This is a genomic window from Pseudomonadota bacterium (assembly GCA_016195085.1).
In the GTDB taxonomy this organism is placed as follows: domain Bacteria; phylum Pseudomonadota; class Alphaproteobacteria; order SHVZ01; family SHVZ01; genus JACQAG01.
In genome coordinates this window covers 1-162,182 of the sequence record JACQAG010000055.1, presented here as the reverse complement: position 1 = coordinate 162,182, position 162,182 = coordinate 1, and the positions used below count along the sequence as shown (strand labels likewise).

The window sequence follows — 162,182 nt, the reverse complement described above, 5'->3', positions numbered from 1 at the left end:
CAGCCGCAAACAGCGGCGACCGGATGTGAGGTTCCACGGCATCGACGCCGTGGCTGACAACAGGCTCGCTCCAGGATCTAAAAGACGGAGAGCCAAATGACCCCTTGACGACAACACCCTCATGTGAGCCCGCGCATGACGATCTTGGCCTAGGCGAAGGCCTTGAAGGTGATGAGGGTGAAGGTGTCCTTGATGCCGGGGAGCCGCTGCACCTTTTCCTGGACGAAGTGGCCGATATCCTCGTTGTCGCCGAGGTAGCACTTCATCAACAGGTCGAACTGGCCCGAAATGGAATGCACCTCGGAGACCTGCTCGACATTGAGCACGGCGGCATCGGCCACGTCATAGGCCTTGCCGAGCTGGCATTTGACCATGATGAAGATCGTCTTCATGGCCGGAGAGGATAGAGCGGCTTAGTCGCCCGCGCTACTCACCTTGACCGGCCGCAACAGGAAGGCCGGCACATGGTCGCCGAGGCCGACGACCGGGGCGCCATCCTCGCGCTCGTGGCCACGGCCGCGGTTGCGATCCTCGCGCCGGGGATGGCGGGGCTCGGATCGCGGGCCTGGGGAGGGTCCGGGAGAGGACGGGGACCACCCCCTCCCCAAGTCCACCCCCGGGAAGGCGGCGATATTGTGGCTATCGGCATGGGGCTCGACCGCCTGCGGCTCGACCGCGCGGGGCGCGGAATGGCGTGGCGCGGCGCTCGGCTTGCGCTCGCCGCGGCGGGGGCGACGCTCGCGCGAACCACGCACGTCGGCGGGCTCGGCCTCGGCGCCGCCGTCCTCGGGCAGGTCGGCAACCGTGACGATCGGGATCTTCTTGCCGATGAGGCGCTCGATCGCGGCCAGGAACTTGCCGTCCTCGGAGGTGGCGAAGGTGAAGGCGCGGCCCGACTTGCCGGCGCGGCCGGTGCGGCCGATGCGGTGCACGTAGTCCTCAGGATGGCGCGGCACGTCGAAACAGAAGACATGGCTCAGATCGTCGATATCGAGGCCGCGGGCGGCGACATCGCTGCAGACCAGGAGCCGGATCTTGTTGGCGCGGAAGGCATCGAGGGTCTCGGTGCGCTGGCTCTGATGCATGTCGCCATGGAGCGCGCCCACGTCGAGGCCGTGGCGCTCCAGCGATCGTACCAGCACGCCGATGTCGCGCTTGCGGTTGCAGAAGATGAGCGCGTTCTTCACGTCCTCGCTCTGGATCAAGGAGCGCAGCGCGCGCCGCTTGTCGGCAGTGCCGACCTTGACCAGGCCCTGGATCACGTTCGCTGCCGGCGAGGCCGGCGGCGACACGGAGATCTCGCGCGGGTTCATGAGGAAGGCATCGGCCAGGCGCTTGATCTCGGGCGGCATGGTGGCCGAGAAGAACAGCGTCTGGCGGATCTTCGGCAACAGCGAGACGATACGTTCGACATCGGGGATGAAACCCATGTCGAGCATGCGGTCGGCCTCGTCGATCACCAGCAGCTTGACGTCGTTCAGGAGCACCTTGCCACGCTCGAACTGGTCCAAGAGTCGACCAGGCGTGGCGATCAGCACATCGACGCCGCGGTCGAGCCGGGACTCCTGGTCGCTGAAGCTCACGCCGCCGATCAGCAAGGCATGGCTCAGCTTGTGATACTTGCCGTAGGTCTCGAAGTTCTCGGCCACCTGGGCGGCCAGCTCGCGGGTCGGCTCGACGATGAGCGAGCGCGGCATCCTCGCCTTGGCGCGGCCGGCGGAGAGGATGTCGATCATCGGCAGCGTGAAGCCGGCGGTCTTGCCGGTGCCGGTCTGGGCGCAGCCGAGCACGTCACGGCCCATCAATATGACGGGGATGGCCTGTTCTTGGATCGGGGTGGGAGTCTGGTAGCCGGCATCGGTGACGGCCTGCAAAACTTCGGCGCTCAGGCCCAGTTCGGAAAATTCCATCGTTTAAGCGTCTTCACTCTCTGGTTCGGTCTGGTTGGGTCTTTCAAATCCCCATCTTAGTTGTGGATTATTACGGGAATGTCAAACGCCGATTGGAAAATAGTGCCCCCGGGACCTGCATGACTGGACTGCGTCCAGAGCCTGTCGAGGGGGCCAAACCGGCGCCGAGGAGGCTGGAGCGGGCACCATCAAAGACTGGGCATCCCCAGCCTCCGGGTCTACGGTCCGGGCCATGCGAGGCGCGCGCATAAATATCGAAGAGCGGCATTTCGACGCGGGTTTCGGGTGGCTCGAATGACCGCGCCCACAGCGCTCCTGATGCTGCCGGGGTTGCTCTGCGATGCGGCCCTCTGGGAAGCGCCGATCGCCGGGCTCGCCGAGCTGGCCCGGCCGATCGTGGCTGACTTGACCCGGGACGACAGCATCACCGCCATGGCCCAGCGCACGCTGGCTGAGGCACCGGACAAGTTCATGCTGGCGGGGTTCTCCATGGGCGGCTATGTCGCCCAGGAGATCATGCGCCAGGCGCCGGAGCGCGTCCTTCGACTGGCGCTCATCGACACCTCGTCACGGCCCGATACGCAAGAGCAGCACCAACGGCGCCAAGCGCTCATCAAATTGGCGACAAGCGGTCGCTTCCGGGGTGTCACGCCGCAGCTCCTGCCGTTCCTCATCCACCCCAAGCGCATGGAAGACGCGGCGTTGGCGCAGACGGTGATGGACATGGCCGAGCGGGTCGGCCGTGACGCCTTCCTGCGCCAGCAGACCGCGATCATGAACCGGCCGGATGGCCGCGCCGACCTGGTGCGCATCCATGCGCATACGCTGGTCCTGTGCGGTGCCGAGGATGCGATCACGCCGGTGGAGCTGCACCGGGAGATGGCCGCCGGGATCGCCGATTCGCGCCTGATCGTGGTTGCGGACTCCGGCCATCTCTCTCCGCTCGAGCAGAAAGAGCCGGTCGTCGCCGCGTTGCGCCGCTGGCTTACGGACGAGCCTTAGGCGACATGCGGGATCCTTGCCCATCGGCGCCCTCGCGGGATGGGCGTGACCTTGGCGCTGGCGCCGCCTAAGGCGCCGACGACCGCCGCTTCCGCCTAGGCGGGATGAGCGTGGTGCTGCTCGTCCCACATTTCGTAGAAAGCGAGCCCCAGCACGACGAGGCCGACAACGACGAAGTCGACGGCCACCAGAGGTGTTGCGGCAACAGTGAGCGCCCAGGGCGAGATCACGAGCCAAAGGCCGAGGATGACGTTGACCCATTCCTCCCAGGTGCGGAAGGCCATCAGGATCACCATCTCGGCCAGAATGAGCAGTGCGCCGATGAGAACGGCATTCTGCGTTGCGGTCATGTCGTCGCCGGCAAAACCCAGCACCCACGGCGATACGCATAGCCAGATGCCCAGCAGCACTCCGGCCCAATCTTCCCAATGCTTGGGCGGAGAGAACGCGATTGCTGTCATGGTGCCTCCTCGAACCATCGGCTGGTTCACGAAGGACGCGGGCTCAATCTCGTGCCCGCTCTAACGTTATGTGTAATCGTTCTATGGCCGGGGCAAGTGCCGCGGCGGCACTCGGTGGACCCTGCCACTGATGCGGCGCGAGGAAGCGGGCGAATCATCGCAGGTATTGCTCGCCCTGCGCGTGTAACTGGAACCGTCGTGGCAGCCACGTTGCGTTGCGGCAATTCCAGGAGCAGGGCCATCGGCATGAAGATCCCACGCAAGCGGGCCGCCCCGATGCTGCTGTTCGCCGCCGCTCTGGCGCTCGCCTTCTTTGGGGCCGAGATCGAGTCAGCGGATTTGACGGCGGATCCGGTGATCCCCGCCAGTTCCGCCTTGTCCCGCTCGGGGATCGATTGCGGCTCTCAGCCGGCGCGCGAAGACGCGGCCCAAGGGCCTAGTGGGCCGGAGCGGGCCTGCGCCGAGGCGCCTTAGCGCACTAGAATAATTTAGACGTCCAAGTCTTTCGCGAACTTGGCGTTTTCCTGGATGAACTGGAAGCGGAGCTCGGCCTTGCGGCCCATCAGCCGCTCCACCATGTCGGCGGTCGCGTCCGCCGCCGGCGGAACCGCATCGGCGGCCCTGTCGGGAATCTGCACCTGCCACAGCATCCGGTGCTTGGGGTGCATCGTCGTCTCGCGGAGCTGGGCCGCCATCATCTCGCCGAGACCCTTGAAGCGGCTGATCTCGACCTTGCCGCGTCCCTTGAAGACGCGCTCCAAGAGCTCATCCTTGTGGGCATCGTCGCGCGCATAGTGGACGAGGCTGCCCTGCGCCAATCGATAGAGCGGCGGCTGCGCCAAGAAGAGATGGCTGTTTTCGATGAGGCCGCGCATCTCGCGATAGAAGAAGGTCATCAGCAAGGTGGCGATGTGCGCGCCATCGACATCGGCGTCGGTCATGATGATCACGCGCTCGTAGCGGAGCGCCTTGTCGTCGTAGCGGCTGCCGGTGCCGCAGCCGAGCGCCTGGGTGAGATCGGCCAGCTCCTGGTTGCCGCGGAGCTTCTCCGCCGAGGCGCTGGCGACGTTGAGGATCTTGCCGCGGAGCGGCAGCACCGCCTGGGTGTCGCGATCGCGCGCCTGCTTGGCCGAGCCGCCGGCGGAATCGCCTTCGACCAGGAAGATCTCGGTGCCCTTGGGCTCGGTGCGGGTGCAATCGGTGAGCTTGCCAGGCAGCCTGAGCTTGCGGGTGGCGCTCTTGCGGGCAAGCTCCTTATCCTGCTTGCGCCGGAGGCGTTCCTCGGCCCGCTCGATGACCCGCGCGAGCAAGTCGTTGGCCGCCTCGGGATTGCCGGAGAGCCAATGGTCGAAGTGATCCTTGACCGCGGTCTCGACGAGGCGCGTGGCGCCGGGGTTGACCAGACGCTCCTTGGTCTGGCCCTGGAATTGCGGCTCGCGGATGAACACCGAAAGCATGGCGGCGGCGCCGTTCAGCACGTCCTCGGCCTGCACGGAGGCGGCGCGCCGGTTGCCGACGAGCTCGCCATAGCCTCGGAGCCCGCGCAGCAAGGCCTGGCGCATGCCGGCCTCATGGGTCCCGCCCTCGAGCGTGGGGATGGTGTTGCAGTAAGTATTCGAGTAACCCTCGTCGTCGAGGGGCCAGGCGATTGCCCATTCGGCCCTGCCGGCATCCTCGGGGAAGCTCGCCTCGCCGATGAACGGTGTGGGCGTCGTCGTCGAGCGCCCGTCCAAGGTCGCCGCCAAATAGTCGGCAAGCCCGTTGGCGAAGTGGAAGCTTTCCGCCGCCGGTGTGGGGTCGTTGGCGGCGATCAGCTTCGGATCGCAGGACCAGCGGATCTCCACACCCTTGAACAAATAGGCTTTGGAGCGGGCCATCCGGTAGAGCATCGCCGGGCGGAAGCTCGCGCGGGGCCCGAAGATCTGCGGATCGGGATGGAAGCGCACCGTGGTGCCGCGGCGGTTCAGGACCGCACCCGCCTCCTTCAGCTTCGAGGAGGGAGCGCCGCGGGCATAGCTCTGGGTGAAGAGCTTGCGGTCGCGGGCGACCTCGACCACGAGCGTGTCCGACAGCGCGTTCACCACCGAGACGCCGACCCCGTGCAGACCGCCGGAGGTCTTGTAGACATTCTGTGAGAACTTGCCGCCGGAATGCAGCATGGTGAGGATCACCTCGAGGGCGGACTTGTCGCGGAATTTCGGGTGGCGATCGACGGGAATGCCGCGGCCATTGTCGCGCACGGTGACGAAGCCGTCGGCTGCCAGCTCGAGGTCGATGCGGCTGGCGTGGCCGGCGACCGCCTCGTCCATGGCGTTGTCCAAGACCTCGGCCACGAGATGATGCAAGCCCCGCTCATCGGTGCCGCCGATATACATGGCCGGACGCCGGCGCACCGGCTCCAGACCCTCCAGAACCTCGATGTCCTTCGCCGAATAATCCTGCGCCCGCTGGGCGCCGCCGGCGGTCTTGTGGAAGAGATCCTTCATGCCCGCCATAATGCACCGCACAACAGCGCTGGATCAAGCCGATGCGGTAGGCGTTGGCCGCGGAGACCACAAGATATGGTAATAAAACCCAGCAAATATCCGGAGCCGGAAGCGAGCCGCAAGCCTCGGGGCGAGCTCATGGTGCGCACTCTGGCGATGCCGGCGGATACCAATCCCGCCGGCGATATCTTCGGCGGCTGGGTGCTCTCGCAGATGGACATCGCCGGTGGCATCGCCGCCAGCATGCGCGCCCGCGGCCGTGTCGCCACCGTGGCGATCGATGCGATGACATTCCATCGTCCGGTCACCGTCGGCGATGTCGTGTGCTGCTATGCCGACTTCAAGCGCGTCGGCCGCACCTCGCTCACCATCGCGATCGAGGCCTGGGCGATCCAGCACGCCGACCAGACCCACATGCTGGTGACCGAGGGAACCTTCACCTATGTCGCCATCGACGATGACCGTCGGCCGCGCCCGGTGCCGGCCGCCTGAAGGCGAAGCGTCTCCCTATTTGGGTGAAGCACGAGGCGACGCCCGTCGCCGTCCAGCCATGCAGATCCGTCGCATCTGCCGTGCGCGGTAACATTCAGTCTTGAGTTCCCGCGAGCGCCGGGATATACGCCCGGCCGCGAACAACCAGGCCGAGTGCCGCCGGAATTTTGGAGACAAGAACATGAAGATGACCGACGCCACCGTCCAACACCTGCGCTCCCGTCTCTCGGCGATCACCAATGATCTGTTGCGCGAGCGTTCGCGCCCGGTGCCCAACACCACCGCGGTCGCGGCACTCAACCGGCAGAAGCGGGAGATCGAGGCGCGCTTGGCCGCGCTACCGCCGGCGATCGCCGCCTAAGCGCCTTTTCTCGTCCGCGCGCTCGTCGAGGCCGCACCTGCCGGTGCGGCCTTTGGCATTTCCGGAGAGAAACGACGCACGCCATACCGCTGCTGGTTGAAACATGCGGATGCAACCTCTGTGCGCTGGACAAGCTCACAAAAGCGTGATTGATAAGCGATCGTTTAGATCGACCCGCCGATGTGCGTAATGAGCGCCGAGAACGCGGGCGATTGTGGTCGAAGCAGAAAGCAGGGGGAGCATTCCATGGCAGTGTCAGCCGCAACGCGCGCCGTTCCACCACCACCGGCCGCCCGGACCCGGCAGGTCGTTCAGCCGAAGCCGCCTCCGCCGGCGCCCAAGCCGGCGGCGCCTCCGCCGGCGACACCAACCCCGGCCCCGAGTGCCAACGCCAAGGGCGGCGGCAAGACCGTCAATATCACCGCCTAGTGTCCCGCCCCTGAAATTCGTCCGCGAATTTCAGGGATAAGCGGGCCACTCATCTATTGAAATGCGTGTAACGACACCGGCGCTCACTCCCGCAGCGAGCGGGAGGGAAAGATCGCGCTTGCCAGAGCGGCGATCGAATACTATTGCATGCACGTCGAAATTGCGGGTCGCGCCGATCTTCGGCCGGCCTGGTGCACGCGCGAGGCCGGCTTAAAGGCAATGGGCGATGACAGCGCCGCTTCCGACGGCTGCGTGAGCTCCGGCAGCGCCGGCGGGCGCGTGGTGATCCGGCTCGCCGACGACATTCTCTGGGTGACGATCGCCGGCGAACCCAGCGGCGAGGAAATCCTCGACTGCTTCCGCCGGGCGATGGCGGCCGGGCTGCTGCGTCGGAGCATGCGCACGGTCGTGGACGCGCTCGACTTCATCGGCGTCGTTGATTGGGAGTGCATCCGGGCGATCCGCGACATGGCCGATTGGGGTGGGGATGGCGGTGTTTCCCGGGTCGCCTATGTCAGCCGCGACCTGCTCTTCGGCAGTCTGATCAAGCTCGTCAGCATTCTCTTTCGCCGCACCTCGCATCAGCATTTCGAGGATCGTGACGCAGCGCTTGCCTGGGTCATGCTCGACCGCGCCGAGAGGCCGCTGACGCGCCTGGCTTGATCTCTAGCGTTCAGCTTGGGCGATCCAGTATTTCGGGCCGCGGCCTTGGTCGGGGCCGAGCATGGCGAAGCCGCCATCCACCGGAATGTCGCAGCCATTGATCCAGGAGGCGGCATCCGAAGCGGCGAACACCACGGCGTTCGCCACTTCCTCCATGCGGCCGACGCGCCCGAGCGGATGCACGAAGGCCCCACCCCGGTCGGCCGCCTCGCGGCTGCCCGCAGTCATCGCCTCCATCGGCGGCGACCAGGTCCAGGCCGGCGTGACGGTCACCACCCTGATGCCCTCCGGGGCGAGCGCCACGGCCGCGCAGCGGGTGAAATGCATGAGTGCTGCCTTGCCGGCGGAGTAGGGGCCGCGGTTGCCGTTGCCGAACTTGCCGCTGACGCTGCCGATGTTGACCACCACGCCGCCGGGCTTGGTGAGATAGGGGGCGGCCTTCTGCACGAAGATCGCCGCGCCGACCACGGTCACGTTGAGGTTCTTCAGCCAATCCGCGCGCGTGGTGGCGAGCCCGCTGTCGAGATAGGAGCAGGCGCAGTTCACCAGGATGTCGAGCCGGCCATGGGTCGCTGCACATTCCTTGAGGCAAGCCTCGATGTCGCCGTCGCTCTCGACATCGACACGCCGGTAGCGCGCCCGGTCCCCCAGCGCGGCGGCTGCCTTGTTGCCATCGGCATCGCGGATGCCGGTCAGCACGACCGTGGCGCCGGCCTGATGCAGCCCGGCGGCGATTGCGGCGCCGATGCTTTGCTCGGCGCCGGTGACGATGGCAACTCTTCCGTCGAGGCGTGTCATGACGAGATCCTTCCAAAGGCCTGGGTCTGGGCTGCAAGGCCGTGGGGTCTGATGACGGCCAGCGAATTGTGATCCCAGGGTGCTGGGTAGAGGACCGCAATGCAGATCCGAGCGCCCACGCGTTTTGCGAACTGCTCGGTGGCAGTTCGCACGCGGTCGCCTCGACTACATTTGCCAGACGGGTAAACCTAGCCCAGAGCCGCGCGGGCGGCCTTGATCGTCGCGCGCACGCGTTCGCTGTCAGTGCGGGTGGTGAGGTATTCGCGCGCTCTCCCGGTGCCGCCCATGCTCACCTGCGGGTTGGCGAAGACCATGCCGCTCGGCTCTTCCCGAGGGGCCGAGAAGTGGAACTCGCGCAAGGGAACCTGGCGCCGGACGCGCCCGATGGTGTCGGGGTTGAGCCCGCCGCACCCCATGATGACGATGCGGTCGCCGGCACGCGCGGAGAGACGCTTCAGCGTCTCCAGCCCCTCGAGAGCCATTGCATGCTGCCCGCTGGTCAGCACGCGATCGATGCCTGAGCGGACCAGCGCCTCCAGCGCCGCATCGGCGTCGCGGGCCATGTCGAAGGCGCGGTGGAAGGTGACTCGCATCGGCCGCGCGCGCCGCACCAGTTCGGCCGTGCGCCCCTCGTCGACGGCACCGTCGGCGTTGAGGCAGCCGATCACCACGCCGGCCACGCCGAGCCCGCGCATTGCGTCCACGTCCTCCAGCATGCTTGCGTACTCGGCCGCGGAATAGAGAAAATCTCCGCCGCGCGGGCGGACGATCGGGTGGAAGGGAACGCGGGCGCATCGCAGCGCTTGCCTGACCATGCCCAGGCTCGGTGTGAGGCCGCCTTCGATGAGGCCGGCGCAGAGCTCGACCCGGTCGGCACCGCCGGCCTCGGCGGCGACTAGCCCGTCGACACCCTCGACGCAGATCTCGAACAGAGGCTCGGTCATGGTGATGGTCCCGGAGCGCGTGTGAAAGGCGGAGACGGCGTCCCAGCACCCTATGGCCTCTTAGCCTCTGCGATGCTCGGCCGCAACCAGAACGGCCTCGCCAATCGCCCGGCGAGGCCGCTCTTTGAGACCAAAATGCTGGTCGCTCAGACCGAGTAGTACGTCTTGGTATCCAGCACCCGGCGTCGGCGGTGTCTCCGGATCCGTCAGCAGCTGGTTGACGCCCAATCCGACGACATGGGTGATCGCTCCGACATCATGCGCGGCTAGCTGCTGCTTTTGTCGTGGACCTCACCCAGAGTCGAGGCGGCGCCGCGCCCGGAACGCGGAGCAATCGCCGTGTCCAAAGCCGGTGGCGCGGCTCGATCTAGACCGAAATATTGAGGTTCTGGCCGAGGCCGGAGGAGGCGGACGGCTGGCTTGGACCGGTCGGGCCGTTGGTGGAGGCAGGCGGGTTGACGGCGCTCGCCGGCTGCGCCGGGCCCGCATTGCTAGCAGCGGCATTGGGGTCGCTCGCCTGCGAAGGGCCTTGGGGTGGCGCCAGCGGCGGACTGTAGGCGGAGTAATTTGCACCGGAAATGCCAGAGATGCTCATGGGTTACTCCATGGTGCCGTTAAACGGCGCTTAACGGGTTTTGCCTAAAATAAGATCTAATTCTTAGCAAACCATTAACGACGCGCGGCCGCTCGTCGGGCACGTGGCCGTCCATTACTGGCGACCGCTTGACGATCGGTCGGCAGCCTGCCGGTCTTCGATACGTCTCCCTCACCCTGTCAGGACGGCTATGTGCCCGCGCCAGGCAAGCGATGGCTGATGCCTGGGCGCTCTTGGGGCTCTACTTCGCAAGGCGCCGAAAACTCAATTGAACTTGCCGGAGCACGGGCGACCGACCCGCGCGCGATGCCGAGTTGCCTAAAGAATGGGCAATACCGGTCTATAGTGCCGTTCGATCGGTTTAGCGGAGCAATGAACTCAGAGGGAGCGGCGATCATGGCAACGATGACCCTCGTCCAGCCGATGGCAAGCAATGCATGCCGGCGCGTCCGTCCCAATCCCGTGTGGCTTGGATTTCCGAGGCGATGCCATCTCCTCACGATCTGGGCGACGAGTTTGACGGTCTTCGGTGGCGTTGCCCTACTTCCGGCATCGGCGCTGGCTGTCGAGCCGGCCGGGCTCAACCCCGGCAACACCGCCTGGATGCTGACCGCCACGGCCCTCGTCCTGTTCATGACGCTACCGGGCCTGGCACTGTTTTACGCCGGGCTGGTTCGCTCGAAGAATGTGCTCTCGGTCTTGGCGCATTGCTTCGCCATCTGTTGCCTGATCTCCGTCCTCTGGCTGGTCGTGGGTTATGGGCTTGCTTTCGGGGATGGCGGCTCGGCCAACCAATGGATAGGCGGCGGCAAGGCGCTTCTTGCCGGCGTCGGTCCGGACTCGCTCACCGGCGACATTCCGGAAACCGTTTTCTTCATGTTCCAGATGACCTTCGCGATCATCACCCCGGCGCTGATCGTCGGCGCTTATCCCGAGCGCATCAAGTTCGGCGCAGTAGTGGTGTTTTCGACGCTGTGGTCGCTGATCGTCTATGTGCCGATCGCGCATTGGGTCTGGGGCGGCGGCTGGCTCGCTGAGCTCGGGGTCATGGACTTTGCCGGAGGGCTTGTCGTGCACTTGAGCGCCGGCACTTCGGCGCTCGTCATGGCGGCGATGCTCGGTCACCGCAAGGGACACCCTCAAGACACCGAGCGCCCGCACAGCCCGGGCATGACCATGGCCGGAGCTTCCATGCTCTGGGTCGGCTGGTACGGTTTCAATGCCGGCAGCGCCTTGGCCGCGAATGGCAATGCGGGAATGGCCATGGTGGTAACGCATGTGGCCGCGGCCACCGCCGCCTTGACCTGGATGGCGGTGCAATGGCTCGACGATCGGCGGCCGCGCCTTATCGGGCTGGTTTCGGGATCCATTGCCGGCCTTGCGGCGATAACGCCGGCTTCGGGTTTCGTCGGTCCGATCGGGGCTCTCGCGATCGGCCTGAGCGCAGGCGCGGTCTGCTACTTTGCCGCCCGCATCGTCAAGCGGACGATCGACCTCGACGACTCTCTCGATGTGTTCGCCGTGCATGGCGTCGGTGGGACCATCGGCGTCGTGTTGGTGAGCTTCTTTGCCGCAGGCGCCCTGGGCGGTCTGGGATTGCAGGTGACGGTTTGGCACCAGCTCACGGTGCAGATCTTGGGCGCCGTCGCCACGATCATATGGGCTGGCGGTCTCAGCTACGCGATCGTGAAGGTGACGGCGGCGCTGGTTGGACTCAAGGTCAGCACCGAGGCGGAAGCGGAAGGGTTGGACCTCGCCGTGCATGGCGAGCACGGATACTCTATCTGAGCTCCGCTCATCGTTAGACTCGCCTGACCGACCCCCTGGACTGCTTTCGGCGTCCAGGGAGGGTTGACGGAAACGAAAGCGGCCCCGCCGGTTTCCCGACGGGGCCGCTCGCCGAGCGCGTGAGCGCTTAGCTCAGACCGAGTAGTACATCTCGTACTCGATCGGATGCGGCGTGTGCTCCATGGCGTAGACCTCGCCCATCTTCAGCTCGATGTAGCTGTCGATGAAATCGTCGGAGAACACCCCGCCCTTCGTCAGGAAGGCGCGGTTTTTGTCGAGCTCGCCCAAGGCCTCGCGCAAGGAGCCGCACACAGTCGGCACCTGCTTGAGTTCCTCCGGCGGCAAGTCGTAGAGGTTCTTGTCGATGGGGTCGCCCGGATGGATCTTGTTCTGGATCCCGTCGAGGCCCGCCATCAGCATGGCGGCGTAGGTGAGGTAGGGATTGCCCATGGGATCGGGGAAGCGCACTTCAACGCGCTTGCCCTTCGGGCTCGCCACATGCGGGATGCGGCAGGAGGCCGAGCGGTTGCGGCTGGAATAGGCCAAGAGCACCGGCGCCTCAAAGCCGGGAATGAGCCGCTTGTAGCTGTTGGTGGTGGAGTTGGAGAACGCGTTGATGGCGCGCGCATGGCGGATGATGCCGCCGATGTAGAAGAGCGCCGTCTCGGAGAGATCGGCATAGAGGTTGCCGGCGAAGAGGGGCTTGCCCTTCTTCCAAATGGACTGGTGCACATGCATGCCCGAGCCGTTGTCGCCCTTGATCGGCTTGGCCATGAAGGTGGCGGTCTTGCCGTAGGAGTGCGCGACCATGTGCACGCAGTACTTATAGATCTGCATGTTGTCGCCGCACTTCACCAGCGTGTCGTACTTGATGCCGAGCTCGTGCTGGGCCGGCGCCACCTCGTGGTGGTGCTTCTCGATGTCGAGGCCCATCTCTTCCATCTGCGTCAGCATCTCGGCCCTGAGATCCGAGGCGGAGTCGACCGGCGGCACCGGGAAGTAGCCGCCCTTGATCGGCGGCCGATGGCCCATATTGCCTTCCTCGAACTTCTTGTCGGTGGCGTACGGGCCTTCCTCGGAGTCGACCTCGTAGAACACCTTGTTCATCGACACCTTGTAGCGGACGTCGTCGAACACGAAGAACTCCGCCTCCGGGCCGAAATAGGCGGTGTCGCCGATTCCGGTCGCGGCCAGATGCGCGATCGATCGCTTGGCGACCGAGCGCGGGCAGCGGGTGTAGGGCTGGTTGGTCGAGGGCTCGAGCGTGTCGCAGATGAGGATGAGCGAGGGCTGGGCGGCGAAGGGATCGAGGACTGCGGTCGACAGATCCGGCATCAGGGTCATGTCGCTCTCGTTGATCGCCTTCCAGCCGGCGATCGAGGAGCCGTCCATCATGAAGCCTTCGGTCAGCGTATCCTCGCTCACGGTCCTAATGGAGTGCGCCAGGTGCTGCCATTTGCCGCGCGGATCGGTGAAGCGGAGATCGACGTATTTGACGTCGTGCTCCTTGATCAATTCCATAATCTTTTTCGGCGTGGACATCGCGGTTCCTCTGTTGCTCTTAGGTCATGCGGGGATGGAATTTAGCACCGGTCCGTGCCGGATCCAGCGCGGGTGACGGGCTAGAGCGCGTCCGCGCCGCGCTCGCCGGTGCGGATGCGGATCGCCTCGTCGATCGAGGTGACGAAGATCTTGCCGTCGCCGATGCGCCCGGTATGGGCGGCGCGCTGGATGGCCTCGACGGCGCGGTCGAGCATGCCATCCTCGAGCACCACCTCGATCTTCACCTTGGGCAGAAAGTCGACGACATACTCGGCACCCCGGTAGAGCTCGGTGTGGCCCTTCTGCCGGCCGAAGCCCTTGGCCTCGGTCACCGTGATCCCCTGAATGCCGACTTCGTGCAACGCCTCCTTCACCTCGTCGAGCTTGAAAGGCTTGATGATCGCCTCGATCTTTTTCATCGCTTGGACTTCTTTGCAGACTGAGTTTGGGACCGGCCGTTCGAGGCACCGGCGACGGGCGGCTGACGCCGTATCCACCCCATGCGCCCCCAGGGCAGGCAATGCGGGCCGGCACCCTCTCCTCGAGGGAAGACCGGCCCGTCGCCTATGATTTGCATGGCTTGTGCCAGAAGCGAGAGGGGCTTGCAGCCGCGTCCCGACCGCTTGGTGGAGCATTATATTGCACAATAAATAGGCCAGTTGGCTAATGTTTCAGCAGAGTCCCTCGAAGACAGGTGCGAATCCGGCTTATGGCCTCGCGGATATTTTCGGTCGAGTTGGCGTAGGAGAACCTCAAATAGCCCTCGCCATGGGCCCCGAAGCTAGTCCCGGCGATCACCGCCACACCCGCCTCCTCCAACAGCTTGGTCTGCAGCGCCTTCGCCTCGAGGCCGGTCGCCTCGATGTTGGGAAAGGCATAGAAGGCGCCCCCCGGCTCGACGCAGCGGAAGCCCGGGATCTGGTTGAGCTCGCCCACGATCACCCGCCTTCGCTCATCGAACGCCGTCATCATCCGGGCGACGTCGTCCTGGGGGCCGGTCAAGGCGGCGAGCCCGGCATATTGCGCCGATGCGTTGACGCAGGAATGGCAATTGATGGCGAGCTGCTCGGCGCCGCGGAAGAGCGCCTTCGGCCAGACCGAATAGCCCAGCCGCCAGCCGGTCATGGCGTAGGTCTTGCTCCAACCGTCGAGCAGGATCACCTGCTCCTTGAGCGCCGGGTAGGTCAGCAGGCTCACATGCTGGCGCCCGTCATAGAGCATCTGGCCGTAGATCTCGTCGGCGAGGATGGCGACCCCGGGATGGCGCTCCATGCCCTTTGCGAACTTGTCGAACTCCGCCTTGGGCACGGCGCCGCCGGTGGGATTGGCCGGGCTGTTGAGGATGATGAGCCGGGTCTTTGCGGTGATGCGCCCGAGCACGTCCTCGGCGGAGAAGGCGAAGCCGTGCTGTTCCAGGAGCGGGATGGCGACCGGCGTGGCGCCGGAATAGCGGATCACCGACTCGTAGATGGGAAAGCCCGGATTGGGATAGAGCACCTCGGCGCCGGGCTCGCCCAGCATCATGATGGCGAAGAACATGGTGACCTTGCCGCCCGGCACCACCAGGACCAAGCCCGGGTCGACCTCGACGCCGTAGCGGCGGCGCAAATCGGCGGCGACCGCCTCGCGCAAGGCCGGAATGCCGTTCGCCGGGGTATAGCCGTGATGCCCGTCGCGGAGCGCCTTGCAACCGGCCTCCACCACGTGGGCCGGGGTTTTGAAGTCGGGCTGGCCGATGCCGAGATTGATGATGCTGCGGCCGGTCGCCGCCAGCGCGTTGGCGCGGGCCAACACCTCGAAGGCCGTCTCGGTGCCGAGCACGCTCATCCGCTCAGCCATCACCACCATCGCGCTCACTCCTCATGATCCTCTGATTGCTCGGCGCGGCACTATGCCCGAGCGCCGGAGCCGTGTGGAAGGGGGCTTGGTCCGGAAGCGCCGCTGGGGCATCGTAGCGTCCGGGAGGGGCCGATGATCGGAGGCACGAAAGTACCGGCGCCGCCACTGGTCCGGCGCTTCCGGTGGGATGCCGAAACCAACCTCGCCATGATCGTCGGCACGGGGGTATTCGCCGTGTTCTACGGCTCGCTCGATCTGGATTTGGCGCTCAGCATGGCGATGGCGATCGCTACGGCCGCCGGCTTCTTCATTCCCTGGTCGCCGAGACGCCGGCTGCGCGCCGCTCCGCCGCGACGGCGGCTGGGCCGCCTCTCAGCCTGGCGCCACCGGTCATAGAGGCAGCGCACCGACACCAGTGCCGGCGCATCGACCCGACATCCCTCCGCCACGCTCCGCCCAGGCCGTCCGCGGTCGATTGCGACGAGCGCATTGGCACTCGCCAGAGGATTGCATAGAAAGGAGGCCGCGATCATGCGGCGGTTGACGGAAATGGCCGATCCATGCGGTTCTCCTGGTGAATGCCATCGTATGCCGGTCGCTGTGGCGGCCGAGCCGACCAGCGGTTAACCTGCCCGGCTTCGCGGCAAGATGAGGCAGGCAAGGGGGAAGCGCCGATGACCCCAGCGGGGGCGGGGCAATCGAGGCGGGGGTCCGGCGGGGCGAGGCTCGACTTGCCCCACGCCCTAGCCGCGTTCGCGGCGCTGACGATCCTCATCGGCGCCAGCCTGCTCGCTTTCAATCTTTGGCTCGACCATCGGCGCATCTTGAGCGCGGCCGAGGAGCGCACGGCCACGCTTGCCGGCCTGCTCGCCGCCCATGCCGGCGAGACGGTGCAGCGGGTCGATCTGGTTCTGATCTCGGTCCTCGACCTCCTGTCGCGCAGCGAGACCTCGCCGCCGCCGAGCCAAGGGGCGCTGGTCGAAGCGCTGCGGCAGCTGAAGCCGACCGACAAGCTCGTCCGCACCATCATCGTGCTCGATGCCGAGGGGCGGGCCGAATACAACAGCGGCGCGAACCCGCCTGATGTCTTCTCCTTCTCCGACCGACCGTATTTTGCCGTCCATCGCGACAATCCGGATTTCGGCCTCGATGTCGAAGCCGTCATCACCAGCCAAGTCTCGGGACACAAGATCCTGCCGATCAGCCGGCGTCGCGCGACGGCCGATGGCAGCTTCGCCGGCGTCGTGGTGGCGTTCATCGAATGGTCGATGCTCGAGCAGTTTTACGGCTCGATCAATGTCGGCAAGCAGGGGATCATCAATCTGTTCCGGCGCGACGTCGTCCTCATCGGCCGGGTTCCCTTCGACGACGGCATCGTTGGCAAGGGCTTCGCCGATCTGCCGCAGTATCGCGCCTTGTTGCCGGCAGCACCTCAGGGCAACTTTCGCTTGGTGTCGCCGATCGACGGAGTCGCGCGCATCGCCGCGTACCGGGCGGTCCCCGGCACGCCCTTGGTCGTGATGGTCGGCCTGAGCGAAGACGAGGTCTTGGCATCCTGGCGCGTCGATGTCGTCTATCAGCCGATCCTCGGCGCCTTGATCAGCTTCGGGCTGGCGGCCTTGACCGTGCTGCTCTATCGGCGCCTGTCGGAGGGTGCCCGTTCGGTCGCCGGCTTGCGCGAGAGCGAGATCCGATTCCGCACGCTGGTCGAGAACATCCCCGGCATCATCTTCTACCGCGGCCAGCCCGGCGGCGGCGCGCGCCTCTACGGTCGCGACGCCCAGGAGATCGCCGGCATTCTAGCGCCGGAGGGCAAGGCCAATCTCCGGCTTTGGCGCGGCAGCATCGCGCCCGAGGACCGGGAAGCCTATGGTGCGGCCATCCAGCGCCGGCGCGGGCAGGGCCAGCCCTATCGTTTGGAGTTCCGCATCACCCATCCCGGCACCGGCCGTCAGCGCTGGGTGCGCGAGGTCGGCTACAGCGTGAGCGAGGCCGGCGACGATCGCGTCTTCTACGACGGCTACATCGTCGACGTCACACCCGAGCGCGAGATCCTGGCGCAGCTCATCAAGGCCAAGGAAGGCGCCGACATGGCGAACCGGGCGAAGTCGCAATTCCTCGCCAATATGAGCCATGAGCTGCGCACGCCCCTCAATGCCATCCTGGGCTTCTCCGAGGCCCTCGTGCTCGGGCATTTCGGCCAGCTCAGCGACCGGCAGCGCGGCTATGTCCGCGACATCCACGGTGCCGGCCAGCACTTGCTCTCGCTCATCGGCGACCTGCTCGATATCGCCAAGCTGGAGGCCGGCGGGCTTGCCCTGCACGAGGAGCAGATCGATCTCAGCCGGCTGATCGAGGAGGGCATGCGGCTCGTGGGCGAGCAAGCCGAGCAGGGCGGAATCCGCCTCACCTCGACGATCTCCGAGGATTTGCCGCAGCTGCGCGGCGATACCATGCGCCTGAAGCAGGTGCTGATCAATTTGCTCTCCAACGCGATCAAATACACCGAAGAGGGCGGCACCGTGCATGTGGGCCTGGAGCAGCGCGATGATGGCGGCGTCAGCCTGACGGTGGTCGATACCGGCATCGGCATGACCGACAGCGAAATCGCCATCGCGCTCGAGCCGTTTCGCCAGGTCGAGAACGAGTTCAACCGCCGCCATTCCGGCACCGGCCTCGGCCTGCCGCTGGTCAAGTCGCTGGTCGAGCTGCATGGCGGTCGGCTGGAGATCGACAGCGCGCCCGGCAAGGGTACACGCGTGGCCGCCATCTTCCCGGCGGACCGCGTGATCACGCGGACGGCGATCCTGGCCGAGCCGACCTGAGCCCTCTTGGCCGCCGACGGGGTCGCTTCCGCCTGCGCTGCCGGCCATGCTATGAGGCTCGCCTCCGCTTGAACCCGGCCGGACCCGAATGAAGCCCGCCAACTCCGTGCTCTCGAGCTATGGCACCAGCGTCTTCGAGGTGATGAGCCGGCTCGCCATCGAGCATCGTTCGGTCAATCTCGGCCAAGGCTTCCCGGACGGCATGGACCCCTCCGATGTGGTCGAGGCGGCAGCCGAGGCCTTGCGCCGCCATCCCAACCAATACCCGCCGATGCTGGGCGTGCCCGAGCTGCGCCAAGCGGTGGCCCAGCACGAAAAGCGTTTCCACGGCATGGATTTCGATTGGCAGAGCGAGATCATGGTGACCTCCGGGGCGACCGAGGCGCTGGCCTCCGCCTTGTTCGGCCTCATCGAGCCCGGCGACGAGGTGGTGCTGATCGAGCCGCTCTACGACAGCTATGCGCCGATCATCCGCCGCGCCGGCGGCGTGCCGAGATCGGTCAGGGTGACACCGCCGGATTGGCGCCTGCCGCGCCAGGAGCTGGAGCGCGCCTTCGGAGCGAAGACCAAGCTCATCCTGCTCAACAACCCGCTCAATCCCGCCGCCAAGGTGTTCACCCTGGACGAGCTCCGCTTCATCGCCGAGCTGGTGGTGCGGCATGATTGCTATGCGGTGTGCGACGAGGTCTATGAGCACATCGTCTTCGACCGGCATCGCTTCCACCCGCTCATTGCCATGCCGGGCATGCGCGAGCGCACGGTCAGGATCGGCTCGGCGGGGAAGACCTTCTCGCTCACCGGCTGGAAGGTCGGCTACGTCTCCGCCGCCCCGGCGCTGATCCGGGCGGTGAGCAAGACCCACCAGTTTCTGGTCTTCACCACGCCGCCCAACCTGCAGCGCGCCGTCGCCTATGGTCTCGCCAAGGGCGATGACTATTACGAAAGCCTGCGGGGCGCCATGCAGGCCAAGCGCGACCGCTTCGCAGAGGGTCTTGCCCGCATCGGCTTCGCGCTGCTCGAATGCGAGGGGACCTATTTCGTCATCGCCGATTTCCGTCCGCTCGGCTTCAAGGGCGATGACGAGGCGTTCTGCCGCTACATCACCGTGGAGGCCGGTGTCACCGCCGTCCCGGTCGGCGCCTTCTACCTGGGCGAGCCTGCTCCCAGGGCTTATGTGCGCTTCTGCTTCTGCAAGCGCGATGAGGTGCTGGACGAGGCGCTGGCCCGGCTCGAGCGGCACTTCGCCGGACCGGCCGCACGCCGCGCCTGAACGTTGGAAATGCCACCGAGGAGCTCGTCTAACCAATGACCACGGCAACCGTGAATGTGCGCTACATGGTCGACGACGTCGACGCGTCGCTCGCGTGGTACACGCAGCATTTGGGCTTCACCAAGCTCACCAGCATGGCGCCGGCCTTTGCCGATGTGAGGCTGGGCGATCTGAGATTGCTGCTGAGCGGCAAGACCAGCTCCGCCGGCCGTCCAATGCCGGACGGAAAGCAGCCCGCACCCGGCGGCTGGAACCGCATCCAGCTCATCGTCGACGACCTCGCGGCCGAGGTCGAGCGCCTCCGCGCAGCCGGGCTCAGCTTTCGCAACGACATCATCTCCGGACCGGGCGGAAAGCAGATCTTGCTGGCCGATCCCTCGGGCAATCTGGTGGAGCTGTTCCAGCCGCGGCGCTGACGACACCGGCCCGCCTGTCTCGCAAGGATCGAGCGCAACGGCTGCCGAAGCCGGCGGCCCGACCGACCCGTTGCTTGACGAAATCCGCAGCTTAAGTCTAAAGACAGCGTCGGCGGCGGGCGTAGCTCAGTTGGTTAGAGCGCTAGATTGTGGATCTAGAGGTCGCCGGTTCAAGCCCGGTCGCTCGCCCCACCTAACCCGTTGATCTAAGCGGTGCTTCCGCGCTTCTTGACGGCGCGGGCCGGCGCATCTGACCGTCTGACGTCCCTTCCGGGTCGGCCTTAAGCCCCACGCCGGCTGGCCTTCGTCGTCGGACGTGCGCGGGATCCTTTTTCGTATGTGCCGGCTTCCGACAAAGACCGGCCAGCGTCCGAAGCGATGCGACCCGTCATGTCCCGATGCCAACCATCGAGCTTCTGGCGCGCGGCTTCGGCGAGATAGCCCGACCGGCTGGTGCCTTCGCGCTTTGCGGCTTCATCCACTCGGCTGATGAGGCCCTCGTCCATGGTGATATTGATGCGGATGCTGCGGCCGGGCGGCTCGATCGGGATCAGCGCGTGCCAGATCCGACCCATGGGGATCTCCTGGACCCAATCCGGCGTCTCTTCGAGATCAATCGGCTCTGGGATCGTGCGGCCCTCCTCGGCCATGACTTCGAGCAGAAGCTCGAGCGCCTCCTTTCCGTTGGCGATCGCTGCGTTGGTCGTATCGCCCTGGCTCACGCAACCAGGGAAGTCCGGGAAGATCACGCCCCAGCCATCGCTGGGCGCGGCGCTCGGCTCTTGAAAGAGGATCGTGTGAAAGACTTTCGCCACCATTTTATTTGCTCCTCAATTTCACGTCCGCGCCGCGCTCGATTGCTCTCAAAAGACCTGCCCCAAGATCCTTGGAGCCATGCATCGGAACCACGACGAGGCTCGTCTTGGTCGGATGCTTGAAGATGTGGTGCGAGCCTTTCACCCGGATCTCGAGCCAGCCATCGGACTTCAGCAACTTGATCACGTCCTTAGCGTTCATGTGTATAAAATACACATACGCGTTACCGGTCACAATCTAAATCTGTGTGTATGGTATGCGTATAAACTAAGCTTGCCACGACCCCATTGCAAGCCCCACCGACCACCCCATGCAAGCCCCGTCGGCCGCGCCGAGGCGCGCGACCTGACGTCACGCTAGGTCAGCGCCTTACAGATAGAGAGTCGATTTGTGGATCCGGACTGCGCCGGTTCAAGCCCGGTCGCTCGCCCCACCTTATCCCTTTGGTTTCCTGAGAAATATTGGGCGGCTTGGGTCAGCTCATGCGGGCGGCGGCGATGCGCCCGGCGGGGGCTTCGCCGTCATTGAGCCCGTGACGGTGCGGGGGTGAGGCGGTCAAAACAGTCGGCGGGAACAGCCGCGCCCAGGTGTGCTGCAGGCAATAGAACAGCACGTAGAGCGGCACGCTCACCGTGAAGGCGAAGATCACCCGCGCCAGCAGGCTGCCGAAGCTGACGAGGATCGTGGCGGTGGTGAGCGCCAACAGGCCGGCCGCGCCTGCGAGCAAGGTGAAGCGGACGATCAACCCAAGCCGCATGTCCGGTCTGACGACCGGCTTTTGTTTCATGGGCATCATGGCAAGGGCTCCAGGAAAGAGGCCGTGCCAGGCCCGGATCAGCCGAGCCATGGCAATTTCGTGCCAGCCTCGCCCAGCGTTTGCGCCTTCGCATCTATACGTAGGTATGAAGCGGGGGAACTTCGCCGACCAAGGGTAGGCGGACGATGCGGCTCATCACCCTTCGATGCTCACATCCCAGAGCCGCGGAATGCGGAAGGGGCGAAACCCCTTCACGGTGGAGCGCGTTGCTTGGATCTTGGTCTGATCGCCAAACTTGATGAGGTGCACGGCTTCGTAGACCCGAGCCTGGAAACGGCCGAAGGCACGCTTGCGCTCCTCCAAGGTGGCGCCGGTGATCATCTCCTCGTAGCAGCGGTCGAGCACGGGATCGGGAACGAAGGCCTGGTTCTGCGGCGAGATCAGGTTCTGATAGGCGCTGAACGGCCCGACCGAGGGGCCAGTGCCCTGCACCGTGAACCAGAAATTCCAATCCGCCTGGTTGCGCTGCTTGGCCGTGGCGGTCGGCCAGTCGAACACGTCGAGGCGGGTCTTGAAGCCGAGCCGTTTCAACTGCTCGGCCATGACCAAGGCCGCATTGTAGTGCGGCGTGAAGGTCGAGTTGGTGAGGAGCACCACCTCTTCGCCCTTGTAGCCCGCCTCGGCCATGAGGCGGCGTGCCGCATCGGGCCGGTTCGCGTTGTAGAACTCCTGGCCGTCCTCGACGTAGTAGGGATTGCCCGGATATTGGAAGCCGGGCCCGAGATCGTAGGCGCCGTCATTGGCGATCTCCATGATCTCTTCCATGTCGAGGCCGATCTGGATCGCGCGCCGGATCGCGAGCGTATCGGTCGGCGGGCGGGCATGGTTGACCCAGGCGACCTGCTGGCCGTAGCGGCGCAAGGGATAGAGGGTGATGGCCGGGTTCTGCTTCAGCCGTTCGGCGTTCTTCGGCGGCACGTCCTCCGTCGCCTGGAACTGGCCGGTCTCGAGCCCGGCCACCCGGGCGCCGGGCTGGGTGGCGAAGCGGAACTCGACGACCTCGATGAGCGCCCGCTTGCGGCCGCCGAAGCCGGTCGGTCCGGGATAGCGCTGGTCCGGGCGATAGTCCTGGAAGCGCTCGAGGCGCACATGGCTGTCGGGGATCCATTCGCGAAAGCGGTAAGGCCCGGTGCCGATGAGCTGGGCGCGGCCGCCGTCCTTCTCGGCTTCCGCCGCCGGATAGATCACCAGCGGCACGCCGAACTGGCTCAGCTGCTCGATCATCACCGGCACCGGCTGCTTCAAGGTGAGCACGAAGCTATCGGGATCCGGGGCTTCCATGGCGGCGACCGGATTCAAGAGGCTGCGCGCGAGCCCGATGCGCTGAAACCGCCGGAACGACGCCAGCACGTCGGCGGAGGTCAGCTCCTTGCCGTTGTGGAACTGAATACCGCGACGGAGCGCGAAGCGGTAGACGAGGCCGTCGGGGCTCGTCTCCCAGGATTGCGCCAGCTCTGGAATCGGCCGGTTCGATTCATCGCGCGTGACGAGCTGCTCGAACATGTGGAGCGCGATGTTGCGGGTGGCGACCGCGGTCGAGAAATGCATGTCGAGGGTGGGCGGCTGCGCTTCGGCGGCGAACACCAGGATGCTGCCGCCGGTCTCGGCGTCGGCGGCGCCGGTTCCCGCCAAAGCCCAGGCGGCGCCGGCGCCGAGACCGAGGTGGCCAAGACGGCGCCTGGTGATGCGCTGGGTCATGGCACCGCGTGTCCTTGCCTTAAATGCTGCATGATCAAGCCTAGAAGGCGAGGCGGGCCTTGCGCAATGCCCGGCGCCGGCGCCTGCAAGTCAGGGGCGACTCGTGGTAGAATGTTGGCCATGTTCCGGCACCTTGCCATGGCCGCCGTCCTTGTCCTCCTCGCCCTCGGCGCGGCCGAGGCGCAGCAGCGCGACGTCAACATGCAGACGAGCCAGCTCCCCTATTGGGAGGTGGGGGTCCTCGACTCCGAGTTGAGCACGCTCTGCGCCAATGGTCGCTTCAACGAGACCAACATCTATTCCTTTCGCATCGTCTTCAACGGACCGATCGGGCCGGGCGTCGTCGGCGTTGCCAAGACCGGGTGGAATCTCAGCGACCTCGCCGGCGCGGCGAAGCCGGACACCAGCTACTATTTCTATCGCGACCGCACGACGAATTGCCAGGTCTTCCGCTGGAGTGCCGCCGATCAGCCGAAGAAGCAGGGTGCCACCCCGCTCGACTTCAATCCCTACCGGCCGCTGGTCGAGCAATCCTATCAGTTCAAGGCGGTCCCTCAGCAGCGCGGCGCCCCCGCCCCGCGCTAGTGTCGTGAATCTGAAATTCGTGGCCACGAATTTCAGATTCAGGTCGACACTAGCTTATTGAATATAAAATGTGCCGACCGTTCCGAAGTTCGCCGGCGATGCCGGCGAACTTCGGAACCGGCACATTAGCCGCGCCCCGTCAGTCGGTTGTCCATCCGATCCCGACCGCTCCTCGGGAGGCGTGCGTGCGCCTTGCGTACATGTCCCGAAACCCGACCGGGTGGTACGAAGATTGCGCGCGAGTCATGCTAAAGTTGAGCGGGTAGGCGATCATGCTCAGACGACACCTCGCGCTTGCGATCCTCTTAATCTGCATCGCTCCTGCGGCCGACGCGCAGCGACGCGATGTCAGCGTTCACTACAGCCAGCTTCCCTATTGGGAGGTGGGCGTGCTCGACGCCGAGCTCAGCACCCATTGCGCCAATGGCCGGTTCAATCAGAACGAGCTCTATGCCTATAGCTTCGTGTTCAACGGTCCGATCGGGCCCGGCATTCTGGGTGTGGCCAAGGCGGAGTGGAATCTGAGCGATCGCGCCGCCGCAGCCAAGCCGGATACCAGCTATTACTTCTATCGCGACCGCACCACCGAGTGCCAAGTCTACCGCTGGGGTCCGGATGACCAACTGAAGAAGCGGAGCACGCCGCTCGATCCGAACCCCTACCGCCAGCAGCTCGAGCAGTCATTCCAATACCGGACGGTGCCCGGCCTCGGCGCCAGCGGGTCGACCAGCGGCGCACAGCCATGAGGAGCGGCGGATGCTGAGCTACCAGGTGACGGATTTCGGCAAGCAGCTCGCTGACCGCGCCGTTGAATGTCGAACCCAGGCGCCGGAACCAGTCGGCCTGGCAATGTAAGCTGGACGGGATTCTACCCGGCATACTCAGCCCCACGCTTCTCGACGGCACCAGCTCAGAGGGCAGCCAGATCCAGCTGCTCGGCGAGATGGCAGCGGGCGAAATGGCCTGGAGTCACCTCGCGCAAGGGCGGTGCCTCACGGTGGCAGCGCTCTTCGGCGAAGCGGCAGCGCGGGTGGAAATAGCAGCCGGACGGCGGTGCCGCCGGACTCGGCACCTCGCCCTTGAGGACAACGTCGCCAGCCGCCACGCGCGGGTCCGGCACCGGTACCGCGCGCATCAATGCGGCGGTATAGGGATGCCGGGGGCGCTCGAACACCGCCGATGTCGCCGCTAGCTCGACCAGTTGGCCGACATACATCACGGCCACTCGGTCCGAAATGTGACGCACCACTGACAAATCGTGGGCGACGAACAGGAAAGTGAGGCGCAGGCGAGATTGGAGCTCCAGCAGCAGGTTCAGCACCTGTGCCTGCACCGACACGTCGAGTGCCGAGACCGGTTCGTCGGCGACCACCAGCCGCGGATTGGTCGACAGGGCACGGGCGATGCCGATGCGCTGGCGCTGGCCGCCGCTGAAGGCGTGCGGGAAGCGATGCATGAATTCCGGCCGCAAGCCGACCAGCTTCAGCAAGTCGGCTACGCGGTCGGTACGTTCGCGCCGGTTGGTCAGGCCGTTGACCAGCAACGGTTCGCCAACATTGTCGAACAGGGTCATGCGCGGGTTGAGCGACCCGAACGGATCCTGGAAGATCATCTGGATATCGGCGCGCAACGGCCGCAACTCGGATCGTGACATCGGCGCCAAGTCGACGACCCGGCTGTCGCGGGTGCGGAACAGGATCTGGCCATCCGTCGGCTCGATCGCCCTGAGGATGCAGCGCGATGCTGTGGTCTTGCCACAGCCGCTCTCGCCGACCAGCCCGAGCGTCTCGCCTTCGCTGAGCGTGAAGCTGACGTCGTCGACGGCGCGAACCTGCCCGGCGACCCGGCGGAACACACCCTTCACGATCGGAAAGAATTTTCGCAAGCCGCGCACGTCGAGCAGCGGCGCCGAAGCCTTAGCGGGGGGCGGGGGGACCGTCATTGCGGGTCGGCCATGTCGTGATAGAGGAAACAGCTGACCGAGTGGTCCTCGGCGACGGGTTCGAGACGCGGCACGCGCTTCATGCACTGCTCGGGCCGGACGTCGTCGCAACGAGGATGGAACGGACAGCCCGGCGGGCGGTTGAACGGATGGGGCAGGGCGCCGCTGATCGTCGGTAGCGTCACCCGCGTCGCACCGTGCAGGCTCGGGATCGAGCGGAGCAGGGCACGGGTATAGGGATGCTTCGGCGCATGGAAGATGGTGTCGACGGGGCCCTGCTCCATGACACGCCCGAGATACATCACGACGACGTAGGCCGCCATCTGGGCGATCACCCCCAGATCGTGGGTGATGAAAATGATGGCGGTACCGTATTTGCGCTTGAGCTCGCGCAGGAGCGCCAGAACCTGGGCCTGGGTGGTCACGTCGATCGCCGTCGTCGGTTCGTCGGCGATCAAGAGACGCGGCTTGCACGACAGTGCCATGGCGATCATCGCACGCTGGCGCAGGCCGCCCGAGAGCTGCCAGGAATAGGCGTCGACGCGCTGCTCCGGCATCGAGATGCCGACGTCTCGAAACAGGTCGACGACGACCTCGCGAGCCTCGCCGCGGCTGAGTCCGCGGCCCTCCGGGCGCCATTGGCGCTGGTGCAGCAGGATCGCCTCGATGATCTGGTCGCCGACGGTGTGAACCGGGCTGAACGCCGCCATCGGTTCCTGCGGGATCAACGCGATCTCGGCGCCACGGATCGCCCGGATCGCCGGCCCGCGCGGCGGCAGCTTTGCCAGATCTACGACCTCGTCCAGCCCGTCATCGCCGCTCCCGGTGCGGCGGCGGAACAGGATCTGGCCGCCGGCGATGCGTCCGGGTTCTTCGACTAGCTGCAACAGCGCCTTCATGGTGACGCTTTTGCCGCAGCCGCTTTCGCCGACGATGCCGAGCACCTGTCCGGGCAGCACATCGAAGCTAACGCCGTCGACCGCGCGCACGGTGCCCTCGTCCAGGACGAACGAGACACGCAGATCGCGCACCGACAGCAGCGGCTGATCTTCGCCGGTTTCAGCGGCTGTACGGATCGGAGGCATCCCGCAGCCCATCACCAACCAGATTGAAGGCCAGGACGGCGACGATCACGAGCAGCCCGGGGGTGAGAAGCCAGGGGGCCAACGCCAAGGTCTGAATGTTCTGCGCCTCTTGCAGGAGCACGCCCCAGCTGATCGCCGGCGGCCGGATGCCGAGGCCGAGGAACGACAGCGACGTTTCGTTGATGATCATCAACGGAATTGCCAGCGAGCTGGTCGCGATGATGTGGCTGAGGAAGGTCGGCACCATGTGGCGCATGATGATCCTGAGCCGGCTAGCGCCGGCGAGATCGGCGGCCAGCACGAAATCCTCCTCGCGCAAGGCGAGGAATTTCCCGCGCACTTCGCGGCCGAGCGTGGTCCAGCCGACCAGCGAAAGAATCACGGTGATCGCCAGAAACACCTGGGTTGGCGTCCAGTCGCGCGGCAGGGCGGCCGACAGCGCCAGCCAGATCGGAATCGTCGGCACCGATTGCAGCAGTTCGATCAGCCGCTGGATGATCTGATCAGGCCAGCCGCCGTAATAGCCGGAGATGCCGCCGAGCAGCACTCCGAGGATGACGCTGAGCGCCACGGCGACCAGACCGATGGTCATCGAGGTCTGGGTGCCGTGCATCCGGCGGGACCACTGGTCGCGGCCCAGCCGATCCGATCCGAGCAGGAACATGCGCTGGCTCTTGTCGAGCGGGCCGACGAGATGGACCGTGGTCGTGAACAGGCCAAGCAATCGGTATTTGTAGCCCTCGACGAAGAAGCCGATTGGCATCTTGCGCTGCGGATCGACACCCCATTCCACGCGCAGGGTCACCGAATTGCGCTTGCCGACGATGCCGGGGACCCACGGGCTGTAGCTGCCATCGTCGAACAGATGCAGCCCCTGCACCGGTATGAAGGCCTGGCGGGCTTCGGCCAGCTCGGGATGCTGGGTGCTGAAGAAATCCGGGCAGATCACCACGGCATAGAAGCAGAACAAGATGAAGGTGCTGAACAGCGCCAGGCGATGCTTGCGGAATCGCCACCACACCAAGGTCCAGTTCGAGGCGACGGAAATCCGTTCCTCGACCACCGAGGCGTCCGGGGCGGCGATGGTCATCTCAGCCACCCAACCGGATGCGGGGATCGAGCCAGACGAGCAGGATGTCGGACAGCAGGGTGCCGATGATCGTCAGGAAGCAGTAGATCAGCAGGATCGCGCCGGCCAGGTACATGTCCTGGTTGACCAGGGCGCGCAGCAGCAGCGGCCCAATGTTCGGCAGGTTCATCACGGTCGCGACGATCAGGCTGCCGGAGAACAAGGCCGGCAGGTACCAGCCGATGGTGCTGACCAGCGGATTGAAGGCGAGCCGCACGGGATAGCGCAGCACCACCCGCCATTCGTTCAGGCCCTTGGCGCGCGCGGTCATGACATAGGGCTTGTTCAATTCGTCGAGCAGGTTGGCGCGCATCACGCGGGTCAGCCGCGCCGTGCCGGCGATCGCCAGCACCAAGGCTGGCAACCAGATGTGCTTGAGCAAATCGACGACTTTGGCGCCGCTCCAGGGCGCCCCGGCGAACTCGGAGGAGAATAGCCCGGTGATGCCGATGTCGAAATAGGCGAAGGCGAGCCACATCAGGATCAACGCCAGCATGAAGTTGGGCGTGGCGACGCCGACATAGTTGAACACTGCCAGCACGTAATCGACGATCGAACGCTGATGCGTGGCGGAATAGATCCCGGCCGGGATCGCGATCACCCAGGTCAGAACGAAGGAAAACAGGGCGAGGGCGATGGTCAGGAACAGCTGCTCGCCGATCAGGTCGGCATTCGGCCGCTGATATTCCAGCGACAGGCCGAGATTGCCGGTGAGCAGGTTCTGCACCCACTTGAGGTATTGGATGATCAGCGGCTGATCGAGGCCGTACTGGTGGCGCAGCGCGTCGATGTGCTCGGCGCTCATCGAGCTGCCCGATGCGGCCAAAGTCGCCACGTACGACGTCAGGAAATCGCCGGGTGGCGCCTGCACGATCGCGAACACCATGATCGAGAAGAAGAACAGCAGAACCGGCAGCAGCAGCAGGCGCTGGAGGATATAGGCGATCATCGGGGGTCAGCCGGACGCAAACCCTGCCCTCCACCCTCCCCTTCCAGCAAGGGGAGGGGGAAGAGAGCCGGAAGCCGATTCGACTCGCTCAACTGCTCACCGGGCGAGGAAGAACTGCTCGGTGCGCGCGTTGCCGGGACTGCGCAGCGGCCAGTCGTTGCCCAGCGTGGTCGGGATGTTGCGCATCTTGGCGTTGGCCACCACCACGCCCTGCACCATCGGCGTCAGGCCGATGATGCCGACCTCGTAGAGGTTGTCGACCCAGACGCGGAACAGCTCCTGGGCAGCCTTGACCTGCTCGTCGGGGCCGACGGTGCGCGCCAGGTCGACGAGCTCGAGCAGACGCTTCACCGGCGGTGGCGGCTCGACGCCTTCCTTGCCCTTGGTAGCGAGCCACTTCGTATAGAGCGGGCCGAGCGTCAGGATCACCGCATTGCGCACGTCCATCTTGGCGTTGCCGGTGAAGGGGAAGGCGGAGGTGTCCTCGTTCCAGATCTCGGTCATCAGCTCGTTCGCGTCGCGCATCGTGAAGTGCAGCGCCCGCTCGCGGATCTGCACCACGGACTTGATGCCGACTTTCTCCCAGTCGCGGGCGATCAGCTGGGCGACGTCTGGCCAGGCGCCGAACGCCGGCACGACGCTGATCTCGATGGTCGCCGGCTTGCCGTTCGGCAACAGGCGGATGCCCGCGGCGTCGCGCTTGGTCAGGCCGATCTGGTCGAGCAGCTTGTTCGCCTCATCCGGCTTGAACTCGGTGTACTTCTTCGCCCACTCGTCGCCCGGGAAGTAGGGATGCCACGGCGCCGGGATGCCCTGGCGCGCCTCGCCCAGCCCGAGGAAGGCCGATTCCTTGATCTGGTCGCGGTTGATCGCATAGGACATGGCGACCCGAAACTCCTTGGTCGCCATCAGCTTTCCCATCTCGGGGTCGGCCGTGTAGGTCTGGTTGAACATGAGCACGGCGTCGGCGCCGCCGAACGTCGGCCAAGTGATGACCCGGTACTTGCCGGTGCGCTCCTGGTCCTTGAAGACCGGGTAGTTGGTCATCACGATGTGGCGTTCCTGCATGTCGAAGTCACCGGCGATCGCCGCCAGGTTCAGCGCCTGGGTGTCGGCGAAGTAGGTGAAGCGCACGCTGTCGAGATAGGGCAGCTGGTTACCCTCCGGATCAACGCCGATGTAGTAGGGGTTGCGGCGCAGCGTGAACACCGGGTCGCTGATCCGGCTCTCGGAGACCCACGCCGCCATCGACGGCCGGTCGGGATTCTCCGGCGGTTGGGACCGGGTCGCGAACAGCTCGCCCCAAGTCTTGAAGCCGGCGGCCTGCACCAGCTTGTCGACCTCTTCCTTGGGCGTGTAGCTGGGGTGGAAACGCTTCAGGTAGTGCGCCGGCTGGAACATCGCATAGCCGCGGTCGGCGCCGTCCGCGTTCGCGAGCGCGGTCAAGAACAGGGTCGCTGGTTCCTTGTAGGTGAAGCGAACCGTGTAGGTGTCGGTCTTTTCCACCAGCGCCGGCGAGCCATCGGCATTGCGGATCCACGGCGGCGGCGCGGGCATGAGGTCGCGGTTCAGCGCGATGTCCTTGTACCAGAAGACGATATCGTCCGCGGTGAAGGGCGCGCCGTCGGACCAGCGCGAGCCCTTGCGCAAGGTGATCGTCCACTGCTTGTAGTCGGCCGACGGCTGGGCTCCGGCGGCGAGCTTCGGCTCGATCTTGGCGCCGTCCGGTGAGAAGCGGAACAGCGAGTCGTAGACGACCCGAACATAATTGTTGGCATCGGCCGGGCCGAGGAAAGCGCGGCGCCACACGCCGCCATACTGCCCGGCGCGTTCGACGACCGGCACCACGAGGGGTTGTTCGGGCAGCCGGGCGTCGACCGCGGGGAGCTTGCCGGCCTTGACCTCCTCTGCGAGCGCCGGCGACTCTTTGTACTTGGTCTGCGCCCAGGCCGAGCCGACCAGCACGGTTCCCGCCAGCAACAAGCCGCTCGCCAGCGCCGCAAACACGATCAGCGCCGGCTTCCTTGCGATGAGTTTCATATCGTCCCTCCCATGCCGCACTTTTCTTCGAGGTTCCCGGCAGGCACCATGACCGTGCCGCGAGCCGAACCACGGGGTTTATCGACCGACAGACCCCGTCCGGCCGGTCCCCTTGCCATCGGCCCATGATGGCGTAGCTGGTCGTCGCTGAGAAGCGCCTAATGCCACCGGCTCAGGGCAATCGGGTGAACGAGCTACGTAACAAGCGGCCGACATGTCGCTGATGCGGGCAGCGGGAAGTGTGAAAGAGGAAGAACGGCCCGGGCCCCACCCTCATGCAGCGCGTTGTATCTCACGGGCCGCCTCGAGGACTCGCCGGAAAGCTGGCTCCGGCGCGAGGAACATGGTTCGATAAGTGCTCAGGAAGGGTCGCCTGCAGCTTGAGCGGTCCTACCAGTGCCGGGCGACTCCCAACGGCATCGCAGCGGCTCGACCGGCGGCGGCCGGCCGTGACGGCGACGGGCTGGAGCCGAGCGTCGCCATCGAGGAGGCATTCATGCTCAGCTACCAGGTGACGGATTTCGGCAAGCCGCTGGCACGCGTGGCGGTGGAGACGCCCAGGCCCAAGGGCACCGAGGTGCTGGTGCGGGTCAAGGCCTGCGGGGTCTGCCATTCCGATCTGCATTTGGCCGACGGCTACTACGATCTCGGCCGCGGCAAGCAGATGACGCTCTCCGATCGCGGCATCAAGCTGCCGCTCACCCTCGGCCATGAGGTGGTGGGCACGGTGGCAGCGCTCGGACCGGAGGCGAGGGGTGTCGAACCCGGGGCCGTGCGCCTGGTCTATCCTTGGCTCGGCTGCGGCGCCTGCGCGCCCTGCCGGGCCGAAGAAGAGAACCTCTGCGTCGCCGGACAGTCGATCGGCGTCTTCCGTCCCGGCGGCTACAGCGACCATCTCATTGTGCCGCACCCGAAATACCTCGTCGACATCGACGGGATCGATCCGGCTTTGGCGGCCACCTATGCCTGCTCGGGTGTGACTGCCTTCAGCGCTTTGAAGAAGATCGGCCCGACCTTGCCGGGCGACTGGGTGGCGATCCTGGGCTTGGGCGGGGTCGGCTTGGCTGCCGTCCACATCGCGCCGGCGCTGCTCGGCGCTCCCGTCATCGGCATCGATCTGGAGGAGGCGAAGCTCGCCGCCGCCCGTGCGGCGGGCATTCGCCAGACTGTCAATGCCGGCGAGAGCGATGCGGCGAAGCGGCTGCGTGGGCTCGCCGGCAATCGGCTGATGGCGGTCGTGGATTTCGTCGGCTCGGCGGCAAGCGCCAAGCTGGCGCTCGATGCCCTGACCAAGGGCGGCCGCTACATCGTCGTCGGCTTGTTCGGGGGCGAGATCACGCTGCCGCTGGTCTCGCTGCCGTTGAAGGCGCTGACCTTGCGCGGCTCCTATGTCGGCAGCCTGCCGGAGCTGAAAGAGCTCATCGGCCTGGTCAAGGCGGGCAAGATCAAGCCGATCCCGGTGGCGTCCCGTCCCCTCGAGGATGCCAACGCGGCCTTGGCCGATCTCCGCGCCGGCCGCATCATCGGCCGCCAGGTGCTGGCGCCGTAGCAATGGCCAGGACAGGACCGTCCCGTTCCAACAGGCGCGCGCACCCTAAGGAGGTGAGGAGACTCTTCAAGAGCCACAGTGTCATCTTCAAGGAAGGCGACAAGGGCGACGCTGCCTATCTGATCCGCTCCGGCAAGGTGGCGATCGCGAAGGATACCGCCGACGGACCCGTCATTCTTGCCACGATCGGCAAGAGGTCGATATTCGGCGAGATGGCGCTGATCGACGGCTCGCCGCGCATGGCCTCCGCGATCGCCGCCGAAAATACGATTTGCACCGTCATCGACCCGGGGCAGATCAAAGGCCAGCTCGCCGTCCTCACGCCGAGCGCGCGCGACAGCTTCGAGGCGATGATCCGCTATGTCCGCGGCACGTTGCCTTGGGAGCAGCGTTGCAGGACTTCGGAGTCGGCAGCCGAGTCGAAGGACGACCTCGCCATGCGTCGGCTGCTGCCGTCGCCGGATGCGCCGGTGCCCCTGGACTTCCTGGACCCGATCCTGAGGGTCCTCTACGTGCTGCTGCTGGACTATGTGCGGCGCCGGCTGCCGCAGCCGACTTCGTCAACCGGACGCGGGTGAGCGCAAGGCGACCGCACCGGGCGCTTCGCTCGTCAATCCGACGACGTCAAATGTCGCCACCGGCAGGCTCAAAAGATGGGCCGAGCGATCTCAGACGGTGGCGCGAACCTCACTCGATCACCTCGTCGGCGCGCGACAGGATCGATTGCGGAACGGTCAGGCCGAGCGCTTTGGCGGTCTTGAGGTTGATCACCAGCTCGAACGTGGTCGGCTGCTGGACCGGCAGATCGGCCGGCTTGGCGCCCTTGAGGATCCGTCCGGCGTAAATGCCGGCTTGGCGATAGGCGGCCGTAACGCTTGGTCCATAGCTCATCAGGTCGCCTATAGCGGCGTATTCACGAAACGCATAGATTGCCGGCAGCGCATGGCGCGATGCCAACGCCACGAGCTGCTCGCGCCTGCCGGTGAAGAATGCATTGGAATCGATGACGATCGCGCCGGCATGCCGCTGGACGAGCGTCGCGAAGGCCGCATCGATTTCGCTTTCGTTGCTGGCGTTCAGGATCAAGAGCTGCGCTCCCTTGGCGCGCGCTCCTTCCTGCACCTCTGCAATGATACGCTCATAACTAGGACCGGTCGGATTCACGAGCAGGGCGATCACGCGGACTGACTGCACCAGCTCGGACAGCAGCTCGAACCGTTTGGGAGTCAGCTCGGCTGCGATGATGCTGACGCCCGTGACGTTACCGCCCGGCCGGGCGAGACTAGCGACCAAGCCGTCCCCGACCGGATCGCCAGAGCTGGTGAAGACGATCGGGATCGTCGAAGTTGCGTATTTAGCAGCACGTGCTGGACCGGAGCCGCCGCTTGCCACGATCAAATCGACCTTGCGGCCGACGAGATCGGCGGCCAACGCGGGTAGCCGATCGTATTTGCCTTCCGCCCAACGGTATTCGATCGTTAGATTTTGTCCTTCGACGTAGCCGGCTTCGCTCAGTCCCTGGCGGACCGCGGCCGCATTATTCTCTTGAAAGGCGTCGGGCGAGTTGCCGTTGAGGTAGCCGATCACCGGCATCGCCTTCTGCTGGGGCGTGAATGGCAACCGGCCAAGCACTGAACGCACCGCTCAGTGTTGCGATGAATTCCCGCCGCCTCATTCGATCACCTCGTCGGCGCGGGCGAGCAATGACGCCGGGGCTTCAAAGCCGATCGACTTGGCGGTCTTCAGGTTGAGGACGAAGCGAAAGAGCGTCGGCTGTTCGAATGGCAATACCGCGGGGTTCGCTCCTTTGAGAATGCGATCCACGAGGTCTCCAGCGCGGTCGAAACTTTCGTCCTGATCCGGACCATATGACATCAAGCCGCCGTCGCTGACGAGGGAGGCAAACTCATAGATGGCCGGCAGCCGATGCGCCGCAGCGAATTCGAAAACCCGCTTTCGGTTGAGAATGGTGAGCGAGTCGGTGACCATGAGGATCGCGTCCGGCATGTCACTCTTCATTGCCCCGAACGCCTGGTCGAAATCGTCAGGCGCGCGCACACCCAATGGCTGGACGCTGACACCCAGTGCCTGGGCGCCTGCTTCCGACGCCCGATACCGCAGCGTCATTCCGAGGTCGTCGGCATTCCACAGCACCGCCACCCGACGCAGGCTGGGCGCAAACTGTTTCAGTAGCTCCAACCGCTTGGGCGTGAGCTCCGCCGACACGTCCGAGATGCCGGTAATATGGCCGCCGGGCCGCGCCAAGCTGTCGGCCAGTCCGGTACCGACAGGATCGCCTGCGGCGACCGCCACAACCGGTAGAGCGCTCCCCTGCTTGGCGGCGAACGCCGACGGATAGCCGGAGGTGACGATGACATCGACCTTGCTTGCCACGAGCTCCGTGACGAGCTGCGGCAGGCGGTCCAAGTGTCCTTCCGCTCCGCGACGTTCGAATGCCAAATTTTGACCAAGCGCATAGCCGCGCCGAGCGAGGCCGCGGATGAGTGGCGCCCCGGAGGGGCTGTTGTCAGCGATTGGCGCCCCGGCGCTGAGCAACCCGACGCGAAAGACTTTAGCTGGCATCTGAGCGCGCGCGGGCAGCGACCACGCCAGCGCGGCTCCGCCCAAAAGCGTGATGAGATCGCGCCGGTTCAACGACGCTCGGACGACGGACAAACGATCCGGCTTGGTCGTCTCTGTCGGGCGATGCATTGCACGTCCCCCCAGCGGTCGGTCTATTGCCGCTGTATCGTGGCTGCACGCTTAAGGGAAAACGCTAGCATCAATTTTGGTCAAATGCTGTGAACTTGTTCACAAGGGTTTTAGAAGCGCCGGTCGCATCATCGGTCGCCAGGGGCTGACGCCTTAGCTCGCGGCACTGGCCTGAGGACGTAGATGCGCGGGTCAAGCCCGCGCATGACGAGTACAATTGTCATGCCCCGGGGAGGTTCGAGGAGGGGGTGATCCTCACCCCCTCCTAAAGCCCACCCCAGCTTGTTCCGGGCATCCACGCCTTGCGGCCGGACTAAAGCGCCGCGCTTCCCGCCGGCTCGTCGATGATCGGGTTGGAGATGTGGCCGATGCCTTCGATCTCCACCGTCACCAGGTCGCCGGGTTTGAGGTAGCGGGGCGGCGAGAAGCCATGGCCAACCCCCTTGGGCGTGCCGGTGGTGACGATGTCGCCCGGCTCCAAGGTCATGGCTTGGCTCAGGATCTCCACCAGGCGCCAGCAGTCGAAGATCATGTCGGCGGTGTTGCCGTCCTGGCGCGTCTCGCCATTGACGGTGGTGCGGATGCGAAGCCTGTGCGGATCCTCGAGCTCGTCGGACGTCACCAGCCAGGGGCCGATCGGCCCGCATGTGTCGAAGGACTTTGCCGGCACGATCTGCTCGGTCAGCGCCACCCATTCGCGCACGGTCACGTCGTTGGCGACGAGATAGCCCGCGACCACCTCGCGGGCCCGGCTACGGGGCACATGGCGGCAGCGCCGTCCGATGACGAAGGCGAGCTCGCCTTCATAGTCGAGGCTATCGGAGACAAGCGGCCGCCAAACCGGATCGCGGGGGCCGACGATGGCGCTCGCCATCTTGGCGAAGGTCGAGGGAAATGCCGGTATCGGCTTCTTCAGCTCGGCAATGTGGTCGCGGTAGTTGAGGCCGACGGCGAGGAATTTGCCGGGACGCGGGATCGGCGGCCTCAGCCGAACGGAGTCGAGCGCCAGCCGCCGGTCCGCGCCCTTGGCTGCCGCCCTGACCGCGGCCATGGCTTGCCCGCCGCCGGCGAGCAGCCCGATCAGCGTCTTCGGCAGAGCCGGATCGGCGGCGGCGAGGTCGATGAGACCGCCCTCATCGACGACCCCCAGCCGGTCGCCGCCGCCATCGTCGAAATTCGCCAGCCGCATGCAGAGCATCCTCCCTTGAGCGCAGTGTTGTATGTTGCACAGTCCTGCCGGCAGCCAACCATAAGATTATGACGATCTCGGCTTCATCGGTCGGCGAAGCAGCGCTGCTCTCGGTGGCCGAGATGGTTCGGGCGGACCAAATCACCATCGAGCACGGAACCTCCGGCGATGCGCTGATGGAGCGTGCCGGGGCGGGGGTGGCGGAAGCCATCCGCCGGGGATGGTCGCCGAGGCCGACGCTGATCCTCTGCGGCCCCGGCAACAATGGCGGCGACGGCTTGGTGGTGGCACGGCATCTCATGAGCTCGGACTGGCCGGTTCGGGTGGCGTTGCTGGAGCCACCGGAGCGCCTCAAGGGCGAGGCCCGGCGCAATCTCGAGCGTTGGGACGGTCCGCTCGCGAGGCTCGGAGCGGACTCGCTCGCCGGCGCGGAGCTGGTGGTGGATGCGCTGTTCGGCGCCGGCCTCGCGCGACCGCTGGGCGGCCTCGCTAAGGATGTGGTCGAACGGCTCGCCGGAGGGCCGCCGGTGGTGGCGATCGACGTGCCGAGCGGCATCAAGGGCGATACCGGCGAGATCCTCGGCGCGGCCCCTCGTGCGGCACTTACCGTCAGCTTCTTTCGCCGCAAGCCCGGCCATCTCATGCTGCCGGGACGCCTCCATTGCGGCGTCGTCGAGATCGTCGACATCGGCATCGCCGCGTCGGTCCTGTCGGATATTCGGCCGCAGATTTTCGCCAATGCGCCGTCGCTCTGGCTTTGCCGGTTTCCGTGGCCAGCGCTGGACGCGCACAAATATGCGCGCGGCCATGCGCTGGTGCGGGGCGGCAGCGTCCTCACGGGTGCGGCGCGCTTGGCGGCCTTGGCCGCGCGCCGCATCGGCGCCGGGCTGGTGAGCCTGGCGGCACCCTCGCGACTGCAGCCGATCTATACCGCCGACCAGCCGGGCACGCTCTTTCATCCCGTCGACAGCATCGAGGAGCTGGTCCAGCGCCTGGCGGACCGACGCATCACCGCGATGCTGGTGGGTCCGGGCAATGGCGTCGGCCCGGATACCGAGGCGGCGGTGACGGCGGCGCTGGCGACCGGGCGCGCGGCGGTCATCGATGCCGATGCGCTCACCGTTTTCGCCGGCCGCGCCGGCGAGCTCGCGGGCATGATCCGAGGACCGGCGGTGCTCACCCCCCACGAGGGCGAGTTCCAGCGGCTGTTCCCGGAGCCCGGCGATAAGCTCACCCGCGCCCGCAAGGCCGCCGACGCGCTGGGCGCGGTGATCCTCTTGAAAGGGCCGGACACGGTGATCGCCGAGCCCGGCGGGCGCGCCGCCATCAACGAGAACGCGCCGCCCAGCTTGGCCACGGCCGGCACCGGCGACGTGCTGGCGGGGATGGTGGTGGGGCTGTTGGCGGCAGGCATGCCGGCATTCGAGGCGGCGTGCGCCGCGACATGGCTGCATGGCGAGGCGGCGCGGGAATTCGGCCAGGGTCTCATCGCCGAAGATCTGCTGGCGACCTTGCCAACTGTGCTGACGACACTTCACGCCCAGAGCGTGCGCTCGACGATCCAATAGAGGCCGAGGGCGGCGATGACGGCGGAGGCGGCGTAGACGACGGTGGCGCTCCGCTGTGGCTGGGCGTCGGCGGCGGCGATGAGCCGGTCCAGAGCCGCCAGGACCGGCATCGCCACGGCGACGATGGCGAGCTGGCCGAACTCGACGCCGATGTTGAAGGTGGCGAGCGACAGGGGGATCGCCGAGCCGGGCAGGCCCACTTCCTTCAGCGCGCCGGCGAAGCCGAAGCCGTGGATCAGGCCGAGCACCAGGGCGTAGAGCCATTTGCGGTCGATGGCGCGCGAACGAAAATTCTCGGCTGCGGCAATGACGATGGTGACGGCGATCAACGGTTCGACGATCGAGGGCGAGATCTCGAGGATGCCGAGAGTGGCCAGCGCCAAGGTGGTCGAATGGGCGAGCGTGAATGCGGTCACGATTTTCACCACCGGCCAAGGGCGCCTGGCCCAGAGCAGCATGGCGAGAATGAAGGCGATGTGATCGTAGCCGGTCAGCACATGCTCGATGCCGAGGCCGACATAGCTCTCCGCCACCTCCCAGGCGCCGGGGGGCGCGTTGGTCAGCATCGCCTCGGTGTGCTGGGCGTCGAGCAAAGGGAGCTGGCGTTCCTCATTGCCGATGCTGACCACGATCGCCTGGCGTCCGGCCGGATCGATCGTCGGCATCACCGTCGAGGTGAGCACCAGGCCATCCTCGGCCTTGCTGCAGTCGAAGACGATCTGCGCCAGGAGCCCGCTTTCGAAATCCGGCCCGAGCAGCGGCGGACCCTGCTCGCAGACGGCCCCGTTGCCGCCGCGAATGGCGAGATGCTGGCCGAAGTAGCGAGCAAGCGCGGCGGCGGCCGCATCCAGCTTGTCGGGATCGACCAGCCCGGAGCCGGGATCAATCAGGTCGCGGCTGGCCATGCGTGCCGCATCGGTCCCGTAGATGCCGAGATCGGCGGTGACCTTCGGCAGCTCGACGGTCAGATAGATGGTGGAGAGGTTGAGCTGGTGGGCCGAAGCGGCCTGGATCAGGCCGAGAAAACCGAGGCAACTGTAGAGCCAGGCGCGCATGGAACGAGGTCTCACAGGGTCCGCTTTGGAACTGACTATCGCACGCCCGCGGCGAGCACGTGGGTACGGCAAGACTGCACTATGATTCCAGAGGCAAGGCAACCATCGACGGGGCCGAAAGCCTGTGTTACAAGCTCGCGCCTCTCGCCACCGGAAGCTGCCGAGCGCCTGGCGGGGCGGCTATTGCGGGCGTGGTGGAATTGGTAGACACGCCAGATTTAGGTTCTGGTGGCGCAAGCCTTGGGGGTTCGAGTCCCTTCGCCCGCACCAGCGCTCTCATGTCTCCGCTCTCGAACTCATGCTGATATTGGACGGTTTTGCGCCATGAATGTTACCGAGACCCATGCCGAGGGATTGAACCGCACCTTCACCGTGGTGGTCCCGGCCGATACCATCGACCAGCAGATGTCGACCCGGCTCTCCGAGCTCGCCGGCGCGGTGCGCCTGCCCGGCTTCAGGCCCGGCAAGGTGCCCTTGAGCCTGGTCAAGAAGCGCTACGGGCCGCAGGTCATGGGCGAGGTGCTGGAGCAGACCGTGCGCGAGACCTCGCAGGCGGCCTTGAGCGAGCGCGGGCTGCGCTCCGCCGGCCGGCCGAAGATCGAGATCGACGAGTTCGCCGAAGGCAAGGATCTCAAATACACATTGGCGATCGAGCTCATGCCCGAGATCGAGCCGATCGACTTCTCGGGCCTGTCCTTGGAGCGGCTGACGGTGGCGGTGGACGACGCCCAGGTCGAGGCCGAGCTGAAGCGCATTGCCGAGCGCAACCGCGGCAGCCAGCCCTTGGCCGAACCGCGCCCGGCCAAGTCCGACGACCTGGTGATGATCGACTTCGTCGGCCGCATCGACGGCAAAGAGTTCGAGGGCGGGGCCGCGAACGACTACGAGCTGGGCCTGGGCTCCAAGAGCTTCGTGCCGGGCTTCGAGGATCAGCTCATCGGCGCCGCTTCCGGCGAAAGCCGTGCCGTCACCATCCAGTTTCCCGCCGAATATGCGGCCAAGGATCTCGCCGGCAAGACTGCGGTCTTCCAGGTGACGGTGAAGGAGATTCGCGAGCTGGGGCCGCTCAAGCTCGATGACGAGCTCGCCAAGTCCGTGGGCGCCGACAATCTCGACGGGCTGAAGCGCATGCTGCGCGAGCGGCTGGAGCGGCACTACCAGCAGATGGCGCGCATGCGCCTCAAGCGGAAGCTCTTGGACGTGCTCGCCGAGAAGCATGACTTCCCGGTTCCGGCCGGCATGGTCGGCGCGGAATACGACAGCATCGTCGAGCAGGTGACCCGGGGCACCGATTCGGCCGCTGCGGCCGAGAGCGCCGTTCAGGCGAGCCCCGGGGATGCCGGCACGCCTCCGGCGGAACCGGCGGCCCCGGCAGCGCCCCAGCTCAGCGACACCGAGCAGGCGGATTTCCGCCAGATCGCCCAGCGCCGGGTCAGGCTCGGCCTGCTCCTCTCCGAGGTTGGGCGCCGGAACAATATCCAGGTCAGTGAAGAAGAGATGCGCAGAGCGCTAGCCCAGGCGGCAAGCCGCAATGCCGGCCGGGAGCGCGAAGTCATCGAGTTCTACCAGAACCACCCCGATGCCATGGCCGCGTTGCGTGCGCCGCTCTATGAGGAGAAGGTCGTCGACTTCATCCTGGAGATGGCGCAGGTAAGCGAGCGCAGCGTCGCCATCGATGAGCTCATGAAGGAAGAAGAGGCGGCGGAGCCGGCCGCCTGAGGCTTTTGAGTGACGCCCGGCCGGATTCGGTGGCGCTGGGGCCGGTAGCCATCGGTTAACGACTCCGACCTAGAGTAGGTTGGTCGGGGAAGCCGAGCGTGGCAAGCATGGGCCTGCCCGGGGAGGGGGTGGTCCCCACCCCCTCCCAAAGTCCACCCCGGGGGAGGGGCTCGCTTTTTGCCTGCCTGATACCTACTTGACTGTCCCGACGACGCAAAGGACTCGAGCCCGACCCATGAGCACCTTGTTCGAGCCGACGATGAACACCCTGGTCCCGATGGTGGTGGAGCAAACTCCAAGGGGTGAACGTGCCTACGATATCTATTCGAGGTTGCTGAAGGAGCGCATCATTTTCATTGTCGGGCCCATAAACGATGCAGTTTCGAGCCTGGTCTGCGCCCAGCTGTTGTTTTTGGAGGCGGAGAACCCGAACAAGGAGATCTCGCTTTACGTCAATTCCCCAGGGGGCATCGTGACCTCGGGTTTGGCGATCTACGACACCATGCAGTATGTCCGCCCCGATATCGCCACAATGTGCATAGGCCAGGCGGCCTCGGCGGCTTCGCTCTTGCTGACGGCCGGGGCCAAGGGCAAGCGATTCTCGCTGCCCAACAGCCGGATCATGGTGCATCAGCCCTCCGGCGGCGCCCAGGGGCAGGCGACGGATATCGAGATCCAGGCCAGAGAGATCATTGCGACGCGCAAGCGGTTGAACGAGATCTATGCCCATCACACGGGACAGAAGATCGAGGTGATCGAGGACGCGATGGAGCGTGACAAGTTCATGTCGCCCGAAGACGCCAAGGCATTCGGCCTGATCGATGAAGTGGTGACGCGTCGCCCGCCGCGCGAGGGCATGGACAAGGCGGCGGCTTAGGGTTGCGGGGGGCGCCCCGCCGCCGCCGCAGGGCGGCGCGTGGTGCGGTTCTTGCATGACGTTGAGGCACGGGGACACAAGAGCGGGATCGGGCTTTTACTTGTTGTCCCTCAGCAAAGGCGCCGCGTAACATGATATGCGCGGCGAAGGTACGAGGAACCGAGCGATCATGAGCAAATCCGGCGGTGGCGACGCCAAGAATACTCTCTATTGCTCGTTCTGCGGCAAGAGCCAGCACGAAGTGCGGAAGCTCATTGCCGGGCCGACCGTGTTCATTTGTGACGAATGTGTCGAGCTCTGCATGGATATTATCCGTGAAGAGCACAAGACCACGCTGGTCAAGTCACGCGATGGGGTTCCGACCCCAAAGGACATCTGCAAGGTCCTGGACGACTATGTGATTGGCCAGGACCATGCCAAGCGCGTTCTGTCGGTGGCGGTGCATAACCATTATAAGCGCCTCGCCCATGGCGCAAAGAGCAGCGACGTCGAGCTGGCGAAATCCAACATTCTCCTAGTCGGGCCGACCGGCTGCGGCAAGACGCTGCTCGCCCAGACGCTGGCGCGCATCATCGACGTGCCCTTCACCATGGCGGACGCCACGACCTTGACCGAGGCCGGCTATGTCGGCGAGGACGTGGAGAACATCATCCTCAAGCTGCTGCAGGCGGCCGACTACAATGTCGAGCGGGCGCAGCGCGGCATCGTCTACATCGACGAGGTCGACAAGATCAGCCGCAAATCGGACAACCCCTCGATCACCCGCGACGTGTCGGGCGAGGGCGTGCAGCAGGCGCTGCTGAAGATCATGGAAGGCACCATCGCCTCGGTGCCGCCCCAGGGCGGGCGCAAGCATCCGCAGCAGGAGTTCCTGCAGGTCGACACCACCAACATCCTGTTCATCTGCGGCGGTGCCTTCGCCGGGCTGGAGAAGATCATCGCCGCGCGCCAGAAGGGCACCTCGATCGGCTTCGGCGCCGATGTGCGCGGGCCCGACGAGCGGCGCACCGGCGTCATCCTCAAGGATGTCGAGCCGGAGGATCTGCTGAAGTTCGGGCTCATTCCCGAGTTCATCGGCCGGCTGCCGGTGGTCGCCACCCTCGAGGATCTGGACGAGCAGGCACTCATGGACATCCTGACCAAGCCGAAGAACGCGCTGGTCAAGCAGTACCAGCGTTTGTTCGAGATGGAGGATGTGCGGCTCGACTTCCAGGACGAGGCCTTGCGCTCGATCTCGAAGAAGGCGCTCCACCGCAGGACCGGCGCGCGCGGGCTGCGCTCGATCATGGAAGGGATCCTCTTGGATCCCATGTTCGAGCTGCCTGGCTTGAGCGGCGTCGAGCGGATCGTCATCAACCGCGAAGTGGTCGAAAGCGGCTCGAAGCCGCTCTACGTTCATTCCGAGCGACGCGAAGACGAGAACGCGACGGCCTGACCGGTGCATGGGGAGGAACACCGCTTAGGGGAGCCGGGCCTGACGCCAGACCTTGAACGAAGGCGACGGCAGGCCACCTGATATGGTGTAGCAAGACCTGGTCCTTCGTTGGCCATTGACGGCGGCGGAGGGCCCGGGTGAGAGAAGGACCCATGCAAGAAGTTTCGCGCGGTACGCTTTATCCAGTCCTGCCCCTGCGTGACATCGTCGTTTTCCCGCACATGATCGTGCCGCTCTTCGTCGGGCGCGAGAAGTCGGTCAAAGCGCTCGAAGACGTCATGAAGGACGACAAGCAGATCCTGCTGGTCACCCAGAAGAACGCTTCCCAGGACGAGCCCGGCACCGACGACATCTATTCCTGCGGCACCATCGGTACCGTGCTGCAACTCCTCAGGCTGCCCGACAACACGGTCAAGGTGCTGGTGGAGGGCGTGCGCCGCGCCCGCATTCTGAGCTACGCCGACAATCCGGAGTTCTTCGAGGCGACGGCCGAGGCCTTGCCCGAGACGGAAGGCGACGGGCAGGAGCTGGAGGCCCTCAGCCGCGCGGTGGTCTCGCAGTTCGAGCAGTACATCAAGCTCAACAAGAAGATCCCGCCCGAGGTGCTGGTCTCGATCAACCAGATCGAGGATGCGAGCAAGCTCGCCGATACGGTCGCCGCCCATCTCAACCTGAAGATCGCCGACAAGCAGGCGTTGCTCGAGATCGCGACTGTGTCCGAGCGGCTGGAGCGGGTCTATGCCTTCATGGAAGGCGAGATCGGCGTGCTCCAGGTCGAAAAGCGCATCCGCAACCGCGTCAAGCGGCAGATGGAGAAGACCCAGCGCGAGTATTACCTGAACGAGCAGCTGAAGGCGATCGAGAAGGAGCTGGGCGCGGGCGAGGAGGGCCGCGACGAGACGGCCGAGCTCGAGGAGCGCATCAACAAGACCAAGCTATCGAAGGAAGCGCGCGAGAAGGCGCTGGGCGAGGTCAAGAAGCTCAAGACCATGAGCCCGATGTCGGCGGAAGCGACCGTGGTGCGCAACTACCTCGATTGGCTCTTGTCGATCCCATGGAAGAACCGCACCAAGACCAGGCGCGACCTGCGCGCCGCCGACAAGGTGCTGGAGGCCGATCACTTCGGCCTGGAAAAGGTGAAGGAGCGGATCCTCGAATACCTCGCGGTCAATGTCCGCATGGGCAAGATGAAGGGAGCGATCCTGTGCCTGGTGGGTCCCCCCGGCGTCGGCAAGACCTCGCTCGGCAAGTCGATCGCCAGGGCCACTGGCCGCAACTTCGTGCGCATGTCCTTGGGCGGCGTGCGCGACGAGGCGGAGATCCGCGGCCACCGGCGCACCTATATCGGCTCGATGCCCGGCAAGGTGATCCAGGGCATGAAGAAGGCGAAGTCGTCCAATCCGCTGTTCCTCTTGGACGAGGTCGACAAGATGGGCAGCGACTGGCGCGGCGACCCGTCCTCGGCCTTGCTCGAGGTCTTGGATCCGGAGCAGAATTCCACCTTCAACGACCACTATCTCGAGGTCGACTACGACCTGTCGGACGTGATGTTCGTCACCACGGCGAACACGCTCAGGATGCCGCAGCCGCTGCTCGACCGTATGGAGATCATCCGCATCCCCGGCTACACCGAGGATGAGAAGGTGGAGATCGCCAAGCGGCACCTGATTCCCAAACAGATCAAGGCGCACGGGCTGAAGAAGGGCGAGTGGTCGATCTCCGACGAGGCGCTCCGCGATATCATCCGCTACTACACGCGCGAAGCCGGCGTGCGCAACCTGGAGCGCGAGATCGCCAATCTCGCGCGCAAGGCGGTCAAGGACATCATGCTGGCGAAGCCGGGCAAGAAGGCCCAGCCGGTCCGGGTGACGCCGCGAACGCTCGGCAAGTATGCCGGCGTCAGGCGGTTCCGCTACGGCGAGGCCGAGGATGCAGACATGGTGGGTGTCACCACCGGTCTCGCCTGGACCGAGGTCGGCGGCGAGCTCTTGACCATCGAAGCGGTGACGGTGCCCGGCAAGGGCCGGGTGACCGCGACCGGCAAATTGGGCGACGTGATGAAGGAATCGGTGCAGGCGGCGGAGAGCTACGTCAAGAGCCGCTCCATCGAATTCGGCATCAAGCCGACCCTGTTCGAGAAGAGGGACATCCACGTGCACGTGCCGGAAGGCGCGACGCCGAAAGACGGTCCCTCGGCCGGTGTCGCCATGGTGACCTCAATCGTCTCGGTCTTGACCGGCATCACGGTCAAGCGCGACGTGGCGATGACCGGCGAGGTCACCTTGCGCGGCCGGGTGTTGCCGATCGGCGGCTTGAAGGAGAAGCTGCTAGCGGCGCTGCGCGGCGGCCTCACGACCGTTCTCATTCCCAAGGAGAACGAGAAGGACCTTGCCGAGATCCCCGACAACGTCAAGCGCGGGCTCAACCTCATAACGGTGGCGACCGTCGACGACGTGCTGAAGAACGCGCTGACGCAGCCGCTGACCCCGATCAAGTGGGAAGAGCCGGAGGTAAAGGCGCCGGCGCCCGCAGCAGAAGGCGAGCACGGCGTCGTCACCCACTGAGGCCAACGCCGTCCGCTTGGCAATAATGACGCCCGCTCCGGCCAGGCCGGGGCGGGCGTTGTCGTTCATCTCCATCCCCCACGCGTTGTCATTCGTGCGCGTTGCGCATGCGAGAATGCTGCGCAACATGTCGAGAATGCCCGATATCCCGTGCTTTGGGCGATTGACGGCGCCGTTAACCGCGATCTAGAGTTCGCAGGCCGCCAGTCATCTGACCCATGATTGGGGCCTTTCCATTCTCGATCAGGGGGCGCAAGTGAATAAGAACGACCTCGTGGCTTCGGTCTCGGAGAGCAGCGGACTGTCGAAGGCAGATGCCGCGAAGGCGGTCGATGCCGTCTTCGGCCAGATCACCGTCGCGCTCAAGGGCGGCAAGGAGGTTCGGTTGGTCGGCTTCGGCACTTTCCATGTGAGCAAGCGCGCGGCGAGCGAAGGTCGCAACCCGCGGACGGGGGCGAAGATCAAGATCCCCGCCTCCAAGCAAGCGAAGTTCAAGGCCGGCAAGGGTCTGAAGGAAGCCATCAACTAGCAAGCACGAACCCGACGGATTTCTGGATGCCGGCGGCCCGGGCGGTCGCCGGCATCGGCATTTGTGGGTTATGCTTGGTTAACCCGGCTTCGGCCCAGGCGGGCGATTAGCTCAGCGGTAGAGCGCCTCGTTTACACCGAGGATGTCGGCGGTTCGATCCCGTCATCGCCCACCATCCTTGCCGCCCCGCCATCCTTGACACCATGGGGCCGAAACAGTATCTGAGGCGGGCTCGCGATGCGCGCCTAGGCGGGCGTAGCTCAGTTGGTTAGAGCGCCGGCCTGTCACGCCGGAGGCCGCGGGTTCAAGTCCCGTCGCTCGCGCCATCGCGAAATTCGATCCCGACCATCAGATTCGCTGGGTGCGCCGCCGCAGGACGGCACCCGATCGGACATGGTCAGCAGTGCCGCCAATGAGGCCTCGCAGCGGCTTTTTTTCGCGGCGCACCAAGATTATAGTAGCGCCGGCCCGGGTCGGGCGGGGGCGCCGACCGGGCTTGCTGCGCTGCGTCGTCGTCGTCGGCGCGACGGTCGTCGGCCACTCGTGAACCGCCAGCCCCCGAGATACCGGACGCATGGACCCGCTGCTCAGAGATTACCTGCCAATCCTGATCTTCCTCGGGCTCGCCATCGCCATCGCCGGGGGCGCGATCGTGGCCTCGCTGGTGCTTGCCCGCCAGCATCCTGATCCGGAGAAGCTTTCGCCCTATGAATGCGGGTTCGATGCCTTCGAGGATGCCCGCTCCAAGTTCGATGTGCGCTTCTACCTGGTGGCGATCTTGTTCATCATTTTCGACCTCGAGGTGGCGTTCCTGTTTCCTTGGGCCGTCGCGCTCAGCGACATCGGGGTCTTCGGCTTCTGGTCGATGGTGGCGTTCTTGGGCGTGCTCACCGTCGGCTTCGTCTACGAGTGGAAGAAGGGAGCGTTGGAATGGGAATGACCGTGGTCAATCCCGCCGCCTCGGGCGCGCTGCTTCCGCCCGGGCTTGAGCAGGACGCCTTGCTGAAGGCGGCAACCGAGGAGCTGACCGACAAGGGCTTCATCGTCGCCCAGCTCGACAAGCTCGTCGGCTGGGCACGCACCGGCTCGCTCTGGCCGATGACCTTCGGGCTCGCCTGCTGCGCGGTCGAGATGATGCACACGGCGTGCTCGCGCTACGATCTCGATCGCTTCGGCATCGTCTTTCGTCCGAGCCCGAGGCAGTCGGACGTGATGATCGTCGCCGGCACGCTCTGCAACAAGATGGCGCCGGCCTTGCGCAAGGTCTACGACCAGATGGCGGAGCCGCGCTGGGTGCTCTCGATGGGTAGCTGCGCCAACGGCGGCGGCTACTATCACTATTCCTATTCGGTGGTGCGCGGCTGCGATCGCATCGTGCCGGTGGATGTCTACGTGCCGGGCTGTCCGCCCACGGCCGAGGCGCTGCTCTACGGCATTCTGCAATTGCAGAAGAAGATCAAGCGCACCACGACGATTGCGCGCTGATGACGCCGGCCCAACTCAAAGAGCTCGGCGACCACGTCCTGGGCCAGCTCCCGATGGAAACGACGGCCTGCGCGCTCGCCGGTGACGAGCTGGTGCTGTGGGCAAAGCCGGAGGCGATCGTCAGGGTGCTGACCGTGCTCCGCGACGACGCCAAGTGCCTTTTCAAGATGCTGGTCGACATCTGCGGGGTCGACTATCCCGAGCGCCCGGAGCGCTTCGAGGTCGTCTACAACCTCTTGAGCCTGAAGCACAATCAGCGCATCCGGGTGAAGCTCAGGGCGAATGAGGACACACCCGTGCCCTCCGCCACTGCCGTCTTCAGGTCCGCCGGCTGGTATGAGCGCGAGGTGTGGGATCTTTACGGCGTCTACTTCAGCGATCACCCCGATCTGCGCCGGATCCTGACCGATTACGGCTTCGACGGCCACCCCTTGCGCAAGGATTTTCCGCTGACCGGCCTCGTCGAGCTCCGCTACGACAACGAGCAGAAGCGCGTCGTTTACGACAAGGTGAAGCTGAGCCAGGAGTTCCGCAGCTTCGACTTCCTGTCGCCTTGGGAAGGCATGATCCACCTGCCGGGCGACGAGAAGGCGGGCAAGGCATGAGCGATAGGGCATAGCACCGTGGCCGAGCAAACCATCAAGCCGATGACCATCAACTTCGGACCGCAGCATCCGGCTGCGCACGGGGTCTTGCGCATGGTCATGGAGCTGGACGGCGAGATCATCGAGCGTATCGATCCGCATATCGGGCTCCTGCACCGCGGCACCGAGAAGCTGATCGAATACAAGACCTATCTGCAGGCGATCCCCTATTTCGACCGCCTCGATTACGTCTCGCCCATGTGCCAGGAGCACGCCTTCGTGGCGGCGGTGGAGAAGCTTCTCGGTCTCGAGGTGCCGCCCAGGGCCAAATACATCCGCGTGCTGTTCGACGAGATCACCCGGATCCTGAACCACCTGCTCAATGTCACCGCCTATGCGCTCGACGTGGGCGCGATGACGCCCTTGCTGTGGGCCTTCGAGCAGCGCGAGCTGCTGATGGAGTTCTACGAGCGGGTCTCAGGTGCCAGGCTGCACGCCTGCTACTACCGGGCGGGCGGGGTGCATCAGGACCTGCCGGCGGGTCTCCTCGATTCGGTGATGAAGTGGGCCGATCAGTTCCCCAAGGTCGTCGACGACATGGAAGGCCTGCTGACCGAGAACCGCATCTTCAAGCAACGGACGGTCGATATCGGCGTCGTCAGCAAGGACGATGCGATCGACTGGGGTTTCACCGGGCCGATGCTGAGAGCCTCGGGCGTGCCCTGGGACTTGCGCAAAGCCCAGCCCTATGCCGCCTATGCCGACATGGATTTCGACATACCCATCGGCAAGAACGGCGATTGCTACGACCGCTATCTCGTGCGCGTCGAGGAGATGCGCCAGTCGCTCAACATCATCCGCCAGGCGGTCGACAAGATGCCGGACGGCCCGCACGTCTCCAAGGACCGCAAGATCACCCCGCCGCCCAGGGGCGACATGAAGCGCTCGATGGAGGCGCTCATCCATCATTTCAAGCTCTATACCGAAGGCTTCCACGTGCCGGCGGGCGAGACCTACACCGCGGTCGAGGCGCCCAAGGGCGAGTTCGCCGTCTATCTCGTCGCCGACGGCACCAACCGGCCCTACCGCTGCAAGATCCGCGCGCCGGGCTTCACCCATCTGCAGGCGATGGAGTTCTGCTCCAAGGGGCACATGCTGGCGGATTCGGTGGCGATCCTCGGCTCCATGGATATCGTCTTCGGCGAGATTGATCGATGAGCCAGCCCGCCGCCCATAAGGACGTGGCGCAGCCCGAGAGCTTCTCATTCACACCCGACAACCTCGAGCGGGCGAAGCGGATCATCGCCAAATACCCCGCCGGCAAGCAGCAGAGCGCCGTATTGCCGCTCTTGGAGCTGGCCCAGCGCCAGCACGGCAACTGGCTGCCGATCGCGGCCATGGAGCATGTCGCCCGCATGCTGGACATGGCGCCCATTCGCGTGCGCGAGGTGGCGACCTTCTACACCATGTTCAACTTGACGCCGATCGGCCGCAACCACGTGCAGGTCTGCACCACCACGCCGTGCTGGCTTAGAGGCTCGGATGCCGTCCTCGATGCCTGCAAGAAGCGGCTCGGCGTCGGCGTCGGCGAGACGACGCCCGACGGCCTGTTCACCCTCGTCGAGGTCGAGTGCCTGGCGGCGTGCGTCAATGCGCCGATGATGCAGGTGAACGAGGCCTTCTATGAGGACCTCGATGCGGCCTCGACCACGCGGATCCTCGATGCCCTGGCCCGGGGCGAGAAGCCGAAGCCCGGACCGCAGGTCCAGCGCCAAACCTCGGCTGCCCTCGGGGCGAAGTTCGAGAACACCCTGAAGCCGAATGGGAGCGATTGATGCTGGCCGATAGCGACCGCATCTTCACCAATCTCTACGGCCAGGCCGATTGGCGCCTGGCAGGCGCCAGGGCGCGCGGCGATTGGGACGGCACCAAGGATCTCATCCTCAAGGGCCGCGAGTCGATCGTGGACGAGATGAAGAAGAGCGAGCTCAGGGGCCGCGGCGGCGCCGGCTTCTCTACCGGCATGAAATGGTCGTTCATGCCCAAGCAGCCGGACGGCAGGCCGCACTATCTGGTGATCAATGCCGACGAGGGCGAGCCCGGCACCTGCAAGGACCGCGACCTCTTGCGGCACGAGCCGCACAAGCTGGTCGAAGGTTGCCTCATCGCCTGCTCGGCCATGGCTGCGCATGCCTGCTACATCTATGTCCGCGGCGAGTTCTACGAGGAGCACGCCAATCTGCAGGGCGCCATCGACGAGGCCTATGCGGCCGGGCTGCTGGGCAAGAATGCCTGCGGCAGCGGCTTCGACTGCGACATCTATCTGCATCGCGGCGCCGGCGCCTATATCTGCGGCGAGGAGACGGCGCTGATCGAGAGTCTGGAAGGCAAGAAGGGCCAACCGCGGCTGAAGCCGCCGTTTCCCGCCTTCTGCGGCGTATGGGGCTGCCCGACCACGGTCAACAATGTCGAGACCGTCGCCGTGGTGCCGACGATCCTCAGGCGTGGGGCCGCCTGGTTCGCCGGCATCGGCCGGCGCAACAACACCGGGCCCAAGGTGTTCTGCATCTCCGGCCATGTCGAGCGACCCTGCAATGTCGAGGACGCCATGGGCGTGCCGCTCCGCGAGCTGATCGAGCGCCATGCCGGCGGCGTGCGCGGCGGCTGGGACAACCTCTTGGCCGTCATTCCCGGCGGCTCCTCCATGCCGGTCCTGCCGAAGGCGACCTGCGACACGATCCAGCTCGACTTCGACTATCTGCGCGACGCGAGGTCGGGCATGGGCACAGGTGCGGTCATCGTCATGGACAAATCGACGGACATCGTGCGTGCCTTCGCCAGGCTCGCGCTCTTCTACAAGCATGAGAGCTGCGGCCAGTGCACCCCCTGTCGCGAGGGCACGGGCTGGATCTACCGCATGCTGCAGCGGATGGCGCGCGGCCAGGCGACCTTGAGCGACATCGGACTGCTCGAGGACGTGACCAAGCAGGTCGAGGGCCACACCATCTGCGCCTTCGGCGAAGGGGCGGTCTGGCCGATCCAAGGATTGCTCAGGCACTTCCGGCCCGAGCTCGAGCGGCGCGTCTTGGCCGGCGACGGCGGCGCCAAGATCGCGGCGGAGTAGGGGCCATGCCGAAGCTCAAGGTCAACGACGTCGAAGTCGAGGTGCCTCCCGGCACCACGGTGCTGCAAGCCTGCGAGCTCGCCGGCGAGGAGATCCCGCGCTTCTGCTATCACGAGCGCCTGTCGATCGCCGGCAATTGCCGCATGTGCCTCGTCGAGATGGAGAAGTCGCCGAAGCCGATCGCGTCGTGCGCCATGCCCGCCGCCGACAATATGGTGATCAAGACCAACACGCCGATGGTGAAAAAGGCGCGCCAGGGCGTGATGGAGTTCCTCTTGATCAACCATCCGCTCGATTGCCCGATCTGCGATCAGGGTGGCGAATGCGATTTGCAGGACCAGGCGATGGGCTACGGCTTCGACCACAGCCGCTACCAGGAAGCCAAGCGCGCGGTCAAGGACAAGTATATGGGGCCGCTGGTCAAGACCATCATGACCCGCTGCATCCACTGCACGCGCTGTGTGCGCTTTGCGAGCGAAGTCGCCGGCGTGGACGAGATCGGCCTCCTCTACCGCGGCGAGAACGCCGAGATCACCACCTATCTGGAGCAAGCCCTCACCTCCGAGCTCTCCGGCAACGTCGTCGACATCTGCCCCGTTGGCGCGCTCACCTCCAAGCCCTATGCCTTCGCGGCCAGACCCTGGGAGCTGCACAAAACCGAGTCCATCGATGTCATGGATGCGGTCGGCAGCAATATTCGCGTCGACGCCCGGGCCAACGAGGTCATGCGCGTGCTCCCCCGCCTCAACGAGGGCGTGAACGAGGAGTGGATCGCCGATAAGACCCGCTACGCCGCCGACGGCCTCAAGCATCAGCGCCTGGACCGGCCCTATGTGCGGCGCGACGGCAAGCTGGTGCCGGCGAGCTGGGCCGAGGCCTTCGAGACGGTGGCGCGGCGCCTCAAATCTGCCGGCGGCGAGCGCATCGCCGCGATCGCGGGCGATCTCGCCGACGCCGAGGCGATGCTGGCGCTCAAGCTCCTGATGCAGAGGCTGGGCTCGCCCAATATCGATTGCCGCCAGGACGGCGCCAAGCTCGATGCCAAGCTGAGGGCGAGCTATCTCTTCAATGCGACCATCGCCGGCATCGAGCAGGCGGACGCCATCCTCCTCATCGGCACCAATCCGCGTTGGGAAGCGCCGATGGTGAACGCGCGCATCCGCAAGCGCTCGCTGCTCGCCCGGACCCAGATCGCCTCGATCGGGCCGGTTCTCGATCTGACCTATGGGGTGGAGCGGATCGGCGCCGGCCCGGCCAGCCTGGCCGAGCTCGCCGCCGGCAAGCATCCCTTCGCCGCCACCCTCAAGGCCGCCAAGTTCCCGACGCTGATCTTGGGGCAGGGGGCGTTGGCCCGCGCCGACGGTGCCGCCGTCTTGGCCGCCGCGCGCGAGCTGGCCGAGCGCAGCGCCATGCAGCGCGAGGGCTGGAACGGCTTCAGCGTGCTGCACCGGGCGGCCGCGCGCGTCGGCGGGCTCGATCTCGGCCTGGTGCCGGGTTCGGGCGGCCGCGACGTCGCCGGCATCCTCGAGGCAGCGGGCAAGGGCCAGATCGAGGTCGTCTATCTCCTCGGCGCCGATGAGATCGACATGAGCCGGCTCGGCCAGGCCTTCGTCATCTATCAGGGCCATCACGGCGATGCCGGCGCGCACCGCGCCGACGTGATCCTGCCCGGTGCCGCTTACACCGAGAAGAACGGCACCTATGTCAACACCGAGGGACGGGTGCAGGTGGCGCGCTTTGCCTCCTTCCCGCCGGGCGAGGCGCGGGAGGACTGGAAGATCCTGAGAGCGCTCTCCGAGGCGCTCGGGCATCGTCTGCCCTTCGACTCGCTCGGCCAAGTCAGGGCCAAGCTCATCGAGGCGAATCCGGTCTTCGGTACCCTCGATGCCATTACGCCCGCACCCTGGGGCGCCTTCGGGCTGCCCGGGCCGATGACCTCCGAGCCGTTCCAGCCGCCGATCGCCAACTACTACATGACCGACCCCATCAGCCGCGCCTCGCCGACCATGGCGCGCTGCACGGAGGAGATTCTGGGGCGGGCGAGCGGAAAGACCGGCACCGATGGGTGAGTTTTGGACCGGCTACGCCATGCCGACAGCGATCATCGTCGCCCAGATCGTGGCGATCGTGGTGCCGCTGTTGCTGTGCGTGGCTTATCTCACCCTCGCCGAGCGCCGGGTGATCGCGGCCATGCAGCTCCGCCGCGGCCCCAATGTGGTGGGGCCTTTTGGACTGCTGCAGCCGATTGCCGACGGCCTCAAGCTCCTGTTCAAGGAGACGGTGCTTCCCTCCGGCGCCAACAAGGTCCTCTTCTTCCTGGCGCCGATGCTGACCTTCAGCCTGGCGATGGTCGCCTGGGCGGTGATCCCGGTGGGCGACGGCATCGTGCTGGCCGACATCAATGTCGGCATCCTCTATCTCTTCGCCATCTCCTCGCTGGGCGTCTACGGCATCATCATCGCCGGCTGGGCGTCCAACTCGAAATACGCCTTCCTCGGCGCCTTGCGCTCGGCTGCCCAGATGGTGAGCTACGAAGTCTCGATCGGCTTCGTCATGATCACCGTGCTCCTCTGCGTGGGCTCGCTCAACATGACCGACATCGTCAACGCGCAGCGGACCGTCTGGTTCTGCGTGCCGCTGTTGCCGATGTTCGTGGTCTTCTTCGTCTCCGGCTTGGCCGAGACCAACCGCTCGCCCTTCGACCTGCCGGAGGGCGAGTCGGAGCTGGTGGCAGGGTACTTCGTCGAATACTCGGCGATGACCTTCGCTCTCTTCTTCCTTGGCGAATACGCGAACATGATCCTGGTGAGCGGCACGACCACGATCCTGTTCCTGGGCGGCTGGCTGCCGCCGTTCGGGATCGTGCCGTTCACCTGGATACCGGGGCCTGTGTGGTTCGTCCTCAAGGTCTCCTTCCTGCTCTTCGTCTTCATCTGGGTGCGAGCGACCCTGCCGCGCTACCGCTACGATCAGCTGATGCGGCTGGGATGGAAGGTGTTTCTGCCGCTGTCGCTCGCCTGGGTCGTGCTGACCGCGGGCGTGCTGGTGACGTTCGACTGGCTGCCTTGAGCTTATTCCGGGTGCGGCCTGGCCCGCCGGCGCTACGGGGGCTGGGTGCCTGGAGGAGGGATTGAAACATGGCGTTTCTTGACCGCGGCGCGCGCAGCCTGCTGCTCTCCGAGCTCTTCTCGGGGATGGCGCTGACGCTCAGCTATTTTTTCAAGCCGAAGGTGACGCTGAATTATCCCTATGAGAAGGGGCCGCTGAGCCCGCGCTTTCGCGGTGAGCATGCGCTCCGCCGCTACGCGACCGGCGAGGAGCGCTGCATCGCCTGCAAGCTGTGCGAGGCGGTCTGTCCGGCCCTGGCCATCACCATCGAGGCCGAGCCGCGCGAGGATGGCAGCCGCCGCACCACCCGCTACGACATCGACATGACCAAATGCATTTATTGCGGCTTCTGCCAGGAAGCTTGTCCGGTGGATGCGATCGTCCAGGGGCCGAACTTCGAATTCGCCGCGGAGAGCCGCCAAGAACTCTTCTACAACAAGGACAAGCTGCTGGCGAACGGCGACCGCTGGGAGACCGAGATCGCCGCCAACCTCCTGTTGGACGCGCCTTATCGATGATGTCGCACGGTCTGACCATGCCGCGTTGCCCCCCCCCCGACCCTCCCCCGCGCTCCGCACGGGGGAGGGAGCATGATCAGCCTCCGATTCCCTCCCCCGCCGAAGGTGGGGGAGGGCAAGGGTGGGGGCGGTCAGTGGTGCCGATGCCGTGTTTCCACCATAACGATCGCCGGGGGGCGGCATGATCGTACACGCTTTGAGCTTCTATCTGTTTGCCGCCATCGCCGTCGCCTCCGGAGTGATGGTGATCTCGGCGCGCAATGCGGTGCATTCCGTGCTGTTCCTGGTGCTCGCTTTCTTCAACGCCGCCGCCTTGTTCCTCCTCCTCGGCGCCGAGTTCCTGGCGATGATCCTGGTCGTCGTCTATGTCGGCGCCGTGGCGGTGCTGTTCCTCTTCGTCGTCATGATGCTGGATGTGAACATCGCGGAGCTTCGCCATGGAGCGTTGCAATACCTGCCGATCGGCGGGCTGGTCGGCATCATCCTGCTGGCCGAGCTGGTGCTGGGCTTCGCCACCTGGGCCTTCGTGCCCGAAGTGATGACCTTGCAGCCGTTGCAGCCGGCAACCGAGGTCACCAACACGGCGGCCCTCGGCCGTGTGCTCTACACCGACTACATCTATCTTTTCCAAGCCTCCGGCATGGTGCTGCTGGTGGCGATGATCGGGGCGATCGTGCTCACCTTGCGGACCCGCGAAGGTGTGCGCCGGCAGGACATCCAGCGCCAGCTCGCCCGCCGCCGCGAGGAGACGGTCACGGTCGTCAAGGTGCCGACCGGGGGAGGCGTCTGAGCCATGCTCGAGATCGGGCTTTCCCACTACCTCACCGTCGCCGCCATCCTGTTCACGCTCGGCATCTTCGGCATCTTTCTCAACCGCAAGAACGTCATCATCATCTTGATGTCGATCGAGCTGATGCTGCTCGCGGTCAACATCAACCTCGTCGCCTTCTCGGCCCATCTGGGGGACCTCGTCGGACAGGTCTTCGCCATGTTCGTGCTGACCGTGGCGGCGGCCGAAGCGGCGATCGGGCTTGCCATCATCGTCATCTATTTCCGCCAGCGCGGCTCGATCGCGGTGGAAGACATCAACCTCATGAAGGGCTGAACTCTTGCTGGTTGCCTCGATCGTCTTCCTGCCGCTTATCGGCGCCTTCATCGCCGGCTTCTTCGGTCGCTGGATCGGCGACCTGGGCGCGCAGCTCGTCACCTGCGGGCTCTTAGGCCTCGCCTCCGTCCTCGGCGCCTTCCTCTTCGTCGATGTGTGCCTGGTCGGCAATGTGCGCACCATCGAGGTCTTCACCTGGATCTCCTCGGGTGCCTTCGATGTCGCCTGGTCGCTCCGCTACGACTCCTTGTCGGCCTCGATGGTGGCGATGGTCACCCTCGTCTCCTGCATGATCCACATCTATTCGATCGGCTATATGAGCCATGACCCGTCGGTGCCGCGGTTCATGGCTTATCTCAGCCTCTTCACCTTCTTCATGCTGGCGCTGGTGACCGCGGACAACTTCCTGCAGCTCTACTTCGGCTGGGAAGGCGTCGGGCTCTGCTCCTATCTCCTGATCGGCTTCTGGTACGACCGGCCTTCGGCCAACGCCGCGGCGATCAAGGCCTTCGTCGTCAACCGCGTCGGCGATTTCGGCTTCGCGCTTGGCATCATGGGCGTGTTCTTCCTGTTCGATGCCGTCAGCTTCGATACGGTGTTCGCCGCCGCCCCGGGAAAGGCCGGCGCCAGCCTGAACTTCCTCGGCCATGACTGGCACGCGCTCACTGTCATCTGCCTCCTCCTGTTCGTGGGCGCCATGGGCAAGTCGGCCCAGCTCGGCCTCCATACCTGGCTTCCCGACGCCATGGAGGGGCCGACGCCGGTCTCGGCGCTCATCCACGCCGCCACCATGGTCACGGCCGGCGTGTTCATGGTCTGCCGGCTCTCGCCGCTCTTCGAGCTCTCTCCCACCGCGCTCGCGGTCGTCACCATCGTCGGCGGCTCGACGGCATTCTTCGCCGCCACCATCGGCCTGGTGCAGAACGACATCAAGCGGGTGATCGCCTATTCGACCTGCAGCCAGCTCGGCTACATGTTCTTCGCTGCCGGCGTGTCGGCTTATGAGGCGGCGATGTTCCACCTCTTGACCCACGCCTTCTTCAAGGCGTTGCTGTTTCTCGGCGCCGGCTCGGTGATCCATGCCATGTCGAACGAGCAGGACATGCGCAAGATGGGCGGCATCTGGCGGAAGATCCCGATCACCTACGCTTTGATGTGGATCGGCAGCCTGGCGCTCGCCGGCGTGCCGATCTTCTCCGGCTACTATTCCAAGGATCAGATCTTGGACGCCGCCTGGGCCGCTGGCACCGGAGTTGCCCATTTCGCGTTCTGGCTCGGCATCGCCGCCTCGCTGATGACCGCGTTCTATTCCTGGCGGCTGCTGTTCATGACCTTCCACGGCAAGCCGCGTGCCGATCGCCACGTCATGGAGCATGTGCACGAGTCGCCGCAGGTGATGCTGGCGCCGCTCTATGTGCTGGCGGCCGGAGCGATGTTCGCCGGCCTGCTGCTGCATTTCGATCTCGTCGGCGAGGGCCGGACGCAGTTCTGGGCGCGTTCCATCACCATTCTCGTCGATCCCGATCCGATCGAGGTCAGCCACCACGTGCCGCTGATGGTCGAGCTCATGCCGACGATCATGGCGATCATCGGCATCGCGCTGGCCTATGTGATGTACATCCTCAGGCCGGAATGGCCCGGGGTCATGGCCCGGCGCTTCCGCGGCCTCTACCTCTTCCTGCTCAACAAGTGGTACTTCGACGAGCTCTATGACTGGCTGTTCGTGCGCCCGGCCTTCGCCATCGGCCGCGGCCTGTGGAAGGCGGGCGACGGCGCCATCATCGACGGCCTCGGACCGGACGGCTTCGCCGCGGTCACCCGCGATCTCGCCCGCAGGGCGGGCCGGCTGCAGACCGGCTATGTCTACCATTACGCCTTCGCGATGCTGATCGGCGTCGTCGTGCTGGTGTCCTTCTACCTTTACCGGCAGGTCCGCTAGCCATGTCCGATTGGCCGCTCTTGAGCCTGGTCACCTTCCTGCCGCTGGTGGGGGCCGCCTTCATCCTCCTCTCCCGCGGCTCGGAGGACATCGTCGCCCGCAATGCCCGCAGCATCGCGCTCTGGACCTCGCTCATCACCTTCCTCTTGTCGCTGCCGCTGTGGACGAATTTCGACACCGACAGCGCCGATTTCCAATTCGTCGAGTCCGCGTCCTGGATCCCCGCCTACGGGATCAACTACCACATGGGTGTCGACGGGATTTCGATGTTCTTCGTGCTGTTGTCGACCTTTCTGACGCCGATCTGCGTGCTGGCGAGCTGGCAGGCGATCCAGAGCCGGGTCAAGGAGTACATGGTCGCCTTCCTCGTGCTCGAGACCTTGATGGTCGGCATGTTCGCGGCGCTCGACTTCGTGCTGTTCTATCTGTTCTTCGAGGGAGTGCTGATCCCGATGTTCCTCATCATCGTCCTTCTCGGTCAAGGTGCCGATGTGGCCGGTGCACACCTGGCTGCCGGATGCGCATGTCGAGGCGCCGACCGCGGGCTCGGTCATCCTCGCGGGCGTGCTCCTGAAGATGGGAGCCTACGGCTTCATCCGCTTCTCGGTGCCGATGCTGCCGGCGGCGACCGAGCTGTTCACGCCGCTCATCTACACGCTCTCGGTCGTGGCGATCATCTACACCTCGCTGGTGGCGCTGGCCCAGGAGGACATGAAGAAGCTGATCGCCTATTCCTCGGTCGCCCATATGGGTATCGTCACCATCGGCATCTTCACCCTCAATCTGCAGGCGATCCAGGGTGCCCTCATCCAGATGCTGAGCCATGGCGTCGTCTCCGCCGCGCTGTTCCTTATCGTCGGTGTCGTCTATGACCGCATCCATTCCCGCGACATCACCCGCTATGGCGGTCTGGTGCATCGCATGCCGCGCTACGCATTCGTGTTCATGGTGTTCACGCTCGCGAGCGTCGGACTGCCGGGCACCAGCGGCTTCGTCGGCGAGTTCCTGGTGCTGCTGGGCGCCTTCCAGGTAAATACCTGGGTGGCGTTCCTCGGCACCACCGGCTGCATCCTGGGGGCGGCCTACATGCTTTATCTCTATCGCCGGGTCATCTTCGGCGTGCTGGAGAAGCCGGACCTCAAGGTCATCTTGGATCTGAGCCCGCGCGAGATCGCGGTCTTCGCCCCGCTCGTGCTCGTCACCTTCTGGATGGGGATCTATCCCACCTCGTTCTTGAAGCCGATGAACGCCTCGGTGCTCAACCTCGTGGCGCGCTACGAGCTGTCGCTCGCGGCTCCGCCGGGCCCACGCGCCGTCGCCCATCTGCCCAAGGGCGATCTTCGCCTCCTCACCGACAACCGGTACTAGGACGATGCAGGTTTCCGAATTGCAGTTGCTGCCCACCTTGCCCGAGATCTTCCTGGCGCTCGCCGGCATGGCGCTGTTGCTCATCGGCGTCTTCCAAGGCAATGGATCCACCAGGCAGGTCTCCTGGCTGGTCGTGGCCTCGCTCGCGGTGACCGCTATCCTGGTGCTGATGGGCGGTCATGGCGGCCGCGTGGTGACCATGCGCGGGCTGTTCGTCACCGACGGGCTGGCGGTGTTCGCCAAGGTCTTCATCCTCATGGGCTCGGCCATCGCCGTGATCATGTCGCATGACTATCTCAGGCGCGAAGACATGCAGCGCTTCGAGTTCCCGTTGCTGGTGCTGTTCTCGACCCTGGGCATGATCATGATGGTCTCGGCCAACGACCTGATCAGCCTCTATCTCTCCATCGAACTGCAGAGCCTGGCGCTTTACGTCGTGGCGGCGTTTCGCCGAGACTCCCAATCTTCGACCGAGGCCGGGCTGAAATACTTCGTCCTCGGTGCCTTGTCCTCGGGCCTGCTGCTCTACGGCGCCTCGTTGATCTATGGCAGCACCGGCACGACCAATTTCGATGCCATCGGCTTGGCGCTGTCCCGCGCCGACAGCTTGCCCATCGGCGTCATCTTCGGTCTGGTGTTCCTGGTGGCCGGCCTGGCCTTCAAAGTGTCGGCGGTGCCGTTCCATATGTGGACGCCGGACGTATACGAAGGCGCCCCCACGCCGGTGACGGCGCTCTTGGCGCTGGCACCCAAGTTTGCGGCGATGATCCTACTGCTCAGGGTCATGACCGCTCCCTTCGGGTTGGCCACCCAGGATTGGCAGCCGATCATCGTGCTGATCTCCATCGGCTCGATGCTGCTCGGCGCCTTCGCCGCCATCAACCAGCGCAACATCAAGCGGCTACTTGCTTATAGCTCGATCGGCCATATGGGTTATGCGCTGATCGGGCTAGCCGCCGGCAATGAAGGCGGCATGCGCGGCGTGCTCATCTACATGGCGATCTATGTCTTCATGAGCGCCGGGACCTTCGCCTGCGTGCTCTCCATGCGTCGCCGCGGGCGCCTGGTCGAAGAGATCACCGATCTTTCCGGCCTCTCCAAGACCCATCCGATGATGGCGCTGGGGCTCGCGATCTTCATGTTCTCGATGGCCGGCATCCCGCCGCTCGCCGGCTTCTTCGGCAAGCTCTACGTGTTTCTCGCCGCCATCCAAGCCGGCCAATACACGCTGGCGGTCATCGGCGTGCTGTCGAGCGTGGTCGGGGCCTACTACTATCTGAGGATCGTCAAGGTGATGTATTTCGACGAGCCCGTGGATCAGCTCGATCGCCCGATCGCCCGCGACCTCGGCTGGGTGCAGTTCGGCACCGCTGCCGTCACCCTGTTGTTCTTCGTCTATCCCGGGCCCTTGTTCACCTATGCGGAAGCTGCCGCGCGGGCCCTGTTTCCGTCATGATGCCGGGTCCATCCCCCTTCTTCGAGCAAGCAGGGAGGGAGTGATCCTCACCCCCTCCTGGACCGCCCCTGGCCCGTGACTCCAACGCTGCCGAACGGCCTCAGGCTCTTTGCTTTCGAACGCCTCGACAGCACCAATGCCTTTGCCAGGCGGCTGGCCGAGGCTGGCGATGCCATGCCCAGCGTCGTCTGGGCCTTGGAGCAGAGCGCCGGCGCGGGGCGGAGAGGCCGTGCTTGGCACTCGCCGCGAGGGAATCTCTATGTCTCGCTGTTGCTGGTGCCCGGGCGCCCCTTGGCGGCGGTGGCGCAGCTCTCCTTTGCCGCGGCGCTTGCTGTGGGCGAGGCGATCGAGGCCTTGGCGCCGCCGGGACGGACCGTGCGCTTCAAATGGCCGAACGACGTGCTCCTCGATGGGGCGAAGATCGCCGGGATCTTGCTGGAGGCAGGAGACGCCGCCGCCGCCGGCGCCTCCCCGTGGCTGGTCGTCGGCGTGGGGATCAACCTCGATAGCCACCCACCCGAGACGCCCTATCCGGCCACCCATGTTGCCGCGGCCGGGGGCGAACCCAATATCGAGAAGGCGCTCGAGGTCTTCGTTCGCGCTTTCCTGGTGCGCTGGGAGCGGTGGTTGACGGAGGGATTCGAGCCCATTCGGGCTGAATGGCTGGCGAAGGCCTTCGGCCGCGGGACCACCATCCGCGTCAACCTCGAGCGGGACGTGTTGTCCGGCACCTTCGATGGCGTGGATGAATCGGGCGCGCTGGTGCTGGGCGTGCCCGGCGGGCATCGCTCGATCGCCGCGGGCGAGATCTTCTTCGGGGCGGGATGACGGAAATGCTGCTTGCGATCAACGCCAACAACACCAACTGCAAGTTCGCCATCTTCGACGGCGAAACCATGCTCGGTCCCTGGCGTTCGGCGACCGACCCCAGGCGCACCGCCGACGAATACGGGGTGTGGCTGATCCAGCTCCTCAACATCGCCGGGATCGAGCGCGGGCAGGTGCGCGACACCATCATCGCCAGCGTCGTTCCCGACGGCCTCTACGAGCTCAAGACCTTCTGCCGCCGCTATTTCGACAGCGAGCCCTTGGTCATCGGCGAGGCGGCGGTCAATCTCGGCGTGCGGGCGACCATCGAGCGCCCCGAGGAGGCGGGTGCGGACCGGCTGGTCAATGCCGCCGAGGCGCACCGTCACTATGGCGGGCCCGCCATCGTCGTCGACTTCGGCACCGCCACCACCTTCGACGTCATCGACGGCGAGGGCAATTATGCCGGCGGCGTCATCGCCCCCGGGCCGAACCTGTCGGTCGATGCGCTCTACCGGGCGGCGGCGAAGCTGCCGCACATCGCCTTGAAACGCCCGGCCAGCGTCATCGGGCGGGCCACCGTGCCGGCCATGCAGTCCGGGGTGTTCTGGGGCTATGTCGGGCTGGTGGAAGGCATCGTCGCCCGCATCAAGGCGGAGTTCGGGCGGCCGATGAAGGTGATCACCACCGGCGGCCTGGCACCCTTGTTCGCCGATGCGATTCCGGCGATCGAGCATCTCGATCCGGACCTGACCTTGCGCGGACTCCTCCACATCCATCGCCTCAACCGTTCGTCATGAGCCCGCGCGGCGACGATTCCGGCACCTCCGAGCTCAGGTTCCTGCCCTTGGGCGGGGCCGGCGAGATCGGCATGAACCTCAATCTCTACGGCTATCGCGGCAAATGGCTGATCGTCGATTGCGGCATCACCTTCGGCGACGACACCACGCCGGGCATCGAGGTGATCATGCCGGATCCGGCCTGGATCGCCGAGCGTCGGCGCGATCTCGTGGGCATCGTCGCCACCCACGCGCATGAAGACCATATCGGCGCCATCCCCTATCTGTGGCCCGAGCTCGCCTGTCCGGTTTACGCGACCCCTTTCACCGCCGCGCTCCTGAAGCGCAAGCTCGCCGAGGTGGACCTCTTGCGCCGGGTCAGCCTCATCGAAATCCCGGTCGAAGGCCGGTTCTCCGTCGGCCCGTTCGATATCGAGCTGATCCGTCTCACCCACTCGATCCCCGAACCGATGGCGCTCGCCATCCGCACGTCCGCCGGTACGGTCCTGCACACCGGGGATTGGAAGCTCGATCCGGAGCCGCTCATCGGCAAGATCGCCGATGAGCCCGCACTCCGGGCCCTCGGCGAAGAGGGCGTGCTGGCCCTCGTCGGCGACTCGACCAATGTCTTCCGACCCGGGGAGTCCGGCTCCGAGGCCGAGGTTCGCGCCGATCTCATGCGCCTCGTCGGGGGCTACAAGCGCCGTGTGGCGGTGGCCTGCTTCGCCAGCAACGTCGCCCGGCTCGAAACCCTGGCGCGGGTGGCCGAGGCCCATGGCAGGCACGCCGCCCTCGTCGGCCGCTCGCTGTGGCGGATCTACGATGCGGCGCGCGAGACCGGCTATCTCACCGACATTCCGCCCTTCGTCACTGAACACGATGCCGGGTTCCTGCCCAACGACAAGGTGCTCCTCATCTGCACCGGTAGCCAAGGCGAGCCCCGCTCGGCGCTCGCCCGCATCGCCGGCGGCGGCCATCCCCATGTCGTGCTGGAAGCAGGCGACGTGGCGATCTTCTCCTCGCGCATCATTCCCGGCAACGAACGGGCGATCGGTCGCCTGCAGAACCAGCTGAGCCGGCTCGGCGTCGAAATCGTGACCGAACGCGACGAGGCCGGCGTGCATGTCTCCGGCCATCCGAACCGCGACGAGCTCGTCCGCATGTACCAATGGGTGCGTCCCCAGATCGCCATCCCGGTGCATGGCGAGATGCGGCATCTCATCGAGCACGCCAAGCTCGCCGGCGAATGCCAGGTGCCGCAGTCGATCGTGGTCGAGAACGGCGCCATGATCCGGCTGGCGCCGGGTCCGGCCGGAATCGTCGAAGAGGTCGCCACCGGCAGGCTCGCCCTCGACGGCACGCGGCTGGTACCCCTCGAGGGCCAGGCGGTCCGATCGCGCCGGCGGCTGATGCGCAACGGCGCTGCCGTGATGACGCTGCTCTTGAGTCGCGACGGCAAGCTCAGGGGCGATCCCGTGGTGACCTTCCAAGGCGTGATCGAGGAAGCGGGCGAGGCGGAGATGTCGGCGTTGGCCGCCGATGTCGCCCGCGATACCGTGGCTGGCTTGAGCGGTGCCGCGCGGCGGGATGACGATCTCGTGCGCGAAGCGGTTCGCGTCGCACTTCGCCGCTGTCTCCACGATCATCTCGGCAAGAAGCCGCAGACCGACATCCATCTGATGCGAGTGTGATGGGCGAGGGGACATTCATGATCGGCCGGTTGAACCACGTCGCAATCGCCGTCCCGGATGCGGCGAAGGCGGCGGACACCTATCGATCGGTGCTGGGGGCCAGCGTCTCGGCTTCCGTGGCGATGCCGGAGCATGGTGTCACCACGGTGTTCGTCGAGCTGCCCAACACCAAGATCGAGCTTTTGGAGCCGCTCGGCGACTCCTCGCCGATCCGGGGTTACCTCGAGCGTAATCCCGCGGGCGGCATCCACCACGTTTGCTACGAGGTCGAGGACATCCTGGCTGCGCGTGATCGCCTCAAGCATCAAGGGGCCCGCGTGCTTGGCGACGGCGAGCCCCGCATTGGCGCCCATGGCAAGCCGGTCCTGTTCCTGCACCCCAAGGATTTTCACGGCACCCTCATCGAGCTGGAGCAGGCCTAGCCCCTATTTCTCGCCAGGATCGGGGCAGCGACGGGCTCATGCGATCACAGGCGAGGAAAGCCGCGAAGAGCGATGCAGAGCATCGGTCGAGCGGCTTGACGCGGCATGTGATCGCAGGAGCCCGTCCCTTCGGGTCGCATCGCGCGGGTCGCCCGACGTCGTCGCGGGCCTCAACCGTAGCTATGCTACGCTTTTCGGCCCGCTCCTTGCGGGGCGACCCGCGCGATGCGACGCTGCTCCCGATCCTGGCGAGAAATAGGGGCTAGCCATGGCGTGGACGAGCGCCGTCCTGGTCTTCATCATCACCTGGTCGATCGTCTGGTTCGCGGTCTTGCCCTGGAGGGTGGAGATCCCGGAGAAGACCGAGCCGGGCTTCGCCGAAAGCGCGCCCGAGCATCCGCATCTCTGGTGGAAGGCGGCCGTCACCACGGCAATCACCGCGGTGATTTCCGCCGCTATAATCGCCGTCATCCAACTCGATCTCTTCAGCTTCCGAGAGCCCTGATGAGCTACTGCGACATCGCCCCCGGCCACCCCTTCCATGCGCCCTATCACGACGGCGAATACGGCTTCCCGGTCGACTCCGACTCCGTGCTGTTCGAGCGCCTGGCGCTGGAGATCAACCAGGCGGGCTTGTCCTGGCTCACTATCTTGCGCAAACGCGAAGCGTTCAGCGCGGCGTTCCAAGGCTTCGAGCCGGCGCGGGTCGCCGCCTATGGTGCCAAGGAGCGGGCGCGTCTCATGGCGGATGCCGGCATCATCCGCAATCGCCTGAAGATCGACGCCGTCATCCACAATGCCGGCGTCATCCTCGCGCTGGCGCGCGAGCACGGCTCCTTCGCCCAGTGGATCCATCGCCACCATCCGTTGGAGAAGGCCGACTGGGTCAAGCTGTTCAAGCGCACCTTCCGCTTCACCGGCGGCGAGATCGTGGGCGAGTTCCTGATGAGCATCGGCTATCTGCCGGGCGCGCATGACGCCGGTTGCCCGGTCTACCGACAGATCGCCAAGCTCAATCCACCGTGGATGGGCAAGGACCGCCACCGCAGCCGCAAGAAATGATGCCGTTGGTTTGAGCAACAACCCGATCAATTTCTCGGCTTGTGCCTATAGCTCAATCAATTCTGCAGAAATCCGCACAATAAAAATGGCAAGATCCATTTTGGGTCTTGCCATGCTGTAGGCGCGTATGCATTTATGATTTTGGTAAGGGACGCTGTCCCTTCCAGACGCCTGTTGGCGTTTCCTCCCTAAACTCGGGCCGCGCTGCGCTCTGTGGCGCGCTCTTTTTCAGCCTTTTTCAGTTGGCCGAACCTAGTCGATTTCGTGCCCGGCGTCACGAGAAAAGCGTCAGGACGTCGACCCGTCATGCGATAATGGCTGGGTCTCGTATTGTTCCCGGGCGAGGCCCATCTAAGCGCCATGTCCACAAAGAGGCTGAATTGGCAGCGGACGATCATCGCTGCCCTGGTTTGCGCAGGCATGCCGGCGGCGGCCCAGCAGGCACCGTCAGGGGCCTCGCGGATCGCCATTACTCCCAATGATTGCAGCAACATCCAGGTCTACAAGACGCCCCCGGGGGTCAAGTATCAGCCCGGTGTGGATGCCCAGGGACGCGCGGTCGCCCCGGCCGATCTTGGGAACCGCCGGCGGATCGAGGTGCCGAAGGATTTTGCGATCGAGATCACGCGCACGCTTCCCGGAGTTGCCGGCGGATCCAGCGCCAAAACGACCAAGACCCCGGCCTTCGACGCCAAGGCCTATCTTGGCTATGTCACGGTGAAGGACGGGCGGGCCTATTACAACGGCCAGCCCCTGGGCGATCCGGAGGCGCGTGCCATTGCGGAGGCCTGTGCGGCCCAGATGAAGTAGGCGCCGCAGTCCTAGCGGCTTCATCCCGCAAGGAATTGCAGGCCTTAAGACAGAACTTTGTGTTTGCCGCGGAAACCATTAAAAAGAAGCGGCATTGTCGGGAGTGGTGCAATGGGTAGCTTCAGCATTTGGCATTGGCTCATCGTTCTCGCTGTCGTCCTCATCCTATTCGGTGGCGGCGGCAAGATCTCGAAGCTGATGGGCGACTTCGGCAAGGGTTTGAAGGCCTTCAAGCGCGGGCTGGCCGAGGAGGGTGAGGCGCAGGCCGGACAGCCGGCGACCGCCATCAAGGCGGACGCGATGGGCCCGACCCAGCCGCACGACGCGGCGGCGCCGACCCATCCGCGGACGGACCAGCCGGCTCGCTCCTAACGCCGATCCGGCTGTCGGCGCCGGAGGTACCGCGCTCGCCCCATGTTCGACATCAGCTGGAACGAGCTCCTGGTGATCGCCGCGGTGGCGCTCGTGGTCATCGGGCCGAAGGACTTGCCGAAAGTCCTGCGTGCGCTCACCCAATGGATCCGCAAGGCCCGCGAGCTGGCGGCGGATTTTCAGCGCAACGTCGACGAGATGATGCGCGAGGCCGAGCTAAGCGACCTCAAAAACCAGATTGAAAAGGCGACCTCGGGAGTGGTCGAGGACGTGAAGCAGTCGGTCGATCCCGGCGGCGAGATGCAGAAGGCATTCGAAGCCCCTCCGGACTTGACCGAGCCGCCATCGGCGCTCTCTCCGCCCGCTCCCGAATTTTCGGCGGAGGCGGCGGCGAGCGAGACATTGGCGCCGCTGGCCTCGCCAAGCGCTTCGGTCGAGGTCGCCCCGCCGACGCCAAGCCCGGCCGCCCTCGAGCCGGCGGAGCCGGTCGGTGCTCCCGCACCCGGCCCGAACCCGGCCATCGCCAGCGAGCCGGCCCCGCCCGCCAAGGCCGCGTCATAGAACGATGGCAGAGATGGCTGTTAGGCTTGGAGTTGGTGGTCTTGAAAAAGCCGTCCGCGGATGCGCGAACGCTAGCCCAATCCGCCATGCCCGGACTTGGTCCGAGCATCCACGTCTTCGATTGTGCGACGGTACGACGTGGATGCGCGGGTCAAGCCCGCGCATGACGACTTTGTTGGACGTGCTGCCAGGCTGTGATTCTTGGATTGGTTATCCGTAATGTCAGGCGACGCCGACGACACGCGCATGCCGCTGATGGACCACCTGATTGAGCTGCGCTCGCGGTTGATCAAGTCGTTCATCGCCTTCATCATCGCGTTTCTGCTCTGCTATGCGGTGTCCCGGCATATCTTCGCCTTCCTGGTCGAGCCGCTCTCCCATCTGCTGGAAGGACAGAATCGGCGGCTGATCTACACGGCGCTCTACGAGGCGTTCTTCACCTACATCAAGGTGTCGATGTTCGCCGCCGCCTTCATCTCGTTTCCGATCGTGGCAACCCAGCTCTGGATGTTCATCGCGCCCGGGCTCTACAAGCACGAGAGGAAGGCGTTCCTGCCGTTCCTGGTGGCCACACCGGTCCTGTTCTTCAGCGGTGGCGCCTTGGTCTACTACGTGATCTTTCCGCTCGCCTGGAAGTTCTTCCTCTCCTTCGAGACTCCAGGCGGGCCGGACGAGCTGCCGATCCAGCTCGAGGCCAAGGTCGACCAGTACCTCTCGCTGGTCATGCACCTCATCTTCGCTTTCGGCATCGCCTTCCAATTGCCGGTGCTGCTGGCGCTGTTGGCGCGGGCCGGCATGGTCTCGGCCGAGCAGCTCTCAAGCAAGCGGCGCTATGCGATCGTGCTCTCCTTCGTCGCCGCCGCGGTGCTGACGCCGCCCGATGTCATCAGCCAGGTGGCGCTCGCGGTGCCGATCATCATCCTCTACGAGATCTCCATCGTAATCGCCCGCATGATCGAGAAAGACCGGGCCAAGCGCGAAGCCGAGCAGGAACGGCTGGAGCGGGAAGAGGAGGCGGCTGCCGCCGGCAAGACGGGCGCCGCCGAGTAGCCGGGCTTCGCCCGCTGATTGTGAACGATGCTGGACGCTCGCCTGCCATGCCCGTATAAACGGGCGCCCTCACCGGATAGCGATTCATGATCGATCTCAAGGCAGTGCGTGACGATCCCGCCGGGTTCGACGGTGCCTGCATGCGCCGCGGCCTGGAGCCGCAATCGGCGCGCATCCTGGAGCTGGATCAGCGGCGCCGGCAAGTGCAGACCGAGCTGCAAGGCCTGCAGGCGCGCCGCAACGAGGCATCGAAGGAGGTCGGGCGCCTCAAGCGCGAAGGCGGTGATGCCGACGCGCTCATGGCCGAGGTCGCCCGGCTGAAGGAGCGTGTGCCCGAGCTGGAAGCCGCCGACAAGGTGCTGGCGGCCGAGCTCGAAGGCATCCTGGAATCCCTACCGAACCTGCCCGCCGCCGATGTGCCGGACGGCAAGGATGAGAGCCAGAACCGGGAATTGCGCCGGATCGGCGAGCCGAAGCGGCGTAACTTCAAGGCGCAGGAGCATTTCGAGCTGGGCGAGGCCCTCGGTCTCATGGACTTCGAGGCGGCGGCCAAGCTCTCCGGTGCCCGCTTCGTCGTGCTGAAGGGCGCCTTTGCCCGCATGGAACGCGCGCTCGCCGCCTTCATGCTCGATATCCACACCAGCGAGTTCGGCTATCAGGAGATCCAGCCGCCGCTCCTGGTGCGCGATCACGTGCTCTACGGCACCGGCCAACTGCCGAAATTCGCCGAAGACCAGTTCCGAACCACCGACGGCTACTGGCTGATCCCGACCGCCGAGGTGCCGCTTACCAACTTGGCGGCTGACAGCATCCTCGAGGAGGGCGAGCTGCCGCGGCGCTTCACGGCGTTCACGCCCTGCTTCCGCTCGGAGGCTGGTGCTGCCGGCAAGGACACCCGCGGCATGCTGCGCCAGCATCAGTTCAACAAGGTCGAGCTGGTCTCGATCGCGCATCCCGACCGCTCCGAAGCCGAACATGAGCGCATGACCAACGCAGCGGAGACGGTGTTGCAACGGCTCGAGCTGCCCTATCGGGTGGTGGTGCTGTGCACCGGCGACATGGGCTTTGCCGCACGCAAGACTTACGACATCGAGGTCTGGCTCCCCGGGCAGGAGCGCTTTCGCGAGATCTCGAGCTGCTCGAACTGCGGCGATTTCCAGGCACGGCGCATGAAAGCGCGCTTCCGTCCCACCGGCGAGAAGCAGACCCGCCTGGTGCATACGCTGAATGGCTCCGGCTTGGCCATCGGGCGCACCCTCATCGCCATTCTGGAGAACTATCAGCGTGAAGACGGCAGCATCGAGATTCCAAAAGCGCTCAGACCCTATCTCGGCGGGCTCGAGGCGATCAAAGCCCGTGGCTAAGTTTCCGATCGACTGGTCGAAGGCTCGCATTCTCGTCAGCAACGACGACGGCATTTACGCCCCCGGTCTCAAGGTCTTGGAGCGGATCGCGCGCAGTCTGACCAAAGACGTATGGACGGTGGCGCCTGAGCAGGAGCAGTCCGGCGCCGGGCATTCTTTGACCTTGCGTCAGCCGCTGCGCATGCGCAGGGTCTCTGCTCGGCGATTCGCGGTCGATGGGACGCCGACCGACTGCGTGCTGCTGGCGATCAACCATCTGCTCAAGGATCATCGGCCGACCTTGGTCCTGTCCGGGGTCAATCGCGGCGCCAATATGGGCGAGGACGTGACCTACTCCGGCACCATCGCCGCGGCGATGGAGGCAACCCTGCTCGGCGTTCCCGCGGTCGCCTTGAGTCTCGGTGTGGCTTGGAACAAGCATCCCCATTGGGCGACCGCGGAGCATTTCGCCCCGAAGCTCATCCGCAAGCTCGCCAAGGCGGGCTGGCCTGACGGCGTCCTGATCAACATCAACTTTCCCAATTTGCCGGTGGCGGAAGTGCGCGGCGTCACGCTTGCCCGGCAGGGGCGGCGGAAGCTCGGCGACAGTTTGGTGCAGAGCACCGATCCACGCGGGCGGCTCTATTGGTGGATCGGCGATGCTCGCACCGAAGACGAAGCGCTGCGCGGCACCGATCTTTGGGTCCTTCGCCAGGGGCGCATCGCGATGACGCCGATCGACCTCAACTTGACCGATGAGCCGACCTTGAAGCGGCTGCAGCCGCTGTTCAAGTGACGCAAGCGGCGCGCAAGATCCGACTCATCCTCGAGCTTCGTCGCGCCGGCATCACCGACACGCGCGTGCTGGCGGCGATCGAGCGGGTGCCGCGCGAGAGCTTCGTGCCCTCGACCTTCACCGACCAGGCCTATGAGAATACCGCGCTCCCCATCGGCCATGGCCAGACCATCAGCCAGCCCCTGGTGGTGGCGCTGATGACCCAGGTGCTCGATGCCGGCGAGCGCATGAAGGTGCTCGAGATCGGTACCGGCTCGGGCTATCAGACCGCCGTCTTGTGCCAGCTCGCCAGGCGCGCCTACTCGATCGAGCGGCACCGGGATCTGGCGGGCGAAGCCGAGCGGCGCCTCTATCAGCTGGGCTACAGCAACTTCACCGTCAAGGTCGGCGACGGCAGCAAAGGCTGGCAGGAGCAGGCGCCGTTCGAGCGAATCATCGTCACCGCCGCCGCCGCAGAGGTGCCGGAAACCCTCGCCGACCAGCTCGCGATCGGCGGCATCATGGTGCTGCCGATCGGCGAGCGCGCCAGCGACCAATGGCTCTTGCGCGTGCGCCGGGAGGCCACGGGTTTTGCCGAGGAGCGGCTGTCGCAGGCACGCTTCGTCCCGCTCGTCGTCGGCATGCCCGAGGACACGCAAACCGCCGCCGACGACTCCGCAGCTTGAGCGGCAGCGCTTTGCTCCGTATTTTGATGCGGCCATGAGTCGCAGCCTCACCAAATCCATTCGCGGTCGTGGCGCCATCATCGCGATGGCGATGCTGGCGCTGGCCGCCTGCGTTTCGAGCCAAGGTCCGCCGGCACCGACCGGCGCGCCGGTCGTCGCCAGCGCACCTCCCGCCTCACAACAAGCAGCGACCCAATCTTCTGGCAACCTCATCGTCCGTCCCGGCGACACTCTCTATCGCATCGCCCAGCGCGAGGGCGTGCCGGCCCGCGCGCTCATCGATGCGAATGGGCTCACACCTCCCTATGTGCTGCAGCCGGGCCGGGCGCTGCGCCGGCCAGAGCAGCGTTTCTACACGGTGCAGCCCGGTGACACGCTGACGCTGATCGCCAGGCGGTTCGGCGTCGACATGAGCACGCTCGTGCAGGTGAATGGTCTGACGCGGCCCTTTGCCATCCAATCGGGCCAGAAGCTGGCGCTGCCGGCGCCGGTCGAGGGCGCGCCGCAGCAGGCAGCTCAGCCCGGCGCTCGTCCCATGCCGGAGCAGCGGGCGCTGGCGGTGATGGCGCCGTCGATCCCGCCGGCGGCGGCCGGCCCGGTGTCGAATGCGACCGAATCCGCTGCCCCCAAGACCGGCATCGAGGCGGTGGCGCTGGCGCCGCCTGCGGGAGCCCCCCCTCCAGGAGCAATGCCGTCTGCACTGCCGGAGAAGAGCCAGGCGACGCCGGCCGCCGCGGTGATGCCGACCGTGCCGCTGCTGGCGCCGACGGCGCCCAGCGCCACGCCCCACGCACCGGCTGTGAGCCAAGCGGGGGCGGGGGCCACCGAGGAGCCGGTTTCGAGCGCGGGCACCGCAGCCAAGCCAGGCCGGAGCGGGGCCGCGACCCCGGAGGTTGCCGCCCTGTCAGGGCCGACGCGGCGCATCGCCCGTGGGCCCGTCCCGGAGCCGCCGCCCCGCGGTGGCCGCGCCTTTCTGTGGCCGGTCAGGGGCACCGTCCTGTCGAATTTCGGACCGCAGCCGGGCGGCTTGCACAATGACGGCATGAACATCGCGGCCCCCGCCGGCACGTCGGTGCGCGCCGCCGACAACGGCGTCGTCGCCTATGCCGGCAACGAGCTCAGGGGCTTCGGCAATCTGCTGTTGATCAAGCATGCCGGCGGCTGGGTCAGCGCCTATGCGCATAACGACAAGCTGCTGGTGCATCGGGGTGAGGAAGTGAAGCGCGGGCAGGTCATCGCCCGGGTGGGATCCACCGGCAGCGTCACCCAGCCGCAGGTGCATTTTCAGCTTCGCCGCGGCCAGCACGCGGTCGATCCCCGGCCCTATCTGGAGCAAGGCCAGGCGCTCGACCTGGCGGCGGGAGCAAAGTCGCCGGGCTCAGGATGATCTCCGCGAAAACCCTCACCCTCCCATCGCTTGCGCGACGGGCGCCTCCCTCTCTCGTGATGCGGGCGAATGTCATTCGACTCACTCTCCCGCATCGCGGGAGAGGGTCGGGGTGAGAGTCAATCCAGCCGTCGGCCTAACCGCCCAGCTAGATCCTGGATGAATTGCCAGGCAACGCGGCCCGAGCGGGCACCCCTGGTGACCGACCATTCATTGGCCTGGTGCCGCAGCTCGTCGACCGGCAGCATCAATCCATAAGCCTCGGCATAGCCCTCGACCATCGCCCAGTAGGTATCCTGGTCGCAGGAATGGAAGCCGAGCCAAAGGCCGAACCGGTCCGACAAGGACACCTTCTCCTCCACCGCCTCGCCCGGGTTGATCGCTGTCGAGCGCTCGTTGTCGATCATGTCGCGGGGCATCAGATGCCGCCGGTTGGACGTGGCGTAGAGCAGCACATTGTCCGGCCGCCCCTCGATACCGCCTTCGAGCACCGCCTTCAGGGATTTGTAGCTGGCATCGCTGCCGTCGAAGGAGAGATCGTCGCAGAACAGGAGAAAACGGGCGCTGCTCTGCCTGAGCGTCGCCAGCAGCGCCGGCAGCGAGGGGATGTCTTCGCGATGGATCTCAACCAGGCGCAGCGATCGGGGCTGGGACTGGTTGATCTCGGCATGGACCGCCTTCACCAGCGAGCTCTTGCCCATGCCACGCGCACCCCAAAGGAGCGCGTTGTTCGCCGGCAAGCCCAGGGCGAAGCGCTCGGTGTTGTCGAGCAGGATCTGGCGCTGCCGGTCGATGCCGCGGAGCAGCCTGAGCTCCACCCGGTTGACCTTGTCGATGGGTTGCAGCCGCTCGCTCTCGGCGTGCCAGACGAAGCTATCGGCGCTATCGAGGTCGACCGGCTTCGGCGAGGGTGGGGCCAGGCGGTCGAGGGCGGCGGCGATGCGCTGGAGGAGGGCGGTCGTCTCGGGCTCTTTCATGGCATCCATCGGGCGAAAAGCGGCGGACCTTAGCAGGTCGCGGGCCCCCTCGCGATGGTTGTGGTGGGCCCGCTCCAAGGCCCCGCCGGCGCCGTTGCAATCCCCGGCGGGGCCGCTATAGTCCCCCGCGGTTTCAAGGACGGCGCAGGAGTGCCGATAACATGCTGATTTCTTCGGCCTATGCGCAGACCGGAGGGGGTCTGGGGGGCTTGGATTTCGTCCAGTTCCTCCCAATTGTATTGATCTTCGTCGTCTTCTACTTCCTGCTGATCCGCCCGCAGCAAAAGAAGCTGAAGACGCACAAGGACATGCTCCAGGCGCTCAGGCGGGGCGACCGGGTGGTGACCGGGGGCGGGATCGTCGGCACGATTACCAAGATCGTCGGCGACAACGAGGTCGCGGTGGAGATTGCCGAGGGCGTGCGCGTTCGCGTCATGCGCTCGACCATCACCGAGGTGCTCGCCAAGACCGAGCCGGTGAAGGCGGATGACCGCGAGGAAGAGGACGGCCAGCGCGGTAAATCCGGCGCCGGCGACTGAGGTCTGATGGTCCATTATCCGCAGTGGAAGGCTGTGCTGGTGCTGCTCGCCTGCTTGGCGGGCATGCTGTATGCGCTTCCGAACATGATCCCGAAATCGACCCTGGAGCAGCTTCCGCGCTGGTTGCCGGCGCGCCAGGTGAGCCTCGGGCTTGATCTGCGCGGCGGCTCGCATCTGCTGCTCGAGGTCGACGTCAATGCGGTCAGGACCGAGCGCCTGAACAGCATTCTCGATGGCGTGCGCACTGCCTTGCGCGCTGCCAAGGGCGGCTATGTCAATCTCGGCATCACCGGCGACGCCGTCACCTTCAAGCTGCGCGATCCGAGTGAGCGCGACACCCTGCTGTCGACCTTGCAGGGAGTCGACAACGAGGCCGCGGTGACGATGACGCCCGACGGCGATGGCGTCGTCCGGTTGAGCGAGCTGGCCGTGGCTGCGCGCAGAAAGGCGGCGGTCGAGCAGTCGATCGAGATCGTGCGCCGCCGCATCGATGAGACCGGCACGCGCGAGCCGACGATCATTCGCCAGGGCGAGGACCGCATCCTGGTGCAGCTGCCGGGCGTCGACGATCCCGAGCGCATGAAGGCGCTCTTGGGAAAGACCGCCAAGCTGGTCTTCCGGCTGGTCGATCTGCGCGCGACGCCTGTCGAGCTCACCAGCGGTCGCGCGCCGGCGGGATCGGAGATCCTCTTTGAGGAGTCCCGCCAGCCCGGACAGCCGCCGGTTCCGATGGCCATCCAACGCCGGGTGATCGTCAGCGGCGAGAACCTGGTGGACGCCCAGGCGACGTTCCAGAACGGCGAGCCGGTGGTGAGCTTCAAGTTCGACTCGATCGGCGCCAGGCGCTTCGGCGACACCACGGTCGAGAATGTGGGCAAGCCCTTCGCCATCGTGCTCGACAACAAGGTCATCAGCGCGCCGGTGGTCCGCGAGCCGATCCTGGGCGGCTCCGGGGTCATCTCCGGCAGCTTCTCGGTGCAGTCGGCCCAGGATCTGGCGCTGCTGCTCAGAGCCGGGGCCTTGCCGGCGCCCTTGACCGTGGTCGAGGAGCGCACCGTCGGTCCCGGATTGGGTGCGGACTCCATCGCCGCCGGCGTCAATGCCAGCATCTTGGGCGGCGTGCTCGTTGTCGGCTTCATGCTGGTGGCTTACGGGCTGTTCGGAATCTTCGCCAACATCGCCCTGTTCTTCAACATGGTGCTGATCGTGGCCCTGCTCTCGGCCTTGGGCGCCACGCTGACCTTGCCCGGGATTGCCGGCATGGTCTTGACCATGGGCATGGCGGTGGATGCGAATGTGCTGATCTATGAGCGCATGCGCGAGGAGATCCGCAACGGCCGCTCGGTGATCGCGGCCGTGGATGCCGGGTTCCAACGGGCGTTCGCGACCATCATCGACTCGAACTTGACCCACGTTATCGCCGGCGTGCTCCTGTTCGGGCTCGGCTCGGGCCCTATCCGCGGCTTTGCCGTGACCTTGGTGATCGGTATCGCAACCTCGATCTTCACCGCCATCATGGTGACGCGTCTGCTCATCGTGCGCTGGCTCATGTGGACCCGGCCGAAGGCCCTGCCAATCTGATGTGGTACAGACCGAAACCGCTGATCCCGCCCGGCACCCGCATCGACTTCATGGGGGGGCGCCGGGTCGGATTCGCCTTTTCCAGCGCGCTGACGCTGATGGCGATCTTCTTCTTCTTCCATCAGGGCCTCGCCTACGGCATCGACTTCAAGGGCGGCATCTTGATGGAGGTGCGGGCGCGCGAAGGTGTGGCCGATCTCGCCCTGATGCGCGACAAGCTGGGCGGCCTCGGCCTGGGCGAGCACGATCTGCAGGGCTTCGGCCAGCCGAGCGACGCAGCCATCCGCATCGCCCAGCAGCCGGGCGGCGAGGCGGCACAGCAGCGCGCCGTCGAGAAAGTGCGAACCGCGCTCGGCCCCGGCTTCGACTATCGGCGGGTGGAGTTTGTCGGCCCCAAGATCGGCGACGAGCTGGTCCGCGCCGGCATCATCGCCGCGGTGATGGCGCTCTTGGGGATCATGGCCTACATCTGGTTCCGCTTCGAATGGCAGTTCGCGCTAGGTGGTGCTGCGACCGTCTTCCACGACATGATCACCACCGTCGGGCTGTTCTCCTTCACCCAGATGCAGTTCGACCTGAACACGCTGGCCGCCATCCTGACGATCGCCGGCTATTCGCTCAACGATACCGTCGTGGTCTATGACCGCATCCGCGAGGATCTGCGCAAATACAAGAAGATGCCGCTGGTCGAGCTGTTCAATCTGGCGCTCAACGAGACGCTGTCGCGCACCGTGCTGACCAGCCTCACCACCATGCTGGCGCTGGTGGCGCTGGTGATGTTCGGCGGCGAGGTCATCTCCGGCTTCTCCATCGCCATGATCTGGGGCGTGATCGTCGGCACCTATTCGACCTGCTTCATCTCCGTGCCGCTGTTGCTCTACATGAACATGCGCCGTCAGGTGGAAGCCGACGACGTCCAGGGAAGCCCGGCCGGCGGCAAAACCGTTCCCTGAGGGACGAGGACGCCCTTGGACATCACCCCGCTCATCGCCGACGGTCGGCAGATCATCGAGGGGTATGGCGACGGTAAATTTCGCATCGCCGGAACCGTCCACAGGGGCTCGGTCGTGGTCCTGCCGAGCCGCACCATCGCCTGGCCGATCAAGGCGATCGCCGAGCTCGATCTCGACAGCCTGGCCCCCGTGCTCGTCGCCGAGCCGCCGGTCGAGGTGCTGCTCATCGGCTGCGGCCCCCGTCTGGTGCCGATGGCGCGGGCGCTGAGGCAAGCTTTGCGGGAGCGGGGCATCGGCGCCGATACCATGGATACCGGGGCCGCCTGCCGCACCTTCAACGTGCTGCTTTCCGAGGAGCGCCGGGTCGCCGCCGCATTGATCTCGGTGTAATGGCCGCAAGCCCGCTCCCGCTTTCGGCGCTCATCGTCGCGCGCAACGCTGCGGCTGAGCTCGGCGACTGTCTTTCCACCCTCGGCTTCGCCCGGGAGATCGTGGTCGTGCTCGACCGCACCACCGATGGCAGCCGTGCCATCGCCGAAGGGTTCGGGGCGAAGATCCTGGAAGGCGGTTGGCCGATCGAGGGCGATCGGCGCGAGGCGGGCATTGCCGCCTGCACCCAGGAATGGATCCTCGAGGTCGATGCCGATGAGCGGGTGACCGAGGCGCTGGCGCGCGAGATCGGCGGCGTGTTGCACGGGGCAGGGCCCGGCTACTTCCTCATCCCCTACGCCAATCACATCGGCGGCCGTCTCATCCGCCATGGCTGGGGCGCCTATAACGGCATCTCGATGAAGCCCGCCTTGTTCAGCCGCGGCGCCAAGCGCTGGGGACGCCAGCGCGTTCACCCAAAGATCGAGCTCACGGGCGAACGGCGGCGTCTCACCCAGCCGATGCTGCACTTCGTCGACCGCGATCTGCACGATACCTGGGACCGGCTCAACCGCTATTCGAGCCTGCAGGCAAGGCAGCTCCGCGCCGATGGCCGCATCGGAACCCTGGCGCCCAATCTCCGGCGCATGGTGACCCGCTTCTGGAAGTCCTATGTCGGCCGTCGCGGCTACCGCGAGGGCGTCTATGGTCTGGTCCTGGGCCTGTTCTCCGCGCTCTACCCGATCCTCTCCTATCTGAAGGCCCGCGCCGATGAAGACGCCGGCAAGCCCTTGGACTCGCGTGATGATTCCAAAGTTCGCAAGCGAACTGCGGAATCTGAGTCACACGAGTGTTGATTGATGAGTGTCCCGCCCCTGAAATTCGCGGACGAATTTCAGGGGCGGGACACTAGAGGAGCGTCACAGATGGCCGATCCGAAACCCGTCGCAACCGGTCATTGCCTCTGCGGCAAAATCCGCTACACCGTGAGTGGCCGCTTGCGCTCGGTCCTGATTTGCCATTGCAGTCAATGCCGCCGCTGGCACGGCCATGTCGGCGCCTATACGGCGGCGGCGGAAAACGATCTCACGATCGAGGGCGATGATGCGCTCGCCTGGTTCCGCTCCTCGGACAAGGCGCGGCGCGGCTTTTGCCGGAACTGCGGCTCGAGCCTCTTTTGGAAGCCCGACGGCAAGCCTTATATCGCGATCGCCGCCGGCACGTTGGATGCGCCGACCGGGCTCATCACCTCCGAGCACCTGTTCACCGAGTCGGCCGGCGACTATTACGCCATCGTCGACGGGGTGCAGCAGCTACCGGCGGGATTTGCGTAGGGGGTGTGCGCGCCTCTGACAGAATGTGAGATCTGATAAGGCAGCAACCAACGAGCGACGTGGAGATTGAAAGCACCGCTAACGCCGCAGCGCGTCGATGCCGACTATTCTCCGGTCGAGTTCGCGATCAGGGTTGGCCTGGGGCTCGAAATCGTTGCTGCCGGTTCGTGATGAGCCGAGATAATCCATGCGGGAGCATGATCAATTGGAAGTCCGAGAAATCACCTCCGACAAGGCGTCGGTCTGCAGGGAGATCCTGAGCGGGCTGCCTGAGTGGTTTGGCTGGCCCGGTGCTGTGGATGGCTACGTACGAAGCGTGCCGCAGTTGCCGATGCTGGGCTGCCAGGTCGCCGGCGGCACGGTCGGCTTTCTCTCGCTCAAGACCCACGCGACCTATTCCCTCGAAGTTTACGTATTGGGCGTGAAGCCGGAGTGGCACCGAAAGGGCGTCGGCCGAACGCTCATCGGAATGGCCGAGCGGCGGGCGCGGGACAACGGGCTAGGTTTCCTTTCCGTCAAGACCGTAGCCGATCTCGACCCGAGCCCGGACTATGCGCGCACTCGTAAATTCTACGCGGCGATGGGCTTTCTTCCGCTCGAAGCGTTCAAAACGCTGTTCAGGTCAGGCGATCCGTGCCTGTTAATGGTGAAACCGCTGTAAAAACCCCGCTTCATCGGGCGATCCGGCGATGCTTCGATGTGTCAGGGTCACCTTGACGATAGAATTCGTCAAGGTTACCTTGACACGCATCCGAAGTGGAGGCCGGCATGGCGATGGCAAGACGCAAGGACGTGTTGCATTGCTCCTTCTGCAGCAAGTCGAGCGACCGGATCAAGCAGCTCATCTCCGGGCCGGGCTGCTACATCTGCAACGAGTGCATCGCCGCCTGCAACCGCATCCTCAAGACAGCGGCGCGCCACCATCACCCTGACCTCGGGAGCTATGGCGAGATGGGCACGGAACAGCTACTCGGCGCGCTCCGCGGCGGGGAGAAGATGCTGGAAGCGGTGCGCGGCGCCTTGCAGGTAAAGGTCGAGATTCTGCGCGAGCGCGCGGTGAGCTGGGCTGATATCGGCTCTGCTCTCGGCATTTCCCGTCAAGCCGCGTGGGAGCGCTTCTCCTGACGGGGTGAGTTCGTCCGCGAGATTTGCGGGCAGGGGTGCGTCGAGCCGGTGTGGCGCGTCGAGCCCTGCAGGCTCACGTTTGCGCCAAATCCGGAAATCGGAACGCGGCGGTCGACAGGAACTCGAGACCGCGAACGAACAACGGCGAGTCCGTTTCCTCCGCCTCCAGGACCCGCGCCGTTGGCCACCAGTCGTCCGGGCCGAAGCGGAATTCCACTTCGCTCACCGGACGGTGGATCAGGTGTGGCAGGGCCAAGGTCAGGTCGAATGGCCGTGTCGCAATCAAATCATGGAGGACGAGCCGCTCATGGTCAACACTTGCAATCAGGGCTGCATCGAGCCCGTCGAACCAGAACACCGATTTCGGCTTATGGGTTAGGTGCCAGAGCACAGTCGAATAATAGTTGCGCGCCGAAAACGTCCTTCCGACGGCGCCGGCCCGCGCGCAGAGCTGAGCCAGTCGCGTGCGGTCCGGAGCCATGGCGAGGTCGATCGTCGGAGCTGGATTTGCGGCAGCTTCGATCCGCTCGGTCGCCACGAAGCGTTTCTGCATGATCCGTCTGAAGCCGAAGCGCGGATAGAAATCGAGGACCGATCGATTGGCAAAGAGGATGGTCGGCTGCTTCGTGGCATCGCCGTCGCTCAAGGCCTGGCTCAGCACGAGCCGCGAGAGGCCGCGGCCGCGATGGTCCGATCTTGTCGCCACCGCTCCCAATTGAAACCCCTCGCGCTCCGCGCCGTCGATGACGAAATGCATGCGCTGCCGGCCCACGGTGCTGAGGATTTGGCCGTCCCTCTCGATCGCAAAGATCTCATAGCCGGCATCCCAGCCGTCGCGTTCGGCCCATGTCTTGAAAGTGCCCCCCGGCGCGAATGCCTGCGCCATGAACTCGAAGAAGCAGCCATGCCAGCCGACGTCGCCGTGGCGGATGCGCAGAGAATTCTGGCCCATTGGCGGTTCCCAAATGCGGCGCGCGTTCCAATCCGGATCACGACGGCCTCAAGACACCCACACGCAAAAGAAAAGGGGCCGAGCGGCCCCTTTTCCCATCTCGGATGATCGCCGGTATCAGGGCAAGCCGTAGATGTTCTGGGCGCTCACCATGGCGTAGAGCATCGGCACGGACAACACGGTGTTGAGCCGCGAGGTCAGCATCGCCAAGCGCGCCGCCTTCTTCTTGTCGTCTGCCGACGCCTCGACCATGCCCAAGGCCTTCTGCTGGTTCGGCCAGATGATGAACCAGACATTGAAGGCCATGATCAGGCCGAGCCACATGCCGATGCCAAGCGCGGTGTGGCCCCTGATGCTGTCGGCGGTCAGGCCGAAGCTGAGCGTCTGCACGAGGAAGCCGTTGAGCCATGCCAGGATGAGCCCGGTGACGACCGTCGCGGCCGCCGCCCAGCGGAACCAGAAGAGTGCCGCCGGCGCGATCACCTTGGAGACCGCCGGCTTCTGCTCGTCGGGAATCTTCGGCATCGAGGGGATCTGCACGAAGTTGAAGTACCAGAGCAGTCCGATCCACATGACGCCGCTCAGCACGTGCAGCCAGCGGATGAAGAAGGCGAGATAGGTGGCATCCCAAGGGACGCCGACCAAAGCCCAATAGATGATCGCCGCCAGCACGAAACCGGCGATCACGGCGTTGCGTAGGTTTTCGAGTATGGAAGCCATGGTCGCGGCCTCATGCGTTGGGGGTTCTTTAGAGCCGGGCATTATAGCCCAAACCTTAGCGTGTTCAATGCGCTAGCGACGCGAGCGCGAATCGGTCGCAATTGCCGTCGGGCCGGCCGGGCATACCGCGGCATGCCTCCGATCGCCGGGTTCAGGGGCGATGCGCGAGCCAGACCGAGGCGGCGGTTTCGCCGGACCGGATGGCGCCGTCGATGGTGGCCGGAAGCCCGGTGTCGGTCCAATCGCCGGCGAGCATGACATTGCGGAGCCCGGTGACCGGCCCCGGGCGCCGGCGCAGCTGCTCGGGCGTCTGCGCAAAAGTGGCACGGCGCTCCTTGATGATGCGGCTCGCCGGCGGCGGCGCGTGCACGATCCCGAGCGCGCGGGCGACATCGCTCCACAGATGTTCGGCGCTGGTTTCGGCTGACTCCTGCACCAAATCGTCGGCGGCGCTGACCGTCACCGACACCACGTCCCCGCGCTGGAACAGCCACTGCGCGCTGCCGCCGACGAGCCCGAGGAACGGCAATCCGCCCGGCAAGACCGCTGGCCGCTCAAGGCGGAAATGCGCGTTGACGATGGCGCGGCTCTCATTGGGGACGAGGGTGAGCCCGGGAACCAGGCTCGCGGCCGTTGCCGGGGGCACGGCCAAGACCACGCCGTCGCCCGGCGCCAGCTCGATGCGCCGTCCCTCGAAGACCAGCGCCCGCGCCCGCCCGTCCCCGCTCTCGATCGCCTTCAGCCGGCTCGCGAACTCCACTGGCGAACCGGCTTCCGCCAGCGCCGCCACCGCCGGATCGACGAAGGCGGCGCCGATGCCGCTCCGCGCGATGTGGGGCCTCGAGGCGCGCTCGCCGGCAAGGAAGGTTCTGAGCAAGGTGCGGCCCATGAGGCGGGCCGAGGCCTCCTTGGGATCGGTGTTGAGCACGGCGGCGCAGAAGGGCTGCCACAACCTCTCGAAGGTCGGATGGTCCCCTCCCAGCACCTGGCCGACGGTCGCCTCGGGCGAAGCCCAGAGCAGCTTGGCTCCGGCCAGATGCTGCCAGGGGCTGCAATCGGGGGTGCGGCGTTCCCGGCTCAACAGCCACCACGGCAAGGGCCCGGCATTCGGCCGGAGGTTCCAGAGCGCGCCGGTCGCCAGGTCGAGCATGGGGAAGCGGGCAGGGGCGACTTCGAGCATCTGCCCGCTGGCGCCGAGCCGATCGAGATAGGCAAGCGCCGCGCGGTTGGCGCCCAAGACCAGATGCGCGCCATTGTCGATCGAGCGATCCAGCACCGGGTCGTGGTAGGTCCGGCACCGTCCGCCGGCGCGGGTGCCGGCTTCGTAGAGCCTGACCGAGAGCCCGGCGCGGCCGGCATGGAGGGCGGCGGCGAGCCCGGCCAGTCCGGCGCCGACGACATGCAACGTGGTCACGGTCTAGTACCGGCCATCGCAAATAGGCGATGCGCGGAACCGGACCCTCACCCACCCGCGCTAGGCGCGGGTCCCCCCTCTCCCGCCCAGGGAGGGTCGGGGAGGGGGTGCGCCGCACCCCCTCCCAAATCCCACCCCCGGCGGGAGAGGGTGCCGAGCGTCAGCGAGGCGGGTGAGGGTCGGTATGCGCAGTGTTGGCGAGCCACGGTAGAGCGTCTTTGCCGGCTCATCGCCAGGATAGGAGGGAGGCGACGCCGGTTGCGGTGGCGATGAGATAGTCCCAGGCCCCCAGCCTGACGCGCCGGACCAAGGGATCGCGGCGGCGCAGCCGCTGGCTGAGCCGGCGGGCGATGGCAAGCGTGATAGCGGATTGCAGTGCCAGGCGCCGACTGGCAAGAGCGCGCGGCAACGGATCGGCGGCGATGAGGAGCTCGTCCACCCGGTCGAGGGTCCGATCGAGCACGCGGCGCAAGGCCGGGCTCGTCGCCCGCTCCGCCAGCGCCGAAACCGTGATGCCCTCCGCCGCGAACCACAGGGTGGGCAGATACACCCGGTCGAGCGCGGCATGGTCGTCGCGGCAATCCTGCAGGTGATTGATCACCTGCAAGGCGTTGCACAGCGCGTCGGCGGCCGGCCAGATCGAGCGGCTCTCGCGGTGGAGGTCGAGGAGATAGCGGCCGACGGGTGCCGCCGAATAGGCACAATAGAGCAGCAGATCGCTCCAGGCGTGGTAGCGCTGCTTGGTCGCGTCCTGGCGGAACGCCTGCAAGAGATGATGGGCGTGCGCGGAGCTGACGCCGGTCTCCGCCAGGCTCCGCCGGAGCTGGGCCGCCTCAGGCGGCTCGCTCCTGGTGTCATCGTCCAGCGCCTTGGCGAAGGCCTCCAGGCGCGCCAGCTTCGCCTCGGGGGCCAGCACCGCATGGTCGGCGACATCGTCGGCGGCGCGGGCGAAGGTGTAGAAGGCGAGCACATGGCGCCGCTCGGCCGGCGCAATGATGCGCGAGGCCACGGGAAAATTCTCCGTCGCCTGGGACTTGCCCGACGCGGTGTCGGTCCAGGAGGCATTGGCCGGCTTCTGGGCCGGGGCTCTGGAGTCCAGATCGCCGCTCATGCGCGCATGGCTCGGGGCATTTTGGGGCACCGGTCTCCTATATAGGAGCCGGCCGGTGCCGTCACGACGCTTATACAGTAGGCTCACGATCGGCAATTTACAGGCGCCTGGGCGGATTTTCTGGATGGCCGAGCACGGGAACTTGGATGCGGCCGGTCGTCTGGTGCGCCGCTACGACCGCGACCGCTACCTCGCCAGCCTGTTTGCGCCGACGGCCGAGCGCCAGGCGCTGTTTGCCCTCTATGCCTTCAATGTCGAGGTCGCCAAGACCCGCGAGGTCGTGCGCGAGCCGATGCTGGGCGGCATTCGCCTGCAATGGTGGCGCGAGGCGATCGAGGAGATCTATGCCGGGCGGCCGCCGCGCCAGCACGAGGTGATCTTGCCGCTGGCCCAGGCGATCCGTCGTCATGGTCTACCCGCTGAGGCCTTCTATCGCCTGCTCGATGCCCGCGAGCAGGATCTCGAGGCGGAGCCGCCGGCGGATCTCGTGGCCTTGCGCGCCTATGCCGAAGGCACGTCCAGCAGCCTCGTGGGGTTGGCGCTCACCGTGCTGGGCGCCGGCGAGGCCGCCGCGTTGGAGATCGCGCGCCAGGTCGGCATCGCTTATGCGCTCGTCGGCCTGTTGCGGGCCGTGCCCTTCCACGCCCGCGCCCAGCGCCTGTATCTTCCTCGTGTAATGCTCGAAGAGTTTAGCGTCAACACACAGCAATTGTTCGATTTAAAGCCTTCTAACGGCTTACCTGAATTAACCCGGCGCTTGGCCGAGGAGGCGCGTTCGCTGCTGGCCGAAGCCCGGGCGCAGCACCGGGCGATCCCACGGGCTGCCGTCCCAGCCTTGCTACCGGCGGTGGCGACCGATCTCTATCTCCGCCGGCTCGCACGGGTCGGTCACGACGTCTTCCATCCAAGCCTCGCCGAAAGCCCCCCCTCCGCCCTATGGCGGATGGGGTGGCGCGCCTTGCGCGGGCGGTTTTAATCCGTGTAAGGCTAACACTCTCCCGTATGCAAAGGTGCCGATGCCGGCCGCGCCCACGATTACCATTGCCGACGCGAAACTGCAGCAACTCCTGGATTATTGGCGCAGCAAGCGCCGGGGCACCGCTCTGCCCCGGCGCGATGCGATCGATCCCGTGGAGATTCCGCGGCTGCTGCCGCATCTCATGCTGAGCGAGCCCATCGATGGTGGTGCCGATTTCCGCTACCGGCTGGTCGGCACCGCCGTGGTCGAGGCCGCCGGCATGGACTTCACCGGCAAGAGCCAGAACGAGCTGCTGCCGCCGACCCCCTACCGGGACTATGTGCAAGGGCTCAACCGCCTCGTCATGCGCGAGCGGCGACCGCTCTATGCCGAGAGCAGCTATCGCTCGCACCGATTGTCGGACCGCTGGACCTTCCGGTTGATCTTGCCGCTGGCGACCGACGGCGAGGCGGTCGGAATGATGCTCGCCGGCCAGGTCTTCGGCGCGCGGGCCAATCTTCCGGCGCCGCCGCCGGTGGCCGAGAGCGCCGACTTCGAAGCGGGAGCCTACCTCGTCCTCGACTAACCCCGAGAATTCATCGACGCGCGGGGATGCCTTGCCGGCCCGGATTTGAACCGTGTATGGCTAGGACAACACGGTATTTTCAACCCTACGGACACACGTGGCACCGATTCAGTGGAAGCTTCCGGAGACGCTGCAGTCGCTTCATGACTATTGGCGTGCCAAGCGCATCGGTGCGGCCCTACCGCCAAGCGGGACCATCGCAGTGGCCGAGCTGCCTCAGCTCGCGGCAGATCTGATGCTGCTCGAGCCGATCGCGGCCGGCGATGATTTCCGCTACCGGGTGATGGGCGAGGCGGTCATCCAGGCGACCGGGATCGATTGCACCGGCCGCCGCATGCGCGAGGTCTTGAAGCCCGGCCCCTATCTCGACTACCTCCTCGGCCTCAACCGCGAGGTCTTGCATGAAAAGCGGCCGCTCTACTCGGAGAGCAGCTTCCGCGCCGAGCGCCTGTCCAACCGCTGGACGTGCCGGCTGATCCTGCCGCTGGCGGGCGAGGGCGAGGCCGTCGGGATGATCATGGCGGCCCAGGTCTTCGGCGGCTTGAGCCCATCCACGCCGGCGCCGCCGTTCTCCGAGAGCGCCGAATTCGAAGAGGGCGTGCGGGTGCTGCTGGATTAGGATCGCTCGCAACCGGTTTTGGCGAAGGATCACGCCTTGTCCGCGATTCAGTGGAAGCTGCCGGAGACCTTGCAGCTCCTCTACGACTATTGGCAGAGCAAACGCCGAAGCGGAGCGCTGCCGCGCTATGCGGACATCGACGTAGCGGAAATTCCGTTGGTGCTGCCGCATCTGGTGCTGATCGAGCCGATCGGGAACGGCGGGGATTTCCGCTATCTCTATTCCGGGTCGACGCTCATCGACGCGGTCGGCGTCGACAACACGGGCAGGCTCATGAGCGAGGGCCTGCCGGCCGGCCCCTATCTCGACTATCTTCTCGGCATCCACCGCGAGGTCTTGACCGAGGGCCGGCCGCTCTTCGCCGAAAGCAGCTTTCGCGGACCGCTTCTGTCCGACCGCTGGACATCGCGGCTCATCCTGCCGACGACCGGAGCCGGCACGGCCGTGGGAATGCTGGTGCTGGCGCAGCTCGTCAGCCAGCGCAGCGCGGATTCTGCGGCACGGCCCTACGGGCAAAGCGCCGATTTCGAGGAAGGCGTGCGGGTGCTGCTGGAGTAGACGCTACTCGGCCGCCGCCTGCAGCCGGCCGCGCCAGGCATCGATGTCGGCCAGCGCGCGGCGGCTGAGGGCACGCTTGCGCTCGCGGCCGCGCTCGGCGCCGGGGATCGGCGGGAACAATCCGAAATTGACGTTCATCGGTTGGAAGGTCTCGATCGCCGCGCCGCCGGTCAGATGCCCGAGAAGCGCGCCCAGCGCGGTGGTGGGCGGCGGCGGCAACCGAGTCTGGCTCTGCCTCTCCGCCGCCGCGAAACGACCGGCGATGAGGCCGATCGCGGCACTCTCCACATAGCCCTCGACACCGGTGATCTGCCCGGCGAAGCGAAGCCGCGGCATCACCTTCAGCCTGAGCTCGGGATCGAGCAGCTTGGGCGCGTTCAGAAAGGTGTTGCGGTGGAGCCCGCCGAGCCGCGCGAACTCCGCCTGGCCGAGGCCGGGGATCATGCGCAGCACGCGGGCCTGCTCGGCATGCTTCAGCTTGGTCTGGAAGCCGACGAGGTTGTAGAGGGTGCCCAGGGCATTGTCCTGACGCAGCTGGACCACGGCATGAGGTCTGCGGCCGGTACGGGGATCGGTCAGGCCGACCGGCTTCATCGGGCCATAGCGCAAGGTGTCGGGCCCACGCTCGGCCATCACCTCGATCGGCAGGCAGCCTTCGAAATAGGGCGTGTCCTTCTCCCACTCCTTGAACTCGGTCTTCTCGGCTGCGAGCAGAACTTCGATGAAGCTCTGATACTCAGCCTTGTCCAAGGGACAGTTGATGTAGTCCGACCCGGTGCCGGCCGGTCCTGCCTTGTCGTAGCGGGATTGGAACCAGGCGATCGAGGTATCGACCGACTCCCGGTAGACGATGGGCGCGATGGCATCGAAGAAGGCAAGTGCCGTCTCGCCGGTCAGGCCGGCAATCGCGGCTGCCAGAGCGGGCGAGGTCAAGGGCCCGGTGGCGATGATGACGCTCGACCAATCCGCGGGCGGCAGACCCGCCACCTCGCTCCGCTCCAGCCGGATCAGGGGCTGGTTCCCGATCGCCTGCTCGACGCCGGCGGAGAAGCCGTGGCGATCGACCGCGAGCGCGCCGCCGGCGGGCACGCTGTTGCGGTCGGCCGCGGCCATGATGAGAGAGCCGAGGCGTCGCATCTCCTCATGCAGCACGCCGACGGCGTTGTATTCGACGTCGTCGGAGCGAAAGGAATTGGAGCACACCAACTCCGCCAGCCCGTCGGTCACATGGGCTTCGGTCCGGCGCAGGGGCCGCATCTCGTGCAGCACGACAGGAACCCCGGCCGTGGCGATCTGCCAGGCGGCCTCCGAGCCGGCAAGGCCGCCGCCGATGACATGGATGGGTTCGGACATCACCCTTCACATGGCAGCAACCCCGGCCGCTCGCAAGCGGTACCGCGATGGGGCCGCACAACGCAGGATGGCGGGTGGGTCGCCGTGGTATAGACTATCAGCCCCGCAAAGGAGGCCGAAGATGCGCGCACCGATTGCGATCGCTGTCCTTCTGGCCGCGCTGGCGCCGGCCACCCTGAATTCGGCTTGGGCCGCCGAGGTCGAAGCCAGGGAGTATCCGCTCCCGCCCCGCACCTATGTCCATGACGTGGCGCCCAGCCCGGAGCCGGGCGGTCCGGTCTGGTATACCGCCCAGCGCGACGGCGCCTTGGGCAAGCTCGATCCGGCCACCGGCAAGACCGAGCACATCGCCTTGGGCAAGGGCTCGGCGCCGCACGGGGTCATCATCGGCCCGGACGGGGCGCCATGGGTCACCGATGGCGGTCAGAACGCCATCGTCCGCGTCGATCCGAAGACCAACGAGGTCAAGGTCTGGCGCCTGCCGGCCGGCAGCCGGGAGGCCAATCTCAACACCGCGGCCTTCGACCATCAGGGCCGGATCTGGTTCACCGGGCAGAACGGCATCTATGGCCGCCTCGATCCGAAGACCGGCGCCATGCAGGTTTGGGAGGCGCCCAAAGGCTTCGGCCCTTACGGCATCACCGTCACGCCCAAGGGCGAGGTCTACTTCGCCTCGCTCGCCGGCAGCTATGTCGGCCGCCTCGACCTCGAGACCGGCGCCGCCGAGGTGCTGGAGCCGCCGACGCAAGAGCAGGGTGCCCGCCGGGTGTGGTCGGACTCCAAGGGCGGGGTCTGGGTCAGCGAGTGGAACGCCGGCAATCTCAGCCGCTACGACACCCTGACCAAGCAATGGAAGACCTACAAGCTTCCGGGCGACAAGGAGCACGCCTATGCCGTCTATGTGGACGACCACGACGTCGTCTGGGTGAGCGACTGGGGTGCCAACGCCATTCTGCGCTTCGATCCGTCGACCGAGCAGTTCCAGGCCATTCCGAGCACGCGCTCGGGCGCCAATGTGCGGCAGATCCATGGCCGCTCCGGCGAGGTCTGGGTGCCGGAATCCGGCCAAGGCCGCATCGTGCTCCTGCGCACGGGCGAGTGAGGGCGGCCTTCGGAATCGGCGTCGCCGCTTGCCTGGCCGCGACGCTCATCGCCTGGGATGGAGTGGCGGAAAGCGCGCCCGAGCGCGGCCGCGAGCTCTTCCAGCGCTGCGCCGCCTGCCATTCCCTCGATGCCCGGCCGAAGCGGATGCCGGGACCGAGCCTCAGGGGAGTCATCGGGCGGTCGGCGGGCACGCTCTCCGGCTTCGATTTCTCCCAGGCTATGATCGAAGCGGGTCGCGACCGCCGCCTCGTCTGGAGCGAGGCGACGATGGCGGAGTATCTCGACGACACCGATGCCTATGTGCCCGGCACCGCCATGGGATATCTGCGCATCGCCGAGCCTGAGGATCGCCAGGCGCTGATCGCGTATTTGAAGGCGAATGGCGGGTAGGGGCCGAGCGTCGTGCGCGGCGATGCCCCCACCCTAGCCCTCCCCCACCTGGCGGTGGAGGAGGGGACAAGAGCGCATGCGCTTCCGACTCCCTCCTTCGCCGCAGGCGGGGGAGGGTTGGGGTGGGGGCAGCTTCCCGTTCACGCCCTGTCCCGCTGTCCCAGGGCCGGGCATGCGTGGGGAGGGACAGGCTTGGACTGCACCCCTTGGGTGAGACACGGCATTAGGGACAGGTTGCGATGTCTTTCCGACGGCCGCCGCCGGCAGAGCTGGGAGGCTTCGCCTACGCCCGCTTCGCCCTTCGCTCGGGCAGGCGCACATAGGGGGCGAGGTATTGGCCGGTGTAGCTGGCCTTGACCCGGGCCACGTCTTCGGGCGTACCTTCGGCGACGATGCGGCCGCCGCCATCGCCGCCTTCGGGCCCGAGATCGATGATCCAGTCGGCGGTCTTGATGACCTCGAGATTGTGCTCGATCACCAAGACCGTGTTGCCCTGCTCGACCAGCGCATGCAGCACGTCCAGGAGCTTGCGGACGTCGTCGAAATGCAAGCCGGTGGTGGGCTCGTCCAGGATGTAGAGAGTCTTGCCGGTGGCCCGCCGCGCCAGCTCCTTCGCCAGCTTGACCCGCTGCGCCTCGCCGCCCGACAACGTGGTCGCGGGCTGGCCTACATGGATGTAGCCCAAGCCCACCCGCTCCAAGGTCACCAGCTTATCGCGGATCGACGGCACGGCGCGGAAGAACGCAGCGGCCTCCTCGACCGTCATGTCGAGGACGTCGGCGATCGACTTTTCCTTGAACTTCACCTCGAGGGTTTCGCGGTTGTAGCGCTTGCCCTTGCAGACGTCGCATTGGACGTAGACGTCCGGCAGGAAATGCATCTCGATCTTGATGACGCCGTCGCCCTGGCAGGCCTCGCAGCGCCCGCCCTTGACGTTGAAGGAGAAACGCCCGGGGGCATAGCCGCGGGCACTTGACTCCGGCAATCCGGCGTACCAGTCGCGGATCGGCGTGAAGGCGCCGGTGTATGTGGCAGGATTGGAGCGGGGCGTGCGTCCGATCGGCGACTGGTCGATATCGACGATCTTGTCGATGAACTCCGCGCCTTCGATGCGCTCATGCGGGGCCGCCTGCTCGCGGGCGCCGTTGAGCTTGCGGGCGAGCGCCTTGTAAAGGGTCTCGATCACCAAGGTCGATTTGCCGCCGCCGGAAACCCCGGTCACGCAAACGAAGGCGCCCAAGGGAAAGCCGACGGAGAGGGTCTGCAGGTTGTTGCCGCCGGCGCCGACCACCTTGATCTGCTGGCCCTTGTGGCCGGCGCGGCGGCGGGCGGGGAGCGGGATCTGCTCCATGCCCGTCAAGTACTTGCCGGTGAGGCTGGCCGGGCTCTGCATGACTTCTTTGGGCGTGCCCGAGGCCACCACATGGCCGCCATGCACGCCCGCACCGGGGCCCATGTCGATGAGATAGTCGGCGCTGCGGATCGCCTCCTCGTCATGCTCGACGACGATGACGGTGTTGCCGAGGTCGCGGAGCCGCTTCAAGGTCTCGAGCAGCCTGGCGTTGTCGCGCTGGTGCAAGCCGATGGACGGTTCGTCCAGGACATAGAGGACGCCGGTTAGGCCCGAGCCGATCTGGGAAGCGAGCCGGATGCGCTGGCTCTCGCCGCCCGACAGCGTCGCCGACGCCCGCGACAGGGTCAGATATTCGAGCCCGACATTGACGAGAAAGCCCAAGCGCTCGTTGATTTCCTTCAAGATGCGCTCGGCAATCTCGCGCTGTTTCGCCGTCAGCGCCTTCGGCAGCTCCTTGAACCAGCGTTGGGCATCGCTGATCGACATCTCGACGGTTTCGGAGATGTGCTTGCCGCCGACCTTGACCGCGAGCGCCTCCGGCTTCAGGCGATGGCCGTGGCAGGCCTCGCATTGGCTCACCGCCTGGTAGCGCGACAGCTCCTCGCGGACCCAGGAGCTGTCCGTCTCCTTCCAGCGCCGCTCCAAATTGGGGATGATGCCCTCGAAGGGCTTCGAGGTGGTGTAGCTCCTGAGCCCGTCGTTGTAGGTCATGGCGACGACCTCGTCGCCCGAGCCATAGAGGATGGCGCGCTTCGCCCGCTCCGGCAGCTCGCCGAACGGCTTCTTCAGCGAGACCTTGTAGTGCTTGGCCAGGCTGTCGAGGGTCTGGGCGTAATACTGCGAGGAGGAATTGGCCCAGGGCTGGACCGCACCCTCGGCCAGGCTGAGCCGCTCATCCGGCACCACCAGGTCGGAATCGAAATACATCTTGGTGCCGAGCCCGTCGCAGGCCGGGCAGGCGCCATAGGGGTTGTTGAAGGAGAACAGCCGGGGCTCGATCTCGTCGATGGTGAAGCCCGAGACCGGACAGGCGAACTTGGCCGAGAAGGTGGTGCGCTCGCCATTGTCGGCATTCTCGGCGAAGACCAGACCCTCGCCCAGGGCCAGCGCCGTCTCCACCGAATCGGCCAGGCGATTGCCGAGATCCGGGCGGACCACGAGGCGGTCCACCACCACCTCGATGTCATGCTTCAGCTTCTTGTTGAGGGCAGGGGCCTCGGCGATCTCGTAGAGCTTGCCGTCGACCTTGACCCGCTGGAAGCCGCGCTTCTGCAGGTCGGAAAGTTCCTTGCGATACTCGCCCTTGCGGCCGCGGACGATCGGGGCCAGGAGATAGAGCCGGGCTCCCTCGCGCATGGCGAGGATGCGGTCGACCATCTGCGAGACCGTCTGGCTCTCGATCGGCAACCCGGTCGCCGGACTGTAAGGCACGCCCACGCGCGCATAGAGCAGGCGGAGATAGTCGTAGATCTCGGTGACGGTGCCGACGGTGGAGCGCGGATTCTTCGAAGTGGTCTTCTGCTCGATCGAGATCGCCGGCGACAGGCCCTCGATCAGGTCGACATCCGGCTTGCCCATGAGCTCGAGGAATTGCCTGGCATAGGCCGAGAGGCTTTCGACATAGCGCCGCTGGCCTTCGGCATAGATCGTGTCGAAGGCCAGCGAGGACTTGCCCGAGCCCGACAGCCCGGTGATCACCACCAGGCTGTCGCGCGGCAAGTCCACATCGATGTTTTTCAGATTGTGCTCGCGCGCGCCGCGAACGCGGATGCTCGAAGTCATCGGGCTTAGACCGCCGAAATGTGCCGAACTGGGTTCACTGGAACGGGTTGAATATAGGGTGCCCCGGTGGCGGAGGCGACTCCTGATAGATCGATTGCCGGGTAAGCCGGTTTTCCCTTAGCAGCCTTCAGGTTTTTGCCGCCCCCGCACCGGTGAGGCGGGTTCCGATCGCCAAAATCGGACCGCGGCGGAATCGATTCTGGATAGGGCGTGGGGCTTGCGTGTAGAGTCCGCCAGTCTGTCATCAGGGATGCGGCAACAAGGGATAGCGGCGCCATGGCTGGTAGCGTCAACAAGGTGATACTCGTCGGCAATCTCGGACGCGACCCCGAGGTGCGCCACACCCAGGACGGCAAGAAGATCGTCAACATGTCGCTCGCCACCTCGGAGAGCTGGCGTGATCGCGGAACCGGCGAGCGCAAGGAGCGCACCGAGTGGCATCGGGTGGTGATCTTCAACGAGAACCTCGCCGACGTCGCCGAGAAATATCTGCGCAAGGGCTCCAAGATCTATATCGAGGGTCAGCTGCAAACCCGCAAATGGCAGGATCAGCAATCCGGTCAGGACCGCTACACGACCGAAGTGGTGCTGCAGCGCTATCGCGGCGAGCTCACCATGCTGGATGGCCGCGGTGACACCGGCGGCTCGGGCGGCGATTTCGGCGGCGAGCCGTCCTCCGGATCGGGCTCCGGATCGGGCTCCGGCTCCGGGACGGGCGGTGCTCAGGGCGGGCGCGGCGGCGGCAAATCCGACCTCGACGACGAAATTCCATTCTGAAAACGGCAGGTTGCGGCGACGGAGGGCTCGAACGATGGGACGTGGGTTGATTGCGGCCGGGGTGATCCTGGCCTCGTTGAGCTGGGCGGCGCTGGCACAGCAACCCCCCGGCTCCGGCAGCTTCAAGGCGATCGAAGCGAAGGGCGTGGATTTCGCCGGTGCGCCGCTCTTTCGCAAGACCGCCCGGCTCAAGGCCGAGAGCATCCTGATCGCCGACAAGGAGCAGGAGGTGGTCACCGTCGTCGCCGGCAAGCCTGAGACCAAAAACCGGGCCAAGCCCGGAGACGTGATCGTCACCGGCGCTGCCGGCGAGCGCTACGTCATTGCCGCCGATCGGTTCCCGCGGCTTTACGAGAAGGATCCGGCGAACCCTGAGGAATACCGCGCCAAAGGCACGGTGCAGGCGTTTCTGCTCGAGGAAGGCGTCACCTTTAAGGCGCCCTGGGGCGAGCAGCAATCGATCGAAGCCGGCGGCGTGCTGGTCAAGAATGGCGAGGATGTCTACGGCATTCAGGCCGGGGTGTTCGCCGAGACCTATGGGCGGGCCGACCGCTCGGGCACGGTATTCATCGGGCTGGATCAGCCCCTGGCGGCCCAACTCGTCGCCGCGTCATCGCGGGGCGAGGACGCCCATGTCGCCGATCTCAGGCGACGGATGGCGCGCTAGTCCGACGCCAGAAACACGTTAGGGGGATCGATGATGCTCGCGAGCTATCTGTGGACGGCGCTGGCCACGGTGGCGGCCTTGCTGGTGCTGCTGGGCGTGTCGATCATGGTCGGCCGAGCGCGCAGCCGATACAAGATCGATGCTCCGGCGATCACCGGGCATGCCGATTTCGAGCGGTACTTCCGGGTGCAGCAGAACACCTTGGAGCAGATCGTCTTCTTCCTGCCGAGCCTATGGCTGGCTTCGTTCACTCTCGGCGACCGCTGGGCGGCGCTCGGCGGCGCGGTCTGGGTCGTCGGCCGCATCGTCTATGCGCGCGGCTACTACCAGGCGGCCGACCGTCGCCATGTCGGCTTTCTCATCGGCACGCTCGCCGGCCTGGTGCTGCTCGCGGTCGCCTTCATTCAGATCATCCGCATGCTGGTCGGGTAATCCGCTCGCCTCATGCCATAGGGCTGTTGTTCCCTGCTTCTCTGCGACTAGAATGCCGCAAATTGAATAACAAGGGAGGGAGGTTCGACAATGAAACCCGGGAAGCTGTTGGCGCGTTTTCTCGCCGGTGCGGCGATCGCCGTATCGGCAGCCGCGATCGGCTCGTCGCCGGCCGGCGCCCAGCAAGTCACCATCAAGATGTGGATGCACGAGCACCCGCCGCGCATCGCCATCGACAAGGCGATCATCGCCGATTTCGAGAAAGCCAACCCCGACGTCAAGATTCAATACGAGGTGATTCCGGTCGCGGAATACCCGACCAAGCTGTTGACCGCATTCGCCTCGGGGGCCGGGCCCGACCTGTTCAACCAGTATTCCGGCTTGGTGGGGCAATACTACAACGCCCGCATCCTCGCACCCATCGACTACGCGGCCATGGGCTACGCCGAGGAGAAGGCGCTCATCGGCCAGTATTCGAGCGGCTTCGAGGGCATCCGCTTCCAAGGCAAGGCCTACGGCATCCCGACCGAGGTCAGCAACTACGGCTGCTACGCCAACAACGCCTTGTGGAAGGAGGCGGGGCTCGATCCGGCGAAGGACTTCCCGAAGACCTGGGAAGCCATGCAATCGGTCGCCGAGAAGCTGACCAAGCGCGATACCAACGGCGTGCCGATCCGCCGCGGCTTCGATTTCAACTGGGTCAATCGCAACGCCTTCTGGAACACGCTCAACTCGCTGATGCATCAGCGTCAGGCCGAGGCGGTGGACGAGGAGGCTTACAAGGCGACCCTCGATACGCCGGCGGGGCAGAAGGTTATGCAATTCTTGGCGGATTGGTCGAACAAGCAGAAGCTAGGCGGTCCGCAATACACCGATTCGCGTACGGATTTCCTCGGCGGCAAGCTCGCCACCGAGTGCAGCATGGGCATCTGGGGCATTCCCCAGATGAAGGATGCCAAGATCGACTTCACGGTGCAGCCGGCGCCGCGCTTTGCCGATGCCACCAACGACAGCGGCTTCGACGCCTATGCGTTCTACATGATGGTGAATGCCCGCTCGTCGGCGGCCGTGCAGAAGGCGGCGTGGAAGCTCGCCCGATCCTACGTCGATCGTGCCGGAGAGCTGTTCGCCGGCGCCGGGCTGTTCGTACCCAAGCAGGAGGTCGCCGCGAAGGCCGGCGACGCCAACAGCCAAGTGTTCTTGACCGAGCTGAAGAAGGCGAAATTCTCGCCCCGCGTCGTCGGCTTCGACCAGGTGCTCGACGGCATCCTGCGCGGCCGCGACCGGATTATTCAGGGCGCCGAGCCGGTGCCGGCCGTGCTGGCGTCGGTGAACGAGGATCTGAACGCGACCCTGAAGCGCGAAAGGGCCCGCTTCGAAGCGATGCGCAAATAGCCGGCCGGCGATGTCCCGGAAAGGACGAAGACCGCTCGACCATAAATGGTGGGGCCTGGTCTTCGTCCTCCCGGTGGTGGTGTTCTTCGCGCTGTTCAGTGTCTTTCCGGTGCTGTTCGGCTTCTATCTGAGCCTGACCGACTACGACCTCCTGAATCCGCCGGAATGGGTCGGGCTCGATAATTTCCGCAATCTCCTCGACGACAAGCTGTTCCTGAGGGCGCTCGCCAATACGCTCGTCTTCGTCGCCGGCAGCACCGTCCCGGTCTGGGTCCTCTCGCTCTTGGCGGCGCTCCTGTTCGATCAGGCGTTCCGCGGCCGCGTGGTTCTCCAGGCGGTCTTCATCCTGCCGATCCTGCCGCCGGTCGTCGTGGTGGCGGTGGTCTGGCGCATGCTGCTGCATCCCAACGGCATCGCCACCTGGATCGCCGGGTCGTTTCACGGCATCAGCGAGATCCGATGGCTCGCCGACACGGTGCTGGCGCCCTTGGCGATGATCGCCGTGCATGATTGGGCGGTGATCCCATTCTTCGCGCTGATCTGGCTCGCCGGCCTCGCGGGCATCGCGCCGGAGCTGCACGAGGCAGCCCGCATCGACGGCGCGACGGCGGTCGAGACCTTCTGGCATGTCGATCTGCCGCAGCTGCGCTCGACCGCCGTGCTGGTGGCGGCGCTCAGCACCATCAACTCCTTCCAAACCTTCACCCTGCAATATGTGCTGGCACCCGATCCCGGCGGCCCGGCCAACTCGACCCTGGTGCTGGCGCTGCTCGTGCTGAAATACGGCTTTCAATACTTCCGCATGGGCGACGCCGCGGCGGTTTCGGTGGTCATGTTCGCGATCATCCTGGCACTGACCGCGGTGCAGCTCTGGTTCAACCGCCGTGTCAACTGAGCTTCCGGGCGCAAGCCCGCACCGAAGGCGAATCCTGTTCGCGGCCGCGCTCGGCGTGGCGGCGCTGTTCGCCTTTCCGATCTGGTTCATGGTGACCTCGGCCTTCAAGGCCGAGCCGGAGATCCAGGCGATCCCCATTCACTGGCTGCCGCACGACTTCCAGGGGCTGGAGCGCTTCCGCGAGGCCGCCGAGTTCGCGCCGCTCTGGCACTACTTTGCCAACAGCTCGCTGTTCTCCCTCGTCCATGTCGCGGTGACCGTGTTCTTCGGCGCGCTCGCCGGATTCGGCTTCGCCAAATACCGGTTTCCCGGCCGCACATTCCTGTTCTTCTTCGTCATCTCCACCTTGATGATCCCGTTCCAGGTGCTGGTGGTGCCGCTATTCATCGAAGTGAAGGCGTTCGGCTGGGAGAACAGCTATCCAGGCCTGATCATCCCCGGCATGATGAACGCCTTCGGCGTGTTCATGATGCGCCAATACGCCTCCGAACTCCCGGACGAGCTCCTGGAATCGGCGCGGATCGACGGCGCCGCCGAGTTCCACATCTTCCTCCGGATCGTGCTGCCGCTGCTCAAGCCGGCGCTGATCAGCCTCGCCATCATCGTTTTCATCTGGTCTTGGGGCGCGTTTCTGTGGCCGTTGGTCATCGTCCAGGACCGGGAGCTGAACGTGCTCGCGGTCGGTCTCACCAACTACACCGTCCCCTATCAGCGGGCGCCGATGTGGGGTGCGGAGATGGCGGCCTCGACCATCGCCACGCTGCCCATCGCCTGCCTGTTCGTGTTCCTGCAGCGCTACTTCATCAAGGGCTTGACCGCCGCCGCCTTGAAGGGATGAGGGGAGCGCGCGGGCCGGTGCGGGAACTCGGCTCCAGCATCGTCGGATCGGTGCATAAGGCATTGGAAATCCGAGGCGAATGACGGTCCGTCGGGTCGTATCGGGGAAGCCTCCCCGGAACTCGGGCAAAGTTGTTCGCAGGTGCAACATGTGCTAGAAACAAGACCTTGGAACACTGGACGATCTGAGCCGCGGTTCCGCTTTCGTTTCCACGCACGCATGGGCCCTTCGTGACGACGACTCCTCCGCTGCCGCCTTCCGACATAGCGCCGGTCACCATCGAAGAGGAGATGCGCCGCTCGTATCTCGATTACGCCATGAGCGTGATCGTGGCGCGGGCGTTGCCCGATGTGCGCGACGGCTTGAAGCCGGTGCATCGACGCATCCTCTACGCCATGAGAGAGGGCGGCTACGACTGGTCGAAGCCCTATCGCAAGGCCGCCAAGGTGGTGGGCGAAGTCATGGGCAACTTCCATCCCCATGGCGACCTTGCGATCTACGACGCCCTCGTGCGCATGGCGCAGGACTTCTCCATGCGTCTGCCGCTCGTCGACGGCCAAGGCAATTTCGGCTCCATGGACGGCGATCCGCCGGCGGCGATGCGCTACACCGAAGCCAGATTGGCGCGTTCGGCGGAAGCGCTTTTGCGCGACATCGACAAGGAAACGGTCGATTTCCAGCCGACCTATGACGAGTCCGGCCGCGAGCCAACTGTCCTGCCGGCGGAGTTCCCGAACCTCCTGGTCAACGGCGCCGGCGGCATCGCCGTCGGCATGGCGACCAACATCCCGCCCCACAATCTGGGCGAGGTCATCGACGCCTGCTGCGCCTATGTCGACAATCCCGGGATCACGATCGATGAGCTGATGCAGCACGTGCCCGGCCCGGATTTCCCAACCGGCGGCATCATCATGGGCAAGGCCGGCATCGTTGAGGCCTACCGCACCGGCCGCGGCTCCATCGTCATGCGCTCGCGCACGCATATGGAGGAGATCCGCCGCGAGCGCATGGCGATCATCGTCACCGAGGTGCCGTTCCAGCAGAACAAGGCGCGGCTGATCGAGCGCATGGCCGAGGTGGTCAACGACAAGATCATCGAGGGCATCGCCGAGCTCCGGGACGAAAGCGACCGCGACGGCGTGCGCGTGGTGATCGAATTGAAGCGCGACGCGGTGGAAGAGGTGGTGCTGAACCAGCTCTACAAGTTCACGCCGCTGCAGACCTCGTTCGGTGTCAACATGCTGGCGCTCAACGGCGGACGGCCGGAGCTGATGAACCTCCGGGACATCGTCCAGGCCTTCGTGCAGTTCCGCGAGCAGGTCATCACCCGGCGTACCATCTTCGAGCTGAGCAAGGCGCGCGAGCGCGCCCATGTATTGGTCGGGCTTGCCATCGCGGTCGCCAATCTGGATCCGGTGATCCAGCTCATCCGCAAGGCCTCCGATCCGGCCGCCGCCCGCACCGAGCTCCTGGCCCGGGCCTGGCCGGCCGAGGAGGTGGCACCGATGATCCGGCTCATCGACGATCCCGAGCGCGGCATCGTCGACGGCACCTACCGGCTCTCCGAGGCGCAGGCGCGCGCCATCCTGGATCTGCGGCTGCAGCGGCTGACCGGGCTCGAGCGCGACAAGATCGCCATCGAGCTCGGCGACATCGCCAAGCAGATCACCGAATACCTGACCATACTCGGCTCCCAGGAGCGGCTGATGGGCATCCTTCGCTCCGAGCTGGTGGCGATCAAGGAGCAGTTCGCCACGCCGCGGCGCACTACGCTCGAGGATTCGCTCTCCGACCAGGATATCGAGGACCTGATCCAGCGTGAGGACATGGTCATCACCGTCAGCCATGGCGGCTACATCAAGCGGGTGCCGCTGTCCACATATCGCGCCCAGCGCCGCGGCGGCCGCGGCCGCACCGGCATGGCGACGCGGGAAGAGGATTTCGTCAGCGAGGTCTTCGTCGCCAATACCCACACGCCGGTGCTGTTCTTCACCTCGCGGGGCATCGTCTTCCTGCTCAAGGTCTACAAGCTGCCCCTGGGGACGCCGCAATCCCGCGGCAAGGCCATGGTGAACATCCTGCCCTTGGAAGCCGGAGAGAAGATCTCCACCGTGATGCCGCTGCCGACGGACGAATCCGCCTGGTCGGATCTCACGATCTATTTCGCCACCTCCAAGGGCAATGTGCGCCGCAACGCGCTCGGCGATTTCACCTCGGTCAAGGCCAACGGCAAGATCGCGATGAAGCTGGAGGAGGAAGGCGAGCGCCTGATCGGCGTGCAGCCGGCACGCGAGGATCAGGACGTGCTGCTGACCACGCGCAACGGCAAGTGCATCCGCTTCCAGGTGAGCGACGTGCGCGTGTTCGCGTCCCGCAACTCGACGGGCGTGCGCGGCATCAAATTGGCGAACGGCGATGAGGTGATTTCGCTCTCCATGCTGCGTCACGTCGACTATGCGATGGAAGAGCGCGCCGCCTATCTCAGGCATGCCGCGTTGCTCCGCCGCGGCGCCGGCAACGAGGCGGAGCCCGTGGACAGCGACACGGTGCCACCCGAGGTTCCGACCGTGCAGCTTTCCGAGACGCGGCTGGCCGAGCTCGGCGCGGCGGATGAGTTCATCCTCACGGTGAGCGCCAATGGCTTCGGCAAGCGCAGCTCCGCCTACGAGTACCGGATCACCAACCGCGGCGGCACGGGCATTGCCAATATGGAGCTGACCGACAAGACCGGGCCGCTGGTGCAGAGCTTCCCGGTGGGCGGCACCGACCAGATCATGCTGGTGACGAACCGCGGCCAGCTCATCCGCTGCCCGGTCGACGACATCCGCATCGCCGGGCGCAAGACCCAGGGCGTCACCCTCTTCAAGGTCGAGGAGGGCGAGCGGGTGGTTTCCGTCAGCCATCTGCCGGATACCGGTGAAACCAACGGCAACGGCGAGGGCGCGGAAGAGACTCCGTCCGAGCCGCCGCCGGAAGGAGAAGGCGCATGAGCACCGAGCGCGTCGGCGTCTATCCCGGCACCTTCGATCCGATCACCAACGGCCATATAGACATCATCCGGCGCGCGACCCGGGTGTGCGACAGGCTGATCGTCGCGGTCGCCGGCAACGCCGGCAAGGGACCATTATTCTCCATCGGCGAGCGGGTCGAGCTGGTGCGCGACGAGATCGCCGCCATGGCCAATGGCGAGGCGAGCCGGATCGAGGTCAAGGCGTTCGACAACCTGCTGATCAAATTCGCGGAGTCGGTCGGCGCGGCCTTCATCCTCCGCGGTTTGCGTGCGGTCTCGGACTTCGAATACGAGTTTCAGTTGGCCGGCATGAACGCCAGGCTCAATACCGAGATCGAGACGGTGTTCCTCATGTCCTCGGAGAGCCACCAGTTCATCTCCTCGCGCCTGGTCAAGGAGATCGGCCGGCTGGGCGGCGATGTCAGCCCGTTCGTGAGCCCGCGCGTGGTCGAGCGCCTGGCGCACCGCTTCGCGCTCGATGCGCCGGGCGAGCAAGCCCGCGCCAAGCAGACGCCGACCTATAGCTGATCGCTCAAGTCTGCAGCCGGTTTTTCACGACCGAGGATGACCTCCCGCACTAGAGTCTGATCCGATGAGGTGGGATCAGCCAATGAACCCGCATCGTTCCTAGACCCCTCGCCCGCGAAGCGGGGTCGGGGCCGCGAAGAGCGGACCGACGAGGGACCCAGCCCGTGAGGGCTGGGAGGGTGAGGGCCGCGGATTTGGAATACGACATTCGCGCCAATCCTCAGGGCGTTGCCCATGCGGTCTTGCGCGAATTGCGGGACGCTATTTCGGCACCGACCGACGCCTCGGACACCCTCACCCTCCCGCGCTGACGCGCGGGCCCCTCGTCGGTCCGCTCTTCGCGGCCCCGACCCCGCTTTGCGGGCGAGGGGCCTCAGGCGATTCCTTCCAACCGGATCGGACTCTAGCGCACGGGAGAAGGGGCGTGCGCGTGCCGTCATTCCCTCCCCCGCCGGAGGTGGGGGAGGGTTGGGTGGGGGCATGTCATGGCCCGCGCTAACTCGTCAGCGCCAATCCGGCTTCCTGATAGCGCTCCCAGAAGGCGCGCGCCCGGCGCACGTCGCATTTGATGAAAGTCATGACCATCGGGCGCAGCACACCGTCGCTGGCCAGCGGCAAGGCGAGGCGGTCGTAGCGGTAGGTGAGGCCGTCGAAGCTGAGCTCGATGCGATAGCAGGTCGGCTCCGCCAGCGCATGGGTTTCGGCGTAATGGCGGAGGCCCATTTCGGCGAAGGAATGGGGCTGGGTCCGGCTCACCAGGACGCCGTCGCTGTCATGGCCGGGCACCGGGATGGTGCACATGGTGCTGCCACGGAGCCGACACCACATGTCGCCGTCGCCGAGCACCTCATAAAGGCTGAGACGGCCGAGCCAATCGCGCATCTCAACCACGTCGAGATCGCGCCTCGCCGGCATGGCCCGGCCCTCGCAGCGCGCACTCCAGTATTCGGTCAAGCGCACCGCTTCGGCGTTCGAATCGGCCACCCTCAAGGGTTGGATGGCGATGCCCAGTGTTCCGCTCATAGCTATGGGAGCCCCCGCCAAGGCCTTGCTTGGAACATAGCATGGGCAATCGGGGCAGGCAGCCTCCGGCATGGGCGGGCCCCCAAGGGATCCAGCGCGGGCGGATCCATCGAAGTGTTAGCGTCGGCTATTGGGAAGTGCTAATCACTGCCCCCGTGTTGGAGCCCGTAGCTCAGCGGTAGAGCATCTGACTTCGATAGGAGTGCCCGGCGGGAAACCGCCGAGGTAGAACCCGTCAAAGCCGGTGAACCCGTCCGCGTCATGGCGACGGCAACGCCGGAGCAAGCCCCCGGGGAAGAGTTCCCGGCGGGAAGCCGTAGAGACTGGACGGCGGGGACCTAACCGCGAGAAGCGCAAGGTCAAGGCACAGTCCGGACCACGAACCCGAAACGGGGCGGCGAAAGCCGAAGTGGTGCGTTAATCAGAGGGCCGAGGGTTCGATCCCCTCCGGGCTCACCAACACCTCGAAGCACCCGCCTCTCGACGGTCCTCGACCCCTCGGGGCAAACGCACCCATTTCGGGGGAGGGCGGCGGCCAGACATTCGACCACAATTTGGGTGCGGCCGTATCGCCTGAAAGCGGGCTGAAAAGAACGGCATCTGCCGCAAAAATGCGCGCCACCGGGCGCCTTGCTGGCGGGGTGCCTCTATCCTACTGTTCCCTCCCATCGGACCGGGAGGTGATCCATGACAAATCGCTCAAGGCTGATCGGCATTCTCATGGCGACGGCGGCGGGGCTGTTCGCCGGCGCGGCTCAAGCCGGGAAGGCGAACGACACGCTGACCGTGGTCTGGCGCGACGCCATTCCCAACGTCGATCCCTACTACAACTCGCTCAGGACCGGGATTATTTTCCAGCAGCACACCATGGACGCGCTGGTCTATCGCGATCCCGACAGCTTCCAGATCAAGCCGCTGCTCGCCACCTCCTGGAAGCAGGTGGACGAGGACAAGCTCGAGTTCGAGCTCCGCAAGGGGGTAAAATTTCCCAACGGCGATCCGTTCTCGGCCGATGACGTGGTCTACACCTTGAACCTGATTTCCTCGCCCGAGGGCAAGGTTTCGGTGCCGAGCAACTATTCGTGGATCCGCAACGCCGAGAAGATCGACGACAATCATGTCCGCATCAATTTGAAGAAGCCGACGCCGGCGGCGCTGGAATTCTTCTCGATGATCACCCCGATCTATCCCAAGGCCTATCGCGAGAAGGTCGGCGCGGAAGGCTTCTCGAAGGCGCCGATGGGCGTCGGGCCGTACAAGACCGTCAAGGTCGACGGGGTGAAGCAGATCGACCTTGTCCGCTTCGATGAGTACTACGAAGGCAGCCCGAAGGGCCGTGCCAAGATCGGCAAGGTCTCCATCGTCGAGGTCGCGGACTCGGCGACGGAGCTCGCCGAGATTTTGGGCGGCCGCGCCGATTGGATCTGGAACTACAACGCCGACCAGTTCGAGAACATCGGCCGGGTGCCGACCTTGCAGGCGATCCGCTCGGAGTCGATGCGGGTCAACTACCTGCAGATGGACGCCGCCGGCCGCAGCGGCGCCAACAATCCCTTCACCAACGTGAAGGTCCGCCAGGCGGTGCTCTACGCCGTCGACCGCGAGACCTTCGCCAAGCAGATGGTGCAGGGCGACTCGAAGCCGCTGGACGCGCCTTGCTACACTTCGCAGTTCGGCTGCTTGCAGGAGATGGCGGTCAAATACCGCTACGACCCGGCCAAGGCGAAGCAGCTCCTGGCGGAAGCAGGGTATCCCAACGGCTTCGAGACCGAGCTCGTCAGCTACTCCTTGGATACCTGGATCGCCGCGGTGCAGAACTATCTGGGAGCGGTCGGCATCAAGGCCAAGGTCAGCCAGCTTCAGGTCGGCGCAGTCATCCAGCGCCTGGAGAAGGGCGATGTGCCGATCAATATCGGGAGCTGGGGCTCGAACTCCGTCAACGACGTGTCGGCGATCTTCCCGGTCTATTACGGCGGCGGCACCTTCGACTTTGCCCACGACGCGGAGGCGCAGAAGCTGGTGGAGCAGGGCGGATCGACCAACGATGTGGAAGCCCGCAAGCGCGCCTATGGCGCCTTGATCAAGCGGGTGACCGAGCAGGCCTATTGGACGGCGCTGGCGACCGACGTCAAATATTACGCGGTCTCCAAGGACCTCAACTTCAAGCCCGACCGGGACGAGATGCCGCGCTGGTTCGTGTCGAGCTGGAAATAACGAGCCTTCAAGAGCCCCCACCCCAACCCTCCCCCACATGCGTGGGGGAGGGAGTGACTATCGCCTGCTCCCTCCCTCGCCGGGAGGCGGGGGAGGGCTGGGGTGGGGGCATGTCGCGGCGCTCATCAAGCACGAATTTCCGCACCTACGCCTCGGCCAAATGGCAGGCGGCCAAGCCGCCGCCGGATGGTCTGAGCAGGGGCGACTCCGTGCGGCAGCGCTCGATGGCGATGGCGCAGCGGGGATGGAAGCGGCAACCGGAGGGCGGATTGGCCGGGTCCGGATAGGTTTCTCCCAGCCGCATATCGGGGATGCCGAGTCCCGGCTCCGGCGTCAGCACCGAGGCGAGCAGCGCCTTGGTGTAGGGATGCCGGGGCGAGCGGAAGAGGGCGTCCACCGGGCGTCGCTCGACGATCCTCCCGAGATACATGACCGCAACCTCGGTAGCGATGTGCTCGACCACCGCCAAATTGTGGCTGATGAACACATAAGTCAGACCGAGATCCTGGCGGAGATCGGCGAGCAGGTTCAGGATCTGCGCCTGCACCGACACGTCCAAGGCCGAGGTCGGCTCGTCGCAGATGACGATGCGCGGCCGCAAGACCAGCGCCCGGGCGATGGCGACGCGCTGGCGCTGGCCGCCGGAAAGCTCGCGCGGATAGCGCTCGGCCATGTCGCCGGGGAGGCCGACGCGGCCCAGCATTTCCTCGACCCGGTCGAGCACGGCTTTCCCCGGCATCTCGCCCTGGGCGGTCAGCGGCAGCGCCACGATATCGCGCACGCGCCTTCGGGGATTGAGCGAGCCGAAGGGGTCCTGGAACACCGGCTGGATGATGCGCGCCCGCTCGCGCCGGTCCATCGCCGTGAGCACGCGCCCCTCGACCAGCACCTCGCCGGCGCTGGGCGGCAGCAGTCCCAGCATGAGGCGCGCCAGGGTCGACTTGCCGCAGCCGGACTCGCCGACGATGCCGAGCACGCCGCCGGCAGCGACCGAGAGGCTCACCTCGTCGACGGCGATCAGGCTTCGGCTCGGCTGCAGCACGCCGCCGCCGATGCGGAAGGCGCGCGTGGCGGCTTTGAGCTCGATCGCGGGTGGTTCCCCGGCCGGCCGGTTTGACTTGCGGGCGGCGGGCGCCGGCTGGTTGCCGGCGAAGGCAGCGGGCGACGCTATCTCCCATCCCGGATCGAGCCGGCAGACATAGGCGTGTTCCGGCCCGGCTTGCCTTCTGGGCGCTGAGAGGGCGCAGGCGGCAACCGCCTCGCTGCAGCGGTCGCGGAACCCGCAGCCGAGAAAGCCGGGTGGTATGCGCGGCACCACGCCCGGAATGCTGCCGAGCCGCTCCTCGCGGTGGCGTTTGCCCGGAGCCGGGACGCATTCCATGAGCCCGCGGGTGTAGGGGTGGGTCGGATTGGCGAAGACCGCAGCGACCGAGCCGCTCTCGACGATCTCGCCCGCGTACATGACCGAGACCCGGTCGCAGGCCCGGGCGACCACGCCCAGATCATGGGTGATGAGCAGGACCGCCAGACCGAGCTCGCGCTGGAGCCCGATCAAGAGACGCAGGATCTGCGCCTGCATGGTGACGTCGAGCGCCGTCGTCGGCTCGTCGGCGATCAACAGCTCGGGCTCGCACATGAGCGCCATAGCGATCATCACCCGCTGGCGCAGCCCGCCGGAGAGCTGATGGGGATATTGGCCGAGGCGCAGTCCGGGCGCGGTGATGCCGACCCGCTCCAGGAGCAGGGCGGCGCGATCCAGCGCCTGGGCCCGTCCGGCGCCGCGGTGCCGGCGCAGCACCTCGGCCATCTGCGAGCCGACGGTGTAGGCCGGGTTGAGGCTGGTCATCGGCTCCTGGAAGATCATCGACACCCGGTCGCCGCGGATGCGGGCCATCTGCCGCTCGGAAAGGCCGAGGAGGTCGGTGTCGTGGAAACGGATATGGCCGGCCTTGCGCTCGGCACCCCGGGCCAACAGGTTCATCACCGCCAGGGCCGAGACCGACTTGCCGCAGCCGGACTCGCCCACGAGGCCCAGCGTCTCTCCCCGCTCGATGGCGAGCGAGGCGCCGCGGACGGCGGCGACGCGGCCGCCAAAGGTGATCGAAAGCTCGCTTACGTCGAGAACGGCGGTCATCGACCGCTACCGCCGATCCGTGCCGAGGATGTGACCCAAGCCGTCGCCGAGCAGGTTGATGCCGAGCACCAGCAAGAAGAGCGCCGAGCCGGGGATCATGACGACCCAGGGGCTGAAGAACATGTAATCCTTCGCCTGGGCGATCATCAGCCCCCATGACGGCAAGGGCGGCGGCACGCCGAGGCCGAGGAAGGACAAGGCGGCTTCGAGCAGGATGGCGAGCGCCATCTCGAGCGTCGCCACGACGGCGAGGTGACTGGCGATGTTGGGCAGCACTTCGCGCGTCAGGATATAAAAAGTCGAGCAGCCGGCGGCGCGGGCGGCGCTGATGTAGTCGAGAGTGCGCACGCGCATGGTGGTGACCCGCGCCACCACGGCGAAGCGGTCCCAGAGCAGGAGGCCGAGGGTGAGCACGACCACGGTCAAGGAGCTGCCGACGAGGGAGACGGCGGTCAGGGCCACCAGGATGAGCGGTGTGGCCAAGCGGCAGGTAATGGCGAACAGAACGACCTCATCGACGCGCCCGCCGAAGAAGCCCCCGAGCACGCCCAGGCTGGTGCCGATGATGCCCGAGGTGATCACCGTCAAAAGCCCGATCAGCATGGAGATGCGCGCGCCGTAGATGAGCCTGGAGAGATAGTCGCGCCCGATCTGATCGGTGCCGAGCCAATGGTCGGGGGTCCCCTTCAGCATCCACATCGGCGGCACCAGGCGCCGGGTCAGGTCCTGGACGAAGGGGTCGTGGGGTGCCAGCAGCGGGGCGAACACCGCCATGAACGCCACGCAGCCGACGATGACCGCGCCCAAGACGATGCCGACATTGCGCAGCGCTGGACGGCTGCTTCGCGGCAGCAGGACGATGCCGGTGACGGGAATGTCGGTCATGCCGTGCGCAGCCTGGGGTCGAGGACCGCGTTCAGGATGTCGGCCAGCAAGGTCAACAGGATGTAGATGCTGGCAAGCAGCAGCACGACCGCCTGCACCACCGGGAAATCGTTCTTGGTGATCGATTCCCAGCCGAGATAGCCCACCCCGTGCAGAGCGAATACCACTTCGATGACGATCGACCCGCCGAGCATGAAGCCGAGCTGCACGGCGGCAATCGAGACCACCGGCATGGCCGCGTTGCGGAGCGCGTGCTTCAGCACGATGCTGGCCCGCCCGATGCCGTTGGCGCGCGCGGTGCGGATGTAGTCCGCGGACAGGGCCTCGATCATGCCGGTGCGGGTCAGGCGCAGGAGCGCGGGAATGGCGGTGAAGGCCAGCACCACGCCCGGCATGACGTAATGCTGCCAGGTGCCGGTCCCGGAGATCGGCAGCCATTGCAGCTTGAGGCCGAGGAAGATCATCAAGGTGAGGCCAAGGACGAAGCTCGGCATCGCCTGGCCCAAGAGCGCCACCAGACCGATGGCGCGGTCGACCGCGGTGTTCTCGCGCATGGCAGCCAGAATTCCCAAGGGGAGGGCGGTCGAAAGCGCGATCGCCAGCCCGACCAGGCCCAAGGTCAGCGTGATCGGCAGGCGCTCGCCGATCAGGCCGGCGACGCTGCCCTTGTAGAAATAGGACTGTCCGAGATCGCCGGTGGCCGCCCGCCTCGCCCAATCGGCGAACTGCAGCGGCAAAGGCCGATTGAGCCCGTATTGCTCACGCACCATCGCCAGGTCTTCCGCCGTGGCATTGGCGCCGGCGATGGCGATGGCAAGATCGCCCGACAACCGCGTCAAGGCGAAGCTGACGGTCAGCACCGTCAGCGCCACCAACAGCGCCAGAATCAGCCGTCGTGCGAGGAAGCGCAGCATGACGCAGCTTAGGTCGGGTCGCTTGCGGGGGACAAGCGGGTGCGGATGCCCGTTTTTTCGTCAGGTGTGCACGCGATCCGGGCATTGACGTCACCGCGGACCGGGATCCGCCGGATGGCGGCGGCAAGGGCGCTTGTGCCGGGTTGCCAAGGCACCGCCACTCATGGATTGTTGCCGCGCATGCTTGACCGCCTCCCGCCTCGATGACGGCCGATGACGGCCTGCCGACGCCGCAGCGCTACCGGGCCATCATCGCGATCGCGCTCGGGATCACGCTGGCGGTCCTGGACGGCGCCATCGCCAATGTGGCGCTCCCGACCATCGCGCGCGATCTGCACACGAGCGACGCGGCCTCGATCTGGGTGGTGAACGCCTATCAGCTGGTGATCACCATGTCGCTCTTGCCGCTGGCATCGGCCGGTGACATCTACGGCTACCGCCGCATCTACCGCGCCGGCCTGGTGCTGTTCACGGTGTTCTCGCTCGGCTGCGCCATCTCCGACTCCCTGACCCAGCTCACTGCCGCCCGCGTGCTGCAGGGCGTCGGCGCCGCCGGTATCATGAGCGTCAACTCGGCCTTGCTCCGCTTCGTCTATCCACGGCACATGTTGGGACGCGGCGTCGCCGTCAACGCGCTGGTCGTCGCCCTATCCTCGGCGATCGGCCCGAGCGTGGCCTCGGCCATTCTGGCGGTGGCACCTTGGCAGTGGCTGTTTGCCGTCAATGTCCCGATCGGCCTCTTGGCGTTCCTCGCCTCCGGCTCCTTGCCCCGCACGCCGGCATCGCCCCGACGCTTCGATCTCGGCAGCGCGCTCCTGAACGCGCTCACCTTCGGCCTCTTCATCATCGGCCTCGACGGCATCGGCCATGGCGAAGGCGAGCTATTCGTCGTCATCGAGTTCGCGGCCGCTTTGGCGCTCGGCACCGCGCTCGTGCTGCGCCAGCTCTCCCGCGCCGCACCCTTGCTGCCGATCGATCTCCTGCGCCTGCCGGTCTTTGCCTTGTCGATCGCCACCTCGACCTGCTCTTTCGCCGCGCAGATGATGGCTTACGTCTCCTTGCCGTTTTATCTGCAGAACGTGCTGGGCCGCACCCAGGTGGAGACCGGATTGCTGATGACCGCCTGGCCCTTGACCGTGGCCATGGTGGCGCCGATTTCCGGACGCCTCGCCGATAGGCACAATGCCGGCCTCTTGGGCGGCATCGGGCTCACAATCTTCGCTGCCGGCCTGTTGGCTCTAGCGGTCTTGCCCATGCATCCAAGCAGCGCCGATATCGTCTGGCGCATGGCGGTCTGCGGTCTCGGCTTCGCGCTCTTTCAATCGCCCAACAACCGCACCATCATCACCGCGGCGCCGAAGGAGCGGAGCGGCGGCGCCAGCGGCATGCTGGGAACCGCGCGGCTCCTCGGCCAAACCACCGGGACAGCCCTGGTAGCCGTCCTCTTCGGCCTGTGGCCGGAGGAGGGGACCACCATCGCGCTTTTAACCGCCGCCGCCTTCGCGCTCGGCGCGGCAATCGTCAGCAGCGTCCGGATGCTCGATTTCTCCCGTCCGGGATCGCCGTAGCCCAGGGTGAGCGGTCGAGCGGCCGCTTGCGCAAGTTCCGGGCTCCGCCCTACTGTCCTCCTCCACGCGGACCCGCACGCAAACCCTGCAAAGGAGAGCCCTAGAGATGGCCAAGTCGAGCAAAGTCGCGATCGTCACCGGTGCGGGGTCGGGCGTGGGGAGAGCGGTGGCGCTGGCGCTGCTTGGCGCGGGATATGCCGTGGCGCTCGCCGGGCGCCGCCAGGATGCGCTCGCGGAGACCGCCAAGCTCGGCAAGAAAACCGGGTCGAAGACATTGGTGGTGCCGACCGATGTCCGCGATCCGGCATCGATCAAGGCGCTCTTCGCCCAGGCCAAGAAGGCCTTCGGCAGGCTCGACGTGCTCTTCAACAATGCCGGCATCGGCGCGCCGCCGGTGCCGATGGAAGATCTCACCTATGAGCAGTGGAAGGCCGTGGTCGACACCAACCTGACCGGGCCGTTCCTCTGCACTCAGGAAGCCATCAAGATCATGAAGGCGCAGAAGCCCCGCGGCGGCCGCATAATCAACAACGGCTCCATATCGGCGCATACTCCGAGGCCGAACTCGGTGCCCTACACCTCGACTAAGCACGCGATCACCGGCTTGACCAAATCGACGGCGCTCGACGGCCGCAAATACGACATCGCCTGCGGTCAGGTGGATATCGGCAATGCGGCGACGCCGATGACCCAGAGAATGGCCAAAGGCGTGCCGCAGCCGAACGGGACGGTCATGGTCGAGCCGACGATGAACGCCGACAACGTTGGCCGCGCCGTCGTCTACATGGCCGGCCTGCCGCTCGATGCGAACGTGCTGTTCCTGACGGTGATGGCGACGAAGATGCCGTTCGTCGGCCGCGGCTAGGAGACAGGTCTACTTGCTCTTCCGCCAGCGGAGCACGACCGCCAAGGCTGAATCGGAACCGAGCTCGGGGTGCGCCTTGCGCACCACCGCCACGGCCGCCGCATTCTGAGCGAAGGTGCCGAGGCCTTCGTCGATGGCGGCTTTGATGGCGCGGCTGATGGCTTTCGAAAGGTCGACGGTGATCGTTGTGGTCATGGTTCTGGGCTGAAGATTGGGTTGCTCAGAGCTTAAATTCGACCGGGCTCGATCTCAATATTTTGACGTGCCTATTCGATGTGCAGATGACTGTTAATCTTACGATTTTTCTAAAATGCGAGGCGCCGCAGATTTCGGCCTTCTCTTAGCGCAAGGTGAGCCAGTTCTGATCGGCACGCGCGATGTAGAAGGCGGGATCGCGCAGCCACTGGCTGTGCACGCTCTTGCTGAAGTTGACGTAGAGCCTGCCCTCGACGATGGCGAACTGCTCGGGATCGCCCGGTGCCAGCACGCCATTGGCGACGCCATAGGCCGAGTATCCGCCATAGGCCGGCAGATAGCGGAGCGGGTCCGCAAGGAAGCGGTCGCGGTTGGCGGCACTGCGGAAGCGGTAGGTCACGCTTTGAAAGACGCTGGCGAATTCCGCCAAGCCGCGGACCGGCTTGTCGTCGGTGAAATAGGCGACGACATCGTAGCCGCCGAGGGCGAGACCGCCCGGGGCATCCACCATCTCGGCCGCCGCCCCGCCGCCATGGCCGAGCGCGAAACCGGTCACCAAGAGGACGCTGCAGCCGACAAGCACGCTCCGCCGAGGCAAGCTTGCGCCGCTCACAGGATCTTCTGCACCTGCTCGGGATCGATCTCGCTCTGCACGTGCGGTGGAAACCGCACGGGCTGGCCGGCGAGATCGACCTTTTCCCAGCCGGTGTCCGTCTTCCGCATCAGCCAATAGCCGCCATAGGCGGAAACCGAGCCGAAGGCGTCGGCCAAGGCGACGGTCACGCCGGGATGAAAGCCCTTGCCGGATTTCGGATCCCTCAGCCAGTCAGCCTCGGTCTGCGCCCGGGCGAATGCAGCATCGACCGCTTCCAGGGGCTCGTCGAAATCATCCCCGCACAGGATGCCTCCGGGGCGCACCAGCCGCTGGCCTTGAGCCACGTCGCCTCTGACCGCGTCCATGCGATGGTCGCCGTCGACATAAACGAGGTCGAAGGAGGCATCGGCCAAGGCCGGCAGCGCCTGGTCGCTGCGCGCCTTGATGGCGACGACCCGATCGCCGCCGCCCGCGACCTTCACGTTGTAGATGAACAGCTCGAACGGTATGCCGGCATTGGCCGCCACCTCCATGGCCAAGGCCGGATCGTCTTCGGGCAGCGCGCCTCCGATCAAGCCGCGCCGCCGCTCGTCGATCGGGTGATAGGGCTCCCACAGATCGCAGCAGAACACGGTGCCCTTGCCGCCGGCATATTGGTCGAGGCCGAAGAGCCAGGTCAGCGCCGAGGCGCCGACCCAGGAACCGACTTCAAGGATCCGCAAGGGAACGCCGGGCCCGGCTTTGGCCAGGAGATGCACCGTCGCCTGCATGAAGACGTAGCGCACGACGTGGCTCTGGATGCCGAAGAGACCTTTCGGGAAGTAAGGCTTGCCGCCGGAAACCGAATAGAAGGCCGGGGTGAGGGTCATATCAGCCGGTGACGACCCGGTCGAAGACGGCAAAGAAGCGGTCGACCTCTTCGACCGAGTTGTAGACATGCGGGCTCATGCGCAACGCCCCGGTGCGGATGCTGGCATAGGCCTTTCGCGCCTGCAGGCGCTCCATCAGGCCCTCCGGCGGGCCGCCCTTGAAGCCGACACCGATCATATGCGCCGCCCGATGCCGCTTGGGTGGAACCGGGAGCTGGCGCATGGCGGCGTGCTCGGCGATGCGATCGGTCATCGGCTCGATGGCATCGGCGATGGCGCGCGGCGTCCACGCCAAAAGCTGCTCCATCGCCACATTGGCCATGGGGAGCTGGATGAAGTTGCTGCGCTCGCCCATGTCGTAGCGCCTGGCGCCGGCGGCGAAGGCCTCGGGATAGCCCTTCGGGCTCGGCTCGCTCTCCACCCCGGCGCGGCTGAAGCCGTGATGCTCCAAGGGCACGCCGTTCTGGTGCTGAGGTGCGACGTAGAGGAAGCCGAGGGTGTAGGGCGAGAGCAGCCACTTGTAGGCCGAGCAGGCGAGGTAGTCCGGCTGCACGGAAGCGACGTCGAGGGGCAGCGCGCCTAAGGACTGGGTCGCATCGACGATGAAGTAGGCGCCGACCTCACGCGCGCGCTTGCCGATGGCAACGAGATCGAGAAGGCCGCCATCGCTCCAATGGCAATTGGGCACGCCGACCCAGCCGGTCGTGCTGCTGATGCGCTCGAGCACGGCGGCAGTCCAGTCGCCGTCGGCCGGGCGTGGCACCACCACGGTGCTGCCGCCGGCGGCCTGCGCCCGGCGCCGGTACTCATAGATAGTCGAGGAATGCTCGCCCTCGAGCATGACGATGGTCTGGCCCTTGGCCAGAGTGAGATTGAGGCTGGCGGTGGCGATGCCGTAGCTGGTCGAGTTGACGATCGCCACGTCGTCGCCCGTGGCGCCGATGAGCTGGCCGAAAAGGCTGCGGGCGCGCTCGACATCCTCGTAGAAGTGCCGCCGCTCGATGGTCCAGGGATGCACCTTGCGCTCGATGCCCCAGCGTCCGATGTCGCGCACGCTCTTCAGCAAGGGCGAGAGATAGGCGCAGTTGATGTAGGTGACGTCGTCGGGAATGTCGAAGAGATGTCTTTGATTGGCGAGCATCGTCGGGGCGGATCTCCGGAGGGGTGGGCGAGGCAGCCTCGCACCCTTGCCCGGGGCTGACAACGGCGAAGCGCTCCAGGCGGCGGGCCCGGCGCTTCAGCCGGACTTGCGGAGGTGGCGGATATAAGCGTGCAGCAGCGCTCGCACCACCGGATGGGACTGTTGGATCGCCGCCTCCAAGACGTGACGGTCGATCACCAAGGCGATCGTGGCCACAACCGCTTCCGCGCAGGCGCTCCGCGGCTGGTCGTCAACCAGCGCCATCTCGCCGAAGATGGCGCCTTCTTCCAAGCTCGCAAGAACAGAGCGTTCACCATTGATTATTTTGAATATTTCCACCCGACCGCGCTCGATGAGATAGGCACAATCGGCGGCCTCGCCGTCGCGGATGATCACCTGTCCGGGGCGAAACGACTTGGTCTGGAAGACGTCAACCATCGGCCTAAGGATTAGAGATCCGGCATCCGCTCGATCGCCTCACCGAGGCGATGGTAGTCGGCCATCTCATTGTAGACCTGGGCGGAGATGCGGACCCAGAGCGCGCCGGCGAGCCGGTTGAGCGGCACCTCGATCCGCCAGTCTCTGGCAAGCGCGGAGCGCACGGCGGCAGCGCTCACCCGTTCCGGCGCAAATCGTTCCGGCAGGCGCACCACGGCCATCGATCCCGTGAGCTCGCACGGCGCGCCGGTCTGCGTGCCCCAGCGCCGCGCCAAGGCCTCGGCGGCGGCGAGCACGAGCTCATGGTTGTATCGGCGCACCCGCTCGTCGCCGAGCGCTTCGCGGAAATCGAGCGCGGCGGGGACGGCGAGATAGGCGGAGGGATCGCGGGTTCCGGTCCAATCGAATTCCGCGGCGAAGCCCGAGCCATAGCCATGGGAGATGACCGCGGGATGCAGCCCCGCCTGGCGATCGGCACGGGCCCAGAAAAGCGCTGCCCCTTTCGGCGCGCAGAGCCATTTGTGCGCGTTGCCGGTATACCAATCCGCACCGAGAGCGCCGAGGTCGAGCGGCACTTGTCCCGGACCATGGGCGCCATCGACGAAGACCGGCACGCCTGCCTTGCGGCACGCCTCCACCATCCGCCGGATCGGCATGACGATGGCGGTCGGCGAGGTGATGTGATCGATGATCGCGAGCTTGGTCAGGGAGGTGAGCCCGGCGGTGAACGCCGCCAGGATCTCATCCGCATCGGCAACGGGAAAGGGCAGGGTAACGGTGACCATGCTGGCACCGGCGCGATCGACGACGTGCCGCACCGCGTTCTTCACCGCGTTGTAGGTCTGATCGTTGATCAGCACCTCGTCGCCCGGCGCCAGCCCGAGGGACCACAAGACTGCGGCGGCGCCGGTGGTGGCATTGTCGACGAAGGCGAGATCTTCGCCGCGGGCGCCGACGTAGCCGGCAAGCCGCTGCGCCGCATGGCGCAAGGCGCCGGGAAGCTCGCGGCTGAAAAACCCGGTCGGCGACAGCTCCATGCGGCGACGCCACTCGTCCTGTGCCGCCATGACCTTCCGTGGGGTCGCTCCGAAGCTCCCGTGATTGAGGTGGGCCACCTCCGGATCCAAGGCGAAGGCGCCCTGGATGGCGGAACCGAAATCGGGATAGGCGTCGTTGGCACGGGCGGCGCGGGCGGTCATGGCGCGTCCTCAAGCGAATTCATTCCAGTATAGCCGCTCCGCTCGCATCAGAGTGCCCGCCGCGGCGCCAACCAGCGCTCCTCCTCGCGAATGCGCCAAGCCAGCAGCAGGAGATTGGCCAGCCCGAAGCTGAGCGCGAGCCTCCAAGCACCGAAGGCAAGCGGCAGGAGCGGGATCTCGATGGCCACACCGGCATAGTTCGGGTGGCGCATCAGGCGGTAGGGGCCGGTGCGAACCAGCCTCGCCCCGGGCACGGCGATGATCCTGGTGGTCCAGTAGACCCCGAGGCTGCGGATGGCCCAGATCCGCCAGGCCTGCAAGGCGAGATAGAGGCCTAGGAGCGGCCAGGACGGGCTCGCATCGGCGGGGACCAGCACGGCGATGGCGGCCAGCCAGGCGCCGTGCAGAAGCACGAACAGGGGATAGTGGCCGCTGCCATGCTCGACGCCGCCATCAGCGATGAGCCGCGCCCCGTTGCGCCGGGCATATGCCAGCTCGGCCAAGCGCTGCACGGCCACGAGCGCCAGCACGGCGTAGAGGATCATGCCGGCTCGAGGGTGAGGAAGCCGGCGCTGAAGCCCGGCCCGAGCGCGCTCAGGAGATGGCGCGGGCCATCGGCGGCGGCGAGCGTGCGCTCGAGCACGAAGAGGACCGTGGCGGCCGACATGTTGCCGTAGTCCCGGAGCACCGAGCGCGCATGGGCGAGGCCGCCTTCCTGGAGCCCGAAGGTCTCTTCCAAGGCGGCGATCACCTTGGCCCCGCCGGGATGGCAAACGAAGCTGTCGATATCGGCAAGGCGCTTGCCGTGGCGGGCGAGAAACGCCATCACCGCCGGCCCGAACTCGCTGCGCACCAAGGCCGGAATATCGCGGCTGAACAGCACGCCGAGCCCATCCTCTTCGACCCGCCAGCCCATGACGTCGAGGGTGTTCTGCCAGGTGTGGACGCCGGAATGGGTGAGGGCGGGGCCATCGCCCTCGGTCGAGATCACGGCTGCGGCGGCACCGTCGCCGAAGAGGGCGGTGGCGATGATGTTGCTCTTGGAGGTGTCGGTCGTGCGGAAGGTGATCCCACAGAGTTCGACGACGAGATAGAGCACACGGCTTCCCGGTTTGGCGGCTGCGAGCGTGGCCGCATGGCCCAGGCCCACCACGCCCCCGGCGCAACCCAAGCCGAAGATCGGCAGCCTGGCGGTGTCGCGGCGGAGGCTCAGGCGCTCCATCAGCAAGGCATCGAGCGACGGCGTGGCAATGCCGGTCGAGGACACCGCGACGACCGCATCGATGTCCTCGACCGCGAGACGGGCGCGCTCGAGGCTTGACCGCGTCGCCCGTTCGAGCAGGCTCAAGGCGCCGTCGAGGAAGAGCCTGGTCTTCTCAACCCAGCCATGGGGCTCGAGATACCATTCGATCGGCACCACCGAATAGCGCCGCTCGATCCCCGCATTGCCATAGACCTGGACCAGCCGCTCGAAGTCGCGGGCCCGGCCGTTGAACACCTGCCGGGCGCGCCGAACCACGTCCTCTTGCTCCAGCACATGGGGCGGGACTGCCGTGGCGAGCGACAGGAGCCGGGGAGGATAGGGCGCAGAGGACGACATGAGGGCACCTTATCAGCGACGGTACCCCCAAACAGGGCATGGCACTACACCCGGCCCCCCGCCATGGCAATCGAAAACCCGCTTAGTGCCGTCGGGCGGACAGGCGACGCCTAGGGTCCCGGCAGCGCCCGATCGCGCGATTTGCACGGGGCTTGCTGACTGAGGCTTTCGAAGCGCCGCTCCAATCGGCTAGCATGCGCCCCCTTTCGTCCAGGACGGATGTTACCTTGCGATGACCGATCCCAGCGGCAACGGCGAGCCCCGCCAGCCTGAGAGCGAAGGCGCCCTCAGCGCTCTCCATGTCAGCCTCAGCGCCAGGCTCAGGGCCTATTTCTTCGCCGGCGTGCTGATCACCGCGCCGATCGCGATCACGATCTATCTTTCCTGGCAATTCATCGCCGCGGTCGACGGCGCCATCACGCCGCTCATTCCGGCGGTCTGGAATCCTGCCCACTATCTGCCCTTCAGCATACCGGGTCTGGGCCTCATCATCGTCGTCATCGGCATCACCTTCATCGGCGCGGCGACCGCCGGCTTCATCGGGCGCGTCTTCCTGCGCGTGAGCGAGGCCATGCTCGCCCGCATGCCGATCGTGCGCGGGCTCTATGGCGCGGTGAAGCAGATCATCGAGACCATCTTCGCGCAGCGCTCGAACGCATTTCGGCAAGTGGCGTTGATCGAGTTTCCGCGCCCCGGCGTGTGGACCGTCGGCTTCATTGCCGGGCCCACCCATGGCGAGCTCGATCGCGCCGGCGGCGGAGATCTGGTCGGCGTCTATGTGCCGACTACGCCCAACCCCACTTCGGGCTATCTCCTCTACGTGCCGCGGGCGCAGGTGAAGGTGCTGGCGATGTCGGTCGAGGACGGGCTCAAGCTGGTGGTCTCCTGCGGCATCGTCAATCCGCCGGACCGCAGCAATGGCGGCGGCGGCGCCGGCCGCGGGCGATGAGAGGCAACGCCGCCTATTGAACGCGTTTTGCCGGGAACTGCACCAGGATCGGGCGCTTGCCCGGGTCGTCCTCGCGGTGGGCGCGGGCTAAGAGCCGGGCGAGGGTGACCGTGGCCGATTTCGGCGCCTCTGCGGCGATCCTTCGACCCTTCGCCAAGTCCAGGACCTCTTCGAAGGTCGGGGCGGAGCCGGCGGTGCGGGTCTTGGGCATGGCGCCATGATACACGGCTCAGCCCGATCGCAAATAGCGGACTGCCGCGTCCCGTTCGAAGAGGTAGAGGAGGGTGCGGAGCGACTCGCCGCGGGGGCTCTTCAGCTCGGGATCCCGCTCCAAGGCGAGCCTGGCATCGTCCCTGGCGGCGGGCAGGAGCTCGCCATGGACGGCCAGATCGGCCAAGCGAAATTGCGGGAGTCCACTCTGCCGCGTTCCCAAGACCTCGCCGGCACCGCGGAGCCGCAAATCCTCTTCGGCGATGCGGAAGCCATCCTCGGTCTCGCGCAGGATCGCGAGCCGTGCCTTGGCGGTCTCGCCCAAAGGCGCCTGGTAAAGCAGAAGGCAGGTGGAGGCCCGCTCGCCGCGGCCGATGCGGCCGCGGAGCTGGTGGAGCTGGGCTAGCCCGAAGCGCTCAGCATGCTCTACGACCATGACCGTGGCCGCCGGCACGTCGACGCCGACCTCGATCACCGTGGTCGCCACCAGGATTTGCGCCCCGCCCTCGGCGAAGTTGCGCATGGCCTTGTCCTTGGCCGGGCCTTTGAGGCGACCGTGGACCAGGCCGACGCGGTTCTCTCCGAAGCGGGCGACGAGCTCGACATGGCGCGCCTCCGCCGCCGCCACATCGAGGGCTTCCGACTCCTCGACCAGCGGGCACACCCAGAACACTTTGGCGCCGGCATCGAGCGCCCGTCCGACCGCTGCGACCACCTCTTCGAGGCGCTCCAGCGGCAGCACCCTGGTGTCGACCGGCTTTCGACCGGCGGGCTTCTCGGTCAACCTCGAGACGTCGAGATCGCCATAGGCCGCCAGCATCAAGGTGCGCGGGATCGGGGTTGCGGTCATCACCAGGACGTCGACGCCGCGGCCCTTGCCGGCAAGCTCTACGCGCTGGCCGACACCGAAGCGGTGCTGCTCGTCGATGACCGCCAGCGCCAGATCCTTGAAGGCGACCCCTTCCTGCACCAAGGCATGGGTCCCGACCACGAGGGGAAGGCTGCCATCGGCCAGGCCCTGGAGCAGCCGTTCCCTGGGCTTGCCCTTGTCGCGTCCGGTCAGGATCGCCGTCGCAATGCCCGCCGCCTCAGCCAGGGGCTCGATGGTGGCGAAATGCTGCCGCGCCAGGATTTCGGTGGGCGCCATCAGTGCTGCCTGCGTGCCCGCCTCGATCGCCGTCAACATCGCCAAGAACGCCACCACGGTCTTGCCGCTGCCGACATCGCCTTGCAGCAGCCGCAGCATCCGCCGGTCGCTGGCCATGTCGGCGGCGATCTCCGCATCGGACATGCGCTGCGATCCAGTGAGCTGATAGGGCAGCGCCTGGATCACCTTCTCCCGGAGCTTGCCGTTGCCGGCGATCGGGCGCCCGGGCAGGCGGCGCTGATGCGCCCTGACCAGCTCGAGGGCGAGCTGGTTGGCCAAGAGCTCGTCATAGGCGAGCCGGGCGCGCGGCGGCGTCGTCGGGTCGAGATCGGCTTCGCGCTCCGGCGCGTGCGCTTGCACGAGTGCCGCCCGCCAGCTCGTCCAGGCTTTGCGCCGATGGAATTCCGCATCCTGCCATTCCGGCAGATCCGGGCTCCGCTGCAAGGCGGCGGCGACGGCCTTGGCCAAGGACTTCGCCGGTAGCCCCGCGGTCATGGGGTAGACGGGCTCGACGCCTTTCAGCGACTGCGCCTCGGCCGGTGTCGCGATGTGATCGGGATGGCTCATCTGCGCCCGCCCGTGAAAGCGCTCGACCATGGCGCTCACCACCCGCACGGCACCCACCGGCAGCGCCTTGGTGAGCCAATCTCCTTTGACGTGGAAGAACACCAGGTCCATGAGCCCGGTCTCGTCGCGGCAGACGACGCGATAGGGCCGCCGCGGGTTGGAGGGCTTCTGGTGCTCGACGACGGTGACGGTCATGGTGGCGATGCGCCCATGCGGTGCGTCCGCGACCTTGGGGGCGAAGCGCCGGTCGATGAGACCCGTCGGCAAATGCCAGAGCAGGTTCACCACGTGCTCGCCCGTGAGCTTGGCGACGAGCGTCGCCAGCCGGGGACCGATGCCGGGCAATGCTCGAACCGGCGCGAACAAGGGAAACAGGATCTGCGGGCGCAATGTCAGATCCCTTTGAAAAATGCCGGCTAACCCGGCTGACAGTGAAGCCGATCGGCCTTATATCGTAGCCTGCAATGCAATCCGATGTCCGCCGCAAGCGTCTGTTGTTCCGCAGCTCCCATACCGGCACCAAGGAGATGGATCTCTTTCTCGGCGCCTTCGCCGAGGCGCATCTGGCTGCCATGACCGATGCGCAGCTCAGTCGCTACGAGGCCCTGCTGGAGATCGACGATCCCACGCTTTATGCCTGGATCACCGGCCGCCAAGCGCCTCCGCCGGGGCAGGAAAGCGATGTCTTGGAGTTGATTCGAAGTTTTAAATATCGCCCGTACTAACTTGTATTCCCTTTCTGATCTCCTCTCGATTGCGGGCCGCGTCGAGGTCTCGGGAGCGCCCGAAGGCCTGGATGCGTTGCTGCTCGGCGACCTTGCCCTGGCCGTGCCCGGGCGACCGGTGCTGCATGTGGCCCGCGACGATGCGCGCCTCGCGCGCCTGATCGAGGCGCTCCGCTTCTTCCATCCACGCCTCGAGGTCCTGGCGCTGCCGGCATGGGACTGCTTGCCCTATGACCGGGTCTCGCCGAGCCCGGACTTGGTGAGCCGCCGCATCGACAGCCTGACCCGGCTCGCGACCAGCCTGCCCGGCGCCCCGGGGCGCATCGTCGTCACCACGGTGAGCGCGGTGCTCCAGCGCCTGCCGAAACGCCCGGTGCTGGCGAACGCGGTCCGCGAGCTCAAGCTTGGCGACCAGGTCCGAGTCGAGGGTCTGGTGACCTATCTGCAGCACAATGGCTATCGGCGCGCCGAAACCGTGCGCGAAGCCGGCGAATACGCGCTCCGCGGCGGCATCCTGGATGTGTTCCCGACCGGCACCGAAGAGCCGCTCCGGCTCGATTTCTTCGGCGACGAGCTTGAAGGCATCCGCAGCTTCGACCCCTTGAGCCAGCTCACGACGGCCAAGCGCGAGCGCCTCAGCTTCAAGCCGATGAGCGAGGTGATGCTGGATCCCGATTCCATCCAGCGCTTTCGCTCCGGCTACCGTGCCGCCTTCGGCGCCGACACCGCCGATCCGCTCTATGAGGCGGTCAGCGCCGGCCGCCAGCATGCCGGCATGGAGCACTGGCTGCCCTTGTTCCATGACCGGCTGGAGACGGTGTTCGACTACCTGGACCAGGCGCGGGTGACCCTCGACCATCAGGTCGATCTGGCGATCGCCGCTCGCTTCGAGACCATCGCCGAATACTACGCGGCCAGGCGCTCCATGAGCCGGGTGACCGAGGAGGATGGCGGCACGCTCTATCGGCCGTTACCGCCCGAACGGCTCTATCTCACCGCCCAGGAATGGCAGGACCGGCTGCTGGAGCGGCCCGTGGCCGCGCTCTCGCCCTTTGCCGGCGGTGGCGATGGCTTGCAGCGCGCGGATGCCGGCGGCAAGCCCGGGCAGGATTTTGCCGATGTGAGAGCCCAACCCGACGCCAACGTCTACGAGGCCGTGCGCGAGGCGATCGAAGGGCTCGGGCGCGCCGGCCAGCGCGCGGTGGTGGCGGCCTACACCGAAGGCTCCGCCGACCGTCTCAAGCATCTCCTGGCCGAGCATGGCTTGAACAAGCTCGAGCGGGCGCCGGATTGGAGCGCGGTCGCAGCACTCCCGGCGGGAACCGCGGGCCTGGTCGTGCTCGGCCTCGAGCGCGGCTTTGCCACCGATGGACTCGCCGTTCTGGCCGAATCCGACATCCTGGGCGAACGGCTGTCGCGCCCGAGCCGCCGCGGGCGCCGCGGCGAGGCGTTTATCCGCGAGGCCTCGACCTTGGCCGAAGGCGATCTCGTCGTCCATATCGAGCACGGCATCGGCCGCTATGACGGTTTGGTCACCCTCGATGTCTCGGGCGCGCCCCATGACTGTCTCCGCCTCCTCTATGCCGGAGGCGACAAGCTGTTCGTGCCGGTGGAGAACATCGAGGTGCTCTCCCGCTACGGCTCGGAGGACGCCGATGCGCAGCTTGACCGGCTCGGCGGAGCGGCCTGGCAGGCGCGCAAGGCCAGGGTCAAGCAGCGCGTGCGCGACATGGCCGACCGGCTCATGCGCATCGCCGCCGAACGGGAGCTGAAGCAAGGCGAAACGGTCAGCAAGCCCGATGGCCTCTACGAGGAGTTCAGCGCGCGCTTTCCCTATGCCGAGACCGACGACCAGCTGCGCGCCATCGAGGAGGTCGAGATCGACCTTTCCTCCGGCCGCCCGATGGATCGGCTGGTTTGCGGCGATGTCGGCTTCGGCAAGACCGAGGTGGCGCTTCGGGCCGCTTTCCTCGCCCTGATGGCCGGCATGCAGGTGGCCGTGGTGGTGCCGACGACCTTGCTCTGCCGCCAGCACTTCCGCACCTTCTCCGAGCGCTTCAAGAGCCTGCCCGTGCGGATCGGGCAGCTCTCGCGCCTCGTCGCCAGCAAGGAGGCGGCGGAAACCAAGAAGGGCGTGAGCGACGGCAGGGTCGAGATGGTCATCGGGACCCACGCCTTGCTCGCCAAATCCATGCGCTTTGCCAATCTCGGCCTGCTGGTGGTCGACGAGGAGCAGCATTTCGGCGTCGCCCAGAAGGAGCGGCTGAAAGAGCTCAAGGCCAATGTGCATGTGCTGACGCTGACGGCGACGCCGATCCCGCGCACCCTGCAGATGGCGCTCTCGGGCGTGCGCGAGATGAGCGTGATCGCCACCCCGCCGGTCGATCGGCTGGCGGTGCGCACCTTCGTCTTGCCCTATGATCCGGTGATCGTGCGGGAAGCGATCATGCGCGAGCATTTCCGCGGCGGTCAGACCTTCTATGTCTGTCCGCGCATCGAAGACATGCCGCGGGTGCTGGAGCGCCTTGAGAAGCTGGTGCCGGAGGTGAAGGTCGCCACCGCCCACGGCAAGCTCAGCCCGCGCGCGCTCGAGAACGTCATGAGCCGGTTCTACGACCGCGAGTTCGATATCCTGCTCAGCACCAACATCGTCGAGTCCGGCCTCGACATTCCGAGCGCCAATACGCTCATCGTGCATCGTTCCGACATGTTCGGTCTGGCCCAGCTCTACCAGCTTCGCGGCCGCGTCGGCCGCGCCAAGATCCGCGCCTATTCCTACCTGACCCTGCCGCCCAACAAGCTCTTGACGCCATCGGCGCTAAAGCGTCTGGAGGTAATGCAGACCTTGGACACGCTCGGCGCCGGCTTCAGTCTCGCCTCGCACGATCTCGATATCCGCGGCGCCGGCAACCTCCTGGGCGAGGAGCAGTCCGGGCATATCCGCGAGGTCGGCATCGAGCTCTACCAGCAGCTCCTGGAGGAGGCGGTGGCCGCTGCCCGCGGCGGCGAGACGCTGGCAGAGGCGGATTCGTGGACGCCGCAGATCACCTTGGGCACGCCCGTGCTGATTCCCGAGAGCTATGTCGCCGACCTCTCGGTGCGCCTCGGCCTCTATCGGCGCATCGCCACCCTGGTCGACCAAGCCGAGATCGATGCCTTCGCCGCGGAGATGATCGATCGCTTCGGCAAGCTGCCCGACGAGGTGGAGAATCTGCTGCGAATCATCGCCATCAAGCGGCTCTGCCGCAGCGCCGGGGTGGAGAAGGTGGAGGCGGGGCCCAAGGGTGCGGTGGTCAGCTTCCGCAACAACCGCTTCGCCAAGCCCGAAGCGCTGGTCAAATACATCTCCCGGCAAGCGGGCACGGTGAAGGTCCGCCCCGACCAGAAGCTGGTGTTTCAACGCGGCTGGGACACCGACCAGGCCCGTGTCCAAGGTCTGCACCGGCTGATGTCGGAGCTGGTCAAACTCGCCGCCTAGAGAGATAGCTCAAATGCGAGATATCCAGCGATCGCGAGGCAAAACAAACCAGTTGCATACCCGCACCCCGAAGCCCCACATTAAGACATGTCCGATCTCGATAAGGTGACCGTCCGCGCCGTAGGCATCCTCGCGGATGCAACCGCCCGCAATGTCGGGTCGGGCTCGATGGTGCACCTGAAGCTCATGCGCGCGCAGACGATCGCCAGCCAGCCGGCACTGGACGCCGCCGGCAGCGTGTTCGACCGGCTGCCCGGCGAGCAACGTGCCGGCATCCGCACCGACGCCGAGACCCAGGCGCACGAAGAGAATAAGAACCAGGCCTTCGACGAGGTGCGGGACCTGTACAAGGGCCTGGCACCGATCGACGGGCCGGCGGAGAAAGCCGCAGCCGCGCAGCCCCGGCATCTGCGGGCGGCGGCCAGCGAGCGGCAGTGGAACGAGAGCCGGCCGCAAGCGACGGATCGTCCGGCGCAGACCCCGGATCGTCCGGCCAAGAGCCGAGTCGGCTTCGGGTCCTAGGACCCTTTCAGCCAAATCCAGGTGAGCTCGTGCTTGTTGTGAAACAGGTGCCGCAGTTCTGCGCCTGGAATCCGCCGGAATTCCTCTTGGACCGCTAGATCGGCTTCGCCTTGTAACTTGATGGTGCAGACCATCCGTCTGGCGCGGCCGGACTCGATCCAGGTTTCAACGAGCCTCAGCAAGCGCCGGGGATAGCAGACGACATCGGAGAATAGCCAATCGATCGGTCCGATCTCACCGGGCTGGAGCGCGAAGGCGCTTTGCCGACGCTGCTCGACGCCGGAAAGCGTGGCGATCCTCGGATCAAGCGGCGCCTTGTCGACGGCGATCACGCGGGCGCCGAGCTTCGCCAGCGCCCAGGTCCAGCCGCCGGGGCTGGCGCCGAGATCGAGGCAGAGCGAACCCGGACCCGGTCGCTCGCCGATGAGGGTCAGCGCCTCCCATAGCTTCAGATAAGCGCGATTGGGCGGGCCGTGCCGATCCTCGAGGAAGCGGGCTTCGCCATTGGCAAAGGCGCTGGAGCAGCGGGGCGAGGCCAGAATCGTCTGCTGATCGAGCAAGGTCCAGGAGCCGAGCGGAGCTTCGGGCGCCGGGGATGGGAAGGAAAGCGGCTTCGCCGAGACATGGGGCAGGCTTGCTTGGATCAGGCTCGCCCGGCGATGCAGCCGATCGGCATAGAGCGCCCAATTGCGTTGGAGCCGACGGAGCCTGCGCGCACCGTCCGAGATCGAGGCGATCTCGATCTTGACCGGCTCGTACCAGAGGTTCTGCACCCAGGCGGCCGGGCGCGGCGGCCCGTCTGCCAGCACCAGGCGGCCATGCACCTCGCTCACCTCGCCGAGCTCGGCCATGAGCTCGTCGAGATGGTCCTCGGGTGCGAGATAACCGGTTTGGCTCAGGGCGGCCGCTTGCTGTCCGCGTCGCGGCCGGGCTCAGTCGGAAGCCGCCCGAACCGACTCTCCGTCCGCGCGCGCGGCGTCGAACAGCGGGCCGAAGGCTTCCGGTTCCTGGGCTCCGGCCAGCGCGAACTTGCCATCGACGACGAAGCAGGGAACCCCGCTGATGCCGGCGCGATAGGCGAGCTGGCTGTCGGCCTCGACCTCGGTGCGGTCCTCCGCGCCCCGCAAATAGGAGGCGACGTCGTTCCGCCCGAGACCGGCCTCGGCCGCCAGCATCGCCAGAGTCTTGTCGCTGCTGAGATCCGCCCCTTCGAGGAAATATCCCAGAAACAGCCGCTCGACCATCGCATCTTGACCGCCTTCGCGGCTGGCGAGCCGGATCAGCCGATGCGCCTGCACGGTATTCGGCGTGCGTCGGATCTTGTCGAAGGCGAAGGCGATGCCATCGCCGCGCCCCGCCGCCGTCACCCGCTCGTAGATCTCCTCGGCCCGCCCTTTGTCGCCGAACTTCGCCTCGATGTAGTGCTGACGGTCCATGCCCTCGGCCGGCATGTCGGGGTTGAGCTGGAAGGCGCGCCAATGCGCCGTGAGATCGGGCAACGGACGGGCGGCAAGCGCCCGCTCCAAGCGCCGCTTGCCGATGAAGCACCAGGGGCAGATCACATCGGAGAAGATATCCAGGCGCATGGCACCCATCCCTTTCGCTGATCGCCATCCAGTATAACGCCGTTCTTCGCCCGTGGGTTCACGAGGGGTGGTCGGGTCGCGTGCGGCGCTGGCGATGTACCGGCACCGGCAGGGCGGCTATAACGAACCGCCATGCCGTCCAGCCTCTTCGATCGCGATCTCGACCGCAACGCCGCGAACTTCGCGCCCTTGTCGCCGGTGCCCTTCCTGGAGCGCACCGCGTCTATCGACCCCGGCAAGACCGCCATCATTCATGGGCCGCTCGAGCGGAGCTACGGGGATTTCCATGCCCGCTGCCGGCGTCTCGGCGCGGCGCTGAAGGCACGGGGCATCGGTCCGGGCGATGCGGTCGCGGTGCTGGCGCCGAACACACCCATGGCGCTCGAGGCGCATTTCGGCGTGCCGATGGCGGGTGCCGTCCTGAATGCGCTCAATGTCCGCCTGGACGCCGCCGGCGTCGCTTTCATCCTCGAGCATGGCGGGGCGAAGCTGCTCTTGTGCGACAGCGAGTTTCGCGGCGTGGCGCTCAAGGCGCTGGCGATGATCGAGCCGAAGCCGATCCTGGTGTCGGTCTTCGATACGCTCGGACCCAAGGTCGAGCCGTTCGGTCAGGTCGACTATGAAGAGCTCTTGGCAGAGGGCGAGGACGGATTTGCCGGCTTGCTGCCCAAGGACGAGTGGCAGGCGATCTCCCTCAACTACACCTCGGGCACGACCGGCAACCCGAAGGGCGTGGTCTATCACCACCGCGGCGCCGCTCTCAATGCGATCGGCAATGCCATCGCCTTCGGCCTCTCGGCAAGGACGGTCTATCTATGGACGCTGCCGATGTTCCACTGCAATGGCTGGAGCTATCCCTGGGCGGTGACCTTGGCAGGCGGGACCCATGTGTGCTTGCGTCGGATCGACGCAGGCGAGGTGTTTCGGCTCATCGAACAGCATGGGGTGACCCATCTCTGCGGCGCGCCGATCGTGCTCACCATGCTGATCCACGCGCCCGATGCCGCGAAGCGGCGGTTTGCCCACCGGGTCGAGGTGGCGACCGGCGGAGCAGCGCCACCCAGCGCCGTCATCGCCGGCATGGCGGCGATGGGCTTCCGCGTAACGCATCTCTACGGGCTGACCGAGACCTATGGGCCGGCGACGCTCTGCGCCTGGCAGGAGGCGTGGGACGGTCTTGCCGCACCCGAGCAGGCGCTCCGGATCGCCCGCCAGGGCGTCAACTATCCGACTATGGAGGCGTTGCGGGTGGCCGATCCGGCCACCGGCAAGGAGGTACCGGCAGACGGAAGCACCATCGGCGAGCTGCAGCTCCGCGGCAACACGGTGATGAAGGGCTACTTGAAGAACCCCAGCGCCACCGCCGAAGCCTTGGGCTCGGGCTGGCTCCGCACCGGCGATCTCGCGGTCAGGCATCAAGACGGCTATGTCGAGATCAAGGACCGAGCGAAGGACATCATCATTTCCGGCGGCGAGAATATCTCGAGCCTGGAAGTGGAGGAGGTGCTCTACCGACATCCCTCCGTCATGGAGGCGGCGGTGGTGGCGCGGCCCGACGCGCATTGGGGCGAGAGCCCGTGCGCCTTCATCTCATTGAAGGCCGGCGCCGGCGAGACGACGCACGAGTCGATCATTGGCTGGTGCCGGACCGAGATGGCGCGCTACAAGGTGCCGCGCACGGTCGTCTTCGGCGAATTGCCGAAGACCTCCACGGGCAAGATCCAGAAATACCTGCTGCGCGAGCAGGCGAAGGCCATGGGCGCGCGCGCCCACGACGACGAATCGGATGAATGGACGAGCGCTTCTCGCGCTTGATGACCGGCAGCGTGCTTACCGTCGATGATGGTCACGCAATCGGCTCGCTCAGAACACGGACCCCATGAGGAGATGGCAATGATCGTCGACCACCGCACTTACACACTGAAGCCCGGCGCCGTTGGCGCGTACTTCGCGGCCTATGAGAAACAGGGACTGAAGATCCAGCTGAAGCATCTCGGACGCTTGGTCGGCTATTTTGTGAGCGAGGTCGGTCCGCTCAACCAGATCGTTCATATCTGGGCCTATGAAAGCCTGGCCGAGCGCGATCAGCGCCGCGGCGCGATGCAGGCAGACCCGAAATGGCAAGCCTGGGTCAAGAATTCCCGCGACTATTTTCTGGCGCAGGAGAACAAGATCCTGAAGGAGGCGCCGTTCAGCCACGTCAAGTGGACCGGCCCGAAGGGCTGAGATGTCTCTGCCTTCGGAAACACGCTGATACCGGGCACGTGAGAGAAAAGACGGCGAAGGCCAACTGGCTCATAGTGAGGCCCGGAGCGCTCGGCGATGCCGTGCTGACGCTACCGGCATTGACGGCGCTCTTGGCCGAAGGTGGGCGGGTCACCGTCCTTGGTCAGCGCCGGGCCTGGTCATTCCTCAGACCCGACGTCGCGGGAATAGTCCTGGCGGATATCGAATCGGCACCGTGGCGCGGCCTCTTCGCCGCCGAGGGATTTGCCGCCGGCGCGGCAAGCCCGCTCACCGGCTTTACCGGCGCTGTCCTCTATCTCGGATCGATGCGCGAGCAGGTCGCCGAAGCCCTGGCGCGTGCAGGGATCGCCGATATCATCGGCACGACGCCCATCCGCACCGAGTGGGCGGGTGTGGCCGAGCACGCGGCGGAGCGACTCCTCGCGCCGGTCGCCCGCAGGCTCGGTTGCTCGCTCACGGTGAAGGCGGCGGGCCTCGCAGAAGATCCGATGCTGGCGCTCACCGAGGTCGAGCACGCGAGAGCCTGGCAGGGAGTTGTCCCAGCCGAAGGTGCCGCCGGCCTCTTGGCACTCCATCCCGGCAGCGGCGGCATCGCCAAGCGTTGGCCCGTCGAGGCCTACTGCAGCCTTGCCGCGATCGTCCAGCGGCGGTGGGGCCTGCATCCCCTGTTCCTGATCGGTCCGGCGGAGCTGGAGCTATTGCCGACGCTTCGCTCCGTTCCTCATTCCATTCTGGCGATCGACCGACCGCTGCGCGACGTGATGGCGCTCATCGCCGGATCCAGAGCCTATGTCGGCAATGATTCCGGCGTCTCGCATCTGGCCGGGCGTGCCGTACCCAGCCTCGTGCTCTTTGGGCCGACCGATCCCCGGCAATGGCGGCCGATGGGCCCGATGGTCCGCACGCTTCAGGCGGATCGCGGCCGACTCGACACGCTGCCGGTGGCGGCGGTCGAAGCGGGATTGGCGGAGCTGCTCGGAAGCGGCGTGAACGGTGCTGCGGCTCAAGCGCCGCCATAGAGCGCGTCCAGGCCCTCGCGCCGGAGATGGTCGGCCCGGTCCGCGCCGGCGACGAGCTCCAAGAGGCGCACCGTGCAATAGAGATTGGCCTCGGCGGTGGCGCGCTGCCCCGCCGCCAGCGAACCCTTGCGCACATGCTCCAGAAGCGCGTTCGCCCGCTCTTCCATGGAGTCGCGGAGCTGCTCCAGCTTGAGCTCGACCGCGCCGGCGAGCCCCAGCTCCTGGGCGAACTGGGCGCAAAGCCTGAGAGCGATCGCGTGTTTCTCCGCCAGCCCGAGCTGATCCTCGTCGGGCCGCTTCTCCCAGAAATTGCCGCCGCCCGGGATGAGCTTCTTCGCGTCGCGCGACATGACATGATCGAGAATCCGCCGTTCGGCGCCTTCGAGCAGGTTGATCCGTACCATCTCGCCCAAGGAGCGCCGCGCGCGCTCCAATTGCTTGTCGAGCCCGGCATTGCCGCTGTTCTTGACCACGCCCTTGGCGCCCTCGAGGCCCCGCACGCAGCTCGCGACCTGCCGGGCAAGCGCCTCCGGGTCCGGCTCGGTCTCCTCGGCGCTGCCTTCGCGCAGGCTGGTCAGCTGCTCCTCGGTGTTTGCCACCAGCGCGGCGGCGGCGAGCTTGGAGATCTGGCTGTTGACCTTGCCGCCATCGGGGCCGCCCAGCTTTTCGAGCACCTCGGAAATTTCCCAGGGCTTCTCCATGCGCGCCATGAACACGAACAGCAGCAGCTCGGGCTTCCGGGTCGAGGCGGTGCCGACCCGCTCGAGCGCCCCCTTCAAGACATCGATCGAGGCGCGATCGACGTCGTGGATCGGCTTCGGCGGCAGCACCGCGTGCAGGGTCTCGACGTCTTCGGCCATCTCCAGCATTTCGGCGACGTCTTGTAGGGCCAAGTAGATGTGCTCGCCGCGAACCCGCTGGATCAGCTCGCGCATGGCGGTCTTGTTGGACTTGCTGTACTCGATGGCGGCACGCAAGACCTCGGCTGCGTGATGCCAGAGGCTGATGCCGGTGGCGGAAGCTTGGTTTGCATCGGCGCCGGCGCTGGTGAGCTCGCGGGAGAGCTCGCTCAAGAGCTCACGGTCGCCGTCCTGGTTGAGCAGGCGCCAGATCGGTTCAATCGCACTTCGGGGCAACTTGCCGAGCACGTTCTCCTTGCTCTTGGTCGAATAGAGGAGATCCTCGAACGGCCGGCAGAACAGGCGCTTCAGCGATGCCCGACGCGGCGGCCGCAGCATGACCAGGCGCGGGCGCACCTTGCTCAGGATCATGAGCACGCTCAAGGGATCGGTCGTGCGCTCGAGGCGCTGCTCCAGCATGGCGACGAGCTGGATGAATTTCGGCGCCGGAATGTCGAAGAGCTGCTCTTCGAGAGCGCCCAAATTGAGATCGGGGTCGCTCATGTCGGCATGCTCTTGTAGCGCTCGAGGCGAAGCATGAGATCAATGTCGATCTCGCCCGTGGTCCAGCTCTCCAGAACACGGACCTGCCGGCGCATGGACTTGGTGAGATCGTTCCAAGTCGCCTGCTGGGCGGCTTGCATCTCATTCTGCGGGATCAGCGGCAAGAGCCGCACCATCTCGACCAAGGTCTCGCGCTGGCGGTATTTCGGCTCGGGCTCGGCCGCGGCCCACATCTTGATCAGGATTTCCCAGCCATCGAGCAGCCAGGAGATCCGATGCAGGTTATTGACGATGACCTCGTATTGGTCGGTCCATTCGTTGAGCGCTTCGGAAACTTTGCTCGCCAGCCGATCCGTGGTGACGACCACCTCCATGACGAAGCGTTGCGTCTCCTGCGCGGTATCGGCGCAGAGCTGCGCATCGGCAATCGAGTCCCCGGTCTCGGAAGCGGCCCATTCGGAGAGCGCCCGGGAAAACGGCAAAAGGCGCTTGGACAGCTTCCGGAGCGGGCCCTCGACCGGCGTGTCGACTATGCCGATGGGAGTTACGGCCGTACCCCATTTCTCCAGCCGGTCGTAGAGCTCGTCGGCGTTGATGCCGAGATCGAGGGCGACGAAGCCGAGCGCACGCTTGACCCGCCGCTTGCCCTCCTCGGTCACCAGCTCCTCGAGGGAGGTGTTGGTCTTGTCGTCGGACAGCTGCTCGAGGGTGCGGACGATCAGGAAGAAGCGCGCCAGCAGCTCGTGGTTGTCCAGCTCTTCCAGAAAGTCGCGGGCGGCTTTGGCGACGCCGGGTCCGGCAAGCCCGGTGCGGGCGACCTTGAGCGCCGCCACCCGGATCTCGTGCGGGGTCGAGACGTTGGCATCGGCGATCTCCTCGTAGAGAGCCCGGTCGTGCACGGTCATCTTGAAGATTTCCGGCAACGACGCCCACGGAATCACGTAGGTGCCCTTGGTGCCGGACATGCCCGGGACCAGAAGCTCCAGCTTTTGATCGTCGGGCTGGCGCACGCGGGCAGAGGCAAGGATCGGCGTGGTGAACGGCACCGTGGCGCCGCGTTCCTGGAAGGTCGCTGGCCAGAAGCTCTCGCCGGAGCTGGACCCCGTCATCTGGCCTCGATCTCGGAGATCGCCGATCTCGCCGTGGCAGCGCTCGTGTCGGCTCCCAATCGGTAAGACGTGGCGGTGGCTCCCGCTGGCTGGCTGGTGCCGCCGGACAGGATTGAACTGTCGACCTCACCCTTACCAAGGGTGCGCTCTACCACTGAGCTACGGCGGCTCGCATCGGAAACAAACCCGTCGGAAGGCCGTCGGGTCGAATGGCCGGGCACACTGCCATACGCCCCGAGGCGACGCAAGCGGGAGGGGGAGCATCTCAGGGGCGGTTAAGGACTACGAATCAGACGCTTGAGGCCAATTAATACCATCTAGGATCGGGTAGGGTGCGGTCGATCGCCGCATCGATACGACGCCGCAAACGGTATAGGACGGCGACGCCGATCGAAATGCCAAATACCAGCAATAACATTGTCGTAGCGAGTGCCATCGTGCCTCCGGAGAATCTATGCTCTATATCATCGGCTTGTGACCGCACTGTGACGGATTGGCGGTATCATCGGGGCCGAGTGCGAGGGGCGGAGAGTTTGGCTTGAGCGAGCATGACGACGAGCGGAAGCGCCTAGGCGGCGGCAAAACGACGGCCGCCGGCGCTCGACGCGGGCGCGAGGCCGATGCGCTACGCACCAATTTGAGCCGCCGCAAGCAGCAGCTCCGCGCCCGCGAGGCGCTCGCCAGACTGTCTGCCCGCACGCGCTCGAAGGACGAGACCTGAGGCCGCTCCGTCATCTACGCGAGACCGTGGTCGCCTTGAGGTAGCGGGGGTCGTCTTGAGGTAGCGGGCGTCCTTGGATACAACGGCGCTCCGATACGACCTCACCAGGATCTTCCGTGGATCGCATACGCATAGCGGGTGGCCGCCGGCTCGCCGGCCGGATTCTCATAAGCGGCGCCAAGAATGCCGCCTTGCCGCTCATGTGCGCGAGCCTGCTGACCGATGCGACCTTGACTTTGGCGAACCTGCCGCACCTCACTGATATCTCGACCCTGGCGAGCCTGTTGGGTCAGCACGGGGTCGTCATCACCATGAACGGCGAGGGACCTCAGGGCCATCACGGCCGCACTCTGTCGCTCACCGCGGGCGAGATCAGCAGCACCACCGCACCCTACGATCTCGTTCGCCAGATCCGGGCCTCGGTCCTGGTGCTGGGGCCGCTGGTCGCCCGCATGGGCCATGCGAACGTGGCGCTGCCGGGTGGAGACGCGATCGGCATCCGCCCGGTCGACCTGCACCTCAAGGGCTTGGCCGAGCTCGGCGCCGAGGTGGCGCTCGCCAAGGGCTTCATCGAGGCGCGAGCACCCCATGGCCTCAAAGGTGCCCGCATCGTCATGCCCTCGGTCTCCGTGGGCGCCACCGAGAACCTGATGATGGCGGCCACCCTCGCCGCGGGCGAGACGGTGCTGGTGAACGCCGCGCGCGAGCCCGAGGTCGCGGATCTCGCCCGTTGCCTCTCCGCCATGGGGGCGGACATCGAGGGCATCGGCAGCGATACGATCCGCATCCGTGGACAGAAGCGCCTCGGCGGAACCTCCTATTCGGTGATCGCCGACCGCATCGAGGCCGGCACCTATGCGATTGCCGCGGCCATCACCGGCGGCGAGATCGAGCTCATCGGCATCGAGCTGGAGCTCATCGAAGCCTTGGTGCAGGCGCTGGGGCGGGCAGGGGTCAGGATCGAGCCGACCAAGGCGGGGGCCCGCGTGACCCGGCAGGACGGGCTCGTCGGGGTCGATGTCATGACCGAGCCCTATCCCGGCTTTCCGACCGATCTGCAAGCGCAGATGATGGCATTGATGGCGACCGCCAAGGGCGCGTCGCTGATCACCGAGACCATCTTCGAAAACCGCTTCATGCACGTTCCCGAGCTGGCTCGGCTCGGCGCCGACATCAACGTGCACGGGCGCTCGGCCCTGGTGCGCGGCGTCCAGCGCCTGAACGGCGCCCCGGTGATGGCGACCGATGTCAGGGCGTCGGTGTGCCTGGTCTTGGCGGGGCTGGCGGCCGAGGGTACGACGGAGATCGATCGGGTTTATCATCTCGACCGCGGCTACGAGCAGCTCGAAGGCAAGCTTGCAGCCTGCGGCGCAGAGATCGAGCGGATACGGGGGACGGGAGCGTGAATAGACAGGGAATGCGGCTGCGCGCCGAGGATGCCCCCGACCTCGAGGTGATCGCGGCGGCGCTGCAGGACGCGGTCGTGCCGATCTCGGACATGCGCTACCTCCCCGGCGACCGCCAGTTCGCCCTGGTGGTCAGCCGCTTCCGCTGGGAGCTGGACGAAGCCGATTTCGAGCGGCCCGTCCGCGGCGAGCGGGTGAATGCAGGGCTCGTCTTCGAGGGCGTCGTCAAGGTGCGCTCGTTCAGGATCGACCTTCGCGATCGCAGCCAGGTGCTCGAGCTCTTGACCATCCAGACCGGCGATGGGCATGTCGATTTGCTGTTCGCCGGCGGCGGCACGGTGCGGCTCGAGGTAGAGAGCATCGCCTGCCGTCTCGAGGACTATGGCGAGCCCTGGCCGACATTGTTCCGGCCGAGCCATTCACCCGACGACCGGAGCTGAGGGTCCGTTGCGAAGCGACGACATGCTCATATTGGCGGTACCGAAGGGGCGCATCCTGGATGAGGCGATGCCGCTCATTCGGCTGGCCGGGATCGAGCCGGAAGCCTCCTTCGCCGATCCGGAGTCGCGTCAGCTCCGCTTCGCCACCAATCACGCGGCGATTTCCATCATTCGCGTGCGTTCCTTCGACGTGGCGACATTCCTTGCCTTCGGCGCCGCGCATCTGGCGATCGCCGGCAACGACGTGATCATGGAGTTCAACTACTCGGAGATCTACACCCCGCTCGACCTCAAAGTCGGCCGCTGCCATCTCGCGGTGGCCGAGCGGCGGGACATGGCCGGGCGCGAGGATCCGCAACGCTGGAGCCATTTGCGCGTGGCGACCAAGTACCCGCAGATCACCCGTCGGCATTTCGCCCAGCGTGGCGTACAGGCGGAGTGCATCAAGCTCAACGGCGCCCTCGAACTGGCGCCGAGCCTCGGGCTCTGCCGGCGGATCGTCGATCTGGTGGCGACCGGCCGCACCCTCCGAGACAACGGTTTGGTCGAAGTCGAGCGGATCGCCGAGGTGACGGCCCGGCTCGCGGTCAACCGCTCGGCCTTCAAGACCCGCTCGGCGCAGGTTGGCGAATGGATCGAGCGGTTTCGGGAGGCCGCCGATGCCCAGACGGCTTGATGCGCGCTCGGCCGACTTCGAGCGGGACTTTTGCCGCCTGCTGGCCGATCGCGAAGGTGCCGTCGAGGACGTGGCCGGAGCCGTCGCCGCCATCATCGCCGAGGTGCGCCAGCGGGGCGACCAGGCACTGATCGAGCTCACCCTCCGGTTCGATCGCCTGGAGCTGACACAGGAGCGCTTTCGGATCGGCGAAGCGGAGATCGAGGCAGCGCTCGCCACCGTGCCGAAGCACCAGCTGGCGGCCCTGGATCTCGCGGCGCGGCGCATCGAGGCTTTCCATCGCCGCCAATTGCCCGCGGATCTCCGCTATCGCGACGAGGACGGCGTCGACCTGGCGATGCGATGGCACCCGCTCGATTCGGTGGGTCTCTACGTGCCTGGCGGGCTAGCGGCCTATCCGAGCTCGGTCTTGATGAACGCGCTGCCGGCGCGCGTGGCCGGAGTCGAGCGGGTGGCGATGACGGTGCCGACACCGGAAGGCAGGCTGAACCCGCTGGTGCTCGCGGCCGCCAGGCGGGCGGGAATCCGGGAGATCTACCGGCTGGGCGGCGCCCAGGCGGTGGCTGCGCTCGCCTACGGCACCGAGACCATCCGGCCCGTGGACAAGATCGTCGGCCCCGGCAACATCTATGTCGCGACCGCCAAACGCCAGGTCTTCGGCCATGTCGGCATCGATGCCTTCGCCGGACCTTCGGAAATCGTCGTCATCGCCGACCGAAACAACGATCCCGGCTGGATCGCCGCCGACCTCCTGTCCCAGGCCGAGCATGATCCTACCGCCCAGGCGATCCTCATCACCGACGATACGACTTTTGCCGAGGCGGTGGCGGCGGCGGCCGAGCGGCATCTGGGACGGCTCGAGCGCGCGCCCATCGCCGGGGCGAGCTGGCGCGACCACGGCGCCGTCATCATCGTCGATCGGATCGAGGCCGCGGTGACGCTGATCAACCGCCTGGCGCCGGAGCATCTGGAGCTGGCCATCGACGATCCCGAGGCTGTGGCGCGACAGGTCAAGCATGCCGGCGCAATCTTTCTCGGTCGGCATACGCCGGAAGCGGTCGGCGACTATGTCGCCGGACCCAATCACGTGCTGCCGACCTCGCGCACCGCCCGGTTCTCCTCCGGCCTGGGGGTCCTCGACTTCATGAAGCGAACCACGCTGGTCGGCTGCGACGTCGGCGCTTTGTCAAGGATCGGACCGGCCGCCGTTACGCTCGCCGAAGCGGAGGGCTTGGGCGCGCATGCGCTCTCCGTGGCGCTGAGACTCGGGCCGCAGAAGTAGCGCGCGGCCATGTCCGAGCCCGGCAGCCGCATCGTCAAGATCACCTTGGACGAGGCCAGCATCGCCCGGCGCGGACCGGATATCGATCATGAGCGCGCAGTCGCCGTGTTCGATCTGGTCGAGCAGAACTACTTCCAGCCGCGCGATGCAGGCACCGGCCCGTACCACCTGCATCTGGCCGTGGTCGAAAACAAGCTCAGCCTCGATATTCGCTCGACCGAGGAGGAGAGCCTCGTCCAGGTCGAGCTGCCGCTCGCTCCGTTTCGACGGCTGGTCAAGGACTACTTCACGATTTGCGACAGCTATTTCGACGCGGTCCGCAGCGCGCCGCAGTCGCGCATCGAGGCGATCGACATGGGTCGCCGGGCGCTGCACAACGAAGGCTCGGAGCTGCTGCAGGAGCGTCTGGCCGATCGGCTCGAAGTGGATTTCGACACCGCACGGCGGCTGTTCACGCTGCTCTGCGCGCTGCATCTCAGACTATGAGCATGAGCCACGCGGAGCCACGCCCGGCGCTGCCGAGTTCCGTGCTGTTCGCCTGCACGCTGAATGCCGTGCGGTCGCCGATGGCGGAGGCGTTGCTGAAGCGATTGCATGGGCGACGCGTCTATGTGGATTCGGTGGGCCTCAGAGCCGTCGAGGTCGATCCCTTCGCGGTTGCGGCAATGGCGGAGATCGGCATCGACCTCAGCCATCATCGGCCCAAGACCTTCGACGACCTCGCGGACAGCTCCTTCGATCTGGTCGTCTCGCTGTCGCCCGAGGCGCACCATCGAGCCCTGGAATTGACGCGGGTGATGGCGTGCGACGTCGAGTATTGGACGACCCTCGACGCCAGCATGATCGAGGGCAGCCGGAGCGCGATGCTCGACGCCTATCGCAGCGTACGCGATGCCTTGGCAACACGCATCAGGGCGCGGTTCCCGCCGCAGGCCTCGCCGCAGGTCTGAAGGGCGGCCGCAGGGGCCATGGCGCGCCGCCCGCCCGCTCTCTTGCCCGTGACTGCGAAAGCTCTTGACCCCGCTGGTGCCGGCGGCCACTTTCACCCGCACCGAACCCCAGCTAGGAGCCTCAATGGCCAAGGAAGACGTCATCGAATTCTCGGGCACCGTCAGCGAATTGCTGCCTAATGCAATGTTTCGCGTGAAGTTGGACAATGAGCACGTTGTACTCGCGCACACCTCCGGCAAGATGCGCAAGAACCGCATCCGGGTGCTGGCCGGCGATCGGGTCAATGTCGAGATGACGCCCTACGATTTGACCAAAGGGCGTATCACCTTCCGCTTCAAATAGCCGCCGTCTACGCCGATGCCCCATTCGCCCCCGCGGGCGACATTGGTCCTAGCCTCGGCCTCGCCGCGCCGCCTCGAGCTCTTGAGCCAGATCGGCTGCCGGCCGGATGTCGTCGATCCAGCGAATGTGGACGAAACCCCGAGACGAGGCGAGCTGCCGCGCCAGGCGGCCTTGCGGCTGGCCGAGGCGAAGGCGCGCTCCGTCGCGGCACGCCACCCCGGAGCTTATGTGATCGGCGCCGACACCGTCGTCGCCCTTGGCCGCCGTTTGCTGCCCAAAGCCGAGAGCGAAACCGCCGCGCGGCAATGCCTGGAACGTCTCTCCGGCCGGCGCCACCGCGTGCTGGGCGGTCTTGCGGTGGCGGCACCCGACGGCCGGCTGCGCCTGCGTCTGGTCACCACCGTCGTCGGCTTCAAGCGCCTGGAACAGGAGGAACTCCTGCATTATCTCGGCTCGGAGGAATGGCACGGCAAGGCCGGCGGCTACGCCATACAAGGACTGGCCGCGATGTTCGTGCGTCATATCTCCGGCTCATACTCCAACGTGGTCGGACTACCCCTCTACGAGGCGCGCATGCTGCTGGCCGGGCTCGGCTATCGATGACCGGCGGCCTGACCTTGGCGGTGGAGCGTGGGCCTGGAGAGACCCGGATCGCCATGCTCGAAGATGGGCTCTTGGTCGAAATCGAGCATGAGCGTCTCGACCGCGCTTCGCAGCTCGGCGCCGTGCTGGTCGGACGCGTGATCCGGGTCGATGCCGAGCTCGGCGCCGCCTTCATCGATGTCGGCGGGGAGCGCCCGGGCTTTCTGCAGGAACGCGCCGAGGATCTGCCCCCTGAGGGCCAAACGGCGATTGTGCAGGTGGCGCAGGACGCGCGCGGCGAGAAGGGGCCGACGCTGACGCGCCAAGTGGGGCTGTCGGGCCGCTTCCACGTGCTCAATCCCATGCGCCCGGAGGTGATGGTGTCGCGCCGCATCTCCGGCGCCGAGCGCCACCGCCTGCGGACGATGACGGAGATGGCGCTCGCCGAGACCGGATTGGGCGCCCTCCTGCGCACGGCCGCCGCGGGCCAATCCGAAGCAGCGCTGCAGCGCGATCGCGAGCGTCTGGTCGCACGCTGGCGCCAAGCCGAGGAGCGCGCCCGAACCCTCAAGGCGCCCTCGGTGCTGCTGGCGCGCGCCAGCCTCGCAATTGCCGCGATGGTCGAGGCCGGCGATCGCGATCGCTTGCCCGACGAGGTCCTCTTCGACGATGCCGACCTCCTCATCGAAGCCCGCGCCTGGGCCGCAGAGGAGGAGCCGGATCTGGTCGATCGGCTCCAGCTGCGTCAGGGCGGCAACCTGTTCGAAGCGCTCGGAATCGAGGCGGAGATCGAGGCGGCGCTGGAGCCGCAAGTGATGCTGCCGGGCGGAGCAACGCTCACCATCGAGGAGACCGAGGCCTTGGTCGCCATCGATGTCGATGCGAAGAGCGGGCAAATGCGCGACCGCCTCGCCATCGACTTGAAAGCGGCGGTAGAGATCGCCCGGCAAGTCCGGCTCCGAGCGCTGGGTGGCTTGATCGTCGTGGATTTTCTGAGACTCTCCGAGCGTAGCGATCGCGACCGGGTGGTGGCGACGATGATGGAGACGGTGGCCGACGATCCCATGAGCGTGCAGGTCATGGGCTGGACGCGGAGCGGGCTTTTCGAGCTGATCCGCCCCAGATCCGGCGCCTCGCTGGCGGGTCGGCTGACCGAGCGCCGTCGAGCCGTCAAGAGTACGGAAACGGTCGGCTTGGAGGCGCTCCGGGCGATCATCCGTGCCGCCGGCGCCAACCCGGGCAAGCGGCTCAGCCTCAGCGCGGCCGGCGAGGTCGTGCGTTGGCTGGAGAAAGAGGGGCGAGCAAGCCGGGAGGAGGCCGAGGTGCGCCTCGGGGGGAGCTTCGAGCGCGAGGTGGCCAAGGATTTTCGCGCAGAGCAATTCGAGGTGGTGGCGCGATAGCCATGGTCGAACCCAAGCCGCGTGTCGAGAAGACCTTGCTTTGCCCGATCTGCGAGCGGCCGGCAATCGAACCGCGCTACCGGCCGTTCTGCTCCAGGCGCTGCGCCGATATCGACCTCGGGCGCTGGTTCAACGAGTCCTACCGCGTGCCGGCGAAGCAACCTTCGGAGGATGAGGACGAGGATCCGGCGGCGCCCGCCGGCGAGGCCAAGAACCGTGAGGATTGAAGCCCCTTATCCGCTTGGACGGGAGTGGACAGGGACCGGCCGTTTCTTCTATAAGCGTCCGTCCTTCGAGCAGGGCCCAGGTAGCTCAGTTGGTAGAGCACATGACTGAAAATCATGGTGTCGGCGGTTCAATTCCGTCCCTGGGCACCACCCTTCCGAAGTAGCCTGCCTCGATCCCCCCTTCCGTCCCACGAGCATTCCTCGGACGACCGCGTCTTCGCGGATCTCGGAGATTGCCGTGTGGGCACGCTGCCGGTCTGGAGCGAGGGCGGCGGTTAGTGGCCGATCGGTCCGGCACCGATCCGGGCGGGGGAGATGCCGGAGGACGCCGACCCTGGACGGGAGTATAATTGAGTTACGCGGGTCGCGGGTCTCTCGTGACCGGCGGCCGGTGAGGCGGCGCTGCCACGGCTGGCCCGCGTCCCTCGAACCATCGGTTCGGGAGGAACGACCATGGCCATCCGAAATCCCATCGAATGGGGATGGGCGCAGCTCAACGATGCGGCTCTTGCCTTCGGATCGGCGCGCCGCGCCATGCGTCGTCTCCATGAGAACCTCCATTCACCCGCACCTGCGATCGGCCGGATCCGGACTGCGGAGTTGCGCGAGGTCCTGGCGAAGGGTCTCGATGATTTCGGCGCCTACCGCACCGACGTCATTTTTCTTTGCTTCATCTATCCCTTGGTCGGCCTCGTTCTGGCGCGGCTCGCCTTCGGCTATGACATGCTGCCGCTCTTGTTCCCGCTGGCCTCGGGCTTCGCCCTGGTCGGCCCGTTCGCCGCGATCGGCCTCTATGAAATGAGCCGTCGACGGGAAGAGGGCGTCCAGATCACCTGGGCGGACGCCATCGGCGTGACGCAATCGCCGGCCTTCGGCGCGGTCGTGGTGCTGGGCCTAATGCTGGTGGCGCTGTTTCTCATCTGGCTGCTCGTCGCCCAGATCATCTATGATCTCACTCTCGGTCCGGAGCCGCCGACCTCGATCGGCTTGTTCGTCTTCGACGTGCTCACCACCCAGCCCGGCTGGACCTTGATCGTCGTCGGCATGGGCGTCGGGTTCCTCTTCGCGCTCGTGGTGCTGGCGATCGGCACGGTGTCGTTCCCCTTGCTGCTCGATCGCAATGTCGGGCTCGACACCGCGGTCAGGACGTCGGTCAGCGCCGTCCTCGCCAATCCCGTACCGATGGCGGTTTGGGGGCTGATCGTCGCCTCCGGCCTGGTGCTCGGATCCATTCCGCTGTTTCTCGGGCTGATCATCGTCATGCCTGTCCTCGGGCATGCCACCTGGCATCTCTATCGCAAGCTCGTCCCGCGCTGAGGGGCGGCGAGCGGCGGCCACGAGTATCAGGGGCCGGACTGCTCCAGCGTGGGTGCTGAGTCGGCAACGGTGGTGCGGTGCATGTCGCGCACTTGGGTAGGGTCGAAGCGCCGGCCCCGGTGCATCACCACGCGATTGTCCCAGATCACCAGATCGAACTGCCGCCATGTGTGCGCGTAGATGAATTCCCGCTGGGTCGCGTGCTCGTTCAGATCGCGGAGGTACGCGCGTGCCTCCGGCACCGGCCAACCGCGGATGACGCCGGCATGGGCCGATAGGTAGAGGGAGAGGCGGCCGGTCCTGGGATGCCGGCGGACCAGGCGCTGCGGCACCGGCGTGGAGTCCTCCCGCTCGTGCTCGCTGAACTCGGTGAAGCCGAGTATGCCGCGCGAATACATCTGGCTGTGCTCGCAGACGAGGTCGCGGCATTCCTGCTTGATCTTCTCGTCCAGCGCGTCCCAGGCTTGGCGCATGTCCGCAAACTCCGTGTTGCCGCCTTCGCCCGGCACCACCCGCGCCGACAAGATCGAGAACTTGGCCGGCGTCGGCTTGAACGAGCTGTCCGAGTGCCAGAGGAGATTTCCCAGCGAGAAGAGTCGCGCGCGATCATCGCGCGCCCTGAGCTTGCCGTCCTTGTCGAGATTGGAGATGTCGTTGAAGCGCATGTCGAGGCGGCGCTCGGCTTTGCGCGTGAGATCGCCCGTCGCCGTCTCCATCGGCCCGAAATGCTGCGAGAACGCGTATTGCTGATCGTCGGTCAGCGGCTGGTCGCGGAAGACGAGGACGGCGTATTTGTCCATGCCCGCCTCGATTTCCGCCGCGGTCGCCGCCGTGACGCCTTCGGCAATGTCGATGCCGGATACCTCGCCGGCAAAGCCGGACCGCTGGGGGTCAATGGGGCGGATCGAGAGCGACATGGCTAGGGCCTCGAAGCAGCGCTGGGACGGAGAAAATATAGGCGCTCCGCTCCTGTGTTGTCATCGGTGCCGCATCCGGTCTGGGCTCAATCTCGCAGCACCGGAGACAAGGCGCGGTCGGCGGCGGCAACTTCCGCGGCGATGCGCGCTGCCGAGGGGCGTGCCCCGACTCGTTCATACCAGCGGGCGAGCCCCTTGTTGGCCTCCAGCCGCGGTCCTCTGAGCCTGAGCGCGAACAGGATGCTCATGAACAGGGCGATGTCGGCCACCGAGAAGCGGCCGCAAAAGAATTCCTGGTCAGCGAGTTCGGCCTCCAGACGCGCGTAGTGGCCGAGAAGCGTGCGCTCGGCCTCTACGGCTTCGGCCTCGCGCAGCTTTTGACGCTCCGGGTTCGGATCCGGCGGCTCGGTCCGCTTCATCAATCGGACGAGAGGCGGCAACAGTATTTCATCGGCGTTGAGCTCGATGAGGCGGCACCGCGCGCGCTCCGGAGGGGAGGGCGGGTAGAGCGGCGGCTCCGGATAGGCTTCGTTCAGGTATTCGAAGATGACTGTGGAATCGAACAGGGTCAAATCGCCGTCGACCAGCACCGGCACCTGTCCCTTTGGATTGGCGGCAAGCACCGCCGGATGCTTCGGGGAATAGCCGCTTGCCTGGGTGAACGGCACCATGATCCGCTCGAAGGCGAGCTGCTTTTCGTGGAGGGCGATCTCGACTTTGCGCGCGAACAGGCTCAAGGGACCGGAATAGAGCAACATCGGCATCGGGGATCTCCAAACAACGGTGCGAGGAAGCACGGCCATGTTTCAGGTTACGCCGCGATAGCTGACAAACCCTGTCAGGAACTGCGGCTAAGAGCCCTTCCTGCATGAAAGCCCGATGGCCTCGACCGGCGAGCACTGCGGGCTCAAGTCGACCACCGCCGCGCGGTTTGTCGTGATAGAGCCGGCGCGCGGACTCGACATTGCCATTGCCGACCCCAGCCACGAGAATGTCCGGCCGGTCGCCACCGATGGCCCGCGGATGATCCGCAACGACATCGCGGGGAAACACCGGGTCCAATCGCAAGGAATCCACAGGAGGTCAGCGGTGCAGAATCTGATCGCGCTCTTCAATTTCCGCGACGCTCCACTCTACTTCATGGAGCTGCTGGGCGGCGCCTGGATCAGCGTCCAGCTGACCATCTACGTGATGGCTCTGAGCCTCGTCCTGGGTCTCGTCATCGCGCTCATGCGCATCAGCCCCAACGGCTTCTTTCGGCGCATCAGCACGATCTACGTCGAGATAATCCGCGGCACGCCGGCGCTGCTGCAACTCTTCTACATCTATTTCGTGCTTCCGGCTTTCGGGCTCCGGCTGCCCGCCTTCCTTGCCGGTGTGATCGGGCTGACGGTGAATTACGCCGCTTATCTCTCCGAGGTGTATCGGGCGGGCATCCAGGCGGTCGCCCACGGTCAAAACGAGGCGGCCCAGTCTTTGGGCTTGTCGCGCTGGCTCACCATGCGCCACATCATCCTGCCGCAGGCGCTCCGCATCGTGGTGCCGCCCCTCGGCAACTACTTTATCTCGCTGTTCAAGGACACCTCGCTGGTCTCCACGATCACGGTCAAGGAGCTGATCTTCACCGGGCAGATCATTGCCGCCACCAACTTCCAGTACTTCACCATCTTCACCATCATCGGGGTGATCTATCTGGCGATCTCCTATGTCGGCTCGCTGATGGTGCAATATCTGGAGCACTGGTCGCGGATCGAAACCGGCGCCCGCCGCCCGGGCGCGGCTCAAGGGGCCAATTGACGGGTCGCCAATCGACGGTCCCTGTGGAAAGCGATGCGGCTTCGCCCCGGGGTGGGACTTTAGGGAGGGGGTGATCTTCACCCCCTCCGTATAAAGTCAGGTCAGTTGACCGGGAAGTACCACAGATTGCGCTGGGTCAGGCCGTAATCGGTGATGATCTTGCCGATGACGCCGTCGCCGCGCATCTCAGCGATGGTGCGCGAGATCGCGTGGTTGAGGTCCACGTCCTCCTTGCGCACGCCGTAGCGGGCATAGCCGTACTCTTCCGGCCGTGCCGCATAGCCCGACGCCATCTCGATGCCGACGCCGGCATGCTCCTTGATGAAGGTGCCGACCTTGATGTCGTCCTCCATCAGCACGTCGACGCGGCCGGCCAAGAGATCGGCCATCTCCGCCTCGTTCTGGGTGTAGAGCTTCAGCTCTTTCAGGTCCTTCCGGTTCTCGAGCAGCTGCTGGTTGAAGCTGCCGCGCACCGTGCCCACGGTTTTTCCGGCCATGTCGTCCCAGCTGTGGATCTTGAGCGGATTGCCCTTCTGCACCGCCAGCGATGAGCCATACCAATAGGCGGGGCCGGTGAAGCTGATGACGGCAAGGCGCTTCTCGTTCTCATGAATGTTGTCGACGACCACGTCCCAACGCTTGGACACCAAGCCGGGGATCAGCGCATCGAACTGCACCAGCTCCCATTTCACGTTCTTGATGCCGAGACGGTTGGTGACCTCCTCCATGATCTTCACATCCATGCCGTCGTTCTTCTTGGTCTTCTCGTCGTAGTAGGTGAACGGCAGATCGCTGGCGATGCCGAGAACGATCCCTTCCTTGACCACGCGATCAAACGAGCCGTCGCCACCCTTGAAGGAGGTGCTGGACAAGGTTCTTGTCTGGGCGTTGCCTTGGGTCGCCGGTGCGATTGCCAGAACCGCAGCGAGGACAAATCCCGCGATCTGAGCGAAGCCAACCCTCATGTCGTCCCCCTTGTTCAATTTTGAGGCGTCGGATTGCCGGGAATTATCGGGAAATCCGAGCATTGACGACGATCGTCAAGTCATGCGGCGGCTACTGTCCCGCCAATTAGGGTGCTTGTCCACCCATTCGCTGCCGGCTTGCTCGGGCACTGCTGGAGACGGTGGCGATGATGTCGAGAAACCTCAGGATCTGAGGCTGGACATGACTTCCTTGAGCTTCTTGATGTCGACGCCGAGACCGGGCGGAGCGGGCTCCTCCTCGGGGTCTTCCTCGACCTCGACATCCTCCGCGGTCTTGGGCACCACGCTCGCTTCGCCAGGCGCCGGCGCTTTCTCGGCCTCGGCCGGTGCGGCTTCGCTGCCTGGCGCGGCCGCTTGTGCTGCGGGAGCGGCATCCTGGGGCGGTTCCTTCGGGAGGATCCGCGCAATGACGGCGCCGGGACGGCTGATGGCCATTGACACAGGCCGGCGCCGGAGAGCGACCCGGCCGTTTGCAGCTCCGGCAGTCGCTGCCGGAGCGGTCTGACCTGACGGCGTCGTGGGCGTGTCAGGGGTTGCCTGCTCCGCAGCCGCGGTGGCGGCGGCCGCCTGCGGACTGCGGCCGGAAATGACGGTTCCGGTCGTCTTGTCGACTTTCAAATAGGTGATGTGGCCGACCTCGACGCGGTCGATCGCCGCACCGGTCGAGTCTTTCGCCGCGCGGGTAAGCGCCTGCGCCATCGCCTCTTGATCGACCTTGGCATAGGAGGCGCGAATGACCGCGTCGGCGCTCCTCAACAGATAGACCTTCAGGTTCGACAGGGTGGCGATCACCGGCTGAATGTCGTCCTTCTTCTTCACCACGAGCTCGATCTGAACGTGGTAGCGGTGCAGCGTCTCGCTGCCCTCCTCCTCGATGGTGACCGTCAGCGGACGCTTCAAGCGGATGCGCGGCATCCTGAGCGCCTTCGCCGCCGCCTCCAGCCGCTTGCGCTTGCGGTTTCGCGACCAGAGGATGACCAGGTGCACGAGGATCAGCAGACCGAAAAGCGCCACGCAGAAAACCACGGCGCCGACCACGGTGTTCTTGAGGAGGTCGATCAGCCCCCAGTCTTCCAGGAGCTGCAGCGTCAGGTCGACCTTGCGGTTGCCGGCAAAGAAGAAGTCATGGACCCAGTCCATGAACCATTCCGGCAGGTAGTCGCGAAAGACCGCGATCCCTGCCAGCGCCACCGCGGTCCCGTAGATGCCGACGCCCAGCAGGATGAGCAGCCACGTGCCGATCGCGGGCAGCGCTGCTTCAAGGCGGCCATAGGCCCGGCCCATGCCGCGTTTGGCCACCCCGGCCATTCGTCCCCGAGCGGCTGCGCTCCCACGCGCGCCTCGACCGAAGGCGCCTAGGAGTTTTCCTGGTGTCACTGGCCGCCATCCCCCGTCAACGCGCCGTGGCCTCGTTTGGCCACGTCAAGCTGCAGGTCTCTACTTGGTACCGCCGCAGCGGGCATCTTTGAGTATGCGTTCATCTTGGTTAAGCCGAGCTTAATAAACCGTGGCTATCCTGGCCGTCGGGGGAAGGGGCGAGGGGGCCAAACGTCACTGTCACGCGCATTATCAGAAATATGTTGGGTTTTTTATGCGCTTTTTAGAATATGCTCGGTACGTCCTTCGGCGCCCCTCCCGATCAGATCTGCCTAGATCGTCAAATCCGCGGTAAACGTTGGAGCTGGTGCGGTGCAATGACCACGGTCCGGCAATACTCTCAGGTCCCGCCGGCGCTGGAGACCTTCCTCAAGCAGCACGCGCTCTACGTCGCCACCGGCCGGGGTGTCCGTCTGCTGGCGAAGAATCACGACTTTTCCCGGCTGCTGCTGAACAACGTCATCTTTACCGATGCCGTCCTCGCCGGAGCGGTCTTTCGCGAGGCCTCGGCGATCGAGACGAAATTCCTTCGCGTCGACGCCTTCGGCGCGGACTTTAGCCGCGCCAATCTGACCAGGGCGGACTTCACCAAAGCCGACTTGCGGGGCTCGAACTTTCAGCGCTCGCTGCTTCTATCGGCAGTTCTGAGCGGGGCCGATCTCAGGGCCGGCGTCATCATGGATCACGGCAAGAAGACTCCGCAGGTGGTGAACATGTTCAAAGCCGAGCTCGACGAGGCCTCGCTCGTCGGCTCCCGGCTGGACGAAGCCGAGATGTCCGAGGCGAGCCTCCGGCGCGCCGATCTTTCCAATGCGTCCATGGGCAAGACCAACCTCCGGGGCGCCATCCTCGCCAACGCCACGCTTACCGGCGCCAAGCTCGTCGGCGCCATTCTCGATGGCGCCAATCTCAAGAACGCCAAGCTGACGCGTTGCGATCTGCGCGAGGCATCCCTGGTGGATGTCGACCTGACCACCTGCGATCTCACCGGCGCCGATCTCCGGGGCATCAGAATCAAAGATCCGAAGGCGGAGGAACGGGAGAATACGATCCGAAAGGTTCTGGCCGAACATAAGCAATGGCTTGCAACCAGCGGTCGCTCCGGCACGCAGGCGCAACTGCGGGATGCCGATCTATCGAATTTCGATTTCTCCTCGGTCGATCTCAGCGCCTCGGTGCTTTTCGGCTGCGATCTGCGGCACTGCAGCTTTGCCGGGGCACGCTTGAAGGGCGCCGACCTGTCCGGCTGCAATGCGACGGGCGCCAATCTGCGCGGCGCCGACCTGTCGGGGTGCCGGCTCTCCGGGGCCATCCTGATCCAAGCCAATCTCGATGCAGCGCTGCTCGTGCCGCTCGACATCCTGAATCAGCGCGGGGAGAAGACCGGCCGCGTGATGCAAGCCGATCTGCGCCAGGCCGATCTATCCTATGCGAGCCTCGTCGATGCGAAGCTGTCGGCGGCGATCCTCGAGGATGCGAACCTGTCGAACGCCAACCTGACCGATGCCGACCTGAGCGGAGCCAAGCTGAAGGGCGCCGACTGGTCCGGCGCGACTCTGCGCGGTGTCATCGGCGGCCCCTGATATACAGAGGAATATCAGCGCGGCGGCAATCATTCTAAATAATCCCTTAACCAATTCGTGCTGAAATGTCGTCGTTCTCAATGACCGTGCCGGTGCTCGGCATAAAAATCTTGTAAGTCAAGAGTAATGGCGCTTTGACTGCCGAACGGCGCGCATCTAGTTTCTCCGACAGATGACATCGAGCAAGTTTCAGGCGGCGCTGGCGCTTTTTCGAGCCGGCAATCTCGTCCCTGCCGCCGTCGTATGCCGAGAACTCCTGGACGCCGGCACCGACCTCGCCCTCGCCTCGTTCCTCATGGGCACGATCGGCGTGCAGATCGGCGAGGTCGCGGGCTCGCACCTGATGTTCAGGCGCGTGATCGCGCTCGAGCCCGGATACGCGGCCGCGCATGGCAATCTCGGCCTGGTCGCCAAGACCATGGGGGCCCTTGCGGCGGCGGTCCGCTTCTATCGTCGCTCCATCCGGATCGCGCCCGACGATCCGCCGGTCCTGAACAATCTCGGAAGCCTGCTGCATCGGCTGAACCAGCCGGAGGAGGCGGCCGCCATTCTGCGGCACGCGGTGAGGCTGCAGCCGGACCTCGCCATCGCGCAGCAGAATCTGGGCACCGCCTTGACCGCTCTCGGTCGCGCCCCCGAGGCGATGCTGGCTTTTCGCAAGGCGCTTGCGGCGAGGCCGGACTTCGCCGAAGCCCATTGCGATCTGGGCTTGCTCAACGGCAATGAAGGGGCCATGGCGAGTGCGATCGCCGCCTGCCGCCGTTCGCTCACGCTGGATCCTCTGCGTGCCGAGCCCCATGCCGGGCTCGCCAATTGCCTCAGGACCTTGGGCCGCACCACTGACGCGGCAGCCTCCTATCGGCGCGGCCTCGTGCTCGATCCGGGCTTTGCCGGGCTGCATGCCTGCCTCGGCAATCTCGATGCCGAGATCTGCGTCTTCGACACGGCATTGCGGGCCTACCGCCGCGCGGTCGCGATCCAGCCGGATTTTGCCGTGGTGCATCTCGGCATCCACAGCGTGGCGCAGCTCATCGGCGACCGGCCGACGGCGCTTGCCCATCAGCGCAAGGCGTTGGCGATCCAGCGCGTCTTCACCGAGCCCTGCAGCCGCCCCGAGCCGCAGGCGCGGATCCTCATTCTCTATGCCGACGGAACCTGGTTCGCCAACGCGCCGATGGAGTTCATTCTCGATCGCACCAAATACACCCAGCACAAATACTATATGACTGCCGAGGCGGGCGAGGTGCCGGAATTGCCGCCCTACGACGTGATATTCACCGCGATGGGTGAATCCGACGAGGCGCAGAGCGTGCTCGCCAACGCCCATCGCTTCATCCAGAGCCAGAGCCGGCCCGTCATCAACGATCCGAGACGCATCGCCGCGCTAAGCCGGGACCGTGTGCCCGATCTCTTGGCCGGGATCGGGCATTGCATCGTGCCGCGGGTCCATCGCCTCACCGGCGCCCAACTTGCCCGGAACGGCGCCGCTTTGCTCGGCGAGCGCGGTCTTGCCTTTCCGGTGGTGATCCGTCCCGTCGGTTCGCAAGCGGGCGAGAACCTGAGCAAGCTCGATCACGCCCCGGAGCTCGATACCTATCTCGCCAAACAGACTGCGACCGATTTCTATGTCATGCCCTTCGTGGAATATGCCGGCCCCGACGGCTACTACCGCAAGTACCGCATCGTCTTCGTCGATGGCCGGCCGTTTCCCTACCACCTAGCCCTGTCGCAGAGCTGGATGGTGCACTACTACTCCTCCGGCATGCGGGTCCATGACTGGATGCGCGATGAGGAGCATAAGTTCCTCGCCGACATCGATCAGGTGTTCCTGCCGCCGCTCGACAAGGCGCTCTTGGAAATCGGCCGACGCATCGGCCTCGACTATTTCGGCATCGATTGCGCCATCACTCCCGATGGTCGATTGCTGGTTTTCGAGGCCGACGTCGCGATCATCGTACACCTCTTCGATTCAATCGAGATGTTTCCCTACAAGCACCGCTACGTGCCGCTGCTCTTCCAGGCGGTCGAGCGCATGATCCAGAGCAAGATCGCGGCCGATAGCAGCTCTTAACCCCCTGGGCAGCGTCGTAATTCGTCACTAAGATCGCCGCCGGCCGTCGGCTGCGATCCGCCCGGCTTCGCCGTCCAGGGAGGATTCTGCGGTTCATGATCACGGTGAAACCGGCGGCCCTGCAGCGCATCGCTGCCGCCGTCTTCCACAAGGCCGGTTCCGCCCCAACCGAGGCCGAGGCCATATCTACCCGCTTGGTCGGCGCCAATCTCTCCGGCCATGACAGCCACGGTGTGGTCCGTATTCCGCGCTATGTCGAGCTCATGCGCACGGGCGGCATCGCCGTCAACCAGCACGCGAAGACCGTCTTCGAGAACGACACCATCGCCGTCATCGACGGCCAGTTCGGCTTCGGACAGGTAATCGGCGCCGAGGCGATGGCGATCGGCATCGCCAAGGCAAAAAAGACCGGTGTGGCGGTGGTGGCCCTCAGGCACTCCTCGCATCTAGGGCGCATCGGTGACTGGGCCGAGGCTTGTGCGGAGGCCGGCTACGCTTCCATCCATTTCGTCAACGTCGTCGGCGCCGGCGCCATCGTGGCACCCTTCGGCGGCGGCGACCGGCGCATTTCGACGAACCCGTTCTCCGCCGGCATGCCGGTGACCGGTGGCGATCCGATCATTCTCGACATGGCCACGAGCAAGCTTGCCGAAGGCAAGGTGTTGGTTGCCAAGAACAAGGGGGTCGAGGTGGTCGAGGGCGCGATCATTGACGGAGAGCGGCAGCCGACGCTGGATCCCAACAAGCTTTACGATCCGCCGGTCGGCGCCTTGCTGCCCTTCGGCGAGCACAAGGGCTATGGGCTTGCGGTGTTCTGCGACCTTTTAGCCGGCATCCTTTCGGGCGGGCAGACCAATCATCCCGGCGTACCGATCAAGGGCAGGGTGCTCAACAACATGCTGTCGATCATTCTCGATCCGGCGCCGGGCGGCGATCCGGCGGGCGTCAAGCGCGAGGTCGACAGCTTCGTTGCCTGGCTCAAAGGGTCACCGCCGCTCCGCGAAGGCTCGGAGGTGATGGTCCCAGGCGAGCCGGAGCGGCGTGCCCGCAGGGAGCGCATTAGCGGCGTGCCCCTCGACGATACGACCTGGAGCAACATTCTCGCGACCGCGGCTGAGCTCGGCGTCGCCAAGAGCGACGTCGATGCGCTGCTTCGCAGCAACCATTGATCGGAAAGCATCATCTAATGCCAGGTTTTCGACTTGCCATCAGCGGCGACTACAAGACCGAGCAAGGCGAGCTCTACTTCAAGGAGCTGGATCTCCGGCCCTTGGATGCGATCGCCGGCCTCAGCTATGGCTTTCTGCCGCGCACGCCGGTGATTGACGCGAAGGACCTGGCAGGGCACGACGCCGTGATGCTGCTCGGCCATCGCATGGCGCGGTCGAGCTTTCCCGGCGATGATCGCCTGACCCTCATCGCCCGCTTCGGCGTCGGCTATGACAATGTCGATGTGGATGCCTGCAACGAGCATGCGGTGGCACTGCTGATCACGCCAGACGGCGTGCGCCGGCCGGTGGCGGTGGCGGTCATCACCATGATGCTGGCGCTCACCACCAAGCTCATGGTCAAGGACCGCATCACCCGCGAAGGTCCGGCAGGCTGGGCGCGCAAGACCGCCTATAACGGCGTCGGCCTGGTCGGTCGCACCTTGGGTTCGCTCGGCATCGGCAATATCGGCGCCGAGGTGTTCCGCATGGCGAAGCCCTTCGAGATGCGATACATCGCCTTCGACCCCTACGCCGACAAGACGGTGGCAAGCGCGCTCGGCATCCGGCTGGTCGATCTCGAGACCCTATTCCGGGAGTCGGACATCCTGAGCGTGAGCTGTCCCTTGACGCCGGAGACGCGGCATCTGGTCAATGCCGAGCGGCTGGCGCTGATGAAGCCGACCGCCTATCTCATCAACACCGCGCGGGGGCCGGTCTGCGAGCAGAAGGCGCTGACGCGGGCCCTGGCCGAAGGCCGCATCGCGGGAGCCGGGCTCGATGTGCTGGATCCCGAGCCGCCTTCCGCCGACGACCCGATCCTGAAGCTCGACAGCGTCGTTTTCGCCCCGCACGCGCTCTGCTGGACGGATCAGTTCATCAACACTACGGCCGCGGTCAACTACCGCGCGATCCGCGAGGTGATGGCGGGGCAGGTGCCGGGCGTCGGCAAGCTGGTCAATCCCGGCATCGTCGACAACCCCAGCTGGAAGCAGAAGCTCGCCGCCTACGCGCGAATCGCCAAACGCTGAAAGGCGCCGTTATTCGCCGTAAAGGACGCGGGCGTCTGCGCGGAGCTTCGCGCGGGATTCGGGTCTGAGATACATCATGTGCCCGCCGGCATAGAGCATGACCTGGGCGCGGTCCTGCGTCACCGCGCGCGGCAGGTGCTCGATCACATAGCGGCTGGCGAGATAAGGCGTCTGCAGGTCGGTCATGCCATGGGCGACGAGGACCCTGAGGCGCGGATTGAGGGCGAGCGCCTGCTTCAGATCCTCGCTGGCGCTGGGCGAGGGCGCGCCGAACCGGTTACCCTCCCGCCATTCCCATCGGCGATTGACCTCGCTGCTCAAGAGATCGTAGGAGCGGTCGACCTTGAACTTGAGCTCGTCGCGGGCATAGGTGACGAATGCCGCGGTGATCGGCGCCTTCAGGCCCTCGAGGATCGGATCGCCGCTCTGCGGCGTATAGGCCCATGGCGCGGGATCCATGCCCGCAACCGAGCCATCGTAGCGGCTCACCAAGGCATTCTCGCCATGCCGAGCCTCCTTGATGAAGATGCTGAGAGGGACCGTGCCTTCCCAACGCGCCACCACCTCTTCCGGCAATCCGATCAGTTTGGCGATCGCGGCATAGAGCCGAGCCTGGCGTTCGGCGTCCCTCGGCGGGGCGACGAAGGCCGACAGGTACTCGCCGAGAGCGAACCGCTCGGCCTCTCTCAGTGCCGCATCGCTGAGCTTGCCCTGCGCCTCGAGATTGACCGCGGCATAGGAGGGGAGCCGTAAGGCCCAGGACATTGGATTGAACGCATCGTCATGCATGAGCGAGAATTCGAGCACCGGGGAGATCATGACGGCGCCGGCCACCTGCAGGCCCTGGTCCCTGGCGAGAATCGCCGGCAGCTTGGCCGCGCGGAACCCGCCATAGCTTTCGCCGACGAGGAAGAGCGGCGAGGCGAAACGATCGAGGCTTGCCAAGGCCAAGCGGATGACGACGCCCAGGGTATCCAGATCCTGACGCACGCCAAGAAACGCCTTCGCCGCGTCGTCGCCGCTGATCAGGGCGCGGCTGTAGCCGGTGCCGACCGGATCGATGAAGACGAGGTCGGTGAAATCGAGCCAGGTATCCGGGTTGTCGACGAGCTTGCGCTCTCCGAAGGGCGGCGCCCGGCCATCGCCGAAGTCGAGGACGCGCGGCCCGAGCGCGCCAAGGTGCAGAAAGGCCGAACCGGCGCCTGGTCCGCCGTTAAAGGCGAAAGTGATCGGCCTGAGGGCGGCATTGGCGCCGTTGAGGATGTAGGCGACGTAGAAGATCTCGGCAGTCCGTTCACCTTTGTCGTTGCGGAGATTGATACTTCCGGCCGTCGCCGAATAGGCGATTTCACGGCCGCCGAGTTGCAGGGTGTGCGCCGAGACCATCTCGGCGGGCAAGGGCACCTCGGCGCCGCCGCGGGAAGAGCCGTACACAAGTACGACCGCAGCGATGAAGCAAGCAGTCATCCGTCGGCGACCAGACATAGGCGTCCCCTTTGATCGCTGACATGCAGGCGGCAATGGAGGCGCCGCCTCAACCAAGAGCATGCCCAGGATGCATCGCGCCGGCAAGCCGCTCAGAGCCTTGCCGGCACCGTCGACCAGCCGGAGCGGGCGCGGATCGCATCGATGATCTCCTGGAACCGCCAGCCATCCTCGATGGTGAAGTAATCGTCGTGCGGGCGGCCTTCGACGTCGGCGACGAAGTCGCGGGCAAGCGCGTTCCAGGCGCGCTGCGGCACCTCCCAGCCCGGCGGCCAATGGGAAAGCATCTCGACCGGCGGCAGGTTCCCTAGGATCTCGGGCGGGACGGGAACGACGCGGAACCCGCTCTCGCCTTCGCGCCAGAGATGCACATCGCCCTGGCAATAGGCTTGATCCACATGGATGGTGCCCTCGCTGCCATAGAAGGCGACGTAGTCGGCGAGTTTGGCCTTGCGCAGGCAGGAATGGCGGAAGGCGACGCTCACGCCATCGGCCGCCGGACTGTCCTTGCGGCCGATCCGCGCCAGCACCGTATAGGACCAATCGCTGTCGACCTTGCCCCATTGGCCCTTGGCGGCCGCTTCGGGGGCGACGGCGCTGTTGTGCCAGTCGCGGAAATCATGCTGCGGCGGGGCGATGGGCGCTCGCTTCAAATCGTTGCGGGTCTCGCCCGCAACCTCGAGCGTGATGCCTCGCAGGACATGCTCGGCGATCGCCAGCTTGTGGGTGAAATTGTTGTTGAGGCGCCCCCCGCCGGTCACCAAGCGGTGCGGCCAGCCATGGGGCAGGAGCGACGACCAGCGATAATGGGAAACGAACTCCGCCTCGAGCGGTTGGCCGATGGCGCCCTCGGCGATCAAAGACCGCGCCAGCTGGGCGGAAGGCTGATAGTGCGAGGTCGCGGCATAGGCACTCTTGCGTCCGCCGGCCTCGACGCGCTGCCAGAGACCCTTGGCCGCGAGCGCCGTCGGCGCCAAGGGCTTGTCGACATAGACGTGGCAATTGGCGGCGAGCGCGGCCTCGACCATCTCCACATGGCTGTCGCCGGGGGTGGCGACGGCGATGATATCGGGTCGGACGTGCCGCAAGGAGGCACGCCAATCGGTGCTGGCTTCGGGGATATTGAGGCGCTTGGCCACGGCCTCGACAACGGCTTGGGTGCGGCTCGCCATTGCCACTACCTTGACGCCGGCCTGCTGGAGCGCAATTGCATGGCCCTCGCCGGCGGAACCCGCCCCCAGCACCATCGCGCGTAGACTCATGGGTATTCCTGCCCTTGGTTAATCGGCCTGGCCCAGCCGGACATGCTGGGCGAAGCCTTCGATGTCGATGTTGGTGCCGCAGACAATGAGCCCGACCCGCTTGCCGCGAAGACGTTCGCGGAGCGGGCCGAGGAGTGCGGCCGTTGCCACCGCCCCGGCCGGCTCGACCGCGAGCTTGAGCTCGCGGAACATGAGCGCCATGGCCCGGCGGATGTCGTCGTCGCTCACCTTCACCAGCTCGTCGATGGAGCGCCGGCAGAGCGCGTAGGCGAGTGGCGTGGTGAAGGGGGGCGACAGGCTGTCGGCGATCGTCTGCGAGCGATCCATCTTCGCCGGCTGGCCGGCGGCGAAGCTGCGATGCATGACGTCGGATCCCTCCGGCTCGACGCCGAGGACCAGCGCGTCGGGCTGCAGCAGCTTGACGGCCGTGGCCACCCCCGATGCCAAACCGCCGCCGCCGATGGCGACGATGACGGCGTCCATGGCGCCGGCCTGCCGGCAGAATTCGAGGGCCACCGTGGCGGTGCCGCGGCTGGTGAAGGGACCCTCGAAGGGATGCACGAAGCTGCGGCCTTCTTCGGTTTCGATCCGCTTGACCGTATCGAACGCCTGATGCACGTCGTCGACCAGCACCACCTCTGCCCCGTAGCTGCGGCAGCACTGGACGCGATAGGGATTGGCGCTCTTCGCCATCACCACCTTGGCGGTCGTGCCCAGCGCCTGGGCGGCATAGGCGACGGCGATCGCATGGTTGCCGGCGCTGACCGCAGTCACGCCGCGGGCAAGCGCATCCGCCGGCAGGTTCAGCATGACCGAGAGCGCGCCACGCGGCTTGAAGGTGCCGGTGTATTGCAGGAGCTCGAGCTTCAGCACGATGTCGGTGTCGGGTCCCAGCACGGCGGCGATTTCACGGCCTCGCCAGCTATGGATCGGAGTCTCCAAGACGCGTGAGCCAAGTTGCGCGCGCGTGGACTCGATCTCCACCAGTGTCGGAGCAACGGTCATGGGGTCTATAACATCTCCAAAGAACGGGGACCGGATGGGGGCGGGAAGGCCTTGTCGAGATGGCTTTTGTCGGCGTCGGTCAGGCGAAGCTTGAGGGCTTCGGCATTCTCGCGGACATGCTCTGGCTTCGCCGCCTTCGGGATCACGATGACGCCCTCTTGCTGCAGGAGCCAGGCAAGCGCCACCTGAGCCGGTGTTGCGCCATGGCGGCCGGCCACCTCCTTGAGCGCCGGGTTACGCAAGATGCGGCCTTGGTCCAAGGGCGAATAGGCCATGACCGGCATCTTTTGCTTGCGGCCGCTCGGCAGCAATTCCCATTCGATGCCGCGTCGGGCCAAATTGTAGAGAACCTGATCGGTGGCGCAGGCGTCGCCGCCAGGCAGCGACCACCACTCTTTCATGGCCGCGGCATCGAGGTTGCTGACGCCGTGATAGCGGATCTTGCCGGCTCGGATCAGATCCTGGAAGCCGGCGAGGGTTTCCCCGTAAGCGATCGAGCCCGGCCAATGCAAGAGATAGAGGTCGAGCCGATCGACGCCGAGCCGCTTCAAGCTTCGCTCGCAGGCCGCCTTGACACCCTTGCGCGACGCGTTGTGGGGGTAGACCTTGCTTACCAGGAAGACCTGTGCGCGCCGGCCGCGGATCGCCTCGCCGACGACCAACTCGGCGCCGCCCTCGGCATACATCTCCGCCGTATCGATGAGCGTCATGCCGAGATCGAGACCGAGCTGGAGTGCCGCGACCTCGTGCTTTCGGGCCCCGGGGCTATCGCCCATGTTCCAGGTGCCGAGGCCGAGTGCTGGAACCTTCTCGCCCCCGGGCAAGGTCGCCTGCTTCACCGGGACGCTGCCTTGCCGCGGCGACGCGACCAGGTTCGGGTCCAGTATGGATGCCCGTCGACGGCAATCGCGACCTTGATCGACACGTCATGGGTGCTGGCCACCACGCTCGAGTCGAGCGTGGTGCGGGTGACCGGCCGGTCGATCTCGACCCGGGTCGTGGCCGACATGCGCGTGGCTTGCGGATTGGCGGCGGAAACCTGGGCTTGGTAAGCATGCCGCGTGTGCAGCTTGGTGAACTCGTCGAGGCGCTGGTGCTCTTCCTTGGCGGCGCTGAGCGTCGCCGTGTCGCTGCCGAGGTCGTGACGGAGCTCCCAGCTCTGCGCGCCGCCCAGATCCGCAGGACCGGCCAGGGCCTTTGCCTGGACCGGGCCCCAGCGTGGGGCGGGCAGCGCCGGACTCTGGGCCGGGATTGTGGGCAGCAGCACATGCGAGGCGCCATGGAACACCGAGAGCGTCGCCCGCTTGGGTGTGGGCCAGATCCGCGGAAAATCCGCGCAGGTGAGGCTGAGGCGCAGCCGATGACCGGCCGGTAGCCGGTAGGCGGTGGCGCGCAGCGGGACGCGGACGCTGTAGCGCTGGCCGGGGACGACCGGCAGCGTCCGCTCGCCACCTTCCCGCAGGGCGAGATCGAGCCAGCCCGTGGCGATCAAGGTCGAGCGACCGTTGGGCGCCACTTCGGCGAGCTTGGCCACGACCGTGAGCGGCGCATCCGAAGCCGCCACGTCGAGAACCGCCACGGCATTGCCGACGAGCTCCATCGGCTCGGCGAGAGCCGTGCCGGTGAAGGTGAGCGAGCGGGCATCGTCGCTGCTCTGGTCGCGGGTGAGGGCGGGATCGAGCGCGGTGCTCCAAGGATCCCAAAGGATCGACTGCATGCCCACGGTGGCGTCATAGGCATATTGGCTGGGCGCGTTGGTGCCGGCGGGAGCCTTCGCGCCAAGGCTGCCGTCGGGACCGAGATACCAGGCGATGGCGCGGGTCCGCTCGAGCGGCCAGCCAGCCTCCGCCCGCCAGTCGCCGTCGGCACCTTGCACATGGAGGATGACCGGCGGCTCCTTGTCGACGCCGTTCTCCACACCTTTCAGCCAGCGGTCGAACCAGCGCTCGATCTCGTAGAGGCCCGCGACCGGCGCCTCCAGCGCCTTGTCGGGAAAGGCATGCTTCCACGGCCCCATCAGCAAACGCTTCGGCGCCTTGATCTTCGAATAGTCGATGACGGTGCAGTCGGCATAGAGGTCGCGCCAGCCGCCGATGTTGAAGCAGGGGGCGCGGATGCGCTCGACCGGAACCACCCGCCGGGTCCAATAGGAATCCCGGCTGTCGTGCTCCCACCAATCCAAGAGCCACGGGGGATTGGACTCGAGGTGCCGGCGCCAGACATCCGCCCAGCGTCCCTCGCGGTCCTGCCACAAGGGCGGCATCAAATTGTAGGCGACCATGCGTGGGCCCCAATCGGCCTCGTTCCAGAAGCCGCCGCGGCAGCCCCCCGGTGCGATGAAACCGCGATGGATATCCGCGGTGGCGTGAATCGGAACGATGGCCGCCAGATGCGGCGGCTCGGTCGCCGCCACGCTGAGCGAGGTGATGCCGCCGTAGGAGACGCCCCACATGCCGACCTTGCCGTCGCACCAGGGCTGGCGGGCGATCCACTCGACCACCTCGTGGCCGTCCTTCGCCTCCTGCGGGTCGAAGGGCTCGGGGCTGGCTCCGCCCGAGCTGCCGAGGCCGCGGAAGTCGACGGTCAGCGCCGCATAGCCACGGCCGACGAAATGCCGGTTGAAGGCTTCGACATCCAGCCGGCCGCCGCGGCCGTCCTTGTGATAGGGAATGAAGGTGAGGAGCGCCGGACAACGGCCACCGCCGGCCGGCCGGTAGAGGTCGGCCGCCAACTCGACGCCATCCGACATCGCGATCAGGAGGTTGCGCTCAACCTCGACGCTTGGTGCCATCGTTCATGCCCGCCGTTCACGAGGGGGCCAACGGTCGACCGGCGACGATCCACTCGTCAAGGGGCGTGATGGTGGGAGGCGGTTGCGGGGGTGGTTCAGACCCGGGCTGGCCACTGCACCGGCAAGGTCACGGTCGCGATGGTACCGGCACCCACCTTGCTCTGCACGTTGAAGCGTCCGCCCAAGCGCTCGACCAGGAGCTTGGTGATCGATAGCCCGAGCCCGCCCGCGGCTTGCTCGGCGCCGATCGGCTGTAGCAGCCGATCGACCTCGGATTCCGGCAATCCCGGGCCGGAATCGCTGACGCTCACCTTGACCAGCGGCTCCAGCACGTCGTCGACGGCATTGATGACGACCCGCCCGCCGCGGGGCGTGAACTTGATAGCATTGCCGACGAGGTTGACCAGGATCTGCCGCATGCGGCGCTCGTCGGACTCGATCGTGGCGACGCGGTTCGGCGCTTCCGCAAGCAACATGACGCCGGCCCGCTGCGCTTGGTCGGCGAGCAGATCGGCGACCGACTTGATGGTCCGTCTGGGATCGAAAGGCTTCGGCTCGAGCGGGATCTGGCCGGCTTCCAGCTTGTAGACGTCGAGGAGGTCGTTTGCGACTTCGAGCAGGTGCTGCGAGGCATCGTAGATGGAGGATACGTAATCCCGATACTTGTCGTGGCCGAGCGGGCCGTACATTTCCTGCTTCATGATGTCGGCGAAGCCGGAAATGGCATTGAGCGGCGTGCGTAGCTCGTGCAGGACCGAGGCCGGCATGATCGCTGATTCACGTTGCCGCGCCTTGGCCTGCTTCAATTCATCGGCGAGCCGATCATGGGCGGCGCGCAGCAGCACCAGCCCTTCCTCCAGCTTGTTGATGCGCTGGCGGATCGCTTCGGCAACCGCCTTCCCGGCGCTGTCGGCATGGCGGCGCAGGACCACGAGCTCGGCGTTGAGGCGGGTGCGCCAGGCAAGAACGGCAACTTCCGCCTCATAGGGAATCCAATCGCCGAGCAGATGCTGCACATCGGTAAGAACGGAGACGTTCTGCGAGGCGGCGAGGGCGACGACACGCGTCGCCTTTTCCCCAGGCAGCTTGGCGATGCGCTGGAGCATCGCCAGATGTTCGGGCGGACGCGCCTCACCATTGCCGAAGTCGAGCAGCAGCACATGCGGCGAGTGCCGCTCGACGGCCTCGATCAATTGGTCGAGATTGTCCGTGGCCTCCACGGTGGCGAATCCGTCGGGCGCCAGCGCAGCGACGACGCGCCGCCGCAACGGCTCGCTTGCCGCGGCAACCAAGATCCTCGCTTGCCGGTGGGAGAGCGCATTCCCACCCGCGAGCGGCACACTCGGCACGGACATCCGAGCCCCCTTCGCGGCGCCGGCGGACCAAAGCCGAATTAACCCCAATGAGGGCTGGGGGACGATAGCAAGACGCGCGGCCTAGCGACAGATCTTTTTTGCAAGTAATCCGAGTGAAACCCTCTCGGTTAACAACCCGCTATCGCGCGGTCGCGGCAGCCAGCCGTGTCGGCCAGAAATACCAAATCAAGGAGAGCACCTGGAGCAGGAGGCAGGCGCCGAAGCCGACGCGATATCCCGTCGCTTGATAGCTGCCGGCGGCCGCCATCGGCCAGAGATCGATGATGCCGCCGATCGCGTATTGCGCGGCAAAGGCGGTGGAGAAGACGAGGACGTTGAGCGCGGTACCGGCGCGTCCGGCGCGAGCGACGCCGAAATGCTCGGACAAATGCGCAAAAGCGAGAATGGCGATCTGCCCAGTCATGCCGAAGACAGACCAGACCACGATCGAGTCGTCGGCGATTCCGGCAACGAGAATCGCCTGACTGGCGAGCGACACCAGGATGCCGCCCGTCATGACGGTCAATAGGTGGATGCGGAACCGGTCGAGAATGCCCGTCACCACACCTGACATGGCAACACCGAAGGTGAAGCCGAGAGCGATCGCCATGACATGGGTGGCGACGCTGCTGCGATCGAGCCCTGCCACGTCCTTGAGCCAGGGACCGGCCCATAGCGTCTGGATCGCCAAGGCTGAGCCCGTGGTGCTGGCGACCACGGGAGCGAGCTTCCAAAACAGGCGGTCGCGGAAGATCGCGGCGAGCCCCCCCGGCGCGGCGCTGCCCGAGGGAGGACCCGCCGCGGCGCCCGGCTTTTCCGGAACGATGAAGTAGATCGCGGCCGCAACCGCGAAGGTCAACAACGTCAGCACGCCGAAGGTGACGCGCCAGCCGACGAGCCTGACCGCGAAGTCGGCCGGAGCCGAAGCGACCAACGCCCCCAAACCGCCGAAGGACATGAGGCAGCCATTGGCCAGGGCGACGCGGGACCGGGGCACCCAAAGCGCGATCAGCTTGAACGACGACATGAGGCCGCCGGCGAAACCGAGCCCGATAAGCGCGCGGGCGAGGGTCAGCAAGGCTTGATCGGGGGCGATCGCGAACAGGCCCGAGCCGAAGGCCGAGACGCAGAAGAAGGAGGCCTGCACCCGGCGCGGCCCGAATCGGTCCAGGAGCACGCCCAAGGGGAGCTGGCTCGCCGCATAGGTGAAGAAATAGGCGGCGGTAAGGAGACCGAGCCCGCCTGCGGTCAAACCGAGATCGCGAACCAGATCGGGCGCCACGACGGCGTTCACCGAGCGGTAGAGATAGGCCATGAGGTAGCCCACCGCGAACGGCAGGAGCACCGTCAGAACCAGCCGCGACGTCGCCATCGGCGCCGTCGAAGCGGCCGATTCATCCGAGCTCGACACGGTTGTCGAGGGCTTCGCCGGCGAAGAAGCGGCGTATGTTGGCGAAGGCGTCGCCCATCTTCTCGCGCATGGCATCCACCGTCCCCGGCGCATGATGCGGTGTCAGCACGACGTTATGGAAGCGGGCAAGCGGGCTCGGATGGCTGGGCGGCTCTTCTTCGAAGACATCGAGCCCGGCGCCGCCGAGATGGCCCCGCTCGAGGGCCGCCGCCAAAGCCGCCTCGTCGACGACCGGCCCCCGCGCGCAATTGATCAGCATGGCGCTGGGTTTCATCTGGGCCAGCGCATCAGCGTCGATCATGTGGTGGGTGATCTCGGTCAACGGCACGTGGAGCGTGAGAATGTCGCTTTTCGCCAACAACTCCGGGAAGCGGACGCTGTGGACACGAAGCTCCTTTTCGACGGCAGACGGCATGTCGAGGATGTCGTGATAAATCGTCTCGGTGCTGAAACCGATCAGCCGCCTGGCGACTTCCCTGCCAATGCGACCCAGGCCGAGAATCCCGACGGTCATGCCGAAGAGCTGCCGCGACTCGGCCCGGAGGTCGTTGGCATGCCAGCGTCCCTGGCGCAGCTCGGCATCGACGAAGGGCAGGCGCTTGCACACCGCCAGCATTAGCATGATGGCGTGCTCGGAGACGCCGATGCTGGTTCCGCCCGGCGCCAGCGCCAGCGCGATCTGACGCTCGCGGAGTGCATCCAGGTCCACGGTATCGTGGTAGCCCACACCCTGATGCTGAACCAGGCGAAGCCGGCGCGCCGCCTCGATATAGGGCCGGGTCAGCGGAAAGCCGCCGACGATCACCGCCTCGCAGTCGGCGATCTTGGCCAGCCGTTCCTCGGCGGCACTGCTGGCGAGCGTTACGAGCTGATAGCCTTTGGGCATGGCCTCGCGCACGAGATCGTAGAGCGCCTCGTTCCCATGGCTGAAATAGAGAACCTTGCGGACCATCGCCGGCGCTAGCGCCTATTTCTCACAAGGATCGGGAGCAGCGTCGCGCCGCGCGGGTCGCCCCGCAAGGAGCGGACCGAAAAGCGTAGCATAGCTACGGTTGAGGTTCGCGACGGTCCGACGAGGGGAGGAACCCTCGTGTATGGGCGACCCGCGCGGCGCGGCCCGAAGGG

Annotated in this window: 156 protein-coding genes, 6 tRNA genes and 1 pseudogene; 102 read left to right on the top strand and 61 right to left on the bottom strand. The window is 66.0% G+C overall.

Annotation, left to right across the window (positions count from 1 at the left end; translation table 11 throughout):
• Nucleotides 1-149 precede the first annotated feature (149 nt).
• Both HY058_16830 and HY058_16825 read right to left on the bottom strand, forming a co-directional pair.
• Nucleotides 150-392: an Lrp/AsnC ligand binding domain-containing protein gene (locus HY058_16830; protein ID MBI3498961.1), complete on the bottom strand. Its 243-nt coding sequence runs from the start codon at nt 390-392 to the stop codon at nt 150-152.
• 21 nt (nt 393-413) lie between these two features.
• Nucleotides 414-1,910: a DEAD/DEAH box helicase gene (locus tag HY058_16825; GenBank protein ID MBI3498960.1), complete on the bottom strand. Its 1,497-nt coding sequence runs from the start codon at nt 1,908-1,910 to the stop codon at nt 414-416.
• A 294-nt stretch (nt 1,911-2,204) separates the two neighbouring features.
• Here HY058_16825 and HY058_16820 point away from each other — a divergent pair, with 294 nt between their 5' ends.
• A complete protein-coding gene (locus HY058_16820; protein ID MBI3498959.1) occupies nt 2,205-2,912 on the top strand; it encodes an alpha/beta fold hydrolase in 708 nt (235 codons plus the stop codon).
• Nucleotides 2,913-3,007: 95 nt separating this feature from the next.
• Here HY058_16820 and HY058_16815 read toward each other — a convergent pair whose 3' ends face one another.
• Nucleotides 3,008-3,373 carry an SPW repeat protein gene (locus HY058_16815; GenBank protein ID MBI3498958.1) on the bottom strand — a complete coding sequence of 122 codons (366 nt, stop codon included), beginning with the start codon at nt 3,371-3,373 and terminating at the stop codon, nt 3,008-3,010.
• A gap of 246 nt (nt 3,374-3,619) precedes the next feature.
• On the opposite strand from HY058_16815, the gene HY058_16810 reads away from it, so the two are divergent.
• Nucleotides 3,620-3,847: a hypothetical protein gene (locus tag HY058_16810; protein ID MBI3498957.1), complete on the top strand. Its 228-nt coding sequence runs from the start codon at nt 3,620-3,622 to the stop codon at nt 3,845-3,847.
• A 14-nt stretch (nt 3,848-3,861) separates the two neighbouring features.
• Here HY058_16810 and parE read toward each other — a convergent pair whose 3' ends face one another.
• The gene (gene parE / locus HY058_16805; GenBank protein MBI3498956.1) at nt 3,862-5,859 is read right to left on the bottom strand and encodes a DNA topoisomerase IV subunit B; all 1,998 of its coding nucleotides are present in this window, start codon (nt 5,857-5,859) and stop codon (nt 3,862-3,864) included.
• 75 nt (nt 5,860-5,934) lie between these two features.
• Here parE and HY058_16800 point away from each other — a divergent pair, with 75 nt between their 5' ends.
• From HY058_16800 to HY058_16790, 3 genes are all read left to right on the top strand, one after another.
• The gene (locus tag HY058_16800; GenBank protein ID MBI3498955.1) at nt 5,935-6,351 is read left to right on the top strand and encodes an acyl-CoA thioesterase; all 417 of its coding nucleotides are present in this window, start codon (nt 5,935-5,937) and stop codon (nt 6,349-6,351) included.
• Between the two features lie 181 nt (nt 6,352-6,532).
• A complete protein-coding gene (locus tag HY058_16795; protein MBI3498954.1) occupies nt 6,533-6,712 on the top strand; it encodes a hypothetical protein in 180 nt (59 codons plus the stop codon).
• Between the two features lie 576 nt (nt 6,713-7,288).
• Entirely contained in the window at nt 7,289-7,804 is a 516-nt protein-coding gene (locus HY058_16790) for a hypothetical protein (GenBank protein ID MBI3498953.1), read from the top strand.
• 3 nt (nt 7,805-7,807) lie between these two features.
• On the opposite strand, the gene HY058_16785 is transcribed toward HY058_16790, so the two are convergent.
• The 3 genes from HY058_16785 to HY058_16775 all read right to left on the bottom strand — a co-directional run bounded on the left by HY058_16785 (nt 7,808) and on the right by HY058_16775 (nt 10,141).
• Entirely contained in the window at nt 7,808-8,602 is a 795-nt protein-coding gene (locus tag HY058_16785) for an SDR family oxidoreductase (GenBank protein ID MBI3498952.1), read from the bottom strand.
• Between the two features lie 188 nt (nt 8,603-8,790).
• Nucleotides 8,791-9,546 (bottom strand): copper homeostasis protein CutC, encoded by a 756-nt coding sequence (locus HY058_16780; GenBank protein MBI3498951.1) that lies wholly within the window; start codon nt 9,544-9,546, stop codon nt 8,791-8,793.
• Between the two features lie 367 nt (nt 9,547-9,913).
• A complete protein-coding gene (locus tag HY058_16775) occupies nt 9,914-10,141 on the bottom strand; it encodes a hypothetical protein (protein MBI3498950.1) in 228 nt (75 codons plus the stop codon).
• Between the two features lie 423 nt (nt 10,142-10,564).
• On the opposite strand from HY058_16775, the gene HY058_16770 reads away from it, so the two are divergent.
• Nucleotides 10,565-11,929 carry an ammonium transporter gene (locus HY058_16770; GenBank protein MBI3498949.1) on the top strand — a complete coding sequence of 455 codons (1,365 nt, stop codon included), beginning with the start codon at nt 10,565-10,567 and terminating at the stop codon, nt 11,927-11,929.
• 132 nt (nt 11,930-12,061) lie between these two features.
• Here the strand turns inward: HY058_16770 and glnA are convergent, their stop codons facing one another.
• From glnA to HY058_16755, 3 genes are all read right to left on the bottom strand, one after another.
• The gene (gene glnA / locus HY058_16765) at nt 12,062-13,471 is read right to left on the bottom strand and encodes a type I glutamate--ammonia ligase (protein MBI3498948.1); all 1,410 of its coding nucleotides are present in this window, start codon (nt 13,469-13,471) and stop codon (nt 12,062-12,064) included.
• An 80-nt stretch (nt 13,472-13,551) separates the two neighbouring features.
• Nucleotides 13,552-13,890, bottom strand: a complete 339-nt coding sequence (locus HY058_16760; protein ID MBI3498947.1) for a P-II family nitrogen regulator — start codon at nt 13,888-13,890, stop codon at nt 13,552-13,554.
• Nucleotides 13,891-14,134: 244 nt separating this feature from the next.
• Nucleotides 14,135-15,319 carry a pyridoxal phosphate-dependent aminotransferase gene (locus HY058_16755; protein MBI3498946.1) on the bottom strand — a complete coding sequence of 395 codons (1,185 nt, stop codon included), beginning with the start codon at nt 15,317-15,319 and terminating at the stop codon, nt 14,135-14,137.
• 123 nt (nt 15,320-15,442) lie between these two features.
• Between HY058_16755 and HY058_16750 the strand changes: the two genes are divergently transcribed.
• The 5 genes from HY058_16750 (at nt 15,443) to HY058_16730 (ending at nt 20,013) form a co-directional block, all read left to right on the top strand.
• Complete coding sequence (locus HY058_16750) at nt 15,443-15,706, top strand: hypothetical protein (GenBank protein MBI3498945.1); 264 nt, start codon at nt 15,443-15,445, stop codon at nt 15,704-15,706.
• Nucleotides 15,707-16,041: 335 nt separating this feature from the next.
• Nucleotides 16,042-18,135 carry a PAS domain-containing protein gene (locus HY058_16745; GenBank protein MBI3498944.1) on the top strand — a complete coding sequence of 698 codons (2,094 nt, stop codon included), beginning with the start codon at nt 16,042-16,044 and terminating at the stop codon, nt 18,133-18,135.
• Nucleotides 18,136-18,223: 88 nt separating this feature from the next.
• Entirely contained in the window at nt 18,224-19,405 is a 1,182-nt protein-coding gene (locus tag HY058_16740; GenBank protein ID MBI3498943.1) for an aminotransferase, read from the top strand.
• Between the two features lie 35 nt (nt 19,406-19,440).
• The gene (locus HY058_16735; GenBank protein ID MBI3498942.1) at nt 19,441-19,821 is read left to right on the top strand and encodes a VOC family protein; all 381 of its coding nucleotides are present in this window, start codon (nt 19,441-19,443) and stop codon (nt 19,819-19,821) included.
• Between the two features lie 115 nt (nt 19,822-19,936).
• Nucleotides 19,937-20,013: transfer RNA gene (locus HY058_16730), tRNA-His, on the top strand.
• A gap of 89 nt (nt 20,014-20,102) precedes the next feature.
• Here the strand turns inward: HY058_16730 and HY058_16725 are convergent.
• The 4 genes from HY058_16725 to HY058_16710 form a co-directional block, all read right to left on the bottom strand.
• Complete coding sequence (locus HY058_16725; GenBank protein ID MBI3498941.1) at nt 20,103-20,639, bottom strand: type II toxin-antitoxin system HicB family antitoxin; 537 nt, start codon at nt 20,637-20,639, stop codon at nt 20,103-20,105.
• 1 nt (nt 20,640) lies between these two features.
• Nucleotides 20,641-20,838 carry a type II toxin-antitoxin system HicA family toxin gene (locus HY058_16720; protein MBI3498940.1) on the bottom strand — a complete coding sequence of 66 codons (198 nt, stop codon included), beginning with the start codon at nt 20,836-20,838 and terminating at the stop codon, nt 20,641-20,643.
• Nucleotides 20,839-21,112: 274 nt separating this feature from the next.
• Nucleotides 21,113-21,484, bottom strand: a complete 372-nt coding sequence (locus tag HY058_16715; GenBank protein ID MBI3498939.1) for a hypothetical protein — start codon at nt 21,482-21,484, stop codon at nt 21,113-21,115.
• 105 nt (nt 21,485-21,589) lie between these two features.
• Entirely contained in the window at nt 21,590-23,152 is a 1,563-nt protein-coding gene (locus tag HY058_16710; GenBank protein MBI3498938.1) for an ABC transporter substrate-binding protein, read from the bottom strand.
• Between the two features lie 120 nt (nt 23,153-23,272).
• On the opposite strand from HY058_16710, the gene HY058_16705 reads away from it, so the two are divergent.
• Together HY058_16705 and HY058_16700 are read left to right on the top strand one after the other, a co-directional pair.
• Complete coding sequence (locus tag HY058_16705; protein ID MBI3498937.1) at nt 23,273-23,737, top strand: hypothetical protein; 465 nt, start codon at nt 23,273-23,275, stop codon at nt 23,735-23,737.
• Between the two features lie 272 nt (nt 23,738-24,009).
• A complete protein-coding gene (locus HY058_16700; protein ID MBI3498936.1) occupies nt 24,010-24,483 on the top strand; it encodes a hypothetical protein in 474 nt (157 codons plus the stop codon).
• Between the two features lie 164 nt (nt 24,484-24,647).
• On the opposite strand, the gene HY058_16695 is transcribed toward HY058_16700, so the two are convergent.
• From HY058_16695 to HY058_16675, 5 genes are all read right to left on the bottom strand, one after another.
• On the bottom strand, nt 24,648-25,679 hold the full coding sequence (locus HY058_16695; GenBank protein MBI3498935.1) for an ATP-binding cassette domain-containing protein: 1,032 nt from the start codon (nt 25,677-25,679) through the stop codon (nt 24,648-24,650).
• Entirely contained in the window at nt 25,676-26,764 is a 1,089-nt protein-coding gene (locus HY058_16690) for an ABC transporter ATP-binding protein (GenBank protein MBI3498934.1), read from the bottom strand. Before HY058_16690 ends, HY058_16695 begins: the two co-directional genes overlap by 4 nt.
• Nucleotides 26,739-27,854, bottom strand: coding sequence for an ABC transporter permease (locus HY058_16685; protein MBI3498933.1), 1,116 nt, complete (start codon nt 27,852-27,854; stop codon nt 26,739-26,741). Before HY058_16685 ends, HY058_16690 begins: the two co-directional genes overlap by 26 nt.
• Before the next feature lies 1 nt (nt 27,855).
• On the bottom strand, nt 27,856-28,842 hold the full coding sequence (locus HY058_16680) for an ABC transporter permease (GenBank protein MBI3498932.1): 987 nt from the start codon (nt 28,840-28,842) through the stop codon (nt 27,856-27,858).
• A 96-nt stretch (nt 28,843-28,938) separates the two neighbouring features.
• Nucleotides 28,939-30,882: an ABC transporter substrate-binding protein gene (locus tag HY058_16675; GenBank protein MBI3498931.1), complete on the bottom strand. Its 1,944-nt coding sequence runs from the start codon at nt 30,880-30,882 to the stop codon at nt 28,939-28,941.
• Between the two features lie 496 nt (nt 30,883-31,378).
• Between HY058_16675 and HY058_16670 the strand changes: the two genes are divergently transcribed.
• A complete protein-coding gene (locus HY058_16670; protein ID MBI3498930.1) occupies nt 31,379-32,431 on the top strand; it encodes an alcohol dehydrogenase catalytic domain-containing protein in 1,053 nt (350 codons plus the stop codon).
• Nucleotides 32,432-32,484: 53 nt separating this feature from the next.
• Nucleotides 32,485-33,009, top strand: coding sequence for a cyclic nucleotide-binding domain-containing protein (locus tag HY058_16665; GenBank protein MBI3498929.1), 525 nt, complete (start codon nt 32,485-32,487; stop codon nt 33,007-33,009).
• A 109-nt stretch (nt 33,010-33,118) separates the two neighbouring features.
• On the opposite strand, the gene HY058_16660 is transcribed toward HY058_16665, so the two are convergent.
• From HY058_16660 to HY058_16650, 3 genes are all read right to left on the bottom strand, one after another.
• A complete protein-coding gene (locus HY058_16660; protein MBI3498928.1) occupies nt 33,119-34,024 on the bottom strand; it encodes an ABC transporter substrate-binding protein in 906 nt (301 codons plus the stop codon).
• A 78-nt stretch (nt 34,025-34,102) separates the two neighbouring features.
• Entirely contained in the window at nt 34,103-35,086 is a 984-nt protein-coding gene (locus HY058_16655; protein ID MBI3498927.1) for an ABC transporter substrate-binding protein, read from the bottom strand.
• A gap of 370 nt (nt 35,087-35,456) precedes the next feature.
• Complete coding sequence (locus HY058_16650; protein ID MBI3498926.1) at nt 35,457-36,332, bottom strand: fumarylacetoacetate hydrolase family protein; 876 nt, start codon at nt 36,330-36,332, stop codon at nt 35,457-35,459.
• Nucleotides 36,333-36,400: 68 nt separating this feature from the next.
• Here HY058_16650 and HY058_16645 point away from each other — a divergent pair, with 68 nt between their 5' ends.
• On the top strand, nt 36,401-37,900 hold the full coding sequence (locus HY058_16645) for an NAD(P)H-hydrate dehydratase (protein MBI3498925.1): 1,500 nt from the start codon (nt 36,401-36,403) through the stop codon (nt 37,898-37,900).
• Here the strand turns inward: HY058_16645 and HY058_16640 are convergent.
• Complete coding sequence (locus tag HY058_16640) at nt 37,867-38,955, bottom strand: HupE/UreJ family protein (protein MBI3498924.1); 1,089 nt, start codon at nt 38,953-38,955, stop codon at nt 37,867-37,869. The two genes, HY058_16645 and HY058_16640, sit on opposite strands and share 34 nt — an antisense overlap.
• Nucleotides 38,956-39,140: 185 nt before the next feature.
• Between HY058_16640 and HY058_16635 the strand changes: the two genes are divergently transcribed.
• The 36 genes and pseudogenes from HY058_16635 to HY058_16460 all read left to right on the top strand — a co-directional run bounded on the left by HY058_16635 (nt 39,141) and on the right by HY058_16460 (nt 72,511).
• A tRNA-Leu gene (locus tag HY058_16635) sits at nt 39,141-39,225 on the top strand.
• Nucleotides 39,226-39,279: 54 nt separating this feature from the next.
• Complete coding sequence (locus HY058_16630) at nt 39,280-40,674, top strand: trigger factor (protein MBI3498923.1); 1,395 nt, start codon at nt 39,280-39,282, stop codon at nt 40,672-40,674.
• Between the two features lie 235 nt (nt 40,675-40,909).
• Nucleotides 40,910-41,551: an ATP-dependent Clp endopeptidase proteolytic subunit ClpP gene (gene clpP / locus HY058_16625; protein MBI3498922.1), complete on the top strand. Its 642-nt coding sequence runs from the start codon at nt 40,910-40,912 to the stop codon at nt 41,549-41,551.
• A gap of 169 nt (nt 41,552-41,720) precedes the next feature.
• On the top strand, nt 41,721-42,986 hold the full coding sequence (gene clpX, locus HY058_16620; GenBank protein ID MBI3498921.1) for an ATP-dependent Clp protease ATP-binding subunit ClpX: 1,266 nt from the start codon (nt 41,721-41,723) through the stop codon (nt 42,984-42,986).
• A gap of 152 nt (nt 42,987-43,138) precedes the next feature.
• Nucleotides 43,139-45,550: an endopeptidase La gene (gene lon, locus HY058_16615; GenBank protein MBI3498920.1), complete on the top strand. Its 2,412-nt coding sequence runs from the start codon at nt 43,139-43,141 to the stop codon at nt 45,548-45,550.
• A 256-nt stretch (nt 45,551-45,806) separates the two neighbouring features.
• The gene (locus HY058_16610) at nt 45,807-46,079 is read left to right on the top strand and encodes an HU family DNA-binding protein (protein ID MBI3498919.1); all 273 of its coding nucleotides are present in this window, start codon (nt 45,807-45,809) and stop codon (nt 46,077-46,079) included.
• Nucleotides 46,080-46,179: 100 nt separating this feature from the next.
• Nucleotides 46,180-46,254 (top strand) — tRNA-Val (locus HY058_16605).
• Between the two features lie 74 nt (nt 46,255-46,328).
• Nucleotides 46,329-46,405 (top strand) — tRNA-Asp (locus HY058_16600).
• A 248-nt stretch (nt 46,406-46,653) separates the two neighbouring features.
• A complete protein-coding gene (locus HY058_16595) occupies nt 46,654-47,019 on the top strand; it encodes an NADH-quinone oxidoreductase subunit A (GenBank protein MBI3498918.1) in 366 nt (121 codons plus the stop codon).
• The gene (locus tag HY058_16590; protein MBI3498917.1) at nt 47,010-47,564 is read left to right on the top strand and encodes an NADH-quinone oxidoreductase subunit B; all 555 of its coding nucleotides are present in this window, start codon (nt 47,010-47,012) and stop codon (nt 47,562-47,564) included. The genes HY058_16595 and HY058_16590 overlap by 10 nt, the downstream gene beginning before the upstream one ends.
• Nucleotides 47,564-48,169 carry an NADH-quinone oxidoreductase subunit C gene (locus HY058_16585; GenBank protein MBI3498916.1) on the top strand — a complete coding sequence of 202 codons (606 nt, stop codon included), beginning with the start codon at nt 47,564-47,566 and terminating at the stop codon, nt 48,167-48,169. Before HY058_16590 ends, HY058_16585 begins: the two co-directional genes overlap by 1 nt.
• Before the next feature lie 18 nt (nt 48,170-48,187).
• Complete coding sequence (locus HY058_16580) at nt 48,188-49,366, top strand: NADH-quinone oxidoreductase subunit D (GenBank protein ID MBI3498915.1); 1,179 nt, start codon at nt 48,188-48,190, stop codon at nt 49,364-49,366.
• Nucleotides 49,363-49,983: an NADH-quinone oxidoreductase subunit NuoE gene (gene nuoE, locus HY058_16575; protein ID MBI3498914.1), complete on the top strand. Its 621-nt coding sequence runs from the start codon at nt 49,363-49,365 to the stop codon at nt 49,981-49,983. Before HY058_16580 ends, nuoE begins: the two co-directional genes overlap by 4 nt.
• On the top strand, nt 49,983-51,272 hold the full coding sequence (gene nuoF, locus HY058_16570) for an NADH-quinone oxidoreductase subunit NuoF (protein ID MBI3498913.1): 1,290 nt from the start codon (nt 49,983-49,985) through the stop codon (nt 51,270-51,272). Before nuoE ends, nuoF begins: the two co-directional genes overlap by 1 nt.
• 5 nt (nt 51,273-51,277) lie before the next feature.
• Nucleotides 51,278-53,341: an NADH-quinone oxidoreductase subunit G gene (locus HY058_16565; GenBank protein ID MBI3498912.1), complete on the top strand. Its 2,064-nt coding sequence runs from the start codon at nt 51,278-51,280 to the stop codon at nt 53,339-53,341.
• Nucleotides 53,334-54,341, top strand: coding sequence for an NADH-quinone oxidoreductase subunit NuoH (gene nuoH, locus HY058_16560; protein MBI3498911.1), 1,008 nt, complete (start codon nt 53,334-53,336; stop codon nt 54,339-54,341). Before HY058_16565 ends, nuoH begins: the two co-directional genes overlap by 8 nt.
• 68 nt (nt 54,342-54,409) lie before the next feature.
• A complete protein-coding gene (nuoI, locus tag HY058_16555) occupies nt 54,410-54,898 on the top strand; it encodes an NADH-quinone oxidoreductase subunit NuoI (GenBank protein ID MBI3498910.1) in 489 nt (162 codons plus the stop codon).
• A gap of 181 nt (nt 54,899-55,079) precedes the next feature.
• Entirely contained in the window at nt 55,080-55,688 is a 609-nt protein-coding gene (locus HY058_16550; GenBank protein ID MBI3498909.1) for an NADH-quinone oxidoreductase subunit J, read from the top strand.
• A 3-nt stretch (nt 55,689-55,691) separates the two neighbouring features.
• Nucleotides 55,692-56,003 (top strand): NADH-quinone oxidoreductase subunit NuoK, encoded by a 312-nt coding sequence (nuoK, locus tag HY058_16545; protein MBI3498908.1) that lies wholly within the window; start codon nt 55,692-55,694, stop codon nt 56,001-56,003.
• 7 nt (nt 56,004-56,010) lie between these two features.
• Nucleotides 56,011-57,942: an NADH-quinone oxidoreductase subunit L gene (nuoL, locus tag HY058_16540; GenBank protein ID MBI3498907.1), complete on the top strand. Its 1,932-nt coding sequence runs from the start codon at nt 56,011-56,013 to the stop codon at nt 57,940-57,942.
• Between the two features lie 2 nt (nt 57,943-57,944).
• A pseudogene (locus tag HY058_16535) lies at nt 57,945-59,310 on the top strand (NADH-quinone oxidoreductase subunit M).
• 4 nt (nt 59,311-59,314) lie between these two features.
• Nucleotides 59,315-60,766, top strand: a complete 1,452-nt coding sequence (gene nuoN, locus HY058_16530) for an NADH-quinone oxidoreductase subunit NuoN (GenBank protein ID MBI3498906.1) — start codon at nt 59,315-59,317, stop codon at nt 60,764-60,766.
• 75 nt (nt 60,767-60,841) lie between these two features.
• Nucleotides 60,842-61,594, top strand: coding sequence for a biotin--[acetyl-CoA-carboxylase] ligase (locus HY058_16525; protein ID MBI3498905.1), 753 nt, complete (start codon nt 60,842-60,844; stop codon nt 61,592-61,594).
• 5 nt (nt 61,595-61,599) lie between these two features.
• Nucleotides 61,600-62,373 (top strand): type III pantothenate kinase, encoded by a 774-nt coding sequence (locus HY058_16520; protein MBI3498904.1) that lies wholly within the window; start codon nt 61,600-61,602, stop codon nt 62,371-62,373.
• Nucleotides 62,370-64,043: a ribonuclease J gene (locus tag HY058_16515; GenBank protein ID MBI3498903.1), complete on the top strand. Its 1,674-nt coding sequence runs from the start codon at nt 62,370-62,372 to the stop codon at nt 64,041-64,043. The genes HY058_16520 and HY058_16515 overlap by 4 nt, the downstream gene beginning before the upstream one ends.
• A gap of 17 nt (nt 64,044-64,060) precedes the next feature.
• The gene (gene mce, locus HY058_16510; protein ID MBI3498902.1) at nt 64,061-64,465 is read left to right on the top strand and encodes a methylmalonyl-CoA epimerase; all 405 of its coding nucleotides are present in this window, start codon (nt 64,061-64,063) and stop codon (nt 64,463-64,465) included.
• 268 nt (nt 64,466-64,733) lie between these two features.
• Complete coding sequence (locus HY058_16505; GenBank protein MBI3498901.1) at nt 64,734-64,970, top strand: DUF1467 family protein; 237 nt, start codon at nt 64,734-64,736, stop codon at nt 64,968-64,970.
• The gene (locus HY058_16500) at nt 64,970-65,527 is read left to right on the top strand and encodes a DNA-3-methyladenine glycosylase I (protein MBI3498900.1); all 558 of its coding nucleotides are present in this window, start codon (nt 64,970-64,972) and stop codon (nt 65,525-65,527) included. The genes HY058_16505 and HY058_16500 overlap by 1 nt, the downstream gene beginning before the upstream one ends.
• 360 nt (nt 65,528-65,887) lie before the next feature.
• Complete coding sequence (locus HY058_16495) at nt 65,888-66,337, top strand: hypothetical protein (GenBank protein MBI3498899.1); 450 nt, start codon at nt 65,888-65,890, stop codon at nt 66,335-66,337.
• A 111-nt stretch (nt 66,338-66,448) separates the two neighbouring features.
• Nucleotides 66,449-66,709, top strand: a complete 261-nt coding sequence (locus HY058_16490) for a twin-arginine translocase TatA/TatE family subunit (GenBank protein MBI3498898.1) — start codon at nt 66,449-66,451, stop codon at nt 66,707-66,709.
• Nucleotides 66,710-66,751: 42 nt separating this feature from the next.
• Nucleotides 66,752-67,270 carry a twin-arginine translocase subunit TatB gene (gene tatB, locus HY058_16485; protein ID MBI3498897.1) on the top strand — a complete coding sequence of 173 codons (519 nt, stop codon included), beginning with the start codon at nt 66,752-66,754 and terminating at the stop codon, nt 67,268-67,270.
• Nucleotides 67,271-67,489: 219 nt separating this feature from the next.
• Nucleotides 67,490-68,320, top strand: coding sequence for a twin-arginine translocase subunit TatC (gene tatC / locus HY058_16480; GenBank protein ID MBI3498896.1), 831 nt, complete (start codon nt 67,490-67,492; stop codon nt 68,318-68,320).
• An 86-nt stretch (nt 68,321-68,406) separates the two neighbouring features.
• Nucleotides 68,407-69,684, top strand: coding sequence for a serine--tRNA ligase (gene serS, locus HY058_16475; protein ID MBI3498895.1), 1,278 nt, complete (start codon nt 68,407-68,409; stop codon nt 69,682-69,684).
• Complete coding sequence (surE, locus tag HY058_16470; protein MBI3498894.1) at nt 69,677-70,459, top strand: 5'/3'-nucleotidase SurE; 783 nt, start codon at nt 69,677-69,679, stop codon at nt 70,457-70,459. The genes serS and surE overlap by 8 nt, the downstream gene beginning before the upstream one ends.
• A complete protein-coding gene (locus HY058_16465; GenBank protein MBI3498893.1) occupies nt 70,456-71,124 on the top strand; it encodes a protein-L-isoaspartate(D-aspartate) O-methyltransferase in 669 nt (222 codons plus the stop codon). The genes surE and HY058_16465 overlap by 4 nt, the downstream gene beginning before the upstream one ends.
• 91 nt (nt 71,125-71,215) lie before the next feature.
• Entirely contained in the window at nt 71,216-72,511 is a 1,296-nt protein-coding gene (locus HY058_16460; GenBank protein MBI3498892.1) for a peptidoglycan DD-metalloendopeptidase family protein, read from the top strand.
• A gap of 119 nt (nt 72,512-72,630) precedes the next feature.
• Here the strand turns inward: HY058_16460 and HY058_16455 are convergent, their stop codons facing one another.
• Nucleotides 72,631-73,488 (bottom strand): ATP-binding protein, encoded by an 858-nt coding sequence (locus tag HY058_16455; protein MBI3498891.1) that lies wholly within the window; start codon nt 73,486-73,488, stop codon nt 72,631-72,633.
• Nucleotides 73,489-73,649: 161 nt separating this feature from the next.
• Between HY058_16455 and yajC the strand changes: the two genes are divergently transcribed.
• The 8 genes from yajC (at nt 73,650) to HY058_16415 (ending at nt 79,389) form a co-directional block, all read left to right on the top strand.
• Nucleotides 73,650-74,027 (top strand): preprotein translocase subunit YajC, encoded by a 378-nt coding sequence (gene yajC, locus HY058_16450; GenBank protein MBI3498890.1) that lies wholly within the window; start codon nt 73,650-73,652, stop codon nt 74,025-74,027.
• Nucleotides 74,028-74,033: 6 nt separating this feature from the next.
• Nucleotides 74,034-75,608 carry a protein translocase subunit SecD gene (gene secD, locus HY058_16445; GenBank protein MBI3498889.1) on the top strand — a complete coding sequence of 525 codons (1,575 nt, stop codon included), beginning with the start codon at nt 74,034-74,036 and terminating at the stop codon, nt 75,606-75,608.
• A gap of 50 nt (nt 75,609-75,658) precedes the next feature.
• Nucleotides 75,659-76,561 carry a protein translocase subunit SecF gene (secF, locus tag HY058_16440; protein MBI3498888.1) on the top strand — a complete coding sequence of 301 codons (903 nt, stop codon included), beginning with the start codon at nt 75,659-75,661 and terminating at the stop codon, nt 76,559-76,561.
• A gap of 15 nt (nt 76,562-76,576) precedes the next feature.
• Nucleotides 76,577-76,951 (top strand): Mth938-like domain-containing protein, encoded by a 375-nt coding sequence (locus tag HY058_16435; GenBank protein ID MBI3498887.1) that lies wholly within the window; start codon nt 76,577-76,579, stop codon nt 76,949-76,951.
• Nucleotides 76,951-77,787 (top strand): glycosyltransferase family 2 protein, encoded by an 837-nt coding sequence (locus tag HY058_16430; GenBank protein ID MBI3498886.1) that lies wholly within the window; start codon nt 76,951-76,953, stop codon nt 77,785-77,787. Before HY058_16435 ends, HY058_16430 begins: the two co-directional genes overlap by 1 nt.
• 69 nt (nt 77,788-77,856) lie before the next feature.
• Nucleotides 77,857-78,264: a GFA family protein gene (locus tag HY058_16425; protein MBI3498885.1), complete on the top strand. Its 408-nt coding sequence runs from the start codon at nt 77,857-77,859 to the stop codon at nt 78,262-78,264.
• Nucleotides 78,265-78,451: 187 nt separating this feature from the next.
• On the top strand, nt 78,452-78,925 hold the full coding sequence (locus HY058_16420) for a GNAT family N-acetyltransferase (GenBank protein ID MBI3498884.1): 474 nt from the start codon (nt 78,452-78,454) through the stop codon (nt 78,923-78,925).
• 107 nt (nt 78,926-79,032) lie between these two features.
• On the top strand, nt 79,033-79,389 hold the full coding sequence (locus tag HY058_16415; protein MBI3498883.1) for a hypothetical protein: 357 nt from the start codon (nt 79,033-79,035) through the stop codon (nt 79,387-79,389).
• 73 nt (nt 79,390-79,462) lie between these two features.
• Here HY058_16415 and HY058_16410 read toward each other — a convergent pair whose 3' ends face one another.
• The 4 genes from HY058_16410 to hpnC all read right to left on the bottom strand — a co-directional run bounded on the left by HY058_16410 (nt 79,463) and on the right by hpnC (nt 83,586).
• Nucleotides 79,463-80,341 (bottom strand): GNAT family N-acetyltransferase, encoded by an 879-nt coding sequence (locus tag HY058_16410; GenBank protein ID MBI3498882.1) that lies wholly within the window; start codon nt 80,339-80,341, stop codon nt 79,463-79,465.
• Between the two features lie 117 nt (nt 80,342-80,458).
• Entirely contained in the window at nt 80,459-81,061 is a 603-nt protein-coding gene (locus HY058_16405) for a urate hydroxylase PuuD (protein ID MBI3498881.1), read from the bottom strand.
• A 151-nt stretch (nt 81,062-81,212) separates the two neighbouring features.
• Nucleotides 81,213-82,475: an FAD-dependent oxidoreductase gene (locus tag HY058_16400; protein MBI3498880.1), complete on the bottom strand. Its 1,263-nt coding sequence runs from the start codon at nt 82,473-82,475 to the stop codon at nt 81,213-81,215.
• Nucleotides 82,476-82,701: 226 nt separating this feature from the next.
• Nucleotides 82,702-83,586, bottom strand: coding sequence for a squalene synthase HpnC (hpnC, locus tag HY058_16395; GenBank protein MBI3498879.1), 885 nt, complete (start codon nt 83,584-83,586; stop codon nt 82,702-82,704).
• 124 nt (nt 83,587-83,710) lie between these two features.
• On the opposite strand from hpnC, the gene HY058_16390 reads away from it, so the two are divergent.
• The 4 genes from HY058_16390 (at nt 83,711) to HY058_16375 (ending at nt 86,307) form a co-directional block, all read left to right on the top strand.
• Nucleotides 83,711-84,562, top strand: a complete 852-nt coding sequence (locus HY058_16390) for a squalene/phytoene synthase family protein (GenBank protein ID MBI3498878.1) — start codon at nt 83,711-83,713, stop codon at nt 84,560-84,562.
• 40 nt (nt 84,563-84,602) lie between these two features.
• A complete protein-coding gene (locus HY058_16385; GenBank protein ID MBI3498877.1) occupies nt 84,603-85,130 on the top strand; it encodes a PAS domain-containing protein in 528 nt (175 codons plus the stop codon).
• 97 nt (nt 85,131-85,227) lie between these two features.
• Entirely contained in the window at nt 85,228-85,749 is a 522-nt protein-coding gene (locus HY058_16380) for a PAS domain-containing protein (protein ID MBI3498876.1), read from the top strand.
• 36 nt (nt 85,750-85,785) lie between these two features.
• A complete protein-coding gene (locus tag HY058_16375) occupies nt 85,786-86,307 on the top strand; it encodes a PAS domain-containing protein (GenBank protein ID MBI3498875.1) in 522 nt (173 codons plus the stop codon).
• A 3-nt stretch (nt 86,308-86,310) separates the two neighbouring features.
• On the opposite strand, the gene trmFO is transcribed toward HY058_16375, so the two are convergent.
• On the bottom strand, nt 86,311-87,660 hold the full coding sequence (gene trmFO / locus HY058_16370; protein MBI3498874.1) for a methylenetetrahydrofolate--tRNA-(uracil(54)-C(5))-methyltransferase (FADH(2)-oxidizing) TrmFO: 1,350 nt from the start codon (nt 87,658-87,660) through the stop codon (nt 86,311-86,313).
• Between the two features lie 175 nt (nt 87,661-87,835).
• Here trmFO and HY058_16365 point away from each other — a divergent pair, with 175 nt between their 5' ends.
• Together HY058_16365 and HY058_16360 are read left to right on the top strand one after the other, a co-directional pair.
• Nucleotides 87,836-88,762 carry a lyase gene (locus HY058_16365; GenBank protein ID MBI3498873.1) on the top strand — a complete coding sequence of 309 codons (927 nt, stop codon included), beginning with the start codon at nt 87,836-87,838 and terminating at the stop codon, nt 88,760-88,762.
• Complete coding sequence (locus HY058_16360) at nt 88,759-89,154, top strand: c-type cytochrome (GenBank protein ID MBI3498872.1); 396 nt, start codon at nt 88,759-88,761, stop codon at nt 89,152-89,154. The genes HY058_16365 and HY058_16360 overlap by 4 nt, the downstream gene beginning before the upstream one ends.
• Nucleotides 89,155-89,437: 283 nt before the next feature.
• On the opposite strand, the gene uvrA is transcribed toward HY058_16360, so the two are convergent.
• A complete protein-coding gene (gene uvrA, locus HY058_16355; GenBank protein MBI3498871.1) occupies nt 89,438-92,290 on the bottom strand; it encodes an excinuclease ABC subunit UvrA in 2,853 nt (950 codons plus the stop codon).
• A gap of 276 nt (nt 92,291-92,566) precedes the next feature.
• Between uvrA and ssb the strand changes: the two genes are divergently transcribed.
• From ssb to coaD, 8 genes are all read left to right on the top strand, one after another.
• On the top strand, nt 92,567-93,067 hold the full coding sequence (gene ssb, locus HY058_16350) for a single-stranded DNA-binding protein (GenBank protein MBI3498870.1): 501 nt from the start codon (nt 92,567-92,569) through the stop codon (nt 93,065-93,067).
• Nucleotides 93,068-93,101: 34 nt separating this feature from the next.
• Nucleotides 93,102-93,734 (top strand): hypothetical protein, encoded by a 633-nt coding sequence (locus tag HY058_16345; GenBank protein ID MBI3498869.1) that lies wholly within the window; start codon nt 93,102-93,104, stop codon nt 93,732-93,734.
• Between the two features lie 30 nt (nt 93,735-93,764).
• A complete protein-coding gene (locus HY058_16340) occupies nt 93,765-94,166 on the top strand; it encodes an MAPEG family protein (GenBank protein MBI3498868.1) in 402 nt (133 codons plus the stop codon).
• Between the two features lie 90 nt (nt 94,167-94,256).
• Nucleotides 94,257-95,561, top strand: a complete 1,305-nt coding sequence (locus HY058_16335; protein ID MBI3498867.1) for an extracellular solute-binding protein — start codon at nt 94,257-94,259, stop codon at nt 95,559-95,561.
• A gap of 10 nt (nt 95,562-95,571) precedes the next feature.
• Nucleotides 95,572-96,456: a sugar ABC transporter permease gene (locus HY058_16330; protein ID MBI3498866.1), complete on the top strand. Its 885-nt coding sequence runs from the start codon at nt 95,572-95,574 to the stop codon at nt 96,454-96,456.
• A gap of 88 nt (nt 96,457-96,544) precedes the next feature.
• Nucleotides 96,545-97,294 carry a carbohydrate ABC transporter permease gene (locus HY058_16325; GenBank protein ID MBI3498865.1) on the top strand — a complete coding sequence of 250 codons (750 nt, stop codon included), beginning with the start codon at nt 96,545-96,547 and terminating at the stop codon, nt 97,292-97,294.
• A 230-nt stretch (nt 97,295-97,524) separates the two neighbouring features.
• Nucleotides 97,525-100,284, top strand: coding sequence for a DNA gyrase subunit A (gene gyrA / locus HY058_16320; protein ID MBI3498864.1), 2,760 nt, complete (start codon nt 97,525-97,527; stop codon nt 100,282-100,284).
• A complete protein-coding gene (coaD, locus tag HY058_16315) occupies nt 100,281-100,832 on the top strand; it encodes a pantetheine-phosphate adenylyltransferase (GenBank protein ID MBI3498863.1) in 552 nt (183 codons plus the stop codon). The genes gyrA and coaD overlap by 4 nt, the downstream gene beginning before the upstream one ends.
• 495 nt (nt 100,833-101,327) lie before the next feature.
• On the opposite strand, the gene HY058_16310 is transcribed toward coaD, so the two are convergent.
• On the bottom strand, nt 101,328-101,855 hold the full coding sequence (locus tag HY058_16310; protein MBI3498862.1) for a PAS domain-containing protein: 528 nt from the start codon (nt 101,853-101,855) through the stop codon (nt 101,328-101,330).
• A 687-nt stretch (nt 101,856-102,542) separates the two neighbouring features.
• Between HY058_16310 and HY058_16305 the strand changes: the two genes are divergently transcribed.
• On the top strand, nt 102,543-104,069 hold the full coding sequence (locus HY058_16305; protein ID MBI3498861.1) for an ABC transporter substrate-binding protein: 1,527 nt from the start codon (nt 102,543-102,545) through the stop codon (nt 104,067-104,069).
• Between the two features lie 145 nt (nt 104,070-104,214).
• Here HY058_16305 and HY058_16300 read toward each other — a convergent pair whose 3' ends face one another.
• From HY058_16300 to HY058_16290, 3 genes are read right to left on the bottom strand one after another with little or no spacing between them, the layout of a single operon-like run.
• Nucleotides 104,215-106,203, bottom strand: coding sequence for an ABC transporter ATP-binding protein (locus HY058_16300; protein MBI3498860.1), 1,989 nt, complete (start codon nt 106,201-106,203; stop codon nt 104,215-104,217).
• A gap of 6 nt (nt 106,204-106,209) precedes the next feature.
• Complete coding sequence (locus HY058_16295) at nt 106,210-107,088, bottom strand: ABC transporter permease (protein MBI3498859.1); 879 nt, start codon at nt 107,086-107,088, stop codon at nt 106,210-106,212.
• The gene (locus HY058_16290) at nt 107,085-108,002 is read right to left on the bottom strand and encodes an ABC transporter permease (protein MBI3498858.1); all 918 of its coding nucleotides are present in this window, start codon (nt 108,000-108,002) and stop codon (nt 107,085-107,087) included. The genes HY058_16295 and HY058_16290 overlap by 4 nt, the downstream gene beginning before the upstream one ends.
• Before the next feature lie 203 nt (nt 108,003-108,205).
• On the opposite strand from HY058_16290, the gene HY058_16285 reads away from it, so the two are divergent.
• Nucleotides 108,206-109,570, top strand: a complete 1,365-nt coding sequence (locus tag HY058_16285; GenBank protein MBI3498857.1) for an MFS transporter — start codon at nt 108,206-108,208, stop codon at nt 109,568-109,570.
• A 106-nt stretch (nt 109,571-109,676) separates the two neighbouring features.
• Complete coding sequence (locus HY058_16280; GenBank protein ID MBI3498856.1) at nt 109,677-110,435, top strand: SDR family oxidoreductase; 759 nt, start codon at nt 109,677-109,679, stop codon at nt 110,433-110,435.
• A gap of 9 nt (nt 110,436-110,444) precedes the next feature.
• On the opposite strand, the gene HY058_16275 is transcribed toward HY058_16280, so the two are convergent.
• The 8 genes from HY058_16275 to HY058_16240 all read right to left on the bottom strand — a co-directional run bounded on the left by HY058_16275 (nt 110,445) and on the right by HY058_16240 (nt 116,472).
• A complete protein-coding gene (locus HY058_16275; GenBank protein ID MBI3498855.1) occupies nt 110,445-110,630 on the bottom strand; it encodes a hypothetical protein in 186 nt (61 codons plus the stop codon).
• 145 nt (nt 110,631-110,775) lie between these two features.
• Nucleotides 110,776-111,228: a hypothetical protein gene (locus HY058_16270; protein ID MBI3498854.1), complete on the bottom strand. Its 453-nt coding sequence runs from the start codon at nt 111,226-111,228 to the stop codon at nt 110,776-110,778.
• Nucleotides 111,229-111,239: 11 nt separating this feature from the next.
• A complete protein-coding gene (locus tag HY058_16265) occupies nt 111,240-112,094 on the bottom strand; it encodes a class I SAM-dependent methyltransferase (GenBank protein ID MBI3498853.1) in 855 nt (284 codons plus the stop codon).
• 1 nt (nt 112,095) lies between these two features.
• Nucleotides 112,096-113,235 carry an aminotransferase class V-fold PLP-dependent enzyme gene (locus HY058_16260; protein ID MBI3498852.1) on the bottom strand — a complete coding sequence of 380 codons (1,140 nt, stop codon included), beginning with the start codon at nt 113,233-113,235 and terminating at the stop codon, nt 112,096-112,098.
• Nucleotides 113,236-113,331: 96 nt separating this feature from the next.
• Nucleotides 113,332-113,673, bottom strand: coding sequence for a cyclic nucleotide-binding domain-containing protein (locus tag HY058_16255; protein MBI3498851.1), 342 nt, complete (start codon nt 113,671-113,673; stop codon nt 113,332-113,334).
• 11 nt (nt 113,674-113,684) lie between these two features.
• The gene (locus HY058_16250) at nt 113,685-114,872 is read right to left on the bottom strand and encodes an aminotransferase class V-fold PLP-dependent enzyme (GenBank protein MBI3498850.1); all 1,188 of its coding nucleotides are present in this window, start codon (nt 114,870-114,872) and stop codon (nt 113,685-113,687) included.
• A 47-nt stretch (nt 114,873-114,919) separates the two neighbouring features.
• Nucleotides 114,920-115,417, bottom strand: coding sequence for a hypothetical protein (locus tag HY058_16245; protein MBI3498849.1), 498 nt, complete (start codon nt 115,415-115,417; stop codon nt 114,920-114,922).
• Nucleotides 115,414-116,472 carry a type III polyketide synthase gene (locus HY058_16240; GenBank protein MBI3498848.1) on the bottom strand — a complete coding sequence of 353 codons (1,059 nt, stop codon included), beginning with the start codon at nt 116,470-116,472 and terminating at the stop codon, nt 115,414-115,416. The genes HY058_16245 and HY058_16240 overlap by 4 nt, the downstream gene beginning before the upstream one ends.
• Before the next feature lie 232 nt (nt 116,473-116,704).
• Between HY058_16240 and HY058_16235 the strand changes: the two genes are divergently transcribed.
• Nucleotides 116,705-117,421, top strand: a complete 717-nt coding sequence (locus HY058_16235) for a DUF502 domain-containing protein (GenBank protein MBI3498847.1) — start codon at nt 116,705-116,707, stop codon at nt 117,419-117,421.
• Between the two features lie 13 nt (nt 117,422-117,434).
• Here the strand turns inward: HY058_16235 and HY058_16230 are convergent, their stop codons facing one another.
• Nucleotides 117,435-117,632 (bottom strand): hypothetical protein, encoded by a 198-nt coding sequence (locus tag HY058_16230; protein MBI3498846.1) that lies wholly within the window; start codon nt 117,630-117,632, stop codon nt 117,435-117,437.
• Nucleotides 117,633-117,650: 18 nt separating this feature from the next.
• A complete protein-coding gene (recG, locus tag HY058_16225; GenBank protein MBI3498845.1) occupies nt 117,651-119,735 on the bottom strand; it encodes an ATP-dependent DNA helicase RecG in 2,085 nt (694 codons plus the stop codon).
• 74 nt (nt 119,736-119,809) lie between these two features.
• Here recG and HY058_16220 point away from each other — a divergent pair, with 74 nt between their 5' ends.
• The 3 genes from HY058_16220 to HY058_16210 all read left to right on the top strand — a co-directional run bounded on the left by HY058_16220 (nt 119,810) and on the right by HY058_16210 (nt 124,070).
• The gene (locus HY058_16220; protein ID MBI3498844.1) at nt 119,810-120,070 is read left to right on the top strand and encodes a succinate dehydrogenase assembly factor 2; all 261 of its coding nucleotides are present in this window, start codon (nt 119,810-119,812) and stop codon (nt 120,068-120,070) included.
• A gap of 1 nt (nt 120,071) precedes the next feature.
• The gene (gene mfd / locus HY058_16215) at nt 120,072-123,548 is read left to right on the top strand and encodes a transcription-repair coupling factor (GenBank protein ID MBI3498843.1); all 3,477 of its coding nucleotides are present in this window, start codon (nt 120,072-120,074) and stop codon (nt 123,546-123,548) included.
• A gap of 87 nt (nt 123,549-123,635) precedes the next feature.
• On the top strand, nt 123,636-124,070 hold the full coding sequence (locus tag HY058_16210; GenBank protein ID MBI3498842.1) for a hypothetical protein: 435 nt from the start codon (nt 123,636-123,638) through the stop codon (nt 124,068-124,070).
• On the opposite strand, the gene HY058_16205 is transcribed toward HY058_16210, so the two are convergent.
• Together HY058_16205 and HY058_16200 are read right to left on the bottom strand one after the other, a co-directional pair.
• Nucleotides 124,067-124,921, bottom strand: a complete 855-nt coding sequence (locus HY058_16205; protein MBI3498841.1) for a hypothetical protein — start codon at nt 124,919-124,921, stop codon at nt 124,067-124,069. The genes HY058_16210 and HY058_16205 overlap by 4 nt on opposite strands.
• Before the next feature lie 81 nt (nt 124,922-125,002).
• The gene (locus HY058_16200) at nt 125,003-125,656 is read right to left on the bottom strand and encodes a DsbA family oxidoreductase (GenBank protein ID MBI3498840.1); all 654 of its coding nucleotides are present in this window, start codon (nt 125,654-125,656) and stop codon (nt 125,003-125,005) included.
• A gap of 132 nt (nt 125,657-125,788) precedes the next feature.
• Between HY058_16200 and HY058_16195 the strand changes: the two genes are divergently transcribed.
• The 3 genes from HY058_16195 to HY058_16185 all read left to right on the top strand — a co-directional run bounded on the left by HY058_16195 (nt 125,789) and on the right by HY058_16185 (nt 128,922).
• Complete coding sequence (locus tag HY058_16195) at nt 125,789-127,471, top strand: acyl-CoA synthetase (GenBank protein MBI3498839.1); 1,683 nt, start codon at nt 125,789-125,791, stop codon at nt 127,469-127,471.
• 78 nt (nt 127,472-127,549) lie between these two features.
• On the top strand, nt 127,550-127,882 hold the full coding sequence (locus HY058_16190; GenBank protein ID MBI3498838.1) for an NIPSNAP family protein: 333 nt from the start codon (nt 127,550-127,552) through the stop codon (nt 127,880-127,882).
• A 38-nt stretch (nt 127,883-127,920) separates the two neighbouring features.
• Entirely contained in the window at nt 127,921-128,922 is a 1,002-nt protein-coding gene (locus HY058_16185) for a hypothetical protein (protein MBI3498837.1), read from the top strand.
• On the opposite strand, the gene HY058_16180 is transcribed toward HY058_16185, so the two are convergent.
• From HY058_16180 to HY058_16170, 3 genes are all read right to left on the bottom strand, one after another.
• Nucleotides 128,907-130,325, bottom strand: coding sequence for a hypothetical protein (locus HY058_16180; protein ID MBI3498836.1), 1,419 nt, complete (start codon nt 130,323-130,325; stop codon nt 128,907-128,909). The genes HY058_16185 and HY058_16180 overlap by 16 nt on opposite strands.
• On the bottom strand, nt 130,322-131,434 hold the full coding sequence (locus HY058_16175) for a hypothetical protein (protein MBI3498835.1): 1,113 nt from the start codon (nt 131,432-131,434) through the stop codon (nt 130,322-130,324). Before HY058_16175 ends, HY058_16180 begins: the two co-directional genes overlap by 4 nt.
• A gap of 94 nt (nt 131,435-131,528) precedes the next feature.
• Nucleotides 131,529-131,603, bottom strand: a tRNA-Thr gene (locus HY058_16170).
• A gap of 369 nt (nt 131,604-131,972) precedes the next feature.
• Between HY058_16170 and HY058_16165 the strand changes: the two genes are divergently transcribed.
• The 13 genes from HY058_16165 to HY058_16105 all read left to right on the top strand — a co-directional run bounded on the left by HY058_16165 (nt 131,973) and on the right by HY058_16105 (nt 140,778).
• Nucleotides 131,973-132,155, top strand: coding sequence for a hypothetical protein (locus HY058_16165; GenBank protein MBI3498834.1), 183 nt, complete (start codon nt 131,973-131,975; stop codon nt 132,153-132,155).
• A 116-nt stretch (nt 132,156-132,271) separates the two neighbouring features.
• Complete coding sequence (gene murA / locus HY058_16160; protein MBI3498833.1) at nt 132,272-133,561, top strand: UDP-N-acetylglucosamine 1-carboxyvinyltransferase; 1,290 nt, start codon at nt 132,272-132,274, stop codon at nt 133,559-133,561.
• 11 nt (nt 133,562-133,572) lie between these two features.
• Nucleotides 133,573-134,001, top strand: a complete 429-nt coding sequence (locus HY058_16155) for a DUF2948 family protein (protein ID MBI3498832.1) — start codon at nt 133,573-133,575, stop codon at nt 133,999-134,001.
• Nucleotides 133,943-134,677, top strand: a complete 735-nt coding sequence (locus HY058_16150) for an ATP phosphoribosyltransferase (GenBank protein MBI3498831.1) — start codon at nt 133,943-133,945, stop codon at nt 134,675-134,677. Before HY058_16155 ends, HY058_16150 begins: the two co-directional genes overlap by 59 nt.
• Entirely contained in the window at nt 134,661-135,959 is a 1,299-nt protein-coding gene (gene hisD, locus HY058_16145) for a histidinol dehydrogenase (GenBank protein MBI3498830.1), read from the top strand. Before HY058_16150 ends, hisD begins: the two co-directional genes overlap by 17 nt.
• A gap of 9 nt (nt 135,960-135,968) precedes the next feature.
• Nucleotides 135,969-136,445 (top strand): UPF0262 family protein, encoded by a 477-nt coding sequence (locus HY058_16140; protein ID MBI3498829.1) that lies wholly within the window; start codon nt 135,969-135,971, stop codon nt 136,443-136,445.
• A complete protein-coding gene (locus HY058_16135) occupies nt 136,442-136,909 on the top strand; it encodes an arsenate reductase ArsC (GenBank protein ID MBI3498828.1) in 468 nt (155 codons plus the stop codon). The genes HY058_16140 and HY058_16135 overlap by 4 nt, the downstream gene beginning before the upstream one ends.
• Nucleotides 136,910-137,033: 124 nt before the next feature.
• Nucleotides 137,034-137,252 (top strand): translation initiation factor IF-1, encoded by a 219-nt coding sequence (gene infA / locus HY058_16130; GenBank protein ID MBI3498827.1) that lies wholly within the window; start codon nt 137,034-137,036, stop codon nt 137,250-137,252.
• A 15-nt stretch (nt 137,253-137,267) separates the two neighbouring features.
• On the top strand, nt 137,268-137,855 hold the full coding sequence (gene maf, locus HY058_16125; GenBank protein ID MBI3498826.1) for a septum formation protein Maf: 588 nt from the start codon (nt 137,268-137,270) through the stop codon (nt 137,853-137,855).
• Nucleotides 137,852-139,234 (top strand): ribonuclease E/G, encoded by a 1,383-nt coding sequence (locus HY058_16120; GenBank protein ID MBI3498825.1) that lies wholly within the window; start codon nt 137,852-137,854, stop codon nt 139,232-139,234. The genes maf and HY058_16120 overlap by 4 nt, the downstream gene beginning before the upstream one ends.
• A 35-nt stretch (nt 139,235-139,269) precedes the next feature.
• Nucleotides 139,270-139,461, top strand: coding sequence for a DNA gyrase inhibitor YacG (gene yacG, locus HY058_16115; protein ID MBI3498824.1), 192 nt, complete (start codon nt 139,270-139,272; stop codon nt 139,459-139,461).
• 74 nt (nt 139,462-139,535) lie between these two features.
• Nucleotides 139,536-139,611, top strand: a tRNA-Phe gene (locus HY058_16110).
• A gap of 303 nt (nt 139,612-139,914) precedes the next feature.
• Nucleotides 139,915-140,778, top strand: a complete 864-nt coding sequence (locus tag HY058_16105) for a DUF2189 domain-containing protein (protein ID MBI3498823.1) — start codon at nt 139,915-139,917, stop codon at nt 140,776-140,778.
• 26 nt (nt 140,779-140,804) lie between these two features.
• Here HY058_16105 and HY058_16100 read toward each other — a convergent pair whose 3' ends face one another.
• Entirely contained in the window at nt 140,805-141,695 is an 891-nt protein-coding gene (locus HY058_16100; GenBank protein MBI3498822.1) for a TauD/TfdA family dioxygenase, read from the bottom strand.
• An 86-nt stretch (nt 141,696-141,781) separates the two neighbouring features.
• Nucleotides 141,782-142,453 carry a glutathione S-transferase family protein gene (locus HY058_16095; protein MBI3498821.1) on the bottom strand — a complete coding sequence of 224 codons (672 nt, stop codon included), beginning with the start codon at nt 142,451-142,453 and terminating at the stop codon, nt 141,782-141,784.
• A gap of 265 nt (nt 142,454-142,718) precedes the next feature.
• Here HY058_16095 and ehuD point away from each other — a divergent pair, with 265 nt between their 5' ends.
• Nucleotides 142,719-143,492 carry an ectoine/hydroxyectoine ABC transporter permease subunit EhuD gene (gene ehuD, locus HY058_16090; protein ID MBI3498820.1) on the top strand — a complete coding sequence of 258 codons (774 nt, stop codon included), beginning with the start codon at nt 142,719-142,721 and terminating at the stop codon, nt 143,490-143,492.
• Between the two features lie 101 nt (nt 143,493-143,593).
• On the opposite strand, the gene HY058_16085 is transcribed toward ehuD, so the two are convergent.
• Entirely contained in the window at nt 143,594-144,457 is an 864-nt protein-coding gene (locus tag HY058_16085) for a transporter substrate-binding domain-containing protein (GenBank protein MBI3498819.1), read from the bottom strand.
• A 183-nt stretch (nt 144,458-144,640) separates the two neighbouring features.
• A complete protein-coding gene (locus tag HY058_16080) occupies nt 144,641-145,786 on the bottom strand; it encodes a hypothetical protein (GenBank protein ID MBI3498818.1) in 1,146 nt (381 codons plus the stop codon).
• Nucleotides 145,787-146,172: 386 nt separating this feature from the next.
• On the opposite strand from HY058_16080, the gene HY058_16075 reads away from it, so the two are divergent.
• From HY058_16075 to HY058_16060, 4 genes are all read left to right on the top strand, one after another.
• Complete coding sequence (locus tag HY058_16075; GenBank protein MBI3498817.1) at nt 146,173-147,438, top strand: pentapeptide repeat-containing protein; 1,266 nt, start codon at nt 146,173-146,175, stop codon at nt 147,436-147,438.
• A gap of 172 nt (nt 147,439-147,610) precedes the next feature.
• Nucleotides 147,611-149,509: a tetratricopeptide repeat protein gene (locus HY058_16070; protein MBI3498816.1), complete on the top strand. Its 1,899-nt coding sequence runs from the start codon at nt 147,611-147,613 to the stop codon at nt 149,507-149,509.
• A gap of 95 nt (nt 149,510-149,604) precedes the next feature.
• On the top strand, nt 149,605-150,678 hold the full coding sequence (locus HY058_16065) for a malate/lactate/ureidoglycolate dehydrogenase (protein MBI3498815.1): 1,074 nt from the start codon (nt 149,605-149,607) through the stop codon (nt 150,676-150,678).
• Nucleotides 150,679-150,695: 17 nt separating this feature from the next.
• Nucleotides 150,696-151,748, top strand: coding sequence for a dehydrogenase (locus HY058_16060; protein ID MBI3498814.1), 1,053 nt, complete (start codon nt 150,696-150,698; stop codon nt 151,746-151,748).
• Between the two features lie 9 nt (nt 151,749-151,757).
• Here HY058_16060 and HY058_16055 read toward each other — a convergent pair whose 3' ends face one another.
• The 8 genes from HY058_16055 to HY058_16020 form a co-directional block, all read right to left on the bottom strand.
• Nucleotides 151,758-153,215 (bottom strand): carboxypeptidase, encoded by a 1,458-nt coding sequence (locus tag HY058_16055; GenBank protein MBI3498813.1) that lies wholly within the window; start codon nt 153,213-153,215, stop codon nt 151,758-151,760.
• A 110-nt stretch (nt 153,216-153,325) separates the two neighbouring features.
• Entirely contained in the window at nt 153,326-154,495 is a 1,170-nt protein-coding gene (locus tag HY058_16050) for a Gfo/Idh/MocA family oxidoreductase (GenBank protein ID MBI3498812.1), read from the bottom strand.
• Nucleotides 154,496-154,513: 18 nt separating this feature from the next.
• On the bottom strand, nt 154,514-155,500 hold the full coding sequence (locus HY058_16045; protein MBI3498811.1) for a threonine/serine dehydratase: 987 nt from the start codon (nt 155,498-155,500) through the stop codon (nt 154,514-154,516).
• A gap of 5 nt (nt 155,501-155,505) precedes the next feature.
• A complete protein-coding gene (locus tag HY058_16040) occupies nt 155,506-156,339 on the bottom strand; it encodes an aldo/keto reductase (protein ID MBI3498810.1) in 834 nt (277 codons plus the stop codon).
• Nucleotides 156,336-158,291 (bottom strand): CocE/NonD family hydrolase, encoded by a 1,956-nt coding sequence (locus HY058_16035; protein MBI3498809.1) that lies wholly within the window; start codon nt 158,289-158,291, stop codon nt 156,336-156,338. Before HY058_16035 ends, HY058_16040 begins: the two co-directional genes overlap by 4 nt.
• A gap of 95 nt (nt 158,292-158,386) precedes the next feature.
• Complete coding sequence (locus tag HY058_16030; GenBank protein MBI3498808.1) at nt 158,387-159,646, bottom strand: hybrid sensor histidine kinase/response regulator; 1,260 nt, start codon at nt 159,644-159,646, stop codon at nt 158,387-158,389.
• 139 nt (nt 159,647-159,785) lie between these two features.
• Nucleotides 159,786-161,018, bottom strand: a complete 1,233-nt coding sequence (locus HY058_16025; protein ID MBI3498807.1) for an MFS transporter — start codon at nt 161,016-161,018, stop codon at nt 159,786-159,788.
• 22 nt (nt 161,019-161,040) lie between these two features.
• Nucleotides 161,041-162,009, bottom strand: coding sequence for a 3-phosphoglycerate dehydrogenase (locus HY058_16020; protein ID MBI3498806.1), 969 nt, complete (start codon nt 162,007-162,009; stop codon nt 161,041-161,043).
• Nucleotides 162,010-162,182 lie beyond the last annotated feature (173 nt).

Bases quoted from the DNA above. Each gene is read 5' to 3' on its own strand.
- HY058_16830 (MBI3498961.1), bottom strand. From the start codon at position 392: ATGAAGACGATCTTCATCATGGTCAAATGCCAGCTCGGCAAGGCCTAT.
- HY058_16825 (MBI3498960.1), bottom strand. From the start codon at position 1,910: ATGGAATTTTCCGAACTGGGCCTGAGCGCCGAAGTTTTGCAGGCCGTC.
- HY058_16820 (MBI3498959.1), top strand. From the start codon at position 2,205: ATGACCGCGCCCACAGCGCTCCTGATGCTGCCGGGGTTGCTCTGCGAT.
- HY058_16815 (MBI3498958.1), bottom strand. From the start codon at position 3,373: ATGACAGCAATCGCGTTCTCTCCGCCCAAGCATTGGGAAGATTGGGCC.
- HY058_16810 (MBI3498957.1), top strand. From the start codon at position 3,620: ATGAAGATCCCACGCAAGCGGGCCGCCCCGATGCTGCTGTTCGCCGCC.
- parE (MBI3498956.1), bottom strand. From the start codon at position 5,859: ATGAAGGATCTCTTCCACAAGACCGCCGGCGGCGCCCAGCGGGCGCAG.
- HY058_16800 (MBI3498955.1), top strand. From the start codon at position 5,935: ATGGTAATAAAACCCAGCAAATATCCGGAGCCGGAAGCGAGCCGCAAG.
- HY058_16795 (MBI3498954.1), top strand. From the start codon at position 6,533: ATGAAGATGACCGACGCCACCGTCCAACACCTGCGCTCCCGTCTCTCG.
- HY058_16790 (MBI3498953.1), top strand. From the start codon at position 7,289: ATGCACGTCGAAATTGCGGGTCGCGCCGATCTTCGGCCGGCCTGGTGC.
- HY058_16785 (MBI3498952.1), bottom strand. From the start codon at position 8,602: ATGACACGCCTCGACGGAAGAGTTGCCATCGTCACCGGCGCCGAGCAA.
- HY058_16780 (MBI3498951.1), bottom strand. From the start codon at position 9,546: ATGACCGAGCCTCTGTTCGAGATCTGCGTCGAGGGTGTCGACGGGCTA.
- HY058_16775 (MBI3498950.1), bottom strand. From the start codon at position 10,141: ATGAGCATCTCTGGCATTTCCGGTGCAAATTACTCCGCCTACAGTCCG.
- HY058_16770 (MBI3498949.1), top strand. From the start codon at position 10,565: ATGGCAAGCAATGCATGCCGGCGCGTCCGTCCCAATCCCGTGTGGCTT.
- glnA (MBI3498948.1), bottom strand. From the start codon at position 13,471: ATGTCCACGCCGAAAAAGATTATGGAATTGATCAAGGAGCACGACGTC.
- HY058_16760 (MBI3498947.1), bottom strand. From the start codon at position 13,890: ATGAAAAAGATCGAGGCGATCATCAAGCCTTTCAAGCTCGACGAGGTG.
- HY058_16755 (MBI3498946.1), bottom strand. From the start codon at position 15,319: ATGGTGGTGATGGCTGAGCGGATGAGCGTGCTCGGCACCGAGACGGCC.
- HY058_16750 (MBI3498945.1), top strand. From the start codon at position 15,443: ATGATCGGAGGCACGAAAGTACCGGCGCCGCCACTGGTCCGGCGCTTC.
- HY058_16740 (MBI3498943.1), top strand. From the start codon at position 18,224: ATGAAGCCCGCCAACTCCGTGCTCTCGAGCTATGGCACCAGCGTCTTC.
- HY058_16735 (MBI3498942.1), top strand. From the start codon at position 19,441: ATGACCACGGCAACCGTGAATGTGCGCTACATGGTCGACGACGTCGAC.
- HY058_16725 (MBI3498941.1), bottom strand. From the start codon at position 20,639: ATGGTGGCGAAAGTCTTTCACACGATCCTCTTTCAAGAGCCGAGCGCC.
- HY058_16720 (MBI3498940.1), bottom strand. From the start codon at position 20,838: ATGAACGCTAAGGACGTGATCAAGTTGCTGAAGTCCGATGGCTGGCTC.
- HY058_16715 (MBI3498939.1), bottom strand. From the start codon at position 21,484: ATGGCTCGGCTGATCCGGGCCTGGCACGGCCTCTTTCCTGGAGCCCTT.
- HY058_16710 (MBI3498938.1), bottom strand. From the start codon at position 23,152: ATGACCCAGCGCATCACCAGGCGCCGTCTTGGCCACCTCGGTCTCGGC.
- HY058_16705 (MBI3498937.1), top strand. From the start codon at position 23,273: ATGTTCCGGCACCTTGCCATGGCCGCCGTCCTTGTCCTCCTCGCCCTC.
- HY058_16700 (MBI3498936.1), top strand. From the start codon at position 24,010: ATGCTCAGACGACACCTCGCGCTTGCGATCCTCTTAATCTGCATCGCT.
- HY058_16695 (MBI3498935.1), bottom strand. From the start codon at position 25,679: ATGACGGTCCCCCCGCCCCCCGCTAAGGCTTCGGCGCCGCTGCTCGAC.
- HY058_16690 (MBI3498934.1), bottom strand. From the start codon at position 26,764: ATGCCTCCGATCCGTACAGCCGCTGAAACCGGCGAAGATCAGCCGCTG.
- HY058_16685 (MBI3498933.1), bottom strand. From the start codon at position 27,854: ATGACCATCGCCGCCCCGGACGCCTCGGTGGTCGAGGAACGGATTTCC.
- HY058_16680 (MBI3498932.1), bottom strand. From the start codon at position 28,842: ATGATCGCCTATATCCTCCAGCGCCTGCTGCTGCTGCCGGTTCTGCTG.
- HY058_16675 (MBI3498931.1), bottom strand. From the start codon at position 30,882: ATGAAACTCATCGCAAGGAAGCCGGCGCTGATCGTGTTTGCGGCGCTG.
- HY058_16670 (MBI3498930.1), top strand. From the start codon at position 31,379: ATGCTCAGCTACCAGGTGACGGATTTCGGCAAGCCGCTGGCACGCGTG.
- HY058_16660 (MBI3498928.1), bottom strand. From the start codon at position 34,024: ATGCCGGTGATCGGCTACCTCAACGGCAACTCGCCCGACGCCTTTCAA.
- HY058_16650 (MBI3498926.1), bottom strand. From the start codon at position 36,332: ATGCGGCTGGCGAATTTCGACGATGGCGGCGGCGACCGGCTGGGGGTC.
- HY058_16645 (MBI3498925.1), top strand. From the start codon at position 36,401: ATGACGATCTCGGCTTCATCGGTCGGCGAAGCAGCGCTGCTCTCGGTG.
- HY058_16640 (MBI3498924.1), bottom strand. From the start codon at position 38,955: ATGCGCGCCTGGCTCTACAGTTGCCTCGGTTTTCTCGGCCTGATCCAG.
- HY058_16630 (MBI3498923.1), top strand. From the start codon at position 39,280: ATGAATGTTACCGAGACCCATGCCGAGGGATTGAACCGCACCTTCACC.
- clpP (MBI3498922.1), top strand. From the start codon at position 40,910: ATGAGCACCTTGTTCGAGCCGACGATGAACACCCTGGTCCCGATGGTG.
- clpX (MBI3498921.1), top strand. From the start codon at position 41,721: ATGAGCAAATCCGGCGGTGGCGACGCCAAGAATACTCTCTATTGCTCG.
- lon (MBI3498920.1), top strand. From the start codon at position 43,139: ATGCAAGAAGTTTCGCGCGGTACGCTTTATCCAGTCCTGCCCCTGCGT.
- HY058_16595 (MBI3498918.1), top strand. From the start codon at position 46,654: ATGGACCCGCTGCTCAGAGATTACCTGCCAATCCTGATCTTCCTCGGG.
- HY058_16590 (MBI3498917.1), top strand. From the start codon at position 47,010: ATGGGAATGACCGTGGTCAATCCCGCCGCCTCGGGCGCGCTGCTTCCG.
- HY058_16585 (MBI3498916.1), top strand. From the start codon at position 47,564: ATGACGCCGGCCCAACTCAAAGAGCTCGGCGACCACGTCCTGGGCCAG.
- nuoE (MBI3498914.1), top strand. From the start codon at position 49,363: ATGAGCCAGCCCGCCGCCCATAAGGACGTGGCGCAGCCCGAGAGCTTC.
- nuoF (MBI3498913.1), top strand. From the start codon at position 49,983: ATGCTGGCCGATAGCGACCGCATCTTCACCAATCTCTACGGCCAGGCC.
- HY058_16565 (MBI3498912.1), top strand. From the start codon at position 51,278: ATGCCGAAGCTCAAGGTCAACGACGTCGAAGTCGAGGTGCCTCCCGGC.
- nuoH (MBI3498911.1), top strand. From the start codon at position 53,334: ATGGGTGAGTTTTGGACCGGCTACGCCATGCCGACAGCGATCATCGTC.
- nuoI (MBI3498910.1), top strand. From the start codon at position 54,410: ATGGCGTTTCTTGACCGCGGCGCGCGCAGCCTGCTGCTCTCCGAGCTC.
- HY058_16550 (MBI3498909.1), top strand. From the start codon at position 55,080: ATGATCGTACACGCTTTGAGCTTCTATCTGTTTGCCGCCATCGCCGTC.
- nuoK (MBI3498908.1), top strand. From the start codon at position 55,692: ATGCTCGAGATCGGGCTTTCCCACTACCTCACCGTCGCCGCCATCCTG.
- nuoN (MBI3498906.1), top strand. From the start codon at position 59,315: ATGCAGGTTTCCGAATTGCAGTTGCTGCCCACCTTGCCCGAGATCTTC.
- HY058_16520 (MBI3498904.1), top strand. From the start codon at position 61,600: ATGCTGCTTGCGATCAACGCCAACAACACCAACTGCAAGTTCGCCATC.
- HY058_16515 (MBI3498903.1), top strand. From the start codon at position 62,370: ATGAGCCCGCGCGGCGACGATTCCGGCACCTCCGAGCTCAGGTTCCTG.
- mce (MBI3498902.1), top strand. From the start codon at position 64,061: ATGATCGGCCGGTTGAACCACGTCGCAATCGCCGTCCCGGATGCGGCG.
- HY058_16505 (MBI3498901.1), top strand. From the start codon at position 64,734: ATGGCGTGGACGAGCGCCGTCCTGGTCTTCATCATCACCTGGTCGATC.
- HY058_16500 (MBI3498900.1), top strand. From the start codon at position 64,970: ATGAGCTACTGCGACATCGCCCCCGGCCACCCCTTCCATGCGCCCTAT.
- HY058_16495 (MBI3498899.1), top strand. From the start codon at position 65,888: ATGTCCACAAAGAGGCTGAATTGGCAGCGGACGATCATCGCTGCCCTG.
- HY058_16490 (MBI3498898.1), top strand. From the start codon at position 66,449: ATGGGTAGCTTCAGCATTTGGCATTGGCTCATCGTTCTCGCTGTCGTC.
- tatB (MBI3498897.1), top strand. From the start codon at position 66,752: ATGTTCGACATCAGCTGGAACGAGCTCCTGGTGATCGCCGCGGTGGCG.
- tatC (MBI3498896.1), top strand. From the start codon at position 67,490: ATGTCAGGCGACGCCGACGACACGCGCATGCCGCTGATGGACCACCTG.
- serS (MBI3498895.1), top strand. From the start codon at position 68,407: ATGATCGATCTCAAGGCAGTGCGTGACGATCCCGCCGGGTTCGACGGT.
- HY058_16460 (MBI3498892.1), top strand. From the start codon at position 71,216: ATGCTGGCGCTGGCCGCCTGCGTTTCGAGCCAAGGTCCGCCGGCACCG.
- HY058_16455 (MBI3498891.1), bottom strand. From the start codon at position 73,488: ATGAAAGAGCCCGAGACGACCGCCCTCCTCCAGCGCATCGCCGCCGCC.
- yajC (MBI3498890.1), top strand. From the start codon at position 73,650: ATGCTGATTTCTTCGGCCTATGCGCAGACCGGAGGGGGTCTGGGGGGC.
- secD (MBI3498889.1), top strand. From the start codon at position 74,034: ATGGTCCATTATCCGCAGTGGAAGGCTGTGCTGGTGCTGCTCGCCTGC.
- secF (MBI3498888.1), top strand. From the start codon at position 75,659: ATGGGGGGGCGCCGGGTCGGATTCGCCTTTTCCAGCGCGCTGACGCTG.
- HY058_16430 (MBI3498886.1), top strand. From the start codon at position 76,951: ATGGCCGCAAGCCCGCTCCCGCTTTCGGCGCTCATCGTCGCGCGCAAC.
- HY058_16425 (MBI3498885.1), top strand. From the start codon at position 77,857: ATGGCCGATCCGAAACCCGTCGCAACCGGTCATTGCCTCTGCGGCAAA.
- HY058_16420 (MBI3498884.1), top strand. From the start codon at position 78,452: ATGCGGGAGCATGATCAATTGGAAGTCCGAGAAATCACCTCCGACAAG.
- HY058_16415 (MBI3498883.1), top strand. From the start codon at position 79,033: ATGGCGATGGCAAGACGCAAGGACGTGTTGCATTGCTCCTTCTGCAGC.
- HY058_16410 (MBI3498882.1), bottom strand. From the start codon at position 80,341: ATGGGCCAGAATTCTCTGCGCATCCGCCACGGCGACGTCGGCTGGCAT.
- HY058_16405 (MBI3498881.1), bottom strand. From the start codon at position 81,061: ATGGCTTCCATACTCGAAAACCTACGCAACGCCGTGATCGCCGGTTTC.
- hpnC (MBI3498879.1), bottom strand. From the start codon at position 83,586: ATGAGCGGCGATCTGGACTCCAGAGCCCCGGCCCAGAAGCCGGCCAAT.
- HY058_16390 (MBI3498878.1), top strand. From the start codon at position 83,711: ATGGCCGAGCACGGGAACTTGGATGCGGCCGGTCGTCTGGTGCGCCGC.
- HY058_16385 (MBI3498877.1), top strand. From the start codon at position 84,603: ATGCCGGCCGCGCCCACGATTACCATTGCCGACGCGAAACTGCAGCAA.
- trmFO (MBI3498874.1), bottom strand. From the start codon at position 87,660: ATGTCCGAACCCATCCATGTCATCGGCGGCGGCCTTGCCGGCTCGGAG.
- uvrA (MBI3498871.1), bottom strand. From the start codon at position 92,290: ATGACTTCGAGCATCCGCGTTCGCGGCGCGCGCGAGCACAATCTGAAA.
- ssb (MBI3498870.1), top strand. From the start codon at position 92,567: ATGGCTGGTAGCGTCAACAAGGTGATACTCGTCGGCAATCTCGGACGC.
- HY058_16345 (MBI3498869.1), top strand. From the start codon at position 93,102: ATGGGACGTGGGTTGATTGCGGCCGGGGTGATCCTGGCCTCGTTGAGC.
- HY058_16340 (MBI3498868.1), top strand. From the start codon at position 93,765: ATGATGCTCGCGAGCTATCTGTGGACGGCGCTGGCCACGGTGGCGGCC.
- HY058_16335 (MBI3498867.1), top strand. From the start codon at position 94,257: ATGAAACCCGGGAAGCTGTTGGCGCGTTTTCTCGCCGGTGCGGCGATC.
- HY058_16330 (MBI3498866.1), top strand. From the start codon at position 95,572: ATGTCCCGGAAAGGACGAAGACCGCTCGACCATAAATGGTGGGGCCTG.
- HY058_16325 (MBI3498865.1), top strand. From the start codon at position 96,545: ATGGTGACCTCGGCCTTCAAGGCCGAGCCGGAGATCCAGGCGATCCCC.
- coaD (MBI3498863.1), top strand. From the start codon at position 100,281: ATGAGCACCGAGCGCGTCGGCGTCTATCCCGGCACCTTCGATCCGATC.
- HY058_16310 (MBI3498862.1), bottom strand. From the start codon at position 101,855: ATGAGCGGAACACTGGGCATCGCCATCCAACCCTTGAGGGTGGCCGAT.
- HY058_16305 (MBI3498861.1), top strand. From the start codon at position 102,543: ATGACAAATCGCTCAAGGCTGATCGGCATTCTCATGGCGACGGCGGCG.
- HY058_16300 (MBI3498860.1), bottom strand. From the start codon at position 106,203: ATGACCGCCGTTCTCGACGTAAGCGAGCTTTCGATCACCTTTGGCGGC.
- HY058_16295 (MBI3498859.1), bottom strand. From the start codon at position 107,088: ATGACCGACATTCCCGTCACCGGCATCGTCCTGCTGCCGCGAAGCAGC.
- HY058_16290 (MBI3498858.1), bottom strand. From the start codon at position 108,002: ATGCTGCGCTTCCTCGCACGACGGCTGATTCTGGCGCTGTTGGTGGCG.
- HY058_16285 (MBI3498857.1), top strand. From the start codon at position 108,206: ATGACGGCCGATGACGGCCTGCCGACGCCGCAGCGCTACCGGGCCATC.
- HY058_16280 (MBI3498856.1), top strand. From the start codon at position 109,677: ATGGCCAAGTCGAGCAAAGTCGCGATCGTCACCGGTGCGGGGTCGGGC.
- HY058_16275 (MBI3498855.1), bottom strand. From the start codon at position 110,630: ATGACCACAACGATCACCGTCGACCTTTCGAAAGCCATCAGCCGCGCC.
- HY058_16265 (MBI3498853.1), bottom strand. From the start codon at position 112,094: ATGACCCTCACCCCGGCCTTCTATTCGGTTTCCGGCGGCAAGCCTTAC.
- HY058_16260 (MBI3498852.1), bottom strand. From the start codon at position 113,235: ATGCTCGCCAATCAAAGACATCTCTTCGACATTCCCGACGACGTCACC.
- HY058_16255 (MBI3498851.1), bottom strand. From the start codon at position 113,673: ATGGTTGACGTCTTCCAGACCAAGTCGTTTCGCCCCGGACAGGTGATC.
- HY058_16250 (MBI3498850.1), bottom strand. From the start codon at position 114,872: ATGACCGCCCGCGCCGCCCGTGCCAACGACGCCTATCCCGATTTCGGT.
- HY058_16245 (MBI3498849.1), bottom strand. From the start codon at position 115,417: ATGATCCTCTACGCCGTGCTGGCGCTCGTGGCCGTGCAGCGCTTGGCC.
- HY058_16240 (MBI3498848.1), bottom strand. From the start codon at position 116,472: ATGTCGTCCTCTGCGCCCTATCCTCCCCGGCTCCTGTCGCTCGCCACG.
- HY058_16235 (MBI3498847.1), top strand. From the start codon at position 116,705: ATGACCGATCCCAGCGGCAACGGCGAGCCCCGCCAGCCTGAGAGCGAA.
- HY058_16230 (MBI3498846.1), bottom strand. From the start codon at position 117,632: ATGCCCAAGACCCGCACCGCCGGCTCCGCCCCGACCTTCGAAGAGGTC.
- HY058_16220 (MBI3498844.1), top strand. From the start codon at position 119,810: ATGCAATCCGATGTCCGCCGCAAGCGTCTGTTGTTCCGCAGCTCCCAT.
- HY058_16210 (MBI3498842.1), top strand. From the start codon at position 123,636: ATGTCCGATCTCGATAAGGTGACCGTCCGCGCCGTAGGCATCCTCGCG.
- HY058_16205 (MBI3498841.1), bottom strand. From the start codon at position 124,921: ATGGCCGAGCTCGGCGAGGTGAGCGAGGTGCATGGCCGCCTGGTGCTG.
- HY058_16200 (MBI3498840.1), bottom strand. From the start codon at position 125,656: ATGCGCCTGGATATCTTCTCCGATGTGATCTGCCCCTGGTGCTTCATC.
- HY058_16195 (MBI3498839.1), top strand. From the start codon at position 125,789: ATGCCGTCCAGCCTCTTCGATCGCGATCTCGACCGCAACGCCGCGAAC.
- HY058_16190 (MBI3498838.1), top strand. From the start codon at position 127,550: ATGATCGTCGACCACCGCACTTACACACTGAAGCCCGGCGCCGTTGGC.
- HY058_16180 (MBI3498836.1), bottom strand. From the start codon at position 130,325: ATGAGCGACCCCGATCTCAATTTGGGCGCTCTCGAAGAGCAGCTCTTC.
- HY058_16175 (MBI3498835.1), bottom strand. From the start codon at position 131,434: ATGACGGGGTCCAGCTCCGGCGAGAGCTTCTGGCCAGCGACCTTCCAG.
- HY058_16155 (MBI3498832.1), top strand. From the start codon at position 133,573: ATGCGGCTGCGCGCCGAGGATGCCCCCGACCTCGAGGTGATCGCGGCG.
- HY058_16150 (MBI3498831.1), top strand. From the start codon at position 133,943: ATGGCGAGCCCTGGCCGACATTGTTCCGGCCGAGCCATTCACCCGACG.
- hisD (MBI3498830.1), top strand. From the start codon at position 134,661: ATGCCCAGACGGCTTGATGCGCGCTCGGCCGACTTCGAGCGGGACTTT.
- HY058_16140 (MBI3498829.1), top strand. From the start codon at position 135,969: ATGTCCGAGCCCGGCAGCCGCATCGTCAAGATCACCTTGGACGAGGCC.
- HY058_16135 (MBI3498828.1), top strand. From the start codon at position 136,442: ATGAGCATGAGCCACGCGGAGCCACGCCCGGCGCTGCCGAGTTCCGTG.
- infA (MBI3498827.1), top strand. From the start codon at position 137,034: ATGGCCAAGGAAGACGTCATCGAATTCTCGGGCACCGTCAGCGAATTG.
- maf (MBI3498826.1), top strand. From the start codon at position 137,268: ATGCCCCATTCGCCCCCGCGGGCGACATTGGTCCTAGCCTCGGCCTCG.
- HY058_16120 (MBI3498825.1), top strand. From the start codon at position 137,852: ATGACCGGCGGCCTGACCTTGGCGGTGGAGCGTGGGCCTGGAGAGACC.
- HY058_16105 (MBI3498823.1), top strand. From the start codon at position 139,915: ATGGCCATCCGAAATCCCATCGAATGGGGATGGGCGCAGCTCAACGAT.
- HY058_16100 (MBI3498822.1), bottom strand. From the start codon at position 141,695: ATGTCGCTCTCGATCCGCCCCATTGACCCCCAGCGGTCCGGCTTTGCC.
- HY058_16095 (MBI3498821.1), bottom strand. From the start codon at position 142,453: ATGTTGCTCTATTCCGGTCCCTTGAGCCTGTTCGCGCGCAAAGTCGAG.
- ehuD (MBI3498820.1), top strand. From the start codon at position 142,719: ATGATCCGCAACGACATCGCGGGGAAACACCGGGTCCAATCGCAAGGA.
- HY058_16085 (MBI3498819.1), bottom strand. From the start codon at position 144,457: ATGAGGGTTGGCTTCGCTCAGATCGCGGGATTTGTCCTCGCTGCGGTT.
- HY058_16080 (MBI3498818.1), bottom strand. From the start codon at position 145,786: ATGGCCGGGGTGGCCAAACGCGGCATGGGCCGGGCCTATGGCCGCCTT.
- HY058_16075 (MBI3498817.1), top strand. From the start codon at position 146,173: ATGACCACGGTCCGGCAATACTCTCAGGTCCCGCCGGCGCTGGAGACC.
- HY058_16070 (MBI3498816.1), top strand. From the start codon at position 147,611: ATGACATCGAGCAAGTTTCAGGCGGCGCTGGCGCTTTTTCGAGCCGGC.
- HY058_16065 (MBI3498815.1), top strand. From the start codon at position 149,605: ATGATCACGGTGAAACCGGCGGCCCTGCAGCGCATCGCTGCCGCCGTC.
- HY058_16060 (MBI3498814.1), top strand. From the start codon at position 150,696: ATGCCAGGTTTTCGACTTGCCATCAGCGGCGACTACAAGACCGAGCAA.
- HY058_16055 (MBI3498813.1), bottom strand. From the start codon at position 153,215: ATGACTGCTTGCTTCATCGCTGCGGTCGTACTTGTGTACGGCTCTTCC.
- HY058_16050 (MBI3498812.1), bottom strand. From the start codon at position 154,495: ATGAGTCTACGCGCGATGGTGCTGGGGGCGGGTTCCGCCGGCGAGGGC.
- HY058_16045 (MBI3498811.1), bottom strand. From the start codon at position 155,500: ATGACCGTTGCTCCGACACTGGTGGAGATCGAGTCCACGCGCGCGCAA.
- HY058_16035 (MBI3498809.1), bottom strand. From the start codon at position 158,291: ATGGCACCAAGCGTCGAGGTTGAGCGCAACCTCCTGATCGCGATGTCG.
- HY058_16030 (MBI3498808.1), bottom strand. From the start codon at position 159,646: ATGTCCGTGCCGAGTGTGCCGCTCGCGGGTGGGAATGCGCTCTCCCAC.
- HY058_16025 (MBI3498807.1), bottom strand. From the start codon at position 161,018: ATGGCGACGTCGCGGCTGGTTCTGACGGTGCTCCTGCCGTTCGCGGTG.
- HY058_16020 (MBI3498806.1), bottom strand. From the start codon at position 162,009: ATGGTCCGCAAGGTTCTCTATTTCAGCCATGGGAACGAGGCGCTCTAC.